Origin of the sequence: Rhodococcus sp. T2V (assembly GCF_029269925.1) — a bacterium.
Classification (GTDB): Bacteria; Actinomycetota; Actinomycetes; order Mycobacteriales; family Mycobacteriaceae; genus Rhodococcus_F; species Rhodococcus_F koreensis.
In genome coordinates, this window is sequence record NZ_JARJBD010000002.1 from 111,286 (window position 1) to 306,411 (window position 195,126).

General features: G+C 68.9%; 142 protein-coding genes and 1 pseudogene (1 of these 143 only partly in view). 53 read left to right on the plus strand and 90 right to left on the minus strand.

Going from position 1 to position 195,126, the window contains the following annotated elements; all coding sequences use genetic code 11:
• The 3 genes in view from pabB to P3H15_RS02830 are tightly spaced (each overlapping or abutting the next) and all read left to right on the plus strand, a layout consistent with a single transcriptional unit that may run on beyond the window.
• Positions 1-1,471: the 3' portion of an aminodeoxychorismate synthase component I gene (gene pabB / locus P3H15_RS02820; RefSeq protein ID WP_276135962.1), read on the plus strand. The gene continues 602 nt to the left of window position 1, outside the view; only the last 1,471 of its 2,073 coding nucleotides appear in the window; the start codon falls outside the window, past its left edge; its stop codon occupies positions 1,469-1,471.
• A complete protein-coding gene (locus tag P3H15_RS02825) occupies positions 1,468-2,388 on the plus strand; it encodes a prephenate dehydrogenase/arogenate dehydrogenase family protein (RefSeq protein WP_276135843.1) in 921 nt (306 codons plus the stop codon). The genes pabB and P3H15_RS02825 overlap by 4 nt, the downstream gene beginning before the upstream one ends.
• Positions 2,385-3,344, plus strand: a complete 960-nt coding sequence (locus P3H15_RS02830; RefSeq protein ID WP_276135844.1) for a diiron oxygenase — start codon at positions 2,385-2,387, stop codon at positions 3,342-3,344. Before P3H15_RS02825 ends, P3H15_RS02830 begins: the two co-directional genes overlap by 4 nt.
• A gap of 51 nt (positions 3,345-3,395) precedes the next feature.
• Here P3H15_RS02830 and P3H15_RS02835 read toward each other — a convergent pair whose 3' ends face one another.
• Positions 3,396-3,881 (minus strand): carboxymuconolactone decarboxylase family protein, encoded by a 486-nt coding sequence (locus tag P3H15_RS02835; RefSeq protein WP_276135845.1) that lies wholly within the window; start codon positions 3,879-3,881, stop codon positions 3,396-3,398.
• Between the two features lie 156 nt (positions 3,882-4,037).
• Here P3H15_RS02835 and P3H15_RS02840 point away from each other — a divergent pair, with 156 nt between their 5' ends.
• Positions 4,038-4,973 (plus strand): RNA polymerase sigma-70 factor, encoded by a 936-nt coding sequence (locus P3H15_RS02840; RefSeq protein ID WP_276135846.1) that lies wholly within the window; start codon positions 4,038-4,040, stop codon positions 4,971-4,973.
• Positions 4,974-5,043: 70 nt separating this feature from the next.
• Here the strand turns inward: P3H15_RS02840 and P3H15_RS02845 are convergent, their stop codons facing one another.
• The 7 genes from P3H15_RS02845 to P3H15_RS02875 form a co-directional block, all read right to left on the minus strand.
• Entirely contained in the window at positions 5,044-38,865 is a 33,822-nt protein-coding gene (locus P3H15_RS02845) for a non-ribosomal peptide synthase/polyketide synthase (protein ID WP_276135847.1), read from the minus strand.
• Positions 38,866-40,072: 1,207 nt separating this feature from the next.
• Positions 40,073-42,013, minus strand: a complete 1,941-nt coding sequence (locus P3H15_RS02850; protein ID WP_276135848.1) for an acetoacetate--CoA ligase — start codon at positions 42,011-42,013, stop codon at positions 40,073-40,075.
• 60 nt (positions 42,014-42,073) lie between these two features.
• Positions 42,074-42,907 carry a CoA ester lyase gene (locus P3H15_RS02855; protein WP_276135849.1) on the minus strand — a complete coding sequence of 278 codons (834 nt, stop codon included), beginning with the start codon at positions 42,905-42,907 and terminating at the stop codon, positions 42,074-42,076.
• Positions 42,904-43,404 carry a MaoC family dehydratase gene (locus P3H15_RS02860; RefSeq protein WP_276135850.1) on the minus strand — a complete coding sequence of 167 codons (501 nt, stop codon included), beginning with the start codon at positions 43,402-43,404 and terminating at the stop codon, positions 42,904-42,906. Before P3H15_RS02860 ends, P3H15_RS02855 begins: the two co-directional genes overlap by 4 nt.
• Positions 43,401-44,561: an acyl-CoA dehydrogenase family protein gene (locus P3H15_RS02865; RefSeq protein WP_276135851.1), complete on the minus strand. Its 1,161-nt coding sequence runs from the start codon at positions 44,559-44,561 to the stop codon at positions 43,401-43,403. Before P3H15_RS02865 ends, P3H15_RS02860 begins: the two co-directional genes overlap by 4 nt.
• Positions 44,558-46,567: an acetyl/propionyl/methylcrotonyl-CoA carboxylase subunit alpha gene (locus tag P3H15_RS02870; RefSeq protein WP_276135963.1), complete on the minus strand. Its 2,010-nt coding sequence runs from the start codon at positions 46,565-46,567 to the stop codon at positions 44,558-44,560. The genes P3H15_RS02865 and P3H15_RS02870 overlap by 4 nt, the downstream gene beginning before the upstream one ends.
• A 14-nt stretch (positions 46,568-46,581) precedes the next feature.
• Entirely contained in the window at positions 46,582-48,171 is a 1,590-nt protein-coding gene (locus tag P3H15_RS02875) for a carboxyl transferase domain-containing protein (RefSeq protein ID WP_276135852.1), read from the minus strand.
• A gap of 116 nt (positions 48,172-48,287) precedes the next feature.
• Between P3H15_RS02875 and P3H15_RS02880 the strand changes: the two genes are divergently transcribed.
• The gene (locus P3H15_RS02880; protein ID WP_276135853.1) at positions 48,288-48,929 is read left to right on the plus strand and encodes a TetR/AcrR family transcriptional regulator; all 642 of its coding nucleotides are present in this window, start codon (positions 48,288-48,290) and stop codon (positions 48,927-48,929) included.
• Between the two features lie 49 nt (positions 48,930-48,978).
• Here P3H15_RS02880 and P3H15_RS02885 read toward each other — a convergent pair whose 3' ends face one another.
• The 3 genes from P3H15_RS02885 to P3H15_RS02895 form a co-directional block, all read right to left on the minus strand.
• The gene (locus P3H15_RS02885; protein ID WP_276135854.1) at positions 48,979-49,248 is read right to left on the minus strand and encodes a GlsB/YeaQ/YmgE family stress response membrane protein; all 270 of its coding nucleotides are present in this window, start codon (positions 49,246-49,248) and stop codon (positions 48,979-48,981) included.
• 147 nt (positions 49,249-49,395) lie between these two features.
• Entirely contained in the window at positions 49,396-50,022 is a 627-nt protein-coding gene (locus P3H15_RS02890) for a response regulator transcription factor (RefSeq protein WP_276135855.1), read from the minus strand.
• A complete protein-coding gene (locus P3H15_RS02895; RefSeq protein WP_276135856.1) occupies positions 50,019-51,221 on the minus strand; it encodes a sensor histidine kinase in 1,203 nt (400 codons plus the stop codon). The genes P3H15_RS02890 and P3H15_RS02895 overlap by 4 nt, the downstream gene beginning before the upstream one ends.
• A 164-nt stretch (positions 51,222-51,385) precedes the next feature.
• Here P3H15_RS02895 and P3H15_RS02900 point away from each other — a divergent pair, with 164 nt between their 5' ends.
• Positions 51,386-51,970: a heme-binding protein gene (locus P3H15_RS02900; protein WP_095860946.1), complete on the plus strand. Its 585-nt coding sequence runs from the start codon at positions 51,386-51,388 to the stop codon at positions 51,968-51,970.
• Between the two features lie 19 nt (positions 51,971-51,989).
• Here the strand turns inward: P3H15_RS02900 and P3H15_RS02905 are convergent, their stop codons facing one another.
• The 19 genes from P3H15_RS02905 to mftA all read right to left on the minus strand — a co-directional run bounded on the left by P3H15_RS02905 (position 51,990) and on the right by mftA (position 74,575).
• Complete coding sequence (locus P3H15_RS02905) at positions 51,990-53,627, minus strand: AMP-binding protein (RefSeq protein ID WP_276135857.1); 1,638 nt, start codon at positions 53,625-53,627, stop codon at positions 51,990-51,992.
• A 161-nt stretch (positions 53,628-53,788) separates the two neighbouring features.
• Complete coding sequence (locus P3H15_RS02910) at positions 53,789-55,078, minus strand: MFS transporter (protein ID WP_276135964.1); 1,290 nt, start codon at positions 55,076-55,078, stop codon at positions 53,789-53,791.
• 171 nt (positions 55,079-55,249) lie between these two features.
• On the minus strand, positions 55,250-55,795 hold the full coding sequence (locus P3H15_RS02915; RefSeq protein WP_276135858.1) for a hypothetical protein: 546 nt from the start codon (positions 55,793-55,795) through the stop codon (positions 55,250-55,252).
• Between the two features lie 78 nt (positions 55,796-55,873).
• Complete coding sequence (eutC, locus tag P3H15_RS02920; protein WP_276135859.1) at positions 55,874-56,641, minus strand: ethanolamine ammonia-lyase subunit EutC; 768 nt, start codon at positions 56,639-56,641, stop codon at positions 55,874-55,876.
• On the minus strand, positions 56,638-58,050 hold the full coding sequence (locus P3H15_RS02925) for an ethanolamine ammonia-lyase subunit EutB (protein ID WP_276135860.1): 1,413 nt from the start codon (positions 58,048-58,050) through the stop codon (positions 56,638-56,640). Before P3H15_RS02925 ends, eutC begins: the two co-directional genes overlap by 4 nt.
• Positions 58,047-59,501: an ethanolamine permease gene (eat, locus tag P3H15_RS02930; protein ID WP_276135861.1), complete on the minus strand. Its 1,455-nt coding sequence runs from the start codon at positions 59,499-59,501 to the stop codon at positions 58,047-58,049. The genes P3H15_RS02925 and eat overlap by 4 nt, the downstream gene beginning before the upstream one ends.
• Before the next feature lie 153 nt (positions 59,502-59,654).
• Complete coding sequence (locus P3H15_RS02935) at positions 59,655-60,197, minus strand: DUF779 domain-containing protein (protein ID WP_015889873.1); 543 nt, start codon at positions 60,195-60,197, stop codon at positions 59,655-59,657.
• Positions 60,197-61,720, minus strand: coding sequence for an aldehyde dehydrogenase (gene adh, locus P3H15_RS02940; RefSeq protein WP_015889872.1), 1,524 nt, complete (start codon positions 61,718-61,720; stop codon positions 60,197-60,199). Before adh ends, P3H15_RS02935 begins: the two co-directional genes overlap by 1 nt.
• A gap of 78 nt (positions 61,721-61,798) precedes the next feature.
• Complete coding sequence (locus P3H15_RS02945; RefSeq protein ID WP_276135862.1) at positions 61,799-63,115, minus strand: helix-turn-helix domain-containing protein; 1,317 nt, start codon at positions 63,113-63,115, stop codon at positions 61,799-61,801.
• Positions 63,116-63,181: 66 nt separating this feature from the next.
• Complete coding sequence (gene mftG, locus P3H15_RS02950) at positions 63,182-64,654, minus strand: mycofactocin system GMC family oxidoreductase MftG (RefSeq protein ID WP_276135863.1); 1,473 nt, start codon at positions 64,652-64,654, stop codon at positions 63,182-63,184.
• Positions 64,654-66,054, minus strand: a complete 1,401-nt coding sequence (gene mftF / locus P3H15_RS02955) for a mycofactocin biosynthesis glycosyltransferase MftF (RefSeq protein ID WP_276135864.1) — start codon at positions 66,052-66,054, stop codon at positions 64,654-64,656. The genes mftG and mftF overlap by 1 nt, the downstream gene beginning before the upstream one ends.
• 106 nt (positions 66,055-66,160) lie before the next feature.
• Positions 66,161-66,883, minus strand: coding sequence for a mycofactocin biosynthesis peptidyl-dipeptidase MftE (gene mftE / locus P3H15_RS02960; protein ID WP_276135865.1), 723 nt, complete (start codon positions 66,881-66,883; stop codon positions 66,161-66,163).
• Between the two features lie 50 nt (positions 66,884-66,933).
• The gene (locus P3H15_RS02965; RefSeq protein WP_276135866.1) at positions 66,934-68,895 is read right to left on the minus strand and encodes a mycofactocin system FadH/OYE family oxidoreductase 2; all 1,962 of its coding nucleotides are present in this window, start codon (positions 68,893-68,895) and stop codon (positions 66,934-66,936) included.
• A complete protein-coding gene (locus P3H15_RS02970; protein WP_276135867.1) occupies positions 68,892-69,704 on the minus strand; it encodes a mycofactocin-coupled SDR family oxidoreductase in 813 nt (270 codons plus the stop codon). Before P3H15_RS02970 ends, P3H15_RS02965 begins: the two co-directional genes overlap by 4 nt.
• An 8-nt stretch (positions 69,705-69,712) precedes the next feature.
• Positions 69,713-71,674, minus strand: a complete 1,962-nt coding sequence (locus tag P3H15_RS02975; RefSeq protein ID WP_276135868.1) for a mycofactocin system FadH/OYE family oxidoreductase 1 — start codon at positions 71,672-71,674, stop codon at positions 69,713-69,715.
• Positions 71,675-71,690: 16 nt separating this feature from the next.
• Complete coding sequence (gene mftD / locus P3H15_RS02980; protein ID WP_276135869.1) at positions 71,691-72,872, minus strand: pre-mycofactocin synthase MftD; 1,182 nt, start codon at positions 72,870-72,872, stop codon at positions 71,691-71,693.
• A 30-nt stretch (positions 72,873-72,902) separates the two neighbouring features.
• Positions 72,903-74,138, minus strand: coding sequence for a mycofactocin radical SAM maturase (mftC, locus tag P3H15_RS02985; protein WP_276135870.1), 1,236 nt, complete (start codon positions 74,136-74,138; stop codon positions 72,903-72,905).
• A gap of 36 nt (positions 74,139-74,174) precedes the next feature.
• Positions 74,175-74,477, minus strand: a complete 303-nt coding sequence (mftB, locus tag P3H15_RS02990) for a mycofactocin biosynthesis chaperone MftB (protein WP_276135871.1) — start codon at positions 74,475-74,477, stop codon at positions 74,175-74,177.
• 2 nt (positions 74,478-74,479) lie between these two features.
• Positions 74,480-74,575: a mycofactocin precursor MftA gene (gene mftA / locus P3H15_RS02995; RefSeq protein WP_005573048.1), complete on the minus strand. Its 96-nt coding sequence runs from the start codon at positions 74,573-74,575 to the stop codon at positions 74,480-74,482.
• A gap of 133 nt (positions 74,576-74,708) precedes the next feature.
• On the opposite strand from mftA, the gene mftR reads away from it, so the two are divergent.
• Positions 74,709-75,332 (plus strand): mycofactocin system transcriptional regulator, encoded by a 624-nt coding sequence (gene mftR / locus P3H15_RS03000; RefSeq protein ID WP_072945581.1) that lies wholly within the window; start codon positions 74,709-74,711, stop codon positions 75,330-75,332.
• A 38-nt stretch (positions 75,333-75,370) separates the two neighbouring features.
• On the plus strand, positions 75,371-76,195 hold the full coding sequence (mftM, locus tag P3H15_RS03005) for a mycofactocin oligosaccharide methyltransferase MftM (RefSeq protein WP_276135872.1): 825 nt from the start codon (positions 75,371-75,373) through the stop codon (positions 76,193-76,195).
• Positions 76,196-76,200: 5 nt separating this feature from the next.
• Here the strand turns inward: mftM and P3H15_RS03010 are convergent, their stop codons facing one another.
• The 9 genes from P3H15_RS03010 to mdo form a co-directional block, all read right to left on the minus strand.
• A complete protein-coding gene (locus tag P3H15_RS03010; RefSeq protein WP_276135873.1) occupies positions 76,201-77,490 on the minus strand; it encodes an HNH endonuclease signature motif containing protein in 1,290 nt (429 codons plus the stop codon).
• Between the two features lie 85 nt (positions 77,491-77,575).
• Entirely contained in the window at positions 77,576-79,240 is a 1,665-nt protein-coding gene (locus tag P3H15_RS03015; protein WP_276135874.1) for an ABC transporter permease, read from the minus strand.
• Complete coding sequence (locus P3H15_RS03020; protein ID WP_276135875.1) at positions 79,237-80,172, minus strand: ABC transporter ATP-binding protein; 936 nt, start codon at positions 80,170-80,172, stop codon at positions 79,237-79,239. The genes P3H15_RS03015 and P3H15_RS03020 overlap by 4 nt, the downstream gene beginning before the upstream one ends.
• Positions 80,173-80,243: 71 nt before the next feature.
• Positions 80,244-80,930 (minus strand): response regulator transcription factor, encoded by a 687-nt coding sequence (locus tag P3H15_RS03025; RefSeq protein WP_276135876.1) that lies wholly within the window; start codon positions 80,928-80,930, stop codon positions 80,244-80,246.
• Positions 80,927-82,267: a GAF domain-containing sensor histidine kinase gene (locus P3H15_RS03030; RefSeq protein WP_276135877.1), complete on the minus strand. Its 1,341-nt coding sequence runs from the start codon at positions 82,265-82,267 to the stop codon at positions 80,927-80,929. The genes P3H15_RS03025 and P3H15_RS03030 overlap by 4 nt, the downstream gene beginning before the upstream one ends.
• Positions 82,268-82,271: 4 nt before the next feature.
• Entirely contained in the window at positions 82,272-83,459 is a 1,188-nt protein-coding gene (locus tag P3H15_RS03035; RefSeq protein ID WP_346348743.1) for an iron-containing alcohol dehydrogenase, read from the minus strand.
• Positions 83,460-83,591: 132 nt separating this feature from the next.
• Entirely contained in the window at positions 83,592-85,127 is a 1,536-nt protein-coding gene (locus P3H15_RS03040; protein WP_276135879.1) for a VWA domain-containing protein, read from the minus strand.
• Positions 85,128-85,129: 2 nt separating this feature from the next.
• Complete coding sequence (locus P3H15_RS03045; RefSeq protein ID WP_276135880.1) at positions 85,130-86,236, minus strand: MoxR family ATPase; 1,107 nt, start codon at positions 86,234-86,236, stop codon at positions 85,130-85,132.
• Positions 86,237-86,340: 104 nt separating this feature from the next.
• A complete protein-coding gene (gene mdo, locus P3H15_RS03050) occupies positions 86,341-87,612 on the minus strand; it encodes an NDMA-dependent methanol dehydrogenase (RefSeq protein ID WP_276135881.1) in 1,272 nt (423 codons plus the stop codon).
• A 320-nt stretch (positions 87,613-87,932) separates the two neighbouring features.
• On the opposite strand from mdo, the gene P3H15_RS03055 reads away from it, so the two are divergent.
• A complete protein-coding gene (locus tag P3H15_RS03055; protein WP_276135882.1) occupies positions 87,933-88,988 on the plus strand; it encodes a ferredoxin--NADP reductase in 1,056 nt (351 codons plus the stop codon).
• A gap of 8 nt (positions 88,989-88,996) precedes the next feature.
• Here P3H15_RS03055 and P3H15_RS03060 read toward each other — a convergent pair whose 3' ends face one another.
• Complete coding sequence (locus P3H15_RS03060; RefSeq protein WP_276135883.1) at positions 88,997-89,593, minus strand: CHAP domain-containing protein; 597 nt, start codon at positions 89,591-89,593, stop codon at positions 88,997-88,999.
• Between the two features lie 25 nt (positions 89,594-89,618).
• Positions 89,619-90,347, minus strand: a complete 729-nt coding sequence (locus P3H15_RS03065) for a DNA alkylation repair protein (RefSeq protein WP_276135884.1) — start codon at positions 90,345-90,347, stop codon at positions 89,619-89,621.
• Between the two features lie 161 nt (positions 90,348-90,508).
• Between P3H15_RS03065 and P3H15_RS03070 the strand changes: the two genes are divergently transcribed.
• A complete protein-coding gene (locus tag P3H15_RS03070; protein ID WP_276135885.1) occupies positions 90,509-90,874 on the plus strand; it encodes an SPW repeat protein in 366 nt (121 codons plus the stop codon).
• An 86-nt stretch (positions 90,875-90,960) separates the two neighbouring features.
• On the plus strand, positions 90,961-91,614 hold the full coding sequence (locus P3H15_RS03075) for a TetR/AcrR family transcriptional regulator (protein WP_276135886.1): 654 nt from the start codon (positions 90,961-90,963) through the stop codon (positions 91,612-91,614).
• Here P3H15_RS03075 and P3H15_RS03080 read toward each other — a convergent pair.
• From P3H15_RS03080 to P3H15_RS03095, 4 genes are all read right to left on the minus strand, one after another.
• Positions 91,602-92,375: a glutamate racemase gene (locus P3H15_RS03080; RefSeq protein WP_276135887.1), complete on the minus strand. Its 774-nt coding sequence runs from the start codon at positions 92,373-92,375 to the stop codon at positions 91,602-91,604. The genes P3H15_RS03075 and P3H15_RS03080 overlap by 13 nt on opposite strands.
• A gap of 32 nt (positions 92,376-92,407) precedes the next feature.
• Positions 92,408-93,589, minus strand: a complete 1,182-nt coding sequence (locus P3H15_RS03085) for an NAD(P)/FAD-dependent oxidoreductase (RefSeq protein WP_276135888.1) — start codon at positions 93,587-93,589, stop codon at positions 92,408-92,410.
• A 79-nt stretch (positions 93,590-93,668) separates the two neighbouring features.
• A complete protein-coding gene (locus tag P3H15_RS03090) occupies positions 93,669-96,200 on the minus strand; it encodes an ABC transporter permease (protein WP_276135889.1) in 2,532 nt (843 codons plus the stop codon).
• Between the two features lie 4 nt (positions 96,201-96,204).
• Positions 96,205-96,978 carry an ABC transporter ATP-binding protein gene (locus P3H15_RS03095; protein ID WP_276135890.1) on the minus strand — a complete coding sequence of 258 codons (774 nt, stop codon included), beginning with the start codon at positions 96,976-96,978 and terminating at the stop codon, positions 96,205-96,207.
• A 237-nt stretch (positions 96,979-97,215) separates the two neighbouring features.
• Between P3H15_RS03095 and P3H15_RS03100 the strand changes: the two genes are divergently transcribed.
• The 5 genes from P3H15_RS03100 (at position 97,216) to P3H15_RS03120 (ending at position 102,728) form a co-directional block, all read left to right on the plus strand.
• Positions 97,216-98,040, plus strand: coding sequence for a hypothetical protein (locus P3H15_RS03100; RefSeq protein ID WP_276135891.1), 825 nt, complete (start codon positions 97,216-97,218; stop codon positions 98,038-98,040).
• A 72-nt stretch (positions 98,041-98,112) separates the two neighbouring features.
• Complete coding sequence (locus tag P3H15_RS03105; protein WP_276135892.1) at positions 98,113-99,675, plus strand: long-chain-fatty-acid--CoA ligase; 1,563 nt, start codon at positions 98,113-98,115, stop codon at positions 99,673-99,675.
• Positions 99,672-100,100: a YchJ family protein gene (locus P3H15_RS03110; RefSeq protein WP_276135893.1), complete on the plus strand. Its 429-nt coding sequence runs from the start codon at positions 99,672-99,674 to the stop codon at positions 100,098-100,100. The genes P3H15_RS03105 and P3H15_RS03110 overlap by 4 nt, the downstream gene beginning before the upstream one ends.
• Positions 100,101-100,124: 24 nt before the next feature.
• Positions 100,125-100,727: a hypothetical protein gene (locus P3H15_RS03115; protein WP_276135894.1), complete on the plus strand. Its 603-nt coding sequence runs from the start codon at positions 100,125-100,127 to the stop codon at positions 100,725-100,727.
• A 102-nt stretch (positions 100,728-100,829) separates the two neighbouring features.
• Entirely contained in the window at positions 100,830-102,728 is a 1,899-nt protein-coding gene (locus P3H15_RS03120) for an ABC transporter ATP-binding protein (protein ID WP_276135895.1), read from the plus strand.
• On the opposite strand, the gene P3H15_RS03125 is transcribed toward P3H15_RS03120, so the two are convergent.
• On the minus strand, positions 102,709-104,112 hold the full coding sequence (locus P3H15_RS03125) for a phosphotransferase (protein ID WP_276135896.1): 1,404 nt from the start codon (positions 104,110-104,112) through the stop codon (positions 102,709-102,711). The genes P3H15_RS03120 and P3H15_RS03125 overlap by 20 nt on opposite strands.
• Positions 104,109-105,965, minus strand: a complete 1,857-nt coding sequence (gene treS, locus P3H15_RS03130; RefSeq protein ID WP_276135897.1) for a maltose alpha-D-glucosyltransferase — start codon at positions 105,963-105,965, stop codon at positions 104,109-104,111. Before treS ends, P3H15_RS03125 begins: the two co-directional genes overlap by 4 nt.
• Before the next feature lie 184 nt (positions 105,966-106,149).
• Here treS and P3H15_RS03135 point away from each other — a divergent pair, with 184 nt between their 5' ends.
• Both P3H15_RS03135 and P3H15_RS03140 read left to right on the plus strand, forming a co-directional pair.
• Positions 106,150-106,701 (plus strand): DinB family protein, encoded by a 552-nt coding sequence (locus P3H15_RS03135; RefSeq protein WP_276135898.1) that lies wholly within the window; start codon positions 106,150-106,152, stop codon positions 106,699-106,701.
• 87 nt (positions 106,702-106,788) lie between these two features.
• Positions 106,789-107,406, plus strand: a complete 618-nt coding sequence (locus tag P3H15_RS03140; RefSeq protein ID WP_276135899.1) for a hypothetical protein — start codon at positions 106,789-106,791, stop codon at positions 107,404-107,406.
• A gap of 33 nt (positions 107,407-107,439) precedes the next feature.
• On the opposite strand, the gene P3H15_RS03145 is transcribed toward P3H15_RS03140, so the two are convergent.
• Positions 107,440-109,206, minus strand: a complete 1,767-nt coding sequence (locus P3H15_RS03145) for a DEAD/DEAH box helicase (protein ID WP_276135900.1) — start codon at positions 109,204-109,206, stop codon at positions 107,440-107,442.
• A 109-nt stretch (positions 109,207-109,315) separates the two neighbouring features.
• On the opposite strand from P3H15_RS03145, the gene P3H15_RS03150 reads away from it, so the two are divergent.
• The 4 genes from P3H15_RS03150 to P3H15_RS03165 all read left to right on the plus strand — a co-directional run bounded on the left by P3H15_RS03150 (position 109,316) and on the right by P3H15_RS03165 (position 113,536).
• Positions 109,316-110,113: a carbon-nitrogen hydrolase family protein gene (locus tag P3H15_RS03150; RefSeq protein WP_276135901.1), complete on the plus strand. Its 798-nt coding sequence runs from the start codon at positions 109,316-109,318 to the stop codon at positions 110,111-110,113.
• Positions 110,114-110,172: 59 nt separating this feature from the next.
• Complete coding sequence (locus P3H15_RS03155; protein ID WP_276135902.1) at positions 110,173-110,802, plus strand: phosphoribosyltransferase; 630 nt, start codon at positions 110,173-110,175, stop codon at positions 110,800-110,802.
• 99 nt (positions 110,803-110,901) lie between these two features.
• Positions 110,902-111,606, plus strand: a complete 705-nt coding sequence (locus P3H15_RS03160) for a hypothetical protein (protein ID WP_015889827.1) — start codon at positions 110,902-110,904, stop codon at positions 111,604-111,606.
• Between the two features lie 139 nt (positions 111,607-111,745).
• Positions 111,746-113,536, plus strand: coding sequence for a long-chain fatty acid--CoA ligase (locus tag P3H15_RS03165; RefSeq protein WP_276135903.1), 1,791 nt, complete (start codon positions 111,746-111,748; stop codon positions 113,534-113,536).
• 51 nt (positions 113,537-113,587) lie between these two features.
• Here P3H15_RS03165 and P3H15_RS03170 read toward each other — a convergent pair whose 3' ends face one another.
• The gene (locus tag P3H15_RS03170) at positions 113,588-114,211 is read right to left on the minus strand and encodes an alpha/beta hydrolase (protein ID WP_276135965.1); all 624 of its coding nucleotides are present in this window, start codon (positions 114,209-114,211) and stop codon (positions 113,588-113,590) included.
• Between the two features lie 78 nt (positions 114,212-114,289).
• Here P3H15_RS03170 and P3H15_RS03175 point away from each other — a divergent pair, with 78 nt between their 5' ends.
• Positions 114,290-117,757, plus strand: coding sequence for a bifunctional RecB family nuclease/DEAD/DEAH box helicase (locus P3H15_RS03175; RefSeq protein WP_276135904.1), 3,468 nt, complete (start codon positions 114,290-114,292; stop codon positions 117,755-117,757).
• On the opposite strand, the gene P3H15_RS03180 is transcribed toward P3H15_RS03175, so the two are convergent.
• The gene (locus P3H15_RS03180; protein ID WP_276135905.1) at positions 117,742-118,920 is read right to left on the minus strand and encodes an amino acid deaminase/aldolase; all 1,179 of its coding nucleotides are present in this window, start codon (positions 118,918-118,920) and stop codon (positions 117,742-117,744) included. The genes P3H15_RS03175 and P3H15_RS03180 overlap by 16 nt on opposite strands.
• 79 nt (positions 118,921-118,999) lie before the next feature.
• Entirely contained in the window at positions 119,000-119,644 is a 645-nt protein-coding gene (locus P3H15_RS03185; RefSeq protein ID WP_276135906.1) for a TetR/AcrR family transcriptional regulator, read from the minus strand.
• A 101-nt stretch (positions 119,645-119,745) separates the two neighbouring features.
• On the opposite strand from P3H15_RS03185, the gene P3H15_RS03190 reads away from it, so the two are divergent.
• Together P3H15_RS03190 and P3H15_RS03195 are read left to right on the plus strand one after the other, a co-directional pair.
• Positions 119,746-121,062 (plus strand): D-arabinono-1,4-lactone oxidase, encoded by a 1,317-nt coding sequence (locus tag P3H15_RS03190; RefSeq protein ID WP_276135907.1) that lies wholly within the window; start codon positions 119,746-119,748, stop codon positions 121,060-121,062.
• Positions 121,063-121,072: 10 nt separating this feature from the next.
• The gene (locus P3H15_RS03195) at positions 121,073-122,437 is read left to right on the plus strand and encodes an amidase family protein (RefSeq protein ID WP_276135908.1); all 1,365 of its coding nucleotides are present in this window, start codon (positions 121,073-121,075) and stop codon (positions 122,435-122,437) included.
• Positions 122,438-122,448: 11 nt separating this feature from the next.
• Here P3H15_RS03195 and P3H15_RS03200 read toward each other — a convergent pair whose 3' ends face one another.
• From P3H15_RS03200 to P3H15_RS03210, 3 genes are all read right to left on the minus strand, one after another.
• On the minus strand, positions 122,449-123,414 hold the full coding sequence (locus P3H15_RS03200; protein ID WP_276135909.1) for an adenosine deaminase: 966 nt from the start codon (positions 123,412-123,414) through the stop codon (positions 122,449-122,451).
• 26 nt (positions 123,415-123,440) lie between these two features.
• The gene (locus tag P3H15_RS03205) at positions 123,441-124,637 is read right to left on the minus strand and encodes a class I adenylate-forming enzyme family protein (protein WP_276135910.1); all 1,197 of its coding nucleotides are present in this window, start codon (positions 124,635-124,637) and stop codon (positions 123,441-123,443) included.
• An 81-nt stretch (positions 124,638-124,718) separates the two neighbouring features.
• Positions 124,719-125,522: an enoyl-CoA hydratase/isomerase family protein gene (locus P3H15_RS03210; protein ID WP_276135911.1), complete on the minus strand. Its 804-nt coding sequence runs from the start codon at positions 125,520-125,522 to the stop codon at positions 124,719-124,721.
• 40 nt (positions 125,523-125,562) lie between these two features.
• Here P3H15_RS03210 and P3H15_RS03215 point away from each other — a divergent pair, with 40 nt between their 5' ends.
• Complete coding sequence (locus tag P3H15_RS03215; RefSeq protein ID WP_276135912.1) at positions 125,563-126,927, plus strand: FAD-binding oxidoreductase; 1,365 nt, start codon at positions 125,563-125,565, stop codon at positions 126,925-126,927.
• Here P3H15_RS03215 and P3H15_RS03220 read toward each other — a convergent pair.
• Together P3H15_RS03220 and P3H15_RS03225 are read right to left on the minus strand one after the other, a co-directional pair.
• Positions 126,881-128,380, minus strand: a complete 1,500-nt coding sequence (locus P3H15_RS03220; protein WP_276135966.1) for an MFS transporter — start codon at positions 128,378-128,380, stop codon at positions 126,881-126,883. The genes P3H15_RS03215 and P3H15_RS03220 overlap by 47 nt on opposite strands.
• Before the next feature lie 2 nt (positions 128,381-128,382).
• On the minus strand, positions 128,383-129,006 hold the full coding sequence (locus tag P3H15_RS03225; protein WP_072948333.1) for a PadR family transcriptional regulator: 624 nt from the start codon (positions 129,004-129,006) through the stop codon (positions 128,383-128,385).
• A 71-nt stretch (positions 129,007-129,077) separates the two neighbouring features.
• Here P3H15_RS03225 and P3H15_RS03230 point away from each other — a divergent pair, with 71 nt between their 5' ends.
• Together P3H15_RS03230 and P3H15_RS03235 are read left to right on the plus strand one after the other, a co-directional pair.
• The gene (locus P3H15_RS03230) at positions 129,078-129,800 is read left to right on the plus strand and encodes a GNAT family N-acetyltransferase (protein WP_276135913.1); all 723 of its coding nucleotides are present in this window, start codon (positions 129,078-129,080) and stop codon (positions 129,798-129,800) included.
• Positions 129,801-129,834: 34 nt separating this feature from the next.
• Positions 129,835-130,872, plus strand: coding sequence for a glutathione S-transferase family protein (locus P3H15_RS03235; RefSeq protein ID WP_276135914.1), 1,038 nt, complete (start codon positions 129,835-129,837; stop codon positions 130,870-130,872).
• Positions 130,873-130,882: 10 nt separating this feature from the next.
• Here the strand turns inward: P3H15_RS03235 and P3H15_RS03240 are convergent, their stop codons facing one another.
• Complete coding sequence (locus tag P3H15_RS03240) at positions 130,883-131,278, minus strand: VOC family protein (protein ID WP_072948330.1); 396 nt, start codon at positions 131,276-131,278, stop codon at positions 130,883-130,885.
• 4 nt (positions 131,279-131,282) lie between these two features.
• Positions 131,283-132,137: a helix-turn-helix domain-containing protein gene (locus P3H15_RS03245; RefSeq protein WP_276135915.1), complete on the minus strand. Its 855-nt coding sequence runs from the start codon at positions 132,135-132,137 to the stop codon at positions 131,283-131,285.
• A 99-nt stretch (positions 132,138-132,236) separates the two neighbouring features.
• On the opposite strand from P3H15_RS03245, the gene P3H15_RS03250 reads away from it, so the two are divergent.
• Positions 132,237-132,923 (plus strand): hypothetical protein, encoded by a 687-nt coding sequence (locus P3H15_RS03250; RefSeq protein WP_276135916.1) that lies wholly within the window; start codon positions 132,237-132,239, stop codon positions 132,921-132,923.
• 1 nt (position 132,924) lies between these two features.
• Here P3H15_RS03250 and P3H15_RS03255 read toward each other — a convergent pair whose 3' ends face one another.
• On the minus strand, positions 132,925-134,310 hold the full coding sequence (locus P3H15_RS03255) for a glutamate decarboxylase (RefSeq protein ID WP_276135917.1): 1,386 nt from the start codon (positions 134,308-134,310) through the stop codon (positions 132,925-132,927).
• A 126-nt stretch (positions 134,311-134,436) separates the two neighbouring features.
• Here P3H15_RS03255 and P3H15_RS03260 point away from each other — a divergent pair, with 126 nt between their 5' ends.
• The 4 genes from P3H15_RS03260 (at position 134,437) to P3H15_RS03275 (ending at position 144,181) form a co-directional block, all read left to right on the plus strand.
• Positions 134,437-135,588 (plus strand): ABC transporter ATP-binding protein, encoded by a 1,152-nt coding sequence (locus P3H15_RS03260; RefSeq protein WP_276135918.1) that lies wholly within the window; start codon positions 134,437-134,439, stop codon positions 135,586-135,588.
• Complete coding sequence (locus P3H15_RS03265; RefSeq protein ID WP_276135919.1) at positions 135,585-136,364, plus strand: ABC transporter permease; 780 nt, start codon at positions 135,585-135,587, stop codon at positions 136,362-136,364. The genes P3H15_RS03260 and P3H15_RS03265 overlap by 4 nt, the downstream gene beginning before the upstream one ends.
• 50 nt (positions 136,365-136,414) lie before the next feature.
• Entirely contained in the window at positions 136,415-140,290 is a 3,876-nt protein-coding gene (locus tag P3H15_RS03270) for an ABC transporter ATP-binding protein (protein ID WP_276135967.1), read from the plus strand.
• Positions 140,291-140,401: 111 nt separating this feature from the next.
• Complete coding sequence (locus tag P3H15_RS03275) at positions 140,402-144,181, plus strand: multifunctional oxoglutarate decarboxylase/oxoglutarate dehydrogenase thiamine pyrophosphate-binding subunit/dihydrolipoyllysine-residue succinyltransferase subunit (protein ID WP_276135920.1); 3,780 nt, start codon at positions 140,402-140,404, stop codon at positions 144,179-144,181.
• Positions 144,182-144,451: 270 nt separating this feature from the next.
• On the opposite strand, the gene P3H15_RS03280 is transcribed toward P3H15_RS03275, so the two are convergent.
• Positions 144,452-145,090, minus strand: coding sequence for a TetR/AcrR family transcriptional regulator (locus tag P3H15_RS03280; protein WP_276135921.1), 639 nt, complete (start codon positions 145,088-145,090; stop codon positions 144,452-144,454).
• Positions 145,091-145,160: 70 nt separating this feature from the next.
• On the opposite strand from P3H15_RS03280, the gene P3H15_RS03285 reads away from it, so the two are divergent.
• Genes P3H15_RS03285 through P3H15_RS03295 form a run of 3 tightly spaced genes read left to right on the plus strand, consistent with a single transcriptional unit; the run spans position 145,161 to position 148,517 of the window.
• Positions 145,161-146,762: an NAD(P)/FAD-dependent oxidoreductase gene (locus tag P3H15_RS03285; RefSeq protein WP_276135922.1), complete on the plus strand. Its 1,602-nt coding sequence runs from the start codon at positions 145,161-145,163 to the stop codon at positions 146,760-146,762.
• Positions 146,759-147,589: an SDR family oxidoreductase gene (locus P3H15_RS03290; RefSeq protein ID WP_276135923.1), complete on the plus strand. Its 831-nt coding sequence runs from the start codon at positions 146,759-146,761 to the stop codon at positions 147,587-147,589. Before P3H15_RS03285 ends, P3H15_RS03290 begins: the two co-directional genes overlap by 4 nt.
• Positions 147,590-147,596: 7 nt before the next feature.
• Positions 147,597-148,517: an alpha/beta hydrolase gene (locus P3H15_RS03295; protein WP_276135924.1), complete on the plus strand. Its 921-nt coding sequence runs from the start codon at positions 147,597-147,599 to the stop codon at positions 148,515-148,517.
• On the opposite strand, the gene P3H15_RS03300 is transcribed toward P3H15_RS03295, so the two are convergent.
• On the minus strand, positions 148,476-149,423 hold the full coding sequence (locus tag P3H15_RS03300) for an ABC transporter substrate-binding protein (protein ID WP_276135925.1): 948 nt from the start codon (positions 149,421-149,423) through the stop codon (positions 148,476-148,478). The genes P3H15_RS03295 and P3H15_RS03300 overlap by 42 nt on opposite strands.
• A 144-nt stretch (positions 149,424-149,567) precedes the next feature.
• Here P3H15_RS03300 and P3H15_RS03305 point away from each other — a divergent pair, with 144 nt between their 5' ends.
• From P3H15_RS03305 to P3H15_RS03320, 4 genes are read left to right on the plus strand one after another with little or no spacing between them, the layout of a single operon-like run.
• Positions 149,568-150,542: an ABC transporter substrate-binding protein gene (locus P3H15_RS03305; RefSeq protein WP_095860986.1), complete on the plus strand. Its 975-nt coding sequence runs from the start codon at positions 149,568-149,570 to the stop codon at positions 150,540-150,542.
• Between the two features lie 10 nt (positions 150,543-150,552).
• Positions 150,553-151,710, plus strand: a complete 1,158-nt coding sequence (locus tag P3H15_RS03310; RefSeq protein ID WP_276135926.1) for an ABC transporter ATP-binding protein — start codon at positions 150,553-150,555, stop codon at positions 151,708-151,710.
• Between the two features lie 4 nt (positions 151,711-151,714).
• On the plus strand, positions 151,715-152,413 hold the full coding sequence (locus tag P3H15_RS03315; RefSeq protein WP_276135927.1) for an ABC transporter permease: 699 nt from the start codon (positions 151,715-151,717) through the stop codon (positions 152,411-152,413).
• Positions 152,410-153,114, plus strand: coding sequence for an ABC transporter permease (locus P3H15_RS03320; protein WP_276135928.1), 705 nt, complete (start codon positions 152,410-152,412; stop codon positions 153,112-153,114). The genes P3H15_RS03315 and P3H15_RS03320 overlap by 4 nt, the downstream gene beginning before the upstream one ends.
• 81 nt (positions 153,115-153,195) lie before the next feature.
• On the opposite strand, the gene P3H15_RS03325 is transcribed toward P3H15_RS03320, so the two are convergent.
• The 3 genes from P3H15_RS03325 to P3H15_RS03335 form a co-directional block, all read right to left on the minus strand.
• Positions 153,196-154,389 (minus strand): NADP-dependent malic enzyme, encoded by a 1,194-nt coding sequence (locus P3H15_RS03325; protein ID WP_276135929.1) that lies wholly within the window; start codon positions 154,387-154,389, stop codon positions 153,196-153,198.
• A 378-nt stretch (positions 154,390-154,767) separates the two neighbouring features.
• Positions 154,768-155,127 carry a hypothetical protein gene (locus tag P3H15_RS03330; protein WP_095860988.1) on the minus strand — a complete coding sequence of 120 codons (360 nt, stop codon included), beginning with the start codon at positions 155,125-155,127 and terminating at the stop codon, positions 154,768-154,770.
• Positions 155,124-155,978: a PHP domain-containing protein gene (locus P3H15_RS03335; RefSeq protein ID WP_276135930.1), complete on the minus strand. Its 855-nt coding sequence runs from the start codon at positions 155,976-155,978 to the stop codon at positions 155,124-155,126. Before P3H15_RS03335 ends, P3H15_RS03330 begins: the two co-directional genes overlap by 4 nt.
• A 146-nt stretch (positions 155,979-156,124) precedes the next feature.
• Between P3H15_RS03335 and corA the strand changes: the two genes are divergently transcribed.
• The gene (corA, locus tag P3H15_RS03340) at positions 156,125-157,216 is read left to right on the plus strand and encodes a magnesium/cobalt transporter CorA (RefSeq protein WP_276135931.1); all 1,092 of its coding nucleotides are present in this window, start codon (positions 156,125-156,127) and stop codon (positions 157,214-157,216) included.
• Here the strand turns inward: corA and P3H15_RS03345 are convergent.
• Positions 157,213-157,800 carry a suppressor of fused domain protein gene (locus tag P3H15_RS03345; RefSeq protein WP_174705563.1) on the minus strand — a complete coding sequence of 196 codons (588 nt, stop codon included), beginning with the start codon at positions 157,798-157,800 and terminating at the stop codon, positions 157,213-157,215. The genes corA and P3H15_RS03345 overlap by 4 nt on opposite strands.
• Before the next feature lie 65 nt (positions 157,801-157,865).
• On the opposite strand from P3H15_RS03345, the gene P3H15_RS03350 reads away from it, so the two are divergent.
• Together P3H15_RS03350 and P3H15_RS03355 are read left to right on the plus strand one after the other, a co-directional pair.
• Positions 157,866-158,561, plus strand: a complete 696-nt coding sequence (locus tag P3H15_RS03350; protein WP_015889788.1) for a metallophosphoesterase — start codon at positions 157,866-157,868, stop codon at positions 158,559-158,561.
• A complete protein-coding gene (locus P3H15_RS03355) occupies positions 158,551-159,417 on the plus strand; it encodes a chromosome partitioning protein ParB (RefSeq protein ID WP_276135932.1) in 867 nt (288 codons plus the stop codon). The genes P3H15_RS03350 and P3H15_RS03355 overlap by 11 nt, the downstream gene beginning before the upstream one ends.
• Here P3H15_RS03355 and P3H15_RS03360 read toward each other — a convergent pair.
• Positions 159,407-160,498 carry a winged helix DNA-binding domain-containing protein gene (locus P3H15_RS03360; protein WP_276135933.1) on the minus strand — a complete coding sequence of 364 codons (1,092 nt, stop codon included), beginning with the start codon at positions 160,496-160,498 and terminating at the stop codon, positions 159,407-159,409. The genes P3H15_RS03355 and P3H15_RS03360 overlap by 11 nt on opposite strands.
• A gap of 90 nt (positions 160,499-160,588) precedes the next feature.
• On the opposite strand from P3H15_RS03360, the pseudogene P3H15_RS03365 reads away from it, so the two are divergent.
• Positions 160,589-162,129 (plus strand): annotated as a pseudogene (locus tag P3H15_RS03365) (MFS transporter).
• On the opposite strand, the gene P3H15_RS03370 reads toward P3H15_RS03365, so the two are convergent.
• The 6 genes from P3H15_RS03370 to P3H15_RS03395 all read right to left on the minus strand — a co-directional run bounded on the left by P3H15_RS03370 (position 162,099) and on the right by P3H15_RS03395 (position 168,191).
• Positions 162,099-163,268, minus strand: coding sequence for an ABC transporter ATP-binding protein (locus tag P3H15_RS03370; RefSeq protein WP_276135935.1), 1,170 nt, complete (start codon positions 163,266-163,268; stop codon positions 162,099-162,101). The pseudogene P3H15_RS03365 and the gene P3H15_RS03370 sit on opposite strands and share 31 nt — an antisense overlap.
• Before the next feature lie 4 nt (positions 163,269-163,272).
• On the minus strand, positions 163,273-164,109 hold the full coding sequence (locus P3H15_RS03375) for a carbohydrate ABC transporter permease (RefSeq protein ID WP_276135936.1): 837 nt from the start codon (positions 164,107-164,109) through the stop codon (positions 163,273-163,275).
• A gap of 2 nt (positions 164,110-164,111) precedes the next feature.
• Positions 164,112-165,059 (minus strand): carbohydrate ABC transporter permease, encoded by a 948-nt coding sequence (locus tag P3H15_RS03380; RefSeq protein ID WP_276135937.1) that lies wholly within the window; start codon positions 165,057-165,059, stop codon positions 164,112-164,114.
• Positions 165,056-166,420 (minus strand): ABC transporter substrate-binding protein, encoded by a 1,365-nt coding sequence (locus tag P3H15_RS03385; RefSeq protein WP_276135938.1) that lies wholly within the window; start codon positions 166,418-166,420, stop codon positions 165,056-165,058. Before P3H15_RS03385 ends, P3H15_RS03380 begins: the two co-directional genes overlap by 4 nt.
• Positions 166,421-166,669: 249 nt before the next feature.
• Positions 166,670-167,161 carry a general stress protein gene (locus tag P3H15_RS03390; RefSeq protein WP_015889781.1) on the minus strand — a complete coding sequence of 164 codons (492 nt, stop codon included), beginning with the start codon at positions 167,159-167,161 and terminating at the stop codon, positions 166,670-166,672.
• 67 nt (positions 167,162-167,228) lie between these two features.
• Positions 167,229-168,191, minus strand: a complete 963-nt coding sequence (locus P3H15_RS03395) for a CoA ester lyase (protein ID WP_072949602.1) — start codon at positions 168,189-168,191, stop codon at positions 167,229-167,231.
• Between the two features lie 71 nt (positions 168,192-168,262).
• On the opposite strand from P3H15_RS03395, the gene P3H15_RS03400 reads away from it, so the two are divergent.
• The 5 genes from P3H15_RS03400 (at position 168,263) to P3H15_RS03420 (ending at position 173,682) form a co-directional block, all read left to right on the plus strand.
• The gene (locus P3H15_RS03400; RefSeq protein WP_276135939.1) at positions 168,263-169,534 is read left to right on the plus strand and encodes a CBS domain-containing protein; all 1,272 of its coding nucleotides are present in this window, start codon (positions 168,263-168,265) and stop codon (positions 169,532-169,534) included.
• Positions 169,531-170,052: a DUF1003 domain-containing protein gene (locus P3H15_RS03405; RefSeq protein WP_276135940.1), complete on the plus strand. Its 522-nt coding sequence runs from the start codon at positions 169,531-169,533 to the stop codon at positions 170,050-170,052. The genes P3H15_RS03400 and P3H15_RS03405 overlap by 4 nt, the downstream gene beginning before the upstream one ends.
• A 115-nt stretch (positions 170,053-170,167) precedes the next feature.
• Positions 170,168-171,352 (plus strand): lytic transglycosylase domain-containing protein, encoded by a 1,185-nt coding sequence (locus P3H15_RS03410; RefSeq protein ID WP_276135941.1) that lies wholly within the window; start codon positions 170,168-170,170, stop codon positions 171,350-171,352.
• Between the two features lie 291 nt (positions 171,353-171,643).
• Positions 171,644-172,522, plus strand: coding sequence for a lytic transglycosylase domain-containing protein (locus tag P3H15_RS03415; protein ID WP_276135942.1), 879 nt, complete (start codon positions 171,644-171,646; stop codon positions 172,520-172,522).
• A gap of 23 nt (positions 172,523-172,545) precedes the next feature.
• Positions 172,546-173,682, plus strand: a complete 1,137-nt coding sequence (locus P3H15_RS03420) for an Mrp/NBP35 family ATP-binding protein (protein WP_276135943.1) — start codon at positions 172,546-172,548, stop codon at positions 173,680-173,682.
• A 66-nt stretch (positions 173,683-173,748) separates the two neighbouring features.
• Here the strand turns inward: P3H15_RS03420 and tatB are convergent, their stop codons facing one another.
• The 4 genes from tatB to sigE all read right to left on the minus strand — a co-directional run bounded on the left by tatB (position 173,749) and on the right by sigE (position 176,876).
• Entirely contained in the window at positions 173,749-174,180 is a 432-nt protein-coding gene (gene tatB / locus P3H15_RS03425; RefSeq protein ID WP_276135944.1) for a Sec-independent protein translocase protein TatB, read from the minus strand.
• A 69-nt stretch (positions 174,181-174,249) separates the two neighbouring features.
• Positions 174,250-175,770 (minus strand): S1C family serine protease, encoded by a 1,521-nt coding sequence (locus P3H15_RS03430; RefSeq protein WP_276135945.1) that lies wholly within the window; start codon positions 175,768-175,770, stop codon positions 174,250-174,252.
• Positions 175,771-175,864: 94 nt separating this feature from the next.
• A complete protein-coding gene (locus P3H15_RS03435) occupies positions 175,865-176,227 on the minus strand; it encodes an RNA polymerase subunit sigma-70 (protein ID WP_276135946.1) in 363 nt (120 codons plus the stop codon).
• 16 nt (positions 176,228-176,243) lie between these two features.
• A complete protein-coding gene (gene sigE, locus P3H15_RS03440; RefSeq protein ID WP_005239257.1) occupies positions 176,244-176,876 on the minus strand; it encodes an RNA polymerase sigma factor SigE in 633 nt (210 codons plus the stop codon).
• A gap of 284 nt (positions 176,877-177,160) precedes the next feature.
• On the opposite strand from sigE, the gene P3H15_RS03445 reads away from it, so the two are divergent.
• Complete coding sequence (locus P3H15_RS03445) at positions 177,161-177,799, plus strand: O-methyltransferase (RefSeq protein WP_072949622.1); 639 nt, start codon at positions 177,161-177,163, stop codon at positions 177,797-177,799.
• Between the two features lie 13 nt (positions 177,800-177,812).
• Here P3H15_RS03445 and glgC read toward each other — a convergent pair whose 3' ends face one another.
• Positions 177,813-179,027, minus strand: coding sequence for a glucose-1-phosphate adenylyltransferase (gene glgC / locus P3H15_RS03450; RefSeq protein WP_005239253.1), 1,215 nt, complete (start codon positions 179,025-179,027; stop codon positions 177,813-177,815).
• Positions 179,028-179,148: 121 nt separating this feature from the next.
• On the opposite strand from glgC, the gene glgA reads away from it, so the two are divergent.
• Positions 179,149-180,318, plus strand: a complete 1,170-nt coding sequence (gene glgA, locus P3H15_RS03455) for a glycogen synthase (RefSeq protein WP_276135947.1) — start codon at positions 179,149-179,151, stop codon at positions 180,316-180,318.
• Between the two features lie 3 nt (positions 180,319-180,321).
• Here glgA and P3H15_RS03460 read toward each other — a convergent pair whose 3' ends face one another.
• The 11 genes from P3H15_RS03460 to P3H15_RS03510 all read right to left on the minus strand — a co-directional run bounded on the left by P3H15_RS03460 (position 180,322) and on the right by P3H15_RS03510 (position 189,790).
• Positions 180,322-181,164 carry a putative RNA methyltransferase gene (locus P3H15_RS03460; RefSeq protein WP_276135948.1) on the minus strand — a complete coding sequence of 281 codons (843 nt, stop codon included), beginning with the start codon at positions 181,162-181,164 and terminating at the stop codon, positions 180,322-180,324.
• A 90-nt stretch (positions 181,165-181,254) separates the two neighbouring features.
• A complete protein-coding gene (locus P3H15_RS03465) occupies positions 181,255-181,422 on the minus strand; it encodes a DUF3117 domain-containing protein (RefSeq protein WP_003936084.1) in 168 nt (55 codons plus the stop codon).
• A 150-nt stretch (positions 181,423-181,572) separates the two neighbouring features.
• Positions 181,573-182,145: a DNA-3-methyladenine glycosylase I gene (locus P3H15_RS03470; protein ID WP_072949628.1), complete on the minus strand. Its 573-nt coding sequence runs from the start codon at positions 182,143-182,145 to the stop codon at positions 181,573-181,575.
• Complete coding sequence (locus P3H15_RS03475; protein WP_276135949.1) at positions 182,142-182,453, minus strand: DivIVA domain-containing protein; 312 nt, start codon at positions 182,451-182,453, stop codon at positions 182,142-182,144. Before P3H15_RS03475 ends, P3H15_RS03470 begins: the two co-directional genes overlap by 4 nt.
• 52 nt (positions 182,454-182,505) lie before the next feature.
• Complete coding sequence (locus P3H15_RS03480) at positions 182,506-183,432, minus strand: glucosyl-3-phosphoglycerate synthase (RefSeq protein WP_276135968.1); 927 nt, start codon at positions 183,430-183,432, stop codon at positions 182,506-182,508.
• Positions 183,433-183,461: 29 nt separating this feature from the next.
• Positions 183,462-184,361: a dihydropteroate synthase gene (gene folP / locus P3H15_RS03485; protein WP_276135950.1), complete on the minus strand. Its 900-nt coding sequence runs from the start codon at positions 184,359-184,361 to the stop codon at positions 183,462-183,464.
• 73 nt (positions 184,362-184,434) lie between these two features.
• Complete coding sequence (locus tag P3H15_RS03490) at positions 184,435-186,210, minus strand: long-chain-acyl-CoA synthetase (RefSeq protein WP_276135951.1); 1,776 nt, start codon at positions 186,208-186,210, stop codon at positions 184,435-184,437.
• Positions 186,211-186,294: 84 nt separating this feature from the next.
• Complete coding sequence (locus P3H15_RS03495; protein ID WP_276135952.1) at positions 186,295-186,858, minus strand: TIGR00730 family Rossman fold protein; 564 nt, start codon at positions 186,856-186,858, stop codon at positions 186,295-186,297.
• The gene (locus tag P3H15_RS03500) at positions 186,852-187,649 is read right to left on the minus strand and encodes a TIGR00730 family Rossman fold protein (RefSeq protein ID WP_276135953.1); all 798 of its coding nucleotides are present in this window, start codon (positions 187,647-187,649) and stop codon (positions 186,852-186,854) included. Before P3H15_RS03500 ends, P3H15_RS03495 begins: the two co-directional genes overlap by 7 nt.
• Before the next feature lie 42 nt (positions 187,650-187,691).
• The gene (gene dapE / locus P3H15_RS03505; protein WP_276135954.1) at positions 187,692-188,765 is read right to left on the minus strand and encodes a succinyl-diaminopimelate desuccinylase; all 1,074 of its coding nucleotides are present in this window, start codon (positions 188,763-188,765) and stop codon (positions 187,692-187,694) included.
• 41 nt (positions 188,766-188,806) lie between these two features.
• Positions 188,807-189,790, minus strand: a complete 984-nt coding sequence (locus P3H15_RS03510) for an SMP-30/gluconolactonase/LRE family protein (protein WP_276135969.1) — start codon at positions 189,788-189,790, stop codon at positions 188,807-188,809.
• A gap of 142 nt (positions 189,791-189,932) precedes the next feature.
• Between P3H15_RS03510 and dapD the strand changes: the two genes are divergently transcribed.
• Both dapD and P3H15_RS03520 read left to right on the plus strand, forming a co-directional pair.
• A complete protein-coding gene (gene dapD, locus P3H15_RS03515; protein WP_276135955.1) occupies positions 189,933-190,886 on the plus strand; it encodes a 2,3,4,5-tetrahydropyridine-2,6-dicarboxylate N-succinyltransferase in 954 nt (317 codons plus the stop codon).
• Positions 190,887-190,917: 31 nt separating this feature from the next.
• Entirely contained in the window at positions 190,918-192,282 is a 1,365-nt protein-coding gene (locus tag P3H15_RS03520) for an amino acid permease (RefSeq protein WP_095860998.1), read from the plus strand.
• A gap of 15 nt (positions 192,283-192,297) precedes the next feature.
• Here the strand turns inward: P3H15_RS03520 and P3H15_RS03525 are convergent, their stop codons facing one another.
• Together P3H15_RS03525 and P3H15_RS03530 are read right to left on the minus strand one after the other, a co-directional pair.
• The gene (locus P3H15_RS03525) at positions 192,298-192,711 is read right to left on the minus strand and encodes a DUF1622 domain-containing protein (protein ID WP_276135956.1); all 414 of its coding nucleotides are present in this window, start codon (positions 192,709-192,711) and stop codon (positions 192,298-192,300) included.
• Positions 192,712-192,724: 13 nt separating this feature from the next.
• Positions 192,725-195,126 (minus strand): amino acid adenylation domain-containing protein (locus P3H15_RS03530; protein WP_276135957.1); only part of this gene is annotated, 2,402 nt, incomplete at its 5' end.

A 195,126-nucleotide genomic window follows, 5' to 3' on the forward strand; every position in this document is an offset into this window, starting at 1 on the left:
CCTGCTCAGAATCCCGATCCCCCACGCGCCGTACGTGGTCCAGCAGGTGCGCGTCGACCACGAAGTCGACCCCCGCACCACGTTCGAGGATCTGTTCGCGTCCGGACCCAACGCGTTCTGGCTCGACGGGACGTCGGCGTCGGAACCGACTTCGCGTTTCACGATCATGGGCAACTGTTCCGGTCCGCGCGCCGAATACATCACGTACGACGTCAGCGAAGCGATCGTCCGGATCACGCGCGAGGGGTTGCCGGTCGAACAGGTGCACGCACCGTTCTTCGACTACCTCGAACGGCAACTGCAGGCACGGTCGGTGCCCGGCCTCCCGGGTGTTCCGTTCGGCCTCGGCTACGTGGGATACCTCGGCTACGAACTGAAGGCCGAGACCGGCGGCACGGCGGCACACAAGTCGCCCACGCCGGACGCCGCACTGGTGTTCGCGGACCGCGCCGTGGTCATCGACCATTCGAACGAGCGCACGTACGCGCTGTGCCTGAGCGATCACCAGGACGATCCGGAGTTGCGCCGCTGGCTCGACGAGATGGACGCGGCGCTGCACCGGCTGGCCGAGCCGGACCAGCCGCCGACCGCGGTGCCGCCGATCCGGAAACCGGAATCCGCCGAACTCGCCCTGCGGCACGACCACGACAAGTACCTCGACCACATCGCGTCGTCGCTCGGCGAGATCCGGACCGGCGAGTCCTACGAGGTGTGCCTGACCAACATGGCGACGGTGGACCAGTCGATCGATCCCCTGCACACGTTCGAACTGCTGCGCTCCATCAGCCCCACTCCGTACAGCGCGTACCTCCAGTTCGCCGGACTGTCCGTTCTCAGCGCCTCCCCCGAACGGTTCCTGCGGATCGGCGCGGACCGGGTGGTGGAGTCCAAACCCATCAAGGGGACCCGTCCGCGCGGCGCCACCCCCGCCAAGGATGCGGCGCTGCGGCAGGATCTGCTCGACAGCGAGAAGGATCGCGCCGAGAACCTGATGATCGTCGATCTGACGCGGAACGATCTGGCCCGGGTGTGCGTTCCCGGCTCGGTGCACGTTCCGAAGCTGTTCGACGTCGAAACGTACGCGGCCGTACATCAACTCGTGTCCACCGTGCGCGGAACCCTGAGCGCCGACGCCTCCGTCGTCGAGTGCGTCCGTGCTGCCTTCCCCGGCGGATCGATGACGGGCGCCCCGAAGATCCGGACGATGGAGATCATCGACCGACTCGAGTCCGGGCCGCGCGGTGTGTATTCCGGGTCGATCGGCTACTTCTCGCTGACGGGGACGGCCGACCTGTCCATCGTCATCCGGACGATCGTTGCCACGGACACCGAGGTGACGTTCGGCATCGGCGGTGCGATCACTGCGCTGTCGGACCCGGAGGAAGAGTTCGACGAGGCAATGGTCAAGGCCGCCACCATGTTGCGGGCGCTGTCCGTGACGGCAGACCGGCCGAACGAGATCGGGCAGTGAACGCCCCGGCCGCATCCGCCAGGACCGTCGCACTGATCGGCGGTTCGGGCGATGTCGGCCGGATGCTCACCACCCGGCTCCGCGCCGACGGAAACACGGTGCACACCATCGACATCCGGTTCACCTCCCGGTCCGACCCGGATCAGATGAAGGGCGACGTCACCGACCCGACGCCGGAAATGCGGGCGGTGGTGCAGAACGCCGATGCGGTGATCCTCGCGATACCCGAAAGCGTCGCGCTGGAGTCGATTCCGTTCGTCGCTGCGGAGTTGCGCGAGCAGGCACTGCTGGTCGACACGCTGTCCGTGAAATCTCGATTCGATGCGGCCCTGCGGGAGAGCGCACTTCGGGGCGGCGCGGTGGGCATCAACCCGATGTTCGCGCCGTCCCTCGGACCGGAGGGCCGCCCCGTCGCGGCCGTGACCTACCGGGACGGCGCCGGGGTCGAATGGTTCCTGTCCGCACTGTCCGGCTGGGGATCGTCGGTGGTCCGCCTGGACGCCGAACACCACGACCGGCTCACGGCAGCGACCCAGGCACTGACACACGCCGGCGTCCTCGCTTTCGGCCTCGCTCTCGCGGAACTCGGTGTCGACGGTGCCGAACTCACCGCGGTGGGCACCCCTCCGCATCTCGTCTCGCTCGCGCTCCTCGCACGGGTCGGCGGCGGCGTCCCGGAGGTCTACCACGACATCCAGGCCGGCAATCCCTTCGCCGGCGACGCCCGCCGCGCGCTCGCCGCCGCGCTCGCCACTCTCACCGACACCGTCGAGCAGGGTTCGGAAGACGATTTCGCCGCGCTCATGTCCCGCGCGACGTCCCCCCTCGGCGACCGGAACGAACCCCTCGCCCGGCTGTGCGCCGACCTCTTCACCGATCTCGTTCACCGACAGCCGCGGAACGGAGAGACGTCATGACGACCCAGAACATTCCCTCGCTCCCGGAGTACGACCCGTCCGATCCGGTGGAGAGTGCCGTCGTGACGCGGCTCGCCCGCAACTGGGGGCAGCGGGCGACCGTGAAGAAGCCGGAACCGGACCTCGACGCGCTGTTCGACCTCGGCAAGCAGGACTACCCGAACGAGTTGCTGCCGTTCGCCGATCACGACCGGTTCCTCCGCATGGGCGAGGAGCAACGGAACCAGCTGCGGGCGTGGGCCTGGATCGCGTTCAACAAGAACGTCATGGACATCGAGCAGTACGTGGTCAATCCCGGGTTCGACCTCGTCGCGCACGACGCCCTCGACACCGGGCTCGGAGACACGTTCGCCGTGGCCGTCCACCAGGCGATGGTGGACGAGCAGTACCACACGCTCATGCACCTGAACGCGAGCGCGGTCACGCGCCGTCAACGCGGTTGGGCGATGCCCGACAATGCCCTGCCCGACGTCCTGACGTTGCGCCGCCAGCGCGCGGCGACGGCCGAGGCCGCCGATCCGAGGCAGCGGGCGATCACGACGTTCGCGTTCATGACGGTGGCGGAGATCTCGATCAGCTCCTACCTCGACCTGATCTCCGAGAACGACGTCATCCAGCCGGTCAACCGGGCGACGGTCCGGCTGCACAATCGCGACGAGTACTGTCACGCCTCGATCGCCGACGACATCGCGGGCGTCGTCTACGACACCCTGAACCCCGGCGACCGGCGGCTCTTCCTCGACGGACTCGTCGACGCGATGACCGCCTTCAGCAGCAACGACTACTCGACCTGGCACACCATCGTCGACATCCTGGACCTCGACGGCGGTCAGGCCATGATCGACGACGCCGAACACGACACCCGCCGGTCCGCGCTGGTCCAGGATTTCGGTGGCATCCACAAACTGTGCAAACACCTCGGGGTCGCGGGCGAGATGTCCTACGAGTGGGCCTGACTCCGCCGGGAAGTCGACTCTCGCGGGCTCGCCCGCGCCGTCCCCTGCCGATCAGCGCGTCATGCTGGCGAACATCCCCGGCTCGTAGGTCCCCGCCGGATTGCGCACGATCACGTTGATCCGGTTGGCGGCGTTGATCAGGGCAACCAGGCAGACCAGGGCGGCGATCTGGTCGTCGTCGTAGTGCTTGCGCACCTGGTCCCAGGTGTCGTCGGACACGCCGTGATGTGCGTCGGCGAGCCGGGTTCCCTCCTCGGCGAGCGCGAGCGCGGCCCGCTCCGCCTCGGTGAACACGGTGGCCTCGCGCCATGCGGCGACCAGGTTGAGCCGGACCGGGGTTTCGCCGGCGGCCGCCGCGTCCTTGGTGTGCATGTCGGTGCAGAAGCCGCAGCCGTTGATCTGGCTGGCCCGGATCTCGACCAGTGTCCGGGTGGCCTTCGGCAGCGGCGACTGATCGATCGTCAGGGCGGCGCCCGCGAACCGCTTGCCGAACTTCAGGGCGATCTCGTTGGCGAACAGATTGAATCGAGCATCCATGACTTCGTCCTTACTCGTGGTGTCGTGTGCTGCACTGAACGAGCATGAGATGCCGGCCGCCCGATTTCTGTGACAACCGCTCCCGTCCGGTTGTCACAGAACGGCGGGTTCCGGTGTCTGGTGTGTGACACCGTCGAGAACGAAGAGGAGCCACCCATGGCCGGCACGTCGCAGACCACGCCCGACGATCGCGGCGGGAGGACCGATGCCCGTTCGGATGCCGCCACCGAGGCGTTCGTCACGCACCGCAATCTGCTGTTCACCGTCGCCTACGAGATGCTCGGCTCGGCCGCCGACGCGGAGGACATCCTGCAGGAGACGTGGCTGCGGTGGGCGGGCGTCGATCTGGGCACGGTGCGGAATCAGCGGGCCTACCTGGTGCGGATCACCACCCGCCAGGCCCTGGTCCGGCTGCGCACACTCGGCAGGCGCAGGGAGTCCTACGTCGGCCCCTGGCTACCGGAGCCGTTGCTGACCTCGCCCGACGTGGCCGAGGACGTCGAGTTGGCCGACAGCGTGTCGATGGCGATGATGCTGGTGCTGGAGACGCTCGCACCGACCGAGCGGGCGGTGTTCGTGCTCCGTGAGGTGTTCGCTCTGGAGTACGGGGAGATCGCGGCCGCCGTCGACAAGAGCACGGACGCCGTCCGTCAGATCGCGCACCGGGCGCGGGCGCACGTCGCGGCGCGCCGGCCGCGGGGCGTCGTCTCCCCGGCCGAATCCCGGGATGCGCTCGACGCGTTCAAACGGGCGCTCGAGACGGGCGACCTGCAGAGCCTGCTCGACCAGCTCGCACCGGACGTCGTCCTCCTCGGTGACGGCGGCGGAGTCAAGCAGGCCGTGCTGCGACCCATCGTCGGGGCCGACAAGGTGGGCCGCCTGCTGGCGGCAGGCCTGCCCCGGATCGGCGGCGAGGTGTCGGTCGAACCCGTGCAGATGAACGGCTCCCCTGCACTGATCGTCCGGCTCGACGGGGAGATCGACGACGTCGTGGCGGTGCGGATGGACGACGGCAAGATCACCGGGCTCTACATCGTGCGCAACCCCGAGAAACTGTCGCGGGTCGAGCGGGAGACCGCGGTGAGCCGCTGAGTCGGACCCCTGAACTGACGATGCCCGTGGTGGGAAGGCGCGGAGCCTTCCCACCACGGGCGCTCGGTGGTCAGTTCCCGGACCGCTCCTCGGCCTGAGCCACGAGCGCGGTGAGCGCCGCCACCCAGAACTGCCCGAACCGGTCCACGTCCGGCGCCGAGAGGATGCCGGGCGGGAACGACATGAACGCCGACAACTGCAGGCCCTCAGCAGTTTCCGAGATCACCGACTGAATGTCGAGAACGGCCTGGGCGGGCATCGCACTCTTCTCGAACCCACCCGTGACGGGAGATTCGAAGTCGGGCAGCCAGTCGAGTCCGCGGACCGCCTCGGGAACCTCGGCGGCGCTGACGCGTCCGATGTAGTTGAACACGATCTGCGGTTCCGGCCAGTTCCTCATCACCGACGTCGTGTCGGGGTTGAGGTACCGCAGCAGTCCGTATCCGATTCCCCGGTCCGGGATCGCGCGCAGCTGATCCCGCACCGCGCGCACCGCATCCGCGGCGCCCGCACCGCCCCGCAGGGCGTCGGCGATGTCGACCCCGGCGAGATCGAGCCGTGCCGGGTACATCGTGGTGAACCAGCCGACCGTCCGCGACAGATCCGCACCCGGCACCGCGGACTCTTCACGTCCGTGACCCTCGAGCGTGACCACCGTCGACGAGGCCTCGACTCCGCGGTCGCGCCGCCACGCGGCCACCGCCAACGCGAGGGCCGCCGCGAGGACATCGCCGATCTCACCGTCGAGCGCACCCGGCGTGCCGCCCAGCAACGCCTCGGTGACCGGTGCGGGCACGTCCACCCGGGTCCGTTCCAGCGTGCTGACCAGATCGGTGCGCAGGTCCAGCTCACGCGATCCGAGCAGCGGATCCGGAGCGGTCAGCATCCGTTCCCACACCGCGAGTTCGGCCACCCGCTCCGGTGTCGCCGCCGCCTCGAGCAGACCGTCGGTCCACCGCCGCAGCGACGTTCCGACCGGCTCGAGCGACGGCGTCGTGCCTGCGGCGATCTGGGCGCCTGCGGTCGCGAAGTCCGGCACCAGGATCCGCCACGACACGGAGTCGATGACGAGGTGGTGCGGCACGACGAGGAGCCGTCCGCGGCGATCCGCCTCGGCGGGGTCGAACCAGACGAACTGGAGCATCGACCCGGTGCGCGGATCGAGACGATCCAGCGCCGCATCGAAGGCCGCACCCGCCACCGCGTCGAACTCCGGCGAACCGGGCTCGGCGCCGGCCGCGATCTCCACCCGCTGCACGGTGGCGTCGAGGTCGACGCTGCCCGCAGGCGCGATCTCGAGCGCGTCCCCGGCACCGTCCGTGACCAGTGTCGACCGCAGCACATCGTGCCGGTCGACCACCGCGGTGATCGTCGCGATCACCTGCTCGCGCTCGATTCCGGCGGGCAGTGTCAGCAACAACGGCATGACGAATCGGTCGAAGTCGCCGCCGCGCTCGACCATCTTGCGGGCGACCGGGGTCAGCGGCACCGTTCCGACGCCGCCCCCCTCGTACTCCGCCAGGACCGCCGCAGCGGACTCGCCCGAATCGGCCACTGCTGCAAGCTCGGCAACGGTGCGCCGCTCGAACACATCGCGCGCCGTGAAGTGGATACCGGCCGAACGCGCCCGCGCCACCAACTGGATGGACACGATGCTGTCGCCGCCGAGTTCGAAGAACGAGTCGTCGATGCCGACGCGCTCCCGGCCGAGCAGCTCACCGAACACGGTGGCGAGTGCCCGTTCGGTGTCGGTGCGCGGCGCGCGGAACTCGGCCGCCGAGGCGAAGTCCGGCACCGGCAGCGCGCGCCGGTCGAGCTTGCCGCTGGTGCCCAGCGGAAGCTCCGCGAGAACCATCACGGAATCCGGGATCATGTACTCGGGCAACGATTCCGCGACGAACGCATTCAGCGCCGCCTGGTCGATGGCCGCGTCGGGCCTCGGCACGACGTAGGCGACGAGCCGCGCGCCCACCTCACTGGTGTGCACGATCACGGCTGCCTGCGCCACGTCGCCGTGCCGGACGAAGGCCTCCTCGACCTCGCCGAGCTCGATGCGCAGTCCGCGCACCTTCACCTGGAAGTCGGTGCGGCCCACGAACTCGAGGACACCGCTCTCGTTCCACCGGACGAGGTCACCGGTGCGGTACATCCGCGCACCCGGATCACCGAACGGGTCGGCGACGAACCGTTCCGCACTCAGCGCGGCGCTGTTGACGTAGCCGCGCGCGAGTTGCGCGCCGTCGAGGTACAGCTCGCCGGGAACACCGATCGGTGCCGGATTCAGGTGGGCGTCGAGCACGTAGGCCCGCGTGTTCCAGGCCGGCGAACCGATCGGTGCAATCGTCGCCGTACCCGACCGCTCCACCACGTGGGCCGTCGAGTTGATGGTCACCTCGGTCGGGCCGTACAGGTTCACCAGCTCCGCGGAGCCGAGTCCTGCAACCCGCTCGGCGGCCGACTGCGGCAACGGCTCACCACCCGCGAACACGAGCCGCAGCGAACCGCACCCGTCGGCGGTCGCGGCGTCGAGGAACATGGTGAGCACGGACGGGACGAACTGGATCACCGTCACCGATTCCGTGTCGACCGTCGCGGCCATGTAGTCGGGATCGCGATGACCGTCCGGTGAGGCGATCACGAGGGTTCCGCCGACCACCAGCGGCAGGAACAGTTCCCACACGGAGGCGTCGAACGTGAACGGCGTCTTCTGCAGCACCACGTCCTGCGCGTCGATGCCGTAGACGTCGCGCATCCACGCCAGCTGATTGGCCAGCGCCGAGTGCGGAATCGCCACACCCTTCGGACGTCCCGTCGAACCCGACGTGTACAGCGCGTACGCCAGGTTGTCCGGGCGCAGGTCGGCGAGCCGTTCGGTGTCCTCGACCGGACCGTCGCCGTACCCGGACAGGTCGAAGTCCTCGACCAGGTACACCGGGACCTCCACGTCGAGGTTCGCGATGTCGTCGGCCGAACTCAGCACGCAGGCCGGCGTGGCGCTGTCCACCACGTACGACGTCCGGTCGGCGGGATGCTCGGGGTCGATCGGCACGTACGCGCCGCCCGCCGCGTGGACGGCGTAGAGGCTGGTCAGCATGTCGAGCGAGCGCCGCATCGCGATGCCCACCACCGTGTCCGGTCCCACACCGATCGCCATCAGGTGCCGCGCCAGGCGGTTGACCCGCGCGTCGAACTCGGCGTAGGTCAGGCGCACGTGGTCCGCCACCACGGCGGTCCGATCGGGTGTGCGCGCAACCTGGGCACCGAACATCGACACCACGGATTCTTCCGCGACGTCGCGGCCGGAATCGTTCCATCCGGACAGGACGAGGTCGCGCTCGTCCTGCGCGAGCAGGTCCAGATCGCCCACCAGAGTGGAACTTCCGGCCGCGATGGTCTGCAGGATCCGGTTCAGCCGGGAACCGAGACGCTCGACGGTGTCGGCGCCGAACACGTCCGGAAGGTACTTCAGGACCAACTGCAGTTCGCTGTCCGACTGCGCCAGCAGGCTCAGCGGGTAGTGCGAGGCGTCGCTGATCTGCACCCCGGCGACCCGCAGGCCGTCGATGTCGCTGTCCTCGGTGAGTCCGGCCCGGTCCACGGGGTACGACTCGAACACCGTCAACGTGTCGAACAGCCCGCCGATTCCGGCGATCTGCTGGATCTCGGGGAGACCGATGTGGTGGTGGTCGAACAGAGCGGACTGTTCCGCCTGCAGCCGTTCGAGCAGTCCGAGGATCGACTCGCGGGGATCGACGCGCACCCGGATCGGGATGGTGTTGATGAACAGACCCACCATCGACTCGATGCCCGCGACCTCCGGTGGGCGGCCCGACACGGTGGCGCCGAAGACGACGTCGTCGGACGCGGTCATCCGGGCCAGCAGCAGACCCCACGCCGCCTGGACGATCGTGTTCATCGTCAGGCCGCGATCCCGCGCGATGCGCGCCAGGTTCTCGCTCACCACCTCACCGAGATGCAGTGCGATCTCGGCGGGCTCGGGACGGTCCTCGCCGGCAGGCGCCGGGGCCAGGACGGTCGGCCCGTCCAGCCCGGCCAGTGCGTGCGCCCACGCGCTGCGCGAGGCGTTGGCGTCGCGTTCGGACAGCCAGCTGAGGAAGTCACGGTAGCCGCGGACTCGCGGCAGCACCGAGCCGTCCCCGCGGGTCGCGTACAGCACCAGCAGATCCTTCATCAGCAGCGGCATCGACCATCCGTCGAGCAGGATGTGGTGGTTGCTGATGGAGAACCGGTAGCTGCTCTCCCCCGTGCGGATCAGCAGGAACCGCATCAGGGGCGGGCGGCCCATGTCGAACCGCGCCGAACGGTGTTCGCTCAGAACGGAACCGATCCGCTCCTCGCGGTCCGTCTCGGACAGCGCCGACAGGTCGAGTTCTTCCCACGGCAGTGCAACGTGGTCGACGACCACCTGGACCGCGGTCCCCGAATCGTCGGGGACGAAGGCGGTGCGCAGGTTCGCGTGGCGCGCGATCAACGCTTCCGCCGCGCGGCGGAGGCGGCCGGTGTCGACGACGCCCCGGAAGTCGAGCACCACCTGAGCGGTGTAGACGTCCACCGCGTCCTCGGCGAGCACGGAATGGAAGAACATTCCGGACTGCAGCGGAGCGAGCGGCCACACGTCGGTCGCGGCGGGGTAGCGCCGTTCGAGCGTCTCGAGGTCGTCCTGCGTCACGGTCACGAGCGGGACGTCGGACGGCGTGAGACCGCCGCTCCTCGGCCCGGACGCGTGCTCGGCGAGCGCGGTCGCCGCGGCGTGCCACAGCTCCGCGAACTCCCACACGTCCGCCTCGTCGAGAATCTCGGTGGCGAACGCGATCTTGGCCTCGATCTGCGGGCCGGACGCCGTCTCCGACGTGACCGCGTTGATGCTGAGCACCGCAGGCGCCACCATCTCGTCGTCCATGGCGCCGCCGAACTCACCCGAGTCGCTGTCCGGAATCCAGCCGAGATCCCGGATCTCGGCGGGCAGATCCACCGAACCCGCCCGGCCGAGGTAGTTGAACCCGATCTGCGGAGTCGGCAGCGACGCCAGAGCCGGAGCGGTCTCGTCGTTGAGGTAGCGCAGGAGGCCGTAGCCGATGCCCTTGTCGGGCACGGCCAGCAACTGTTCCTTGACGGCCTTCAACGCAGAACCCGCCGAGGTGCCGCCGTCGAACGCGTCGGCGAGATCGGCCCGCGACACGTCCAGCCGCACCGGGTACAGGCTGGTGAACCAGCCCACCGTGCGGGCGAGGTCGGCACCGGGAACGGTCGACTCTTCACGGCCGTGTCCCTCCAGGTTGATCAGCACCGAACGATCCGTGGTGCCGCCGCGGAGTTCACGCCAGCGCGACACCGCGAGGGCGAGCGCCGCGAGCAGGCCGTCGTTGACGCCGCCGTTCACCGACTGCGGGATCGTGGTCAGCAACGCCTGCGTCACCTGCGTCGAGAACGTCATGCTCAGGCGGTCGGTCCGGGCGATCACGTCGCGTTCCGGATCGAACGCGCGCCGTCCGATCAGCGGGTCGGTTCCCGCGAGCATGCCGCGCCAGAAGTCGAGTTCGGCCACGCGGTGCGGAGACTTCGCCTCCTCGGCGAGTCCGTGCGCCCACGCCCGGACGGAGGATCCGACCGGTTCGAGCTGCGCCGGCGCTCCCGCCATGATCTGCGAACCCGCGGTCGCGAAGTCGGGCAACAGCACTCGCCAGGACACCCCGTCGACGACGAGGTGGTGCGCGAGCACCAGCAGGCGTCCGCTCTGACCCGGCAACGACTCCGCCGGGGCGAACCACACGAACTGCGTCATCCGGCCCGCCGCCGGATCGAGGCGGTCTGCGGCACGACTGAGAGCCGCGCGGGCCAGCCGCTCGAACCCGTCGGTGCCCGGCTTGTCGGTGAACTCGATCTGCTCGATCAGCTCGTCCGCGTCGAACGCGCGTCGAACGGACAGCGACTCGAACGACCAGTCGTCCCCGACCCGCGTGAGCCGGGAACGGAGAATGTCGTGGCGCGCCAGGATCGCGTCCACCGTGTCCGCCAGCTGATCTCGCGTGACGGCGGGCGGGGTGGTCAGCAGGACGGCCTGCGAGAACTTCTCGAAGGTTCCTGCCGTCTCCACGAGCCAGTGCGCGATCGGGGTGAGCGGCATCGTTCCGACGCCGCCGCCCGGCAATTCCTCGAGCTTCACCGAGTCGACCTCGGTGGCCCACGCGGCCACCTCGGCCAGCGCCGCCACGGTCTTGCGTTCGAAGACGTCGCGCGCGGTGAACAGCACCCCGGCGTTCTTCGCCCGGGTCGTCAGCTGGATGGACACGATGCTGTCGCCGCCGAGAGCGAAGAACGAATCGTCGACGCCGACCCGGTCGACGCCGAGAACCTGCGCGAAGACGTCGGCGATGGCCTTCTCCATCGGCGTCGACGGCGCGGTGTATTCGCCGGCGACCGACACGAACTGCGGCTCGGGAAGCGCCTTGCGGTCGAGCTTGCCCGCGGGTGTCAGCGGAACCGAGTCGATGGCCATGATCGACGACGGCACCATGTACCCGGGCAGGGTCTCGGAGACGAACGCCGACAGCTCGGCGACGTCGATCGACGCGCCCGCTGCAGGCATCACGTACGACACGAGCACGGTCTGTCCGGTCTGCTCGCGGTGGTGGCCGAGCGTGACCGCGAAGTCGACACTCGGGTGCCTGCCGAGTTCGGCGTCGATCTCACCGAGTTCGATGCGGAATCCGCGGACCTTCACCTGGAAGTCGGAACGGCCGACGTAGTCGAGGACGAGGTCGCCCGTCTCGTCGTCGTGCACCCAGCGGACGACGTCGCCGGTGCGGTAGAGCCGCTCACCGGGACCGCCGAACGGGTTGGCGACGAATCGCTCCGCCGTCAGGGCGAACCGGTTGTGGTAACCGCGCGCCACACTCGGACCCGCGACGTACAGCTCACCCGCGACACCCACCGGGACGGGCGTGAGCCGGGAGTCGAGGACGACCACGTCGACGCCCCGGGTGGGACCGCCGATGGTGACGGGCCGATCCGCGCTCATCGGGTTGCTCGACGTGCTCCAGATCGTCGCCTCGGACGGGCCGTACAGGTTGAACATGCGCCGGCCCGGTGCCCACTTCTGCATGAGCTCCGGCGGGCAGGCCTCGCCGGCCACCGACAGCACCTCGACGCCTTCCAACCCGGCCGGGTCCACCGTGGTGAGCGCGGCGGGTGTGATGAAGGCGTGCGTGACCTTCTGCTTCTTCAGCAACCGGGCGAGTTCGTCTCCGCCGTACACGACACCGGACGCGATGACCATCGTCGACGCGGCGGCCACGGCGTGCAGCAACTCGAAGACGGAGGCGTCGAAGCTGGGCGAAGCGAAGTGCAGCACCCGCGACTGCGGGGTGAGCCGGAGCCGCTCGACCTGCTCGGTCGTGACGTTCGCCAGGCCCGTGTGGGTGACGACGACGCCCTTGGGCAGACCCGTCGATCCCGACGTGTAGATCACGTACGCCGCGTCGTCGACGCGGGCCGGACGGATGCGGTCCGCGTCGGTGACGGCCTCGTCCGACACGGACGCGCACAGGTCGTCCATCTCGTCCGCGCCGAGCACGAGCCAGCGCACGGTGTCCGGGAGTTCCGCGACGTGCGCGCCGGTGGTGAGACCGATCTCCACGCGGGAGTCCGTGACCATGTGCATGATCCGGTCGAACGGGTAACTCGGATCGACCGGGACGAACGCCGCCCCGGTCTTCGCGACCGCCCAGATGGAGAGGATCGATTCGACGGAGCGTGTCAGTGCCAGCGCCACGAAATCGTCGGCGCCGAGGCCCCTGCCGATGAGAACGCGGGCGAGACGGTTCGAGCGCTCGTCGAGTTCGCGGTAGGTGACCTGGTCGTCGCCGCACACGACGGCGACGGCGTCGGGGTTCACCGCCGCGGCAGCGCCGAGGATGCCCGACAGCAGCTCGGGTGCGGCGGTGTCCACGCCGCGCACCGGAGCCAGCACGGCGTGCTCGTTCTCGCTGAGGACGTCGATGTCGCCGATCAGCACGGACGCGTCGGCGGTGATCGCCTCGAGGATGCGCTGGAAGCGGAACGCGAACGACGCGATGGTGCGCTCGTCGAACAGATCCGTCGCGTAGGTGAACACGCCGCGCATCGGCGCGTCACCGTCCGCGTCTGCCGCGTCGGCGAGTGTGAGCTGCAGATCGAACTTGGCGGCGTTGATCCCACCGTCGAGTCCCTCGACCGTCAGGCCGGGCAGTTCGAGGTGCGCCTGCTCGATGTTCTGGAACGCGAGAGCGACCTGGAACAGAGGCGAGAACGCGGTCGAGCGTTCCGGCTGTAGGATCTCGACCAGCCGCTCGAACGGCACGTCGGTGTGCGTGAACGCGCCGAGGTCATGCTGACGCACCTGCGCGAGGAGGTCGGCGAACGTCGCGTCGACGTCGACCTGCGCGCGCAGCACCAGCGTGTTGACGAACATGCCGACCAGGTCGTCGAGTGCGGCCTCGCCGCGGCCCTCGATCGCGGTGCCCACCGCGATGTCGTCCGTGGCGCTCAGCCGGGCGAGCAGCACCGACAGCGCCGCGTGCGCGACCATGAACAGCGACGCGTTGTGTTCGCGGGCCAGCGCCCCGAGCCGGTCGCGCAGTGCCGCGTCGATCTCGAAGTCGAAGTTGGCGCCGCGCATCGACTGTGCGGGCGGCCGCGGCCGGTCCGTCGGCAACGGCAGCACGTCCGGCAGACCGCTCAGCGTGGTCCGCCAGTAGTCGATCTGCTGGGTGGCCAGCGAATCCGGGGCGTTCTCGTCACCGAGCAACTCGTGCTGCCACAGCGAGAAGTCCGCGTATTGGACGTCGAGCGGAGCCCAGGCGGGTTCCGAGCCGGCGGCGCGGGCGCTGTAGGCGATCACCACGTCGCGTGCCAGCGGTGCCGTCGAGGCGCCGTCGGACGAGATGTGGTGGACGACGATGACCAGCACATGCTGTTCGGCGTCGATCCGCAGGAGGCGGGCCCGGACCGGAACCGCCGCCGCGACGTCGAATCCGGCGGTGACGAGGGAGATCACGCGTTCGCGCAGCACGGTCTCGTCGGCCACGTCCTCGACGTCCAGGGCCGTGAAACCCCGGGCCCGCGACAGCACGACCTGGCCCGGTCCGTCACCGGTGTCGGGGTAGGTGGTGCGCAGCGTCTCGTGCCGCTCGACGACGTCGCCGAGCGCCTGCTCGAGCGCGGCGACGTCGAGGTGGCCGGTCAGCCTGATCGCCAGCGGAATGTTGTACGCCGCCGACGCGGTGTCGAACTGGTTGATGAACCACATGCGGGACTGCGCCGGGGACAGCGGAATCCGGGCGGGACGCGACTGCGGCACCAGTGCCGGCCGGGTCGCACCCGCCGAATCGGACTGCTCGGCCCGCGCCGACAGCGCGATCACCGTCGGCGCCTCGAACAGCTCGCGCACACCGATCGACGTGTCCAGGGCTGCGTTGAGCCGGGCGACCACGCGGGTCGCGACCAGCGAGTTGCCACCGAGGTCGAAGAAGCTCGTGTCGGCGCTGACCCGCTCGTGACCGAGGACGTCCGCGAAGACACCCGCGACGATTTCCTCGACCGGGGTCCGCGGAGCCCGGTAATGGTCCGCGGCACCGCCGAATTCGGGTTCGGGAAGCGCCTTGCGGTCGAGCTTGCCGTTGATGTTCAGCGGCAGCTCGTCGAGCGCGATCAGCGCGGACGGCACCATGTAGCCGGGTACCGACCTACCCGCGAACGCGAGGACGTCGGCGTCGTCGACAGCACCGCCCGGCTCCGGCACGATGTAACCGACGAGGCGGTCGCCGGTGTGCCGGTCATGGTGCACCACGACGACGGCCTGCGCGACCGCCGGGTGCGCCACGAGGGCACGCTCGATCTCGCCGAGTTCGATGCGGAAACCGCGGACCTTCACCTGGAAGTCGCTGCGGCCGACGTAGTCGAGGTTGCCGTCGCGGTTCCATCGCACGAGGTCGCCGGTGCGGTACATCCGCGCCCCGGCCTTGCCGAACGGGCCGGCGACGAATCGTTCCGCGGTGAGGTCGTGGCGGCCGAAGTACCCACGCGCCAACTGCTCACCCGCGAGATAGAGCTCACCTGTGACGCCGGCGGGAACGGGGTGCAGACGCGAATCGAGAACGTAGGTCTGCGTGTTCCATTCGGGCCTGCCGATCGGGACCGAACCGTCGCGCTCGTCGCCGCACCGGTAGTGGGTGACGCTGACGGCGGCCTCGGTGGGGCCGTACAGGTTGAAGATGTCCGCGTCGCAGACGTCCCGGAACCGGAGCACCGTGTCGGCGGGCAAGGCCTCACCGATGCACAGCACCCGGCGCAGCGACGCCAGCTGCGCGGGTTCCGCCACCGCGACGAACGCGGACAGCAGCGAGGGCACGAAGTGCACCGTCGACACCTGCTGTTCGGCGACGAGTGCGGCCAGGTAGGACGGATCGCGGTGGCCGTCCGGTGCGGCGACGACGAGCCGTGCGCCCGCGGTCAGCGCCCACCAGAACTCCCACACCGACAGGTCGAACGTGGCCGCCGTCTTGAGCAGCACCGAATCCTCGGCGGTGAGCGGGTATTCCGACTGCTTCCACCGCAACTGGTTCGCGATCGCACCGTGCGCGATCGCCACGCCCTTCGGCCGTCCGGTCGAGCCGGACGTGTAGATCACGTACGCGGCGTTCTCCGCCCGCAGCGGTGCGGTCCGCTCCGAGTCGGTCAGCGGAGCCGGGTCGATATCGCCGAGATCCAGTTCGTCGAGCAGGAGGTAGTCGACACCACCGGGCAGTCCCCCGACGACGTCGCGGGTCGCCAGGACGCAGACGGGTTGCGCGCTCTCCAGCACGTAGGCGGTGCGCTCGGCCGGATGGTCCGGGTCGATCGGCAGGTACGCGCCACCGGCCGCGGCGATCGCGTACATGCCGACCAGTAGTTCCACCGAACGCGGAATGGCCAGGCCCACCACGGTTTCGGGGCCGACACCGCGGCCGACGAGATGCCGGGCCAACCGGTTCACCCGCGCCGAGAACTCGGCGTACGTGAGCGATTCGCCGTCGAACACGAGAGCGGTGACGTCCGGGTTCTCCGCGGCGGCGGCCGCGAACATGTCCGCCAGCGTCGTCGCCGGCAGTGCCTGCGCGGTGTCGTTCCATCCGGACACCACGAGTGCGCGCTCGTCGCTGCCGGTGAGCGGCAGGTCGCCGACCGCTGTCTGCGGCGACTCCACCGCGGCGGCCAGCACGCGGCGGAACATGTCCGCGAAACGCTGGACGGTGGCGGCGTCGAACAGGTCGGTGGCGAACGTGAACACACCCGACATCTGCTCACCCTCGGGGCTGTCCCCCAGGATCAGATGCAGATCGAACTGCGCGGTGTCGCCCTCGACGTCGAGCGGCGCGACGGTGAGGTCGGGCAGTTCCAGCTCGGCCTTCGTCGTGTTCTGGAACGAGTAGCCCACCTGGAAGATCGGGTGGTGGGCCATCGAGCGTGCCGGGTTCAGGACCTCGACGAGGCGCTCGAACGGGACGTCGGCGTGCGAGAACGCCTCGAGGTCGGCCTCCCGGGCGCGATCGAGGATCTCGTCGAACGTCTGCCGCCCGTCGACCTGCACCCGCAGCGCGAGGGTGTTGACGAACATGCCGACGACGTCGTCGAGTTCGCGCTCGCCGCGGCCGGCGATCGGGGTGCCGACCGCGATGTCCTCGGTGCCGGACAGCCGGCTGAGCAGCACCGCGAACGCGGCGTGCACGGCCATGAACACGCTGGCGTTGTGCCTGCGGGCCAGTGCGGCCAGGCCGCGGTGCACCTCGGCGTCGACGGTGAAATCGATCCGCGACCCGCGCAGCGACTGCACGGGCGGGCGCGGCCGGTCCACGGGCAGCTCGAGGAGGTCGGGCACGCCCGCGAGGGTCTTCGTCCAGAAGCCCAGCTGGGCGGCGATCAGGCTGTCCGGGTCGTCCTCGCTGCCGAGGAGTTCCCGCTGCCAGATCGCGTAGTCCGCGTACTGCACCGGAAGCGGCGCGAAGCCGGGTTCGCGGCCTGCCGCCCGGGATGCGTACGCCACCATGACGTCACGCACGAAGGGGGCGGTGGATTCGCCGTCGGTCGACACGTGGTGCACGACGAGTGCCAGCACGTAGTCCTTCGGACCGGCCTCGAACAGTCGCACCCGGATCGGCGGCACGTCGGCGGTGACGTCGAATCCGGTGGACACCATCTCCACCAGCTGCTCGCGCAGTTCCGTCTCGGTGACCGGAACGGGTGCGACGTCGATCGGCACCTGCGCGGCCGGGAGGATCACCTGGTGCGGGCCGTCGGCCGAATCCGGGTAGATCGTGCGCAGCGACTCGTGCCGCCCCAGCACGTCGAACACCGCGGACTGCAGTGCGTCGACGTCCAGCGCGCCGGTCAACCGGACGGCGAGCGGGATGTTGTAGGCGGGCGAGTCCGGGTCGAAGCGGTTGATGAACCACATCCGGGACTGCGCCAGCGACAACGGGACGAAGGCAGACCTCTCCCGTGGTGCGAGGACGGGCCGTGGCCGGACGTTCTCGTCCGGGGCTGCGATGCGGGCGGCCAGGCCCGCGACCGTCGGGGCCTCGAACAGTTCCCGCACGCCGATGCGGAGGCCGAAGACCTGCCCGGCCCGCGACACGACCCGGGTGGCGCTCAGCGAGTTTCCGCCGAGATCGAAGAAGCTGTCGTCGACGCTGACCTGCTCGAGTCCGAGCACGTCCGCGAAGATGCCCGCGATCGTCTCCTCGGCGGGTGTCGTCGGGGCACGGAACTCCGCACCCGCGGACACGAACTCGGGTTCGGGCAGCCGCGCCCGGTCCAGCTTGCCGATGCCGGTCAGCGGGATCTCGTCGAGAACGATCACGACGGACGGCACCATGTACGGCGGAAGTGTTTCGCCGACAACCGACTTCAGCGACTCCGGATCGACCGTCGCGTCGTCGGCGGGCAGGACGTACGACACGAGGGTCGTCAGTCCGGCGGGGTTCTCGCGACCCACGGTCACCGCGAACTCGATGCCCGGCTGCGCGGTCAGGGCGGCGTCGATCTCACCGAGTTCGACGCGGAACCCGCGGACCTTCACCTGGAAGTCGGACCGGCCGACGTACTCCACCCGATGTCCGTCCGCCCAGCGCACAACGTCGCCGGTGCGGTACATGCGGGCGCCGGGCTCGCCGAACGGGTTGGCCACGAACCGTTCCGCCGTGACGGACGGACGGTTGTGGTAGCCGCGGGTCACCGACGGACCGCAGATGTACAGCTCCCCGGGCACGCCCTCCGGCACCGGACGCAACCGCGAATCGAGGATGAGCGATTCGACGCCACGCAGCGGCGAACCGATCGTGACGCGTTCACCGGCCACCATCGGTTCGGTGATGGTGACGATGACGGTGGTCTCGGTGGGACCGTACGCGTTGCGCATCTCGCGGCCGGGAGCCCACCGCGCCACGAGTTCCGGCGTGCAGGTGTCGCCGCCGACCACGACGGACGTGACGGAGTCGAGGCCGTCGGGATCGACCGTCATCAGCGCGGTCGGCGTCATGACCACGTTGTTGACCTGTTCGCGGCGGATCAGGTCGGCGAGTTCGTCGCCGCCGTAGACGTCGGCCGGCGAGATCACCAGGGTGGCGCCCGCACTGAACGCGGCGAGCATCTCCCCGACCGACGTGTCGAAGCTCGGCGACGCCACGTGCAGGAACCGGGAATCCGGCGACACGACGTAGTGCTCGCGCACCTCGCGGGTGAGGTTGGCCAGACCGCGGTGGGTGACCACCACGCCCTTCGGCTTGCCCGTCGAACCCGAGGTGTAGATGAGGTACGCGGGGTGATCGACCGTCAGCGCGCGGCGCAGATCGGCGTCCTCCACCGCGGCCGCACTGCAGGCAGTGATCTCCTCGGCGGCTGCCGTCTCGTCGAGGACGATCCACGGCACCGTGCCGGGCAGGTCGGTGTGATGGCGGGCGACCGTCAGTCCGAGGACCGCTCCCGAATCGGACAGCATCTCGCCGATCCGCTCGAACGGAAGCTTCGGATCGACGGGCAGGTAGGCGCCGCCGGCCTTGGCGATCGACCAGATCCCGAGGATGGATTCGACGGAGCGCGTGATCGCCAGCGCGACATAGTCCTCCGGCCCCACACCCCGATCGATCAGGACGCGCGCCAGCCGGTTCGACTGCTCGTCCAGTTCGCGGTACGTGAGCTCACGACCCTCGAAGGACACCGCGACCGACTCCGGCGAGATCTCGACGCCCGAACGCAGCAGTTCCGGCAGCGTGCTCGGCTCGACCGACTGCGGCCCGCGGACCGGGGCGATCGCGGCCTTCTCCGCGGCGTCGAGGATCTCGATGTCGCCGAGGACCACGTCGCGGTCGGACGACACGGCACCGAGGATCCGGACGAACCGGTCCGCGAAGCTCAGGACGGTCTGCTCGTCGAAGATGTCGGTCGAATAGTTGAATGTCGCGGCGATCCCCGCGGCGGCCCCGTCGGCGTAGCGCTCCCCGACGCTGAGCTGGAGGTCGAACTTGGCGACCTCGAGCGGGGCGTCGAGCGCGGAGATCTCGAGGCCCGGGAACTCCATCCGGACCGACTCGTTGTTGTCGAACGACAACGCCACCTGGAACAGCGGCTGGTGCGCCGTCGACCGCGGGACGTCGAGGACCTCGACGAGGCGCTCGAACGGAACGTCGCTGTGGCTGAACGCATTCAGATCGGTGGCGCGCACCTGTGCCAGCAGGTCGGCGAAGGTGTCGTCGGGACGCACCGCCGCGCGGAGCACGAGGGTGTTGACGAACATGCCGACGAGCCTGTCGAGTTCCTGCTCGCCGCGGCCGGCGACCGGCGTGCCGATCGCGACGTCCGTCTGCGAAGACAGCCGCTCGAGCAGCACCGCGAGCGCGGCGTGCACGACCATGAACAGGGTCGTGTTCGTTACCTGGGCGATCGCGAGCAGCCCGCGGTGGGTCTGCGCGTCGATCGTGAACCGCGCCGACGCGCCGCGCAGCGACTGCACGGGCGGCCGGGGCCGGTCGGTCGGCAACTCGAGCACCTCGGGGAGCCCGCCGAGCGCCTGCTGCCAGTAACCGAGCTGGCGGGCGGCCTGCGAGTCGGGGTCCGACTCGTCGCCGAGCGACTCACGCTGCCACAGAGCGTAATCGGCGTACTGGACGGGCAGCGGTTCCCAGCCGGGGGCACTGCCGGCGGCACGCGCCGCGTAGGCGGTCATCACGTCCGTGAACAGCGGCGCCAGCGACGCACCGTCGGCCGAGATGTGGTGCACGACCATCATCAGGATGTGGTCGGTGGGGTTCACCTCGAAGCAGGCGACCCGCACCGGGACGGTCTGGGTGACGTCGAATCCGGTGGCACCGAGTTCACGCAGACGCGCGAACAGGTCCTGCTCGTCCGCGACCGGGGTCGGGGTCAGATCGGACACCACGTCCGCTGCGGGCAGCACGACCTGGTGTGCGTCCTCGTCGCCGACCGGGAAGACCGTGCGCAGCGACTCGTGCCGCTCGACGACGTCCGCCCACGCCGCATTCAGCGCCGCCGCGTCGATCGAGCCGGTCAACCGCACCGCCAACGGCAGGTTGTACGCCGGGGAGGTCGGATCGAACTGGTTGACGAACCACATCCGCTGCTGGGCCAGCGACAGCGGGATGCGGTCGGGTCGCGGTCGGGCGACGAGCGCGGGACGCTGCTGCGCGGTCCCCGACGTCGCCTCGAGCAGCGCCGCGAGTTCCGCGACGGTCGGATTCTCGAAGCACTCCCGCACCGAGAGGTGCGCGCCGACCGCCGCCCGGAGGCGGGCGGTGAGCCTCGTCGCGCTGATGGAGTTTCCGCCGAGGTCGAAGAACGAGTCGGCGGATCCGACCCGTTCGGCACCGAGAACATCGGCGAACACGCTCGCCACGACGGTCTCCATCGGCGTGCGCGGGGCCACGTATTCCACCGCGACGGTGGCGAACTCGGGCTCCGGCAGAGCCTTCCGGTCCAGCTTCCCGCTGGCACCGAGAGGGAAACTGTCCAGGACGACGATGCGGGCGGGCACCATGTACGCGGGCAGCACCTGCGCCGCCGCGTCCTGCACCGACTTCGTGTCGACCCGGGCGCCGGACCGCGGCACCACATAGGCGACGAGATTCTCGCCGGTCGACTCGCTTCGATGGATCGTCACCGCTGCCTGCGCCAAGGATTCGTGCGTCAGCAACGCGGCCTCGACCTCGCCGAGTTCGATCCGCAATCCACGCAGCTTGACCTGGAAGTCGCTGCGTCCGATGTATTCGAGGTTCCCGTCGGCGCGCCGGCGAACGACGTCGCCCGTGCGGTACATCCGCTGCCCGGACCCGGCGAACGGGTTGGCGACGAACCGATCGGAGGTCAGATCGCTGCGTCCGACGTATCCGCGGGCCAACTGCGTCCCCGCGAGGTACAGCTCGCCGGGAACCCCGACCGGCACCGGGCGAAGCCGTGAGTCCAGCACGTGGAGATCGGTGTTCCGCACCGCACTACCGATGGGAACGGTGCCGCGGACATCGTGGTCGACCTGCCCGGCGGTCGCGTGCACGGTGAATTCCGTCGGACCGTAGAGGTTGTGCACCTCGGCGTCCGACAGTCCGCGGAACGCCTCGGCGGTCGCGGGCGGGAACGCCTCGCCCGCGACGAGCACGATTCGAAGGCTGAGAAGGTCGTGCCGTTCGGCCTCGCCGACGAACACCGACAGCATCGACGGCACGAACGAGGTCGCCGTGACGCCCTCGCGCGCGATCAGCGCCGCGAGATACTCGGGGTCACCGTGACCGTCGGGCGTCGCGATCACCAGGCGGGCACCCGCGACGAGCGTGCCGAACAACTCCCAGACCGACACGTCGAACGTCGCCGGGGTCTTCTGCAGCACGACATCGTGTGCGTCGAGTCCGTACTCGGCGACGATCCACGAGATCTGGTTCAGGACCGCCGCGTGACTCACCGCGACGCCCTTCGGCCGTCCCGTCGAACCGGAGGTGTAGATGACGTAGGCGGGGTTCGACGGCAGGAGAGTCCCCCGGCGCTCCTCGTCGCGCAGCGGCTCGGCCGGCATGTCGACGGACAGCCGGTCGATCTCCACCACGTTGTGCCCGGTGGGAAGGTCGAGAGCATCTCGCGCAACCGTCAGGATGCAGAGCGGCGAGGCGCTGTCGAGGACGTAGGACGTGCGCTCGGCCGGATGGTCGGGGTCGAGCGGAACATACGCGCCACCCGCCTTCACGATCGCGTACATCGCGACCATCGAGTCGATCGACCGCCGGATCGCGAGCGCGACCCGGACCTCCGGCCCGACACCCATCTCGATCAGGGTGCGCGCGAGTGTGTTGACACGCTTGTCGAACTCGGCGTAGGTCAGCGACTCGTCGCCGGACACCAGGGCCACGGCGTCCGGCGTCCGCGCGACCTGCTCGTCGAACAGGTCGACGACGGTCTGCTCCTCCGCGTCGGTCGCGGAGGTCGCGGACGTGGCGTCGGTGATCACGCCGGCGAGGACACCGGCGAACGTGTCGGCGAAGCCTTCGCCCGACGATCCGTCGAGCAGTCCGGGCAGCAGGGTGGACAGGGCCACCGTGACCGCGGCCTCCGGGCCGACGCCCACACCGGCGAGCGTACGCGCGAGTTCGGCGGACTTGTCCCGCAACTGCGCGTACGTGACATCGGTCCCGTTGTGCGACAGCGCAATTCCGTCCGGGTTGATCGACGCGGCACCGTCGAGGAGTTCGGGCAGCGACTTGGTGGCCGCCAGCTCCTGCGAGATCGAGTGCGACAACAGGGACTGTCCGCCCTCGTCCGGTACGGCGAGCCCGGCCTTCTCGTCCTCGGTCAGGATGTCGATGTCGCCGACGACGGCGTCCGCGTCGGCCGTGACGGCCTCCAGCACACGGACGAAACGATCGGCGAAACCGCGAACCGTCGCCTCGTCGAAGAGATCGGTGGCGTAGGAGAACCAGCCTCGCATGCCGTTCGCGACGGATCCCTCGTCGAACCGTTCCTCGACGGCGACACCGAGATCGGTCTTGCTCGTGGTGAGACCGCTCTCGAGGACCTCGACGGTCAGCCCGGCGAGTTCGAGCTTCGGCCGTTCGAGGTTCTGGAAGCTCAGCATCACCTGCGCGAGCGGCGCGTACGTGGCGGTGCGCGACGGCCGGAGCACCTCGACGATCTGCTCGAACGGCACATCGGCATTGGCGAATGCGTTGAGATCGACCTCACGGGCCTGTGTGAGCAGCGTGCTGAAGCGGGCGTTCTGGTCGACGTCGGTGCGCAGCACCAGAGTGTTGACGAACATCCCGACGAGGTCGTCGAGCGCGCGGTCACCGCGGCCCGCGACGGGGGTGCTGACCGAGATGTCGCTGGTGCTGCTCAGTCGTCCGAGCAGCACGGCGAGCGCGGTGTGCACCACCATGAACAGCGACGCCTGGTGGGTCTGCGCGAGTTCGTTCAGGGACCGGTGCACGTCCTGCCCGATCTCGAACTCGATCAGCCCGCCCTGCGGGTTGCGGACCGCCGGGCGCGGCCGGTCGGCCGGGAGGTCGAGGACCTCCGGCGCATCGCCGAGGGCGTGCGTCCAGTACGCGATCTGCTTGCCCGCGAGCGACTCCGGATCATCCTCGGAGCCGAGGAGAGTGCGCTGCCACAGGGCGAAGTCGGGGTACTGCACGGGCAGCGGCGAGAAGCCGGGCTCCTCCCCCTGCACGCGTGCGCCGTACGCGCCGAACAGGTCCCGCGCGAGCGGGGCCATCGACGAACCGTCCGCCGAGATGTGGTGGACGACGACCACGAGGACGTGGTCGCGTTCCCCGAGCGCGAACAGGGCGGCGCGCACCGGGACGTCGGCGGTGACGTCGAAGCCTGCCGAGGCCAGCGTGACGACCCGCTCCCGCAGTTCCTGCTCGCCGGCCACGCGGACCACGTCGAGTTCGGATCGCGTGTCGGACTCGGACAGGACGACCTGGTAGGGGCCGTCGACGGAATCCGGGTACACCGTGCGCAGCGACTCGTGCCGGGCCACGACGTCGGCGATCGCCGTCCGCAGCGCGTCGACGTCCAGTGCACCGGTGAGCCGGAGCGCCAACGGGATGTTGTACTCGGCCGATTCGGGGTCGAATCGGTTGGCGTACCACATCCGCTGCTGCGCCAGCGACAGTGGCAGACGGTCCGGGCGCGGTCCGGCGGTGACGGGCGGACGGGCGCCGCCGTCCACGCCGAGCGCTTCCAGCCTGCGGGCCAGCTGCGCCACCGTGGGGGCCTCGAAGATCTCGCGGACCGGCGCGTCGATTCCGACGGCCTCGTTGATCCGCGCCATCACGCGGGTGGCGGCGAGCGAGTTGCCGCCGAGCGTGAAGAAGGAGTCGTCGGCGCCGACCTGGTCGACACCGAGCACCTCCGCGAACACCGCGGCGACCCGCTGTTCGAGAGCGGTTCCCGCGGCACGGAACTCGCGGTCCTCCGCCAGGAACTCGGGCTCGGGCAGCGCCCGGCGGTCGAGTTTGCCCACCGGGGTGAGCGGGATCGCGTCGAGCGTCACGATCGTCGACGGCACCATGTATGTGGGGACGAACTCGCCCGCGAAGTCCAGTATCGCGGTGACGTCCACCTCGGCTCCCGGCGCCGGCAGCACGTACGAGACGAGGACCGAATCCCCGGACGGCCCGGGCAGCACCGACGTCGTCGCGAAGTCGACGGCGGGGTGCTTCGCCAGCACCGCGTCGATCTCGCCGAGTTCGATGCGGAACCCGCGAACCTTCACCTGCTGGTCCGAGCGGCCCACGTAGTCGACGGTCAGCGCGCCGTCCGCGTCCTTCGCCCAGCGGACGACGTCGCCGGTGCGGTACATCCGGTCGCCCGGTTCACCGTAGGGGTTCGCCACGAAGCGTCCCGCGGTCAGCGGCGTGCGCCAGTGGTAGCCGCGGGCCAGTCCGAGGCCCGACAGATAGAGGTCACCTGCGATACCGACCGGGACGGGTCGGAGCCGATCGTCGAGGACCAGCGCGCTGGTGCCGCGGATCGGACCACCGATCGTGACCGGGCCGTCGGCGGCCATCGGGTCGCTGATGTTGGTCATGATCGTGGTCTCGGTGGGACCGTAGCCGTTGAACAGCGAACGTCCGGGCGCCCAGCGGGCCGCGAGTTCCGCCGGGACGGCCTCGCCGCCGGCGACGACGAACTGGAAGTCGTCCAGCCCGGACGGGTCCACGGACGCCAGCGCCGACGGCGTGACGAAGCCGTGCGTGACACGGTGCTCGCGCAGGAACTTCGCGAACTCGGGTCCGCCGTACACGTCGGTGGGAGCGATCACCATGGTGGCGCCGGCGCCGACCGCGAGCAGCAGTTCCAGAACGGACGCGTCGAAACTCGGCGACGCGAAGTGCAGCGTCCGCGAGTCGGTCGTCACCGAGTAGCGCTCACGCTGTTCGGCGGCGAAGTTGGCCAGACCCCGGTGCGTGACGACGACGCCCTTGGGTTGCCCGGTGGTGCCGGACGTGTAGATCACGTAGGCGCTGTTGGCCGGTGTGACCGCCGTCCGGCGCTCCGCCTCCGCGACGGGAGCCGTGGAGTAGCGCGCCGAGGCGTCCACGAAGTCGTCGCCGTCGAGGATCAGCCAGTCGACGTCCCGCGGAAGCCTGCCGACCTCGGAGCTCACGGAAAGTCCCAGTGTCACACCGGAATCGGTGACCATGTGGGCGATGCGCTCGTCCGGGTACCCGGGGTCGATCGGCACGTACGCGCCGCCGCTCTTGGCAACGGCCCAGATGCCGACGATGGACGGGATCGAGCGGGTGATGCCGAGCCCGACGAACGTTTCCGCGCCGACGCCGCGTTCGATCAGGATGCGCGCCACCCGGTTCGAGCGCTCGTCCAGTTCGCGGTAGGTGATGCTCTCGCCGCCCGAGACGATCGCGTCCCCGTCCGGGTTCGCGGCGACCGCAGCCTCGAGCAGTTCGACGAGCGTGGTGGGCGCGACGCCCTCGATACCGCGGACCGGTGTCAGCTCCTCGGTCTCCGCGGCGTCGAGAATGGGGATGTCCCCCACCGCGACGTCGGTTCCGCCGCCCGCGACGGCGGTGAGGATCCGCACGAAGCGGTCCGCGAAGCCCTGCACGGTGTCCGCGTCGAAGATCTCGGTGGCGTACCCGAGAACACCGGTGATCCCGGTGGGCGCACCCTCGTCCGACCACAGTTCGCGCAGGTCGACGGTGAGGTCGAACTTGCTGAACTCGACATCCACGGCACCGGGTGTCGCCTCGAGTCCGGCGAACTCGAGCGACGGGATGCCGTTGACCTGATGGGTCAGCACGACCTGGAACAGCGGCGAGTACGCCGTGGACCGGGTCGGATTCAGGGCGTCCACCAACTGCTCGAACGGAACGTCCTGGTTGCTGAATGCGGCGAGGTCCTGGGTGCGGACCTGCTCGAGCAGGTCGGCGAAGGAGGTTCCGGGCTCGACCTCGGTCCGCAGCACCAGCGTGTTGACGAACATGCCGACGAGGTTCTCGAGCGCCTCGTCGCCGCGACCGGCCACCGCGGCGCCGATGGCGATGTCGGTGCTCGAACTGAGCCGCGCCAGCAGCACGGACAGCGAGGCGTGCAGCACCATGAACAGAGACACGTTGTGCGCCCGCGCGACCTCGCCGAGACGACGGTGCACGTCCTCGTCGACGGAGAAGCCGACGGAGGCGCCTGCCATCGACCGCACCGTCGGGCGGGGGCGGTCGATGGGGAGAGCCAGGACGTCGGGCACACCCGCGAGGGTCTTCGACCAGAAGTCGATCTGCGCGGCGGCCAGGGAGCCGGGGTCGTCCTCGGACCCGAGCACGTCCCGCTGCCACAGCGCGTAGTCGGCGTACTGGACGGGCAGCACCGGCCAGGCGTGCTCCGTGCCCTCCCGGTGGGCCGCGTACGCCGTCATGACGTCGCGAGCCAGCGGCAGCGTGGAGGCGCCGTCGGATGCGATGTGGTGCATGACGAGCACGAGGACGTGGTCGTTCGCGCCGAGCCGGAACAGGCGGGTCCGGACCGGGATCGTGTCGGTGACATCGAAGCCGGTGGACCCGAACTCGAACATCCGGTCCCGCAGGTCCTCCTCGCGGACGTCGACAGGTTCGAGAGCGAGGTCGACGTCGGCGGCGGGCAGGATCACCTGGTGCGCACCGGAATCGGAGTCCGGGAACACGGTCCGCAGCACCTCGTGCCGCGCGACGACGTCGGACAGCGCCGCGGCCAGGGCGTCGACGTCCAGTTCGCCGCGCAGGCGCACGGTGAGCGGAACGTTGTACGCGGGTGAGGACGGATCGAAACGGTTGAGGAACCACATCCGCTGCTGCGCGAGCGACAGCGGCAGCGCCCGGGGGCGCCGGCCCGCGACGAGCGCGGGGCGGCGGGTGCCGGTGTGGGCCCGGTCCTCGACGAGCTTCGCGAGAGTCGCGACCGTGGGCGCCTCGAACAGGTCACGGATCCCGACCTCGGTGCCGGTCGCCGAGGTGACGCGGACAGCCACCCGGGTGGCGCTGAGCGAGTTGCCGCCCAGGTCGAAGAACGACTCGTCGACGCTCACCCGCGGCGCGGAGATCACGTCACCGAAGATGCCGGCGACGACCTCCTCGAGCGCCGTGCGCGGGGCGACGAATTCGGCGGTGCCGGTGGTGAAGACCGGTTCCGGAAGAGCCTTGCGGTCGATCTTGAGATTCGCGTTGAGCGGCATCTCGTCGAGGACCATCACCGTGTCCGGGATCATGTGCGACGGCAGCACGTCCCGCAGTGCGTCCACGATCGCGTCGACGTCCAGTTCGGTGCCCGCGGTCGCGGTGACGTACGCGACGAGCCGGGGGCCCTGCTCGCTGTCGTGCACGACCACCACCGACTTCTGCACCGCGCTGTTCGCGGTGAGGGCGGCTTCGATCTCGCCGAGTTCGATCCGGAGACCGCGGATCTTGACCTGGAAGTCGCTGCGGCCCACGAACACGAGCCCACCGTGGTCGAGTTCGCGAACGCGGTCGCCGGTCCGGTACATGCGGGCGCCGGGCCCCTCGAACGGGTTCGCCACGAACCGCGACGCGGTGGTGCCGAACATGTTCCCGTAACCGCGGGCCAGAACCTGGCCCCCGATGTACAGGTCGCCGGTCACTCCCGGCGGCACGGGGCGCATCCGGCCGTCGAGCACGTGGTACCGGACACCGCGGAACGCGGTGCCGAACGGGACCGGCCACTTCTCGGCGTCCGCGGTGGAGAGGTCCAGTTCGTACGAGGAGCACGTGACCGAGGCCTCGGTCGGACCGTAATTGTTGAGCAGGCGCGAGTCCGTGCCGATCAGCGCCGTGCAGGCCGCCGGCCGCAGCATCTCACCGCCGAGGAGAATCACCTTCAGGTTGGGCAGGACACCCTCGGTGTCCAGTTCGGTGAGAACCTCGAACGCGCTCGGTGCCAGGTTGGTGATCTGGACGTCGCCGGTGCCGATCATGCGGAGAATCGGTCCCGGATCGAAGCCGTCGTCGGCGAGGTGGAGCACACCGCCGTACGCGAGTCCCACCCAGATGTTCTTCTGCGTCTGGTCGAACAGCGGCGAGTTCGCGATCAGCAGTCCGGTGCCGTCCTTCACCCGCAGGTCGCCCTGGTACGACTGATAGTTGTTGGACAGACCCAGCATCGGGACCATCGTCGGCTTGGGACGTCCGGTCGAGCCCGAGGTCGAGATGACGTGCCCCAGGCGCTTGCCCGCATGCTCGTCGGACCACGGGTCGTGCGGGAAATCGGTGTCGTCGAGTGAGGCGAGGTGACGCACCGTCTCCGGATCGTCGAGCACGATCGGGTCGTCGAGCGCCGCGTTGCCGGTGGGTGCGCCGGTGAGCCCACTCCAGGACCGGGTGGCCACCACGGCCCGCGTTCCGCTGTCTTCGACCAGTCCCGTGATCCGCTCGATCCCCCACTTCTGGTCGAACGGCGAGTAGGCCGCGCCGACCTTCCAGGCGGCGATCATCCCGATCACCCATTCCAGGGATCGGGGGGTGAGAAGTGCGACGACGTCGTCGGGGCGAACCCCGCGCGACACCAGTTCGCGGGCGAGTTGGTTGGCGCGACGGTTCACTTCGCCTCGGGTGGTCGAGACACCCCCGGCGACGACGGCGGGAGCCTGCGGGTCGCGCTCGACCCACTCCTGCCAGCGGGTGACGAAGAGTTCGAGCGGCCAGCCCTCCGTCTCCGCGGTCTCCGCCTCGGGTGCGGCGACGATCTCCGGTGCGGGCGACACGATCTCGATGTCGCCGACCAGGGCGTGCGCGTCCGCGATGACCTGGTCGAGGATCGTGCCGAAGCCGTCCTTCCCGTCCTCCGACGGCGGGGCCATCATGATGGTGGGAACCAAGCCGGACAGCACGACGGACACGATCGCGTCGGGGCCCATGCCCCGCTCGGACAGCGGAGCCGACATCAGGCGCAGGCGCTCGTCGAACTCGCGGTACGTCACCTGCATGCCGTCGTGGGCGACGGCCACGGCGTCGGGGGCGACGTCGACCGCAGCAGCCAGAAGCTGCGGCAGCTCGCGAACCGTCATCGTGCGGGCAGGTCGCGCTTGGCTCAACTTTGCTCTCTCGTATTCGGTGAGAATGTCGATGTCGCCTACAGCGACACCGGGATCGGTGACGACGGCCTCGAGGATCCTGACGAACCGTTCCGCGATACGTTCGGCGGTGCCGCGCTCGAACAGGTCGGTGGCGAACGTGAACCGTCCGCCCAGACCCGCAGGCCGACCCGACTCGTCGGCCTTCTCGGTGATCGTCAACGTGAGGTCGTACTTGGCGCCCTGCGCCATGTCGTCGATCACGCGCACGGTCAGCCCGGGCAGTTCGAGCGCGTCCATCCGGTTGTTCTGGAACGACAGCATCACCTGGAACAGCGGCGAATAGGCCGCCGAGCGCCGGATCCGCAGCGCCTCCACGATCTTCTCGAACGGCACGTCGGAATTGCCGAATGCCGCCAGGTCACCCTCGCGGACCCGGTCGACGAGACCGGAGAACGAATCTCCCGGCCGCACGTGGGTACGCAGGACGAGGGTGTTGACGAACATGCCGACGAGGTCGTCGAGCGCCTGGTCGCCGCGCGCGGCGAGCGGGGTGCCGACGGTGATGTCGTCGCTGTTGCTCAGCCGCGACAGCAGCGTCGTCAGTGCGGCGTGCGTCACCATGAACAGGGACGCTCCGCGGTCCTTGCCGACCGCTTCGAGCCCGCGCCGCAACTCCGGGGTGATCGCGAAGTCGATCGAGTCGCCCAGCATCGACTGCCTGGCCGGGCGTACGTGGTCCAGCGGCAGGTCGATCAGCTCGGGTGCCCCGGCGAGGGTGTCCGCCCAGTGGGCGATCTGCTTGCCCGCGAGCGACCGCGTGTCGGCGGGGTCGCCGAGGACCTCGCGCTGCCACAGCGCGAAGTCGGGGTACTGCACCGGCAGCGGCTGCCACAGCGGAGCAGCACCGGCGGTGCGCGCGCTGTAGGCGACCATGACGTCCCGCGCGAGCGGCGCCATCGACGCGCCGTCGGCGCAGATGTGGTGCACCACGAGGACGAGCAGGAACTCGCTCTCGCCCGTGGCGAACAGCCGGATCCGCAGTGGGGGCACGACCGTGACGTCGAACCCTTCGGTGGCGAATTCGGTGAGGGCCGTAGGGAGTTCGGCCTCGGGCACCCGCACGGGCGTGAGGTCGAACGGAACCTGGGCGACGTCGACGACCTGCTGGTACGGCCCGTCGGCGGAGTCCGGGAACACCGTCCGCAGCGACTCGTGCCGCGCGAGCACGTCGGAGACGGCCGACGACATCGCGTCGATGTCGAGCGCACCGGACAGCCGAACGGCCAGCGGGATGTTGTACGCCGAGGACGCCGTGTCGAACCGGTTCATCAGCCACATGCTCTGCTGCGCCATCGACAGCGGAACGCGCTCGGGGCGCGGGCGCGCGACGAGCGCCGGGCGGTCCGAGCCTGCGCCTGCCTGCTCGGCGACCTTGACGGCGAGCCGTTCCACGGTCGGCGCCTCGAACAACTCGCGCACGCCCAGCCGGGTGCCTGCGGCGGCGTTGAGCCGCGCGACTGCCTTCGTCGCGACGAGCGAGTTGCCGCCGAGGTCGAAGAACGACTCGGCGACACTGATCTTCGGAAGCCCGAGCACGTCCGCGAGGACACGAGCGACCAATTCCTCGGTGGGTGTGCGCGGCTCGACCATCTCGCCCTGCAGGGCGTCGAAATCGGGCTCAGGCAGAGCCTTCCGATCGAGTTTGCCTGCGGTGGTGAGCGGGATCTCGTCGAGGACGACGATCGCGCTCGGGACCATGTGCGCCGGCAGCGTGTCGCCGACGAAGTGCGTTACCTCGGCGACGTCGACCGTGGCGCCCGCGGTCGGCAGCACGTACGACACGAGGGCCGTCGAACCCGACGGCAGCGACGTGCCGAGGGTGGCCGCGAATTCGAGGTTCGGGTGCGCCACCAGCGCCGCGTCGATCTCGCCGAGTTCGATGCGGAAGCCGCGGACCTTCACCTGGAAGTCGCTGCGGCCCACGTACTCCACCCCGTAACCGGCGCGGTGCCCGGGGTCGGTGACGAACCGGACGATGTCGCCCGTGCGGTACATCCGGCTGCCGTTCTCACCGAACGGGTTCGCGACGAATCGTTCGGAGGTGAGGCCGAGACGGTCGTGGTAGCCGCGGGCGAGACCGGGGCCAGCTATGTACAGCTCCCCTGCCACACCGACGGGTACCGGGCGCAGGAGTGCGTCGAGAACGTAGACGGTGACCGCGCAGACGGGACCACCGATCTCGATCCGGTTCCCGGGCACCAGCATGTTGCTGACGTTGCTCATGACGGTGGCCTCGGTGGGACCGTAGCCGTTGTACATCCGGCGGCCCGGCGCCCAGCGTTCCACCAGTTCCGGCGGGCACGCCTCGCCGCCGACGACGACGACCTCGAGCCGGTCGAGTCCGGCCGGCTCCACCGACGCGAGCGCGGCGGGCGTGACGAAGGCGTGGGTGACGTCGTTGTCCGCGAGGAAGTGTCGCAGTTCCTCACCGCCGTACAGGTCGGCGGGGGCCACGACCATCGTCGCGCCGCAACCGAACGCGAGCAGCAGCTCGAGGACGGACGCGTCGAAACTCGGGGACGCGAAGTGCAGGGTCCGCGCCGACGGGCTCACCCCGTAGTGGGTGCGCTGTTCGGCGGAGAAGTTGGCCAGACCCGTGTGGGTGACGACGACGCCCTTGGGCAGACCTGTGGTGCCGGACGTGTAGATCATGTAGGCCGCGTGCTCGAGCCGGACCGACACCGTCCGCTCGGCATCCGTCACCGGCTCCGGCGACTTCGGGGCGCACAGCGACTCGCACTCGGACGAGTCCAGCGCGAGCCAGTCGACACCCGACGGAAGGTCGTCCCGCTGAGCGGACACGGTGAGGCCGAGGATCGCGCCGGAGTCGGCGACCATGTGCGCGATGCGCTCGGACGGGTAGCGGGGGTCGACCGGCACGAACGTGCCGCCGGCCTTGGCCACGGCCCACGTTCCGATCACCGAGTGCTGCGAGCGCGTCATCCCGAGCGCCACAGACGTTTCCGGTCCGACTCCGCGGTCGATGAGCACGCGCGCGAGACGGCTCGAGCGCGCGTCCAGTTCCGCGTAGGTCATCGACTCGCCGTCCGCGACGAGCGCGATGCGCTCGCCGTTCTCCGCCGCGGCCGCAGCGAGGATCTCCGGCAGCGACAGCGATGCAGCGGCGTCGGTGCCGTGCGCCGCGAGCAGCGACGCGCGCTCGTCGGGAGCGAGGATGTCGATGTCCGCGATGCGCGTGTCGACGTCCCCGGACAACGCCCCGAGCACGCGGACGACCCGCGCCATGATCTCCTCGACCTCGGCGGCCTCGAACAGCTCGGGAAGGAACTTGGCGGTCAGGTGCAGCCGCGGGTCGGTCATCGCGACGATCGCCAGCGGGTAGTGCGTGGCGTCGTTGGACGTCACGTCGAGAACGCGGAGTCCCTCGATGTCGCTGCTGTTCGTGAGGGCCTCACGGTCGAGCGGGTAGGACTCGTAGACCATCAAAGTGTCGAACAGCGCTCCCAGGCCGAGCCCCTGCTGGATGTCGGTGAGCCCGACGTGATGGTGGTCGAGCAACTCGGTCTGCTCGTGCTGGATGCGGTCGAGCAGGGTGCGCACGGCGTCGCCTGCCTGCACGCGGACCCGGACCGGCAGGGTGTTGATGAAGAGCCCGAGCATCGACTCGATGCCGGGCACCTGCGGCGGACGGCCCGAGACGGTGGTGCCGAACACCACGTCGTCCCGTCCGGTCAGCCTGCCCAGCACGATTCCCCACGCGGCCTGGACCAGCGTGTTCATGGTGACGCCGAGTTCGCGCGAGCGGGCGGTCATGTCGGCGAGCAGGTCGTCCGGCAGATCGATGACGAGCTCACCGGGGGTGAGCGCCGGGGCCGTCTCCGTGTGTGCAGGCGCGAGGAGGGTGGGCTCCTCGACACCGCCGAGGGCCTTCGCCCACGCGTCCACCGACACCTGCGGATCCTGTGCCGCCAGCCACTCGAGGTAGCTGCGGTACGGACGCGGCTGCGGCAGCGCCAGCGCGTCGCCGTCCACCGCGTACAGGGTCAGCAGATCCTGGATGAGGATCGGCAGCGACCAGCCGTCCAGCAGGATGTGGTGGTTGGTGACGGCGAACCGGTAGCGGTCCGCACCCGTCTCGACCAGCAGGAATCGCACAAGAGGCGGGGCCGTCATGTCGAACCGGTCCGTCCGGTTCGCGAGCATCAGCGCATCGAGTTCGGCGTCCCGGTCGTGTTCGGACGAGGCCGACAGGTCGACGTGCGTCCACGGCACGTCCACCCGGTCGACGACCACCTGCATGCCGCTGCCGTCGTCGCCCGCGACGAAGGCGGTGCGCAGGTTGGGGTGCCGGGCGACGAGCGATTCCGCGGCGCGGCGGAGTCGGCCGGTGTCGACGGATCCGCCCAGGTCCATGACCAGCTGGGTGGTGTACACGTCGGTGGTGGCATCAGCCAGCGATGCGTGGAACAGCAGGCCCACCTGCAGCGGGGCCAGCGACCAGACGTCGGCGAGCGCGGGGTAGTCGCTCTCGAGGGTGTCGATCCGGCTCTGGCTCAGCGGAACGAGGTCGAGGTCCGACGGCGTCCGGCCGCCGGCGTCCGGCCGCTTCGTGTGCTCGACGAGCCCTTCGAGCGCGCGCGTCCACAGGCCGGTGAGCTCCCCCACCTCGGCGTCCGTGAGGACACCCTGCGGGAAGTCGACGGTGGCCGAAAGTCGTTGTTCGCCTTCGACGTCCACGATCATCGCGTTGATGTCGAGGGCGAAGTGCACCGGCATCTCGCTGTTGCGGGTGCCGGTCAGCTCCATCGTGTCGGTGTCGGGAACCCAGCCTGCAGCCCGGAACGCGGCGGGAATCTCGCCGACCGACACGCGGCCCAGATAGTTGAAGCTGATCTGCGGGCTCGGCAGCGCCGCGAGAACCGCGCGGGTCTCGGCGTTGAGGTACCGCAGCATTCCGTAACCGATGCCGTGCTCGGGTACGCGCGCGAGTTGTTCCTTCACCGACTTGACGGCCTGACCTGCGGCCGCACCGCCGGCGAGGGCGTCGCGGACGTCGACGCCGGGCGCCGACAACCGGACCGGGAACATGCTGGTGAACCAGCCCACCGTGCGGGACAGGTCGGCGCCGGGCAGCACCGTCTCCTCGCGGCCGTGGCCTTCGAGGTGCACGAGCGTGGAGGACTCGGTGATCCCGCGTTCCGCGCGCCACGCCGCGACGGCAAGCGCGAGGGCGGTGAGAAGACCGTCGTTCACGCCACCGTGGAAGGCGCGCGGCACGTCGGTGAGCAGACCGTCGGTGACGTCCGCCGGGACCTCCAGGCGGACCCGGCCGGTGGTGGAGACCGTGTCGCGGCCGTCGAGGGCGCGCGAACCGATCAGCGGGTCCGCACCGTCCAGCGTGGTGCGCCAGTAGTCCAGTTCGCCCACGCGCCGGGCACTGCGCGCGTTGTCGGCGAGGCCGTGCGCCCAGCGGCGGACCGAGGTCCCGACGGCCGGGAGCAGCGGGTCGGCCCCGGCGGCGATCTGCCCCCAGGCAGACGCGAAGTCGGGCACCAGCACTCGCCAGGACACACCGTCCACCGCGAGGTGGTGGATCACGACGAGCAGGCGTCCCGTCCGCGGAGCGCTCTCCGCCTCCGCGGTGTCACCGTCCGCGGCGTCCCGAGGTGCGGGTTCGGCGGAGTCCTCGGCGGGCGCGAACCAGACGAAACGCACCACACTGCCGGTCGCCGGGTCCAGCCTGTCCACGGTGCGCTCGAGGGCGTGCGCTGCCAGCGCCTCGAACGTGCCGGTGCCGGGACCGTCGGCGAATTCGACGCGATCGACGAGGCGGTCGACGTCGACCGAGCCGATCGGAGCGACCTCGAGCGACCACCCGGACGGAGAGTCGTTGCGCCGCAACGACGAACGCAGGGCGTCGTGGCGATCGACGACGGCCGCCAGCGTGCGCACCAGGCGCTCGCGCTCCACCTTCGGCGGCAGCGCGAGGAGAATGGACTGCGAGTACCGGTGGAAGTCGCCACCCAGCTCCGTCATCCAGTGCACGACCGGGGTCAGCGGCATCGTGCCGATACCGGCGCCCGGCAACTCCTCGAGGACGTGCACCGTCGCCGACTCGGATGCGGACTTCGCGACCTCGGCGAGCGAGGCAACGGTCTTGCGCTCGAAGACGTCCCGGGCGGTGAACAGGACGCCGGCTTCCTTCGCGCGGGACACCAGCTGGATCGAGACGATGCTGTCGCCGCCGAGCGCGAAGAACGAGTCGCCGACACTGACGCGCGGCAGACCGAGGACCTCGGCGAACAGGCCGCCGATCGACTCCTCCATGGTGCTGCGGGGAGCCACGTACTCGCTGGACTCCGCCGCGAACGTGGGTTCGGGCAGCGCCTTCCGGTCGAGCTTGCCGCTCGCGCCGACCGGCATCTCGGCAAGCACCATGACGGCGTCGGGAACCATGTACGAGGGCACCGCGCGGCCGACGTGGACGGTCAGATCGTCGACGTCCACCGCGGAGCCGGCCTCGGGAACGACGTAACCGACGAGCCGCTGCCCGAGGGAACTGTCGTGCACGACCACAACCGACTGCGCCACATGAGGATACGAGGACATCGCGGACTCGATCTCGCCCAGCTCAATCCGCAGTCCGCGCACCTTCACCTGGAGGTCGGTGCGGCCGAGGTATTCGATACTGCCGTCGACGCGCCACTTGACGAGGTCGCCGGTGCGGTACAGGCGGGTACCCGTGGCGTCGAAAGGATTGGCCACGAAGCGTTCTGCGGTGAGTTCCGGCCTGCCCTCGTAGCCGCGGGCCACCTGGGCGCCCGCGAGATAGAGCTCTCCCGCGGATCCGATGGGCGCGGGCCGGAGGTGGCCGTCGAGCACGTACGCCTCGGTGTTCCACACCGGGGTGCCGATGGGGATCGTGTGGACGGACTCCCGATCCACCTCGCCCGCGGTGGCGTGCACGGTGAATTCGGTGGGGCCGTACAGGTTGTGCAACTCGGCGCCGGACTTCGCCCGGAACGCCGCTGCGACGGCAGGCGGAAATGCTTCTCCCGCAACGAGAACGACGCGCAGGCTGACCAGTTGCTCGCGGTCGGCCTCGGCGACGAACACCGACAGCATCGACGGGACGAACGACGTCGCCGTGACGTTCTCGCGCGCGATCACGTCGGCGAGGTAGGCGGGGTCGCGATGCCCCTCGGGCGCGGCGATCACCACGCGCGACCCGGAGGCGAGTGCGGCGAACAGTTCCCAGACCGACACGTCGAACGTCGTCGGCGTCTTCTGCAGCACGACGTCGTTCGCGTCGAGGCCGTAGCGCGACGCGATCCACGTGACCTGGTTCAGCACGGCAGCGTGGCTCACCGCCACACCCTTCGGACGTCCGGTGGACCCGGACGTGTAGATGACGTACGCCGGGTTGGCGGCCCGCAGGCCCGCAGTCCGCTCCTCGTCGCGGATCGGGCCCGCCGGGACGCCGCTCGGATCCACGGCGTCGACCTCCACGACGTCGTGATCGGCGGGGAAGACGAGACCGTCCCGCGAGACCGTGAGGATGCACAGCGGGCGCGCGCTCTCCAGCACGTATGCGGTGCGCTCGGCGGGGTGGTCGGGGTCGAGGGGCACGTATGCGGCGCCTGCCTTGACGACGGCGTACATCGCGACCATGGAGTCGAGTGAGCGGCGGATCGCGAGGGCGACCTTGGTCTCCGGACCCACGCCCCGGCCGATCAGCGTCCGGGCGAGACGGTTCACCCGCGCGTCGAACTCGGCGTAGGTGAGCTCCTCACCCTCGAAGACGAGTGCCGTCGCGTCGGGCGTGCGCGCGACCTGGGCGTCGAACAGGTCGACGACGGTGCCCGCAGGCGGGGCCACGACGTCGCCGTTCCACCGCGTCACGACCTGCTCGTATTCCTCACCGCTCATCGTGGCCAGGTCGGACACCGAGGCGTCGTCGCCGGCGCCGAGGAAGCGCTCGAAGAAGTCGAAGAAGCGGCTGTGGTGACGGTCCAGCTCGTCCGCGGAGTACAGATTGGGGTTGGCCTCGAAGTCGATGTGGATCTTGCTGCCTGCCACACCCTGGTAGATGTTGAGCGAGAGGTCCTCGACCGGTCCGGTGGTGAGGACGTTCTGGTGCCCGGTGACCGTTCCCAGCTTGATCTCGCTGTGGAACATCATGATGTTGATCGAGGGTCCGAAGAAGCCGCGCTGCCCCTGGGGCGCGCCGGCGTCGCGGCGGATGTCCTCGTGCCGGTAGCGCTGGCGGCGCAGGGCCCCGGTGAGTTCGATCTGCACGCTCTTGACCAGCTCGGGGACGGTCATCTCCGGGGTGATCTGGAGGCGGAGCGGAACGATGTTGGACACCATTCCACCGGAACGGCGCAACGTGGCGGTGGTGCGGGCCGACACCGGCAGGCTGAGGACGACGTCCGTCCGGTCGGTCATGTGGGCCAGGTACGCGGCGAACGCGGCCACCACGATGGGCGCGGAACTGGCGTTACTGCCGCCCAGCGCCTCGTCGAGAAGGGTGGCGGTGGACTCGGGCAGTGCTTCGGAGGAGAGTCGCGCGAATTTGCCGACCATCGCGGCACGACCGGCCAGGCTCGGGGCCTCGGGCAGGTGCGCGGTGCGTTCGGCCCAGTATTCGCGATCCTTCGCGAAACGGTCGGAATTGCGGTACCGCTGCTCGTCCTCGACGATCCGGACCAGGTCCTCGGCGCGGCAGGCCGGCGGCTCGGCGCCCTCGACCAGTGCGGTGTAGATCTCGGCGATGCGCGCGATCAGCGCCATCGCGCCGAAGCCGTCGAGCGCGATGTGGTGAATGCGGCAGAACCAGAAGTAGTGGTTCTCGCCGACGTGGAGCAGATAGACCACGACGAGGCGGTCCTCGAGAAGGTCGACGGGGGCGCTGTAGTTGGCCCGCATCCACTTCTCGGCAGCGTCGACGGAATCGTCCTCGCCCCTCAGGTCCACGTAGGTGATGGCGTCGTCGAGGGACTTGTCGACGTACTGGTGCGGCATCCCCTCGATCTCGACGAGCCGGAGGAAGCCGGAGCCGAACTCCCGGCCGGTGCGGACGGTGGCCTCGGTCAGGAGGTCGAGGTCGATGTCGCCGCGAAGCTCGATGTACTGGGCGATAGTGAGGGGAACGTCGCCCATCGCGTGTTGCGCGAACCAGATGCCACGCTGCGCGGCCGACAGCGGAAACGCTCCTTCCGGAGCACCGCTACTACCCGCTGCATGTCCCGACCCCAAGGGTTACTCCGTTCTCGAACGCGTGGCGACTGCCGCCTGTGTCTTTGGTGATTCGTAGCTCTCGGTCCCACGGACTGCGCCGCGGGCCGGTCTTCCGATGAACGCCATCACATGAACGGACCTTGCCGGTTCGAAGCATCTCGCGGAACAGGGACGTGCCGAGCGCGGGAGGACCTGCGCTGATCGAAGAGTTCCACCACACTCGGAGTCGATGTCAGACGATCGTCCGAAACCCGATTGCCTGCGACGCCGAACACTCCAAGGCCCTTACATCCCGACCTACTTGCGGTGAGCGGGTTCATACGTGGCTCCGTTCTCTCATCGATCCAACAAGCGGCCACCCAATCGGTGCTCGTCATCCTCCGAGTCGAGAGCCGAGTCTACGGCGCTGGTGAAAGAACGAAACATCGTCGCGATCATTGCTTCGGCCTCCTCTCGCTCGGTGGTGACATTTTCGGTTCGTACGGTTCCGCGGTAACGCCGGGAATTACATCGGTGTCAGATCCAGTACCGTTACCGGCGCTGCTGTGACGTACCCAACCCTCGATACTTCCAGAACCAGGCCTGAATTCGATCTTCGACGCGCTCATATTCAACAGGCAGAACCACATTCCGGGCGCCGTGTCCAACCGGAACGCGGATACCGTACCGAGAGTCGGAATTTCGCTAGGTGTACAACTGTCGTATCCAGTTTCATGTTCCGCCTCCCGACTGTCGTCCGCGCACGGTACGGCCGACCAGGTGATCGACCGCGGCGTTGAACACCCACTGCCCCCCGTGACCGCAGTTTTTGCCAACCACCGTGTCTACCAAAGCGCCGCGCAGGTCTCAAAACGGCGAACACCCGAGGTTGCGCGCGGGGAATAACCGACCAGGTCCGTCGCCGATCCCTATCGAGCGGAATACTGGACGCCCGACCACCGCGATGCGCGCATCCGGGCGAGGGCCGATCGCCCGCTGACCTGCCACGGAGATGCGCAGGCACTACCGCGGCGAGGACAGGCGAACCGGCGACATCACGGCCACATCCCAGCATCTGGAACGCGCCCCCGAAAAGCCGCATCTCCGGTGTCCGATTAGTCGTATTTGCTGCGGCGCGACCGATCGGAGGCGGGCGGGAGATATCTCACACCTCGAGGCGCCAAACAAAGGTAAGACTAACCTAATCGTTGGCGCCCAACGACACTGAGATCGGCGGAGTCGCTGCTCAGCGTCCGTGCCGCGCGAACCAGTCGAGCAGGCCGGGGTCGTCGACGGCGCTGCGGTCCACCGTCCGCCCCGCGTCCGCACCCTGGAATATTCGCTTGAGCGGCACCTCGAGTTTCTTGCCGGTGCGGGTGTGCGGGATGCCCGGCGCCTCGATGATGTCGTCGGGCACGTGCCGCGGAGATGCCTGCTCCCGGATCGCTCCGCGGATCCGCTGCTTCAGCGCGTCGTCGAGTTCCGCACCCTTCGAGAGGACCACGAACAGCGGCATCCAGTATCCGCCGTCCGCCTGATCGACGCCGACGACGAGCGCCTCGGCAACCTCCGGGAGCCTCTCCACCACCTGGTAGATGTCGGCGCTCCCCATCCGGATTCCATTGCGGTTCAACGTGGAATCGGACCTTCCGTGCATGAGGACGGTCCCGCGATCGGTGATCGTGATCCAGTCACCGTGCCGCCACACTCCGGGGAACACTTCGAAATAAGCTTCGCGGTAACGCTTTCCGTCCGGATCGTTCCAGAACGACACCGGCATGGACGGCATCGGCGCGGTGACGACGAGTTCGCCCACCTCGTCTCGCACCGGCCGGCCCGACTCGTCGAACGCCTCGACGGCGACCCCGAGGCAGGGGGCGGACAGCTCCCCAGGCCAGACCGGAACGGTGCGCGCTCCCCCGATGAACGCCGACACCACGTCGGTCCCACCGGTGATCGACACGACGGGAACGCGGCGACCGACGTTCTCCGACAGCCACAGCGACGACGCCGCAGGCAGTGTCGATCCGGTGACTCCCACCGCGCGCAGCGCGCTCAGATCGTGGTCGCGGACGGGGATCACCCCCGCCTTGTCGCACGCGAGAACGTATCCGGGACTGGTGCCGGCCACCGTGACACTCAGTCGTGACACCAAGGCCCACAACGTATCCGGAGTCGGATGCGACGGGCTTCCGTCGTAGCAGACGATCGTGGCTCCGACCAGCAGGCCCGCCGTCTGGAAGTTCCACATCATCCAACTGGGACTGGTGTACCAGAAAAAGATGTCCTCGCGGCCGATGTCGAGCTGGAGCGCCAGCGACTTCACGTGTTCGAGGAGAACACCTCCGTGACCGTGCACGATGCCCTTCGGCAGGCCGGTGGTCCCCGAGGAGAACACCACCCACAACGGGTGGTCGAACGGGACGGGAACGGGCTCGAGTGCGCGGCCCCCGGCGGTGGCCTCCGCCCAGGTGACGCCGCCGTCGACGGCGGCGTCCGCATCGAGGTGGGGCACCACCACCGTGAGGGCCGGCGACAACCCGGCGCGCAGCTCGGCCACCGCCCCCAGACGGTCGTGTTCCTTGCCCCCGAACCGGTATCCGTCCGCGGTGATCAGCGCCGCCGGTTCCAGTTGACCCAGCCGATCGAGCGCGGCCGGCGCGGAGTAGTCCTGCCCGCACGCGGCCCACACGGCGCCGAGCGACGCCGTGGCGAGGAACGCGACGACGGCCTCGGGGATGTTCGGAAGGTAGCCGACCACGCGATCGCCGACCCCCACGCCGTGCTCGCGAAGCGTCGCGGCGAGTCCCGCCACCGCGGACCGCAACTCGTCCCACCCGATCGAGACGTCGGCACAGCCCTCACCCGCGTACAGGATCGCCGGACTGCCGGGGCGGGCGTTCCGGAAGACGTGGTCGACATAGTTGAGCGTGGCCCCCGGAAACCAGACGGCGCCCGGCATCGCGGCGTCGGCGAGGGCGGGCCCGGGGTCGGTGGCGGACCGGAACTCGAAGTAGTCCCACACGTCCCGCCAGAACTCCCCCGGCGCCGCCACCGACCAGCGCCACAGCGACCGGTAGTCGTCGACCGTGACACTGTGGCGCCGCGCGACGAACGCGGCGAAATCGGTGATCACCGCGTCGCGCACGTCGGCTTCGGTGGGAACCCATTGCGGATCGGCAGCCATGGGCACCATCTTCCCCGAGAGCGCGGCCGTTCCGGGCTCTTTCGCCGCCTACCGCCGACCTCAGGCCGGCGTGTCCCCCGCCGAACCGACCTGTGAGCGGCGCAGGATCGCCTCGGCGTGACGCAGGACCGGCGCATCCACCATCTTTCCCTCGAACGCGAACACCCCGCGCTGGTCGGCAACGGCGGCGAGAACCCGCGTCGCCCAGTCGACGTCCTCTCGGGACGGCGCGTACGCCTCGCGGATCACCGCGACCTGACTCGGGTGGATGGCGACCTTGACGTCGAATCCGACGGCGACGGCGTCGAGGGCCTCGGTGCGGAGCCCGTCCAGGTCCTTGATGTCGAGGTAGACGGAGTCCAGCGCGAGCCGGTGATAACCCTTGGCCGCCAGCAGCGTCGACGACCGCACCTGGGTGGCGACGTCGCGGTAGCTGCCGTCGTCGCGGCGGCTGGAGTTGCCGCCCATCGCGGCGACGAGGTCTTCGGCCCCCCACATCACACCGATGGTGCTGGCCGCCAACGCGATCTCGGTGACCGCGAGCGCACCTAGCGGCGACTCGACCAGGGCGATCACCTCGCGCGGAGCGAGCGACAGCACCTGGTCGGCCGACTCGCACTTGGCCAGCATGAGGCGGGTGTAGCGGGTGCCGTCGAGCGCCAGCAGGTCGCGTTCGTGGTCTTCGGTGCCCACCGGGTTGACCCGCACAACGGTGCGATCGGGATCGAGCGGGGTGTCGATGAGGGCGACCCGGGCCGCCTCCTTGTCGCCGGCCGCCACCCCGTCCTCGAGGTCGAGGATCACGACGTCGGCCGCCGCGGCCGCCTTCGCGTACCGTTCGGGCCGGTCGGCGGGGCAGAACAACCAGGCGGGACCGGGCAGTTCCCAGCTCACGACGGCTTCTTCTGGACGAGGGTCTTGCGGACCGCGATCGCCACCACGTCGCCGTTCTGGTTGCGGCCGGTGTGCTCGAGCGTGACGATGCCCTCGCCGGGACGGCTCTTCGATTCGCGTTTGTCCGCGATCTTCGTCTCCGCGTACAGCGTGTCCCCGTGGAACAGCGGCTTCGGGAAACTGATCTCCGAGAACCCCAGGTTCGCGACGATGGTCCCCTGCGTCAATTGCGCCACCGACAGTCCGACCAGCGTCGACAGGGTGAACATCGAGTTGACGAGGCGCTCGCCGAACTGGGTGCCCTCGCTGTACGCCGCATCCAGGTGCAGGGCCTGGGTGTTCATCGTCTGCGTCGTGAACAGGACGTTGTCGGCCTCGGTGACGGTCCGGCCGGGGCGGTGCTCGTACACCGCGCCCAGCTCGAACTCCTCGAACCACAGGCCCCGCTGGACGATTCGCCTCGGTTCGGTATCCGTGGTGCTCTCCGCGGCGGTCACAGTCCCGCCTCCCGCGCGATCAGCATCAACTGCACCTCGGTGGTGCCCTCGCCGATCTCCAGGATCTTGCTGTCCCGGTAGTGCCGCGCCACGGTGTACTCGTTCATGAACCCGTAGCCGCCGTGGATCTGGGTGGCGTCGCGGGCGTTGTCCATCGCCGCCTCGGAGGCGACGAGCTTGGCGATGGCGGCCTGCTTCTTGAACGGCTTGCCGGACAGCATCCGGGCGGCGGCGTCGTAGTACGCCGTGCGGGCGGTGTGGGCGCGCGCCTCCATGCGGGCGATCTTGAACGCGATGGCCTGGTTGTGGCCGATGGGCCGTCCGAACGCCTCACGCTCCTTGGCGTACTTGACCGACTCGTCGACGCATCCCTGGGCGGCGCCGACGCTGAGCGCGGCGATGGCGATGCGCCCCTCGTCGAGGATCCGCAGGAAGTTCGCGTACCCGCGACCGCGCTCGCCGAGGAGGTTCTCCTCCGGGACGCGCACGTCCGCGAACGTGAGCGGGTGGGTGTCGGAGGCATTCCAGCCGACCTTGTTGTACGCCGGTTCGGCGGTGAAGCCGGGTGTCGACGTCGGCACGAGGATGGTGGAGATCTCCTTCTTGCCGTCCTTCGTCCCGGTCACCGCGGTGACGGTGACGAGCTTGGTGATGTCGGTTCCGGAGTTGGTGATGAACTGCTTGTTGCCGTTGATGATCCATTCACCGCTGTCGAACTTCGCGGTGGTCTTCGTGCCGCCCGCGTCGCTTCCGGCACCCGGCTCGGTGAGCCCGAACGCGGCCAGGGTCTTGCCGCTCGTCAGCTGCGGCAGCCACTCCTGCTTCTGCTCCTCGTTGCCGAACCGGTAGATCGGCATCGCACCCAGCGACACACCGGCTTCCAGGGTGATCGCGACACTCTGGTCGACCTTGCCGAGTTCTTCGAGCGCCAGGCACAGGGCGAAGTAGTCGCCGCCCATTCCGCCGTACTCCTCGGGGAACGGCAGGCCGAACAAGCCCATGTCGGCCATTCCCGACACCACCTCGTACGGGAAGGTGTGGTTGGCGTCGTGTTCCGCCGCGACCGGTGCCACCACGTTCTTGGCGAAGTCGGCGACGGTCTTCGCCAACTGCTGGTACTCGTCCGGAAGCTGGCCGGTGGCAAGGAATTCGGTCATGACGCGTCTTCTTTCGTGTCGGTGGTGTCGGTGTGCGGGGTGACTCGGGCGAGCAGTTGGTCGACCATCACCTGGTCACCGGGCGCGACGAGGATGTCGACGACGCCGTCGACGGGGGCGGTGAGCGAATGTTCCATCTTCATCGCCTCGACCACGACGAGTGTCTGGCCGGCGGTGACGTGGGCGCCCGCCTCGGCGCCGACGGCGATGACGGATCCGGGCATGGGGCTGGTGATCTCCGCCTCGCCTGCGTGGACGTCGCCGGTGCGGACACTGAGTTCGCGGACCTCACGCAGCATCGTCGTGCCGTCGGACCCGGCAAGCCAGATGTGCCCGTCGGTCTGGGCGACCCGGTAGGTCTCGCGCCTGCCGTCGATCACCACCGAGAGCGTGGACCCGTCGAGCGCCGCGGTCAGCGACAGGGTGTCGCCGTCCTCGACCTGCGCGGTGGCCTCGGACGGGCTGCCCGTGATCCGCACGTGGTCGGTGCGGGTGGGCGAGGACAACCGGATGCTGGTGGGTGCGGGCGTCCCGACCCGCCAGCCGCTCGGGACGTCCCACGGGTCGGCCTGCGCCCGCTCGGGCCAGCGCTGCAACCACCGGAACGCCGCGGCGGCGATCAGGGCGCCGTCGGTGGCCTCCGCGGCGGCGAAGTCCTCGAGCCGCCGGTCGAGCAGTCCGGTGTCGAGGTCGCCGGCCACTACGTCCGGGTCGGCGAGCAGGAAGCGCGCGAACTCGATGTTGGTGACCACTCCCAGCACACCGGTGCCGGCCAGCGCGCGGTCCAGTTTCCGCAGCGCGCCGGCGCGGTCGTCGGCGTGGGCGATGACCTTCGCCAGCATCGGGTCGTAATCGCTGCCCACCACCGTGCCCGGCTGCAGCCCGGAGTCGACGCGGACACCGGGGCCTGCGGGTTCGACCACGTCGGCGACGAGTCCGCCGGTGGGCAGGAAGCCGCGGCTGGGGTCCTCGGCGTAGACGCGGGCTTCGATGGCGTGGCCGGTGAGGGTGATGTCGTCCTGGGTGAACCCGAGCGGCTCACCGGCGGCGACCCGCACCTGCCACTCGACGAGGTCGAGGCCGGTCACGAGTTCGGTGACCGGGTGCTCGACCTGCAGCCGGGTGTTCATCTCCATGAAGAAGAACTCGTCGGGCTTGTCGGCGGAGACGATGAACTCGACCGTTCCCGCTCCGGAGTAGTCGACGCTGCGTGCGGTGTTGCAGGCGGCCTCGCCGATCCGGGCGCGGGTCGCCTCGTCCAGCAGCGGCGACGGCGCCTCCTCGATGACCTTCTGGTGCCGGCGCTGCAGACTGCATTCGCGCTCCCCGAGGTGGACGACGTTGCCGTGCCCGTCCGCGAGGATCTGCACCTCGATGTGCCGGGGCCGCAGCACGAATCGCTCGAGGAACAGGGTGTCGTCGCCGAACGCCGACGCCGCCTCACGCCGCGCGCTGCGCAGCGCCTCGGCCAGTGCGCCCGGCTCCTCCACCAGGCGCATGCCCTTGCCGCCGCCGCCCGCCGACGGCTTGACGAGCACCGGGTATCCGATGTCGCCTGCGGCCGCGATCAGTTCGTCGTCGGACAGGCCGGGCCGGGCGATGCCGGGGACGACCGGAACGTCGAACTTTGCCACCGCGTTCTTGGCGGTGATCTTGTCGCCCATCACCTCGATGGCGTGAGCGGACGGGCCGAGGAACGCGATGCCCGCGTCGGCGCACGCGCCGGCGAACTTGGAGTTCTCCGACAGGAACCCGTACCCGGGATGGATGCCCTGCGCGCCGGTGGCGCGGGCCGCCTCGATCACCTTCTCGATGACGAGGTAACTCTCCCGCGCCGCGGCCGGGCCGAGCAGCACCGCGGTGTCGGCCTCGCGGACGTGCCGCGCGTCCCGGTCCGCCTCGCTGAAGACGGCGACGGAACGGATGCCCATGGCCCGCAGCGTGCGGATCACGCGCACCGCGATCTCGCCGCGGTTGGCCACCAGGACGGTATCGATCCGAGTCATTTCAGTCATTCCACTCACATCCGGAAAACGCCGTAGGAGACCGGCTCGACCGGTGCGTTCGCACACACCGAGAGCGCCAGTCCGAGAACAGTTCTGGTATCGGCTGGGTCGATGATGCCGTCGTCCCACAGCCGCGCGGTCGAGTAGTACGGGTTGCCCTGCGCCTCGTACTGCTCGCGGATCGGCGCCTTGAACGCCTCCTCGTCCTCGGCCGACCACGGGTTGCCCGCGCTGTCGAGTTGTTCGCTGCGCACCGTCGAGAGCACCGACGCCGCCTGCTCCCCGCCCATCACGGAGATCCTGGCGTTCGGCCACATCCACAGGAACCGCGGCGAATACGCCCGCCCGCACATCGAGTAGTTGCCCGCCCCGTAGGAGCCGCCGATCACGACGGTCAGCTTCGGCACCCGCGCACACGCCACCGCGGTCACCATCTTCGCGCCGTGCTTGGCGATGCCGCCCGCCTCGTAGTCGCGACCGACCATGAAGCCGGCGATGTTCTGCAGGAACAGCAGCGGAATCTTGCGCTTGTCGCACAGCTCGATGAAATGCGCGCCCTTCATCGCGGACTCGGCGAACAGCACACCGTTGTTGGCGATTATGCCGACCGGGTGGCCCTCGATGTGCGCGAAACCGGTGACCAGGGTCTTGCCGTACTCGGCCTTGAACTCCTGGAATTCACTGCCGTCGACGATGCGGTCGATGACCTCGTGGACGTCGTAGGGGGTGCGCGGGTCGGTGGGGACCACGTCGTACAGGTCGGTCTGCTGCGCCGTCGCGGGGACAGCGCTGATCACGTCCCACGGCCGCTCGGCGCGCGGGCCGAGGGTCGCGACGATGTTCCGCACGATCCGCAGCGCGTCCTGGTCGTCCTCGGCGAGGTGGTCGGTGACACCGGAGACCTTGGAGTGCAGGTCGCCGCCGCCGAGTTCCTCGGCCGTGACGACCTCACCGGTCGCGGCCTTCACCAGCGGCGGGCCGCCCAGGAAGATGGTGCCCTGGTTGCGGACGATGACGGCCTCGTCGCTCATCGCGGGCACGTAGGCGCCGCCCGCGGTGCAGGAGCCGAGGACCGCCGCGATCTGCGGGATGCCCTGCGCGCTCATCGTGGCCTGGTTGTAGAAGATGCGCCCGAAGTGCTCGCGGTCGGGGAACACCTCGTCCTGCCTGGGCAGGAACGCGCCGCCGGAGTCGACGAGGTAGATGCAGGGAAGCTGGTTCTGCAGTGCGATCTCCTGCGCCCGCAGGTGCTTCTTCACCGTCATCGGGTAGTAGGTGCCACCCTTGACGGTCGCGTCGTTGGCGACGATCACGCATTCCCGTCCGGACACCCGGCCGATGCCGGCGATGACGCCCGCACCGGGGCACTCGTCGTCGTACAGGCCGTTCGCCGCCAGCGGCGAGATCTCCAGGAACGGGCTGCCGGGATCGAGCAGCGTGTCCACCCGATCGCGGGGCAGCAACTTGCCTCGGCTCACGTGCCGCTCGCGCGACTTCTCGCTGCCGCCGCGCGCGGCCACGGCCAGCCGCGACTTCAGCTCGTCGACCAATTTCGTGTGCTCTGCCCGGTAGCCCTCCCGTGCAGTGATTCCGCCCAGTGCCATCCTGCCGCCTTCTTTTCTTGACGCCCGTGCCGAGTGAGTTAATGCTCGATAACTGAAACTAAGATAACTGTGATTAACTGAGTTGTCCAGACCGCACCCCGGAAAAGAGCAAGGCGATGACTGCAGACGTCGACGGCACCGAAGCGACGACCCCGACCATCGACGGTGCCCCGATCACGCGCCGCGAGCAGATGAAGGCCGATCGCCGCCGCCAGCTGCTCGACGCCGCCGCCCGGCTCATCGCCGAACGGGGCTTCCTCGGAGTCCGCCTCGAGGACCTCGGCTCCGCGGCGGGAATCAGCGGCCCCGCCGTGTACCGGCACTTCCCCAACAAGGACGCCGTCCTCGTCGAACTGCTCGTCGGGATCAGCACCCGGCTGTTCGAAGGCGGGTCGCTCGTCGCCGCGGAGGCGAAATCCCCGGACGCGGCGCTGGAAGGTCTGATCGATTTCCATCTCGACTTCGCACTCGGGGAACCCGATCTCATTCGCATCCAGGACCGAGACCTGGAGAGCCTGCCCGCCGACGCGCGCCGGGAGGTCCGGCTGACGCAGCGGCGTTACGTGGAGATCTGGGTGAAGGTGCTGCTGCAGGTGGATTCGTCGCTGGACGAGACGGATGCCCGCACCAAGGCGCACGCCACCTTCGGGCTCATCAACTCGACCCCGCACAGCGCCGACCCCGCCACCCCGTCGCGCACCCGGAAAGTGCTGCGCGACATGACGTTCTCATGCCTGCGGCCCGTGAGTACTTCTTAACCGCGGGCGGTTGATAAGTACTCACGGGCCGCAAGGCACAGCCGGGTGGTTACACCCGGTTCTTGCTCGTCATCGCGGTGTACCCCAGCGACAGCACGGCCGCTGCGGCAATGCTGATGATCCACCGGATCCAGTCGATCCCTCCGGTGTCCCCCTTGCCGAGGAGCCCCTCCCACACCCAGTACCCGATCAGCGCACCGATGACGCCGAGGACGACGGTGATGACCCACCCCATCGCCTGCTTTCCCGGAATCACGAGACGCGCCAGAACGCCGATGACCGCACCGAAGATGATGGTGCCGATGATGTCCATGACCATGGCCCTTGTCCTCTCAACACGCAATTCATGGTGCGAGCGGAAGGTCACCGCTCATTTCGAACATAACCACCTGGACAGCTGTTCGACAGGGCTTCGGCAAATCGTTGCCAAAAGGTTCACGCGGTGTACCACCATGAATCCCCCGGTTCAGCGGATGCCCTGCCGTCGCAGCGCCACGGACACCGCCGCGGCCCGGGTGTCGACACCGAGCTTCGAGTAGATGTGCGCGAGGTGCGTCTTGACCGTCGCCTCGCTGATGAACAGGGCTTTGCCGAGTTCCTTGTTGGTCATCCCCTTGGCCAGCAGGGTCAGCAATTCGGCCTCCCGCGGCGTGAGTGCCTCCTCGGGGCGCTGCATCTGCTGCAGCAGTCGCGACGCGACGGGCGGCGACAGCACACTCTGGCCGGCCGCCGCGCCGCGGACGGCCGCGAAGATCTCCTGCGGCGTCGAATCCTTCAGGAGGTACCCGATGGCACCGGCGTCGATGGCGCGGACGACGTCGGCGTCCGTGTCGTACGTCGTGAACACCAGCACCGGCAGATCCCGGTCGACCTGCCGGATCCGGCGGATGGCCTCCACCCCGTCGATGCCGGATCCGAGGGCCAGATCCATCGTCACGAGCCGCGGCCGGTGGGTGGTCACGGCGTCGACCGCCTCCTCGCCCGTACCCGCCTCGGCGATCACCTCGATGTCGGGCTGAGAGTCGAGCAGCGCCCGCAGTCCGGCGCGCACGACCGCGTGATCGTCGACCAGCAGCACGGTCACGGTCGTCATGCCGAGGTTCCTCTCGCGCACGGTATCTGCGCGGCCACCACGGTGCCCTCGCCCGGTGCGCTCTCGACGGTGAACGTGCCGCCCAGTTGCTCGACGCGAGTGCGCATCGCACGCAGGCCGTATCCGCCGCGGTCCGAGGGAGGTCCGGTGGGTGCGGGGTCGAAACCGGCACCGTCGTCGTAGATGTCGAGTGCGACGGCGTCCGGAAGATATGTCAGGGTGACACCGACGGTCTCGGCACGTGCGTGCCGGGTGATGTTGGAGACCGCGCTCTGGGTGATCCGCAGCAGCGCGTGCGCCACCTCCGCAGGAATCGCGATCGGAGTGCCCACGATCCGGAGTTCCGCCCGGGGGTGGTGGGTACGCGCGGCGGCGAGCAGCGCCGCGTCGATCGGCTGGGATTCCAGGTTGGGCGCTGCGAGATGGTGCACGAGACTGCGGGTTTCCGCCAGGTTCTCGCGCAATGTTCCGGTCGCCACGCGGACGTCCTCGCGGGCCCGCGCCTCCGCCCGCGGATCTGCCTGCGCCCAGATCTGCTCGGCGGCCTCGAGCCGGAGGAGGCTGCTCGTCAGTCCCTGTGTCACGGTGTCGTGGATCTCGCGGGCCAGTCGTTCGCGTTCGGCGAGGACCCCCGCCTCCCGCTCGGTCTCCGCGAGCCGGGACCGCGTCTCCGCCACTTGACGGAGCAGCCGCACCCGTTCCCGGCCGTCCCGCTCGATCTGGCTGTACGCCATGACGATCAGCGCGCCGGTACACAGCGGTCCCACCAGCACCGCCCACTCGGTGCGCCCGGAGAACGTGACGAACGCCAGCGACGTGAGGACGGCGAGAACACCGACGACGGGATACGCGATACGGCTCGGGTAGGCCCTCGTGCACAGGAAGAACATGGGAAACGCGCACCACGCGAAACTCGGCGCGAGCCAGACGAGTACCGCCCACGTCGTCAGCACCGGCCACACCCACGGTTCCCACGCACCACCCCGACGCGCCACCACCACGGTCGACGTGTACAACGCGGCGAGCGCCGCGATCAACGCGACCACGACGACGAACTGCCCGCTGACACCGTGGTACGTGAGGTACCGCGCCGTCGACGTCGCGAGGAGAACGTAGAAGGAGACGTGGATGGCCGTACCGAGCGGGCCGCGCAGACCCTCGCCGGCCGACCTGTCCACTCCGTCCACGGGTCCAGTCACGTCTGTGGATCCTACGGACGTGCGGCGGGTCGCGGATCCACCGTTCGGATGATCTGCCCCAGCCGGACGGATGAGTCCGGGAGCGCCGTCGGCCCGATGCGGTCACCGGTGCCTGCGGGCCAGGCTGGTCACGTCAGCTCGTCACTTCCCCGAAAGGCTCTCCGATGCGCACCTTCCACCGCCTGCCCCGCATTCTGGCGATCACCGTCCCGCTGGCCGCGATCGTCGCGACCGCCGCGTGCGGCGCTTCCACGACGGACGAGGCGACGGCGGCGTCCACTCCGGTCGCGACGGCCGCCGCACCCGCCCCGGTCGACGGCGCGGACGGCCTGGTCAGCCAGAACCGTCTCGGTGTCGGGGCGGCGCAGACCGCCGCGCAGGCGGCGCTCGCGAAGTGCCAGGCCGACGGACTGGGCTTCGTCACCGTGTCGGTGGTCGACCGCAACGGCAACGTGCAGGCCATGCTGCGGGGAGACAATGCCGCGCAGCACACCGTGGAGGCGGCCCGGCAGAAGGCGTACACCGCCGCCGCGTTCGGCGCGAACACCAGCGACCTGAGCGAACGCGCCAAGGGTGACGGCGCGACGGTCGCCGACCTGCCCGGCACGTTGTTCCTCGCGGGCGGCGTGAGTGTGAAATCGGCGAGCGGGTCGATCGCGGGTATCGGCGTCGGCGGCGCCCCCGACGGAATGCGGGATCAGGCCTGCGCGGCGGCCGGTCTCGACGCGATCGCCGGCGCCCTGGGTTGATACCGTCCGACGAGGCGGGTCAGGTGTGCCCGATCAGGTCGAGGGACTGCTCACGCATCTCGACCTTGCGCACCTTGCCTGTCACGGTCATCGGGAACTCGTCGACGACGTGCACGTACTTCGGGATCTTGTAGTGGGCGAGCTTGCCGGTGCAGAATTCGCGCACCTTCGCCGCGTCCAGGGGTTCGGTGTCTTCCTTCATCCGCACCCACACCATCAGTTCCTCGCCGTACTTGGCGTCGGGCACGCCGATCACTTGCGCGTCGAGGATGTCGGGATGGGTGTACAGGAACTCCTCGATCTCCCGGGGGTAGACGTTCTCGCCGCCGCGGATCACCATGTCCTTGATCCGCCCGGTGATCGCGACGTAACCGTCGGAATCCATCACACCGATGTCGCCGGTGTGCATCCACCGTCCGGCGTCGATCGCTTCCGCGGTCTTCTCCGGGTTGTTCCAGTACCCGAGCATGACGGAGTACCCGCGAGTGCACAGCTCCCCCGGCTCGCCCCGCGAAACGGTCAATCCTGTTGCCGGATCGACGATCTTGACCTCGAGATGCGGGCCGACCCGGCCTACGGTGGAGACCTTCTGGTCGATGGTGTCGTCCGACCGGGTCTGCAGCGACACCGGCGACGTCTCGGTCATCCCGTAGCAGATGGAGACCTCGGCCATCCCCATCAGCTCGATGACGTGCTTCATCACCTCGACCGGGCAGGGTGATCCCGCCATGATCCCGGTCCGCAGACTGGACAGGTCGAAGGACTCGAAGTCGTGGTCGGCGAGTTCGGCGATGAACATCGTCGGCACCCCGTACAGCGACGTGCACTTCTCCGCCTCGACGGCCTGCAGCGTCGCCTTCGGATCGAACGAGGGACCCGGAATCACCATGGTCGCGCCGTGACTCGTGCACGCGAGGTTGCCCATCACCATGCCGAAGCAGTGGTAGAACGGCACCGGGATGCAGACGCGGTCGTTCTCGGTGTAGTGGCACAGCTCGCCGACGAAGTACCCGTTGTTGAGGATGTTGTGGTGACTGAGCGTCGCACCCTTCGGAAAACCGGTTGTCCCCGAGGTGTATTGGATGTTGATCGGGTCGTCGGGAGACAGCGCGGCCTGCGCTTCGGGCAGCCGGGCGGGGTCCGCGGCATGCGCGGCCATGCCGTCCGACGCCAGCCTGCTCCACTCGGCACTCCCGAGCAGCACGACCATCTCGAGGTCGCCGCACTCGGGCCGGACCTCCTCGATCATCGCCGCGTAGTCGGAGGACTTGAACTGCGGAGCCGACACGAGCAGCCGGACACCGGCCTGGTCGAGCACGTACTTCAATTCGTGCGCCCGGTACGCGGGGTTGATGTTGACGAGGATCGCGCCGATCTTCGCGGTCGCGTACTGGATCAGCGTCCATTCCGGGCAGTTCGGCGCCCAGATCCCGACCCGGTCGCCCTTCGCGATGCCCCGCTTCAGCAACCCTGCCGCCACGGCGTCGACGTCCCGCTTCAGTTCGGCGTACGTCCACCGCCGCCCCGACGGCCGGTCGACCAGGGCGTCACGATCGGCGTGGGCCGCCACGGTCCGGTCGAAGTTGTCTCCGATGGTGTCGCCGAGCATCGGGGCGTCCCACACGCCGTGGGTGTAGCTGGGAAGCGGGGTTGTCATCACTCTTCCTCTCCAGGAGCCCGATCGGGCGCCTACGGGACGGGCAGACCGGAAGGCCCTTCCGCGGTCGAACTTACTCTTGGTTGTTGTGATCCAGGGCATACTGCACGGCGAGGGGTGCCGGTAACTGTGCGAAGTCCGGACACCCCCCGCCTGCGACGTCAGAGCGCGTCGTCTTTCGTTTCCACCAGGGCCTTCGTGCACAGCAGGCTCACCACGCCGAGCACCGCGAGCAGGACGCCGATCGCGACACTGCCGTACGCGGACGCCAGGGGCGCGGCGATCAGCGGCGGCACCGCGCCGCCGAGCACGCCGGCGAGGTTGTAGCCGAGACCCGCGCCGGTGTAGCGGTACCGCGTCTGGAACATTTCCGGAAGCAGGGCGCCGCAGGGACCGTAGGCGATCCCGAAAATGGCGAGCGTGACCATCACGCCGATCGTGAACGCGACGGGCGAACCGGTGTCCAGCAGCGGGAACAGCGCGAGCGCCCACACGACGGCCAGGCCGCAGGAGATCATGATGACCCGACGGCGTCCGATCCGGTCCGAGTACAGCGCCGAGACGACGATGGTGAATCCGAAGACCACCGCCGAGGCGATCCCGACCGTCAGCACGAACGGGCGGCTGAACCCGAGCGTCTTGGTGCCGTAGCTGGTGAGGAACGCCGTGCCCATGTAGAAGAACGCGAACAGGGTGGCCAGCGCACCGGCCGAGAGGAGGATCTCCTTGGTCTGGAACCGCCAGGCGTCCATCAGCGGAAGGGTCCGCGGGGCCGCGTCGGCACGGTCGGCCTGCTGCGCGGCGCGGAACACCGGCGTCTCCTCGATCGCCAGGCGCATGTAGAGACCGATGCCGACCAGGACGGCACTGAACAGGAACGGAATCCGCCACCCGTAGTCGAGGAAGACCTCGTTGGTGTCGCCCAGCAGGCTGCCGGTGACGAGGAACGTGGCGCTGGAGAGGATGAAGGCCACCGCGGGCCCGAGTTGCGGGAACATCGCGTAGAGGCCGCGTTTGCCCGGCGGTGCGTACTCCGCCGTCAGCAGCGTGGCGCCCGCCCACTCGCCGCCGACGGCGAATCCCTGCCCGAAACGCAGCAGCACCAACAGAATCGGGGCCGCGACGCCGATCGTCGCGGCGCCGGGCAGCAGGCCGATGAGGAATGTGGAGACGCCCATCAGGATGAGCGTGGAGATCAGGGTCTTCTTCCGCCCGATCCGGTCACCGTAATGGCCGAACAGCATCGCACCCACCGGCCTGGCGACGAAGGCCACGGCGAAGGTCGCGAAGGAGGCGACGGTGCCTGCGGTGGAGCCGAGGGCGGGAAAGAACACCGTGGGGAACACCAGTGCTGCGGCGGTGCCGTAGATGAAGAAGTCGTAGAACTCGATGGTCGTGCCGATGCCACTGGCAATGGCCACCTTGCGGACGCTGGTACCGCCCTGTCGCACCGGCGTGGGGGCGTGGGGGGCGCCCGCACCCGAGTTGGAGACTGTGGTCACTCGATTCCTCCGTGGTCCGTGGGGAACACCCTGGTGGGCGTATCCCGGATGAGAGGAAAAGTAGTGATCCGGCTCACTGCGTCACCACCCCCGAATAGGGGGGTGGTGACGCGGCTCACGTCACTCGGTGGCGCCGGACGCGCCGATCAGCTCCCTGCGCAGCTCGGTCCACACGGTGGCGTAGGAGTCGATCACCGGCTCCGAGATCCACTTCGTCTCCCCCGCAGCAACTTTCGCGAGAGCATCGGCGAACAGGTCCTGGTAGCGGGACAACCGGGGCACGAACGCCGACAGGTCGTCGAACACGACCGACGCACGACGGTCCAGGTCCGCCAGCTGATCGGCATCGGCCGTGTCGATCAGTCCGACGAACTCCTCGTGGAACGGCACGAAGCTCTCGTACACCTCGGCGATGGAATCCTCGTCGATGGACACCCGCTCGGCGTCGAGCTGGTCCTCGAGCTCCGACAGCCCGGCGCCGGTGAGCTCGATCCGGCCGTCCGAGGCTTCCTGCGCCTTGCCCTGGGTCAGGAGCGCGTCGTACGCAGCCTGCGCGGACGCGGCGCTCACACCGAGATGTTCGGCGAGTACCGCCGCGCTGACCTGCTCTTTCAACCGGACCGCCTGCAGCAGGGCCAACTCGTCCACATTGCCAGCGAAGGCCATAGATCTCTCCTCGTCACACCCCGTCCAGGGCGGTTCTCCGCAGACCCGGTCGGACCTGCCGCCCTTTAGATAACACGACTACAGTTCGAGGATCTCCGAGGGGGCTGCCAGCGCATCCGCGCGGGAAGTGTCCTTCAGCTCTACTCCGGACCGGCCCAGTTTCCGGGCGCCGGACACCAGGCCCGCCACGACGCGGGCGGCGAGTTCGTAGCCGAGCCCCTCGGGTGGGTGGATGTTGGACACGCAGTTCCGGTCGGCGTCGGTGCGTCCGGGGCGCGGGAGGTGCGTGAGGTAGACGCCGACACTGTCGGCCACCGACAGTCCCGGCCGCTCGCCGATCAGCAGGACGAGCGTCTGCACACCCAGGGCCTGCGCGATGTGGTCGCCGAGCGCCACCCGGGCCTGGGTCGCGATCACCGGCGGCGCCAGCGAGTACGTTCCGGCGAACTCGTCGACCAGCGCGGACAGCAGCGACACCCCGTGATCGGTGAGCGCGCGAGGCGACAACCCGTCGGCGAGGACGAATCCCACCTCGGCCGTTCCCGCGGGGACACCGGACAGATCTGCCGGCGTGCGACCCAGATCGGGCCGGCGCAGGTATTCGCTCCGGTCCGACGCTTTGCTCGTGACGATCACCGGTCTGCCCAGGCCCACGGCCTCGACCTGTTCGGCCAGCGCCTGCGCGTCGAGCGGCTGGTGGACGGCGTCGCGGGCCGCGGCGTGCGCCGACCGGAACTCGAGGACGCGCTGCGTCGGCAGCGCGTCTCCGGTGCGGCCGAGGCCGATACGCGCTTGCGTCGTGGCTCGCAGTTCCGCCCAGAAGTCTTGTGCGACAGGATCGGTCATCGTGCCCCCGTCAGTGCTCGAAGCGGCGACGCCGCGGCGTCGACCGGCAGCACACGACCGGCGTCGTCGACCATGCCGAGACGGCGCATCCAGTCCTCGAATTCCGGTGCGGGCCGCAGGCCGAGCACTTGGCGCGCGTACAGCGCGTCGTGGAACGACAGACTCTGATAGCCGAGCATGACGTCGTCCGCGCCCGGCACCGCGATGACGAAGGCCGCGCCCGCCACACCGAGCAGGGTGAGCAGCGTGTCCATGTCGTCCTGGTCGGCCTCGGCGTGGTTGGTGTAACAGACGTCGACACCCATCGGCAGGCCCAGTAGTTTCCCGCAGAAATGGTCCTCGAGTCCGGCCCTGATGATCTGCTTGCCGTCGTACAGGTACTCGGGTCCGATGAACCCGACCACCGTGTTGATCAGCAGCGGTTCGAGGTCGCGGGCCACCGCGTACGCCCTGGTCTCCAGGGTCTGCTGGTCGACGGGCCTGCCACCCGTGCCGAGGTGCGCCCCGGCGCTCAGGGCCGACCCCTGCCCCGTTTCCAGATACATCACATTGTCGCCGACGGTGCCGCGTTTCAGCGACCGGCCTGCCTCGTTCGCCTGCCGCAGCAGCGAGATGTCGACGCCAAAACTGGAATTGGCGCCCTGTGTTCCGGCGATCGACTGGAACACCAGGTCGACCGGAACGCCGTCCTCGATCAGGCCCATCGTGGTGGTCACGTGCGACAGCACACACGACTGCGCCGGAATGTCGAACCGCTGACGGATGTCGTCGAGCAGGTGCAGCAGTTCCGCGGTGGCGTGCGGCGAATCGGTGGCCGGGTTGATGCCGATGACGGCGTCACCACAGCCGAGCAGCAGCCCGTCGAGCGTGGCGGCCGCGATCCCGCGCGGGTCGTCGGTGGGATGGTTGGGCTGCAGCCGGGTTCCCAGGTGGCCGGGTACGCCGAGCGTCGTGCGGAACCCCGCGGTCACGGTGACGGCCCGCGCGACGGCGATGAGGTCCTGGTTGCGCATGATCTTGCTGACCGCCGCGACCATCTCCGGGGTCAGCCCCGGGGCGACGCGGCGGAACGTCTCGGCCGCGCCGTCCCGCGCCGCGACCTCCAGCAACCAGTCGCGCAGGCCACCGACGGTGAGGTGGGAGATCTCGCCGAACGCGACCCGGTCGTGCGAGTCGATGATGAGCCTCGTGACCTCGTCGTCCTCGTAGGGCACCACGAGTTCGTTCAGGAACGTGCCGAGCGGGACGTCGGCCAGCGCCCACTGTGCGGCGGCGCGTTCGGCGTCGGACGACGCCGCGCACCCGGCGAGTTCGTCCCCGCTGCGCAGCGGTGTCGCCTTGGCCATGAGGTCGACGAGACCGTCGAACGTGTACCCGGTTCCCGCGACTCCGTGACTGTAGGTGGTCATTCGAGTTCTTCCTCCGCCTTTGCAAGAACAGCAAACTCCTCGTCGGGCGAATTGGCAACGAGGTGATGGCGGCTGTACAGGCCGAAGTACGCCATGAAGGCCGCGAACGCGATCAGCGTCCACAGTGCAGCGACCGGATCGACGAGGAACGTGGCGATCACCGCGGCGGCTGCGATGACCAGCGCGAACGATGTGGTGACGATGCCGCCGGGTGTGCGGTACGGCCGCTTCATCTCCGGCTCGCGCCTGCGGAGGACGATGTGGCTGACCATCATCAGCACGTAGCTGACGGCCGCGCCGAACACGGCCATGTTCAGCAGCATCGCGCCTTCACCGGTGAGCGAGAGTGCGAACCCGATGACACCCGGGACGATGAGTGCGAGCGTGGGCGCTTTCCGCGAGTTGGTGACCGACAAATTCGTCGGCAGGTAACCGGCGCGGGACAGCGCGAACGTCTGCCGCGAGTAGGCGTACATGATCGAGAAGAAGCTGGCGACGAGGCCGGCCAGGCCGATGTAGTTGACGACCTTCGCCGCCGTTCCGTCACCGAGCGCCTCGACCAGCGGATTCCCAGACGTCGACAGGCTCTCGGCACCCAGTGCTCCGGTCGCGAGGAACAGGACCGTGGCCCCCGTGACGATGAGGATCAGCATGCTGATGATGATTCCGCGCGGTACGTTCTTCTCCGGCTCGCGTGCCTCTTCGGCGGCCAGCGGCACGCCTTCGACGGCGAGGAAGAACCAGATGGCGAACGGGACGGCCGCCCAGATGCCGAAGGCGCCGAACGGCAGGAAACTCGACGCCCCCGCCGCATCGGTCGCGGCGATGTCGGTGAGGTTGCCCGCGTCGAACAGCCCGATCGCGGAGACCGCGAAGATCACGAGCCCGACGAGTGCGATCGCCGTGATGACGAACATGGCCTTGAGCGCCTCGCCGGCGCCGGTCAGGTGGATTCCGATGAAGATCGCGTAGACCGCCAGGTACACCCACCACCCGTCGGTGATGCCGAACAGGTTCAGTGATTCGACGTAGCTGCCGATGAAGGTCGCGATGGCGGCAGGCGCGATCGCGTATTCGATGAGAATGGCGGTGCCGGTGGCGAATCCGCCCCACGGCCCGAGCGCCCGGCGGGCGAACGTGTAACCGCCGCCCGCGGCGGGCAGGGCGGAGGACATCTCGGCCATCCCCAGCACCATGGCCAGGTACATGCCCGCGATGACGACACCGGCGATCAGCAGTCCGCCGAATCCGCCCTCGGCCAGCCCGTTGTTCCATCCGGCATAGTCGCCGGAGATCACGTAGCTGACGCCGAGGCCTGCGAGCAGCACCCAGCCCGCCGAACCCTTTCGGAGCGTGCGTTTTTCCAGATAGCTGTTGTCTTCGGAGTGGAAGTCGGCAGCATCGTGGTGTTTACCGGTTCCGGAATTCTTGGATGGTTCTACGAGTGACATTCCGTCCCCTACGTCGATCCGAATGTTGCCTCGCCGACGCCGCGCGAGGGCGGTGCCGAACGGCCGAGGCCAATGGTGAATGAGCTGTGTACACGTCGTGTCAGGAGAACGTGACCACGACGTAAAAACCGCGGTCGCAGTGAACTTCGGGCGCTAGGGGCCCGGGCGGCGAGCGGGCACGGGACATGCGTCGACGGCTTCGGCGACCACTTGCGGTTCGGGTGACGGTGCGGGCCTCCAGCCCTGTTCCCACCGCTCGCCCACGATGACGTCCTCCGCGGCGAGGCTGGTGTTCTCCTCCGGGGTGAAGGCACGCGCACGGCTGAGGAAGCGCATGCCTTCCGGGCTTTCGAGGCTGAAGCCGGATCCGCGACCGGGCACCACGTCGAGCACCAGCTGGGTGTGCTTCCACGCCTCGAACTGCGAACCGGAGATCCACACGGGTACGGCGTCGGCACCCTCGGGCCGGGTGGACGGGGTCTCCCCCACCCCGAGACGCAGGTCGAGGACACCGAGCAGCACGTCACGGTCGCCGACGATGAATTCGCCGTCGGGGTAACACATCGGCGCGGACCCGTCGCAGCATCCGCCGGACTGATGCATCATCAGCGCCCCGTGGGTACCGCCGAGGCGGCGGAGAAGCTCCACCGCCCCGGCGGTTGCCTTCAGGCGCTGAGGCGCCCGGGCTGCGTCCATCAGAAGAAGCCCTGAGCCTTCTGGGCGTAGCTGACCAGCAGGTTCTTCGTCTGCTGGTAGTGCTCGAGCATCATCAGGTGGTTCTCGCGGCCGATGCCGGACTGCTTGTAACCACCGAATGCGGCGTGCGCCGGGTACTGGTGGTACGTGTTGGTCCACACGCGGCCGGCCTGGATGTCGCGGCCTGCCCGGTAGGCGACGCCGCCGTCGCGGGACCACACGCCGGCGCCGAGGCCGTACAGCGTGTCGTTCGCGATCTCGATGGCCTGGTCGTAATCCTTGAACGACGTGACCGACACGACGGGACCGAAGATCTCCTCCTGGAAGATCCGCATCTTGTTCTGGCCGGTGAAGATGGTCGGCTGCACGTAGTAGCCGCCGGACAGGTCGCCGCCGAGTTCGGCGCGCTCACCACCGGTGATCACCTTCGCACCCTCGCCCTTGCCGATCTCGATGTACGACAGGATCTTCTCGAGCTGATCGTTGGAGGCCTGCGCGCCGATCATCGTGTCGGTGTCGAGCGGGTCGCCCTGGCGGACGGCCTTGGTGCGGATGGCCGCCATCGCGAGGAACTCGTCGAAGATGTCCTCCTGGATCAGCGACCGCGACGGGCAGGTGCACACCTCACCCTGGTTGAGGGCGAACATCGTGAAGCCCTCGAGCGCCTTGTCCTGGTAGTCGTCGTTGGACGACAGGACGTCGGAGAAGAAGATGTTGGGGCTCTTGCCGCCGAGTTCGAGGGTGACCGGAATCAGGTTCTGCGACGCGTACTGCATGATGAGCCGGCCGGTGGTGGTCTCACCGGTGAACGCGATCTTCCGGATCCGCGGGCTCGAGGCCAGCGGCTTGCCCGCCTCGACACCGAAGCCGTTGACGATGTTCACCACACCGGCGGGCAGCAGGTCGCCGATGACGGAGATCAGGTGCAGGATCGACGCCGGGGTCTGCTCGGCGGGCTTGAGAACGACCGCGTTGCCTGCGGCCAGCGCGGGAGCGAGCTTCCACACGGCCATCAGGATCGGGAAGTTCCACGGGATGATCTGGCCGACGACGCCGAGCGGCTCGTGGAAGTGGTAGGCGACGGTGTCGGAGTCGATCTCCGACAGGGCGCCTTCCTGCGCGCGGATCGCGCCGGCGAAGTAGCGGAAGTGGTCGATGGCCAACGGAATGTCGGCGTTCAGGGTCTCGCGGATCGGCTTGCCGTTGTCCCAGGACTCGGCGAGCGCGATGGACTCGAGGTTCTCCTCTATGCGGTCCGCGATCTTGTTCAGGATGATGGCGCGCTCGGCCACCGACGTCTTGCCCCAGGCCGGAGCCGCGGCGTGGGCGGCGTCGAGGGCGAGTTCGATGTCCTCGGACGTCGACCGCGCGACCTCACAGAACGGCTGCCCGGTGACGGGGGTCGGATTCTCGAAGTACTGGCCCTTGACGGGCGCAACCCACTGGCCGCCGATCCAGTTGTCGTAACGCGATTGGAAGGACATGACGGCGTCGGGCGAACCCGGGCGGGCATACACGGTCATCGATAACTCCCTGGTGTCGTGAAACTCGGTGGAACTTTCTCGGTGTGACTCACAACACTAGGGACCGTACCGTTGCAACTACGTTGCGTACTGCTGATCGAACAGATCGATCCTCGACTTGACCTGGGAATACAACGGGGACCGCGGATCGAGGCCCGCGAGGTACGCCTCCCACGCGGCGACGTCCTCACGGCCGTGGACGGACGTGGTCCACTTGGCGAGCAAGCGCTGATCACCCTCCCGCAGCAACGCCGCCTGGACGCGGGCACGCAGTTCGCCGCGCAGGTCCTCGACGCCGGGCGCCTCCGACCCGGGAAGGACCGGACCCGAGTAGACGTCGAGGGCGGCGGCCAGCTCACCGCGGTCCAGGGCCCCACGCACCTGCCGGACGTCCGACGTCAATTCGGTGAGCAGCCGGTACGGCCTCGAACCGAGGTTCACCGGACCGAAAACCTTGCGCAGGCGCGACATCTCGGCACGAATGGTGACGGCGTCGAGTTCGTTCTCGTCGAGCAGCACCGCGAGCCGGTCGGAGCTCAGGCCCTCCGGATGCTCCGCCAGGAGCAGCAGGATCTCCGCGTGGCGTTGCGAGAGCGGGATACGTTCGGCCCCGCGCACCAGAGTCGGTCGTCCCGACCCCAGCACCTCCAACCGCAGCACCGTCTCGACCAGCGGCTGCGGTGAGCGCAGCAGGTGCAGGCGCAGTTCCGCCTCGGCGGCCGCGACGGTGGCCCGGATCAGCGACAGCACCTCGGGTACCGCCACCCGCGGGCCGCCGGTGATGTCGATGGCGCCGACGATCAGCCCCGTCGCCGGGTCGTGGACGGGCGCCGCCGAACAACTCCAGTCGTGCACCGACCTGCTGAAATGCTCCGCTCCGAAGATCTGCACGCAGTGGTCGAGCGCCAGCGCGGTGCCCGGGGCATTGGTGCCGACGGTGTCCTCGCTCCAGTCGGCGCCCTCGACGAAGTTCATCTCCAGTGCGCGGTCCTTGGCGGACGAATCGCCCTCGACCCACAGCAACTGGCCCTTCTCGTCGGTGATGGCCACGAGCAGTCCGGTGTCGGCGGCATCCTCGACGAGGAGTTTGCGGACCACGGGCCGGATGATCGACATCGGGTGCGACGCCCGGTACGCGGCGAGATCCGCTGCCGCCAGATCGACCGCGCGGGCGGACCCGTCCGGGCTCACGCCCTTGCTCGTGCTGCGCATCCACGAATCGAGGATGACGGACCGCACCGAATTTCCGTCGCCTGCCTGGTCTCGGCCTGCGGGGGCGTGACGCTCGACGAACAACTGATGCGCCGACGACACCCTGCGCGCCAGCATCGCGACGTCGTCTCCCGGGCGCACGGCGACCCACGGATTGCCCCCTGTGGGCGGTTGACTGTGCATCGAACTCCTCCACGGCGTCTCTGCCTACTGTAACCCGGGTCACACGGCGCCGGGTTCCGCCCTCCGTCACTCCCTCAGGAAGGTACTGACCCGCTCCGCGACCATGACCGCGGTGGCGTGCGGCCCACGGCTCGGGACCACCGGGAACACCGAGGTGTCCGCGATGGTCAGACCGTCCATGCCGCGGACGTTGCACCGCTCGTCCACCACCGCGCCCGCGTCTGTGTGTCCGCCCATCCGGCAACTGCCGCACAGGTGCAGAGACGTCCCCAGGTGCGCGAGCACCGAACGGTCGGACACCTCCTCGGACAGCGGCCGGACCAGCGGGCCGAGTTCCGGCGAACGCAGCAGGTCCAGTGCGATGGCCTGCCCCTCACGCAGCGCCCGGCGGTCGGCGGCCGATTGCGCATACCGGTACTCGATCCGGGGACGGTCCCGGCGGTGCCTCGAGGTGAGCCGGATGTCGCCCCGGCTCTCCGTCACCATGAGCCCGATTCCGAGGATCGGGTCGGGTTGCCCGGATCCGGGGACGAGCACGTCGAACGGCGCCGTGTACGGACGGATCTCGAGGTCGTCGACGTTCAGTACCGTTTCGACGACCGGACTCGTGTCACTGCGACGGAGGGTGCCGCGGACACGATACGGCAGAGCGACTTCGGGGTGATCGCTGAAATCGGTGCCGACACCGGGCACGTCGAGGACGACGTCGATGCCGTTGCCCCTCAGATGTTCTGCCGGACCAATTCCCGAAAGCATCAGCAGCACCGGGGTTTCGACGGGTCCCGCCGCCAGCACGACCCGGCCGGTGCGGACCGTGCGGCGGGTGCCGCCCGACTCGACCTCGACCCCCACCGTCTCGTTACCGGAGAACAGAATTCGCACGACGTCGGAGTCCGCTTCGACCGTCAGGTTGGGCCGCTCCGACGCCGGCAGCAGATACGCGAGAGCGGTGCTGACCCGGCGGCCACCGTCGACGTTGAGCGGCACCGGGCCGATCCCGCCGCCGCCTGCTCCGTTCTTGTCGGGTTCCTCGGAATGTCCCGTGCCGAGGGCCGCGGCGCGGAACGCCGCGCTGATCTCGCTCAGCTGTTCCGCGGGCTGCCTGCGCACCGGAATCGGACCGGCGGTGCCGTGCCGGGAGTCGTCGAAGTCGGCGTCGCGCTCGAGTGCCCGGAAGGCGGGCAGCACGTTCTCGTACGACCACGACGCGGGCCAGTGCCGGAAGTCCGCTTCCGTCCCGCGGACGAAGTAGGCGCCGTTGACGGCGCCCGACCCGCCGAGAACGCGGCCGCGCACCATGGCCGAGGGCACGCTCGGCGCCAACTCCACGCCGTACGTCTGCGCGTATGCGCTGCCCGGGCCGACCGGCAGCGTCCGGTAGTCGAGGACGGGACAGTCGAGGGCCGACCGGTAACCGGGTCCGGACTCGAGGAGGAGGACCGATCGTCCCGGATCCTCGCTGAGCCGCGCGGCCACCACGCATCCACTCGAACCGCCGCCGACGACCACGACGTCGGCGGCGCGAACCGGATCGGTCACTACGACTTCAACCGGGGTTTCAATGCGTCGAAGTCGCGGGCGGCGACGGCGCCCTTCCAGAGCCCGGCACCGTACGCGATGTCGTCGAGCCGCTTGAACACCGTGTGCCGCACCGGTCCCAGCCCTCCGGGCTCCCGGTGGGTGATCCAGTCGGCGACCCCCTCGGCGACGGCGATCGCGAGCGCGATCCGGCGAATCCGTTTCGAGAGCACTACCGCCAGCAGCGTGACGGGCCAGTAGTGGCGGCACATCGCGGACGCCAGCTGCCAGGCGCCACCGGCGAAGCCCTGGGCGGCGAGGATGGCGGCGATGCGGGTCGGCTGATCGAGTCCCGTGAACATGCGGCGCAGGCGCACCAGCATCATCGCCAGCGTGGCGACGGCCCCTAGCAGACCCAGCCGGGTGCAGGTGGCCGCGGCGATGCACGCGAAGAACGTCCACGGCGACATCGACAGCGGTGGGACCATGCCCGAATGCCTCGCCGCCAGGGGCGCCGCACCGGTGCCGTAGAACAGCTTGCGGTCGAACCACTTTCCGAACGTCACGCGATGGTCGTGCGCGACGTGGGCCACGGGCTCGTACCGCAGTCGCCAGCCGGACTCCTGGAGTCGCCAGCACAGGTCGACGTCCTCCGCCACGTGCATGGACTCGTCGAAGCCGCCGAACTCGTCGAGCACCTCACGCCGGGCGATCATCGCGGCGCTCGGGACGTACGATACCGGGCCGCCGGACTGGACCGCGGACTCCTTCCGTCCGAGGTCGAGGGAGGATCGGGCGTGCTCGTACCGCGCGAGCGTGCTGGCCTCGGGTTCGAGCGCGACGATCCTCGGGGCGACCAGCGCGACCGCGGGATCGCTGAAGTGGCCGAGCATGACCTCGATCCACCCGGTGCGCGGCAGGACGTCGGAGTCGAGGAACGCCACGAACGGAGTTGCGGCGTAACGCAGACCGGTGTTGCGGGCCGCGGCAGGCCCCTTGGCCGTCTCGTGGCGCAGCACGGTGACGCGGCCGCCGCACCCGTTCCGCAGCGCGGGGGCGACGATCGGGACGTCGGAGCCGTCGTCGACGACGACCACCTCGAGTCCGCGGAGCGCGGCCAGCACCCGGTGCAGCCCGGACGCGTTGTTCTTCACCGGAATGACGACGGTGACGTCCTGCGGGGACGGCGTGCTCATGGGGCGCGGGTTGGCGACCCCCGAGTCGAGGAGGCGGCGTGCGACGACGGCGGACTGCGGATCGACGACCTCGAGGTAGCCGTCTCCGATCATGGCCGCCGCGGTGGGCGCCAGCTTCAGCATCCGGGTCGGCGAACCGCCGATGAGCACTCGGCCTCCGGAATATGCGCGTACCTTGGGGTCGATTCGGATCCCGAATCCATCGGGAAGTCGAGCTTGGCGCATCAGTCGATCGTATGCGGATCGGACAGCGCCGGCAGGGCATGCCGGAAATCAGCCGCAAGGATGTGCCGAAAATCCGCCCTCGGCAACTCGAGGGCGCCCGTGCGGGTCATTGGAGCCTCCCATCGGCGCCCGGTTCGCACCGGAGCCGTCCATCGGGGCCCGGTTCCCACCGGGCCAGTGCCTTGGTGACTGTGTGGACGAGCACGCCGAAGATCTGCGCCCCCTCCGCGGCCGTTGCGCCCGTCGGGTCACCGAGCACCCCATTGGCCGACACGGCGACCATACCGCCTTCACGCAGTCTTGGCATCAACCTCGCGACAGGTTCCGTGTTACCGGGCTCGGCCCTGGACAACCTCACTCGACCAGGTGAAAGGTGTAGCAACAAGGACGTTTCCGTACGCCCGGCATGGGCGTCGGCGCCGGGGACCGCGCACGGCACCCAGGCCACGTCGCGGGCCTCGTATCGAAGCAAGGCGACAGCCTTGACCAATGCGGGTCCGTTTCCTCCGTGCCCGTTGACGAACAGCACGCGGTCCGCCCACCGGCACGCGGACCTGCCGTATTCGACCAGCACGGTCTCGAGGGCCTCCGCCCCCAGCGAGACGGTCCCGGGAAACCCCTCGTGCTCACCGCTCGCGCCGTACGCGATCGGGGGTGCGACGAGCACGTGCGGCAGCGCGCGGGACACGGCGTCGGCGATGGTGGTGTCGGTGTCGAGCGGCAGATGCGGTCCGTGCTGTTCGAGGGAGCCGACGGGCACCACGACCGTCGACACGTGGGACACGAGGTCGGGCCACACCGCGTCGTCGAGGTGTCCGGAATGGGGCATCCTCCGATGCTAGGCGACCGCGGATTCGACCCGGGCCGTGACTGCCTGCGTCAGAGCGCGAGCGCGACCCGCTCCCCCTCGATGACGGCGGAATGCGCGCGCCGCGGAGCCAGGGCGTCGCCGATGCGATGGACCTCGATCCCGCTGTCGGCCAGTTGTTTCCAGAGCTCGTCCTCCGGTTGCTGGTGCGCGGACGACACCACCCAGTCGACGGTGAGCCGGCGGGACGCGCCGGTCGGGTGGTGCAGGAGCGTGACCGCGATCCGGCCCCCGCCGGCGACGTCGCACCCGGTCGGCACCACGTCCGTCACCTGGGTGATGCCCTTGCCGTGCGCCCGCCGGTTCCACCCCTCGAGGTCCAGTGTGATCCCGAGATCCTGGCCGACGATCATCCCCGGCGTGCAGATCGTGACGGCACACCCGGCGTCGGCGACGAATTCGGCGACGGACGTGCCCTGATGGAATCCCAGTTCGTCGACCACCAGCACCATCCCGGACGGATGCGCGCGGCCCTCCAGCACGTCCCGCACATCCACCACCCGGTCCGACGCACCCGCCCAGCGCGGACGGCGCGGACGCGCCCCGGTGGCGAGCACGACCACGTCGGGACGTCCCTGCGCGAGCGCCTCGGCGGTCGCCTCGGTGCCGGTCCGCACGTCCACGCCGCGCCGGACGCATTCCGCTTCCAGGTCGACGACGAGGTCGAGGACCTCGCGGCGCCCAGGGACGACGGCGGCCGTCCGGACCTGACCACCGAGGACGGTGTTGCGTTCGAACAGCGTCACGTGATGCCCCCGCTGCGCGGCGGTGGCGGCGGCCTTCAGCCCGGCAGGTCCGCCGCCGACCACCACAACCCGCCTGCCGCGGACGGTGGGTTCGGGCAGCAGAATCGATTCCCTGCCCGCACGCGGGTTCACGACGCAGCCGAGCCACCGGCCCAGCCCCATACGTCCGATGCATTCCTGATTGCACGCCAGGCACGATCGGATGGTGTCCTCTTCACCGGCCAGTGCCTTCGCCGCGAAGTCCGGGTCCGCGATCTGGCCGCGCACCACCCCGATCAGGTCGCAGTGCCCCTCGTCGAGAGCCCGGTCGGCCTGATGCGGATCCGAGAACCGGCCGACACCGACCACCGGAAGTCCGACCCGCCGCCGGACGGCATTCGGGACGAACAGCGCGTACCCGCGGGGGACGGCCATGGACGCCTCGATCATGTGCAGCGTCTCGGTGGCCATCCCGATGGACGTGTTGAGGTAGTCGACGCGCCCGTTCGCCTCCAGCAGGGCGGCCACCTCCACCGCCTCGTCGAGGTGTACGCCACCGTCGAACAGGTCCTCCCCCGCGAGCCTCACCCCGAGTGCGCGGTCCGGGCCGATCGCCGATCGCACCGCTTCGACGACCTCGAGGAGGAACCGCGCACGGTTCTCCAACGACCCTCCGTAGCGGTCCGTGCGCTGGTTCGTGGCGGGGGCGAGGAAACTGCGCACCAGCGACGAGTGCGAGCACTGCAGTTCGATGCCGTCGAATCCGCCTCGGACACAGTGCTCGGCGACGCGCGCGTACCCGTCGACGAGGGCCCGGATCTCGCGCTGATCGACCGCCTTGGGGACTTCGCGGAACAGTGGGTCGGGGACGGCGCTCGGCGCCCACAGTGGCCGCCGCGAATACATGCTCGATCCCTGGCCGCCGTTGTGGTTGACCTGAGCGAGGATCGGGACTCCGTGTGCGTGGACCGCGTCGGTGATCCGCCGGTATCCCGGGACGACCTCCGGCCGGTAGCCGGCGATCACCTTCTCGTACGGCCAGTCACCCGGATGGGTGGCGTGCTCTTCAGAGATGATCAGGCCCGCACCGCCCTTCGCGCGCGCCGCATAGTAGGCGGCGTGCTGGGCGGTGGGGCGACCGTCGACGGCGTATCCCGTGAGGTGCGCCGAGAAGACCACCCGATTGCGCAGCGTCAGCGGTCCCAGGCGCAACGGGATGAACAGGTGGCGGTACGCGGAGGTGCTCACACCTTGGTGTTGCCCATGTCGACGGCGACCTGACTGCCCGTGACCCGCTTCGAACCGTCACCGGCCAGCCACAGCACGGCGTCGGTGATGTCGTCGGTGTCGGCCAGCGGGTGTTCGGTGAGGATGGTGCCGAAGCTCGACAGGTAGTGCGGGTGCTTCTCGAGAATCACGAGGCTGCCCGGGTCGGTGCCCATCGGGGTCTTCACCCCGTACGGGTGAACGGAGTTGACGCGAATGTCGTACTCGCCCAGTTCCTTGGCCGCGGTCTGGGTGAGTCCCACGAGCCCGAACTTGGAGGCGGCGTAATTGGCCTGCCCCGGGAGCGGTTTGATCCCGGCGACGGAGCTGATCACGATGATCGATCCCCCGCGGCCACCCTCGATCAGTGCCGGGACCGCAGCCTTCAGCGTCTTCCAGGCGCCGGTGAGATTGACGTCGATCAGCGTCTCCCACTGCTCGTCGGGCATCTCCCAGAAGCGGTTCCAGTTGCAGATCCCGGCGTTCGCGATCACGATGTCGAGACGGCCGAACTGTTCGACTCCCCGGTCCACGACAGCCTTCAGTTGCGCACTGTCCCGCACATCCGCCTGTTCGGCGAGGATCTTGCCGCCCTCGGATTCCACGAGCCGCACCGTCTCGGCGAGGTCGTCCGCCGTTGCCGGCTCGTACGTGTTGTACTGCGACACCGGCCCGCAGATGTCGACGGCGATGATCGCCGCACCTTCGCGCGCCAACCGCACCGCATGCGTTCGCCCCTGACCACGGGCAGCCCCGGTGATGAACGCGACCTTGTCGTCGAACTGTCCCATGAAATGTCCTATCTCTCGGTGACGAGGGTGAACGAATGGTGATCGAACTCGGACCGCCGGTGGGCGGTCGCGGTCAGCGCCTCGGTGCGGCCCTCGCGGACCGCCTCGAGCAGGGTGCGGGGAGCCACGCAGTCGCCGGCCCGCACCGTGTCCGGGCGGGTCGAGCCGAGCGTGTCCTCGGGGAGACCATGCGAGCAGTCGATCAGCACGGTGCACGGCACTACCGACTCTTCGGCGGTGTACCGGTTGCGCAACCGCATTCCGTCGCCGTCGATCGACACGATGCGGCTGTCGAGGTGACGCGTCACCCCGGCCCGTTGCAGGCGGGTGTTGGCGTCGGCGAGGTCGCCGGTCATGCCGAGTCGCGAGCCGGCCACGGAATCCTGGGTCACGATGCTCACATCGCGTCCCCGCGCCGCGAGCCATTCGGCGACCGCCACACCGACGGGTCCGCCGACCGGGTCGAAGACGACGTGGGGCCCCTCCGCAGGCACGTCACCGTCCCGCAGATCGGCGGCGCCGAAACACCGGACACGTCCCCCGACGGGGAATGGCAGCGGCCGGGGCGTGCTGCCGGTCGCGAGGATCACCGTCACACCGTCTCGTTCCGCTGCGTCGAGTTCGGCTTCGGAAACCGTGGTACCGAGACGGAATTCGACTCCGAGACCGCGGCATTCGTTCTCCAGCCAGTCGGTCAGCGCCCGGAGGTGCGGCGCCCCGACCGCGGCCCGCACGATCCCGCCGAGCCGAGCCGACGCCTCCGCCACGGCGACCCGGTGACCCCGCAGCGCAAGCACCCGCGCCGCCTCGAGACCGGCCGGGCCACCACCGACCACCAGTGCCGTGCCGGCGACCACAGCGGCGTCCTCGGTGGGATCGACGGTCTCGTGCCCGGCCGTCGGATTTCCGACGCACGTGACGACCGGGTTGCGGGGGTCGAGGACCTGGCACGTCTGATTGCACAGGACGCACGGCCGCGGCACCGCACCGCGGCGGATCTTGACGACGAGATCGGGATCGGCGATCTGGGCACGCGTCATCTCGACGACGTCGGCGACTCCGTTTTCGAGCGCCCGCCGGGCATCGGCCGGATCGACGACGCTGCCCTGGAGAACGACCGGGACCGCGCCGGCGACCGCCGTGCGGATGCCGCGGCAGAGTTCGGTGTTGAACGCGGGTGGCCGGTGGAAGTCGGGGCGGTAGGCGTTCGGCGACAGCGGCCCGCCCCGGACCACCACGAGCAGATCGAGTGCGCCGGCCAGGGCCCGTGCGTGTCCGGCGGCGATCGACGGCGTGATCCCCGCCCAGGACGTCTCCTCGTCGCAACTGAGGCGCAGCGACAGAACCCGGCCTGGTCCCAGCTCTTCGCGGACGGCGGTGAGGACCTCGCGCATGAGCCGGAGCGGGTCGGTGCCGTACTCGTCTTCGCGCACGTTGGTGAGGTCCGAAAGGAACTGTCGCAGGAGCGCTCTCGGCCCGGCGTCGAGTTCGATCCCGTCCGCGTCCGCCGCGACTGCCGCGGCGGCCCCGGCCCGGAAGCCCTCGACGAGACTGTCGATCTCCACCTGCTCCATCTGCATCGGCATCTCGCGGGAGACCACGTCGGCGATCCCCGACGGTCCCCACAGCACCGACTGCGAATAGGCGCTCGACCCCTGCAGACCGGCGTGCCCCAACCCGGCCAGCACCAGTGTGCCGTGCGGGCGGCAGGCCTCGACCACGTCCCGCCACCCGGCGACACAGTCGGACGCCAGCGGAGCCCGCTCGTACGGCCAGTCGGAAGCATGGACCGACGCCACCTCGGTGACGACGATCCCCGCGCCGCCCCGCGCCCGGCGCTCGTAGTACGCGACGTGACGCTGCGACAGCGTTCTTCCCGCACCGAGATTGGTGGGGTGCGGACCCAGAAGCACCCTGGACCGGGCGTGGCGTCCGGCCAGGGTGATCGGGTCTGTCAGTTGCGCAGACATCTACGCCGTTCGTGGTTCAGGATTCGGCGCCGAGTACGCGAGCGAATCCGGGCGGGATCACGACGTCGGACGGGGTGAGGTCGTGGATGTTCGAGTGGCCCAGCCCGAGCAGCGCCGAATCGATACCGCCGCGCAGGACGTCGAGGACGTTCTCGACGCCGGCCTGACCGTTCGCCGAGAGGCCCCACAGGTACGCGCGGCCGATCATCACCGCCCGCGCGCCGAGCGCGACGGCCTTCACGACGTCGCTACCGCGGCGGATACCGCCGTCGAGGAGCACCTCCACCTGATCGCCCACGGCCTCCGCGATGGCGGGCAGCGCGCGGATCGGCGCCGGGGTGCCGTCGAGGTTGTTGCCACCGTGATTCGACACGGAGATCGCGGTGACGCCGGCATCGACGGCCCGCTTGGCGTCGTCGACCCGCATGACGCCCTTGAGCATGAACGGCCCGCCCCACTGCTCACGCAGCCATGCGATGTCGTCCCACGTCGGCAGCGGCGTCTGCATCCACTCGCCGTAGGCGCCGAAGAACGTCGGCGGTTCCTGACCGGGCTGCGCCAGGTTCGGGGTGGTCAGATCCGGGATCTTGCGGGTCTTCGCGAACTCGTACAACCACTTCGGCCGGGTGATTCCCTCCGGCGCGAACTGCAGCATCGCCTTGAGGTCCATCTTCTCGGGGATGGCCGGGCTACCCCAGTCACGACCGTACGAGAACGACCAGTCGGTGGTGATGATCAGTCCGGTCGCCCCGGCGGCGCGGGCACGTTCCATCCGCTGGATCAGCACCTCCCGGCTGCCGACCCAGTACATCTGGAAGAACGTCTGAGGATTGGCGGCCGTAACTTCCTCGACCGACTTGCTCGCGAACGAACTCAGACCGATCGCCGTGCCCCGTGCCGCCGCTGCACGAGCGACCGCGACCTCGCCGTCGGGATGCACCGCCTGCACACCGGTCGGGGAGATGATGACGGGCAGCGAAATCGACTGTCCCATCACGGTCGTGGACAGCTCACGCTTGTCGGACAGCCCCACCACGTGCGGAGCGAACCCCAGTTCACCGAACGCCGCGATGTTGTCGTCGACCGTCACACCCCGCTCGGAACCGGCGATGAGCGCCGCGTACACCGACTTCGGCAGACGCTTCTTCGCGCGTCGCTGAGCCTCGGCCACCGTCTCGAAGAACGGATTCTTACCCATGGAAATACCTCTCGTACCCGGCAGACGTCGTTACGTCTGGTCCATGCCCGCAAGCGGGTTCTCGTCACAAATCTTTGCCGGCGGACGCACCATCAGCGTCAACGGAACCGGCGCCCGCGGAGTCCGGCGCTGGCCGGTGCGGGAGTGGTCGACACTGGATTTCGGGATCTCCCCCGCGGCAGCCAACGCCAGTTCGCCGTTGCCGATCACACATTCGGGGTCCGGGCCGTCCATCGGCAGGCCGGTGAAGAACTTCGCGGCCATGCACCCGCCGCGGCAGGAGTCGTAATGGTTGCACTTACTGCACGCACCGCCGGTCTGCGGGGACCGCAGTTCCTGGAATAGCTCCGACGTCTGCCACACCTGCTGGAAACCGCCGTCCGCCACGATGTTTCCGGCGAGGAACTGGTCGTGGATCGCGAACGGGCACGCGTAGACGTCGCCGATCGGGTCGATCAGGCACACCACCCGTCCGGCGCCGCACAGGTTCAGGCCGGGCAACGCGTCACCGTAGGCGGACAGGTGAAAGAACGAGTCACCGGTGAGCACGCCCTCGCCGTTGGCGACCAGCCAGTTGTACAGCTCCCGCTGCTGCGCCTGCGTCGGATGCAGTTCGTCCCACACGTCCGCGCCGCGTCCCGACGGTCGCAGCCGGGTGATGCGCAGGGTGGCGCCGTACTTGTCGGCCAGGGCCTTGAAGTCGTCGAGCTGGGACACATTGTGCCGGGTGACCACCACGGAGATCTTGGCGTCCTTGAATCCGGCCTCGGACAGATTCTCGAGCGCCCGCACCGCCATCGCGAACGAACCCGGACCTCGGACGGCGTCGTTGACCTCGGCCGTCGCACCGTCGAGGGAGATCTGCACGTCGACGTAGTCGCTGGCCGCGAGCCGGGCGGCGACCTTCTTGTCGATCTTCACCCCGTTCGTGGAGAACTTCACCCCGACCTGGTGGGCGGTCGCGTAGTCGACCAGCTCCCAGAAGTCCGAACGAACCGTCGGCTCACCGCCACCGATGTTCACGTAGAACACCTGCATGCGCTGCAGTTCGTCGATGATCGACTTGCACTGCTCGGTGCTCAGCTCCCGCGGGTCACGCCGGCCCGACGAGGACAGACAGTGCACACACGACAGGTTGCACGCGTAGGTCAACTCCCAGGTCAGGCAGATCGGGGCGTCGAGACCGAGTTCGAACTGGTCGACGAGGCGGCCGACCGGAGCGACGGGGGTTGTCACCGCGGAAGGCCTTTCGAGCATGGAGGTCATGGGCTGTGTCCTCTGGTACGGGGTGAAGAGAGCTGGTCAGGCGGGGACGATCATGTGCGACTCGGCCAACGTGCCGAGCGCTCGCGCGTACTGCGCGGCCGTGTCGTCCCCGATACCCTGCGCCCGCAGTGCGGACCGGGCGTCGGCGTGTGAGGGAAGCGATTCGACCACCGCGACGATCGTGCGGTTCTTCAGGAACGACAGTTTGCGCGTCCCGAAGTGGTAGAGCAGCGCCCCGAAAGGTTCGGGACGCAGCGCCACCTGCGGATGAAGCTTCCAGCCCACATCGAGATCGATACCGGCGTTGCCGGTCACTGAAGCAGATGCTGGAGCGGACATGATCAGTACACGCCGCACATGCCGTCGATCGAGACCTCTTCCACCAGGGATTCCTCGACCAAGTCGTTTTCCAGCACGTTGTTGTCGCGATCCGACATGATTTCCTCCTACTGTTCGGTGATACGGCGCGAGCCGGAGGGATGTTCCCCGCCATAGGCGACCATTCCTGTGACTCGCCTCACCACTGTAATGGCATCGAGTGCAGAATGACAGCTCGGGAGGGTACGAAAGTTGAGAAGTCGTCGAAAACCATCCAGTCGGATAGGGCGACGCCCGTCCACGACGCAGGATCGGATCAGCACCGTCGGGATCGAGTTGTTCACGGAACAGGGGTTCGACGCCACCAGCGTCGACGAAGTCGCCGAAGCGTCCGGCATCGCCCGCCGCACCCTGTTCCGCTACTTCCCGTCCAAGAACGCGATCCCGTGGGGCGACTTCGACGCCCACCTTGCCGAAATGCGCGCCCAACTCGCCGCGCAACCCGGCGACATCCCGATCGTCGACGGACTCACCGCAGCACTCCTGCAGTTCAACGCGTTTCCCGAGAGCGAGGAAGTCAACCACCGCAAACGCATGGGGCTGATCCTGCGCGTGCCCGCGCTGCAGGCGTATTCGGTGGTGATGTACGAAGGGTGGCGCAACGTCATCGCCGAGTACGTCGCGAGCCGGCTCGGAGTCTCACCGACCGACCACGTACCACGGACCGTCGGCTATCTTCTACTCGGCGTTGCGATGTCGGCGTACGAGCAGTGGCTCGACGACGATTCGCTCGAACTGAACGAACTACTCGCCAGCGGCATGCAATCGCTCTACGATGGGCTGAGTTCCCTCGGCGAGCCCGACACCCGGACCTGACCCACTCCCGCCATCACCTCTCGGCAAGGTTGCTTCGAATGACTTCCACTCTCGACACGCCCGCGTTCGACTCTCTCGCTCCGTGCGAACCCGGGCTGTGGTCACACGGTCACGTCACGGTCGAGCGGGTCGCGGACGGGCCGCTCACCCTCACCCGAGACGGCGACCGGTTGCGGGTCACGCACGCCCTCACACCCGAGGATCTGAGCGAGCGACTCGTCGCCTCGGTCACCGTGTCCATCGAGGACGCCGACTTCGGTCAGGGCGAGTTCGAATCGACCATGGTCGGACTGGTGCGCTCCACCGTCGACGGCGCACTCGACGCGTGGACCGTCTACTACCGCAACTCTCTCAGCGAGCTGCTCGACGGCACCGCCGACTTCGCACCGATCCACGAGAAGGCGGAACAACTGGTCCGCGGTTCCGTCCTCGACCTCGGGTCGTGCTTCGGCTTCCTCCCGTTGCGACTCGCCCGCGCCGGGCGGTCCGTCACGGCAACCGACATCCTCCCCGGCACCATGACCCTCCTCGACGCCGTGGCACCGGAACTCGGACTCGAACTGCACACTCTCGTGTGCGACGCCGCGCACGTGCCGGTCCCCGACGACAGCGCAGACACCGTCACCGCCATCCACCTCCTCGAGCATGTCGACGAAAACATCGGGGCCGCAGTGATATCCGAGGCCCTCCGCGTCGCCCGCGAACGGGTTGTCGTCGCCGTCCCCTACGAGGACGAGGCAACGGCCTGCCACGGACACATCCGCACATTCGACACCCCGTCGCTCACCGAACTCGGCGAATCGACGGGACGCCCGTTCGAGGTGTTCGAGCACCACGGCGGCTGGCTCGTCGTCGACTGCTGACCTCCTCATGATGCTCGCAGGTGCGCGGGCGCCGGCAGCCGCGGCGCTGCCGAGCGGTAGTGGTGCCCGGTCGGTGTGCCGAGGTCGATGAGGTGGGTGCGGTCAGGTCTGTGTACCGGGCGGGCGGTCCAGCCGTCGCTCTCCTTCGCGTAGTTGCAGGCCTCGCACAGTCCGGACCCGTTGTCCGCGCTGGTGGCACCCGACTTGCCGTGCGAGCGGATGTGGTCGTGATGGCGGATCGGGGCATCACACCAGGGTGTGCGGCACGTTTGATCCCGCAGGTCGATCAGCTTTCGCAGGCTCCTCGGGAACGTGCGCGATTGGGATTCCATCGCCGTCAGCGCCCCCGACTGCGGGCAGGCGTACACCCGCCGCAACGACGTCCCGGTATCTCCATCGAGGGCGTCCGCCACCAGCTGCCGCGCGATCCCCGCCGGCACCGGCCCGAATCCCTGCAGCTGCGCCGCCTCGTGCCCGCCGGCGAGGAGTGTTTCGTCCGAGAGCACCAGGTTCACCGCCACCGGAACACCCGACCCCACGTCGGCTCCGGTGCCGCGTGCGAACAACAGATCCACCATCAGCTGATTGCGGGTGCGGCCACCGCTCTCGCCGGTCGCGATGAGACTGTCGGCATCGCGCCCCAGCGTGGCCTGCACACACACGGCCTGCTCGACCGGCATCAACACGCTGAGATAGGCCATCGAATCCGGCGCGGGGCGTGTCGTGACCCGTCGTTCGGACACCGCCTTACGATGCCGCCGGACGACCGCGGCGGCGTCGAGTTCCACCGCCAGGGCCTTCGCCTTCGCGACCAACCCGCGGTCGCCGACCCCGTCGAGAACATCCGGGTCCGAACACAACTGGCGATCCACGGTCGCCCGATCGGCCGCCGACAAGCATGCCGTCTCCCGCACCAACAACGTCGCACGCCATTCATTCAGCCGGCCGGTCTGCAACATGGCAAGGGTGTGCGGCATTTCGTGCACCAGAGCCTGCGCGAAACCCAGATGCCGACCGCCGCGGTTCGGGGACTCCCTGCGCGCCAACGCAATCTGCGACGCGATACCACGGTCCCACTCGGACTGCGGAAGTCGCCGAGCCCTACGGTCGGCACGGATACTCGTCGCGACATCGTCGGTGACCACCGCCTGCACCGCGCACCCCACCGACTTCAACGACTCCACCGCGTCGATCCACTCGATCCCCAACCCGGCATCGCCACTCGCAGAAACCACACGAAGCCGCGCCGTGAACGCCCGCAACTCCTCCAGATCCGGTGCCACCACATCCCCCACGACCAGCCCTCCCCCGAGGTTGTTCGAAACTTTGTTCGAATCTTAGCTGCTCGGGCATTTCAGATCAACCACCTTCCGGTGTTTGCTACGAATTCGTGAGGTCGCGCCGACGGAACAGCACCACTCCGACCGCACCCACCACGACGGTGATCACCGCGAGCCAGATCAGCGGAGCTGCTGTGACTTCCGCGCCGGGCAGTGCGGGGACGTGGGTGAACGGCGACAGGTCGCGGACCGTCTGCGGAAGCCCGAGCAGCGATCCGAGGAATCCGAAGATCAGGCAGATCGCGAGCACGCCCCAGGACAGCCCGGCCGACCAGGCGGGCACTCCGCCGAACGCCAGCACCGCCAATGCCGCGACCACCCCGATCGCCGGCACGAAGACGAGGGCGGCCCCCGTGAGGCTCACGACCTTTCCCGGCACGTCTTCGGTCACGAGACCGTACGCGAGGCCGGTCGCCGCCCCGGTCAGTGCCTGCAGGACGACGATGCCCACCGTGACCAGTCCGACGTGCGCCAGCATCCACCGTGGACGCGAGACCGCCGTCGCCAGAACGGGTTCGAGTCGCCCCGCCACCTCCTCACCGCGCATTCGGAGCAGCGCCTGCACCGCGTAGCCGGCCACCGCGATCGCCATCATGCCGAAGATGGCGGCGAAGTAGGCGTCGACCATGTCGGTGGTGCCGCCACCGAGTTGTTCCATCATGTCGGCGACCTGCTGACCCTCCCCGAGGAAGTCGTCGATCTGGTCGGCGATTGCGCCGTACACCACGGCGAGGACGGCGATCCCGAATGCCCACCAGAACAGGATCGTCCGTTGGATCCGCCACGCCGATCCGACGGCCGTCAGCAGTGAACGGGACGCGCGGGCAGGGCCGGGGCGGGTCGGCACGAGACCGGAGCCGACGTCCCTGCGTTCGGTGAGGGCGAAGCCGACGGAACCGACGACCAGCGCGAAAACGGCGGGCAACGCCAGCACCCACCACGCGTTGTCGTCGTAGGGGCGGACCTGCTCGGCCCAGCCGATCGGCGACAGCCACGTCAGCCAGCCACTGACGACCCGGGTGCCGTCTTCCGTCACCGTGCCCGTCATGTCGCCGACGGCCCGCAACAGGAATGCGATGCCCAGGGCGGCCCCGGCCAGTCCGTTGGCGGTGCGGGCACTGTCCGTCACCTGCGCGGTCACCGCGGCGATCGCCGCGAACGCGATCCCGGCACCCGCGACGGCCGCGCCGAGCGCCACCGACCCGTCCAGTGGCAGCCCCGCCGCCACCAGCACCACCACGTTGAGCAGCGCGAGTGCCAGGTTGGCACCGACCGCGACGACCAGCGCGGCGGTGAGCAGCGCTTTCCTGCCCACGACGGCCGCCTCGACGAGTTCGGCGCGGCCGGTCTCCTCGTTCTGACGGGTGTGCCGCACCACCAGCAGGGTGGTCATCAGGCAGGCCGCCAGCGACATCGGCATGACGATCTGACAGGCGAGCACGGCGCCGGCGCTGTACCCCGACACGAGACCGTTGGTGGCCAGCGCGACCGGCGACGCCGCGGTGGCCATCGCGAAACTGCGCAGGTCGGGTTCCGTGGGATACAGGCCGAGCACACTGGACGCCGAGAATGCTTGCAGTGCGGCGAGAGCGAGCAACCATACCGGCAGTTGGATGCGGTCGCGGCGCAGGGCCAGCCGCACGAGCCGTGGGGTTCCCGCGTACTGGCCGCGCCCGGTGGTCTCCGGCGCCGTCACCGCGCTCATCGCGTCCGTGTCCCGGATTCGGCCCGCCGGTGGTTCTCGCCCTCGCGGGCCAGTTCGTCGCCGTAGTGCCGCAGGAACAGCTCTTCCAATGTCGGGGGCGTCGAGGTGAGCGACGCAACCCCGAACGACAGCAGGTGGCGCAGCACGCCCTCGATCTCACTGGTGTCCACCTCGCATCGAGTGTGCAGGCCGTCGACCCGCACGTCGTGCACGCCCTCGACGGAGTCCAGTCCGGTCACCGGTTGCTGTGTCTCGGCGGTGATCGACGTGCGCGTGAGGTGCCGCAGTTCCGCGAGCGTGCCGGTCTCCACGGTGCGGCCCTCGCGGATGATGCTCACCCGGTCGCACAGCGCCTCGACCTCGGCGAGGATGTGACTCGACAGCAGGACGGTCTTCCCCGCGTCCGACATCTCCTCGACGCAATCCTGGAACACCGACTCCATCAGCGGATCCAGCCCCGACGTCGGTTCGTCGAGCACGTACAGTTCGACGTCCGACGCGAACGCAGCCACCAGTGCGACCTTCTGCCGGTTGCCCTTCGAGTACGTCCGCGCCTTCTTCGTCGGATCGAGTTCGAACCGCTCGAGCAGTTCCGCGCGCCGGGACTCGTCGAGGCCGCCGCGCAATCCGGCGAGGAGGTCGATGGCCTCGCCGCCGGTGAGGTTGGGCCACAGGTTCACGTCTCCGGGCACGTAGGCGAGCCGCCGGTGCAGCGACACCGAGTCGTGCCACGGGTCGCCGCCCAGGAGGGTGGCGGTCCCCGAGTCGGCACGCAGCAGGCCGAGCAGTACCCGGATGGTCGTCGACTTGCCGGACCCGTTGGGCCCGAGGAATCCGTGCACCTCCCCCGTTCCCACCTCGAGGTCGAGGCCGTCGAGTGCGCGGGTCGGACCGAACGTCTTGACGAGATTCTCCACCGAGATCGCAGCCATGGTGGGGACGCTACGCCGGTTCGCGGGTGGTCACGACGGGTTTCCGCGGTCGCGGCCGCGGCGGTGCCGGATCAGATCAGGCCGAGCTTGCCCGCCTCGTAGACGGCCTCGGCGCGCCGGCCGACATCGAGTTTGCGCATGATGTTGCTGACGTGGAATTTCACCGTCGTAGCCGAGATAAACAGCCGCTCCCCGATTTTCGCGTTCGACAACCCCTTGGCGAGGAGTTGCAGGACCTCGAGTTCGCGCTCGGTGAGCCCTTCGCGCGGGGTCGTCTGACCGTTGAGCGAGCGGATCACCGCGGAGGCGCTGCGGGAGTCGAAGGCGCTCTCGCCGCGGGACACGGCGCGGATGGCGCGCACCAGTTCGGTGGTGTCGACGTCCTTGACGACGTATCCGCGGGCGCCGGCGTGGATGGCGCGGACGACGAGTTGTTCGTCGAGGAACGTCGTGAGCACGAGCAACCCCATCGTGCCGTCCGCGGCGGACAGCTGCGCGCACAGTGCCAGCCCCTCGTAGTCGGAGGCCGCCGACAGTTTCAGGTCCATCAGCACGACGTCCGGCGCGACGTCACCGACGACGGCCAGTGCCTCCTGGCTGGACGAGGCCTCGCCGACCACCTCGAGATCCGGTTCCCGTTCGAGGACGGAGCGCAGACCCTGGCGGAGGATCGCGTGGTCGTCGACGAGCACGAGCTTCACCACCGACGTGGGGCGGGCGGACCCGGTTTGGTCACGCACCGAGGTTCGTAGGGTCATCGGTCCACCTCACTGTCGGAATGTAACGGAATGCGGGCAGCCACCCGGACTCCGCCGATCCTGGCCCGCGCCACCTCGAGCGTGCCGCCCAGCTCCGCTGCCCGGGCCTGCATGTTCGCCAACCCGCGGTGGTGCCCGTCGAGGTCGTTGTTCGCGGCCATCCGCAGCATCAGGCGCATCCGCTTCGGGTCTCCGTTCCCGTCGTCGGCCACGGAGAGCAGCACCGAATCGCGCGCGTATGTCAGCCGCAGGACGGCGCGCGTCGCGTTGGCATGGACGGCCGCGTTGAACAGCGCCTCGCCGGCGATCCGCAGCAGCGCGTGTTCCCGTTCGCTGGACAGCTCGGCGGGTGTGCCGCCGACGCGGACGGTGACCGCGAGTTCGTCGGGCATGTGCACCACCCCGAGTTGTTCGAGCATCTCGGGCAGCGACGTCCGGTCGGAACCGCCGGAGTGATTGAGCGCGTAGATGGCCGAACGCAACTGCTCCACCGCGCGACGCGTCAATTCCTTTGCGAGATCGAGCCTCTCGCTGCGCTCCTCGTCCGGGACACCGCTCCGGCACACCTCGATCTGCATGCCCGCCGACAGCACCGCCTGGGTGACGCTGTCGTGGAGTTCGCGGGCGATCCGGTGCCGTTCCTCGTCCAGCACCTGGTGCCGGTGGGCCGCCCCGAGTTGCCGCTGGGTGGCTTCGAGTTCGGCATTGCGCACCGCGAGGTCGGAGGCGGTTCGGCGGGCCTCCGAGTACGCGTGCTCGGCCCGTTCGAGCAGCAGCTGGCCCCGCTGGTACAGCGCCGAATTCTGCAGTGCCACGGCGGTCTGACTCGCCAGGATGCTGAGAACTGCGCCGTCGGTGGTGTCGAGTGTGCGGTGCTCGGCCGTCCAGGCTGCGAACGCACCCACGACGCCACCCTCGAGGACGATCGGCACGAAGGCATGGTGCGTGTCGATGACGGGAGCGCCCCCGGTGCGTGCGGACCGGATGTCGGCCAGACACGTCACCACCTCGTCCGGCAGCGGTGGGCCCTCGACGTTGTCGACGAGGAACGGCGTCGCGTCCGGCCCCAGTACCAGCCGGCGCGGGCCTGCGTCGGGCAGCATGCCGTCGGCGAGGGCAAACGCCACCCATTGCGCGTCCAGGTGCGCCCGGGCCGCCTCGGCGACCGCGCAGATGAGCGTCTCGGGGCCCTCCACCGTGCGGACGAGGGCGCGCGAGATGAGTTCCAGTGCATGGACGACACGTTCGAGACGTTCCGCTGCGCCGCGATATTGAGGGTAGAACGTCGGCTTGCCGGACCGCAGTCCGGTAAGCGTCGACAGGTCCGGGGCGTTCATGCGCTCACAGCGCAGTCCGGAACAGCGCCACCATTTGCTCGTGGGTGGCCGTGCGCGGGTTGGTGGACATGCACGCGTCGCGGAGCGCGAACTCGGCCAGCCGGGACAGGTCAGTTTCGCGAACACCCAACTGTCCCAGACCTTTCGGAACCCCCACCTCGCGGGCGAGGCGTTCGACCCGGTCCGCCACGGCGAGAGCGGCCTCCTCGGGTGTTCCGCGGCGTTCCTCGAGACCGAGGGCGGCGGCGATGGCGACGAACGGGGCGGCGTCGTCGCTGGCGTTGAACCGGATGACGTGCGGGAGAAGGATGCCGTTGATGACTCCGTGCGGCAGGTCGAGCAGGCCCCCGACCTGATGGCTCATCGCGTGCGCGGCACCGAGGATGGCGTTGGTGAACGCGAGGCCGGCCTCCAGGCTCGCCTGCGCCATGACGGCCCGGGACTCCATCTCCATCGGCTCCTCGATGGTGCGGACGAGAGTGTCGGTGACCAGCCCGACCGCGCGGAGCGCATGGTGGTCGGTGAGCGGGTTGTGGGCCAGCGACACGAACGCCTCGATGCCGTGGGTGAGGGCGTCGAGTCCGGTCGCGGCATTGAGCCATTCCGGCATGGTGGTGAGCAGCCGGGGGTCGATCACGGTCACGTCCGGAACGAGCGCGCGGCCGATGATGGTGATCTTGGTGCCCCGCCTCGTGTCGGTGACGATGCAGAATTGCGACACGTCGGCGCCCGTGCCCGACGTGGACGGCACCATCACCAGCGGCGGGATCGGACTGGTCGCCTGGTCCACGCCCTCGTAGTCGAGGATGTTTCCCCCGTTCGCGGCGAGCACCGCGATGCCCTTCGTCGCGTCGATGACCGAGCCGCCGCCCAGGGCGATGAGAACGTCGCATTCGCCCTCGCGGTACGCGTCGTGCCCGGCCGCGATCTCGTGGTCCTTGGGGTTGGGTGTCAGCGCACTCCACACGACGGGGGTGAGGCCCTGTTCGCGGAGCTGACCCTCGAGTTCCGACGCCCACCCCGCTTCGATCAGACCCGGATCGGTGACCAGCATCGGCCGTGCCCCGCCGAGGCGGAGGACCGCATGCGCGGCCTCGACCATCGACCCGATACCGAACACGATCTCGGGTGCGTGGAATTTCACCAGCCTGCCGGGGGCGGCGGTGCGGGTGGACGGATAGGACACGGACAAGTCGACACTCCTCCCGACACCTGCGTGCATGTGATCCAGATTACAAGACCTTGGCCTCGACCCTACGGCCCGGGAGAGGGCTTCACACCCGCCGAAGGACAGGCACGGCACCTACCCGATCGGGTAGGTAACTCACCGCAGCGCGTGCCCCAGCTCGGCGGCGCGGGACATCAGCTGCGCGGCATCCCGGGCGACCACGACACGGTCGCAGATGTCCGCGTACTCCGGCATCGCGCACGACGTCTGGTTCCAGTACCGCTCGGGTTCCGGCGTGATCCAGGCCAGCCGGTGCACCTTGCGTCGCAGTTCGGCGAACTCGTCGACGCCCGGCGGCAGGCCGTTGCACCGCCCGTCGCCGACGACGATCACCGAGGTGCGGGTGTTCACGTCGGTGCCGAACTCGGTCAGCACGTCGGAGAAGACCCGGCCGTAGTCGCTGCTCGCCTCCAGATCGATGCGCGGGTCGGCGAGCACCGAGGCCAGCGCGTCGTCGTCGGTCCCGGCGAGGAGGGTGTTCGTGACGTCGACGGGCCGGTCCACGAACGCCAGGACCTGACAGCGGCTCGCCCGGCGGTGCATCGCCTGCGCCAGCCGGAGGGTGAAGGCGGTGACGGGTCGTACCGACAGCGACACGTCCGCGAGGATCAGTACCCGCACCCGGTCCGGACGCGGCGCCTTCACCATGAGGTGGAACGGGACGCCTTCGGTCCGCAGGCTGGCGCGCACGGTGCGGCGCATGTCGAGGCGGCCCCGGGCCAGTTCGCGCGGGCGGGGACGCGACGGCCCGCGCATCCGCCGAAGCACCTCGTAGCACGCGTGATTCACCTCGGCGCGCGACGTGGCCGCCACCGGACCGCTCGCGGTCTCCGGTGCGTCTGCGGGTCCGGCAGTCAGGTCCCGGGCGTCCGCCAGCGCACCGACGAACGCCTCCACCGCCTCCGCCAGCCGGTTCAGCTGGGCCGCGGTGAGGGGTTCCACCCCGCCGGAATCGGCGTAGACCTTGCTCGGGTCGTAGGCGTCGAGCCACGCGAGGATCGACTCCGGATCGTCCCAGGACAGCGATCCGACGACGGCGCCGCTCGTCGACGACGCCAGGTCACCGACGGCGGTACTCGCCGCCCGCTCGACCTCGACCGTGTACGTGACGCCGCGGCGTCCGGACTCGGCTTCCGAATCGACGGACAGATCTGCGTCGCTCGACGTCATGCTGACGTCGTCGTCGTCCTTGTGGGGGTTGAACCCTTTCTGCGCCTCGGGGGTGTCGAAGTAGTCGCCGACCTCGGCGGCGCGCTCGTTGTACTCCGCGTACCGGGCGGTCTCCGCGTTGTCCGCCACCTCCAGCGCGGACGGCAGGCCCTCGGCGAACTCCGCCCGGGACGGCGGCCGCGCGCCGGGGGCCGCGTCGGCGACCGCCCCGAAGAACACGTCGAAGGAACGGTCGAAACCCTGCTGTTCGTAGGTGTACTTCGCGCACACCGCGCGCAGCGACGCCCGCAGGGTGGTCGTGTCCCGGCCACCGACCAGCCCGAAGACCCGGCGAACCTCGATGACCTCGGCGGGGGACGCGGCAACGCCGTAGCGGCGCAACACCTTCCCGAACGACGCCGCCAGCACGTCGAGGAGTTGCGAGGGAAGGAACGGGGAGGGATCGGGGGCCGGGTGGAGCATCGTCAGCGCCTGCCCTGGCGGCCCGCGCCGATGCCGCCGCGGTCGCGGCCGCCGTGTCCGCGGAACACGGCGGTGGTCGTGTTGGCCGGCCGCGAGGCGACCGTCACCCGCTCCACGGGCCCGGCCGGAGTGGTGTCCTCGTCGTCCGAGGAGAGCGGCTGTTCGCCGGACAGCCGGGTACGGGCCAATTCGACGTCGCTGGTGTACTTGAGCAGGGCGGTGAGCAGGACGTCCCGGACCGCGGCCTGCGCACTCACGGCCACCCCCGTCGACTTCAGGACCACTGCTGCGCGGGCCGCGTCGATGACTTCCGCGATGGACGGACTCTTGCGGAGCGGCAACTCCCGCAGCGTGCGCGCCAGATCCACCACGTCCGCCGCGACGGCGTCCTCGACCTCGGGCGCCCGGGCCGTCACGATGTCCCGCTCGCGCTGCGGCGTCGGATAGCCGAGGTGGTAGTGCAGGCAGCGACGCTTCAGCGCGGGCGACAGTTCACGAGTGTCGTTGGACGTCAAGATCACCCACGGCGCCGAGCGGGCGGTGAACGTCCCCACTTCGGGAATCGTGATCTGCCCCTCCGCGAGAACCTCGAGGAGCAACGCCTCCATCGACTCCTCGGTGCGGTCCACCTCGTCGACGAGCAGCACCACCGGTTCCGGCGACAGGATCGCCTCGAGCAGGGGGCGCACCGACAGGAAGTGCTCCGAGTACAGCCCGAAATCCTGGGCCGCCAGGAATTTCGACGCGTCGGCGATGTCGTCGAACGCGGCCAGCTTCTCACCGATGCGGTCGCGCAGCATCTGCACGTGCAGAAGCTGTTTCGCGTAGTCCCACTCGTACAGCGCCCGGTTGTCGTCGAGACCTTCGTAGCACTGCAGCCGGATGAGCTTGCGCCCCGCCGCCTCGGCCAGCGACTTCGCCAGTTCCGTCTTGCCGACGCCGGCAGGCCCCTCCAGCAGCAGCGGGCGTTCGAGCGCGGTCGCCAGGTGGACGACCACCGCGAACTCGTCGTCGGCGATGTAGTCGACCTCGCGCAACGCCTCCTTCAGTTCCGCGCCGTCGGCGAAGCGGACGTCCTCCGGCTCCGGGGCTGTGTGCGGTGCAGTCATGATCGGGGCATCCGTCCTTCGTCAGCAGGTGGTGGTGGGAACGCATCCGGGGCGGGGCCGGGCTGGGGTGAGGCGCCCGCCCCGGACGCGAGTTTTCAGGTCGGTCAGTACGCGCTGTTGATCGCGTGATCGACCACGGGGATCATCGACTCGACCGTCACCTCGCGCGGGTTGCCCGGTGTGCACCAGTCGCCCTGGATGTGCTCGGAGATGGAGCGCACGGTCTTCTCGTCACCGCGGATGGTGTCGCCGCGACCCTCGTACTTCTTCGTGTTCATCTGGTTCTTCTCGTACGAGTCGGTGCGCACCTGACCGAAGTTGTCGGGAATGCCGACGTCCTTCGCCAGGCGGATGGCGGCCTCGACCGCCGCGTCCGCGGCCTGCACCGTGGTGAGGTTGCGGGTGTCGACCCCCAGCGCGCCGGCCAGCTGGGCGTAGCGCTCGTACCGAGACGGCAGGTTGTACTCCCAGACACGGGGCAGGGCGATCGCGTTGTTCAGTCCGTGGTGGCTGTCGAAGAACGCGCTGACCGCGTGCGAGATGGAGTGCACGATGCCGAGGCCCCCGGAGTTGAACGCCTGCCCGGCGATGTACTGCGCGTTCATCATTCCCTCACGGGCCTTCAGGTTGCGCGGCTCGAACACGGCCTCCCGCAGGTTCTTCGCGACGAGTTCGACCGAGTACAGGGCATTCCCGAGCGAAGGCGCGAAGTCGAGACGCGACACGTACGGCTCACTGCCGTGCGCGAGAACGTCGAATCCGCAGTACGCGGTGAAGTGCTGGGGGCAGGTGTAGTAGAGCAGCGGGTCGTCGATCGCGAGGGTCACGATGGTCGCCTCGTCGAATCCCACCCACTTGTGCGGGTTGTTCATGTCCGACGTGTCGGTGATGACGTACGCCCACGAGGTCTCCGAACCCGTACCGGCCGTGGTGGATACGGCGATGTGGGGCGGGTTCTCCTTGTTGGTGGACTTCGCGAATCCCTCGAACTCGTTGATGTTGCGGCCGTCGTGCGCGACCACGACACGGGCGCCCTTGGCGGCGTCGTGACTCGAGCCGCCGCCGACGGAGATGATCGAGTCGCACTTCTCCTTCTGGTAGAGCGCGGCCGCTTCCATGACGTTGTAGTCCTTGGGGTTCGACTCGACCTTGTCGTAGAGCACGACCTCGACGCCCTGGTACTCGATCTTGCCGACCAGTTCCTCGATGATGCCCGAGCCGCGCAGGCCGGTCGTCATGAGCAGGGCCCTCTTGAAACCGAGGTTCTTCGCCTCGACGCCGATGATGTCGTGGGCACCCACTCCCATCAGTGCCCGCGGGAACGGGTGGAATTCCTTGATGGGGAAGTCCCAGATCTGGTTGAGCTCGATGGCCATGGCCGTCTCCTCGATTAGTCGATGTCGGATCTGAAGCGTTGGGGAAGGGGACGCAATAGATGTGATCGGCGTCTCACCTGGAATCCACTGTGACCCAGTTCGGGCCCCGGTTACAGACCTGCGAGCCCGAACCGTCCGACCGCGGCGGACAAACTGCCCGATCGGGCAGGTGCGGCCGGGCCGAGCCGGAGAGGTGGCACTCGGTAGGCTGTCCACTCCGCACGGAGTGGACAGCTAGGCAAAAACTAGAACCTGTTCTATTCTTGGGGCAGGCAAGCGAGCGTTCCGGCGCTGCGAAGTACGGAAGGACTGCACACACGATGACGACTGTCGAGGTGCCGCACAGCTCACGATCGGTGGTGCTCACCGTGTCGGGCGTGGTCGAGGAAACCCCCGATTCCCGGTCACTGGTCTTCGACGTCCCGGCCGACCTCGCAGGCAAGTTCGCCTACAAGCCGGGCCAGTTCCTCACCCTGCGCATCCCCAGCGACCGCACGGGCTCGGTCGCCCGCTGCTACTCGCTGGCCAGCTCGCCGTTCACCGACGACGCCCCCAAGGTGACCGTCAAGCGGACCGCCGACGGGTACGGGTCCAACTGGCTCTGCGACAACGTCGCCGTCGGCGACACCCTCGAAGTCCTCCCCCCGTCGGGAGTATTCACCCCCAAGTCACTCGACCACGACTTCCTGCTGTTCGCGGCGGGCAGCGGCATCACCCCGGTCATCTCGATCCTCAAGTCCGCCCTCACCGAGGGGTCCGGCAAGGTCGTGCTCTTCTACGCGAACCGCGACGAGAAGTCGGTCATCTTCGCGGAGGAACTGCGCACACTCGCGAGCCGGTACCCGTCCCGGCTCGTGTCCATCCACTGGCTCGAGACGGTCCAGGGACTGCCCGGCGTCGACCAGCTCGCCTCCGCCGTCGCCCCCTACCTCGGACACGAGGCGTTCATGTGCGGACCGGCGCCGTTCATGGACACCATCCACAAGGCCCTCGCCGACGCCGGCATGCCGCGCACCCAGGTGCACGCCGAAGTGTTCAACTCGCTGGCCGGCGACCCGTTCCGTGACGCCGACGTCGTCGAGGTCACCGAAGACGAGGCCGCCGACGCCGCCACCGTGGAGGTGGAACTCGACGGCGAGATCCACAGCCTGAGCTGGCCCCGCAAGCAGACCCTCGTCGACATCATGCTGGCCGAGGGAATCGACGTGCCCTACTCCTGCCAGGAGGGCGAGTGCGGGTCGTGCGCGTGCACCGTGCTCGAAGGCAAGGTCGAGATGGAGAACAGCGAAATCCTCGACCCCGAGGACATCGAGAGCGGCTACATCCTGGGCTGCCAGGCCCGTCCGGTCACCGATCACCTCAAGATCGAATTCTGAAAGGCCGCTCACCCGAGCCGGCCGAAACCGACGACGGCGGAGTCGGTCGACCAGTCCACCGTGTGCACGCGGATCCGGCCGAACTCGTTGCCGCCGACCGTCGTCGCGGTGTCACCGTCGACGGCGACGACGATGTTGGTGTGCTGGCCGACCCAGCTGCTGTTGTCGTAGAGCACCACGTCCCCGACCGCCGGGCGGTACCCGTCGCCGACCTCCTGGAAGCGCGACTGCGACTGGTAGTACTCCTGCAACGTGTAGACACCCGGGATCCGCCAGTGCCCGGAATTCGGATTCGACAGCGGCAGGCCCGCTTCCCGCATGATCCAGCTGACGAAATCCGCGCACCAGGGCTCCTCGACCCCTTCGGAGTAGAACGTCCCCGGCCGCTGCGTGCCGTGCTCGGCCTCGAGCAGCCCGACGATCCGCGCCTGCTGCGGCGACAGCGCGGTCGTGTCGACGGCCGGGAATTCGGCGGTGTCCCACGGCAGGTAGCGGTCCGGGGCCAGCCACAGCACCCCTCCCGCCACGACGGCCATCACCGCGACGACGGCGCCGAGGATCAGCCCGGCACGTCGGCGGCGTCGCGTGGGCGCGGGAGCAGTCATGCCACCGAATGTAGCGGGAATCCGGTCAGCGCATCGCGCGGTAGCCCGCACGCTCCTCGGCGGTGAGGTGCTCACACGCGTACGTCAGGGCCGTGCGCCCCATCGCCGCGGCGTTCCGGTCGAGGAAGCCGGTCAGCAGGGCGCGGTCGACCCGCTTGCCGACCTCGCGCAGCATCCATCCCGTCGCCTTCTGCGTAAGGTCGCGGCGATCACCGAGGACGGACTCCGCGACCTCGAGCGTCGTGGACGCGTCACCCCGGCGGATGAACCCGAACGTGCTGAGCAGCGCGACGCGGCGCCGCCAGAGGTCGTCGTCCGCGGCCAGCTCGAAGACCGGGTCCCGCGGCCGGTCGTACAGCCACGCGCCCAGGATCCGGTCGGCGGACGCGTCCACCAGATCCCAGTTGTTCACCCGTCCCCGCATCACCAGGTCGAGGTAGAAGGACACGATCTTCTCGCGGACGGCGTCGTCGCCCGCCTTCGTCGCCCGGTCGAACTGCGTAACGAGTACCAGCAGCCCCGCCAGTCGGTGCTCGTGCACCGGACTGTCGAGCAGCACGGTCACCTCCGGCAGGTCCAGATCGGCGTGAGCGCGAACCACGCTGCGCGTCCCGGGAACCCGCACGCCGATGAAGACGTCGCCCTCCCCGTATTCCCCCGGACCAGTCTTGAAGAACCGTGCCAGATTGACGGCGTCGGCCTCGTCCGACACCTCGGCGAGAGCACGCTTCACGTCGTCTGCGGTGGAAGTCACGAAGGCACTGTCCCACACGTCACCGACAGCCCGAGCGGAGATCACGAAACATGCTCCGACCTGCGGTTCGTGTTATCCGAATGCAACGGATCAGGTATTGATCGGGCGGTCAATCAGGCGTGTACTCGAAGTGGACACAATCCATTTCGAGGAGGCCGGACATGAGATCGTGGAGTCGTATGCAAGATGTGGTGGCGATCGTGATCGGAGTCTTCGCGGCGCTCTCGCCGTTGTGGCTCGACACCAACAACGCCGCGATGTGGTCACTCATCGTCCTCGGTGTACTCGTGGCCCTCTCCGGTCTCGTCCATATGAGCCGCCCGGAGATGACTGCGGCCGAGTACGCGATGGCCGTCTTCGGAGTGCTGTTGTTCCTCGCCCCGTGGGTGATGAACTTCGACGCATTCACGGGCGCGGCGTGGACCGCATGGGTCGTCGGTGTCCTGGCAGTCGTCGTGGCTGTCACGGGGATGCCGATGATGAGTTCCCGGATGCACGGACACGGAGGGCTGGCGACGCATCACTGATCTGTGAACCACAGCACCGAGAACATCGATTGGGGCGGGGCGCAGGCTTACGGCCTGCGCCCCGCCGTTCACGTCGGGAAAGGCCCATGCCAGCACCCCATCTCGGAAAGCCCGGTAACCCCCAACCGCGGAAAGGCCGGCGGCGGCGCAGCGCGAAGATCGACGGCGACGCGCGGGAACTGATCCTCGACGCCGCCGAATCCCTCATCGCCGTACACGGATTCGATGCCACGTCCACCGCATCGATCGCCTCTGCCGCGCACGTCCCGAAAGGACTGGTGTTCTACTACTTCCCCTCCAAGACCGACATCCTCCTGGCCCTGCTGTCCGAGAGACTGCCGACCGAACCCTTCGGCGACGTGGGCCCCCTGGTGACTCCGGGTGACCCCGCCGCCAGCCTCGTCAACCTCGACACCGCACTGAATCTGCACGACCACCACTCGTCGGTGATGCGGGTGATCATCTGGCGCGAGGCCGAGACCCACCCGGACGTCCGCGCCCACCTGAGGCGGTTCCGCGACTACCTCAGCGACATCACCGAGCGACTGCTGCAGGCCAGTTCGCCGTACCCCGTGCAACCCGGAACGCTCCGGGCCTGCGCCACGGCGTGGGTGGCCGCGATGTTCTCCGTCGCGGGCAACGACCGCTTGCACGACCTCGACGACCTGCCGCGACAACACGGCGAGGAACTCGGCAACGTCGCACGGGTGGTGGCGGCCGGGATGGTTCAGCTGGGCTGAGATGTTCCCGCGGCCAGCAGCTGACCGGCGGGGAACGCCTCCGCGCTCGCGGGCAGCCGCCCGGGACTGCCGCTGAGGAACACCTCGACGGTGCCCTCCCCCGTGCTCGGCCGGTTCAGCGCATCGATGCGGCGCAGGGTCTGCGCCGCCACCGCCTCGGCGCTGTCGAACAATCGCACTCCGGCCGGCAGCTGCGCCGCGATCTCGTCGGCCATCAACGGGTAGTGGGTGCAGCCCAGCACCACCCCGCCGACGTCGCCGGGCGTCCGCTCCGCGGCGGACGCGATGGCGGCGATCGCGGCGTCCCGCTCCCCCCGGTCGATGGCCTCCGCGAGACCGTGGCAGGCGACCCCCACCACCGAACTGCCGTTCCCGAACTTCTCGATCAGATCGGCCTGATACCGGCTCGCCGTCGTCGCGGCGGTCGCCCAGACCGCGACGGACCCGAACGCGGCGGCGGCCGGTTTGATCGCCGGCACCGTCCCGACGACCGGAACCTGCGGTCCGACGAGTTCCCGGACGTGGTCGAGCGCGGTGACGCTCGCCGTGTTGCACGGCAGCACGATCACCTCGGCGCCGCGGTCGAGGCTGCGCTGCGCGGTCGCGAGAACACGGTCGATCACCCACTGCTCCGGCTTGGGACCCCACGGGGCCCCGTCCGGATCCAGCGCGAGGATCAGATCCAGTTCAGGTCGCAACTTCCGCAACCACGCCGCCGTCGGCAGCATGCCGAGACCCGAGTCGATGAGCGCAACAATCACCCGGAGAATCTATCGCGCCCCCGCCCCGGGTCCTACGCCGACGCGGCCTCGAGGACCTCACCGATCGGAGTTCCCGCCGCGATCTTCGCCCGCATCTTCATGACACCACCCGCCATCCCGCCGCCGACGACACCGGCCAGGATGCCGTCCCGTTCGTAGTAGGCGAGGAACTTGCGGCCGTCGTCCTTGATCACGTGCACCTCGTCGGTGGCCGCCACCGTGCCCAGGGCCTGGATCTTGATGTCGTACTGGTCGCTCCAGAAGTACGGCACCTGAGCTGCGGCGTTCTCGTCGCCGGTGCCGGTCAGCGCCCCGGCGAGGATCTTCGCCTGCTCCCCGGCGTTGCTCCAGTGCTCGACGCGCCGGCGGCCACCTACCTGCAGCTGCCACGCGGCCACGTCGCCGACCGCCCACACATGCGGGACCGCCGTGCGCCCGACGCCGTCGCACACCACCCCGTTGTCCAGTTCGACACCCGAGCCGTCGAGCCACGCGGTGACCGGCACCGAGCCGACCCCGATCGCCACGACGTCGACGTCCACCTCGGTTCCGTCACCGAGGACGGCCCCGGTGACCCGGTCGGTGCCCACCAGCGAGGCGAGCCCGACACCGGCGCGCAGGTCGACTCCCTCGCCGGTGTGCAACCGGGCGACGAGTCCCCCGATCTTCTCGCCGAGCACGGACGCGAGCGGCGTCGGCTGCGGCTCGACCAGCACCACGTCGAGCCCGCCTGCCCGCATGCTCGCCGCCAGCTCGCAGCCGATGAATCCGGCCCCTACGATCAGCGCGCGCCTGCCCTCGGCGAGGTCCGCGCGCAACGCCAGGCTCTCGTCGATGGAACGGAGAACGTGAACGCCCGCGAGATCCGGCAGCCCCGGGATCCGCCGCGGCACGAGACCGGTGGCGATCACGAGTTCGTCGTAGCCGAGTTCGCTGCCGTCGGCGAGTCTCAGGATTCGGGATTCGGAGTCCACCGAGGCGGCCTCGACGCCCAGCCGCAGTTCGATGTTCTTCTCGTCGAAGAACTCACGCGGCTTGAGCGTGGTGTCGCTCTTCTCCCCGCGCATCACTTCCTTCGACAGCGGCGGGCGGTCGTAGGGAAGGTGCGGTTCACCTCCGAGAAGAATCAGATCACCCTCGTATCCGGCCCGCCGGAGTTCCTCCGCGGTGCGCAGGCCCGACAGACCCGCCCCGACGATCACAATTTTCTGCACGCCAACACATTAGGCGCTGCGCGCCCGTGAGTACTTCTCAACCGCGGGCGGTTAATAAGTACTCACGGGTCAGAGCGGGTCAGAGGTCGGCGATGGCCTCCAGCGGGCGGGTGCGGGCGGCGCGGCTCGCCGGCCACAGTGCCGCGAACACACCGACCACACCGGATCCGAGGAGCATCGCGACCACCTGCCCCCACGGCACCGTCACCTGGCCGAGCCCCTGGTCCTTCAGGGTGCTGACGAAGCCCCAGCCGAACGCGATGCCGAGCAGCACGCCGACGGCCGCACCGAACACCGCGATCAGCATCGACTCCAGGTAGATCGTGCGGCGCATCTGGGACCTCTGCATTCCGACCGCGCGGAGCATGCCGATCTCCCGCCTGCGCTCGACCACCGACAGCGCGAGCGTGTTGATGATGCCGAGGATCGCGATCACCACGGCGAGTGCGAGCAGCCCGTAGAGGATGGCGAGGAGCGTGTCGATCTGCTGTCCCTGCGTTCCCTTGAACTGTTCCCGGTCCTGGACCTGGACGACGACGAACTGCTTGGTCGCGGATTCGAGGTCGGCGCGCAGCTGCGTCAGATCCGCACCGGGCTTCGCGTCGATGAGGACGGCCAGATCGGGGATGGTCGCGGCGGGCATGACCTGCCGGTACACGTCGTCCGAGACGAGCCAGTCACCGACCAGCTGGTTGTCTTCGAAGACGCCGGTGACCTCGGCGTCGACGACCTTCCCGTCGGCGCTCGTCATCGGGACGGTCGTCCCCAGCGTCCAGCCCTTCTGCGCGGCCGTCGTCTGGGACACGACGAGGTGGTTGCCGGTCAGGTCGGCGCCGCCCTCGACGAGCGTGTAGTCGAGGACGCCGTCCAGGGGGCCGTCCAGCGACGCACCCTGCTCCCGCTCGTCGTCGACGGTCACGGACACCGGGTGCAGGGCGGCGGCGCTCTGGACGTCGTCGAGGTTCCGCACGGCCCGCGCCGCGCCGCTGGGCACGCCGATCTGGTTGGGACCGGTGAGCACGTAGTCGGCGGACACCCCCGAGTCGACCAGCTGGTTGACGCTGGCCTTCGCGGATGCGCCGAACACCCCGATGACGGATACGAGCATCAGTCCGAGTGTCAGCGCGAACGCGGTGGCGGCGGTGCGACGGGGATTGCGCACGGCGTTGGTGCGGGCCAGGCGCCCGACCGGGCCGAACGGCTTGGCCAGCACCGCTCCGAGCGCCCCGACGATCGGCCGGGACAACGCGGGGGCGGCGAACAGCACGGCCAGGATCAGACCGAGCGCACCTGCGCCGACGACGGCCGCCGCACCGCCACCGGTACCCCGCGAACCGATCACGAGTCCCACGGCTCCGAGGACACCGAGGACGGCACCGGCGATGGTGCGCACGTGCAGTGAGTCACCGGTGGACGCGAATTCCTCACGCATTGCCGCGACGGGCGGCACCTTGGAGGCGCGCCGGGCGGGTGCGTACGCGCTGACCGTCGTCACGAGGACTCCGACCACGAGGGCGATGAGGATCGTGCGCGGACCCACCTGCAGCGGCCCCTCGGGCAGTCCGACGTCGAACGCGTTCAGCAGGGACCGCAGCCCGTAGGCCAGCCCGACGCCGGCAGCGATCCCGATCGCGCTGCCGATGACACCGACCACGAGGGCCTCGAAGACGACGGAACGCCCCACCTGCTTGCGGCTCGCGCCGATCGCGCGGAGCAGCGCGAGTTCGCGCAGACGCTGCGCGACGATCATCGAGAACGTGTTGTAGATGATGAACGTGCCGACGAGCAGCGCGATCGCCCCGAACGCGAGCAGGAAGTAGTTGATGAAGCTCAGCGCCTCCGTCACCTGCGCCTTGGTCTCCTCGCGCACCTCGTCGCCGGTCTGGACCTTCGCGTCGGGGAGCGCCGCGGCGATCTCGTCGCGCAGGTCGCCCTGCGACACGCCCGTCCCGGCGACGTCGATGTACTCGACGTGCTTGCCGTCGGTGAACAGTTCCCGGGCCTGCGAGTCGACGAACGTGGCGCCGATGAAACCACCGGTCTCGTTCCCGGTGTCATAGATGCCGGAAACGGTGACGTCGATCATGCCGCGGGCGGGCACGAGAACCTTGGTGGTGTCGCCGACAACGAGTTGCGCGCGTTCGGCGGCACTGGCGTTGACGGCGATCTGACCGGCCTGCGCGGGCGGGGTTCCCTGCACGTACTCGTCGGGCTCACCGAGCGCCTGACCCGGCGGCAGGTACGACTCCCCGATGCTCGGCGCACCGCCTGTCTGGACGGCGGCGCCGTCGGAGCCGATGAGGACGATCTGCCCGCTGACGGCCGGTGCCACCGCGCGCACCCCGTCCAGGGCCGTGATGGTGTCGAGGTCCTCGAGGGGCACCCCGCTGGAGTTGCGCTCCTCGCTCGACACCCGGACGTCGACGCCTTGCGCGGTGTTCTCGAAGATCGAATCGAACGTCTTCTGGAGGGTGTCGGTGAAGACGAAGGAACCGGCGACGAACGCAGTGCCGAGCACCACGGACAGCACCGTCAGTGCCAGCCGGACCTTGTGTGCCGCCAGGTTGCGCAGCGACACCTTGCGCATCGGCGCACCGGATGTGGACGCCATGCGGTCAGACCGCCGCGTCGGACGTGAGGGCGTGGGCGGGCTCGTCGAGTCGCTTCATCGTGTCGAGAACCGAATCGGCCGTCGGCTCACGCAGTTCGTCGACGATCTTGCCGTCGGCGAGGAACACCACCCGGTCGGCGTAGGCGGCCGCGCGGGGGTCGTGGGTGACGATGACGACGGTCTGGTGGAATTCGTCCACCGCGGCCCGCAGGATCGACAGCACCTCGCCCGAGGACTTCGAGTCGAGGTTGCCGGTGGGCTCGTCGCCGAAGATGATCTCCGGCTGTCCGGCGAGTGCGCGGGCACACGCGACCCGCTGCTGCTGACCTCCGGACAACTCCCCCGGGCGGTGCTCGAGACGGTCCTGCAGCCCGAGTGTGGTCAGCACGTTCTCGAGCCACGCGGCGTCCGGCTTGCGGCCCGCGATGTCCAGCGGAAGGGTGATGTTCTCCAGCGCCGTCAGCGTCGGCACCAGGTTGAACGCCTGGAACACGAAGCCGATGCGGTCGCGTCGCAGTTGGGTCATCTGCTTGTCGGTCAGCGTCGTCAACTCGGTGTCGCCGATGAGGACGGAACCCGAACTGGCGGCGTCGAGGCCGGCCAGGCAGTGCATCAGCGTCGACTTGCCGGAACCGGACGGTCCCATGATCGCGGTGAACTCACCACGGGCGAACTCCGCGGATACCGCGCTGAGCGCGTGGACCTGGGTGTCGCCGGTGCCGTACGTCTTGGACAGCTCGACAGCACGGGCAGCGACAGCGGGGGCATGCGTGCTCATGATCGCCTTTCGTCATTCTCTCGTGGCGGTCCGGCCCCGTGGTGACGGGCCGGGACGGTGCACGCGCGGCGCACTCCTCCATCTTGTCGACACCCGCGGCGGCCCGCCATCAGGGACCACCCTGATCTTCGGCCCGCCGGGACGTGATCCCGGACACGGCGCCCCGGCCGGAAACGCCCACAACGGATGTGCCGACCTGGGAGAATTCGGGTATCGCCGGTGCGAAGGAGAGCCCTCATGGCCATCGAACCCCCCACACCCCGGGCGGGATCGCGTTTCCTCGACGCGTTCCTCCAATCACCGTTCGCCGGCCTGGCGCCGTGGATCGTGATGTCGCTGCTGTCCGGCCCCGGGCGGTTCGAGGAATCGGTCGCCACCGCTCTCGGGTTGTCGATCCTGTTCCTGTTCCTCAGCCACCGCCGCGGCGGAAGCCTCAAACCCATGGAAGTGTTCGACATCGTCTATTTCGGCTGCCTCGCCGTGATCGGACTGTTCGCCTCCGACAGCCTGATCACCTGGCTGGAGAAGTGGTCGGGTGAGATGTCGAGTCTGGCGCTCGTCGCGTTCGCGTTCGGCTCGCTGTTGCTGCGCAATCCGTTCACCCTGCCGTACGCCAAAGAGACTACACCCGAGGAGTATTGGACCTCGCCGCTGTTCCTGAAGGTCAACCAGCTCATCACCCTGGTGTGGGCGCTGTCCTTCACGGTGTCGGCGGCATCCGGACTGTACGGCGACCTCGTCCTCGACCAGCCGGACAATTTCTGGACGGGCTGGATCATTCCGATCGGGGCGTTGCTGTTCGCGCTGTCCTTCACCGAGTGGTATCCGGACGTGGCGAGCGCGCAGGCTCCGCGGGAATCCGGGGAACCGGAAGAGGTGGCGCCGCCGCTCGTCAAGCTGTTCGACTTCCTGCCGCCGTACGTGATCGGCGTGGGGATTGCGATGCTCGTCACCGACAACGACCCCGACTGGCTGGGCATCACCCTGATCGTGGTGGGCGCCCTCGGCAGCGCCGCGTTGCGACGCGCGGGCACACGGAGCCGAAGCAGTTCGACCGCATGAGGCAAAACGTCACTGATCGGAGCACCGGCTACTAGCCTGATGTGACTGACGTCACAGACGAGAGGTGGGCGCATGTCGGACGCCGAGAACCAGATCATCTTCGACCGACTCGCGCACTGGGCGCAGGTTCGACCGGACGACGTCGCCGTGCAGTTCCAGGGCGCCGACTACACGTGGTCCGGGTGGCACGACCGGATCCTGCACGTCGCGGGAGCCTTGGCGGAGGGCGGAATCGGGGCGGGCGACACGGTCGCGTTCGTCGACAAGAACCACCTGTCCTGCCTCGAGGTCACCTACGCCGCCTCCCTCCTCGGCGCGGCGGCCGCGGTGCCCAACTGGCGACTGGCCGGCGAGGAACTCGACTACGTGATCAACGACTGCAAGGCTCGAATCCTGTTCGTGGGCAACGAGTTCCTCCAGCAAGTCATGGCCTTGCGGGACCGGCTGACCGGCATCGAGCAGATCATCACCGTCGGCGGGGAGCACGACGAGTTCGAACCGTGGCTCGCCGAGGCGTCCGTCCTGTCGTCGAGGCCCAAGGTCGCCGCGGAGGCCACCGCGCTGATCCTCTACAGCTCGGGAACCACGGGCAGGCCCAAGGGCGTTCAGCTGACGCACCGCAACCTGATCGCGCACAGCACTGCGGTGCTCGACATCCTGCCCGCACGGCACGACGACTGTCTGCTCGTCGCCATGCCGCTGTTCCACGTCGGTGGGAGTTGCTACGCGATCATGGGTGTGCACGCCGGCGCCCGCTGCCATTTCACGAGGGAAGCCGACGCGCCGTCGCTGTTCGGTGCGCTCGCGGCCGGTGCGAACATCGCGTTCCTCGTGCCGCCGGTGATCGCCGGGGTGCTCGCCGCGGGCGAGCAGGCCGTGGCCGCGTTCGGCGCGCTGCACCGCATCACGTACGGCGCCGCCCCGATGCCGCTGCCGTTGCTGCGCAGCGCGCTCGCCGCCTGGCCGGAGGCGGAGTTCGTCCAGGTGTACGGAATGACCGAATGCGCGGGTGTGGTCACCGCACTCCTGCCGGACGTGCATCGCGACGAGTCGCAGGAGGCAAGGATGGCGTCGGCGGGACAGCCCATTCCCGGTGTGGAGATGCGCATCGTGGACCCGGCCACCGCCGAGGACGTCGCCACCGGTCAGACCGGGGAGTTGTGGTGGCGATCGGACCAGCGCACGCCCGGCTATCTGGGCAAACCCGAGGCGACGGCGGAGGCGATCACCGCGGACGGGTGGTTGCGCAGCGGCGACATGGGCCGCGCGGACGCCGACGGTTTCGTGTTCATCGAGGACCGGCTGAAGGACATGATCATCACCGGCGGCGAGAACGTGTACTCCCCCGAGATCGAACGGGTCCTCGTCGAACACCCGGCGGTGGCGGAGGTCGCGGTGATCGGCGTGCCCGACGACCACTGGGGTGAGACGGTCAAGGCCGTCGTGGTGCCGGTGACCGGAAGCAGCATCGAACCGGACGAACTGATCCACTACACCCGTCAGCGACTGGCGAAGTTCAAGTGCCCGACGACGGTCGACGTCGTCGACCTGCTGCCGCGCAACCCCACCGGCAAGATCCTGAAGCGGGAACTGCGCGCGCCGTACTGGAAGGACCGCACCCACAAGCTCGTGTGACCGCCGTCCATACTGGGACCGTGACCAGTCGATGCCCCTGCCTGCTCGGTGAACCGTACGACGAGTGCTGCGGGAGGTATCACCGCGGCGAGGCGAAGGCGCCCACGGCCGAGCGCCTGATGCGATCCCGGTTCAGCGCGTTCGCGGTGCTGGACGCCGACTATCTCCTCGCGACGTGGCATCCGAGCACGCGGCCCGCGGATCTGGACCTCGATCCCGAGCAGCGCTGGACCCGCCTCGACATCCTGGGCACGACCGGCGGCGGTCTGCTCGACACCACCGGCACCGTCGAGTTCCGTGCGCACTACGTACTGGACGGCCACCGCGAATCGCTGCACGAGAACAGCCGATTCGTCCGCGAGGACGGCAACTGGCTGTACCTGGACGCGATCGCGACGCCACGCCCGGGGCTCCCGCGTCTCTGATCGGCCCCGGCTTACGATCGGATCATGATCAACCACCGGATCGGCCCCTTCGCCGCGTTCGCCGCCTGCGCGCTGGCCCTGACACTCACCGGATGCTCGGAGTCGAACTCCGCCAGCAGTGTGGCGGCGACGTCGCCCGCCGCCGCGGCCACCACCGGCAGCGCACTCGAATCCGAGTCTGCACCGATCCCGACCGACGCGTCACCGAAGTCGTCCGCGGCGTCCGAGTCCGCGAAGCTCACCGTCACCGACGTCCGCGTCGGCGCGCACGAGGGATTCGACCGCGTGGTGTACGAACTCGGCGGCAAGGGCACCCCGGGCTGGCGGGTCGAATACGTGGACCAGGCCGTGCAGGACGGCAGCGGCAAAACGATCCCGGTGTCGGGCAACGGCATCCTGCAGGTGCAGATCGACGGCTCGGCGTACCCGTTCGACAGCGACGTGGAGGGCTACTCGGGCCCCAACCCGGTGCCCGGTGTTCCCGGCGGCACGGTGACCGAGGTAAACGGTGCGCTCGTGTTCGAAGGCGTCACCCAGTCGTTCATCGGCGTGAGCGCACCCGGCCGTCCGTTCACGGTGTCCGCGCTGTCCGATCCGACGCGGGTGGTCGTCGACGTAGCGAAGTGACGCTTCCCGCGCCCGCGGCTTGACCTCGAGTTAAGTAGAGGTTCTACGGTCGTGTCATACCCCGGCTCTACCGTGGGGGGACAGCGACAGGAGGCCGCCGGCATGAGCATGGAAGTCACGGCGTGGAACGCCATGTACAACGCGATGCACGCCCAGGAAGATCGACGCCCCTTCTCCCGGACGACGTTACGGCGGATCGCCCGTTTCGCCCGGCCGCACCGCCGCAACCTCGCGTGGTACCTGCTGCTCAGCGTCGTCACGGCCGCGCTGGCCGTCGCCACCCCGGTGCTGGCGGGCCGCGTCGTCAACGCCATCGTCGGCGGCGACGCGGTGTCCGTGATCGTGCGTCTCGCGGCGCTCATCGCGGTCATCGCCGTCCTCGAATCCGCCCTCGCGCTGTGGACGCGGTGGTTGTCGGCGAGCATCGGCGAGGACCTGATCCTCGACCTGCGCACCGCCGTGTTCGACCACGTGCAGCGGATGCCGATCGCCTTCTTCACCCGCACCCGCACCGGCGCGCTGGTCAGCCGCCTCAACAACGACGTGATCGGTGCGCAGCGCGCGTTCAGCGACACCCTGTCGGGTGTGGTGTCCAACCTGGTCACGCTGGGCATCACGCTGATCGTCATGATCGGGATCTCCTGGCAGATCACGCTGTGCGCACTGCTGCTGCTGCCGATCTTCGTCCTGCCCGCCCGCACGATGGGCGCGCGGCTCGCACAACTCAATCGTGAGGCGGCCAACCACAATTCGGTGATGAGCACCCAGATGACGGAGCGGTTCTCGGCGCCGGGCGCCACGCTCGTCAAGCTGTTCGGCCGTCCGTCGGAGGAGTCCGCCGAATTCGCGGTCCGCGCGCGGCGGGTGCGGAACATCGGCGTCCGCACGGCCATGCTGCAGTCGGTGTTCGTCACCGCGCTCACCCTCGTCTCGGCGCTCGCGCTGGCCCTCGTCTACGGACTGGGCGGGTTCTACGCACTGCGCGGACAACTCGACGCGGGAGCGGTGGTCGCGATGGCGATGCTGCTCACCCGCCTGTACTCGCCCCTCACCGCGCTGGCCAGCGCACGCATGGACGTGATGAGCGCGCTGGTGAGCTTCGAGCGCGTCTTCGAGGTCCTCGACCTGAAACCGCTGATCGCCGAGAAGCCCGACGCGGTCGCGGTGCCCGAGGGCCCGGTGTCGGTGGAGTTCGACTCCGTGGAGTTCGCGTATCCCTCGGCCGACAAGGTGTCGCTGGCGTCGCTCGAAGAGGTCGCGACCCTCGACACCCGAGGCGGCGTCGACGTGCTGCACCGACTGTCGTTCCGCGCCGAACCCGGACAGATGGTCGCCCTGGTGGGATCGTCCGGGGCCGGCAAGTCCACCATCGCCCAACTGGTTCCCCGGCTCTACGACGCGGACGCGGGCTCGGTGAAACTCGGCGGGGTCGACGTGCGGGACCTGACCGCCGACTCCCTCCGGGCCACCGTCGGAATGGTGACACAGGACGGGCACCTCTTCCACGACACCGTGCGGGCCAACCTCTTGCTCGCCCGCCCCGGCGCCACGCCGGCCGAACTCGCGGAGGTCCTGGAACGCGCCCGGCTCACCGACCTCGTCGCCGCCCTTCCCGACGGCCTCGACACGGTGGTCGGCGAACGCGGCTACCGACTGTCCGGCGGCGAACGCCAGCGGCTGACCATCGCTCGCCTGCTGCTCGCGCATCCGCGGGTGGTCATCCTCGACGAAGCGACGGCGCACCTGGACTCCACGTCCGAGGCCGCCGTCCAGGAGGCGCTGGGCGAGGCCCTCACCGGCCGCACCGCCGTGGTGATCGCCCACCGGTTGTCGACCGTCCGCGCGGCCGATCTGATCCTCGTGGTCGAGGCCGGGCGCATCGTCGAACGGGGCACACACTCCGAACTGCTCGCCGCGGGCGGCCGGTACGAAGAGCTGTACCGCACCCAGTTCGACACGGGCACGGTCTCGTCCCCGGCCCTCACCGAGGTGCTGCGGTGAGTCTGCGAATGGCGGAGAGGGGCAAGCCGATCCACTGCGGGCGGTTCCTCGCCTCGTAGACGGTCTCGTACACCGCCTTGTCGAGTTCGTAGGCCCGGAGCAACGCCGCCGCCTCTCGCGGATCGGTGCCCGACACCGAGGCGTAGCCCTCGCAGAAGGCGTCGGCGTTGCGCTGGGCCCATTCCCTCGCGCGGAAGTCCCGTTGCGACGCCGCTCCCATCGCCCCCATCGGCACCGAATCGGCCAGCAGGTGGTGGGCGGCGTAGTCGAAGGACCGCAACATTCCCGCGACGTCCCGCAACGGACTGTCCCGTTCCCGCCGCTCGTCGAGCGTCTTGGCGGGCTCGCCCTCGAAGTCGATGAGCAGCCACCGCTCCGGTGTCCGCAGCACCTGACCGAGGTGCAGGTCTCCGTGAATCCGCTGGACGGCGGTGGCGCCCAGCGCTTCCGCCTCGGCGAACTTGTCCCGCACCGCGGCGGCCACCTCCCCCAGTTCGGGAACGATTGCGGTGGCGGCGTCCAGCCTGCGCTTCATCGCCTCCACCGTCGTCGACGCCACTTGCCGCTCCTCCGCACCCAGCGCACGCGCCAGCGTCGAGTGCACCTCGGCGACGGCGGCGCCCATGCGATGGGACTCACCGGCGAAGTCCGTCCCCAACTCCGCGGCGTGGAGATCCGCCTCGATGAGGAGGTCGCGAACGCTGCCGAGCGCCATGCTCCACCCGTCCGCCGAATTGGCCTCGAAGTCCTGCACCATCGCGAGCGTGGTGAGAATCCCGGCGACATCGGTCTCCATCCACGCCCGCAAGGTCGCCACGTATTCACTGCCCGCGCCGGCGAGCGCCAGATGGAGTTCCACGTCGGGATTCACCCCGGGGGTGACCAGGCGGAAGATCTTCATCAGCAACTTCTCCCCCAGCACCACCGACGTGTTCGACTGCTCCGCGCCGAGGGTTCGCCCGCGCAGTCCCGGTTCGATCACCGTGCCCGGCACGGTCTTCAACTGCACCGGCCCGGAACCCTGTGCCTCTGCCAGCAGGTCCGCGTACAGGGTGATGACCTCGGCGTCGTGCAGTCCGTCGTACGCGATCATGCCGTTGCCGTCGCCGTCCGGCAACGCCCACGGTTCGAGGTCCTCGGGCAGATGACTGCGGAACCCCAGCGGCACCTGGTACACCTGCGCCGGGCCCGCCTCGAATTCCACCGACACCAGCAGGTGCTCGGCGGAGAACCCGAAGACCGACGTCAGCTCGTGGCGGAGCAGGATCCGCACCGCCGAGATGGTGTTGCCCTTCGCGGCAAACCACCTCCGGTCCGGCAACCACCGGACGAGTTGCCGTTCGAGGGTCTCGTCGGGAATGCGTCCACTGGTGGGTTCGTTCACTGCTGCACCGCCTGTTCCGCTTCGCTGCTGACCGGGTGTCCGCTCACCGCGCCATCGGTTGTGGGATCCGGTTGCAGCGCGAACCAGAAGAAGCCGTGACCGGGCAGCGTGATCATGTACCCGTCGTCCCCGATGGTGGGAAAGGGAACGGAGCCGGTGAGCTCCACGGGGATTCGGCCGGCGAACTGGGTGAGGTCCAGGATCACCGCCTGCGGGAACCGGGACAGGTTGTTGACGCACAGGATGACGTCGCTGTACGGGCGGTCCTCGCTCGGCGGGGTCTCCCGCACATACGACAACACGGCCGGGTTCGCGCTGCCGAGTTCTGTGAACGAGGCCGTTCCGAACGCCGGGTGCTGCTTGCGAACCTGGATCAGCCGGCGGGTCCAGTGCAGCAACGAGTTGGTCGAGTTCATCTGCGACTCGACGTTCACCGACTGATAGCCGTACGTGGGGTCCATGATGACCGGCAGATACATCCGCGCCGGGTCGGCGCGGGAGAATCCGGCGTTGCGGTCGGGCGTCCACTGCATCGGCGTCCGCACCGAGTCGCGGTCGCCGAGCCAGATATTGTCGCCCATGCCGATCTCGTCACCGTAGTAGAGGACGGGCGAACCCGGCAGGCTCAGCAGCAGCGCGGTGAACAGCTCGAGCTGGTTGCGGTCGTTCTCGAGCAGCGGCGCGAGGCGCCGCCGGATGCCGATGTTCGCCTTCATCCGCGGGTCCTGCGCGTACTCGGAATACATGTAGTCACGCTCCTCGTCCGACACCATTTCGAGCGTCAACTCGTCGTGGTTCCGGAGGAAGATTCCCCATTGGCACGAACTCGGAATCGGCGGGGTCTGCGCGAGGATCTCGGAGATCGGAAAACGGTTCTGCCGCCGCACCGCCATGAAGATGCGCGGCATCAGCGGGAAGTGGAACGCCATGTGGCACTCGTCGCCGACAGTGGGCTCCCCGAAGTACTCCACGACGTCCGACGGCCACTGGTTGGCTTCGGCGAGCAGCGCCCGCCCCGGGTACTCGGCGTCGATGACCGCTCTGCACTTCTTGAGGAACGCGTGGGTCTCGGGCAGGTTCTCGCAGTTGGTGCCCTCCCGCTCGAACAGGTAGGGCACCGCGTCCAGCCGAAATCCGTCGATTCCGAGGTCCAGCCAGAACCGCAGCACGTCGATCATCGCGTCCTGGACGTCGGGATTGTCGTAGTTCAGATCCGGCTGATGGGAGAAGAAGCGGTGCCAGTAGTACTGCTTGCGCACCGGATCCCACGTCCAGTTGGACGTCTCCGTGTCGACGAAGATGATCCGCGCGTCCGGATACTGTTCGTCGCGGTCGGACCAGACGTAGAAGTCGCCGTACGGGCCGTCGGGGTCGTTGCGCGACTCCTGGAACCAGGCGTGGGTGTCGGACGTGTGGTTCATGACCAGGTCCGTGATGACCCTGATCCCACGACGGTGCGCCTGATCGAAGAGTTGGACGAAGTCCTCGACCGTCCCGAATTCCGGCAGCACGGCGCGGAAGTCGCGGATGTCGTATCCGCCGTCGCGCAGCGGTGAGTCGTAGAACGGTGGCAGCCACAGACAGTCGACGCCGAGCCAGGACAGGTAGTCGAGTTTCGACGTCAGCCCTCGGAGATCGCCCGTTCCGTCCCCCGACGAGTCGAAGAACGCGCGCACCAGAACCTCGTAGAACACCGCGGTCTTGAACCACTCGTTGTCGACCTGCAGTTCTCTGGCGTGGAAGAAGTCCTCGGAACGGGCCTCGATGATGTGGCCTTCGAGGTCGTGTTCCGGTGGTGCGGCACCCTCACGGGACGGGCCGGCGAAGGCCGACGACGAATCTTCCAGGGGCATAAGCACCTCGGTTTGCGACTCGATCACAGGAACAGGGACGTTCCCCGGACACGTGCCTCGATCGTAGGTCGGTCCTGCCCGGACTGCTGGGAACGCGCCCAGCCCGACACGCGGCCCACCGAAGATGTCGACAACTCCGCGATCGAGGACAGTAGGTGTCCGCTATCCGCGCAACACTGAATGCATGAACGAGACACCCAGCACCCCGGCCCCCATTTCCGACGAGCGCGGACTCCTTCTCCTCATGCTGGACAACCAGCGCACCGCGTTCCGCAACGCGGTGTCCGGCCTGACGGAGGAGCAGGTCCGCAGCGTGCCCAGCGCCAGCGAGATGAGTCTGGCGTCCGTCCTCAAACATGTGATCGACGGCGAGGAGGCGATGACCGCCCGCATCACCGGGACCCCGCGCAGTGCCGGCGACGATCCGGTGGCTGCGTGGATGGCGGCATGGAACGTCGCCGAGGACGAGACCGTCGACGTCCTTCTCGCCCGCTTCGACGCCGCGCAGCGCGCCACCGAGGCCGCGGTCGCCGCCGAAACCGACCTGGACCGCGACATCGACCTGCCCGCCGACGTGGCGCAGTGGATGGCGTCGGGAGTCGTGTTCACAGTGCGTTACATGCTGCTGCACCAGATCGAGGAACTCGCCCGGCACGCCGGTCACGCCGACGTCATCCGGCAGTCTCTCGACGGCGCGCGGGCCGATACGCTGGCCGGCGGCGGCAGCTGGTCCTGACTGTTTCCTCGCTCTCGGGTAAGTTCTCCGCTCGGGCGGCGCTGCAGAGCTGCCCGAACGAGACCATGAGGAGTTCAGGTGGACGGTATGAGCGTGATGCGACGCACGATCGCGACGGCAACGGTCGGTATCGCGGCCTTCGGCCTCGCGGGCACGGCAGCGGCGGACCCGGCCACCCCCGACGTCCCCGGACTCGCCGAACTCCGCACCCAGGCCGACGAGCCCGAGGAGAAGGCCGCGGTCGAGGCGCTGGCCACGTCGACCGTGCTGCGTGACGTCGCGGGCGAGAACACACCGTTCTTCTACACCGCACCGACCGTGGGATGCGGCACCCTCGCACCGGTCACGCTGACGCTGGCGTCGGGCACCACCGGGCCCACCGCCGAGGTGAAAGCGCACGAGATCAGCTTCCAGGCCCTGTCCGCCTATCCCGGTGTCGTGAAGTCGTCGGGACTGAACGTCGCCTGGATCAACACCAGCACCGGAGGCAGCGGCATCCTGCCCCTCGACGGGCTCACGGAAGACGGCTACCCCGCGCTGAACAAGGTGGTGGCAACGGGCGCGGGCACCGTCGTGGCATCGATCTTCGGCACCGTCGACTACACCAGCGCGACCTGCTACGTGCTGCCGACCGTCGGTTCGTTCTTCGTTCCCGAGGAGGGCCCGCTGCCCGCCGAGGCTGCGCAGCCCGCTCCCCCGGCGTAACCGCCGGGGACCCCGGTCAGGGCCGCGCGAGGACTACTCGCGCGGCCTTTTCCTGTTGTCCCGGTCACGCTGGAATTTTCCGCCGGCCCGGTCGTCGCGGCCACCACGGCCCGGACGACCCGCCGGCGGCCCCGAGTCGGGCTGCAGCTGGATCAGCACACCGGAGATCCGGGTGCGGCGCAAAGCCTCGAGGGTCTCGCTGGACAGGTCGGCGGGCAATTCCACCAGGCTGTGGTCCGGGCGGATGCTGATGTGCCCGAAGTCGCTGCGCCGTAGCCCGCCCTCGTTCGCGATGGCACCGACGATCGCGCCCGGCACCACCCGGTGCCGCTTGCCGACCGCGATGCGGTACGTCGCGAGCTCCTGGCCTTCCGGTCCGCGCGAGCGGGTCGGAGGACCGTCGTCGAAACGGCGCGGCGGGCGGGGCTCACGGGGTTCACGTTCACGGCGGGGCGCGGGCGGCGGTTCGGGCGCCATGAGGAACGCCTCACCGTCACGCGACTGCACCGCGAGCGCGGCGGCGATATCGGCGAGCGGAACGTCATGCTCCTGCTCGTAGTCCTCGATCATCTTGCGGAACAACGCCAGGTTATCGGAGGTCAGGCTCTCGGTGATCGAGTCGCCGAACTTGGACACACGCTGCGCGTTGACGTCGTCGACGCTGGGCAGCTGCATCTCCGCGAGCGGCTGACGGGTCGCCCTCTCGATGGCCTTGAGCAGGTGCCGTTCGCGTGGCGCTACGAACAGCAACGCCTCGCCCGCTCGTCCGGCGCGGCCGGTGCGGCCGATCCGGTGGACGTACGACTCCGTGTCGTGCGGGATGTCGTAGTTGACGACGTGGGAGATGCGGTCGACGTCCAGGCCACGCGCAGCCACGTCGGTGGCGACGAGGATGTCGAGGGCGCCGCTCTTGAGCTGGCCGATGGTCCGCTCACGCTGCGCCTGCACGATGTCACCGTTGATGGCCGCGGCCGAGAAGCCGCGTGAACGCAGTCGTTCCGCCAGGTCTTCGGTGGCCTGCTTGGTGCGCACGAAGATGATCATGGCGCCGAAGTCCTCGACCTCGAGAACGCGCGTGAGCGCGTCGAGTTTGCGCTGGTGCGCCACCTGCACGTACCGCTGCGAGATGTTGGACGCCGTCGACGTCTTCGACTTCACCGTGATCTCGACCGGATCGTGCAGGTACTGCTTCGAGATCTTGCGGATGGCGCCCGGCATGGTGGCCGAGAACAGGGCGACCTGCTTGTATTCGGGGGTGTCGGAGAGGATGCGCTCGACGTCCTCCTGGAACCCCATCTTCAGCATCTCGTCGGCCTCGTCCAGGACGAGGTAGGAGAGCTTGGACAGGTCGAGGGTGCCCTTCTCCAGGTGGTCGATCACCCGGCCGGGCGTGCCCACGACGACGTGCGCGCCGCGCCGGAGCCCCGACAGCTGGACGCCGTAGCTCTGCCCGCCGTAGATCGGCAGCACGTGCAGGCCGGGGATGTGGGCGGAGTACTTGCCGAACGCCTCCGCGACCTGCAGGGCCAGTTCCCGCGTCGGCGCCAGGACCAACGCCTGCGGCGACTTCTGCGTCAGGTCGATCTTCGAGAGGATCGGCACCGCGAACGCAGCGGTCTTGCCGGTGCCGGTCTGCGCCAGGCCGACGACGTCGTTGCCTGCGAGGAGCGGCGGAATGGTGGCGGCCTGAATCGGCGAGGGCGACTCGTAGCCCACATCGGACAGTGCCTTCAAGACCCGATCGTCGATGTCGAGGTCGGCAAAAGTGGGGGGTTCGGGGTCACGCTCGATATCACTCATTGACCAGCAGTTTAGTGCACGAGTCCACACTGCAACGCCACGCCGCGGAAATCGGCGGCGACCGGGACGGGAGACACCCGCCGCGCGGTCGTCGCCTAGCGTGGACGGCATGGTCGATGTCGCTGTCATTCAGTTCGCTCCCGGTCAGGACAAGCAGGAGAACCTGCGCACCGTCCGCACGCTCGCCGCCGAGGCCGCGGGCCGCGGCGCGAAGGTGGTGGTGGCGCCGGAGTACGCGATGTTCACGGCGCCCAGAACGGACGAGCGGATCGTCGAATCGGCAGAGGCCCTGGACGGCGAGTTCGTCGGCGGGCTGGCCGCGACCGCAAAGGAACTCGACGTCCACCTGGTGGCGGGAGTCAACGAGGCGCTGCCCGGGGACGACCGCATCTCCAACACCCTCGTCGCGCTCGGGCCCGGCGGCGACATCGTCGCCACGTACCGAAAACTCCACCTGTACGACGCGTTCGGCTACAAGGAATCCGACGTCATCCGCGCCGGGGAGATCGGCGCCCCGGAGACGTTCGCCGTCGACGGCCTCACGTTCGGAATGCAGACCTGCTACGACCTCCGGTTTCCCGAGGTCACCCGGCGGATCGTCGACGCGGGCGCCGACGTGCTGCTGCTGCCGGCGCAGTGGGTGCCCGGACCGCTCAAGGAGGATCACTGGTCCACCCTGATCCGGGCGCGCGCGATCGAGAACACCGTGTACGTGGCGGCCGCCGATCAGAGCGCGCGCACCGGGGCCGGAAACAGCATGATCGTCGACCCGATGGGTGTGACCCTCGTGTCGCTCGGTGAGCGGGTGGGCACCGCGGTCGCGGCGGTCGATGCGGAGCGGATCACCGAGGTGCGGGAGAAGAATCCCGCCCTCGCCCTGCGCCGATTCACCGTCAGCGAGATCTGAGCGCCCCGATCGGGAGTAGCGTCGGAGGCGAGCCGTTCTCCACGATCACGGAGCGTTCGATGTTGTACACCAGTCGCGCCGACGCCGGTCGCCGACTGGCCGCCGCACTGGACCACCTGCGCGGAACCGACCTGGTGGTGCTCGGACTGCCGCGCGGCGGCGTCCCCGTCGCATTCGAGATCGCCGCGGCCCTGTCGGCACCCCTCGACGTCGTGCTCGTCCGCAAACTGGGCGTCCCGTGGCAGCCGGAACTCGCGATGGGCGCGATCGGCGAGGGCGAGTCCCGGGTGATCAACGACGACGTTCTCCGCATCGCCCGGGTCAGCAAGACGTCGCTCGCCATGGTGGAGGCGAAGGAGCGCCACGAACTCGAGCGGCGGGCACGGGTGCTGCGCGGCGGCAGGCCGCGGGCGTCGCTGAGGGGCCGCGTCGCGGTTCTCGTCGACGACGGCATGGCCACGGGCGCGACCGCAGCGGTGGCCTGCCAGTCGGTGAAGAAGCTGGGCGCGGCGCGGGTGATCGTCGCGGTCCCGGTGGCCGCTCCCGAGGCCGTCGGCCGGCTGCGCGTAACCGCCGACGAGGTGGTCTGCCCCTACACCCCAGCCGATCTCGGCGGCGTCGGCAACGCGTACGCCGATTTCCATCAACTCTCGGACACCGAGGTCACAGACCTTTTGATGCCTCGCTGACGGTCGTTCTCGAGGAATCTTCAGCTCCAGTGCAACGTTCCCGGAGGCCCTGTCGATACACCGGACAGAGCACAGAACAGACTGCCTTTGGAGGATCTCGTGACCGTCTCTGCCGATACCGTCGAAACCGTCGTCACCGCTTGCCGCGACCGATTGGGCGACCCGTCCGGCTGGGTCACCTCCGATGCCTACCGGCACAGCCTCGCGCTCTGCATCATCGAATCGGTGCAGTCGAGCGCCGGGCACAGCGAGGTCGCCGTCGTCGACCGCTACCTGGCGTACCGGCGGGCACACCCCGATCAGCCCCTCACCGACGGCGCCCGCGACCTGCTCCGCACGTTCGAGGAGGCGGGCAGCTCGGATCAGTGGGCGGGCAAGGTCGGCTCGTACAAGCGGCGGTACACCGCCACGGGCGTGCCGATCGAGGCACGCCACATCCAGCTGGCAGCGGAGCGCCTACACCAGCTGCGCATCAACAGCATCGACGACCTCCTCGAGGCCGCCCGCGACGAAGCCGCTCTGGAGCAGATACACGATGCGTGGATCGAGGTGTGCGGGGAGAGCAGCGACGTCACGTGGGCGCACTTCCTGATGCTCGCCGGCATCCCCGGGGTGCGGCCGAACCGGGTGGCGGACGTCTTCATCAGCGGCGCGCTCGGCATCTCGGAAGCCACCGACGACGGCCTGGCCGAGGAGATTCTCGAGGCGACCGCGACGGAACTCGGCGTCGATCCGGACCAGTTGAACTACGCGATCCGGCGCTGGCTGTCCGCCAACTCGCGCCGCCTCGAAGAGGCCGCCTGAGTTATCCGGTTACGCCGAGTTACACTAATCTCCGCTGGTCAGAACAGAAATACACATAACGGACATCGGTCCTGGTGCGAAACTAGGACAAATGTGATCGAATGCACATCCGTCATGTCGTTTCAGTGGAGGGGTCATAGTGCGTGAATTCTCGGTACCGCAGTCGTTCTCAATTCCGGAGGACGCCTCCATGGCGGACACGGTCTTCCGTCATGCCGAGGAAGACCCGAAGTTCGTTCCGTTCAAGCGCCCGGGCAACGGTGGATGGGTAGACGTCACCGCAGCCGAGTTCGCGCAGCAGGTCTCTGCCGTCGCGAAGGGCCTCATCGCTTCGGGCATCGAACTCGGTGACCGCGTCGCGATCCTCTCCGCGACCCGGTACGAGTGGGTCGTCATCGACTACGCGATCTGGACGGCGGGCGGATGCACCGTCGCCATCTACGAAACGTCCGCACCCGATCAGGCCAAGTGGATCCTCGAGGACTCCGGCACGTCGCTGCTGGTCGTCGAGAACGCGAAGCAGGCCGACGCGCTGAAGGTCGTCACCGACGGCGCCCCCGACCTGCGCGAGGTCCTGCAGATCGAGGGCGCGGGCGCGATCGAGGAACTGTCGAAGCGCGGCGAGGGCGTCACCGACGAGCAACTGCACGAGCGTCGCCACCAGGTGCGCGCGTCGTCCCCCGCGACCCTCATCTACACGTCGGGCACCACGGGCCGCCCCAAGGGCGTGCAGTTGACGCACTCCAACTTCTACGCGGAGTCCGCGGCCGTGAAGCTGGCGCTCAGCGACGCGATGTACGCGGGCAGGCGCACCCTGATGTTCCTGCCCCTCGCGCACGTCTTCGCCCGCGCCATCTCGTTCGGGGCGTTCGACGCCAAGGTCACGGTCGCGCACACCGCCGACCTCACGACGCTGCTCGACCAGTTCGCCGCGTTCAAGCCGCACTTCATCCTGTCCGTGCCGCGCGTGTTCGAAAAGGTCTACAACTCCGCCAAGCAGAAGGCGTACGACGGCGGCAAGGGCAGCATCTTCGAGAAGGCGTCCGCCACGGCGATCGCGTACAGCGAGGCGCAGGACACCGGCGGAGCCGGGCTGGGCCTCAAGCTCAAGCACGCCCTGTTCGACAAGCTCGTCTACTCGAAGCTGCGCACCGCGCTCGGCGGCGAGTGCGACCGCGCCGTCTCCGGCGGCGCCGCGCTCGGTGCACGCCTCGGTCACTTCTTCCGCGGCATCGGCGTCCCGGTGTACGAGGGCTACGGTCTCACCGAGACCAGCGCCGCCATCTCGGTGAACACCACCCGCGCACAGAAGGTCGGCACCGTCGGCAAGCCGATCGACGGCCACGCCGCCAAGATCGGCGAGGACAGCGAACTGCTCCTGAAGGGTCCCGTCGTGTTCGGCGGGTACTGGCACAACGATCAGGCCACCGCGGATTCGATCCGGGACGGCTGGTTCCACACCGGCGACCTCGGCTCGATCGACGAAGAGGGCTACATCTCGATCACCGGCCGCAAGAAGGAAATCATCGTCACCGCGGGCGGCAAGAACGTCGCGCCCGCGGTCCTCGAGGACGCCCTCCGCGCGCACCCGCTGATCAGCCAGTGCCTCGTGGTCGGCGACGGCAAGCCGTTCATCGGCGCGCTCATCACCCTCGACTCCGAGACCCTCCCAGGCTGGAAGGAACGCCACGGGCTGGCCGCCGACACCCCGGTATCCGAACTGGTGAAGAACCCCGACCTGGTCGCCGAGATCGACGAGGCCGTCGCCGAGGGCAACAAGAAGGTGTCCAACCCGGAGCGGATCAAGAAGTACCGCATCCTCGAGGTCGACTTCACGCAGGAGACCGGTGAGCTCACGCCCACGCTGAAGCTCAAGCGCAACGTCATCCACAAGGAGCACGGCGCGGCCATCGAGGCCATCTACGCGTAAGCGGCTCCGCCGCCCGTGAGTGGTTACGGAGTCCCTGCACTCCTCAACCGCTCACGGGCGCGCAGCGCCCAGCACGAAATCGCGGACCACCGCGGTGACGGCGGCGTGGACCTTCTCGTGCAGCAGGTCGTGTCCGGCGTCGTCGAACTCCCGTAGTTCGAGGCCCGCGATGCCCGCCGCCCAGTCCCGGACGGGATCGATCGGGGCCATGCGGTCGTCCACGCCGTGCACCGCGAGCAACGGGATTTCCAGCGAACCCAGCGCGTCCGCCGTCTGCTGCACGGCGGCGGTCTTCGGGGTCCCGCAGAGAATCGCGCGCCGGAATCCGGAGTCGCCACGCAGGAGGAGTTCCATCGAGACGGCGGCCCCGAGGGAGTGCCCCATCAGCACGCGCGGGACGTCTGGCGCGTGCTGCTCCGCGAGGCGGGTGAGGAGCGCGGCGTCCTCCGCCAGCTCCGCGACGGTGCCGGGGTGGTCGCCCTCGGACAGGCCGTGACCTGCCTGGTCGATTCCCCACACCCCGATTCCCGCCGGCGTCAGCCCGCGCGCGAACCGGTGGTAGTGCCCCGTGTGCTGCCCCATCCCGTGCAGAAACACCAGCTGGACGACGGGTCCTCCCACCGCGCTCCAGTGCCGGTAGTGGACTCGTCCGGAGTGGCCGTCGAAGAAGGGCATGGCTGCCATTCTGGACGTGTCGCACCCCGATGGCACAATCGGCCGGGTGAACTCACCGGCAGAACTGGGGACGTAGCTGTGTTCCTCCTCGACGACACGATCGTCTACAGCGCCAGCGACCTCGCCGCGGCCGCCACCTGCGAGTTCGCGTTGCTGCGCCGATTGGATGCCACGCTCGGGCTCGGCGGCGCCGGCACCACCTCCACGTCCGTCGACGACGATCCGATGCTGCGACGGACGTCGAGCCTGGGCGACGCCCACGAACATCGCCGGCTCGAGCAGTTCCGCGCCGAGTACGGCGACGGGGTGGTCACGATGGACCGGCCCGAGTACACCACCGTGGGCCTGTTCGACGCGAACCTGGCCACCGTGAAGGCGATCCGCGGCGGCGCCGACGTCGTGTACCAGGGCACGTTCTTCGACGGCCGCTTCCTGGGTTTCTGCGACTTCCTCGTCCGCGACGGCGACACGTACGCCGTCTACGACACCAAGCTGTCGCGGCACGCGAAGGTGCCGGCTCTCCTCCAGCTCGCCGCCTACGCGGAAGCACTCGCCGGCAACGGAATTCCGACGTCCCCGGACGTCCACCTGCTGCTCGGCGACGACAGCGACTCCGCGCACCCCCTCGGCGACATCGTCCCGGTGTATTCCGCGCGACGCTCCTCGCTCGAACGAATTCTCGACGAGCACCGCGACGAGCAGTCGGTCGCGGAGTGGGGCGACCCCCGGTACACGGCGTGCGGCCGCTGCGACACGTGCACCCCGGAGGTCGAGCAGCACCGCGACCTCCTGCTGGTGGCCGGACTGCGCTCGACGCAGCGGAGCAGGCTGATCGCGGCCGGGATCGGCACTCTCGACGCGCTCGCCGCGCATGCGGGCAGCGTCGAGGGGCTGCCCGAGCGCACCCTCGAATCGTTGCGCGCCCAGGCTGCCCTGCAGTTGCGACAGGAGTCCTCGGGCACCCCCGAGTTCCAGCTGTACGCCCCGCAGGCCCTGGGTGGGCTGCCGGAACCGGACGACGGCGACATCTTCTTCGACTTCGAGGGAGACCCGCTGTGGGCCGAGAACGGTTCCACCGACTGGGGTCTCGAATACCTCTTCGGTGTGGTCGAGGGTCCCGCCGGCGCCGCCGTGTTCCGGCCGTTCTGGGCGCACGACCGCGTGGAGGAGCGGCAGGCGCTCGTCGACTTCCTCGACTACGTGACGGCGCGTCGTCAGCGGTACCCGAACATGCACATCTACCACTACGCCGCGTACGAGAAGTCGGCGCTGCTGCGGCTGGCGGGGCGGCACGGCGTCGGCGAGGAGACCGTCGACACCCTGCTGCGCGACAACGTCCTCGTCGACCTGTACCCGGTGGTGCGCGGGTGCCTGCGGATCGGCGAACGGTCCTACAGCATCAAGAAACTCGAACCGCTGTACATGCCGGAGCAGCCGCGCGACGGCGACGTCACCAATGCCGCCGCGTCGGTGGTCGCGTACGCCGACTACTGCGAACACCGGGACAACGGCCGTGACGAGGAGGCCCGTGCACTGCTGCAGGGCATCGCCGACTACAACCAGTACGACTGCGATTCCACGTTGCGGCTACGCGACTGGCTGATCGGGCAGGCGCGGACGCACGGCGTGGCCCTCCGGCCGCCGGGCGACGGGCCCACCCCGGTGACCGAGGAATGCACGCCCGCAGAGGCAGCGTTGCGCGAATTCGCCGGGCACGGTCCGAGCGAGCACCGGGAACACGACCAGCAGGCCGCCGCACTCATGGCGGCGGCGGTCGGCTATCACCGGCGTGAGCGGAAACCGTTCTGGTGGGCGCACTTCGATCGGCTGGTCGTGCCGCACGACGAACTGTCGGACATCCGGGACGTCTTGGTGGTGTCGTCCGCGGTCGTCGAGGAGAACTGGCACAAGAGCAGCCCCCGGCAGCGCAAGCTGCGCCGGCGTCTCGAGCTCACAGGCCGGTTCGGCACCGGGAGCACGGTGGGTCCCAAGACCACGATGTACGCGCTGTACGACACTCCCGCACCGGAGGCGGTCGCCGGCGACAACCCGCAGCAGCGGGGTACGTGCACTGTCAACGTGCTCGAGGTCGGGAAGGACGGCCGCCGCCGCGACGTGGTGATCGTCGAGGAACTCCTGAACGGCGAGGAGTACGGGCAACTTCCGACGGCGATCACCCCCGGGCCACCGATCACGACCGACCGCATCGAATCGGCGGTCGCGGTGGCCGCGGACGGCATGTGCTCACCGCTGCCGGAGCTTCCGCTGTGCGCGTCCGTGGACATCCTGCGGCGGTCCGATCCGCGCACCCGGAGCGGGAATCCGCTCCCGCCCGTCGACGGCACGGACTACGCGGGCGCGATCACCGCGGCCCTGCTCGACCTCGAGGACTCGTACGTCGCGGTGCAGGGTCCGCCCGGCACCGGCAAGACGTACACCGGTGCCCGGGTGATCAAGGCACTCGTCGAACAGCACCACTGGCGGATCGGTGTGGTCGCGCAATCGCATTCGGTGATCGAGAACATGCTCGGCGGCGTCGTGAAGGCCGGGCTCCCCGCCGAACTCGTCGCGAAGAAGGACGGGCGGCATCGCGCCGCGACGTGGACCGACATCAGTTCCCACGACTACCCCGGCTTCATCGACCAGGCGGAGGGGACGGGCTGCGTGATCGGCGGAACCGCCTGGGACTTCGCCAACACCGACCGCGTTCCGCCCGGCAGCCTCGACCTGCTGGTCATCGACGAGGCCGGGCAGTTCGCTCTCGCCAACACCATCGCGGTGGGCGGTGCGGCTCGCAATCTTCTGCTGCTCGGCGATCCCCAGCAGCTTCCCCAGGTCAGCCAGGGCACCCATCCGGAACCGGTGGATGCGTCGGCTCTCGGGTGGCTCGCCGAGGGGCACGGGGCGCTGCCCGCGAGCCGGGGCTACTTCCTCGAACGCACGTGGCGGATGCACCCGCAGCTGTGTGCTCCCGTCTCGACGTTGTCGTACGACGGCAAGCTGCGTTCGCAGGAATCGGCCAGTGCCGCACGGCGGCTCGACGGCATGGACGCCGGGGTGCACACCGTCTTCGTCGACCACCAGGGCAACGCCACCCAATCCCCCGAGGAATCGCGGGAAGTGGTCAATCGGATCACGAAGCTGCTCGGATCCGGCTGGACCGACCCGAGCGAATTCGAGGGCACCCGCCCACTCGACGAGTCCGACATCCTGGTGGTGGCGCCGTACAACGCGCAGGTCGGGTTGATCGAACGCGATCTGGCCGCCGTCGGCCTCGACAGGGTCGAGGTGGGCACGGTCGACAAGTTCCAGGGGAGGGAGGCGGCCGTCGCCATCGTGTCGATGACCGCGTCCGCGATCGAAGACGTGCCGCGCGGCATGTCGTTCCTGCTGTCGCGGAACCGGATGAACGTGGCCGTCTCACGCGGCAAGTGGGCGGCGATCATCGTCCGGTCGGAATCGCTGACCCAGTACATGCCGAGCACCCCGGAAGGACTGACCGAACTGGGTGCCTTCATGCGGCTCACCGATCAGCCGAAGCACTGACCCTCGCCGCGGTAGGTGGGCACGGCGGTGCGGGATCCGTCCGACTCGACGAGGTGCACCTCGTCGAACCGCTCGCACAGCTCGCCTGCCTTCGCGTGCCGGAACCACACCCGGTCGCCGATACCGAGATCGGCTGCCGCTCTTCCGGTCACGGGGGTCTGCACCTCGCCGGCACCCTCGTTGCGCAGTAGCTTCAGGCCCGTCGGCCACATCGGTGCGGGCACGCGGCTGCGCCCGGCGGGTCCGGAGGCGATGTAGCCGCCGCCGAACAGCGTCGCGATGCCGGGTGCCGGCCGCCGGACCGCCGAGAGGGCGAAGTACAGAGACGGGCGCGGGCGGAACGAGTGGTACCGGTCGAAGAGCGTGGGCACGTACAGACCGGAACCGGCGGTCACCTCCGTCACGACCGGGTCGGCGGAGCTCACCTCGAGCGAGCCGGTGCCGCCGCTGTTGACGATCTCGAGCGCCCCGACCTCCGACTGCACGGCGTTCACCACCGCGCCGCGACGGGTCGCGAGTTCCCTGGCGGACGCCCGCTTCATCCAGCCGATCGGCGGACTGGAGTCGGGCAGTCCCGCGATCTGCGCTTCGTAGAACATGACCCCGACAACGGCGAACCCGCGCGCGGCGGCGCGTTTCGCGAACGCGGCGACGGCGGACGGTTCGCGGAGCGGGGAGCGGCGGACCCCGATGTGGACGGGCCCGAGCCGCAGCGACGCGTCCACGTCGATGCACAGCCGGGCCCGGGGGGACGTGGTGCCTGCAGCGGCGGTAATGAAGTCGAGGTGGTCGTCGCCGTCGACCATGAGGGTGATCCGGTCCAGCAGTTCGGGTTCGGCCGCCAGTGCGGCGAGGGCCCCGCGGTCGGCGGTCGGGTAGCCCATGAGGATGTCCTGCGCGCCGTGCCGGGCGAGCCAGATCGCCTCGCGAAGGGAGAACGCCATGATCCCGCGGAAGCCCCCGGCCGCGGTGAGATTCTCACCGAGCGCGACCTGCAGTACCGCGCGGCAGCGGACGGATTTGCTGGCGACCCGGACCGGGGTGCCGTCGGCGCGCCGGACCAGGTCGGCGGCGTTGGCGCGCAGCGTGGGCAGGTCGAGCGCGGCCAGCGGCGGGTCGATCTCGGTGGTCGAGGCGATGAGACGGTCGAGCGTGGGCGTCACAGTTCGTCCAATCGTGGGGCATCGATCTGCGACGCCAGTCAACCATCGAGTTGGACGATTGTCCAGATCGAGGGCCGGATCAGGTCTGCTCGACCGCCTTGGCCGTGATCACCTGCACCATCTCGTCCAGCGCCGCGATCATCGCCTCGCTGTCCCGGTCGACGAGCCACCGCAGCACGAGCCCGTCCAGCATGGCCAGCCCGAACCGCGCGATCGACTCGACCGGAGTGCCCCACCCGACGCCGGCGATCCGGGCGCACTCGGCGAGGAACTCGATCGCCTCCTCGTCCATCGTCCGGTACTGCTGACCGGCGATATCGCCTGCCCGCTCGCTCCCGGACGCCCGGTGCCGCAACGCCTGCGCGGTGATCTCGTACGTCAGCAACTGACGGTCCGGGGTGGCCTCGATGATCGGCCACATCCCGCTGATCCCGATGTGGAGCAGTTCTCGCAGACCGTCGATCCCGCGCAGGTCCGGCGCGTGCCGCACCTGACCGAACGCCAGCCGCATCGACGCGCTGAGCTGCAGAACCAGGCTCTCGCCCATCGCGGCGAGGAGTTCCTCCTTGCTCTCGAAGCAGTAGTGCACCACACCGAGAGAGACACCCGCCTCCTCCGCCACGGCACGCACCGTGACCGACGCGACGCCGCGCTGCTCCGCGATGGCCAGCGCCGACTCGACGAGTTGGGCACGACGTTCATCCGCAGGAAGCCTGTTCAGCATCCTCTGATCGTAGAACCTGAGGGGGCCTCCCCCGCGACCAACACGGACGCCCGACCAACCCGGCATTTGCCTGGACGAGCGTCCAGGTTCATGATGGGCGAATGGCACAGGACACATGGCGCAACTGGGCGGGCACCGAGACGGCGAACCCGCTGCGCTTCGCGACCCCACGCTCGGTGGCGGACCTCTGCGCACTCGTCGGCGGTGCCGCGCGGCAGGGACAGCGGGTCAAGGCCGTGGGGTCGGGCCACTCCTTCACCGGGGTCGCGGTCACCGACGGCATCCTCGTCAGCCTCGACGCCCTCACCGGCATCGAATTCGTCACCCTCGACGAACCGGCGGGCGCCCTTGTCACCGTCCTCGCCGGGACGCGACTGCACGATCTGAGCGAGCAACTCTGGCACCGCGGTCTGGCCATGATCAACCTGGGCGACATCGACGTGCAGTCGGTCGCGGGTGCGCTGTCCACCGGAACACACGGCACCGGAGCGCGTTTCGGAGGTCTCGCGACCCAGGTCCGCGCGCTGCAGGTGGTGCTGGCGGACGGCTCGGTGGCCGACTGCTCCCCCACCGAGAATCCCGAACTGTTCGAGGCGGCACGCCTGGGCCTCGGCGCGGTCGGCATCATCTCGAAGGTCACGATCCAATGCGTGCCGAACTTCGTGATGCACGCCGTCGAGAAGCCGGAGTCGCTCGATGCCACCCTCGACCGTCTCGACCACGACCGCGCCACGGTCGACCATTTCGAGTTCTACTGGTTCCCGCACACGCGCCGCGTCCTGACGAAGCGCAACACCCGGTTGCCCGGCGACACCCCGACGTCTCCTCTCCACCCGGTCCGCGCCTACGTCGACGACGAACTGCTCTCCAACGTCCTGTTCGAGGGCATCAACAGGGTGGCGAGCCTTGCGCCGTCGACGATTCCGAAGATCAACCGGCTCTCCTCCCGCATGCTGAGCGCGCGCGAGTTCACGGACCGCAGCTACCGGGTCTTCGCGTCGGAGCGCCGGGTGAAGTTCCGGGAGATGGAGTACGCGGTACCCACCGAGGCACTGCCCGACACTCTCGCGGCGATCGACGCGTGGGTGGAGAAGTCCGATTTCACGGTCGCGTTCCCCGTCGAGGTGCGCTTCGCCGCGGGCGACGACGTGTGGCTGTCGACGGCGAACGGGCGGGACACGGCGTACATCGCGGTGCACCAGTATCACCGCCGCGACCACGAACCGTACTTCTCCGCCGTCGAGGCCATCGCCCGGGAGGTGGACGGGCGGCCGCACTGGGGCAAGATGCACGGCCGCACCGCCGAAGACCTACGGCCTGCGTACCCGAACTTCGACGAGTTCCTCGCCGTGCGCGACAAGTACGATCCCGAGCGAATGTTCGACAACGCGCACCTCCGGACCGTCCTCGGTCGCTAACCTGGGATAGGTGGCCCCCAGTCGATCTTTCGACCGTCGCAACTTCCTTCGCGTCGCGGGAGCCTCCGGGGCGGCGGCGTTCGGTGCCGCGATGCTCGGTGCCTGCGGGGAACGCCTGCACGATCCGGAGGTTCCGCCGCTGCCCGACGGCCTGTCCGTTCCGAGCGGCGGAGCGGTGTCCGAGTTCACGCCCGTCGACAAGGCGACCTGGCGCGTGCAGGGAGATCCGCTGGTCGTCCCGACCGGCGACGGGCCCCTCGCCGGTATGCGACTGGCCGTGACGGACCTGTATGCCGTTGCGGGACAGCAGATCGGCGCGGGCAGCGGGCGAAGACTCGCCGAGGCGCCCGTCGAAACCGGTACCGCCGCGGTGGTGGCACGCCTCCTCGGGCAGGGCGCCCGCGTCGTCGGTCTGACGCAGACCGACGACCTCGGTTACGGGCATTCCGGCGTCAACCAGCAGTTCGGGACGCCGCCCAACCCCCGCGCCGAGGACCGTCTGCCCGGCGGCGCGACGTCGGGCGCCGCGAGTGCGGTCGCGCAGGGCGCCGCCGACATCGGACTCGGCGTCGACACCACCGGTTCCGTCCGCATCCCGGCGTCGTATCAGGGCCTGTACGGTTTCGCGCCGTCCCGGGGCGCCGTCTCCACCGACGGACTGTTCCCGCTGTCCCCCACGTTCGACACCCCGGCGTGGGTGTGCAGCGACGTCGACACCCTCGTCGCGGTGTCCGGCGCCGTTCTCCCCCTCACCGCCGAGACCCCGTTCCGCGGCGCGCTCACCTCGGACGGCATCAACGCCGTCGCCGAGGCCGCGGCGCTCGGCGCGGTGCGGCGCGCCCTCACCGCGTGGGAGAAGAGTTCCCTTCCGCGGCTGACGTGGACCGACACGGACATCGGCCGGCTGCCCGACTGGTACGACGCCGTCGTCGACGTGCAGGGCTACGAGGCGTGGCGGCTGCACGGCGAGTGGGTGAGCCAGGCGATGTCGTCGCTCGGCGACGAACCCGGCCGCAATTTCGCCGACGCCAGCCGCATCTGGGAGACGACGTACGGGCGGAAGCTGACCATGCTCGCCGAGGCGTCGCAGACGATCACCGCGTATGTGGGTGACCGCCTGCTCCTGCTGCCCGCCACGTCGTCCGTCGCCCCCGAGCGGGCGAGCGACCCCAGCGGCGGACGGTTCCGGAACACGATGCGCGCCACCGGCATGCTCACGTGCCTGGCGTCCATTTCGGGACTGCCCAACGCGACCGTGCCGTTGCGCACCGACGACGGGGTTCCCGTGGGCCTGTGCCTGGTCGGGCCGTACGGCCGCGACCGCGACGTCCTGGCCGTCGTCGCGAGTCTCGGCGACACGGGGCTGACGGACTGACGACCGGGCCGTCAGCCGCGGAGCAGTTGTGCCTTGCGTGCGTCGCTCGCGAACGACGCCGTGATCGAGTTGCGGGCCAGGGTGTCCCGCTCGGCGTCGGTGAGGCCTAGCTGGTCCCGCAGTTGCGCGAAGTTGTCGTCCACGTACCCGCCGAAGTAGGCGGGGTCGTCGGAATTGACGGTGACGAGCAGACCGGCCTCGAGCATCGTCCGCAGTGGGTGCTCGGACAGCGAGTCGACGACGCACAGCCGCACGTTCGACAGCGGGCACACGGTCAGCGGCACTTCCTCGTCCACCAGGCGCGCCACGAGAGCCGGGTCCTCGAGCGCCCGCACCCCGTGGTCGATTCGCTCGGCGCCGAGGAGATCGAGCGCCTGCCAGATGTACTCCGGCGGCCCCTCCTCGCCCGCGTGGGCAACCACGTGCAGCCCCTCCGACCGGGCGCGCGCGAAGACGTCCTCGAACAGCGACGGCGGGTTGCCCACCTCGGCCGAGTCCAGTCCGAGCCCGACGATCGGCGTCTGCAACCGGATGATCTCGGAGAACACTTCCTCCGCCTCGTGCACGGGACGGTCGCGCAGGATCGCGGCGATGGCGGCACTGCTGAGACCGAACTCCCGCTCGCTGGTGCTCACCGCGTCCATGATCCCGTCGAGCACGTCGTGCAGCGGGACACCACGATTGACGTGGGCCTGCGGGTTGAAGAAGAACTCCACGTGCGCGACGCCGCCCGCGGACGCCCGCGCGAAGTAGGCGCGGGTGAGGTCCGCGAAGTCCTGGGCCGTCCGCAGCACCTGCATGTTGGCGAAGTACAGGTCGAGGAACGACTGCAAATCGGTGAACTGGTACCGCGAGCGGAGATCGTCGAGGTCCGCGTACGGCAGCTGCACGGAATTCCGTTCGGCCAGCGCGAAGATCAGCTCGGGTTCGAGGGAACCCTCGATGTGCATGTGCAGCTCGGCGACGGGAGAGCTCACGGGTGGATACCTGCCTTTCGCACCACCTAGGCAGCGGTGTCGCGGTCGACGATACGGACGAAGCCGTCGCCGTCGATATTCGCGGTATCGCCGGTGTGAAACCAGCCACCGGTGAACGTCTTCGCCGTGACCTCGGGCCGATTCCAGTAGCCGCGACTGACTCCCGGACCGCGACACAGCAATTCGCCGACACCGCGGCCGGCGTCGGGCCCGAGGAGCGCCACCTCCATCCCGCCGAACGCGACGCCGACGCTGCCCGCGTGTGTCAGAGCGCACTCGTCGGGCAACGCCAGCCCGGCCCCGCAGGTCTCGGTCCTGCCCCACCCGAGGAAATGCCTGGCCTCGGGAAATGTGTGCCGGAGGAGTTGCGACTGGTCGAGGGACAGACCCGAGCCGCTGTAGTCGATCCAGCGCACCGCGCGCCGGCCGAAACTCGTCACCCGCGAACTCTCCACGGCGCGCAGGAGAACGGCGGGCGCCGCGGTGAGCACGTCGGCCCCGGTGCCGCGCCACGACGCCGCATCGGTACTCCCCGTCAGCAGGACCGTCCCGCCCACCACCAGCGTCGAGAGCAGTTCGACGAGCGATCCGACGGTGTGCAGTTCGGGTTCGACGAGGAGATTCCGCAGTCCGTCGGTGCTGAACCCGCGCGCGTGGAGCACGGATTCGATGGTCGAGAGCACGTTCTCGTTGCTCAGCTCCACGCCCTTCGGGGACTCCGACGGGCCCGGCGTGTACGACAGCAGCACCAGCTCGTCCGGGCTCGCACCGTCGTCGATGAACGAGATACCTTCCGGCAGTTCGCCGTCGAGGGTCAGCACCGACTGGCTGTCGGCGAGCACCTGACCGGTCCGCGCGTCGTCCAGCGCCGGGCTCACCCCGACCGGCACGCCGCCGGCGAGCAGTACCCCGAGGAACGCCTCCACCCAGCGGACCCCCATGGGCTGCCGGACCGCGACGCGGTCGCCGATCTCGACGCCCTTCGACTTCAGCCCGCCCGCCACCCGGGCCGCGGACGTCCACAGTTGCGAGAACGTGAGCGACCGGCCGCCGTCCTCCTCGACGGCGACCCGGCCCGCGTAGCGGTGCACGGAGATGTCGAGCAATTCGGTGAGCGACGGGTTGAGACCGCCGTACCGGAGCAGGCCGTCACGACCGCGGACCACGCGATCGTCGCGGAAGAACGGACCCCTACTCGGGTACTCGACGAGGGACGACGACATCTGCACCTCCGCTGCGCGACCGGGACGTTTGCCACGACTATATGACGCCCGTCACAGTTGCGGGGAGCGGATCGCCGACGCCTACCGCCCGCGGTACGTCGCCTTGCCCGGTCCCACGTCGAGGAAGCTGCGTACCGCACCCCGGAGGTCTTCCGTCTCGAACAGCGCACCCGACACGTCGGGCGTGATCGAGTCGGCGTGCGCGACTCCACCCGACCGCCACGCGGAGATGATCTGCTTCGTGGCGTCGTGTGCGCGCGTCGGCCCGTCCGCCAGGCGTGCGGCAAGCGCGCGGGCCTGCGCGTCGACGTCCTCGTGGACGGCGTTGACCACACCCCAGGCGTGCAGCGTCGCGGCGTCGTACAGATCGCCGGTCATCACCAGTTCCCGGGCGCGGCCGGAGCCTGCCCGCTCGGCCAGCCGCTGCGGACCGCCCATCGACGGGGTCAGCCCCACGACCGTCTCGACGAGTCCGAACTTCGCCTTCGGCGCGGCCAGGATGATGTCGCAGGCGAGCGCGATCTCGAAGGCGGCGGTCAGCGTCAGCCCGTGCGCCGCGTACACGACGGGGCACGGCAACGCCTCCAGCGGATGGCAGATCTCGGCGAACAACTCCTGCCACAGGTCCGCGCCCTGCTCCGCGGTGAGCCCGTCGAACACGTGGACGTCCACCCCCGCGGAGACCATCTTGCCCTCGGCGCGCAGCAGCACCGCCCGGGGCGGATCCTCGGCGAGCGCCGCGACGTCGGCCTGCACGGCGTCGAACATCGCCTGATCGAAGAGGTTCAGCGGGCCGTGGGCGAACGTCAGGATCGCGATCTCGGCGCCGGCGTCGGTGCGGACACGCTCGAGTCGGGTGGGATGCGCGGCGGCAGGCTCAGTCATGCCGCCAGACTGCCACACCTGTTCCGCCTACGATCGGGGTGTGGACTCGCTGCGTGCGGCGCTGGCCGAGGTCGTCGGGGAACGGTTCGTGACCGTGGACGCGGACGTGCTCGCCGCCCGCGCGACCGACCACACAGGGCGCTACAGCGGGCGGGCGAGCGCACTGGTCCGGCCCGCGGACGCCGCGGAAGTCTCGGCCGTGCTGGGCATCTGCCGCCAGGCCGGTATGAAGGTCACGGTGCAGGGCGGCCGCACCGGACTCGAGGCGGGCACTGTTCCCGAGCACGACGACGTGCTGCTGTCGACGGAACGGCTGACCGCGGTGGGCGCCGTCGACCGCGAGAATCTGCGCATCACCGTCGGCGCCGGGGTCACCCTCGCGGCAGTACGCCGCGCCGCGTCCGACGCCGGACTGTTGTTCGGCGTCGACCTCGCCTCCCGCGACTCCGCGACGATCGGCGGCATGGTGTCGACCAACGCCGGTGGGCTGCACACCGTGCGGTACGGCCACATGTCCGCGCAGGTGCTGGGCCTGGAAGTCGTGCTCCCCGACGGGGCGATCGTGCGGCGCAGCATGCGGGTGGGCGCCGAGAACTGCGGATACGACCTGCCCGCGCTGTGGGTGGGCAGCGAGGGCACCCTCGGAGTTGTCACGGCCGTCGATCTGGCGCTGCACCCGGTTCCGGAATTCCGGGTGACCGCCCTCGCCGGGTTCGCGCACCTGTCCGGGCTGATCGACGCGGCGCACGTCGTCCGGCGGCTGGGGGGCGTCGACGCCGTGGAGATGCTCGACGGCCGCGGGCTCGACCTGGCCTCGGCGCGGCTCGGTTTCGCGGTTCCCACGGGACTGCCGTGGTATCTCCTGGTGGAACTGGCCGGCTGCCGCGACCTCACCGGCGAACTCGCCGACGCGCTGGAACGGTGCGATCCCGACGACGAACCTGCCGTCGGGATCGATCCCGCAGGCCGCGCCCGGGTATGGGCGGCGCGCGACGCGTTCGCGGACGTGGTCGCGCTGTTCGGACCACCGCTGAAATTCGACGCCGCCCTCCCGCTGGACGCTCTCGCCGCGTTCGTCGCCGACGCCGTCGCGCTGGTGGCGAGCCGGGCACCCGACGCGGTCCCGATACTGTTCGGGCACGTCGCCGACGGCAACGTCCACCTCAACGTGCTTCGCTGCCCCGACGAGTCCCTGCTGTACCGGCCGGTGACGGAACTGATCCGCGACCACGGCGGCAACATCGCCTCCGAACACGGCGTCGGCGCACACAAACGCAACTACCTGGACCTCGCGCTCAGCGGCGAGGACATCGGCGCGATGTGGACGATCAAGCGGGCGTTCGACCCCGACGACTACCTCAACCCCGCAGTGATGTTTCCCGACTGGCTGCGTCGTCCGCGCTGACCCCGGGCTTCTTCTCCCGCAACGGTCGCGCGAAACAGACGGAGGCGACGAAGCCGACCAGCAGGACGGCGGCGGGCAGCCAGATCGACTGCGCCATCGCCGTGGCGAACGGTTCCTTCACGAAGTCGGGCATCTCGCCGACGCCGGCCTCCTGGCTGTCGGCGTTCAGCCCCTGCGCGGACAGGCGGGCCGTGATGAGCGCGCCGATCGCGGCGCTGCCGAGGACCGCGCCGACCTGGCGGGTCGTGTTGTAGACGCCGGCCCCGGCGCCCGCCTGATGAGGCGGAAGGTTGTGGGTGGCCGTGGCCGCGAGCGGCGACCAGATACACGCGTTGGCCAGACCGATCAGCCCGATCGGCAGCAGCAGTTCCCAGATGGCCACGTCGGGCGACATCACCATGGACAGCCAGCCGAGCGCGATCGAGAACAGCAGGAACCCGGCGCCCGCGATGTACCGCGGGTGGGTGCGGTCGACGAGTTTGCCGATGAACGGGGCGAACACGCCGGTGAGGACTGCCATGGGCACGAGCAGCAGGGCCGAACGGGTGGGCGACAGACCGCGCACCGCCTGCGTGTAGAACATCAGCGGCAGGACCATCGCGGTGATCGCGAATCCCATCGAGGTGATCGCCACGTTGGCGAGCGAGAAGTTGCGATCTTTGAACAGTCCCAGCGGCAGCAGCGGCTCGTTCTTGTTCCAGGACTGGTACCAGACGAAGACGCCGAGCAGGACGAGGCCTGCGGCGATCGACGCGAGCACGGTCGCCGACCAGTCGTAGGAACTGCCCTCCTGGATTCCGAATACGAGGAAGAACATGCCGAGCGCGCTGAGCACGACGCCGGGGATGTCGAACTTGTGCTCGTGGGTCTCCAGCGCGGGTACGAGCCGCCAGGCCAGCACGAACGCGATCACACCGACGGGGACGTTGACGATGAAGATCCATTCCCAGCCGAGGTTGTCCACGAGCACGCCGCCGGCGAGTGGTCCCACCAGGGTGGCGACGCCCGCGACGGCGCCCCACAGACCCATCGCGGTGCCGCGGCGGTCCGGCGGGAACGTCCGGGTGATGACGGCCATCGTCTGCGGCGTCATCAGCGCGGCGCCGAGCCCCTGGAACACGCGCGCGACGATGAGCATCGTGATGGTGCCGGACAGTCCGCACCACAGCGACGCCCCGGTGAACAGGACGAGCCCGATCAGGTAGATGTTCTTGGGGCCGAAGCGGTCACCGAGCCGCCCGGTGACCAGCAGCGGCACCGCGTACGCCAGCAGGTAGGCGCTGGTCACCCAGACGACCTTGTTGATGTCGGTGTGCAGGTCGTTCATGATCGCCGGATTCGCCACCGCCACGATGGTGCTGTCGACGAGGATCATGAAGAAGCCGATGACGAGGGCCCACAGCGCGGGCCAGGGATTTCGGTGCTCGGGTGGTGCGGTGCGCTCGGTGTCCATCATCAATCCTTTGCTGAACCGGACGGAATCCGGCGTGAGTGTGTCAGTCGTTCGACGAGTTCCGGCGAGAGCCACGGCAGGGCGCCGGAGTCGATGTCGGCCACCAGGGCGCTGAGCCATTCGTGCTCCGCGCGGGCGACGGTGACGAGGAATTCGTTGCCGAGGAGGAAGATCCTGGGGATCTCGGTGGAGCAGGCGAGCGCGGCGGCGGTGTCGAGTTCGTCGATCTCGCGGGTGAGGTGATCGAGCCGTTCCCGGAGCAGTTCGACCACGGTGGGTGCGTCGACGTTGTGTGCCTCGGCCAGTGCGAGCGGAAACTGCGGGTATTCGGGCACCGGGGTGGCGAGCATGTCGCTCACCCGGTGGACCAGCGCTTCCCGGCCCGCGTCGGTGACCTCGTACATGGTGCGTTCGGGCCGGTTTCCCGCCCGGTCGGTGCCGGTGGTGCGCACCAGTCCTTCGCCTTCGAGCCTGCTCACGGTGTGGTACAGCGACCCCGGCCGGATCTTCACCACGCGTCCGCGGCGGGCGTCGGCGAGTTGATACATCTCGTACGGGTGCATCGTGCGCTCACACAGCAGGCCGAGGATGGTGACGCCGAGCGGCGTGAGTGCCACGGTCACCACCTTCCACTACTCCGAGTCGAATACTCCACGTGGAATATACCGTCCGGGGTCGGCGCGAACAAGCGGCTACCGTGGGCCCAGTGGACTCCCATCACCTCGACATCATCCGACTCGCCTGGTCACGCGAACTGGGATTGCCCGACGACGCACTGGCCGCCCGGCCGGACGCCGACGACCGCGCCGTCCGGGTGGACGACGACACCGACACGATCCGATTCCTGCGCCTCGGCGAGACGTCCGCGCTCGTCGGACCGCGGTGGGCGATCGAGCGCGCCGACGGGCACACGGCGGAGGAACTGACGGAATCCGCGACGCTGCTCGCCCTCACCCAGGATCGGTCCGGACGGTGCGCCGGCCCGGTGACGCTCGCATACGGCACCGACTACCAGGATCCGGTGACCGGCCCGCCACCTCTCGTCTCCCACGAACGCGACCACGTCCGGCAGGTCGAGGCGGCATGTCCCCCGGATGACGTCGCCGAGGCCCGGGTGGCAGACCGCGAGCGGTGGTTCACAATCCTCGACGACGCGCAGCAACCGGTCGGGTGCGCCGGTTACACCGAGTTCCAGGGATTCCTCGCCGATGTCGGGGTGCTCACGGCACCGGAGTTCCGGCGCCGGGGACTGGGCGCCACGGTCGCCGGGATCGCCACCGACGACGCACTCGACGCCGGCCTGATCGCCCAATGCCGTTCGCCCCGCGGCAATCCGGCCTCACGCGCGCTCGCCGCCCGCGCCGGGTACCGGGAACTGGGAACGTACGCCGAGGTCACGATCTCGCGAAGTACGCTCTGACACGACATCGAAAAAGACGGGGAACGAGTCGACCATGACAGACCGAACGGCAGAACCGCACGGCACGGAAGGCGCCTACGTCGAATCCGGCGCCGAGTTCACGCGCGACACGCACTACATCCCCACCCGCATCACGGCCGACGGCCGCGACGGCTATCCCGTCGAGCCCGGCCGCTACCGACTCGTGGCCGCCCGCGCCTGCCCGTGGGCCAACCGCGCGATCATCGTCCGGCGGCTGCTCGGGCTCGAAGACGTAGTGTCGATGGGGCTGTGCGGCCCCACCCACGACAAACGCAGCTGGACCTTCGATCTCGACCCGGGCGGACTCGACCCCGTGCTGAAGATCCCGCGCTTGCAGGACGCGTACTTCGCGCGCTTCCCCGACTACCCGCGGGGCATCACCGTACCGGCGATCGTCGACGTCCCCACCGGGCAGGTGGTCACCAACGACTACCCCCGGATCACCCTGGACCTGTCGTCGGAATGGACGCGGTACCACCGCGACGGCGCGCCCGACCTCTACCCCGGGCCGCTGCGCGACGAGATCGACGAGGTCGCCGACCTCGTGTTCCGCGACGTGAACAACGGTGTGTACCGGTGCGGTTTCGCCGGATCCCAGGAAGCGTACGAGTCCGCCTACGACCGCCTGTTCGCCCGCCTCGACTGGCTCGAGGAGCGGCTGACCGACCGCCGGTACCTCGTCGGGAACACCATCACCGAGGCCGACGTGCGGCTGTTCACCACCCTGGCACGGTTCGACGCGGTCTATCACGGGCACTTCAAGTGCAACCGGAACAAACTCGACGAGATGCCCGTCCTGTGGAGCTATGCGCGCGACCTCTTCCAGACGCCCGGGTTCGGCGACACCATCGACTTCACCCAGATCAAGCAGCACTATTACATCGTGCACACCGACATCAATCCCACGCAGATCGTGCCGAAGGGCCCCGATCTGTCCGGCTGGCTCACGCCGCACGGCCGTGAAGGGTTGGGCGGCAGGCCGTTCGGGGACGGCACCCCGCCGCCTCCGCCGAAGCCCGGCGAGGAGGTCCCGGCCGGGCACGGCGTGTGATCGGGCGGATCTAGGCGCCGGCGTAGGTGCCGAAACTCCAGAACACGCCCTCGGGGTCGCGGCAGGTGAATCCGCGCGAGCCGTAGTCCTCGTCCTTCAGTCCGGCGACGATCGTGGCGCCGGCGGCCACGGCGCGCGCGTGGAGTGCGTCGGGGTCGTCGACGACGAGGTACACCGAACCCGTCCCCGGCGGCAGGTCGCTGATCACCGAGTCGTCGCGGGGTGAGCCGAGCATGATGCCGCCGCCCTTCGGCCAGCCGAGTTCGGCGTGATCGACCCGGTCCCCCTCTCCGTACACCGCCTTCTCGGCGAACCCGAAGGCCTCGACGAGGAAGCGGATCGCGCCCCGCGCGTCGCGGTAGACGAGCGTGGGCCACACACATGTGGTTTGCGTCGAAGTAGTCATGACATCACCGTGCACCGTCGTCGGGGTCCGGGTCTTGGACGAATGAGAAGGGGTCGATCTCCCGCCACCGCGACGGCGGAACTCCCGCGAGGTCGCGCCAGTCCCGCGCCATGTGGGCCTGGTCGTAGTAACCGCACACCGCGGACACGTCGGCGAGTGTCGCCCCGGCAGCCCCCTTGAGCATCCGGTGAGCACGATCGAAGCGGGACAACCGCACCACGTCCTTGGCCGTCACGCCGTACTCCGCGACGAACCTGTTCACCAGATGCCTTCTGCTCCAGCCGACCTCGCGCGCAACGTCGCCGACCCGGACGCCGCCGCCGGCGACGAGCAGGTGCCAGGCGCGGGTGAGATGCGGGTCGATCTCCGCAGGCGCGGCGCGGCGCGTGAGGATCTCGTCGAGGATCGCGAACCGCCCGTCCCAGCCGGGTTCGAGGGACAGCCGTTCCGTCAACTCCCCCGCATCGGAACCGAGCAGATCCTCGAGGCCGACGACCCACGCGCCGAGTGCGGCGGTGGGCACGCCCAGCAGCGCCCGGGCGCCGAGCGGGCTGAGTGCCAGCTGGACGCCGTGCTGGTGGCCGTCGTGCCGGATCGTCACCGGTGCCGTCGCGATGCCGCTGGCCAGCGTGTCGTATCGACCGGGCGCCTGCCCGGGCGCCGCCTGGGCTGCGATGTCGAGGGGCTCGTCGATGGTCACGATCACCGTCAGGCAGGGCGAGGGCAGACCGAGATGGATGCCGGGCTCGAACCCGGCCAGCCGGTAGCCGTCGTACCCCGTAACCAGGGCGCGCAGGGGTGCGGCCGGGCGCCGGAAGGCCCCGGACGACACCGCGGTATCGCTGTCGGCGACGCTCACGACACCAGCCTAGGCAACGGTGCCGACACCGGCCACGGCGTTCGCTCACCTACAGTCGGTGCCAGCACACACGAAGCACTAGGCGAGACGGGAGCCCCGATGGCTGGCAATGGTGGACCGGTGGAGAAGGTACTGGTCTCGGTCCTCGACAACGGAAGCCGGCTCCAGGCGCCCGCGGTAGCCAAGTACGTCGAATGGGTCCGGCGCTCGCACCCCGGCGAGTCGCCCGCGCAGATCGTCGAACGCATGGAGAAGATGTTCCTGCTGGCGGTGACGGGCAGCGGCAGCGCCGTCGGCGCCACCGCCGCCATTCCCGGGGTCGGGACTGTCGCCTCCATCGCGGCGGTGGGCGCCGAATCGGCGTTCTTCCTGGAAGCGGCGGCGCTGCTCACCCTCGCCGTCGCGTCGGTGCACGGCATCTCCGCCGCCGACCATCAGCAGCGGCGCGCCCTGGTGCTCTCGGTGGCCCTCGGCGAATCGGGCATGGAGATCGTGCAGAAGGCGACGGGTGTGACGGCGAAGAACTGGGCGAGCGCCATCACCAGCCGCATCCCCGGCCCCACGATGAAGGGCATGAACAGCACGCTGGTGCGCAAGTTCATCACCAAGTACGCCGCCCGCCGCAGCGCACTGGTACTCGGCAAACTGGTGCCCGCCGGCATCGGCGCCGCCATCGGCGGCGCCGGCAACCGGGCCATCGGCAAGGGCGTCATCAAGAACTCGCGGGAGGCATTCGGTCCCGCGCCTGCCCGCTGGCCGGACGAGCTCCGCGCGATCGAAGCGTGACCTAGTGGGCGAAGTGCTGTTCCGTCGAACGCCCGCCGCCCTTCTCGCTGAGTTCGGCGCACACTTCCTCGATCGCCTCGGCGACGAGGGTCCCCAGGTCGGCGCTGAAGCCCTCGCGGACGACGATGCGCAGAACCGCCACGTCCTCCGCGTCGGCGGGCATCGTGTACGCGGGCACCTGCCAGCCCCGCGCCCGCATCTCGTGTGACACGTCGAAGACCGTGAACCCGGGGTCGCCGACCAGTTCGAACGCCAGCACCGGTATGTCGGTCCCGTCCGTGATGAGGGTGAAGTATTCGAGCTCGGCGATGCGCTTGCCGACCCGGACCGCGGTGTCGCGCAGCGTCTCCATGATCGACCGGTAGCCTTTCCGGCCGAGCCGCAGGAAGTTGTAGTACTGGCCCACCACCTGGTTACCGGGCCGCGAGAAGTTGAGGGTGAACGTCGGCATGTCGCCGCCCAGATAGTTGACGCGGAACACCAGCCCCTCGGGAAGGTACTCACGCTCACGCCACACCACGAACCCGATCCCCGGATACGTCAACCCGTACTTGTGACCACTCACGTTGATCGAGGCGACGCGCGGAACCCGGAAGTCCCACAACAACTCCGGTTGCAGGAACGGGACGACGAAGCCACCGCTCGCCGCGTCCACGTGGATCGGGACGTCCGGGCCGCCGGACGCGGCGAGCGCGTCGAGCGCTGCCGCGATCTCGGCCACCGGCTCGAGTTCCCCCGTATAGGTGGTGCCCACGATCACGATCGCACCGATGGTGTTCTCGTCGACCGCGTCCCGCACCTGCTCGGGCGTGATGACGTAGCGGCCCTTTTCCATCGGCAGGTACTTGGGCTCGACGTCGAAGTACCGGCAGAACTTCTCCCACACCACCTGGACGTTGCTGCCGAGCACCAGATTCGGCCGGGCAGTGTCCTCCCCGGCCGCCTCCCGCTTCGCCCGCCACCGCCACTTGAGCGCAAGCCCACCGAGCATGACCGCCTCGCTGGAACCGATCGTCGAGACGCCGGTGGCGCTGGCCGGGTCGGTGGTCGACAGGTCGGGGGCGTGGAACAGATCGGCCACCATCGACACGCAGCGGGCCTCGATCGCCGCCGTCGCGGGGTACTCGTCCTTGTCGATCATGTTCTTGTCGAACGTCTCGGCCATCAATTTGTCGGCCTCGGGATCCATCCACGTGGTGACGAACGTGGCCAGGTTCAACCGGGAACTGCCGTCGAGCATCAACTCGTCGTGGATGAACCGGTACGTGGCCTCCGGATCGGTTTCGTCGTCCGGCATCCGCAACGCCGGAAACGGGTCGATGGACAGGCGCCCGGTATACGCGGGAGAGATGACGTCGCGATGGTGATGATGGTGGTGCTTGCTCATGTGCGTCCCCAATCGATTGGTGTCAGCAAGCGCCGTCACGACGCCTGTACGTCAGTTGGTGAATCTCGGCACGGCAGCCCAGTAGGGTCGGAACAGTTCCATTCGATTGTGGCAGGGGAGGACGGGTTGACCACAGCAATCCCGGGAAGTTTCGCGGCGCCGATCGAGGTGCGGGGGCTGTCGAAACGCTTCAAGAACGTCGACGCGGTCACGGACCTCGGCTTCACCGTGCCGCAGGGGTCGATCACCGGATTCCTCGGGCCCAACGGCTCGGGCAAGACCACGACGCTGCGGATGATCCTCGGTCTCGTGAAGCCGACGTCCGGCACCTCCACGGTCGCCGGCGTCCCGATCCGCTCCCTCGTCGACCCCGCGCACACGGTCGGCGCCGTCCTCGACTCGCAGAGCCTGCACCCCAACCGGACGGCACTCGACCACCTGAAGGTGTACGCTTCCGCGATCCGCGTTCCGGACGCACGCGCACACCAGGTGCTCGCACTCGTCGGGCTCGAGGACGTCGCCGGTCGCAAGGCGGGCGGTTTCTCCCTCGGCATGCGACAGCGGCTGTCGCTGGCGACGGCGCTGCTCGGTGATCCGCGGATCCTGATCCTCGACGAACCGGCCAACGGGCTCGACCCCGAGGGCATCGCCTGGCTGCGCGACTTCCTGAAGGGCTTCGCCGCATCCGGCCGCACCGTACTGATGTCGAGCCACATCCTCCGCGAGGTGGAGCAGACCGTCGACAATCTGGTGATCGTCAGCCGCGGCTCCCTCGTCTACCAGGGACGAATGGAGGAGTTGCGCAAGTCGCAGCAGAGCCGGTTGCTGGTCGCGTCGTCGAGCCCGGCAGCGCTGGCGACCGCCCTCGCCGCGAAGGGCATCGTCGACGCCCGCTCGCTCGCCGACGGGCGCCTCGCCGTCGTCGGTGCGTCCCTCGAACTCGTCGAGTCCGTCGCCGCGGGAGCCGGGGTGACGATCTTCGGGGCCGTCGGCGATCACATCGACCTCGAGCAGCTCTTCCTTTCGATGACCGCAGGCCAGTACGTGGCCGGGGCGAGCCCCGCCGCGCCCTCGGGGTACGGCCCACCGCAGACGTACGCTCCCCAGCCCGGGTACGCGCCGCCCGGCTACCCCGCACAGCCGGGTTACGGCCCGCAACCCGGCTACGGGCCGCCGCCCGGCTACCCCGCGCAACCGGGATATGCCCCGCCGCCACCGGGCTACGGCCCACCACCCGCACACCCCCAGCAGGGTCCGATGTCCGGAGGTCCGCGATGACAACGCTGCTCACCGCGGAATTCCGCAAGGTCACCACCTTGCGTTTCTGGTGGATGCTCGGTCTGGCACCGCTGATCGTCGGAATGTTCTCGAGCGCGATCACCCTTCCGGTGATGCGCGCGTTCACCGACGCGTTCGAGGCCGATCCGAACGAGGCCAACCTCGCCGCCACCCTGTTCGGGCTGGCCGTCGCCGTCGCCCTCGTCGTCCTGTTCGCCGCACTCTTCGGGGCGGTCAACGTGGGCACGGAATTCCGGTACAAGACGCTCACCACCACGTTCCTCACCGCCCGCGGCCGGGACGGGGTGATCGGCGCCAAGCTCGCCGTCACCGCGGCGTTCGGCTTCTTCTACTGCCTCGTGGTGGAGGTGGTCAGCGTCGCCCTGCTGCTGACGTTCGGCGGTGACACCTTCGAACTGCGCGGATCCCTGTTCGCGATGCTCGGCGCCGCCCTGATCTGCGCGACACTCTGGGCGCTCATCGGCGGCGGTGTGTCGATGCTCACCGGCTCGTCCGTCGGAAGCTGCATCGCCCTCGTCGTCTGGTACACCCTCGGCGAGATGATCCTCCGCTCGATCCTCAGCGGAATCGGCATCGGCTCCGTCGGTGGCATCCTCCCCGTGTCCGCCACCCTCGGGACGGTCGCCAACGCGGCCGCAGGCAACGAGATCGACTGGCTGACGCTCTGGCCTGCCGCACCCCTCGCCCTGCTCGGGTGGACGGCGGTCTTCGTCGCAGGCGGTTGGGTGCTCACCCGGCAGCGCGACATCACCTGACGCCGCGCCGGATACCGGCACTGTCGGTACCCGGCGCTAACGTGGACCCAGTGGTAGGTGAGAGTGCGTCGTCGGTGATCGAACGGGAACAGACGCTGGAGCGGGATCAGGCACGGCCGGGCTGGATTCGACGGCTGAGCGGTGAGTGCTGGGCGCACCGTCGCGTCGCACTCGGCGCCCTGACCGTGACCGTGATCGCCGCAGGCATCGATATCTCGTTCCCGCTCCTCACCAAGTACGCGGTCGACGCGGCGGGCTCCGGTAGCGCCACCCGGGTGATCGGCACCGCCGCACTGCTCATCGCACTGCTCGCGTGCGTGCGGTTCGGCTGCCAGTACGGCCGCCGGATGCTCGCGGGCAAGCTGTCCCTGGACGTCCAGCACGACCTGCGGCTGGGCCTGCTGGGCGCGCTGCAACGGCTCGACGGGCGGGGGCAGGATCAGATCCGCACCGGCCAGGTGGTGTCCCGGTCCATCACCGACCTCCAACTGGTGCAGGGCCTGCTCGCAATGGTCCCGCTGTCGGCGGGAGCGCTGCTCCAATTCGTCCTCGCCCTCGCGATCATGGCGTGGCTCTCGCCGTTGCTGACCGTCGTCGCGCTGGTGATCGTTCCCGCGGTCTGCCTCGTCGTGTACACGATGCGACCGAAGCTGTTCGCGGCCACCTGGTCGGCGCAGCAGCGGGCGGCCGACCTCGCGCAGCACGTCGAGGAAACCGTCACCGGCGTCCGCGTGGTCAAGGGCTTCGGCCAGGAACGCCGGGCCGTCGACCAACTCGAGGACCACAGCCGGGCGCTGTACGCCGAACGCCTGCGGGCCGCCCGGATCAACGCGCGTTTCGCCCCGACCATGGCGGCGCTGCCCCAACTCGGCCTCGTCGGCGTCATCGCGATCGGCGGCTACCTCGCACTGCACGGAACCATCACGATCGGCACGTTCCTCGCCTTCGCCACCTACGTCGCCACGATGACCGGCGTCACCCGCACCCTGTCGTCGGTCGTGATCATGGCCCAGCTGTCCAGGGCCGCCGTCGAGCGCGTGTACGAGGTGATCGACGCCGAACCAGAGGTCGCGGACCCACCGCACCCCACCGCGCTGCCCGGCGGACCGCTGGGTGTGGATCTGCGCTCGGTGACGTTCGGGTTCGAATCGGAGCGCCACGTCCATCGCGGGCTCGACCTGCGGATCGCACCCGGCGAGACGGTCGCGGTGGTCGGCATGGCCGGCTCCGGCAAGACCGCGCTGTCGCTGCTGCTCCCCCGCTTCTACGCGCCGTCCTCGGGGTCGGTGTCCCTCACGTCCGGCGGCGAATCGTTCGACGTGTCCACCCTGAGCGCCGAGCAGTTGCGTGAAGCGGTCGGGCTCGTATTCGACGAACCGTTCCTCTTCTCCGACACCATCGCGGCCAACATCGCGCTCGGCAGGCCCGACGCCAGCGCGGAGGAGATCCGCGCCGCCGCCGCCATGGCCGCCGCCGACGAATTCGTCTCCGCGTTGCCGGAGGGCTACGACACCGTCGTCGGCGAACGCGGACTCACGTTGTCGGGCGGACAGCGGCAGCGGATCGCGCTGGCACGCGCACTCCTCACCGACCCGCGGGTGCTGATTCTCGACGACGCCACGTCCGCTGTCGACGCCACCACCGAGGCGTCGATCTTCGAGGCACTGCGCGCCAACCGCGGCCGGACGGCACTGATACTGGCGCATCGCCGCTCCACGCTGTCGCTCGCGGACCGCGTCGCCGTTCTCGACGGCGGACGGATCGTCGATTCCGGCACGGTCTCCGAACTCGACGAACGGTGTCCGCTCTTCCGCGCACTGTTCGCCTCCGCCGAGAACGCGGGCCCCATCGACGTCAGCGTCCCCGCACCGAGCGACCCCATGCCGTATCGGCGCGTGCCGTCCGAGTCCGAGTTGTGGCCGGAGGACGCCGAGGAATGGGACGGACCCGTCGCGGCCGCCTCGTCCGGCCGCACCCCGGCCCCCGGCGCGGGCCCCGGCGGCCGGGCAGGCGGCGGACCGATGGCGGGAGCGCTGGGCAGCGTGGCCGCCACCCCCGAACTCCGGGACGCCGTGAATGCGCTGCCGCCCGCTGTCGAGAGCCCGGGCATCGAGACGCGGAACCTGCGCCTCCCCGAACCCGACTTCCGGCTGTCGCGCATCCTGCGGCCCGTCCGCGGCCTCCTCGTGGCCGTCGTCGTCTGCCTCGCGCTCGACGCCCTGGCGGGGATCGCGTTCCCGTCCATCGTCCGGTTCGCGATCGACCACGGTGTCGTCCCGCAGGACGCCGCGACGCTCTGGACTGCCACGGGGGTGGGCGTCGCACTCGTCGTCGCCGGCTGGCTCGTCGTCGCCCTGATGACGGTGCTCACCGCGCGAGCGGGAGAACGGGTGCTGTTCGGGTTGCGGGTGCGCAGCTACGCCCACCTGCAGCGGCTCGGGCTCGACTACTACGAGCGCGAACTGTCCGGCCGCATCATGACGCGGATGACCACCGACGTCGACGCGCTGTCCTCGTTCATCCAGACGGGGATGTCCACCGCTGTGGTGAGCGTACTGACCGTCCTCGGCATCTCCGTCGCCCTCGTCGTCACGAACGTCACGCTCGCGCTGGTGGCCCTCGCCGTCATCCCGCCGCTCCTCGTCGCGACGCTGATCTTCCGCCGGATCTCCTCGGTGGCGTACACGGTCTCGCGGGAGCGGATCTCCCTCGTCAACGCCGACTTCCAGGAGAACGTCGCCGGGCTCCGTGCCGCCCAGGCGTACCGCCGCGAGGAGTTCGCCGCCCGCCGGTTCGCCGAGCGGGCCGACAGCTACCGTCGCAGCCGGATGCGGTCGCAGCGGGCGATCTCGCTGTACTTCCCGTTCATCGCGTTCCTCTCGGACCTCGCCCTGGCCGCCGTGGTGTTCGTCGGTGCACACCAGGTCGCGGGCGGTCACACGACCACCGGGACCCTCGTCGCCTTCGTGCTGTACCTCGGGCTGCTGTTCGGGCCCATCCAGCAGCTGTCGCAGGTGTTCGACGGGTATCAGCAGGCCAGTGTGGGCCTGCTCCGGATCGGAGACCTGCTCCGCACACCCAGCTCCATCGAGCGGGCGACCTCCCGTGACGATCTCCAGCCGATCGACGGGCATCTGCGCGGCGAGCTGTGCCTGCGCGACGTCGGGTTCCGCTATCAGGGCGCGGACAGCGACGCCCTCACCGACATCGAACTGCACATCCCCGCCGGCACCACCGTCGCACTCGTCGGCCGGACCGGTGCGGGCAAGTCGACCATCGTGAAGCTGCTCGCCCGCTTCTACGACCCGACGTCCGGAGCGGTGCTCGTCGACGACGTGGACCTCCGCCGGTATCCACTCGGCGAGTACCGCGGACGGCTCGGCGTCGTCCCCCAGGAAGCCCACCTCTTCACCGGGACCGTCGCCACCAACATCGCGTACGGCCGCCCGGACGCGAGCCGGGAGGAGATCGAGAACGCGGCCCGCGCGGTCGGAGCACTGGGCACGATCGCCGAATTGCGGGGTGGGATGCATCACCCCATCGGCGAGCGCGGGCAGGGTTTGTCGGCGGGCCAGCGCCAGCTGATCGCGCTCGCCCGAGCCGAGTTGGTCGACCCCGATCTGCTGCTGCTCGACGAGGCGACCGCGACCCTCGATCCGGCCACCGAGCAGGTAGTTCTCGAGGCGAGCAGCCGTGTGACACGCACCCGCACGTCGGTGGTGGTGGCCCACCGGCTGGCCACTGCGGCCCGGGCAGATGTGATCCTCGTCATCGACAAAGGCCGGGTGGTGGAAACGGGATCGCACGCCACGCTGCGCTATGCCGGTGGCCACTATTCGGGACTGTGGGATGCGGCGGAGACCGGGGCGGGGAATAATCGCGGGGCGAGAACCGTCATCGATGGTGACCCCATCGGTTGGCCGTGAGACAGCTCACACGTGCAGGCCTGGCGATCTACACGTCACACGCGAGGGCTAGTCTCATGTATATAGGCGCTCTGATCGGGTACCGAAATAGAAACGAGGCGAACACCTGCCGTGAGCAGCAGCTCTACATCCCAGTTCGGACAGAACCAGTGGCTGGTTGACGAAATGTACCAGCGTTTCCAGGACGATCCGTCGTCCGTGGACGCGAGTTGGCACGAATTCCTGACGGATTATTCTCCCGACGCAGCCGCCGCCAAGGCAGGCGCAGCCAACGGACACGGCACGAACGGCACCACCACCGCCGCACCTGCTGCCGCTCCCTCCGCCAAGGCTTCGACTCCCCCTGTTTCCGAGTCCGCGACCGCACCCCAGCCTCAGACCAAGCCGGCCAACGGTGCCGCAACCAAGACTGCACCCAACGGTGCAGCTCCGAAGGCTGCCGCCCCGAAGACCGAGGCCCCCCAGAAGGCCGCACCCGCGAAGGACGCCCCGGCGAAGGACGCGAAGGCGTCCGCCCCCGCGCCTGCCGCCGACGAGTCGAAGGTTCTCCGCGGCGCAGCTGCTGCCGTCGCGAAGAACATGTCGGCATCGCTGGCCATTCCGACCGCCACCAGTGTTCGCGCCATCCCTGCGAAGCTGATGTTCGACAACCGGATCGTCATCAACAACCACCTCGCCCGTACCCGCGGCGGCAAGATCTCGTTCACGCACCTGCTGGGTTACGCGATCGTGCAGGCGGTCAAGGCGTTCCCGAACATGAACCGGCACTTCGCCGAGATCGACGGCAAGCCCAACGCGGTCACCCCCGCACACACCAACCTCGGCCTGGCCATCGACCTGCCGGGCAAGGACGGCAACAGATCCCTCGTCGTCGCCGCGATCAAGAACACCGACACCCACAACTTCACGCAGTTCTACAGCGCGTACGAGGACATCGTCCGGCGCGCGCGTGACGGCAAGCTCACCGCCGAGGACTTCTCGGGTGTCACGATCTCGCTCACCAACCCCGGCGGCATCGGCACCGTGCACTCCGTGCCGCGCCTGATGAACGGCCAGGGCGCCATCATCGGTGCCGGCGCCATGGAGTACCCGGCGGAGTTCCAGGGTTCGAGCGACGAGAAGATCGCCGAGATGGGCGTCGGCAAGCTCATGACGCTGACCTCGACGTACGACCACCGCATCATTCAGGGCGCGGAGTCCGGCGACTTCCTTCGGACCATCCACAAGCTGCTGATCAGCGACGAGTTCTACGACGAGATCTTCCACTCGCTGCACATTCCGTACGAGCCGGTCCGCTGGCGCCAGGACGTCTCCGAAGGCGCGGTCGACAAGAACACCCGCGTCCTCGAACTGATCGCGGCGTACCGCAACCGCGGCCACCTGATGGCCGACACGGACCCGTTGCAGTTCGTCAAGGACAAGTTCAAGAGCCACCCCGACCTGGACGTCACGACGCACGACCTGACGCTGTGGGACCTCGACCGCGAGTTCAAGGTCGGCGGATTCCACGCCCAGGAGAAGATGAAGCTGCGCGACGTGCTCAGCGTGCTGCGCGACGCGTACTGCCGCCACGTCGGTGTCGAGTACGCGCACATCCTGGAGCCCGAGCAGCAGCAGTGGCTGCAGGACCGGGTCGAGGCGCACCACGTCAAGCCCACGGTCGCTCAGCAGAAGTACATCCTGAGCAAGCTCAACGCCGCCGAGGCGTTCGAGACGTTCCTGCAGACCAAGTACGTCGGCCAGAAGCGCTTCTCGCTCGAGGGCGCCGAGTCCGTCATCCCGATGATGGACGCCGTCATCGACCAGGCCGCCGAGCACCAGCTCGACGAGGTCGTCATCGGCATGCCGCACCGCGGTCGCCTCAACGTTCTCGCGAACATCGTCGGCAAGCCGTACTCGAAGATCTTCACGGAGTTCGAGGGCAACATGAACCCGGCGGCCGCTCACGGCTCCGGCGACGTGAAGTACCACCTCGGTGCCGAGGGCACGTACATCCAGATGTTCGGTGACAACGACATCACCGTGTCGCTGACGGCCAACCCGTCGCACCTCGAGGCTGTCGACCCGGTCCTCGAGGGCCTGGTCCGCGCGAAGCAGGACATCCTCGACAAGGGTGAGGACGGCTTCACCGTCCTGCCGTTGATGCTGCACGGCGACGCCGCGTTCGCCGGTCAGGGTGTCGTGGCCGAGACGCTGAACCTGGCGCTGCTGCGCGGGTACCGCACCGGCGGCACCGTGCACATCGTGGTCAACAACCAGGTCGGGTTCACCACTGCCCCGGAGCACTCCCGTTCGTCGGAGTACTGCACCGACGTCGCGAAGATGATCGGCGCGCCGATCTTCCACGTGAACGGCGACGACCCCGAGGCCTGCGTCTGGGTTGCCCAGCTCGCTGTCGACTTCCGGGAGAAGTTCCAGAAGGACGTCGTCATCGACATGATCTGCTACCGCCGTCGCGGTCACAACGAGGGCGACGACCCGTCGATGACGCAGCCGGCGATGTACGACGTGATCGACACCAAGCGCAGCGTCCGTAAGAGCTACACCGAATCCCTGATCGGCCGTGGCGACATCTCGCTGAAGGAAGCCGAAGACGCCCTGCGCGACTACCAGGGTCAGCTGGAGCGGGTGTTCAACGAGGTTCGCGAACTCGAGAAGTACACGCCGGAGCCCAGTGAGTCGGTCGAGCTCGACCAGGTGCTGCCCACGAAGCTGAAGACGTCGGTCGACGAGTCGGTGCTCGAGCGGATCGGCGACGCGTTCGTCAACGTGCCCGAGGGCTTCACCGTCCACCCGCGCGTCAAGCCGGTCATCGACAAGCGCCGCGAAATGTCGCGCGAGGGCAAGATCGACTGGGCCTTCGCCGAGCTGCTCGCGTTCGGTTCGCTGGTCGACCAGGGCAAGATGGTTCGCCTGTCCGGCCAGGATTCCAAGCGCGGCACGTTCACGCAGCGTCACTCGGTCCTCATCGACCGCAAGACGGGCGCCGAGTACATCCCGCTGCAGAACCTGGGCAGCGAGAACCCCGGCAAGTTCCTGGTCTACGACTCCGCGCTCAGCGAGTTCGCGGCCGTCGGCTTCGAGTACGGCTACTCCGTGGGCAACCCGGACGCGCTCGTACTGTGGGAGGCGCAGTTCGGTGACTTCGTCAACGGTGCGCAGTCGATCATCGACGAGTTCATCTCGTCCGGTGAGGCCAAGTGGGGCCAGCTGTCCGACGTCGTGCTGCTGCTGCCGCACGGCCATGAGGGTCAGGGTCCCGACCACACGTCCGGTCGTATCGAGCGCTTCCTGCAGTTGTGCGCCGAGGGTTCGATGACCGTGGCCGTGCCGTCCACCCCGGCCAGCTACTTCCACCTGCTGCGTCGTCATTCGCTCGACGGAATCCGCCGCCCGCTGGTCGTCTTCACTCCGAAGTCGATGCTGCGCAACAAGGCCGCGGTCTCCGACGTCGAGGACTTCACCACCGGCAAGTTCCGCTCGGTGTTCGAGGAGCCGACGTACGAGACGGGCGACGCCGAACGCGACAAGGTTCGTCGTGTCCTCCTCGTCAGCGGCAAGCTGTACTGGGAGCTGCTGGCGAAGAAGCAGAAGGACAACCGCGAGGACATCGCGATCGTCCGCATCGAGCAGCTGTACCCGGTTCCGAGCCGTCGCCTCCGCGAGACGCTGGACCGCTACCCGAACGCCACCGAGTTCCGGTGGGTTCAGGAGGAGCCGGCGAACCAGGGTGCATGGCCGTTCTTCGGCCTGGCTCTGCCCGAGTTGCTGCCCGACAAGCTGTCCGGAATCAAGCGCATCTCGCGTCGTTCGATGTCGGCACCGTCCTCGGGTTCGAGCAAGGTGCACGCTGTGGAACAGCAAGAGATCATCGATGAAGCCTTCGGCTGAAGAGCGTGAAACGGCTGAAGCCTTCGGCTGAAGCGTTCAGCTGAGCGTCTGATCGACTGATCTGCCACTGAGCCGGGTCGAGTTCACTCCACGGAGTGGATTCGACCCGGCTTCGTGGTATCCGGACCCCTGGCCCGATCCTGCCTACCACCGGGACAGCCGCACCCCTTTTCTGTTCCCGCAGCACTTTTCGCGCCCGACAACGAGTGCGGCTACTCAGAAGGAGTGCGTCCGCTCAAACAGCCCCTACTGCGAACGACGCCGCGATTGTCAGGTCGTGGTGGCCGACACGAGCGCGGCCGCGATCTCGGGCGCGGCGGCGATAGCCAGCGCGGGAAGGGCCTGAACGTTGAGTTCGATCAGTTCTTCGCGGGTCAGGTGCGGGTCGCGCAGCCAGGAAATCGTGACTTCCTCGACGTAGGCGATCCAGCCCCGGACGGCGAGTTCGACCGCCCGGGTGGGCTCGATGCCGATCGCAGGCAGTTGTTCGAGGGTCCGCTCGGACATCACGGCGCGGGTCTGCTCGAAGACCGCCCGCATGTCCGGGTCCCCGCTCGCCGTTCCCCGCAGGAGCGAGACGTACGTGCCCCGGTTCTCGGTGACGTAATCGACGTACGACGCGAGCACCGAGCGCAGGATCTGCATCGGATCGCGCGCCTCCTCGACGTACGGGTCGGGGGCGGTGCGGGCGAGCATCTCGCTGCTGGTGTGTCGCACGATCTCGAGGTGGAAGTCGTGCTTCGACGCGAAGTAGTGGAACAGCAGGCCGCGGGAAACACCGGCCTGATCTGCGATGTCCTCGACCGAGATCTGCTCGAGCGGGCGCTGCGCCAGCATCTTGGCGCCGAGGTCGATCAGTTGGGCGCGCCGTTGTTCGGGGCTGAGACGGGTCCGCTTCACAACGTCCATGAGACAAGACTACTGAATGAAGGTCAATAGGCTATTGACTGCCCCTCAATAGCGCCCTATGGTTTCTTACATGAGTCTCCCCGTCACAGATACTTACGCCCCCACCGCAGGTGTCCGCCACGTCGACACACTGATCATCGGCAGCGGGTTCGCCGGCCTCGGCGCGGCGATCAAGCTGACCCAGGCAGGCAAGACCGACTTCCTCGTGCTCGAACGCGGCAACGAGGTCGGGGGTACCTGGCGGGACAACACGTACCCGGGTGCGGCGTGCGATGTTCCCTCACATCTGTACTCCTACTCGTTCGCGCTGAACCCGGAGTGGACCCGGTCGTTCTCGACGCAGCCCGAGATCCAGAAGTACATCCGGTCGGTGGCGGACAAGTACAACGTGCGCGACAAGCACCTCTTCGACTGTGACGTGCGGTCCGCCCACTGGAACGAGTCGACCACTCGCTGGGAGGTCAGCACCACCAAGGGGAACTTCGTCGCGAAGGTGGTCGTCTCCGCGGTCGGCGCTCTGTGCGAGCCGTCTCTCCCGGACATCAAGGGCATCGAAGGCTTCGAGGGCGAGATCTTCCACTCCGCCCGCTGGAACCACGACGCCGACCTGACAGGCAAGCGCGTCGCCGTCATCGGCACCGGCGCCTCGGCCATCCAGATCGTCCCCGCCATCGGCAAGAAGGTGTCGCACCTCGACGTGTACCAGCGCACGGCGCCGTGGATCCTCCCCCGGGCGGACCGCGAGTACACGACGCTCGAGCACACCGCGTTCAAATACCTCCCCGGCTTCCAGAAGCTGTGCCGCACCGGCATCTATTGGATGCGCGAGAGCCAGGTCGTCGGCCTCGCGAAGGCCCCCGTCTTCATGAAGCCGCTACAGCTCGCGGCCGAGCGCCACCTGCGCCGTCAGATCAAGGACAAGGATCTGCGCAAGAAGGTGACTCCGAACTTCCAGATCGGCTGCAAGCGCATGCTGATTTCGAACAACTACTACCCCGCCCTCGCGCAGGACAACGTCGACCTGGTGACCGACGGCATCGCCGAGGTCACGGCGAACTCGGTGATCTCGAAGGACGGCACCGTCCGCGAGGTCGACGCCATCGTCGTCGCCACCGGCTTCCACGTCACCGACTCCCCCACGTTCGAGGGCATCTTCGGCAAGGACGGCCGCTCGCTCGCCGAGGTCTTCGACGAGGGCGGGCAGCAGGGTTACAAGGGCGCCGCGATCGCGAACTTCCCCAACATGTTCTTCCTGGTCGGCCCGAACACGGGTCTGGGCCACACCTCGATGGTCTTCATGATCGAGTCGCAGCTCAACTACCTCGTCGACGCCCTGCAGACGATCGACAAGTACGGTATCGGCAAGATCGAGGTCCGTCAGGACGCCCAGGACCGGTACAACGCCGACCTCCAGGAGAAGCTGTCGCACAGCGTCTGGAACAACGGCGGGTGCGCGAGCTGGTACCTCGACAAGCACGGCAACAACACCACCCTGTGGCCGGGCTTCACGTTCCAGTTCCGGAACGAGACCAGGCGCTTCGATCTCACCGCGTACGACAGCGTGGCCACCGCCGACCTGCCCGAGCCCGTCCACGTGAACGGCACGACCCCCGGATCCGCCGCCATCCCGGCGCAGATCGACCTCGACGACGACAAGGTGACAGCACAGTGAGCGAGTTCGCAGGCAAGGTAGTCGTGATCACCGGAGCCGGCTCCGGCATCGGCAGGGCCGTCGCCCTCGACCTGGCGCGCCGGGGTGCCCGGCTGGCGATCTCGGACATGGACACGGTCGGACTCGCCGAGACCGCACGCCAGGCGGAGGCGCTGGGTGCCGAGGTCAAGTCCGATCACCTGGACGTCACCCAGCGCGAGGCGGTGCTCGCGTACGCCGACGAGGTGCGGGCCCACTTCGGCAAGATCAACCAGGTGTACAACAACGCCGGCATCGCCTACCACGGTGAGTTCGAGAAGTCCGAGTTCAAGGACATCGAGAAGATCATGGACGTGGACTTCTGGGGAGTCGTCAACGGCACCAAGGCGTTCCTGCCGCATCTCATCGCGTCGGGCGACGGTCACGTCGTGAACGTCTCGAGCCTGTTCGGACTGCTGTCCATGCCCGGCCAGAGCGCGTACAACTCGGCGAAGTTCGCCGTGCGCGGTTTCACCGAGTCGCTGCGCCAGGAGATGCTGATCGCCAAACATCCCGTGAAGGTGACGTGTGTGCATCCCGGCGGCATCAAGACGGCCATCGCCCGCAACGCCACCGCGGGACCGGGCGAGGACCTCGACACGTTCGCGAAGTTCTTCGACCAGAAGCTGGCACGCACCACTCCGGAGGCGGCGGCCGAGACCATCCTGACCGGTGTCCGTAAGGGCAAGGCGCGCGTGCTGATCGGCGCCGACGCCAAGTTCCTCGACGCCTGGGTGCGGCTCGTCGGACCGAGCTACCAGCGGGTGGTCGCCCTCGTCGCCGGACGCGTCCTCCCCAAGTCGAACTGAGGTCCCGATGAGCTTCCACCTGCCGCTGCCGGTCGTCGCGACGGCACTCCGGCCGTTCTACCGCCTCAGCCTCAACGCACGGCTTCCGTACTCGGTGCAGCGCACCCTTCTCGACGTGGGTGCTCCACTGCAGCAGGTGCCCGCCGGTGCCGTCGTCCGCCCGACCGTCCTGGCGGGGCGGCCCGCGGAGCGGATCACGGTGGGAGCCACCGAACGCCGGACCGCCGTCCTCTACCTGCACGGCGGTGCGTACACGATCGGTTCGCTCGCCACCCACCGATCGCTGGCCGCCCACATCGCCCGGGAATCCGGCAGCGTCGTCTACACCCTCGACTACCGGCTGGCCCCGGAACATCCGTTCCCGGCCGGGCTCGAGGACGCCGTCGCCGCGTACATGGAGCTGAACACCGAACACGGTTACGAGACAGAGCAACTCGCCATCGCGGGCGATTCGGCGGGTGGTGGCCTGACCGTCGCCACGGCACGACGCCTGATCGATCGGCACGGCGTGACTCCCGCGGCGTTGGCGTTGATCTCCCCGTGGGTCGATCCCGGCAGGCGCGACACGTCCCGGGACCGTGATCTCGTCGTCAACACCGCGTGGTCGTTCGACGCCGCCGAGAAGTACCTGGGTAACGGAGACGCGCGGGATCCGGGTTACGCACCGTTGCAGGGAAATCTGACGGGACTGCCGCCGACGTTGATCCACGTCGGGGTGGACGAGGTGCTTTACCCGCAGATCATGGAGTTCGTCGACAAGCTGAACGAGTCGAAGGTGGACGTCACGCTCACCGAGTACGCCCGGCTGTGGCACGTCGCCCATCTGCAGGCGTCCCTGGTCCGCGAGGCCGCGGACGCGGTCGCGGAACTCGGGGCGTTCCTGGGCTCACAGATGGGCGTCCAGCCACACCCGCGCCACGTCGGCTGAATCGGCACCACCGCGGACCTGGCCGATCATGTCGGCCAGGTCCGCGGTCGTCAGTTCACCCGCCACGACGTTCAGCGCCTTCAGCTGGGCTTCGCTCAGGGTCCCGATCCGGAACAGCGGCACCACGTTCTGCGCGGTGAACACGTGTTCGTCGTCGGACAGCAGCACCAGATCCGTGTCCGCGACGTCCGGCGACGCCGTGGTCACCCCGGCCACCACGGCTCCGCCCGCCGGTGCGGGGACGGCGAGTTCACCGACCGCGGCGGCGTCGTCGGCCACCCTCGTCGTCTGCGCGAACGCGCACCCGGTGAGACCGGCGAGATCATCGGCCTCGAACGCCGGGGCGAGGACGGCGGTGCTCTTTCCGCACGAGGGAACGAGGTCGTCCAGCGTGGTGAGACCGAGCTGTTCGGATGTCTGCGGAGTCACCGCCAGCACCGACCTGTCCTCGGCGGCGGCGAAGTCGGAGATCGAAAGCCCCTGCGGCAGAGCCTTGCTCAATGCCTCGAACACATCGTCCTGCTCGGTTTCCGTCGACTCGGGATCGTAATAACGCAGCAGCCGGCCCGTGAACTCCGGTACCAGCGTGACGCTTCCGGCATCGAGTTGCCCGAGATAGGCGGTCCGGTCACCGAGGCCGGCGTCGGTGATGACCGGCGCGCCCGTCGAACGCAGGGCACCCGCATAGATTTCGGCGAGGATGCGACTCTCCGCACCGTCGCCCGCACCCACCACGATCTGGCCCTGCCCCTGCCCCGCGGCACCGTCGAGGGTTCTGTCGCCACCAGCGCAGCCCGACGCCAGCCCCGCAGCGAGGAGCAGCGCGGACGCGGCCGTCAGCACCCGGGACCACGCTGCCGGGCGGTGCCCGCGGCGGGCCGATTCGTCTGTGCGTGTGTGTGCCACGTCGCGCCTTTCGTTTACCTCGAGCCGGCCGAAAACCGTGCTCTGTCCGCCCCTATCGTTACACTGGCCAACCGATGGCGCGGACACGCGTCCACCGGCTTTCCGTCGGCAGGTCCGGCGCCGGTGACAACGGGAAGGACGCTCATGCGCACCTCACGAATTCTGTCGGGCTTCACCCGCCGCTCCGTGGGCAGTATCGCTCTCGCGACGGTCGCCGTCGTGTCGCTCGCGGCGTGCGGTGGCGGCGGATCCGACCCCCTGTCCGGCGGCGGCGAGGGCTCCGGCGACGACCCGAACGCGATCATCGTGGGATCGGCGAACTTCCCCGAATCGGAGACGGTGGCGAACATCTACACCGAGGTGCTCCGCGCCAACGGGTTCGACGTGACGACGAAGTTCAACATCGGCTCCCGTGAGGCCTACATTCCCGCGCTGAAGGACGGGTCGATCGACGTCATCCCCGATTACACGGGCAATCTCCTGCAGTATCTCGACCCGGATTCCACCGCCACGAGCGCCGCCGACGTCGACGCGGCACTGCCTGCCGCGCTGGGCTCGGAACTGACGATCACCACCCCGGCCCCCGCGGAGGACAAAGACGCCGTCGTCGTCACGAAGGAGACGGCGCAGCGCTGGAACCTCACCTCCATCGCGGATCTGGCGGCGCATTCGAACGAGGTGAAGTTCGGCGCACCGGCCGAATTCCAGGAACGTCCCGGTGGCCTGCCCGGTCTGAAGGCCAAGTACGGCCTCGACATCACGCCCGACAACTTCGTCCCGATCGCCGACGGCGGCGGTCCGGCCACGGTGGACGCTCTCGCGTCGGGACAGATCACGGCCGCCGACATCTTCACCACGTCTCCGGCGATCGCAGAGAACGGTTTCGTGGTGCTCGCGGACCCGCTGAACAACTTCGCGGCGCAGAACGTCGTCCCGGTGTTGCGCACCACCAAGTCCTCAGACAAGCTGACCCGCGCCCTCGACGCGCTGTCCGCGAAGCTGACCACCGAAGAACTTGTCGCGCTCAACAATTCCGTCTCGGGTGATGCGAAGACGGAGCCGGCGGCGGCCGCGAAGCAGTGGGTGACGGACCAGGGGCTCGACAAGCCGGTCTCGTGAGGAGGCTGCGGTGATCACATTCTCGGGAGTCACCAAGCAGTACCCGGACGGCACGACGGCGGTCGACGGCCTCGACCTGCAGATCGAAGCCGAATCGTTCACGGTCTTCGTGGGGCCGTCCGGCTGCGGCAAGACCACGTCGATGCGGATGATCAACCGGATGATCACCCCGACCGCGGGGACCGTCACGGTCGACGGCCGCGACATAGCCCGGACCGACGCGGTGAAGCTTCGCCTCGGCATCGGCTATGTGATCCAGAGTGCGGGACTGTTGCCGCACCGCACGGTGGTCGACAACGTCGCGACCGTGCCGGTGCTGCGCGGCGACTCGAGACGCAACGCCCGCAAGGCCGCGTTGGCGGTGCTCGAACGTGTCGGACTCGACCCGGCGCTGGCCTCCCGCTATCCCGGTCAGCTGTCCGGCGGACAGCAACAACGCGTCGGGGTCGCCCGGGCGCTGGCCGCCGATCCGCCGATCCTGCTGATGGACGAACCGTTCAGCGCCGTCGATCCCGTTGTCCGCGAAGATCTGCAGGCCGAGATGCAGCGGCTACAGGCGGAGATGCGCAAGACGATCGTGTTCGTCACCCACGACATCGACGAAGCCGTCAAACTCGGCGACCGGGTGGCGGTCTTCGGGCCGGGCGGCCGGTTGCAGCAGTACGACGCACCCGACACGGTGCTGTCGGCGCCCGCCACCGATTTCGTCGCCTCGTTCGTGGGTCGTGACCGCGGGTACCGGGGGCTGTCGTTCCGGACGGCAGATGAGGTTCCGCTGCACACCCTGCGGACGGCGACCGCGAACGAATTGCCCGGGCTGCGCCTCGAACGGGGTGAATGGGTCCTCGTCGTCACCGACGCGGGCGTGCCGCGGGGGTGGATCGACGTCACCGGCGTCGAAGGGGCGCGGGCCGGTCGGCCCGTCTCCGAATGCACTGCGGCGGGCGGATCGCTCTTCACCCCCGGCGCCGACCTGCGGCAGGCATTGGACGCGGCGATCTCCTCCCCGTCGGGCATCGGGGTGGCCGTCGACGCGGACGGTGCGGTCTCGGGCGGCATCCTCGGCTCCGAAGTGATCGCGAAGCTGGCCGAGCAGCGGGCGGCGGAGGACCGCGCGCGGGGTGAGCACTACTTCACCGCCCAGCAGGCGACCCCGGACGGGCCGTGATCGCGTGCGCTGGCTCATCGACAACTTCTCGGTCGTCGTCGACCTGACGAAGACCCATCTCTATCTCGCACTGGTTCCGCTGCTGATCGGGTTGCTCATCGCGGTTCCGGTGGGCACGGCGATCCGGGGTGCTTCCTGGCTGCGGAAGATCACGCTGAGCGTGGCGGGCATCGCGTTCACGATCCCGTCGCTGGCACTGTTCGTGACGATCCCTTCCGTCTTCGGACTGCAGATCCTGGACCCGCTCAATGTGGTGATCGCGCTGACGATCTACTCCACGGCACTGCTCATCCGCGCCGTTCCCGAGGCTCTCGACTCCGTTCCCGCGGACGTCGTCGACTCCGCCACCGCGATGGGTTTCACGCGCCTCCGCCGGGCGCTGACCGTCGAATTGCCGCTCGCACTGCCCGTTCTCGTCGCGAACGTCCGAGTGGTGGCGGTGACCAACATCTCGCTGGTGTCGGTGGGTTCGCTGATCGGGATCGGCGGCCTCGGCACCCTGTTCACGCAGGGCTACCAGCGGGACTACCCCGATCAGATCCTGGCGGGGATCATCTCGATCGTCGTGCTGGCCCTCGCGTTCGACCTGCTGCTGTTCCTCGTCGGCCGGGCACTGACACCGTGGACGCGGCAGCAGAAGGTCCGGCGCGCACCGCTGGTCGCGGGACAGTCGACGGCCCCCGCGCCGGAGGAGACTTCGTGAACATCTTCGGCGGCGCGTGGGAGTACATCGTCGACCCGGGTAACTGGTCGGGCAGCACCGGAATCGGCGCCCGCATCCTCGAACACCTCTGGTACAGCTTTCTGGCGGTCACACTGTCCGCGGTGGTGGCGGTGCCGATCGGTCTGATCATCGGACATCTGCGCAAGGGTGACGTGGTCGTGGTCGGTCTCGTCAACGCACTCCGGTCGCTGCCGACGCTGGGCCTGCTGACGTTCCTGGTGCTCCTGCTCGGGCTGGGTCTGGTCCCGCCGATCCTGGCCCTGGTGATCCTCGGGATCCCGCCGGTCCTCGCGGGCACGTATGCGGGTGTCGCGAATGTCGACCGGACGGTCGTGGACGCCGCCCGCGCGATGGGGATGACCGAATGGCAGGTCCTCACGAGGGTCGAGGCCCCGAATGCGCTGCCGCTCATGCTCGGCGGGCTGCGCAACGCCACCCTGCAGATCATCGCGACCGCAACGGTTGCCGCGTACGTCAACCTCGGCGGCCTGGGCCGCTACATCTTCGACGGACTGGCCCTGCGCCAATACGACCGGGTGCTCGTCGGCGCGCTGCTGGTGACGATTCTGGCTCTCGTCGTGGACGGGTTGCTCGCGCTGGCGGTGTGGGCGTCCGTTCCGGGAACCGGCCGCCTGCGGCGGAATCCGAGCGCCGAACAGATCGCCGAGCGCGCATCGTAACGAGTTCTCCCACAACGGCAAACACCCCGACACCGGAACCGTGGGTGCGGGTTCCGGATCGGGGTGCTCGACGGATTCTCGCTAGCCGGTGACGCCTTCTGCGCGAGCAGCGGCGGCGACTGCCTCCGCGACAGCGGGGGCGACGCGAGGATCGAGCGGGCTGGGAACGATCTTGTCTACAGCCAGCTCGTCACCGACGACCGAGAGGATTGCCTCGGCGGCGGCGAGTTTCATGCCTTCGGTGATGCGGCGGGCGCCGGCGTCGAGGGCGCCCTTGAACACCCCGGGGAAGGCGAGCACATTGTTGATCTGGTTCGGGAAATCCGAGCGTCCGGTGGCGACGATCGCCGCGTGCTTGCGGGCGACGTCGGGGTGGATCTCCGGGTCCGGGTTCGACAACGCGAACACGATGGAGTTCTCCGCCATGGTCGCGATGAGCTCCTCCGGGACGGTGCCCGCGGAGACACCGAGGAACACGTCCGCGCCGTCGAGAGCTTCGACGACGCCGCCGCGGCGGGCGGCCGGGTTGGTGCGGGCGGCCAGGTCGACCTTGATCTCGTTGAGGTCGGTGCGGTCGGCCGAGACGATGCCCTTCGAGTCCAGGACCGTCACGTCCGCGATGCCGGCGGCGAGCAGGATGTTCGCGCAGGCCACACCGGCGGCGCCGGCACCGGAGATGACGACCCGCAGGTCGGACAGTTCCCGGTTCTGGACCTTGACCGCGCCCTTGAGGGCGGCGAGGACGACGATGGCGGTGCCGTGCTGGTCGTCGTGCATGACCGGGCAGTCCAGGGCCTCGATGACGCGCTTCTCGATCTCGAAGCAGCGGGGTGCGGAGATGTCCTCGAGGTTGACGGCCCCGAAGCTGGGGCGCAGCCGGATCAGGGTCTCGACGATCTCGTCGGGGTCCTTGGTGTCGAGGACCAGGGGGATCGAGTTCAACCCGGCGAAGTTCTTGAACAGGGCGGACTTGCCCTCCATCACGGGAAGGGAGGCACGCGGGCCGATGTCACCGAGGCCGAGGACCGCGGAGCCGTCGGAGACGACGACCACGAGGCGGTTGGTCCAGGTGTAGCGGTCGGCGAGGGTCTCGTCGGCGTGGATGGCGCGGGAGACCTGCGCGACACCGGGCGTGTAAGCGATGGACAGGGCACGCTGGGAATCGAGGGGAGCGGTGGTCTCGACCGAGAGCTTGCCGCCGAGATGGCCGGCGAAGATCTCCTCGTCGGTCAGTTCGACCTTCTGCGGTGTGGTGGGTTCGGACACGATGGACACGATGACACTCCTGATAAGTCCAGGCTCACTCGGGGCCGGGTTACTGAGAAGTAACCGTAGGGATCGGCGCTGATCCTCACAGTCACTCCACGAACGACAACTGGGGTGAAGCTTCCGGGGTGCGCGATCACGATGGCCGCAGAACGTCCGAAGCGTCATGGCACTGGGCGGGTGAGCCCCTGGCAACGCTGCCATAAAACCCCCGCCGAAGGGCGGTGGCGCCGACGTCGGAGTGGTGCTAAGTCTGGCACGAATATCGATGCACAATCAAATTGCCACGACAGTCAGATGTCTCACGTTTTCGGGCCTCTACCTGTGAGAACAAGTTACCGGCGGGTCACTGTGAGGGCCGGTTTCAGATATCGGGCCGAGCGTTCCTCAACCCCACCACTGGGTGGCAAGCAGAAGTGCCGCCGCGGCGAGGACGGCCACGGACGCGACCACGGCGGCGAACCCGTCGCGGCGGTCCGCAATCCGTTGCGCGACGATCACGAACACGGACGCGACCACGTGCGCGGTGATCGAGACCGCCCCGGGGCCCGGGAAGCCCCGGCCCCCGCCGACGTAGGCGGAACCGATCACGACGAGGCAGAGGATCACCACACCGGCGGCGACGGCCCCGCTGAGGGCGCGCAGCGCGCGGACCGGAAGCGGGTTGCGTCGCGGTTCGGTGGCCGCCACCGTCCTCGGGACGGCGGGAGCGTACGGGTCGTATCGCTCGGACTCGTGCGTGTTCATGCCGAGACCACCTGCACCCCGGATGCTTTCGACACGAGGGTGTCGAACTCGTCGGCGTCCGTTGTGAACTCGCCGAGCCGGATGGCTTTGTTCGTCCCGTGGTAGTCGGAGGAACCGGTGACGACCAGACCGAGTTCGTCGGCGAGGGCCTGCAGCACCCGCGCGTCTTCCGGCGAATGGTCGGGGTGATGCACCTCGATCCCGTGCAGACCGGATCCCGCCAGGTCACGGACGTGATCGAGCGACAGCAGCCGCCCCCTCGTGCGGGCCCTTCCGTGGGCGAGGACGCTCACTCCCCCGGCCTCCGCCACCAGTTGCACGGCCTCGTCGAGCGGGGTGTCCGATTTGTCGACGAAGTACCGGCCGCGCGGGGCCAGCAGGTCCACGAACGCCTCACCGACGCTGCCGACCACGCCGGCACGCATCAGAGCCCTCGCCAGGTGCGGGCGCCCGGCCGCCGGTCCCGCTTCCGCGAGCACCTCGTCGGCGTCGATGGGGAGACCGTCCTCCATCATCAGCTCGGCCATGGCGCGGATCCGGACGATCCGCTCGTTCCGCAGGCGTTCCCGCTCCCGCGCGAACGCCGCGTGCGCGGGATCGAACAGGTAGGCGAGGAGGTGCACGGCGACCGGGCGTCCGTCCTCACCCCGCCCCTCGCAGGACATCTCCATGCCCCGCACCAGCGCAAGCCCCGCAGGCAGCGCCGCGACCGCTTCAGCCCACCCCGCGGTCGTGTCGTGATCGGTGATCGCCACGATGTCGAGTCCCGCCGCCCCCGCGGCGCGCACCAGGTCCGCCGGGCTGTCGGTTCCGTCGGAGGCCGTCGAATGGGTGTGGAGATCGATGAGCACCAGACCAGTCTGTCAGGTGTCGCCGCACGGGGTCCGAGCGTGCGGCCCGGAAGCCTGGCGTGTCGTGCGACGCCGACCGGCCCGGACCCGGTGCTGACGTACGATTCACCGGCAGCGTTTCCGACTCGACGGTGAAGGAGGGCCCCGTGCCGTCTGTGCCCTCGCTCCCCCGGCGCGGCAGCGACAAGGATCAGCGCGACGGCGAGAAGGACCCGGGTTCCAGGATCCGCATCCCGACCTCGCGGGCCATCGTGGACTGCGGGGTGTACGTCGACGGCACGAGGCTTCCCGGCAAGTACACGCACCAGGCTGCGATGGCCGAGGTCCGCAAGCGGGGTCAGGGGTTCGTGTGGCTCGGGCTGCACGCTCCCGACGAGGGCCAGATGGAGAGCGTGTCCGAGACGTTCGGGCTGCACGAGCTGATGGTCGAGGACGCCGTCCACGCCCACCAGCGGCCGAAGCTCGAACGCTACGACGACGTGCTGTTCCTGGTGCTGCGGACCGTCAACTACGTGCCGCACGAGTCGGTGGCCACTGCCAGCGAGATCGTCGAGACCGGCGAGATCATGGTCTTCGTAGGAGCCGACTTCGTCATCACCGTGCGGCACGGTGACCATTCCCCGCTGTCGAACGTCCGGCACGCGCTGGAGGCGAACGGGGAGCGGCTCGCTCTCGGCCCGTACGCGGTGCTGCACGCGGTCGCGGACCACGTGGTGGACACGTACCTCGAGGTCACCCAGGCCATCGAGGAAGACGTCGACAGCATGGAGGAGGCGGTGTTCAGTCCGCGCAGCAGCGTCGCGGTCGAACACATCTACCTGCTCAAGCGTGAGATCGTCGAACTCCGCAAGTCGGTGAACCCGCTGTCCAATCCGTTGCTCCGGCTGACGCGGTCACCGGGCAATCCGGTGCCGAAGGAGATCCGCCGCTACTTCCGCGACGTCCTCGACCACCACACCACCGTCGCCGAACGGATCGCCGAATACGACGAGGTGCTCAGCTCACTCGTCGATGCCGCCCTGGCGAAGGTCGCCGTGCAGCAGAACACCGACATGCGCAAGATCTCGGCGTGGGTGGCGATCGCGGCCGTGCCGACGATGATCGCGGGCATTTACGGCATGAACTTCGACAACATGCCCGAACTCCACTGGCAGTACGGCTATCACGGCGTGGTGTTCGTGATCGCGTCGGTGGCGGTGGGCCTGTTCGTCACGTTCCGCCGGAACAACTGGCTCTAGAGCGACGCGGCGCCGCGGTGCGGATCGCGCACGTCGATGCCCGCCTCCGCCCACGCCTCACGCAGGGCGCCGGCGCCGCGCAACCGGACCCACGCCGCCTCGGTGCCGGTGAGCGGAACGACCGCGAGGAACCGCACGGCCTCCGCGGGTTCGGGCAGCGGCAGGTCGGGGATCGTCGACTCACCGAGCAGCACGGCGGTGAACGGCGCGTCCTTCCACAGCGGCTCTCCCAGGTCGAGCAGCGCGTCCTCCACGAGAACGACACCTTCCACCGACGGCGCCGCCGCCAGCACCGCCAGGGTGCGCGCGACTCCCGACGCCACCCCGGCGCCACCGCGCAGGGTGAGGATCAGTTCGGCGCGGGGGCCGCGGAGAGCGTCGGCCACCAGTTCGCCGGGGTCACTCATCGGGTGCCGGGAGCATCCCAGGGTCACGTAGCGGACCAGATCCTCGTCGTCGGGTGCGAACCGCAGCACGTCCAGCGGTTCGACGCCCAGGAACGTCACCGATGCCGCAGTCGGCTCCGGTCCCCCGATCTGCCCCAGCAGGTGCGCGCGAACGGAGGCCACAACGCTGTCAGTCACCCCGCCATCAAACCACCGAACCCGCTCACCCGTCCTCCGGCCTCTCGAGCCGGTAGCGTCGGAGCATGGTCTCGGTACTCGCAGTGTCCGACGAGACGATCGAGTCGCTGTGGAGTTCGCAGGTGCGCGCCATGGACGTCGACCTGATCCTCGGTGCGGGCGACCTCCCGTTCGACTATCTGGAATACCTGATCGACGCCCTCGACGCGCCGTGTGTCTTCGTGCCGGGCAACCACGACGCCGACCTGTCCGGCTATTCCGCGGGACGGGTCGGGTGGATGCGGGCGGGACTGCCCTCGGCGTGGCCGGGCCCGTGCGGTGCGGTCAACGCGGACGGCCGGATCGTGCGGATCGCGGGCCTGCGCATCGCCGGCCTCGGCGGATCCATCCGCTACAACGACGGCCCCAATCAGTGGACCGAGCGGCAGCAGCGGCGGCGGGCGCGCAACCTGGCGCTGACGAGCGCGTGGCACGCGCGCCGCTCCGGGGTGTCCGGTGTCGACGTGCTGCTCACGCACAGCCCACCGCGGGGAGTCGGCGACCAGGAGGATCCGCCGCATCGGGGTTTCGAATGCTTCGAGAACCTGGCGGGCAGGTTGCAGGCACGCGTCATGATCCACGGGCACGTCCACCCGTACGGCCGTGCTGCCGAGGATCGCACGCTCGGCGCGACGACGGTCATCAACACGGTGGGATTCACCCTGATGGAGTTGTCGCCGGGCGCCGAACCGAGCATCGTCAGGCGCCGGCATGGCACGTGACACCGGGTTCCCCGCCGCCGACGCGGAGAACGACTTCACCCGCCAGCGTCGTCGCGCCGAATTGTCACGACTGGTCAGCTGGCTGCGCCGCGAACCGGACGACGTCAACGAGATCCTGCCGTTCGACGAGGTGGTCGCGGCCGTCGGCCGGGTCGGGGAACGATCGCTCGGCCTGCAGGTGATCCCCGTCAACTCCATCGTCGGCAGCGTCGACCGCACGCGCGACTTCGACCGGTTCTTCCGGCCCACGTCCACCCGGGTACGCGAGCGTTGGCAGCGGTTGGCGGCCGCGCAGCGCCGGGGCGAATCGGTACCACCGATCCAGGTGTACCGGATCGGGTCTATGCACTTCGTCAGCGACGGCCACCACCGCGTCTCCATCGCGTACGCGATGCACTGGAGCACGATCGACGCCTACGTCACCGAGATCCAGACGAAGATCTCCCCGGACGGAATCGCACAGCGCGGCGACCTGGTCATCAAGGACCACCGCCGCCTGTTCCTCACGCGGGTGCCGTTGACCGGGCCGCAGCGGGCGGCCGTGGTCGTCACCGATCCGTGGGAGTACGCCGAGATCAGCCAGAGCGTCGAGGCCTGGGGGTTCCGGCTCATGCAGGAGATGGGCGAATTCCTCAGCCGTGAGACCGTGGCCCGGCGCTGGTTCGGTGAGGAGTACCTGCCGGTGGTCCGGATGCTGCGGGCGGCCGGGATGCTGCCCGATCACACCGACGCCGAGGCCTACCTGTGGGTGGCACGCGAGCGGTACCGCCTTGTGCGCCGGCATGTCTGGAACGACGAGATCATCGCCGAGCTCAGTCACCTCGCACCGCGAAGGCACAAACCGGCTAGCTCATGAACCGCACGGCGCGTTCGGTCGCCTCGGGGTGCGCGAACTTCAGCAGCCGCCTGCCCTCCGCCTCGATCGCGGCGCGGTGCGTCTTCGCGATGGTCGCCAGCGGCTCCACGTCGAGTACCGCACGGGACTTCTCGACCACCGTCGTGGTGAACGCCGCGACCCTGCCGTTCACGAGCACAGCCGGTTTGACGATGCCGTTCTGCGTGAAGATCTTCTTCCGCACGTCGTCGTCGACGAGGCGCCCGCGGTCCGCGTGCGAGAGCAGCACGTTGTCGAACGGCGCGAGGATGCGGACAGGCACAGGGGTGTTCGGGTCCGGCCGGGGCGCGTCGGGAAGGTCGAACAGTTCCGGCCCCGACTCCCCCGCGAACACCCGGAGCCCGGGCCGCAGCCGGTCCAGGACCTCACCGAGCCGGGTCAGCCCCGACCAGGCCTGGGCGTCCCGCGCGCTCGCCGGGCCGAACGCGGCGAGGTAGCGAAGGACCATCGTGTCGATGGACGGCGCGGCGGAGAGCGGACGGCCCACCCACGACTCCAGCGTCGCCAGCGCCGGTTGCCCCGACCTGCCCCACAGCCCGCGCGGCGGCACCTGGACCATCGGGACCAGTCCCCGCACCCCGTGGGCGAGCGCGGCACCGTCGCGCCCGGGGAACCGCTGCTCGAGCAGCGGCCGCATCTGCGACTGGGTGCGGGGTTTCTCGCGCACCAGGTCGCGTCCCGCGGCCGCGAGCGCGTCGAGGTCGATTCCGTCGAGACTCGACCGGTGCTGCGTGTTGGTGTGGAGGTCCCGGTCGAGCAGCGGTTGCGCCAGCGGACGGAATGAGAGGGCGTCGTGCGCGGTCAACGCGAACACCGTTCCGCGCATCGCGACGATCCGCACCACCGCGCGGTTCTCGACGAGGTCCGACAGCGATTCGGCGCGGAACCGCCTGAGCCGCGCCCACAGCGCGAAGTACGGCGGGGCCGGCGCCTGCGCCTGCAGTCCGCAAAGGTGCTCGATCATGTCGAGCGGGGACAGTTCCGAACGGCTCAGCAGCGATTGCCTGGCCAGCGTCGCCCGGCCCAGCGCTCGATTCGACATGCGTTCAGACCCCACCGTGCACCCCTTCGTTAGTTAGCCCCAGTACCGTATTGGTGTACGCCCGTTCACCGACCCCTGCAGGAGGACCCCATGGCCGCCGGATCGACCACCGCCGCCAGGGCTCTCCTGCCCGTCATGTGCTTCGTCGTGATGATTGTCGCCGTTCTGCAGACACTGGTGGTACCGATCGTCGGGACCATCGGCGCGCAACTCGACGTCGGCCCCACCGCCGTCGGCTGGCTCCTCACCGCGAATCTCCTCGCGGCCGCGACCGCGACACCCGTCCTCGGCCGCCTCGCCGACCTCCGCGGAAAACGACCGGTCCTACTCGGGGTGCTCGTGGTGGTGCTGCTGGGGTCCCTGATCGGTGCGGTGTCGACGTCCGTGGGGGTACTGATCTTCGCGCGCGTACTCCAGGGTGTGTCGTTCGCGCTGTTCCCCATCGGCATCGCGGTGCTGCGCGACGAACTTCCGGCCGAGAAGCTGACCGGGGCGATGGGGATCTTCTCCGGCACGCTCGGTTTCGGCGGATGTTTCGGCATCGTCCTCACCGGTGTGCTGGTCTCCGACGGCGCCGACTTCCACCGCGTCTTCTGGCTGTCCTCGGCCATCACCGCGGCGGGACTCGTCCTCGCCTGGATCGCCATCCCCCGCCGCCCGCGCGCAGGCACGGGTTCCATCGACTGGATCGGCGCGGTCGGTCTCGCCGCCGGCCTGGTCCTCGTCCTGCTCCCGCTCGCCGAAGGCGGCACCTGGGGCTGGACGTCGCCCGTCACGATCGCCAGCGGAGTCGCCGGGATCCTGGTTCTGATCGGCTGGTTCCTCTTCGAACGCCGGATCACCGATCCACTCGTCGCGCCTCGGCTGCTGACCAACCCGCCCGTCCTGGTCACCCATCTGTCCGCCCTGGTGGTGGGCATGTCGATGTTCGTGATGTTCCTGGGCAGCTCGTACTTCGTCCAGACGCCGCGCGCGGTCGCCGGGTACGGCTTCGGGGCCACCGTCCTCGAGGCCAGCACCGTGTATCTGCTGCCGGGCGCGATCAGCGGCGTCCTCGCGTCGATCCTGAGCGGAAGACTGATCCACCGCTTCGGTTCCCGCGCCGTCCTGATCGCCGCGAGCGTCGTCGGGGTGAGCGGTTTCGTCGTGTTCGTCTTCGCCCACGACCGCACGTGGGAAGTCATCGCGGCGATCGTCCTGATCAACACGTACATCAGCCTCGCCTACGCGTCCCTGCCGTCGCTGCTCGTGGCCGAGGTGCGGCAGGACGAGACCGGCGTCGCGAACAGCATCAACTCGATCGCCCGATCCGTGGGCAGCTCGGTCGCCAGCGCGCTGCTCGCGACCCTGCTCGCCGGGGTCACCCTCCCCGGGACGGACGTCCCGACCGAATCGGCGTACGTGATCGCGTTCGTCGTCGGCGCGACCGCCGCCGCCCTCGCCGGACTGCTGCCGTTCTTCGGGATCACCCGCACCACCCGCACCCCGTCCGACGAGGAGGAGGACGAGGTCCACGCGACCGCCCTCGCCGCCGAGTGGGGCACGGTCGGCGGTCTCGGCGGAGCGAACACCAGCCGTCCGGCTGAGCGCACCACCCCTGTCAGCGGGTGAGGTTCGCCCCCGAGTTCTGATCGAACAGGGCGATCTTCGCCCGGTCGAACCACAGTTCCACCGGCCTGCCGTGCACCGCGGTCGACTCGGCCGACAACCGGGCCACCAGCTGACCACCCCCTGCGACCGCGGTACCCGAGTCGGCGGCGAGCTCCTCGAGTTCCCGGGAGTTCACCTGCGGCCCCTCGGCCGTGAAATAGGCGTACTTGTCCGAGCCCATCGACTCGAGCACCTCGACGTTGGCCGTGAACGTGGCGCCGGACTCCCGCTGCCCCGCATCGACGAGCGCCACGTCCTCGAAGTGCTCGGGACGGATCCCCACCACGACGTCCTTCGCCGAATTCGACGACGCGACCTTGTCGCGGGTCTCCGGCGGCAGCGTGAACTCGCCGAGCGGCGTCGACACCCCGTCGGCGGTGAGCTGTCCCGGGAAGAAGTTCATCGACGGCGAGCCGATGAATCCCGCGACGAACAGGTTGTTCGGGTGGTCGTACAACTCCTGCGGCGCCCCGATCTGCTGGACCACCCCGCCGCGCAGCACCACCACCCGGTCGCCGAGCGTCATCGCCTCGGTCTGATCGTGCGTGACGTAGACCGTGGTGGTGCCGAGTCGCTGTTGCAGCCGGGCGATTTCGGTGCGCATCTGCACACGGAGCTTGGCGTCGAGATTCGACAGCGGCTCGTCCATCAGGAACGCCTTGGGGCTGCGGACGATCGCCCGGCCCATGGCGACCCGCTGCCGCTGGCCGCCGGACAGATTGGCGGGTTTGCGGTCGAGGTGCTGGGTGAGGTCGAGGATCTTGGCGGCGTCGTCCACCTTGGCCGCGATGTCCGACTTCGACATCTTCGCCAGGGTGAGCGGGAACGCGATGTTCTGGCGCACCGTCATGTGCGGGTACAGCGCGTACGACTGAAACACCATGGCGATGTCGCGGTCCTTCGGCGCCTTCTCGTTGACCCGCTCCCCCGCGATCCGCAGCTCACCGGACGAGATGTCCTCCAGCCCGGCGATCATGTTGAGAGTGGTCGACTTTCCGCAACCGGACGGCCCGACCAGGATGATGAATTCACCGTCGGCGATCGTGATGTCGACGTCGCTCACCGCCTTGGCGCCGTCCGGGTACAGCTTCGTCACCTTGTCGAGCACGATTTCGGCCACAAAATTATCCCTTCACTGCGCCGGAGGTCAGGCCGGCCACGATGCGTCGTTGGAAGAACAGCACGAAGACGATGATCGGGATCGTGATCACCATCGCGGCCGCGGCGATCGAGCCGGTCGGCTCCTCGAACTGGGAGGCGCCGGTGAAGTTCGCGATCGCGGCAGGCGCGGTGATGGAACGTTCCGTCGAGGTCAGCGAGATCGCGAACAGCAGATCGTTCCAGCAGAAGATGAAGACCAAGATCGCGGCGGTCACGATGCCCGGCGCCGCCAGCGGTGCCACCACCTTCCGGAACGCCTGCGCCGGCGTGGCGCCGTCCATCTTGGCCGCCTTCTCCAGCTCCCACGGGATCTCCTTGAAGAAGGCGGACAGCGTGTAGATGGCCAGCGGGAGCGCGAACGTGATGTACGGCAGGATCAGGCCCGCCCAGGTGTCGAACAGCCCGAGCCTGCGCTCGATGTCGAACAGCGGGCTCACGAGGGAGATCTGGGGGAACATCGCGATCAGCAGCGCCACCCCGACCAGCAGTTTCTTTCCCGGAAAGTCGAGGCGGGCAATGGCGTAGGCGGCCATGGTGCCGATGACGACGGCGATCACCGTGGAGATGAGACCGATGCCGATGGAGTTGATCAGCGCGCTGGTGAACGCGTTGGTCTCGAAGATGCCGCGGTAGTTGTCGAGGGTCCACTTCTGCGGAATGAACTTGCCGTCCTTGATCGTTCCCGCGGGTTTGAACGAGAGGCTGGCGATCCACAGCACCGGGACCAGCGCGTACAGCAGGACCAGCAGGTTGACCACGGACCAGCTGATCTTGCGGCGAGGAGTGTCGACGACGGCCATGGTTATCGGTTTCCTTCCGTGTCGGCCCCGGGAGCCGACGCACCGAAGAGCTTGATGAACACGAACGCGAGCAGCGCGACACACAGGAAGATGAGGACGCTGATCGCCGAGCCGATACCGAGGTTGAACGCCTTGAACAGGTTGTCGTAACCGAGGATCGACAGTGACCCGGTGTCGTTGGCGCCCTTGGTGAGAACGTAGATGTTGTCGAAGATCCGGAACGCGTCGAGCGTGCGGAACAGCAGCGCCACGAGGATCGCGGGTTTCATCAGCGGCAGGATGATCCGCACCAGCCGCGTCCACGCCCCGGCGCCGTCGACCTGCGCGGCCTTGAGGAGGTCGTCGGGAACGAGAGCGAGCCCGGCGAGCAGCAGCAGCGCCATGAACGGCGTCGTCTTCCACACCTCGGCGAGCACGATGATCGCGAGCGACGGAATCTGCTCTGTCAACGGGGCGCTGCCGTCGGGCAGCAGGTTCGCGAGATACCCGGTTCCCGGCGTCCACGCGTAGTACCAGCTGTACGCGGCGGCGACGGTGACGATGCCGTACGGAATCAGCACCACCGTCCGGACGAGGCCCTTCCCCACCAGCGTCCGGTGCATCACGAGCGCCAGGATCAGGCCCAGGACGAACTCGATCACCACCGACACGACGGTGATACCCACCGTCACCCAGAACGCCTGCCACCAGTACCCGTCCGTCAGCACCGACACGTAGTTGGCGAGTCCGACGAACTTGCGGTCGTCGGGGAAACGGAGGTCGTAGCGTTGCAGGCTCAGCCACACCGCGTACACGACGGGATAGGCCGTCACCGCGATCATGAGGATCGCGGCGGGGGCCACCAACCACAACCCCAGCCGGCGTTCGGCCCGCTTCCCCTCCGAGAGCTGGCCCTTGGACGCGGCTTTCGGCTCCTCGGCCCGGTCCGCCTGCACGGTTTCGGTCGTCACGGGATCAGCCCTTCCGAGTTGACCGCCTTGCGGACCTGTTCGGCGAGTTCGTCGACGGTCCGCGGCGGGTCGATGTCACCGACCGGATTCAACGTGGCGGTGATCAGGGTCGAAATGCTCTGGTACGCCGGGGACACCGGGCGGACGGACGCGGTGTCGAGGCCCTCCCGCACCTCACGCCACGCGGGATACGCCTCCTGGAACGCCGGGTCGTCGTACAGGCTCGCCAGCGTCGGCGGCACACCGCCGTTGACGGCGTTGTTGCGCTGGTTCTCCTCGTTCCGCAGGCAGGACACCGCCTCGAACGCCAGGTCCGGGTGCTGACTCGTCTTCGCGACCGCGATGTTGAATCCGCCGATCGTCACCTCGGCGGGCCTGCCGGGGATCACCGACGGGTACGGCGCAGGCAGGAAGTTCTGCTGACCGTCGACCGTGAGCACCGTGTTGCTGGTGTCCACGGACGTCGGGTTGCCCTTGTCGTCGATGAACGGGAGGTCGCCCTTCTCGGCGTTTTCGATCATGCCCGGCAACACGAACGGCCAATTGACCTCGAACGCGGCCTTTCCGCTCTCCATCCCGAGCCGGGACGACGCCTCGTCGCCCTGGGAAACCGACGGGTCGGCACCCTTCGCGGTGGCGACCCGCTTCATGACCTCGAGCGCCTGCAGGGCGGCGTCACCGTCCGCGACCGTCACGGTGGTCCCGTCGTCGGCGACGACGGACCCGCCCGCACTCGCGAGCAGGGTGTTGAACCACACCATCAGGCCCTCGTACTGCTTGCCCTGCACCCCGATCCAGCTGGGGCGGCCCTCCGCGGCGAGTCCCTCCGCGATGTCGATCATCTGATCCCACGTCTGCGGCGGCTGCCCGTCCGGCATGAGGTCCTTGCGGTACCAGAGCAACTGGGTGTTGGTGTTCAACGGTGCGGCGTACAGCTGGTCCTGCCACTTGGCCGATTCGAGCGGGCCTTCGAGCGTGCCCTCGGTGACCTCGGCCGCGATGCCGGGGGGGAGCGGCAGCGCCCAGCCCGCCTCGGCGAACTCGGCGGTCCACACCACGTCGAGCGTCATGATGTCGAGTGACGTGTCGTTGCCGGTGAGCCGGCGGGCCAGCTGGAGGCGTTGATCGTCCGCGCCCTTCGGCAGCGTGCGCTGCTCGATGGTGTACCGGCCGCCGGCCGCGGCCGTGCAGTTGGCCGCGGCCTCCGCGTACTGTTCGGCGCCGTCCGCGGCGGTGTAGAAACTGAGGACGATGCCCTCTTCGGACGACCCGCATGCAGCCAGCAGGGGAACGGTGAGGACGGTGGCCGCACCGATCAGTCCCCACTTCAGCGAGCGTCCGGGCTTGGTGCGATGCAGCACAGCCGCCTCCTCGAACGGCCCTCACGGATCCAGTCGCGGTACGGCTGGGCACGCGGGCCCGCACATTGGTTCCTGCCGGAACACGCGCTCCACCGACAGGTCACGGTTTCGGCGAGGGCCGGGGCCCACGCATTGCGCCGTAAACCTATCCGACATCACCGGCGAACCGGGTGAAATCACGGCGAACGTCGCGAATAGGACGCAATCCGTGACCCGACCGCGACCCGCCGATCGACGTGGTCGCGCCGATCAGAGCGCCAGCTTGGCCAGCATGTCCCTGGCCGTCTCCGCCGACTTCGGCTCGCACAGCACGTCGTACCGCCCGGCGACCAGCTGCATGGTCGACGCGAAATCCCGGGTGCCCCGCGTCGCCGCGTACGGGATCGTCGTGGAGATCAGCCCGAAGATGATGCCGCCGACGATGCCGACGACGAGCGGCGCCAGGAAGCCGCCCGTGACGATGCCCAGCAGCAGACCGAAGAACACACCGAGCCACGCGCCCGAAACGATGCCCCCGCCAATCACTTTCGCCCAGGTGAGGCGGCCCAGCACCCGCTCCACCTGCATGAGGTTGACCCCCACGATGGTGACGTCCTCCACCGAGAACTCCTGATCGGAGAGGTAGTCGACGGCGCGCTGCGCCTCCGCGTAGGTGGGATACGAACCGATGGGCCAGCCCGTGGGGGGTTCCGGCAGAGCCCCACGCCGCGCCCCGTTGGACTGTCCGAGTGGATTCGTCATCGTCAGCTGGTCTCCTTGTGTGGTTACCGCAGGATCTGTCCTGTGAGAACCATTCTGCCTGCCGAGACTAGTTCGCGTCGGGTCGCACGAACTCGGTGGTCCGTTTCATGCCCGCGGCGCGCCCCTTGGCGGAGATCACGAGCGCCATCTTACGACTCGCCTCGTCGATCATCTCGTCGCCGAGCATCACGGCACCGCGACCGCCGCCCGCCGCGGACGTGTGGAACTCGTAGGCGTCCAGGATCAGTTCGGCCCGGTCGTAATCGTCCTGGCGGGGGCTGAACACGTCGTTCGCCGCCTCGATCTGGGTGGGATGCAGCACCCACTTGCCGTCGAAGCCGAGCGCGGCCGTGCGCTGCGCCGACCGCCGGAACGCCTCCACGTCGCGGATCTGGAGGTAGGGGCCGTCGATGGCCTGGACCCCGTGCGCGCGGGCCGCCATCAGGATGGTCATCAGAATGTGGTGGTAGGCATCGCCGCGGTCGTAGCCGTCCGGCTGCTCCCCGACGACCAGCGTGCGCATGTTGATGCTCGCCATGAAGTCGGCGGGACCGAACACCAGGGTCTGCACGCGCGGGCTCGCCGTCGCGATCGCGTTGATGTTGGTGAGCCCGATCGCGTTCTCGATCTGCGGCTCGATGCCGATCCGGCCGACCTCGAGCCCGTTGGCCTTCTCCACCTGGGTCAGCAGCAGGTCCAGAGCCTGAACATGGCTGGCGTCCGGCACTTTCGGCAGCAGGATCGCGTCGAGGTGGGCACCCGCCCGCCCCACGACCTCGACGACGTCGGCGTACGTCCACTCGGTGGTCCAGTCGTTGACCCGGACCACCTTGATCTGCTCACCCCACCCGTCCTCGGCGAGCGCGTCCCCGATGGTGCCGCGGGCTTCCTGCTTGGCGAGCGGTGCCACCGCGTCCTCGAGATCGAGGAAGATCTCGTCGGCGGGCAGCCCCTTCGCCTTGTCGATCATCTTGCGGCTGCTGCCCGGAACGGCGAGAACAGATCGCCGTGGCCTGTAGACGGAACTCATGACGGACGATCCTCCACTTTCGCAGGTGTTCGATTCCCTGTATCTCTGTACAACGATCTAGCCTGGCAATCATGGCAGCTGCGAACAAGGTTTTTGCAGCCAGGCTGGCCGGCCTGGTGGTACTCGGCCCCGACGGGGAATCGATCGGCCGCGTCCGGGACGTGGTGATCACCGCCCGCGTCGGCAGGCAGCAGCCGCGCGTGCTCGGGCTGGTCATCGAATTGTTCACGCGCAAACGCATCTTCGTCCCGATGCTCCGCGTCACCGCGATCGAACCCAGCTCGGTGACCCTCACGACGGGCAACGTCAGTCTCCGCCGATTCCAGCAACGGCCCGGCGAGGTCCTGGCCCTCGCTCAGGTTGCGGATTCCCACGTGCGCGTGGACGACCCGGAACTCGCGGAACTGTGGGACGCCGACATCATCGTCGTCGACCTGGGCATCGAGCAGACCCGCACCCGGGACTGGGTGGTGTCGAAGGTGGCGGTGCGCGGGCACCGCGGCAGGCTCGGCCGTCGAGCCGCCATGCACGTCGTCGGGTGGCAGCACGTCCAGGGCCTCACGCAGACCGACCTGGCGATGCCCGGCCAGGGCGTCTCGGCCCTGCTCACGCAGTTCGAGGGGATGCGCGCCGCCGATGTCGCGAACGCGATGCGCCTCCTGCCGGAGAAACGCCGCCACGAACTCGCCCTCGCACTCGACGACGAGCGCCTCGCCGACGTCGTCCAGGAACTGCCCGCCGACGACCAGACGGATCTGCTCATGCACCTCGAGGTGGAGCGGGCCGCCGACGTCCTCGAGGCCATGGACCCCGACGACGCCGCCGACCTCCTCGGTGAGCTTCCCGAAACCGAGGCCGAATCGCTGCTGCAACTGATGGATCCGCAGGACTCCGAGCCGGTCCGCCGCCTGCTCGAGCACTCGCCCGACACCGCGGGCGGACTGATGACTCCCGAACCGGTGGTCCTCACCGCATCGACGACGGTCGCCGAGGCCCTGGCCCGCGCCCGCATCTCGGACGTCACTCCCGCCCTCGCGAGCATGGTGTTCGTCGTCCGTCCGCCGACCGCGACACCGACCGGCCGCTACCTGGGATGCGTCCACCTGCAGAAACTGCTGCGCGAGCCGCCCGCGAGCCTGGTCGGCGGACTACTCGACACCGACATGCCGCGGCTGGCGCCGGAGGACTCCCTGACGGCGGTGACGCGTTACTTCGCGACCTACAACCTGGTGTGCGGGCCCGTCGTCGACGACGAGGAACACCTGATCGGCGCGGTCACCGTCGACGACGTCCTGGACCATCTCCTCCCGGAGGACTGGCGTGAAGAGGAGATCGACGTATGAGCGAGAAGTCCCCCAGCGCGGCCGCCAGGAACCTGTCGGACCGGCAGCGACTCGACACCCCGCGCGGCACCCGCCGCTTCCGGGTCACGTACGACGTGGAGGCCGTCGGCCGGGCCAGCGAGAACTTCGCCCGGTTCCTCGGCACGGGCCGCTACCTGATGATCCAGACGGTGATCGTGATCGTCTGGATCGTCGTCAACGTCTTCGCCGTCCGCCTGCAGTGGGATCCCTACCCGTTCATCCTCCTCAACCTGGCGTTCTCCACCCAGGCCGCCTACGCGGCGCCGCTGATCCTGCTGGCACAGAACCGCCAGGAGAACCGCGACCGCGTCTCCCTCGAGGAGGACCGCTCCCGCGCCGAGCAGACGAAAGCGGACACCGAATTCCTCGCCCGGGAACTGGCCGCGCTGCGCATCGCGATCGGCGAGGTGCCCACCCGCGACTACCTGCGGCGCGAACTCGACGAGATCAGGACGCTGCTGGCCGACGAGGAAGACACGCGCACCCGGCGGAAGTGACGCCGGCGAATCCCCCCAAACTCCGGCACGGCCAATCACGGATATGTAACGTCAGTCACATCTTCTCGGATGTATGCGGTGTGCACAGACGAAGAGCACCGCAGGGGGTGATCGAGTGCGGATACGTGGACTGTTGACGGTGACTGCCCTGACCGTGGGCGCAGTTGCCACCCTCGGGTCCTCGACCGGCGGTTCCGCGATCAGCGGCGCATCCGTGAGCGCCACCGCCTACTCGTCCACCGGTGCGGCGACCGCCCTCGCAGCGTCGTCGGTCACGCCGGGAAGCACTCCCCCCGCCGCGTACCTCCCGCCCGCGGGAATCGTGGCTCCCACAGCGCGGGTCGCACGATCGCAGCGGGCCGCGCCCCCACCGCCCGCCCCGGCACCCGCCGTGACAAATCCCACATCTCCCATATCTTCCACGTCGCCGTCCGGCACCGGTCTCATCGCCGCACCGGTGATCTTGAGCGCTCTCGGCATCCCGGAGATCGTGCTCAACGCGTACCGGTCCGCGGAACTCGAGATGATGGCGGAGTCCCCCAAGTGCGGTCTGCCGTGGCATCTGCTGGCCGGCATCGGCCGCATCGAATCGGGGCACGCCGGCGGCGGCCGGACCGACTCGGTGGGCACCACGATCACCCCGATCCTGGGTCCCGTTCTCGACGGCAGGCTGGCGGGCAACGAGATCATCCGTGACACCGACCGCGGCGCCACGGACGGCGACCCCGCGCACGATCGCGCCGTCGGACCGATGCAGTTCATTCCGTCCACGTGGGCCAAGTACGCGTCGGACGGCAACGCCGACGGCGTGGCCGATCCCAACAACGTGTTCGACGCGACGCTGGCGGCGGCCCGGTACCTCTGCTCGGGCGGCCTCGACCTCCGCGATCCGCTCCAGGAGACCCGCGCGGTCCTGCGCTACAACAACTCGGCCGCATACGCCGCCAACGTCATCACCTGGTCGAACGCGTACAGGAACGGGGGAACTCCGACACCGGGCCAGCTGGCGGAGTCGGCCTCGCCGTCGCCCGGACGGGTCGCCGACGCTGCCGCTGCCGCATCGGACCTCCCCCGTGATCTCGCGACCACCCCGCAGCCGTCGACGGGCGGTGCCGCTGCCCCCACGACGCCCGCTCCGGCCCCGCCGATTCCCGGGCTCCCGCCGCTGCCACAACTGCCCTGCCTGCTCTTCTGCCCGCCCGCCGATCCGTCGGCTCCCGCGGCCGCCGTGCCCGGCCCGGGAGCCCCCGCTCCGGTCGCGCCCCCGGCCACCGCTCCGGCTGTCACCGCTCCCCGGTAATCACCGCCGCGTCCGCCGCGCGACCTGCCCTCTCGCAGGGCGCGCGGTGACGCGTGCGGGTCGCCGGGTTCGTGTGCTGTCGACCCGCTCACCTCTTCAACAGCCCACGCTGCGTCCTGGCGTGACCTTGCCGTGTTCGTTACCCTCGCTCACGTGCGCTCCGAGTAACGGAACCCTCCGATACAAGTCCGTTTGATCACGGTTGAATAACGGAAAGATATCGAATCAGGTAGCCTCGATCCGGTCAGTTGAACGGAACACCCCAAGACGGGGGTCGCAGGAGGCAATCGAGTGGGTCGGCACAACAAGAAGACGGATTCCCATATCCGCCGCAATTCGGTCATCGCGCTTACCGGACTCGTCCCCATCGGACTGATCACCGCAGCCAACACGGCCGGCGCCGCACCCAAGGTCCCGTTCCTGTCCACGAGTTCCTCGTCGGAGGTCGCCGACGTCGCCCAGGAGGCGACCGACACCGCACCCGAGGCCGCAGAAGCCGTCACCCCCGTCGCGGAGACCGCCGCCGAGTCCGCACCCGCGGTCGAGGCAGCGCCCGCGCCGCCGGCACTCGCACCCGTCCAGGCCACGCCGCCGCTCCCGACGAGCATCGCGCAGGGCGCACTCGGCATCCCCGCCGTCAACGTCGCGGCCTACCAGAACGCCGAACGCATTCTCGCGGTCGAGCAGCCGGGTTGCGGCATGTACTGGACGCTCATCGCCGGGATCGGCCGCGTCGAGTCCACACACGCCTACGACGGCAAGACCGACGACAAGGGCAACATGCTCAACCCCGTCCTCGGCCCGGTCCTCGACGGCAGCCTCGGCGGCAACGCCGTCATCCGCGACACCGACGGCGGCAAGCTGGACGGCGACACCAACTACGACCGCGCCGTCGGCCCCACCCAGTTCCTGCCCGAGACCTGGAACCGCTACGCGGGCGACGGCAACGGCGACGGCGTTGCCGACCCGCAGAACGTCTTCGACTCCGCGCTGACCACCGGAAAGTACTTGTGCGACGGCGGATTGAACGTCAAGGATCCGATTCAGGCGGCGAAGGCCGTGCACCGGTACAACAACTCCGCCGCCTACGTGGCCAACGTGCTCGCATGGTCCGCCGGCTACTCCAGCGGGATCATCCCGGCGGCTGCGGACCTGCCGCGCATCCACTGAGCGCACATCCTTACCATTGAGTCATGCCAGTCCTGAGCGAGTCCGCTGTACGTAGCGCCCTGGCGCGCGTCCAGGATCCCGAGATCCGGAAACCGATCACCGAACTCGGGATGGTCAAGAGCATCGACATCGCGGCCGACGACAGCGTCGACATCGCGATCTACCTGACCACCGCGGGCTGCCCGATGCGGACCGAGATCAGCGACCGTGTCACCAAGGCCGTGGCGGACGTCCCCGGCGTCGGTGCGATCCGCGTCGAACTCGACGTGATGAGCGACGAGCAGCGCACCGAACTCCGCAAGTCGCTGCGCGGAGACTCGGCCGAGCCCGTCATCCCGTTCGCCCAGCCCGGTTCGCTCACCCGCGTCTACGCGGTCGCGTCCGGCAAGGGTGGCGTCGGCAAGTCCAGCGTCACGGTCAACCTGGCCGCCGCGCTGGCCGCCCGCGGACTGTCGGTGGGCGTGCTCGACGCCGACATCTACGGCCATTCCGTGCCCCGCATGCTCGGCACCGACGCCAAGCCCACACAGGTCGAACGCATGATCATGCCGCCCGTCGCGCACGACGTGAAGATGATCTCCATCGCCCAGTTCACCCAGGGCAACACCCCGGTCGTGTGGCGCGGACCGATGCTGCACCGCGCGCTGCAGCAATTCCTCGCCGACGTCTTCTGGGGCGATCTCGACGTCCTGCTGCTCGATCTGCCGCCGGGAACCGGCGACGTCGCCATCTCCGTCGCGCAGCTGATCCCCGGCGCGGAGATCCTCGTCGTCACCACCCCGCAGCAGGCCGCCGCCGAAGTGGCCGAGCGCGCCGGTGCCATCGCCCTGCAGACCCGTCAGCGCATCGTCGGCGTCGTCGAGAACATGTCCTGGATGGACATGCCCGACGGCAGCCGGATGGACATCTTCGGTTCCGGTGGCGGTCAGGCCGTCGCCGACCGCCTCACGAAGGCGGTGGGCGCGAAGGTGCCGCTGCTCGGGCAGATCCCGCTCGAGCAGGCCGTCCGGGAGGGCGGCGACGGCGGCGTCCCCATCGTCCTCGGCCAGCCGGATTCCCCGGCCGCGACGGCACTCCGCGACATCGCGGAGAAGCTGGCCGTCCGCAAGCGCGGGCTCGCCGGAATGTCGCTGGGGATCGACACCACCCGGCACCTCTAGGCGCTCCGCGCCCGTGCGCCTTTCTGGTTGCTCCAGCAACCACAAAGGCGCACGAGCCCGAGGGGCCTACGTGGCGTCGAGGTCGATCGGGGGGCGCTCGCCCGCCGTGAGCGGCTTGTTCTGCGGAGCAGTGGGCGTCGACGGATCGGCGCTGACGGCCTTCGTTCCCGGGTTCGACTTGTCGAACGACACCGAACTCGGCTTGTCGAAGTTGCCGGTGAGAATCGAATCGTCACCGTCGAGAAGGTGTTTGGTGATGACGGCACGCGGCGTCATTCCGCGGAGCTGATTGAGATCCGCCAGCGGCTTGCGGAGATCCTCGAACTCCGGGCCGAGTTCGTCCTTGAGTTGCTGGCTGGCGCCGCTCGCATACTCACGGACCTGCCTCAGTGACTTCGTAACCCAGCTGATCGCACCCGGAAGCCGCTCGGGTCCCAAGATAACCAGAGCCGCGACGAGGAGGACCATGAACTCGCCCCAACCAATGTTGCCGAACACGTGGTCAGCCTACTGTGCGGTGCGGGTGCATGCCCAGGTGGCGGAGCGATTTCACAGCAACCTCTCGAGTCAGTCGGAGGCCGGGGTCACGTCGACATCGACGAGCCGGCCCTCGCGAATCAGCTGAACCCGGACGGGCTCGCCGATTTTCTGCAGGTTGACGGCGACGACCAACTCGTCGGCGCTCGTGACCGTGCGGTCGCCGACCTTGACGATGACGTCGTTCTCGACGATGCCCGCCCGCGCGGCCGGGCTGTCCGAGCGGACGTTGGCCACCTGGGCTCCGCTGGTGTTGTCGTTGACGACGGTGCGGGCGTTGACGCCGATGTCCGGGTGATGCATCTGCCCGTCCCGGATGAGGGTCTGAGCGACCGTGGTGACGTCGTCGATGGGAATCGCGAAGCCGAGACCCACCGAGCCACCGGATTCGCTGAGCATGGCGGTGTTGATGCCGATCACCCGGCCGGTGTCGTCGACGAGCGCGCCGCCCGAGTTGCCGTGGTTGATGGCGGCGTCCGTCTGGACGGCGTCGATGACGGCATTCGTGTCGGAGCCCTCGCCGGACAGTCGCATCGGGCGGTGCAGGGCACTGACGATGCCTCGGGTGACGGTCTTGCTGAGTCCGAGGGGCGAACCGACGGCGACGACGTCCTCACCGACCTGCACGTCCCCGGACCTGCCGAGTTCTGCGACCGTCAGATTGTCGGCGGAGACCTTGAGCACGGCCAGGTCGGTCTTGATGTCGCGACCGACGATCTGGGCGTCGGCCTTGGTTCCGTCGGAGAAGATCACCTGGATCTTGCCGCCGTCGGGGGCGGTGGCGGCGGCGGAGATGACGTGATTGTTGGTGACGATGTAACCGGCGCCGTCGATGACGACACCCGAACCGGTACTGCCCTGGTCGCCGACCGCCACCTGGATGGACACGACGGAGGGCAGGACGGCGTCCGCGACCTGCGCGACGGGCGACTGGCCGAGGTCCTCGTCGCCGCCCTGGACGAGGGTGACGCTGTCGCTGGTCAGCGAGCTGCGATCGGCGGTGATCACTGCGGCGAGCAGGCCACCGACCAGACCGATCGCGAGCGCGATTCCGCCCAGCGCGGCGAGCGCTTTCGGCGCCACCTTGCCGCCGAACAGGACCTCTCGGGCGCTGAGAGCGGGGGCGGGCGGTCGCGAGTGTTCCGTGGCGTGCAACGCCGGGGAGCCGAGTTCGACACCCGCTGCGGGGTCGCGCCACGGGTCCGCGGGCGGGGCCTCGACTGCCGGGGCGGCGATCTTGCGGTGGGGATCGCGCTGAATGGTGTCGACCTCGCCGTCCGGGCGGCCGAACGCCTCCGCCAGCACGGGGTCGGGTGCACCGACCTTCATCGAGGGTTCGCTCTCACGCCGGGCATCCGACGGAGCGAAGGAACCGGTGACGCCACCCGGTCGGCCGAATGCGCGACTGGACGCCGCATCGATCTGCGGCCGGTAGACGGGTCTCGGATCGAGCCGTGGGGCGTCCGCTGGACGCAGCGTGCCCGACTCGTCCGCCACGGGACCGTCGGGCGCCGCCGCATCGGAACCCGGAGTCTTGTAATCCGCCGTCACGCTGTCGTGTCCCCCTCGTGTGCGTCAGTCACGCGCCCCAGTATCACCGATGCCCCGCCGGGCGGGGACACCGCCGTCGTCGGTCCGGCTGCGCTCAACGGCGCCAACGCCGGGACCAGATCCGGCTGGTGATCGAGTACTCGCTCGTGACCGGCGAATCCGGGGTGTGGGAGTCGAACGGGGACTTGTCGGCGGGCTCGCCCTGGTTGCAGCTGGGGATCTGACTCAGCAGACCCAGCAGACCCGAGGGCATCGCGACGTCACCGCTGCGACGCAGAGCACGCCGCGCCTGCTGCTGGGAGTCGACCTCGAACGCACACTCGGCGCAGATCGACAGGTGGTGGGCGGCGCGCAGATAAGCGGACATGCGGAGTTCACCGTCGACGAAGGCGGCGATCGCCTCACTCGCCAAGTGTTCGGTGGAGCCAAACTGGCGAGGTACACGCCCCTGCGTCATTCGTCCCTCCTGGTAACTACCCGACGCCGATCTGATCGGAGTCAACCTTTCCGTTCACAGCTAGATGCTCGCGCAGAGCCTGCCTGCCGCGGTGGATGCGGCTACGCACGGTTCCGAGCTTCACACCCAGTGTGGCACCGATCTCCTCGTAGGACAGTCCTTCGATGTCACACAGCACGACCGCGGCGCGGAACTCCGGGGCCAGCGAATCGAGCGCTGCCTGCAGATCGGCGTCCAGGCGGGCGTCGTGGTAGATCTCCTCGGGGTTCGGCCCGTCGGCCGGGACCCGATCGTAGTCCTCGGGGAGCGCTTCCATGCGGATGCGGTTCCGGCGGCGGACCATGTCGAGGAAGAGGTTGGTGGTGATGCGGTGCAACCAGCCCTCGAACGTGCCGGGCTGGTAGTCGGACAAGGATCGGAACACCCGGATGAACGTGTCCTGGGTGAGATCCTCGGCGTCCTGCGCGTCGCCCGACAGCCGGTAGGCCAGCCGGTAGACTCGGTCGCCGTGCTCGCGGACGAGTTCGTCCCACGACGGCATGGCGGACTTCTCGCCTGTGGCATCGAACACAGCGGTGCCCGTCAGCTCGGCGTCCGACAGCTGCTCGTCGGTGTTTCTCTCGTCTGGAGCCATCGTGTGGTTGCTCATCGAGTTAAGTGGATCCTCCTACTCAGGACCGCAGATCACTGGACGTGGTATAGGCGTCAACTCCCGGGAGCCGGGATTTGTTCCCGGGCTCTCGGACTTTTCCTCCGTCGTCGTGATCTCCCCGCCGGGCGGTCTTCGGATCTGGCGTTGGGCTTACTCTTTCCCACCCCGATATGTGTGCGGTGTGAGCAAGCTGAGGTATTCCTGAGAATCGCGCCGGGCCGGGTCACGGCATTGTTGTCGAGCGCGCCTCGCAGCGGCGATGACGAGACCCCGTTAGCCTCATGTGCGTGCAGACAAACGCCGAACGGATACTCACCCACGCAGAAGGGGCTGTCCGTGAAGACGAGGCCCTCGGTGCGGCCAGGGAGCGGGCGGACGACCTCGGTGCCGAACCGGTACCTCCCGCGGTCGGTGCTGCGCTCGCCCTGTTTGCCCGCATGCTGGACGCCAAGACGGTCGTCGAGGTCGGCACCGGCGCGGGTGTGAGCAGCCTGTGGCTGCTCCGGGGCATGCGCGAGGACGGCGTCCTCACCACCATCGACAGTGAACCCGAGCACCAGCGGGCCGCCAAGCTGTCGTTCCGGACCAACGACATCGCACCCGCCCGGACGAGGCTGATCAACGGCCGGGCGCTCGACGTCCTGCCGCGACTCGCCGACGGGGCGTACGACCTGGTGTTCGTCGACAGTGCACCGGTCGACCACCCGCACTACGTCCGCGAAGGAGTTCGGCTGCTGCGCCCGGGCGGCGCGATCGTGCTGCACAACGCGCTGCACGGCGGCCGGGTCGTCGACCCGAGCCAGCGGGACGCCGCGACCGTCGCCGTCCGCGAGGCCGCCAAGGCGCTCGCCGAGGACGACAAGCTGATCCGGGTGTTGCTGCCGATCGGCGACGGCCTGCTCTGCGCGTCCAAGCTCTGACGGGCCGCGTCCGCTAGATCCAGACGCCCTTGCCGATGGCCACGACTCCGCCGTTGCTGACGGCGAAGCGCTGCTTGTCGCGCTCGAGGTCGACGCCGATGATCTCCCCGTCGCCGACGACCACGTTCTTGTCGAGGATCGCGCGGCGCACGACGGCGCCCTTGCCGATGCGCACACCCGGCATCAGGACGCTGCCCTCCACGGTCGCGCCGCTGTCGACCATCACATTGGAGCTGAGCACGGAGTTGCGCACCGTCGCCGCCGACAGGATGCACCCCGCCCCGACCACGGACTCCTGCGCGAGGCCGCCCTGCACGAACTTGGCGGGCGCCAGGTTCTCCGTCTCGCCGCGGATCGGCCAGCGCCGGTTGTAGAGGTTGAAGATGGGGTGGACCGACACGAGATCCATGTGGGCGTCGTAGAACGCGTCGAGCGTTCCCACGTCCCGCCAGTAGCCCCGGTCGCGGTCGGTGGCGCCGGGGACGATGTTGTCCTTGAAGTCGTACACGGACGCCTCGCCGGCCTCGACGAGCGCGGGGATGATGTCGCCGCCCATGTCGTGGTCGGAGTCGGAGTTCTCGGAGTCGGCCCGGATGGCGTCGACGAGCACCTTGGTGGTGAACACGTAGTTACCCATCGACGCGAACGTCATGTTGGGGTCGTCCGGGGTTCCCGGCGGATGCGCCGGCTTCTCGAGGAACTGCACGATGCGGCCCGACTCGTCGCTGTCGATACAGCCGAACGCGAACGCCTCGCTGCGCGGCACCCGGATCCCGGCCACCGTCACTCCGGCGCCCGACTCGATGTGGTGCTGCACCATCTGCTCCGGGTCCATCCGGTACACGTGGTCGGCGCCGAACACGACGATGTACTCGGGATCCTCGTCGTAGACGAGGTTCAGCGACTGCAGGATCGCGTCCGCGCTGCCGGTGTACCAGCGCGGACCCAGACGTTGCTGCGCGGGAACGGGAGTGATGTACTCCCCCGCGAACCCGGACAGTCGCCACGTCTGAGAGATGTGGCGGTCCAACGAGTGCGACTTGTACTGCGTCAGAACACACAGGCGGAGGTATCCCGCATTGACCAAATTGCTGAGCACGAAATCGATCAACCGGTAGGCGCCTCCGAAAGGCACAGCAGGCTTCGCCCGATCCGCGGTGAGCGGATAGAGACGTTTGCCCTCGCCGCCGGCGAGCACGATTCCAAGCACATGTGGCTGGCTCCTCACCCTGTCAACCTATCGGGCGGCCACTCCCCCCGCCAGCGAAGCGCCGACTCACAATTTCTCCGATACCCGAATGTGTCCGAGAGCGGTGGCCCGAAGCCGCCCGGACGGTTACGTTAGGCCGGTGCGGGTGGCGATGATGACCAAGGAATACCCACCGGAGATCTATGGCGGTGCGGGTGTACACGTCACCGAACTGGTTGCTCAGTTGAAGCAGCTGTGTGAGGTGGACGTGCATTGTATGGGTGCTCCGCGCGTCGGGGCGGTCGTGCACACCCCCGATCCCGCGCTGGCCGGGGCCAATCCGGCGCTCGCGACGCTGTCCACCGAATTGCGTATGGCGGACGCCGCAACGGGCGCCGACGTCGTGCACTCGCACACCTGGTACACCGGCCTGGCGGGCCATCTGGCGTCCGCGTTGTACGACGTGCCCCACATCCTCACCGCTCACTCTCTCGAGCCGCGGAGGCCGTGGAAGGCGGAGCAACTGGGCGGCGGCTACCGCATCTCCTCGTGGTCCGAGCGCAACGCCGTCGAGCACGCCGATGCGGTGATCGCCGTGAGCGCCGGGATGCGACTCGACGTCCTCGACGCGTACCCGTTCGTCGACCCGCACCGGGTCCACGTGGTGCGCAACGGGATCGACACGTCGGTCTGGCACGCAGGACCCGCAGGTCCGAGAGACTCCGCCCTCGCGAAGATCGGCGTCGACCCGGACCAGCCGATGGTGGCGTTCGTCGGCCGCATCACGCGGCAGAAGGGCGTCGGCCATCTGATCGCCGCAGCACACCACTTCGCGCCCGAGATCCAGCTGGTGCTGTGTGCGGGAGCCCCCGACACCCCGGAGATCGCCGCCGAGACCGAGCAGGCCGTCGCCGCCCTCGCGGCGCACCGTGGCAACGTGTTCTGGGTGCGTGAAATGCTCCCCACCGAACAGGTGCGGGAAATCCTGTCGGCCGCAACCGTCTTCGTGTGCCCGTCCGTGTACGAGCCGCTGGGGATCGTCAACCTCGAGGCCATGGCCTGCGAGACCGCGGTCGTGGCGTCCGACGTCGGCGGCATTCCGGAGGTGGTCGAGGACGGGGTCACCGGCCGTCTGGTGCACTACAACTCGTACGAGCCGGAGGCGTTCGAGCAGGCGCTGGCCGAGTCGGTCAACGCGATCACCTCCGACGTCGGCACCGCCGAGGCCATGGGCAAGGCCGGGCGGGCGCGGGCGATAGCCGAGTTCTCCTGGGCGGCCATCGCGCAGCAGACCCTCGACGTCTACCAGGACGCGCTGTCGCGCCGCTGACGCTCAGAGCCGGGTGTAGGTGGACACCGTCACCGACGCCGTCACCGGATATTCCTGCGGCAGCGCCGCGATCGAGGATGCGCGCCGCTCGGATGTCAGGTGCCGCGCCGACGGCCCCATCCCCACCAGGCGGGTCACGTCGAGGTGCGACAACGACATCTGGTACTCCACCGCCACGTGGCCGGTGCGCTCGAACCGCCCGGACATCGCGGCCCCGAGCCGCTCGACCTTGCGGTCGTCCACCCGGACCATGCCGAGCAGGTCCACGAGTTCCCCCAGGTGCCGCTCCGTGGGCGTGAGGACCACAAGGGAGCCGTGCTCGGCCAGCACCCGGTGCGCCTCGTCGGCGTTGCGGGGCGCGAACACGCACAGGACGTGGCTGAGGACATGGTCGCGCACCGGAAGGTGTTGCCACACGTCGGCAACCACCGCCCCCGCACGCGGGTGGGCCCTGGCGATGCGACGGGCCGCGTACTTGGACACGTCCAGCCCGATTCCCCGGCCGGTCGGGGTGGCGTCGAGGACGCGCGCCAGGTAGTGGCCTGTGCCCGCGCCGATCTCGAGGATCCGGGGATCGTCGCCGGCCCCGGCGCCCGCCACCACCGCGTCGGCGACGGCATCCATCAGCGGGTCGAAGCTGCCTCCGCCGAGGAAGTCCGCACGTGCGGCGATCATTTCGGGGCTGTCGCCGTCGAACTTGCCGCCGGCCCCCGTCATCAGGGTGACGTAGCCCTGACGCGCCACATCGAAGGTGTGCCCTGCATCACACAGGATCGCGCCTTCGTCGAGTTCCACCGGCGACCGGCACTGCGGGCAGGCCAGCAGGTCGGTCACATCGGCCAGCACGAACGTTCGCCTCCCTGTTCCGGACACGGAACAGGCCCCGCACCGAGAACGGCGACGGGGCCTGCCCTGTGAGGTTCTCTCCGCACTCGACTAACTGGTGACGCCCTTGAGCTCTTCACCGAGTGCGGCAGCTTCCTCCGGGGTGAGCTCGACAACCAGACGTCCACCACCCTCGAGCGGAACCCGCATGACGATTCCTCGTCCCTCTTTGGTTGCTTCGAGGGGACCGTCCCCGGTCCGGGGCTTCATGGCCGCCATCCTCTGCTCCCTCCAGATCTGCGCTGCCTGCTTGCGCCTCGACAAATTTTGGCACCCCGCCAACACTCGGCGAGGCTTGTGACATCCATTCTTCCCTATGGACACGAGTACCGGGAACCTGAGTCACGAATACGCAGGTTCACCGGCAATTCAGGCAGTGATCGGGACCCAGCAGCCGACGACGTGGTCGTCGACCATCCCGGTGGCCTGCATGAGTGCATAAGCGGTGGTAGGACCCACAAACTTGAACCCCCGGCGCTTCAATTCCTTCGCCATCGCGGTGGACTCGGGCGTGACGGCAGGGACGTCGTTCACGGTGGCAGGCCGGCTCGGGCGCGGCGGCGGGGCGAACGACCACAGCAGCGCGTCCAGGTCGGTGTCCGACAACTCCAGCAGGGCCCGCGCGTTGCTCACCGACGCCTCGATCTTGGCCCGGTTCCGGACGATCGACGCGTCCCCGAGCAGTCGCTCCACGTCCCGTTCCGTGTACCGTGCGACCGCCTCCGGATCGAAGCCGGCGAACGCGGCCCGGAAGGCCTCGCGCTTGCGGAGAATCGTGATCCACGACAGTCCGGACTGGAACGCTTCGAGGCACAGCCGTTCGTACAATTCGTCGCGGCCGTGCAGTGGACGACCCCATTCGAGGTCGTGATAGTCGCGGTACAGGCTGGACCCGTCCGAGTCGACAGCCCACGCGCACCGCACCCTGTCCTCGGCGCTCACCGGGCGTCACCCGGATCGTCGGACTCGGCTTCGACCGTTGCCAACCGTTCACGCAGCGAATCGATTTCGCGACCCAGGCGGGCCAGCGCCCAGTCGACCTCGCTCGCCTTGTACCCCCGCAGCGTCTGCTGGAATCGCAACGCCTCCACGTCGGCGCCCGTCACACCGTCGGCGGGCAGGGCCGTGAGTGTGGTACCGGGCGGCAGGGGCGCGAGTTCCTCGGAGCGGCCGAACACCGCACTGGCGGCGAGGAACAGCATCGCGCCGACGAACGCCATGACGAGCAGATAGAGCAGGGCTGTCACCATGCTCCGATCCTGTCACGGACGTCCGACAGCCTCCCGCGTCAGGGGCGCCCGGTCAGGGGCACACCGTGTTCATCGGCGGACGATCGGCCAGCGCGACGTCCGTCGTCGTCGGCACGAAGGAGTCGCCGTCCACCAGGAACTGGGTCAGACCCGCCCCGGAGTCGGGCACCCCGCAGCGCCGCATCATGGTGCCGATGATCTGCCTGCTCATCACCCCGAGTTCGGACAGCGGACGGTTCCGATGCTTGCGCACCCCCAGATTGACCTGGCCGATCGCACCGAGGCCGAGACGGTCGTACGTGTCGAGCAGCAGCCCGATCTCGACGCCGTAGCCGGGGGCGAACGGAACTGCCGACAACAACTCCCGGGTACCCGCGTACTCGCCGCCCAGCGGCTGCAGCACGCACGTCAGCTCCGGCCGGAGCGACGCCAGCATCGGGCGCGCCACGAGTTCGGTCACCCGGCCGCCGCCATTGGCGTCCTCCGTCCCGCTGACCCGGAGCGGGCGCCGGTAGTAACCCTTCACGAGATGGATGCCGTCGGCCGTCAGCAACGGTCCGAGCAGCTTCGGGACGAACGCCGGATCCGGGTTGATGAGATCCGAGTCGACGAAGGCGATGAGGTCGCCGGTGCTCGCGGCGACGGAACGCCACAGCACCTCCCCCTTGCCCGCGACGGGCGGGAAGGCGGGCACCGCCTCCTCCCGGCTGATCACCGTGGCGCCCGCTGCGCGTGCGCGTTCCGCCGTCAGATCCGTCGACCCGGAATCGAGCACGATCAACTCGTCCACCAGCCCGCCGAGCAGCGGGTGGATCGTGTCCACCACCGCGGCGACGGTCTCCTCCTCGTTGAGCGCGGGCAGGACCACCGACACGGTGCGCCCCGCCTTGGCCCGTTCGAGTTCGGCGATGCTCCACGACGGCTGGTCCCAGCTGTTCGCCTCGGCCCAGGAACGCGGGGCGCGCTCCTCCGCCAACATCGTGCGGGCCGCCCGGGCCCCCACGGCACTCATGCCAGCCCCCGCACGGTGCGGGACGGGGCGCGTCGGCCCTGAATCGCGGCCACCATGTCCACCACTCGGCGCGTGGGGGCAACTTCGTGGACACGGAAGACTCGGGCGCCTCCCGCGGCGGCCATAGCTGTCGCTGCCAATGTTCCCTCCAACCGCTCGACGAGATCTACCCCTAGAGTCTCCCCGACGAAGTCCTTGTTGCTCAGCGCCATGAGCACTGGCCATCCCGTATTTACAAGATCTTCCACTCGCCGCAACAACTCGAGCCCGTGATAGGTGTTTTTCCCGAAATCGTGGGTCGGATCGATGAGGATCGAGTCGGCGGGCACACCCAGCCGGGCCGCGTTCTCGGCGGCCGACACCACTTCGTCGAGGACGTCCGCGACGACGTCGGCGTAGCGGACGCGGAACGGCCGGGTCCGTGGGACCGCTCCCCCAGTGTGCGAACAGACGATGCCGGCACCCGTCTCCGCGGCCACCTCGACGAGCGCCGGGTCGGCGCCCGCCCACGTGTCGTTGATCAGGTCGGCGCCCTCGGCGACGGCCAGCCGGGCCACGTCGCTGCGCCAGGTGTCGATGCTGATGAGCAACTCCGGATAGCGTCCGCGGATCGCGGCGACGAACGGCACCACCCGCCGGATCTCCTCCGCCGAGTCGACGACGTCGCCGGGCCCGGCCTTCACGCCGCCGATGTCGACGAGGTCGGCGCCCTCGTCCACGGCCCGCTCGACCGCCGACATCGCCGCGGAGTCGGTGAACGTGGCGCCGCGGTCGTAGAACGAATCGGGTGTCCGGTTCACGATGGCCATCACCAGCGCACGGTCGACCGCCACGGGCCGCCCGCACAGCGTGGGCGACGGACGGTCGGGCGCGGGCGGTACGTCTCTCTCGGCCATGTCACCAATATTGGCACGCAGCAAAACGAAACCACCCGTGAGTACTTGTTAACGGCGGGCGGTTAACAAGTACTCACGGGCGCGGCAGCGCACCCTTCGCCACTTCCTCGACGTACCCGTCGTACGCGCGCTGGTAGCCGCCGCTGCGGCCGGAGAGCACGTGCAGCGTGTCGGTGTCCTCGACGTCGTAGCCCTCCTTGCGGAGTTCCACCTTGCGACTCTTGAACGTCGACGTCTGCTCCAGCGAGTCGACGACGCGGACGAACAGCGGCACCGCGTACGACGGCAGCCGCTGGAACAGCAACTCCGCCACGTCGGAGCCGTCGAAGTCCTCGTTCTCGTGCAGCGTCACCGCGGCCATTCCCGCGCGACCGTCGGTCCCGGGGATCTCGACGCCGTAGACGACGGCATGCTCGACCGCGGGATGCGCGAGAAGCGCGCCCTCGACCTCGGTGGTCGCGACGTTCTCCCCCTTCCAGCGGAACGTGTCGCCGAGCCGGTCGACGAACGCGACGTGCGACCAGCCCTGGCGGCGCACCAGGTCTCCGGTGTCGAACCAGCAGTCGCCGTCGTCGAAGGCGTCGCGGACGAGTTTCTTGTTCGTGGATTCCTCGTCGGTGTAGCCGTCGAACGGCGCCCGGTCCGTCACCTTCGACAGCAGCAGACCGACCTCGCCGGTGGCCACCCTCCGTAGTGTGCCGTCGGAGTGCCGCCGCGGCGCACCGTTGTCCTCGTCGTACTCGACCACGGCGTGCGGGAGCGGGCAGATGCCTGCGGTCCGGTCGACGTTGAGGGCGTTGACGAACGCGATGTTGCATTCGCTGGCGCCGTAGAACTCGGCCACCCGGGAGATGCCGAACCGGGTGGTGAACTCGGACCAGATCTCCGGACGGAGCCCGTTGCCGACCATCAGCCGGACGGCGTTGTCGCGGTCGCCCGGCTTCTCGGGCTGGTTCAGCAGGTACCGGCACAGTTCACCGATGTAGGTGAACGCGGTGGCCCGGTTCAGCGCGACGTCGTCCCAGAACTTGGACGCCGAGAACTGCTTGCCCAGCGCGAGTGTCGCCCCCGACCCCAGCACCGAGGACAGCGACACCGTCAGCGCGTTGTTGTGGTAGAGCGGCAGGCAGCAGTAGAGGACGTCGCTGCCGCGCAGCCGGACTCCCATGTTGCCGAGTCCGGACATGCTCTTGAGCCAGCGGAAGTGACTCATCAGGCTGGCCTTCGGCAGTCCGGTGGTGCCGGAGGTGAAGATGTAGAAGGCCTTCTCCCGGGCCTGGATCTGCTCGCACACCTCGGGGTTGCCGTCGCCGGCCTTCTCGGCGAGCCGGTCGAGGTCGTCGACGTACACCACCGAGGCCACGGCGGGCGGTTCGTCGAGCGAGTCCATCGCCTCGCCGCACGCCTCGGACACCACGAGGACACGGCTGTCGAGCAGCGAGATGCTGTGCGCGAGTACGTCTCCGCGCTGATTGTGGTTCAGCATCCCGGCGGTGGCGCCGAGCTTGACGGCGGCGAGTGCGATGAGCAGCGTCTCGGGGGCGTTCTTGCCCAGGATCCCGACGACGTCCCCGCGCGACACGCCGAGGTCGGTGAGCACGTGGGCGTAGCGGTTCACGCGGATGTTGGCGTTCCGGTAGCTCAGTGAGTCGCCCTCGAACCGCAGGAACGTGCGGCGCGGGTGCGCCGCGGCGGCGCGCTGGAAGACCAGGCCGATCGACTCCTTCGCGTCGGGGGTCCGGATGAGGCCGAGGACTCCCCTCGCCATGGTCGGCAGCTCCGGGATCAGGGCAGGCAACCGCCTGGCCAGATCGACCACACCGATCGTCGAACGTGCTTCAGAACGCATGACATCCCCTCAGGCCTGCAGTATGAATCAGGTCACCTTACTGCACGGTAACAACGTGCGCCACGACGGCGATCGGACGCCGCCTCAGGAGAGGCAGGCGTCCAGCGCCTCCCCGACGTCGGTCCGGACGAGCAACCTGTCGAGGGCGCGCTGCGCCACGAAGCCGCCGCCCCGCAGACCGTCGATCCAGTCCAGCAGGCCCGTGTAGTGGCCGTGCGGATCGAGCAGGACGACCGGCTTCTCGTGCATGCCGAGGTAGCCCGCCGTCCAGGTTTCGAACAGCTCCTCGAGCGTGCCGATACCGCCGGGCAGCGTGACGAAGGCGTCGGCCCGGTCCTCCATGACCTGCTTGCGCTGGCGCATGGTGTCGGTGACGACGAGTTCGTCTGCGTCGACGTCGGCGACTTCCCTGTGCACCAGGGCTTTCGGGATGACCCCGACGGTGATCGCCCCGGCCGCGCGGGCAGCCTCGGCCACCGCACCCATCATCGAGACGTTGCCACCGCCGGACACCAGTTGCCAACCACGCTTTCCGATTTCGGTGCCCACCTGGGCCGCGAGTTCCAGGAAGTGGGCGTCCACCGGCCCCGAAGCACAGTAGACGCACACCGAGAACGGCTGCGGTGGAACAGTTTCCCGGTTCACCATTGCTCCTCCGTTCCGAGCAGTTCGCCCTCGTCGACTCCCTGCTGCGACTTGACGACGATCCGCACCGCCTCCTCGACACTGTCCGTGACGTGCAGCAGGTTGACGTCGCCCTCCGAGATCTTGCCGCTGCGTTCGAGGGTTCCGCGGATCCAGTCCACGAGCCCGGACCAGTACTCGGTGCCGAACAGGATGATCGGGAACCGGGTGACCTTGCGCGTCTGCACCAGGGTCAGCGCCTCGAACAGTTCGTCGAGCGTGCCGAAGCCGCCGGGCAGGCAGATGAACGCCTGCGAGTACTTCACGAACATCGTCTTGCGGGCGAAGAAGTACCGGAAGTTGATACCCAGGTCGACCCATTCGTTGAGGCCCTGCTCGAACGGCAACTCGATGCCGAGGCCGATGGAGTATCCGCCCGATTCGCTGGCGCCGCGGTTGGCGGCCTCCATGACACCGGGGCCGCCGCCGGTGATGACGGCGTATCCGGACTCGGCCAGGCGCGCACCCAGCGCCCTGCCTGCCTCGTACTCGGGGTGACCGGGCTCGGTGCGGGCCGACCCGAACACGGTGACCGCACGCGGCACCTCGGCCAGGGCGCCGAACCCTTCGACGAACTCGCTCTGGATCCGCAGGACCCGCCACGGGTCGGTGTGCACCCAGTCGGTCTGCCCCCGCTCGTCGAGCAACTGCTCGTCGGTGGTGGTGTCGTCCTTGCGGGCGCGCCTCAACTGCACCGGACCCCGGTGCTTCACGGACGAGGACTTCCGCCCGTAATTGTTCTTCTCGGGTGCCATGCGCCCCAGGCTAACGGGTGGCCCGTTCGGGGCACCGGGCAGTCACGGAGTGCTCAGATAGGCGCGGAGCACGGTCGCCACGTCGGTGATCTGCTGGACGGGGACGTGCTCGTCCCGCTTGTGCGCGAGGTTCGGATCGCCCGGACCGTAGTTGACGGCCGGGATGCCGAGTGCGGAGAACCGGGACACGTCCGTCCACCCGTACTTGGCGCGGAACTCGCCGCCTGCCGCCTCGATGAGGGCCGCGGCCGCCGGATCCGTCAGCCCGGGGAGCGCACCCGGCGACAAGTCCGTGACCTCGAGACCCAGCTCGAGGCCGTCGAAGACCTCCCGCACGTGGTCGATGGCCTGCTCGCCGCTGCGGTCGGGCGCGAAGCGGAAGTTCACGTCCATCTCCGCGGCGTCCGGGACCACGTTGCCCGCGACACCGCCGGTGATCCGCACGGCGGACAGCCCCTCCCGGTACACGCAGCCGTCGATGTCCACCGACCGCGCGGTGTAGTCCGACAGCCGCTGCAGTACCGGTGCGAACCGGTGGATCGCGTTGTCGCCGAGCCACGATCTCGCGGAGTGCGCGCGGGTGCCGCGGGTGGTCAGCGTCACCCGCAGCGTGCCCTGGCAGCCCGCCTCGATGAGCCCACCCGTCGGCTCGCCCAGGATCGCGACGTCCGCACGCAACCACTCGGGGATCTCACGTTCGATCCGCCCGAGCCCGTTGTGGACGGCCGCGATCTCCTCGCAGTCGTAGAACACCAGCGTCAGGTCGTGCGCGAGGTTCTCCACGGTGGCGGCCAGATGCAGGAACACCGCGTCGCCCGACTTCATGTCGACAGTTCCACACCCGTGCAGCAGGTCGCCCTCACGCCGGGAGGGCACGTTGTCCGCGATCGGCACGGTGTCGAGGTGACCGGCGAGCATCACCCGGCTCGGGAGTCCCCGATCGGTGCGGGCGAGCACCGCGTTGCCGTTGCGGATGATCTCGAAACCGGTGGTCTGCTCCCGCAGCGCCGACTCGACGGCGGCGGCGATCACCGACTCGTCGTGCGAGACGCTGGGGATGTCCACCAGCGCGGCGGTGAGGTCGATGGGATCGGCGTGGAGGTCGAGTGTGTTCACCCGTCCACCCTAAGCCGACCCGTCTTCCCGCTGCGGCGTTGCTACCCGTCGAAGCCACCCGGGATCTCGTAGATCGCGCCGTCGAAACCGATGCGGAACAACCGTCCCGTGGAGAAGCCGCCGGACCCCTGCCCGTAGACGACCATGCTCGACATCGGCAATCCCGACGCCAGCACGCAGTACTGCCCCGGGGAGTCGACGCGCCAGATCTCGCCGCGCACGTTGGCCGGGACCACCGGGCGGCCCCGCGAATCCAGGGTCAGGCCGTCGGGAGCCGCGAACGTGTCGAGGCCGGACAGGTCGAGGATGCTTTCGGGCGCACCCGGGTTCGCGATCGGGATCCGGCTCACGCCCGGATTCACGAACGTCCGCGACACGTAGAGGTACCGGTCGTCCACACCGAGCACCGCACCGTTCGCGCTGGGCAGCGTCGCCCAGTTCGGTTCGACGCGGCCGTCGGGGAACACCCGCCCGATCTGCGTTCCGAAGTCGTTGGTGGCGTATGCGGTCCCGGCGGCGTCGACGTCGAGTCCGTCCGCCGCGCTCAGGCCCGATACGAAGGGGGTGAGTGTGCCGGTGGCGGTGTTCAGCTTCGCGATCGCGCCCGGACGCAGGATGTCGCCGAGGAGGACGCGGGCGTCGGCGCCGTACCCCACCAGCAGTGATCCGTCCGACGCCCAGGCGAGGGCGCCCGCGCCCCTGCCGCCGGGGACCGTCGCGACGGGGACCGCCGGCGCTCCCGGCGCGTCGAGGCGGAACACGCGCCCGCTGAGAAGGTCCGTCGTGTAGAGGCGGCCGCCGCCGTCCACGGCGACGCCCTCCAGCGCGGCACCCGGCACCCGCCCCACGAGAACCGGTGGCTGGCCCGCACCCGGGCAGACCGGTGCGGCGGACGCGGTCTGCGGCGCCGCCACTGACACCACCCCGGCGAGCAGCGCGCCCGCGGCCACGGCCCGCAGGCCACGGCCCGTGACTCGACCCCACCGTGAGCCTCCGGTCACCCGACCCCACTCCGAAATACGCATCGCCACGCCCTCTCCCGGTGTCTCGCACGTGCCCCGTGCATGGTCCCCCATGAGCCCGGAACCCGCTTGGTTTCGAATCGATCACGCCCAGATAACGACCGCTCGAGAATGCCCGAGTAATGAGGCAGTAACCTCTACTGCCGTGAGCACACAGGGAGCATCAGCAGTAGGCATCGCCAACGTGACCGTCGGCGGCACGATCCTCGACACCTGGTTCCCGGCGCCTGAGCTGGGAACCTTCGACAGCGCGGGCACCGTGCGGATCGAGGGTGGCGACATCCCCTCCGATCTGGCACTTCTTGCCGGACCCGACGAGGCACGAGAGGTCGACCAGATCGTGGTGCGCACCACCATCGCCGACCTGTCCGCGCCGCCGGCCGACGCCCACGACGCCTACCTGCGCCTTCACCTCCTCTCGCATCGCCTGGTGGCCCCGCACGGCGTCAACCTCGACGGACTGTTCGGGTTGCTGTCCAACGTGGTGTGGACCAACTTCGGACCGTGCGCGGTCGAGGGCTTCGAGAAGGTGCGGTCCCGCCTCCGTATCCGCGGTGTCGTGACCGTGTTCGGTGTCGACAAGTTCCCGCGCATGGTCGATTACGTCGTCCCGTCGGGCGTCCGCATTGCCGACGCCGACCGCGTCCGTCTCGGCGCGCACCTGGCCAGCGGCACCACCGTGATGCACGAGGGTTTCGTCAACTTCAACGCCGGCACGCTCGGCAGCTCGATGGTCGAAGGACGTATCTCCGCGGGCGTCGTCGTCGACGACGGATCCGATGTGGGCGGCGGCGCCTCGATCATGGGCACCCTGTCCGGCGGCGGCAAGGAGACCATCTCCGTCGGCAAGCGCTGCCTGCTCGGCGCCAATGCCGGCCTCGGCATCTCGCTCGGCGACGACTGTGTCCTCGAGGCCGGCCTGTACGTGACCGCGGGCACCAAGGTCACCGGCCCGGACGGCACCGTCGTGAAGGCCAAGGAACTCAACGGCCAGTCCAACCTGCTCTTCCGTCGCAACTCGGTGTCCGGGGCCGTCGAGGTCGTGCCGTGGAAGGGCACCGGCGTGGAATTGAACGCCGCTCTGCACGCCAACGACTGACACTGTGAGCGGTTCGCGAACACCCGGCACCATGACCGATTCGACCGGCACCCTCGGCCGGGGCCTGAAGGTCCGTCACCTGACGATGATGGGCCTCGGTTCCGCGATCGGCGCCGGACTGTTCCTCGGTACCGGTGTCGGCATCGCGACCGCCGGTCCGGCCGTCCTCGTCTCCTACCTTCTCGCCGGCATCATCGTCGTCTTCGTGATGCGGATGCTCGGCGAGATGGGAGCGGCGATCCCTGCCAGCGGATCCTTCTCGCACTACGCGCGGATCGGCATCGGCGACTGGGCCGGATTCGTGATGGGGTGGCTTTACTGGTTCATGCTGATCATGGTGCTCGGCGCCGAGATCACGGGCGCCGCGGGCATCGTGAGCGGCTGGCTGCCCGGGGTGCCGCAGTGGGTCGTGGCGCTCGTGTTCGTGATCTTCTTCGCGGCCGTCAACCTCGCGAAGGTCAGTAATTTCGGCGAGTTCGAGTTCTGGTTCGCGGCCATCAAGGTCACCGTCATCATCGGGTTCCTGGTGATCGGTGTGCTGCTGGTGTTCGGCCTGCTCCCGGACACCGAACCGGTGGGCACCACCAACCTCTTCGGGCACGGCGGGTTCATGCCGGAGGGCTTCGCCGGTGTCGCTGCGGGACTGCTGGTGGTGGCGTTCGCGTTCGGCGGCATCGAGATCGTGACCATCGCCGCCGCCGAATCCGAAGACCCGGAGCGTTCGATCGCCGTGGCGGTGCGCAGCGTCGTCTGGCGCATCAGCGTCTTCTACCTCGGTTCGATCTCGATCATGGTGCTCGTTCTTCCCTGGGACTCGTCGGACCTGAAGAGCGGGCCGTTCGTGGCCGTTCTCAACCAGGCGCACATCCCGTACGTGGCGGGGTTCATGGAACTCGTGGTCGTGGTGGCGTTGCTGTCGGCTTTCAACGCCAACATCTACGGCACGTCGCGGATGGCGTATTCGCTGTCGCGGCGCGGCGACGGACCCGCATTCATGGCCCGGATCTCGAATTCCGGGGTGCCGCTCAATGCGGTGCTGCTGTCGGTGTTCTTCGGTTTCGTCAGCGTGCTGCTCAACTGGTGGCTGCCCGACGACCTGCTGGGACTGCTCCTGAACGCCGTCGGTTCGGCGCTGCTCGTCATCTGGATCTTCATCGTCGTCTCGCACCTGAAGTTGCGCCCACGCCTCGAACGCGAGGGCAAGCTGACGGTGCGGATGTGGTTGTTCCCCTGGCTCAGCTATCTCACGCTCGCGATGCTCGGCGGTTTCGTCGTGCTGATGCTGTTCGACAGCGACGCCCGAACCCAGCTGATCTCGACGTGCGTGTTGTTCCTCGTCATCGCGGCACTCGGCGTGCTCAATACCCGGCTGCGGAGGCGTTCCCGGACGGTGTGACCCGGGTCCGGGCACTCACCGGTCGGGTGTCCGATCCGGATCGGCGGAGGTGCGCGCCGCGTGGGCAAGGACCTGCGGTCCGGTCACCAGGGCCTTCCGCCACGGCGCGACACCCTCGATCTCGATCTCGATCGATAGACTCAGCACGGTGCGGATCAGCACGATCACACCGAGCACGGCGGCATCGGTCAGCGACGGTGTCGAGGTGACGGTCTTGACGATGTCTGCGGCGACGAGCAATTCCAGACCGAGCAGGATCGCTCCGCCGAGCGACTCCCGCAGGGTCTTGAACGCCCTTGCACCGTCACCGGACCTCCTCCATGTGCGCACCGCGAGGAAGAAGGCGAACCCGAACCCGAGAACCATGGACGAGACACCGAGCACTTCGAACAGTTCGGTCGCGACCTCGAAGAACCGGTGAGTATCCATGTGCGTCCCTTCGTCAGACGTCCGTCTGTCGTGTGCGTCGACCCCGCGTGGCCAGTTCCTGATCGATGATCAGCGCGATCTCGGCGAGCGGACGCGGCTGATCCATATCGGCGTGCGTGCTGTGAACGTCGTGGGTGACGATGTCACCGGTGACGTATGCGCGCCACAAGTCGGACGAGGACTCGCTCGACATCGTGTCGTCATCCGTCAATGTCGGACGGAGAAACACCACGTCACCGTGATATGTCTGCGGTACGTGGTCGGCGGACAACCGTAGGTCGTTCCGATAGATTGCACGTGCGGCATCCCAGATGGGCGCAGTGTCGGGCGAATCGACGATCTCGCCGTAGCGGCTCTGCGCCCATGCCCGGATCGACTGTCGAATGTCGTCGTCCGAAGGCGCCGCCTCGCCGAGGACGAGATCCCCTGCACCGGGCACGCTGTCCAGCATCGCGAGGAGTGCGACCTCGAGTCCTCGACGTTCCAGAGCGGTGGCGATCGCATGGGCGACGAGGCCACCGAACGACCATCCCAGCAGAAGGAACGGGCCGTCTTGCTGAACGGCGAGGATCTGCTCGAGATAGTCGGCGGCCATACTCTCGATCGACTTCGGTAGCGGCGTCACCCCGTCGAAACCCCGCGCTTGCAGCCCGTATATGGGCTGGTCGGGGAGGTGGGCGCGAAGGCCCATGTAGCACCAGCTCAGTCCGCCGCCCGGATGGACGCACCACAGGGGCGGTCCGGACCCTTCGCTTCGGATCGGGAGGACGACGGCGAACGGATCGAGCAAGCCGGGTTCGATTTCCTCACCCATACGGGGTGCGAGTTCGGCGACCGTCGGAGACTCGAAGATCACCCGGATCGGGACCTCCACCCCGGACACCGACCGAATCCGGCTCACCAACTGCGTCGCCGACAACGAATGCCCACCCAGGTCGAAGAAACTGTCGTCGATCCCCACCCGGGAAACCCCGAGAACCTCCGCGTAGAGCGAGGTCAGAGTCTGCTCCACCGGTGACCGCGGCGCCCGGAACACCCCACCGATGAAGTCCGGTGCCGGCAATGCTCGCCGATCCAGTTTCCCGTTCACCGTCAACGGCAACCGATCCAGCACCACCACCGCTGCCGGAACCATGTACTCCGGCAGCATCCTGGCCGCAAAACGACGGACGTCGACACGGGTGCCGGTGTCGGTGGCGTCGGAGACCACGTAACCGACCAATCCGACCCCGGTGGCGGTATCTCGGGCCACCACCGCCGCCTGAGTCACGGCCGGATGTTTCAGTAGAACCGCCTCGATCTCCGCGGGTTCGACCCGGAATCCGCGAATCTTGACCTGCGAGTCCGCTCTTCCGCAGAATTCGAGCACTCCGCCGGCGGTCCAGCGCACCAGATCCCCGGTTCGGTACATTCGCGCACCCGGCTCGCCGAACGGGCAAGCCACGAATCGCTCGGCCGTCAACCCCGTCCGCCCGAGATAACCGCGAGCCAACTGCACTCCGGCGACGTACAACTCCCCGACCGCACCCACCGGGACTGGAAGCAAGCCCGCACCCAGCACGAACACCCGCGTGTTGCCCACGGGCGCCCCGATCGGCACACTCACGCGGTCGGCGCGTTCGCCCGGCTCCGGTAGCACGAAGGTTGCCGCGAAGACCGTCGTCTCGGTCGGCCCGTACCCGTTGACCAGAATCGGAGGATTCGAGCGCTCGTCCCGATACCAGCCCTGCAACCCGGCCGGATCCAACACCTCACCGCCGAACACCACCATCCGCAGCACCGAATCAGACCCCACTGCAGGATCCTCACGCTCGACTTCGGCGAACTCGTAGAACGCCGAGGGCGTCTGAGCGAGAACTGTCACCCGCTCCCGGACCACCGCCTCCCACAATCCGGCCGGCGAATGCACGGTCTCCCACGGCACCACCACAATCCGGGCTCCGTGCACCAACGCCCCCCACAATTCCCACACCGAAAAATCGAACGCGACCGAATGACACCACGCCCACACGTCCCCGGCACCGAAGCCGGCCCAGCCTGCAGTACCGGCGAACAGCGACACCACGCTCCGATGGCTCACGGCGACACCCTTCGGAACACCCGTCGACCCGGAGGTGTACATCACGTAGGCGGCGTTGCCCGGTCGTAGAGGTGTTGCGTCGTCGTTGTCGTCGGAGCCACTCCCCTCCGACTGCCCGCCCTCGTCGGAGATGGCATCGAGGAGAACTCTAGGGGTGTCGTTGTCGGGCAACATGTTATCGGTCAGGGTGTCGGTGAGGATCAACCGTGGCGCGGCGTCGGCGAGGATGGTCCCGATTCGTGCACTCGGATAGCGGGGGTCGATGGGGAGGTATGCGCCGCCGGCCTCGAGGACCGCCAGAAGCGCGACGATCAACTCGGGTGACCGCTCCAGTG

Bases quoted from the DNA above. Each gene is read 5' to 3' on its own strand.
- P3H15_RS02830 (WP_276135844.1), top strand. From the start codon at position 2,385: ATGACGACCCAGAACATTCCCTCGCTCCCGGAGTACGACCCGTCCGAT.
- P3H15_RS03510 (WP_276135969.1), bottom strand. From the start codon at position 189,790: ATGCGTATTTCGGAGTGGGGTCGGGTGACCGGAGGCTCACGGTGGGGT.
- P3H15_RS03140 (WP_276135899.1), top strand. From the start codon at position 106,789: ATGAGCGTGATGCGACGCACGATCGCGACGGCAACGGTCGGTATCGCG.
- P3H15_RS03155 (WP_276135902.1), top strand. From the start codon at position 110,173: ATGTTGTACACCAGTCGCGCCGACGCCGGTCGCCGACTGGCCGCCGCA.
- P3H15_RS02900 (WP_095860946.1), top strand. From the start codon at position 51,386: ATGCGCACCTTCCACCGCCTGCCCCGCATTCTGGCGATCACCGTCCCG.
- P3H15_RS03205 (WP_276135910.1), bottom strand. From the start codon at position 124,637: ATGTCGTCGTCCCTCGTCGAGTACCCGAGTAGGGGTCCGTTCTTCCGC.
- P3H15_RS02935 (WP_015889873.1), bottom strand. From the start codon at position 60,197: ATGGACGCAGCCCGGGCGCCTCAGCGCCTGAAGGCAACCGCCGGGGCG.
- mdo (WP_276135881.1), bottom strand. From the start codon at position 87,612: ATGGCCATCGAGCTCAACCAGATCTGGGACTTCCCCATCAAGGAATTC.
- P3H15_RS02835 (WP_276135845.1), bottom strand. From the start codon at position 3,881: ATGGATGCTCGATTCAATCTGTTCGCCAACGAGATCGCCCTGAAGTTC.
- P3H15_RS03500 (WP_276135953.1), bottom strand. From the start codon at position 187,649: ATGGCACCCGAGAAGAACAATTACGGGCGGAAGTCCTCGTCCGTGAAG.
- mftB (WP_276135871.1), bottom strand. From the start codon at position 74,477: ATGTCCGCTCCAGCATCTGCTTCAGTGACCGGCAACGCCGGTATCGAT.
- P3H15_RS03420 (WP_276135943.1), top strand. From the start codon at position 172,546: ATGCCAGTCCTGAGCGAGTCCGCTGTACGTAGCGCCCTGGCGCGCGTC.
- mftC (WP_276135870.1), bottom strand. From the start codon at position 74,138: ATGACCTCCATGCTCGAAAGGCCTTCCGCGGTGACAACCCCCGTCGCT.
- P3H15_RS02925 (WP_276135860.1), bottom strand. From the start codon at position 58,050: ATGACCACCTACAGTCACGGAGTCGCGGGAACCGGGTACACGTTCGAC.
- P3H15_RS03375 (WP_276135936.1), bottom strand. From the start codon at position 164,109: ATGGCCGTCGTCGACACTCCTCGCCGCAAGATCAGCTGGTCCGTGGTC.
- P3H15_RS03185 (WP_276135906.1), bottom strand. From the start codon at position 119,644: ATGCTGAACAGGCTTCCTGCGGATGAACGTCGTGCCCAACTCGTCGAG.
- P3H15_RS03240 (WP_072948330.1), bottom strand. From the start codon at position 131,278: ATGACTACTTCGACGCAAACCACATGTGTGTGGCCCACGCTCGTCTAC.
- P3H15_RS03025 (WP_276135876.1), bottom strand. From the start codon at position 80,930: ATGACCCTACGAACCTCGGTGCGTGACCAAACCGGGTCCGCCCGCCCC.
- P3H15_RS03405 (WP_276135940.1), top strand. From the start codon at position 169,531: ATGAGCGAGAAGTCCCCCAGCGCGGCCGCCAGGAACCTGTCGGACCGG.
- P3H15_RS03020 (WP_276135875.1), bottom strand. From the start codon at position 80,172: ATGGCTGCGATCTCGGTGGAGAATCTCGTCAAGACGTTCGGTCCGACC.
- mftF (WP_276135864.1), bottom strand. From the start codon at position 66,054: ATGCGCCAAGCTCGACTTCCCGATGGATTCGGGATCCGAATCGACCCC.
- P3H15_RS03235 (WP_276135914.1), top strand. From the start codon at position 129,835: ATGACAGACCGAACGGCAGAACCGCACGGCACGGAAGGCGCCTACGTC.
- P3H15_RS03055 (WP_276135882.1), top strand. From the start codon at position 87,933: ATGACGACTGTCGAGGTGCCGCACAGCTCACGATCGGTGGTGCTCACC.
- P3H15_RS02850 (WP_276135848.1), bottom strand. From the start codon at position 42,013: ATGGCTGCCGATCCGCAATGGGTTCCCACCGAAGCCGACGTGCGCGAC.
- P3H15_RS03305 (WP_095860986.1), top strand. From the start codon at position 149,568: ATGCGCACCTCACGAATTCTGTCGGGCTTCACCCGCCGCTCCGTGGGC.
- P3H15_RS02840 (WP_276135846.1), top strand. From the start codon at position 4,038: ATGGCCGGCACGTCGCAGACCACGCCCGACGATCGCGGCGGGAGGACC.
- P3H15_RS03100 (WP_276135891.1), top strand. From the start codon at position 97,216: ATGGCCATCGAACCCCCCACACCCCGGGCGGGATCGCGTTTCCTCGAC.
- P3H15_RS03475 (WP_276135949.1), bottom strand. From the start codon at position 182,453: ATGGTGACAGCCCTGCTCTATCTGCTCGTCATGGCGTTCGTCGGCGCG.
- P3H15_RS03105 (WP_276135892.1), top strand. From the start codon at position 98,113: ATGTCGGACGCCGAGAACCAGATCATCTTCGACCGACTCGCGCACTGG.
- eutC (WP_276135859.1), bottom strand. From the start codon at position 56,641: ATGACCGATCCTGTCGCACAAGACTTCTGGGCGGAACTGCGAGCCACG.
- P3H15_RS02970 (WP_276135867.1), bottom strand. From the start codon at position 69,704: ATGGGACAGTTCGACGACAAGGTCGCGTTCATCACCGGGGCTGCCCGT.
- mftA (WP_005573048.1), bottom strand. From the start codon at position 74,575: ATGTCGGATCGCGACAACAACGTGCTGGAAAACGACTTGGTCGAGGAA.
- adh (WP_015889872.1), bottom strand. From the start codon at position 61,720: ATGACCGTGTATGCCCGCCCGGGTTCGCCCGACGCCGTCATGTCCTTC.
- P3H15_RS03135 (WP_276135898.1), top strand. From the start codon at position 106,150: ATGAACGAGACACCCAGCACCCCGGCCCCCATTTCCGACGAGCGCGGA.
- P3H15_RS03095 (WP_276135890.1), bottom strand. From the start codon at position 96,978: ATGAGCACGCATGCCCCCGCTGTCGCTGCCCGTGCTGTCGAGCTGTCC.
- sigE (WP_005239257.1), bottom strand. From the start codon at position 176,876: ATGAGCAACCACACGATGGCTCCAGACGAGAGAAACACCGACGAGCAG.
- P3H15_RS02905 (WP_276135857.1), bottom strand. From the start codon at position 53,627: ATGACAACCCCGCTTCCCAGCTACACCCACGGCGTGTGGGACGCCCCG.
- P3H15_RS03390 (WP_015889781.1), bottom strand. From the start codon at position 167,161: ATGACGAATCCACTCGGACAGTCCAACGGGGCGCGGCGTGGGGCTCTG.
- P3H15_RS03150 (WP_276135901.1), top strand. From the start codon at position 109,316: ATGGTCGATGTCGCTGTCATTCAGTTCGCTCCCGGTCAGGACAAGCAG.
- P3H15_RS02890 (WP_276135855.1), bottom strand. From the start codon at position 50,022: ATGACGACCGTGACCGTGCTGCTGGTCGACGATCACGCGGTCGTGCGC.
- P3H15_RS03015 (WP_276135874.1), bottom strand. From the start codon at position 79,240: ATGAGCGCGGTGACGGCGCCGGAGACCACCGGGCGCGGCCAGTACGCG.
- P3H15_RS03360 (WP_276135933.1), bottom strand. From the start codon at position 160,498: ATGTCGAATCGAGCGCTGGGCCGGGCGACGCTGGCCAGGCAATCGCTG.
- P3H15_RS02975 (WP_276135868.1), bottom strand. From the start codon at position 71,674: ATGTCTGCGCAACTGACAGACCCGATCACCCTGGCCGGACGCCACGCC.
- P3H15_RS03495 (WP_276135952.1), bottom strand. From the start codon at position 186,858: ATGGTGAACCGGGAAACTGTTCCACCGCAGCCGTTCTCGGTGTGCGTC.
- P3H15_RS02915 (WP_276135858.1), bottom strand. From the start codon at position 55,795: ATGGCCTTCGCTGGCAATGTGGACGAGTTGGCCCTGCTGCAGGCGGTC.
- P3H15_RS03070 (WP_276135885.1), top strand. From the start codon at position 90,509: ATGAGATCGTGGAGTCGTATGCAAGATGTGGTGGCGATCGTGATCGGA.
- mftE (WP_276135865.1), bottom strand. From the start codon at position 66,883: ATGCCCCATTCCGGACACCTCGACGACGCGGTGTGGCCCGACCTCGTG.
- P3H15_RS03280 (WP_276135921.1), bottom strand. From the start codon at position 145,090: ATGGACGTTGTGAAGCGGACCCGTCTCAGCCCCGAACAACGGCGCGCC.
- P3H15_RS03170 (WP_276135965.1), bottom strand. From the start codon at position 114,211: ATGCCCTTCTTCGACGGCCACTCCGGACGAGTCCACTACCGGCACTGG.
- P3H15_RS03060 (WP_276135883.1), bottom strand. From the start codon at position 89,593: ATGACTGCTCCCGCGCCCACGCGACGCCGCCGACGTGCCGGGCTGATC.
- P3H15_RS02875 (WP_276135852.1), bottom strand. From the start codon at position 48,171: ATGGCACTGGGCGGAATCACTGCACGGGAGGGCTACCGGGCAGAGCAC.
- P3H15_RS03190 (WP_276135907.1), top strand. From the start codon at position 119,746: ATGGCACAGGACACATGGCGCAACTGGGCGGGCACCGAGACGGCGAAC.
- treS (WP_276135897.1), bottom strand. From the start codon at position 105,965: ATGCCCCTGGAAGATTCGTCGTCGGCCTTCGCCGGCCCGTCCCGTGAG.
- mftM (WP_276135872.1), top strand. From the start codon at position 75,371: ATGACTTCCACTCTCGACACGCCCGCGTTCGACTCTCTCGCTCCGTGC.
- mftD (WP_276135869.1), bottom strand. From the start codon at position 72,872: ATGGGTAAGAATCCGTTCTTCGAGACGGTGGCCGAGGCTCAGCGACGC.
- eat (WP_276135861.1), bottom strand. From the start codon at position 59,501: ATGTCACTCGTAGAACCATCCAAGAATTCCGGAACCGGTAAACACCAC.
- P3H15_RS02885 (WP_276135854.1), bottom strand. From the start codon at position 49,248: ATGGTCATGGACATCATCGGCACCATCATCTTCGGTGCGGTCATCGGC.
- P3H15_RS03295 (WP_276135924.1), top strand. From the start codon at position 147,597: ATGAGCTTCCACCTGCCGCTGCCGGTCGTCGCGACGGCACTCCGGCCG.
- P3H15_RS03220 (WP_276135966.1), bottom strand. From the start codon at position 128,380: ATGGACACCGAGCGCACCGCACCACCCGAGCACCGAAATCCCTGGCCC.
- P3H15_RS03465 (WP_003936084.1), bottom strand. From the start codon at position 181,422: ATGGCGGCCATGAAGCCCCGGACCGGGGACGGTCCCCTCGAAGCAACC.
- P3H15_RS03445 (WP_072949622.1), top strand. From the start codon at position 177,161: ATGTGCGTGCAGACAAACGCCGAACGGATACTCACCCACGCAGAAGGG.
- folP (WP_276135950.1), bottom strand. From the start codon at position 184,361: ATGGCCGAGAGAGACGTACCGCCCGCGCCCGACCGTCCGTCGCCCACG.
- P3H15_RS03355 (WP_276135932.1), top strand. From the start codon at position 158,551: ATGGCACGTGACACCGGGTTCCCCGCCGCCGACGCGGAGAACGACTTC.
- P3H15_RS03435 (WP_276135946.1), bottom strand. From the start codon at position 176,227: ATGACGCAGGGGCGTGTACCTCGCCAGTTTGGCTCCACCGAACACTTG.
- P3H15_RS03075 (WP_276135886.1), top strand. From the start codon at position 90,961: ATGCCAGCACCCCATCTCGGAAAGCCCGGTAACCCCCAACCGCGGAAA.
- P3H15_RS02865 (WP_276135851.1), bottom strand. From the start codon at position 44,561: ATGACCGAATTCCTTGCCACCGGCCAGCTTCCGGACGAGTACCAGCAG.
- P3H15_RS02945 (WP_276135862.1), bottom strand. From the start codon at position 63,115: ATGCACAGTCAACCGCCCACAGGGGGCAATCCGTGGGTCGCCGTGCGC.
- P3H15_RS03525 (WP_276135956.1), bottom strand. From the start codon at position 192,711: ATGGATACTCACCGGTTCTTCGAGGTCGCGACCGAACTGTTCGAAGTG.
- P3H15_RS03400 (WP_276135939.1), top strand. From the start codon at position 168,263: ATGGCAGCTGCGAACAAGGTTTTTGCAGCCAGGCTGGCCGGCCTGGTG.
- P3H15_RS03120 (WP_276135895.1), top strand. From the start codon at position 100,830: ATGAGCATGGAAGTCACGGCGTGGAACGCCATGTACAACGCGATGCAC.
- P3H15_RS03395 (WP_072949602.1), bottom strand. From the start codon at position 168,191: ATGAGTTCCGTCTACAGGCCACGGCGATCTGTTCTCGCCGTTCCGGGC.
- P3H15_RS03350 (WP_015889788.1), top strand. From the start codon at position 157,866: ATGGTCTCGGTACTCGCAGTGTCCGACGAGACGATCGAGTCGCTGTGG.
- P3H15_RS02870 (WP_276135963.1), bottom strand. From the start codon at position 46,567: ATGACTCGGATCGATACCGTCCTGGTGGCCAACCGCGGCGAGATCGCG.
- P3H15_RS02880 (WP_276135853.1), top strand. From the start codon at position 48,288: ATGACTGCAGACGTCGACGGCACCGAAGCGACGACCCCGACCATCGAC.
- P3H15_RS03490 (WP_276135951.1), bottom strand. From the start codon at position 186,210: ATGCGTTCTGAAGCACGTTCGACGATCGGTGTGGTCGATCTGGCCAGG.
- P3H15_RS03090 (WP_276135889.1), bottom strand. From the start codon at position 96,200: ATGGCGTCCACATCCGGTGCGCCGATGCGCAAGGTGTCGCTGCGCAAC.
- P3H15_RS03330 (WP_095860988.1), bottom strand. From the start codon at position 155,127: ATGAACACGCACGAGTCCGAGCGATACGACCCGTACGCTCCCGCCGTC.
- P3H15_RS03115 (WP_276135894.1), top strand. From the start codon at position 100,125: ATGATCAACCACCGGATCGGCCCCTTCGCCGCGTTCGCCGCCTGCGCG.
- P3H15_RS03210 (WP_276135911.1), bottom strand. From the start codon at position 125,522: ATGACTGAGCCTGCCGCCGCGCATCCCACCCGACTCGAGCGTGTCCGC.
- P3H15_RS03040 (WP_276135879.1), bottom strand. From the start codon at position 85,127: ATGCTCCACCCGGCCCCCGATCCCTCCCCGTTCCTTCCCTCGCAACTC.
- P3H15_RS03250 (WP_276135916.1), top strand. From the start codon at position 132,237: ATGGCTGGCAATGGTGGACCGGTGGAGAAGGTACTGGTCTCGGTCCTC.
- P3H15_RS03285 (WP_276135922.1), top strand. From the start codon at position 145,161: ATGAGTCTCCCCGTCACAGATACTTACGCCCCCACCGCAGGTGTCCGC.
- P3H15_RS03255 (WP_276135917.1), bottom strand. From the start codon at position 134,310: ATGAGCAAGCACCACCATCATCACCATCGCGACGTCATCTCTCCCGCG.
- P3H15_RS03520 (WP_095860998.1), top strand. From the start codon at position 190,918: ATGACCGATTCGACCGGCACCCTCGGCCGGGGCCTGAAGGTCCGTCAC.
- P3H15_RS03265 (WP_276135919.1), top strand. From the start codon at position 135,585: ATGACAACGCTGCTCACCGCGGAATTCCGCAAGGTCACCACCTTGCGT.
- P3H15_RS03045 (WP_276135880.1), bottom strand. From the start codon at position 86,236: ATGACTGCACCGCACACAGCCCCGGAGCCGGAGGACGTCCGCTTCGCC.
- P3H15_RS03480 (WP_276135968.1), bottom strand. From the start codon at position 183,432: ATGTTGGCGGAGGAGCGCGCCCCGCGTTCCTGGGCCGAGGCGAACAGC.
- P3H15_RS03145 (WP_276135900.1), bottom strand. From the start codon at position 109,206: ATGAGTGATATCGAGCGTGACCCCGAACCCCCCACTTTTGCCGACCTC.
- P3H15_RS03030 (WP_276135877.1), bottom strand. From the start codon at position 82,267: ATGAACGCCCCGGACCTGTCGACGCTTACCGGACTGCGGTCCGGCAAG.